This is a genomic window from Flavobacterium terrisoli, assembly GCF_030167905.1.
GTDB lineage: Bacteria > Bacteroidota > Bacteroidia > Flavobacteriales > Flavobacteriaceae > Flavobacterium > Flavobacterium terrisoli.
Genome location: NZ_JARGNA010000010.1, coordinates 1 through 193230 on the forward strand (window position 1 = coordinate 1; position 193230 = coordinate 193230).

A 193230-nucleotide genomic window follows, 5' to 3' on the forward strand; every position below is an offset into this window, starting at 1 on the left:
CGTTTGGCCGCCGCCGCTATTTACCGTATAAGTAACCGTAGCATTTGGCGTACCATTAAACGTAATCACTGTTGTGCCTCCCGAACAAATTGTCGTGGTCCCCGAAATCGTAACTGTTGGTAATGGATTGACGTTAACTGTGGCAGAGCCTGACAATAATTGAGAACAAGTCGTAACCGGATTCTGAATACTAACTAAATTATACGTTGATGCTGTGGTTAATGATGGTGTAACAATTGTCGCACTACCTCCGGCATTCAACGTTATGGTCTGATTCGGATTAGAATCAACATTATACGTTACAACAGCATTCGGAGTCCCGGTGAAAGTTACCGTAGCAGTTTCATTCTCACAAATTACTGTTGGAGCAATAGAAATTGTAGCGGTTGGTATCGGATAAACAATTAATTGGAAACTAACTGTTGCAAAATGCGTTGGATCTGCATTTTCTTCTAATCTGACATATATAGTTTGCCCATTAGTACCAAGAAAATTACTAATTGAGCCTATTGGACTTACATCATTGGTAGCATCATTTTGATTTAAATGGTAAGTAACCGTATAATCAGCTGCAGGATTTACATCCAATACAAGAGGCGTCTGTGGTATAAAGTTGAAAGTTGCCGTACCACTGCCAAAACTGCTTTCGCAGGATGTTAAATCAAGTGGATCACCCGGAATCGGATCATCTGTACAAGTAATCAGGTCAAGCATGAAACTGGTCGTCGTTAAACAACCTGTCGTATTATCTTCAACTCCTACGTAAATGATTTCTCCATCAAAACCGGTATAATTTGTCGCGTTGGTGATTGGAGCCGATAATTGTTCCGCATCGAACTGTGTATGGTGATAAGACAAGGAAACATCCAAACCGTTTGCTATAACAGTGGCGTTATCAGTCAAATTAAAAGGGTTTTCACATTCAACTAAAGTATTAGGATTGCCAATCGCTATTTCATCCTGAAATTCAACAATCAAACAATCTGTAACAGGACATGCCGGACCGTAAGGATAAGCTATGGCACAATATTCTCCCGGTTCTGTAATAGTCAAACACGGACCTGTTTCTCCTGGAATAATATTTCCGTCTTGAGTCCATTCGTGAGGAACAGCCGGATTCAAACCGGTACAAATTTGGGTAGAACCACCATAACAAGGGGCAAAACCATTAGAAACTAAATAATCATCAGGGAAATTAATAGGAGCAGAATTAAAACTGTTGGCTTTTAGAAAAACCGCCGAATCCAATGAATTGTCACCAACATTGGCAATTGCCAATTTAATATGGTATAATTGACCACACTGAACCGTTGCTGTAGCCGGAATTACCAATGTAAAACCATCATACTGAATAGTAGCATTAGTAACGGGAGTAGCTCCTGTTCCGTTATTAACATAAAAAGCACAGTATTCACATGGCCCTGCGTTTGTTGTTCCGTTATTTAAATTATTAATTGTTATCGGCACTGTGGTAGACGGAATCAATGCAATATTAATTGCTCCATTAGAATATGGTCCCGCAATACCCGGTCCGCTTAAGAAAAATCCAAAAACATCATTAAAATTGGAATTGGCCCATTCCGGATATTCTTCTGAAGCAAAAACAAAATCAAAACTCAGGGTCTGACCGTTTGGTATAAAATCAAACTCTATTATTGCTTTGTTTCTAACCGTATTGGTCGTCAATTGATCCAGATCCGAATCACCTTCGTCAGGATTGTCAGTAGCATCGGTAGAGCCACCGGCATCATTCGGCCCAATAGCCAAGGATCCTTTTCCTGTAGATAAAATAATCCCTGAATCTAAACCAATATTGGTCGTTGCTCCATTCAAAAAGTGCCCGGCCTGATCCCTGATACTAGCAGCACTAATTGCTGAACCGTTAAAAGTAATGTTACTTACCACAACTCCTTGCCCTAAGAGTACATTTTGTACCAATTCTACCGGAGTCTGAGTATTATTGACGATTAGCTGTGCCTTTGCAGAAAAACCAATGGCCAATAAAAAAATGAAGAGTATTCTTTTTTTCATCAAATAAATATAGTAATGGCGGCTTAATTTTACAAAAACCACCTAGTTGTGTTAATTATTATTTAATTCTTCAAATATAAGTAATCACAGAACATAACTTTGTTAAATTTGCAGAAAAATAAATAAATTCGATGAAAATCACCATAAAAGAAACACAAAACCCAACAATAATTAAATTCGAATTCCCTGATTTTATAACGCAAAATGAAAATTTTGAATTTAAAAATATTGATGAGGCCAAAAATTCGCCTTTAGCACAACAACTTTTCTACCTTCCGTTTGTAAAAACCGTTTACATCTCAGGAAACTTTATCGCGATTGAGCGCTTTAGTATCGTGGAATGGACAGATGTACAGGATGCAGTGGCAGAACAAATTGAAAGTTTTGTAGACAATGGCGGTGTGATAGTAATGCCAAATGAAAACCCGACCAAAAAACAACCGGTATCCGTTTATGGCGAAACCACGCCCAATCCGGCTTCACTAAAGTTTGTTGTCAACATAATGCTGACCAAAACCGCAGTTGAATTTAAAAACATAGATGAAGCTAAAGCTTCTCCGTTGGCTCAGGAATTATTTAAATTCCATTATGTAAAGGAAATTTTTATTGCCGAAAATTATATTTCGGTAACCAAATACGAAAGCACTTCCTGGGATGAAATCACTCTCGAATTGCGAACATTCATCAAACAATTCATCGAAAATGGGGGAACGGTCATTGATGAAAGCCAAATTGTGAATGACGTAAAACAGGAAAAACAACAAATCAAGAATTTTGACAATCTTGACACAACGTCTCAGCAAATCATCAACATCCTTGAAGAATATGTAAAACCTGCGGTGGCTGCCGATGGCGGAAACATTCTTTTTGATTCCTATGACGAAAACAGCAAAAGAGTAAAAGTAGTATTGCAAGGTGCCTGCAACGGCTGTCCTTCTTCGACTTTTACCCTGAAAAGCGGTATCGAAAACATGCTCAAAGACATGCTGAACGACAAAGACATTGTGGTGGAAGCACTTAACGGCTAATCACAATTCAAAATAAAAAACTAACTTTAAGCGTCCGAAACCGGGCGCTTTTTTATTAATCTTTGAAGCTATTTCCCGCTGTCCGCGTTACATGGTAACCAGCTGCCATCGGGGCTAGTAAATATAACATGAACGAACTACATCTCGAAACCAGTCCATACCTGTTACAACACGCCAACAATCCGGTGCATTGGAAAGCTTGGAACTCCAACTCTTTGGCAGAAGCCAAAACAACCAACAAACTCATCGTCATCAGCATTGGTTATTCTGCTTGTCACTGGTGTCACGTGATGGAACACGAAAGTTTTGAAAACGACGAAGTGGCTGCCGTAATGAATGCCCATTTTATCAGCATCAAAATCGACCGCGAAGAACGTCCCGATATTGATGCCGTTTATATGAAAGCGGTACAAGTCATGACCGGTCACGGCGGCTGGCCTATGAATGTGGTGGCTTTGCCCGATGGCAGACCAATTTGGGGCGGAACCTATTTCCGAAAAAATGACTGGATCAATTCGCTCGAAAAACTTCAGGAAATTTATGTACAAAATCCGCAAACCATCTTTGAATATGCTGAACAACTCCATGAAGGTTTGCAATCGCTGAGCGTTATCCCAAAAACAGAGTCGCCCATTGACCACAACTTAGACAGCCTGGAAAAACTACTCGAAAAATGGCAAAAAAGCTTTGATTGGGAATTTGGCGGCATGGCGCGCGCGCCCAAATTCATGATGCCAACCAATTATGAATTTCTGTTGCGGTACGGTTACCAAACCCAAAACCAGAGCCTGCTCGATTTTACGAATCTGACTTTGACCAAAATGGCTTATGGCGGTTTATTCGACACGCTCGATGGCGGATTTTCACGTTATTCTGTCGATATGAAATGGCATGTGCCCCATTTTGAAAAAATGCTCTATGACAATGGTCAATTGGTTTCATTGTATGCCAATGCTTATAAACTTACCGGCAATTCCTTATACAAAGAAGTCATCGAAAAGACCTTGAGTTTTGTTGAAAAAGAATGGCTGACTTCAGAAGGCAGTTTTTATTCGGCACTCGATGCTGATAGTTTAAATACCGAAAACCATCTCGAAGAAGGTGCGTTTTATGTTTGGACCAAAGATGCATTACAATCACTATTAAAAGATGATCTCGATTTATTTTCAGTTGTTTTCAATATCAATGAATTCGGACATTGGGAACACGGGAATTATGTTTTGATCCAGAATCAGTCATTGGAACAAATCGCCGAAAAGCAAAATATTCCTTTGGAAACCTTGGCACAAAAGAAAAAATCATGGGAGCAAAAACTCTATTTGGAAAGAGAAAAGCGAAGCAAACCAAGACTCGATGACAAATGCCTGACTTCCTGGAACGCCATTATGGGCAAAGGTTTTGTGGAAGCTTACAAAGCTTTGGGTAATCCAAAATATTTGAAAATCGCGCTGCAAAATGCGAATTTCATCACTAAAAACTTGTGGTCATCTGAAGGCAATCTGTTCCGTACATATAAAAATGGGAAAGCGACCATCAATGCCTATTTAGAGGATTATGCACAGGTGATTCAGACCTTTATCGCTTTATACGAAGCCACTTTGGACGAGCATTGGCTGCAAAGTGCCAGGCAACTGACTGATTATTGTTTTGATCATTTTTATGACGAACAAATGCAGTTTTTCTCGTTTACTTCCCAAAAAGACGAAGCGCTGATTACATCCCATTTTGAAATCGAGGACAATGTGATTCCGGCCGCCAATTCGGTCATGGCTAATAATTTATTTCATTTAGGTATCTATTTCAACAACGGTTATTACGAATCGATTGCTCAGGAAATGGTTCAAAATATCATTCCAACGATTGATTATCCTTCGGCCTTTTCCAATTGGCTCAATGTGTTGCTGAATTATTCGGAACAGAATAAAGAATTGGCGATTTGCAGTGAAAATGCCCTGGACCATTTGGCCAAAATCAACCAACAGTATTTACCTAACATCATCATTGCCGGAACAAATGTTGATTCCAAACTTCCGTTTTTGGAAAACCGGTTTTCGGAAAGCCAGACTTTATTCTATCTCTGCCAAAATAAAACCTGCGACTTGCCAACCTCTGATTTTGAGGAAATTATCAAAGAAATAATAGTAAAGCCATAGAAAAATCGTAATATTGTTATTATTAATCAATTAAAAACAACTGATATGGGATTTGGAGATTTTTTTAAAAACTTATTTGGCGGTTCCAAAGGAAAAGCCGGAGAACAAACTGGTAATTTTGCCGACAATGCTGTTGAGAAAATAAAAGACGCAGCTGAACCGGTAGTTGATAAAGTGGAAGAATTTGTTGAAACAGCCAAAGAAAAAATAAACGAATATGTTCCGCAAGCCACTGAAACTATTGAAAATGTTGTGGAAAGCGCCAAGGAAAAAATAAATGAGTTTGCAGAAACTGCTAAAGAAAAAATAAATTCATTTACAAACGATGCTTCTGAAGATGCGGAGGAAACCGTTAAAGAAACTGTTAATCGTGTTGAAGAAGACGCCGATTAATTTTAAAAATTATTATTTTTGCACCCTATAATTATCCCGATTCATTCGGGATTTTTTTTACAGTAAGACTATGAACAGCTCGCTTTCGATTCGCTCTTTTGCAGAATACGTTGAACAATTTATGACCCTTTTAATTGATTATTCCCCGAAACTGATTTCGGCTTTAATCATTCTTTTTGTTGGTTTGTATGTCATTCGATTGATCAATCGTTTGGTAAGGCGAATAATGATCCGCAGGGAATTGGATCCAACATTGTCGAAATTCTTAGCCGATAGTTTGCTTTGGGCATTGCGTGTGCTGTTGTTTATTTCTTTTATTTCGAAACTGGGGATTGAAACTTCTTCCTTTGTTGCCATTTTAGGTGCGGCCGGTTTGGCGATTGGTTTGTCCTTACAAGGTTCGCTGTCCAATTTTGCCGGCGGCATGTTGATTATCTTATTCAAGCCATTCCGTGTGGGTGATACCATAGAAGCACAAGGTGTTATTGGAACCGTTTTGGAAATTCAGATCTTTGTAACCAAATTAATCACGGGAAACAACCAAACCATCTTTATCCCAAATGGTGTTTTGTCGAATGGAGTCATCACCAATAATTCGATGCAGGGCAATCGCAGAGCCGATTTGTTATTTTCATTGTCGTATGACACCAATATCAAAACCGCCAAAGACATTGTCATGCAAGTGATGCAAAATCATCCTAAAGTTTTGAAAAATCCGGCACCAACGGTTGTTGTTAGAGGATTAACCGATTCTGCGGTGCAGTTATCCGTTAGGCCATGGGCAAAGAATATTGATTTCAGCGAAATGAGTTCGGATATCCTGGAGCAATCTAAGACGGCATTCGATCAGGCCAACATTGTGATTCAGCCTTACACCAGAGATGTTACTAAAGACTAATTATTGGGTTTGGTCAGCATAAAATCCTTGAGATAAAACGGCTCAAAATAAGCCACATCTACAAAGTCATTTTGGGTAAACTTTTCAAAGCTGATTGGGCTCATTTCATTAGCGGATGGATACACAATCTCGGGTAAGAAAACAAAATTGTCCTTAGTCAGAACCGATTGGCATTTCTCCTGGCAATCACCCACAAAATAGATGGTTTCGGTCATTTCCGCATAACTGTTATCGGTTAAGACTTCGGCCTGCACTTCCATGAGCTTTTTGTGATTGGCATCAAAAACCGCGCTGTACACTTCCATTCTTCGGGCGTCAATCATCGGGACAATCAAACCGTCTTTTTGGGTTACTTTTTGGGCCAAAACCTGCAAAGTATCCACCGAAATCAACGGGATTTGTAATGCATAACACAAACCTTTGGCTGTTGACACACCGATGCGCAAACCGGTATAGGAACCCGGACCTTTGCTCACCGCAATGGCTTTCAATTCCTGAAAATTAATCTTGCTTTCCTTTAAAATTTCCTCAATAAAGACATGCAGTTTTTCGGCATGGGAATAACCTTGGTCGGCAATTTCCTTACACAAAACAGTTTGTCCGTCTTTGGATAAAGAGACCGAGCAATTTTTGGTTGCTGTTTCTATGTTTAAGATGTAGGTCACGATTGGGGTCTTACTTTTTCTCTTTCTCAGGCGTATCTTTCTTCGCGGTAACTTTATCCCCCGAATTTAAATCTTTGGTCACTGTGGTATATGGACCGATGATGACCACGTCGCCTTTTTTCAACCCGGAAACCACTTCAATGTTGGTATCATCCTGAATCCCGGTTTTGATGACTCTGATTTTGGCTTTGTCACCCACTTTTACAAAAACACATTCGTATTTTTTATCGTTTTTGGCAACTACTTTTTTGTCTTCGCCTTCCTCTTTCATCTCAAACTTTTTAGTTGCCGATGTATCGGTTTTGACCACCACAGAACTGATTGGCACACCAATCACTTTTTCTTTTCTGGTCGTAATGATATCAACGGTCGCGGTCATTCCCGGTCTGAACGGAGAATAACTTGCCGGTTTGCCTTCCAATAAATCCTGATAAGATTCTTTCAGGATTCTGACTTTTACCTTAAAATTAGTCACTTGGTCAGCTGTAGTTGCGGTGCTAGCTGAATTGGAAATACTGGTTACGATTCCTTTGAATTCTTTTTTCAGATAAGCATCCACCTGAATTTTGGTGCTGTCGCCAATACTGATTTTTACAATGTCGTTTTCGTTTACATCAACTTCCACTTCCATATTGTCCAAATTGGCCACGCGAAGTATCTCGGTTCCGGTCATTTGCTGGGTTCCCAAAACTCTCTCTCCTAATTCAACACCAAGTGAAGAAATTGTTCCGTCTGCCGGCGAATAAATGGTAGTTCTTCCCAAGTTGTCTTTGGCTTCCCTAACCGTAGCATTGGCACTTTGTACATTGTAGTAAGCTGATTCTTTATTCGCCTTGGCGCTTTCAAAAGCAGCAACGGCTTTGTCCCATTCCGATTTTGAAATAATGCCTTTGTCAAAAAGCACTTTGCTTCGGTCGTAGCTCGCTTTGGCTTCTTTAAAAGAAGCATCAGCCTGACTCAAACCGGCTTTGGTCCCTGATAAATTGGAAATCGTTCTGTTGTAACCTGAAGTGTATAAATCGGGATTGATTTTAACCAAAAGTTGTCCCTTTTTCACAACTTGTCCTTCTTTTACCGGTAAATCAATGATTTCTCCCGAAACTTCAGAAGAGATTTTTACCTCAATTTCTGGTTGGATTTTTCCTGTAGCCGAAACGGTTTCAATAATGGTAATTTCATCCGCTTTTGCAGTTTCAATCTGAATCGCGCCGTCATCACCTCCGATGGCACCACTTTTCTTCATAATAACCAAAACGGCTATGATCAATAAAATTATTCCGACTAACCAGTATATTTTCTTTTTTGACATGATTTATTGTTTTTGAATGATTGGGATTCCAAAATAAAGTTCTACCACTTTCATTTTAAAGATGTAATCGTATTTGGCACGAATCACATCCGATTGAGAGTTGATATAAAGCACTTGTGCTTGATTGTAGTCGAAGGCATTCATCATACCTACGGCGTATTTTTCTTTGGCATAATTAAAGGCTTCCTGTCTTGCTTCAGCAGTAGCAATGGAAGCTTCATAAGTATTGAGTGCGCCTTTGGTATCCGTTATCGCTTTGTAGACATTGGTTTCCAAATCAATTTTCGCCTGATCAAAAGCATTCTTTGATCTTTCATAGGCCACTTTTGAACGCGCTACATTATTTCTGGCGGAAAACCCGTTGAATATTGGCACATTCAATTGCAATCCGAAATTGTGCCCTTTGTTATCGCTAAATTGATCAAAAACCGGAGCCGGCTTGCCGAATCTTGGCAAATAATTGGGCTGAATTACATTTTGCCCTGTACCTTCAACCTGTCCGATTATAGTCGTAGGGTTTGCTGTGTCCAAAGTATAACCTGAAACTCGGTCTGAATAACTCGCATTGGTTCCGAAATTATAGCCAAAAGAAAGACTTGGCTGTAAAGCGCCTTTGGCAATTTTAATATCACCTGCGGCTATGTCCAGATTGGCCTGGGCAATTTTAATTTCTACACGAACTTCATTGGCTTTGGCCACAATCGCTTCAGGTGTTTCTGCCATGACCGGACTTGGTGTTGGTTCGATTTCAACATCAGCAACATCAAAGTCCTTAAATTCCTCCAGTCTTAGCAATTGTGCCAAACTCAATCTTGAAATCAGAAGCGCATTTTCTGCGGCTACCAATTTTTGCTTGTCGGCTGCTACGGTCGCTTTCATATCGAGCAAATCACCTCTTGGTACCATTCCGGCATCAACCAATTCCTGAGTACGCTTCAATTGCTTTTCGTCATTGGTCAATTGACCTTGTTGCACTTTTAGATTTTCCCTGTTGAATAGAATATCCAGATAAGCATTGGCAACATATAATGAAATGTCGTCCTGCATTTTGGTCAATTGGTATTGTGAAGCTAATTGCGTCAGTTTGGCTCTACGAAGACGGTTTTGGTTTTGCAAGCCATTGTAAATATCAACGCTTGAACTCAAACCAACCTGAGTGTATTGTGTCGTTTGATTTTCTCTTACGTTGGTTACCGGATTGGTATTGGCACCGATACTCCACGAATGGGAACCGCTACCGTTTAGATTAGGAAAAAAACTGCCGATTGCTGCTTTTTTATCGATATCCGCCAACCGAACATCCAACTCGGACTGTTTGATGGAAATGTTATTTTTCAGGGCATATTCAACGCATTCCTGAATGGTCCATTTTTTGGTTTGTGCCACAGCATTAAATCCAAGAAACAAAACAACGGCGAGTAAAAAGTGGGTTTTTATTATTTTCATACTAAACAGGTTAGAAAACCTAAATTTATTGAATAAACAAAGATATTATTTTTGTCTTTTCTTTCTTAATTATTGACACAATGTTTTAGACTCTATTTTTTTAATATTGTTACAACTGTATTACAATATTTACTTTTATTTTTGACAAAAAATATTTCGTTGATGTCAACCGTAAAATCGATTCTCTTCCTGTGCTCTTTTTCAATGCTGCTCAACAGCTGTTCAACTACTCAAAAAATTGAAGCGCTGAAACCGCTGCCGTCCAATGACGCGCCGATGGTTCTTAAAACAAAGACTTCCTTTGTGAATATGCCTTTGGAGATTTCCCTCAAGGAAATCGAAAACCAGCTCAACAAAACCATGACCGGTCAGATTTATGACGATTCCAATCTGCAGGATGATAAAACCGAAATGAAGATCTGGAAAACAGCGCCAATTAAGCTGATTGAAAAAAACGGAAAGATTGAAACGGTTTTACCTTTGAAAATTTGGGCCAAAATAAAATATGGTACCGATTTCATGGGCTTGAATGACACGCGCGAAATCAACTTGAATGGAACCATTACGATGGAAAGCGATGTGAGATTGTCCAATTGGAAATTATCAACCAATTCCAGAATTGAGGATTTTGAATGGTCAGAAAGCCCAACGATATTGGTTGCCGGAAAAAATGTGCCGATTACTTACATCATCAACCCAACGCTTTCCATCTTTAAATCGAAAGTGGCCAAAAAAATTGATGATGCCATCGAAGGTTCGTGTGATTTCAAGCCTTATGTGTTGGATGTTTTGGAGAAAATGAGTACACCGTTCATCACGAGTGAACAATACCAAACCTGGTTCAAACTTATTCCGATTGAAGTATATGTTACCGATGCGGTTTTGGGTAAAAGCGATATTAAAATGGACTTGGGCTTGAAATGCAATATGCAAACCGTTGTAGGTGTAAAACCTCAAAAGACCTTTGACAGAAACGCCATCCAATTCAAAGCAGTGACCAAGATTCCGAATACGGTTTCGGCCAATGTCGCGGCCATTTCAACTTATGAAAGTGCGTCACAAATCATTACTTCCAATTTTAAAGGAAAGGAATTTGCTTCGGGCAGTCGAAAAATAATAGTTGAGAACGTGTCCATGTGGCAAAAAGATGGTAAAATCATCATTGCTTTAGACATGAGCGGCAGCATCAACGGCACCATTTATTTGTCGGGGATTCCGAATTACAATGCAATTACCAAAGAAATTTATTTTGACCAAATGGATTATGTGCTGAATACCAAAGGCCTTCTGACCCGAACCGCCAACTGGTTATTGCAAGGTGTTATTTTGAAAAAAATCCAGGAGAATTGCCGTTATTCCATCAAAGAGAATTTGGACGAAGGCAAAAAAAGCCTGTTGCCTTATCTGAACAACTATTCACCGATGAAAGGTGTTTTTGTCAACGGAATGATGAATGATTTTGAATTTGAAAAAGTGGAAATCACCGACAGGGCCATCATTGCTTTTATCGCCACATCCGGAAAAATGAGTGTGAAAATTGACGGAATGGAATAGTTTAGAAGTCAGATTTCAGAACGTAGAAAGCAGATTACTTTTTCTTGTAATACATTTTATAAACCACAAAACCGATTCCGGCTACGAGTATATAAGGAATTGCCATCAGGAAAACGATACCGTCATTCACGGCTTCAACCTTAGTCTTATTCCCGGAACTTTCCAAAGCGGCTCTGCACATGGCGCATTGCGCATTTGTAGAAAGAGTAAAGAATACAGAGAATAGTAAATAGAATACTCTTTTATCTAACCCGAAAAGCCTTTCTTCTTTATTCTTTTTTCTTTTTTCTTTATGTAGCATAATAAGGTGAAATCATCAAATAAACCAACACACCACTCACAGCCACATACAACCAAATCGGGAACGTGATTTTGGCCAGTTTTTTATGTTTGTCGAAACGTTCTGCCAAGGCTCTGACATAGGTAAACAACACCATCGGTATAATCACGACCGACAGAATGATGTGCGAAATCAGGATAAAGAAATAAACATTACGCATAAATCCGGCATTGAGTATTTCGGTTTCGTCTAAAAGGCCATCGGCATTGATATCACCATATTTTGTAGAATCGGCCGTCATGTGATAGGCAACATACATTACTAAGAAAATAACCGAACAGGCGATCGCTGTCGTCATCAATCGTTCGTGAACTTTTCTGTTTCCGTTTTTGATGGCCAATACACCCATAACCAAAAGCAAAGCGGTCAAAGCATTAATTCCGGCATAAATGGGCGGTAAAAAATGTAATGGCTCGATTGATATCCCGAAATCTTTTAGTTTAACGGTAAATAAAAATGCTACCGCTAGCGGAATGATAATAGAAACCGCAATAATGGAGCCTCTGAATTTCTTTTCTAAAGTCTGATCGCCTTGATTATTCATTTAATAATTTTTTTATGTCTTCTGTAATCGCTTTAACGCCTTTTTTCTCCAATCCGTCATAGTACAAGATAGGATTGCCAAATTTATCTTTTCTGCATCGGATGTTGCCTTCCTTGTCAATCAGGGCAAAAAGTCCTGAGTGCTCAAAACCGCCGCTGACATTTTTATTTTCGCCGGCATAGATATTAAATCCTTTGTTCGAAATATTAAAGATATACTCTTTTTCGCCGGTTAGCATATGCCAATTGGATGATTTGACGCCAATCAAATCGGCGTGTTCCTTCAACACTTTTGGCGTATCATTTTCAGGATTAATGGTAATCGAAGCAATTCCGAAATTGGGATTGCCAAAAAATTCCTTTTGGATGTCCACCATATTTCGATTCATAATCGGGCAAATCGACGGACAGGTGGAAAAGAAAAACTCCAACACATATACTTTACCTTTATAGGTTTCGTTGGTGATTTTCTTGTTGTTCTGGTCTGTCAGTTGAAAACTTGGTGCCGGACCGATGGTCAACAAACCATTTTCAGCTGTTTTGTGATTGGAAACGGCATCAATCCGGTCACCTTGCACTACGGTTCCGCTTTTAATTCGATTGATGATTTTCGGAATAAAAATAATTCCAAAAACCAAAACAATAAGAGATAATCCGATATATGATTTATTTTTCATCGTACTTATATTCTTTTCTGCCTGCGTTGTTTCTCTTTAAGGCCAAACGGTATTCAGCCAAAATGATTTTCACATCATCCATCATGTCATTGTGCAAATCGGCTGCCGATGTGGTATTGTAACCTTCTTTATATTCGGGATCGCCCTGAACGCTTTTCCCTTTTCTGCCGCGAAGATTTCTCTTTTTATCGATGATGTAAACATAAGGCGTACCTGATTTATCATCTAATTTGCCCAGCAATTTCATACTTGCATGATAGGTTCTGATCGCTTCTGGATTGGCAAACACAAAATGATAGCCCGAAACATCAGTCAAAGCGCTTAATTCCTTTAAAAGCCTTTGGGCTTGCACCTCGGTTCCTTCGGGAGCAATGAACACAAACTGAAAGTCTTTAAACTCTCTGTATTTGTTGTATATTTTTTGATTGAGTGTAAAAAAATTGCCGCTGTTGGCCATGATGTCCTGACCGGCAAAACCCAAAATGGTTATCTTTTGGTCTAAAGTAACTTTTTCGCCATTTAAGGATTTCCATTGAGCATCAACATTTGGAATGCTGGGCGTAATGGTTGGCAAAGTGATAAAACTGTTTACCCCGGAAGCAAAGAAAAGATAGGCTACTATCGGTAGAATAAACAGGATAAAAAGGACAAGATTCTTTTTCATTAGAATAGTGAAAATCAGCGGTACAAAAATAAAAAAATCCCGACTGAATCGGGACTTTTTTTTGAATTAATATAATGTTAAAAATTCCATTTAATAGTAGAATCTTTAAAAATCCCGTAGATATAATCTGCTTCGACCAACAATATAAAAAGTAAATATAATACAAGGAAAATAACGGTCGCTACCACAGCCCAACGCAAGCTGGCTCTTTCGCCTTCCATGTGCATGAACGCCCAGGTAATTCCGTAAGCTTTAACCAACGTCAGGATGATGAAAATCCAGTTCAGTAAATTCATGCTGATGAAGTCATTCATGTATAAAACACTTGGTCTTTCAATTCCAAGCCAAACCTCAACAATGGTTATGATTGATAAGAAAGTAAATACCTTCCAAATTCTTTTTGTGTTCGATACGTGCTCGTGTCCGTGTGCGTGTGACATAATATAAATTTTTATAAAAAAATTAAACTAAGTAGAAGAAAGTAAATACGAATACCCAAACCAAGTCAACAAAGTGCCAATAAAGACCTACTTTCTCAACCATTTCATAACTTCTTCTCTTTTCATAGGTTCCTAAAAGAACATTGAAATAAATGATGATATTGATAATAACTCCTGAGAATACGTGGAATCCGTGGAATCCGGTAATGAAGAAGAAGAAATCAGCGAACAGTTTACTTCCGTATTCGTTTCTCTTTAAGTTAGCCCCTTCTACCACTAAGTGAGCATTTCCAACCATTACTTCAGATTCGGCTCTGTTTAGGATTTCTCTGTGTTTGTTATGGTTTAAACCAGGCTGTAATGCCTTGTTGGCTCTGTCTTCTTTAGTATCTCTGTAGATTTTTTCAGTTCTAACCAATAATTCAGGGTGTGCTTTGAAAGCCGCTTGTACTTCAGCCACAGAATAAGTCGCCTGAGTTTCTTCATCCATGAACCATCTTCCTTTGCTTCTGGTCAATGCCTCTCTTTCTTCAGGAAGCTGCACCACAAAGTCAGACATTTTTACTCTTTCACCTTCTTTATTTACGAATTGGATGATGCTTCCTCCTTTAGTTTCTATCGCTCCAAATTCCCCTTTAATAAAGTTTTTCCACTCCCATGCTTGCGAACCCACGAAGATTAAACCTCCAACGATTGTCAGCAACATATAGAAAGCTACTTTCTTTTGTTTCATCTGATGACCGGCATCAACAGCCAATACCATCGTTACCGAAGAGAAAATCAGGATAAAAGTCATCAAGGCCACATAATACATTGGCGCATCTACACCATGCAAGAACGGGAAGTGTGTAAACACTTCATCCGCAATAGGCCAATTGTCGATAAATTTAAATCTTGAAAAACCGTAAGCCGCAAGGAAACCCGAGAAGGTTAAAGCATCCGATACGATAAAAAACCACATCATCAACTTGCCATAACTGGCACCCATTGGTTCATTTCCGCCGCCCCAAGTATTTTCGTTTGTATTTGCAGTAGTAACTGTAGCTCCCATAAAAGTTATTAGTTAAAAAGTTCCCAAATTTAGATTTTTTTTCTTATTTAAAGAAATATAAAAAGAAAAACAAACAAATCCATAAGAAATCAAGAAAGTGCCAGTACATTGCACCTAGCTCAATTCCAAGTAATTGACTTGAATTGTATTTTTGTTTAAAATGATTATAAATTATGATTAAAAGCGAAATAATTCCTCCGGCAAGGTGAGCCATGTGTACCACAGCGATTACGTAAAGAAAAGTTGTCGCAATATTACTCTCCGGTCCGGTGAAATAATAACCCTGTTCTATCAATTGCCCGAAGCCTTTAAACTGTAAAACCACAAAGGAAATTCCAAGACCTAAAGTCAATAAAAGAAAACCTGTTGTGGCGCTTCTGTTGTCTTTTTGAATCGCCTTTTTAGCCAAATGAAAAGTAACGCTGCACAAGATTATGGCCAAAGTACTAAAATAAAAAGCCGTCGGCAACTGGAAATCTTTCATCCAGTCTTCTCTTGACTTACTCACCACAAAAGCACTCGTGATTCCGGCAAACATCATCGTCATACTCATCATCGCAAACCATAAAAGCAATTTTTTGGAACGTGCAGTTCTCAATTTGTGTTCTTCGGCGGTCATTGTGGTTGGTGCTGCCATATTATCTTAAAAATTTATCTGTAATATAAACGATTTGTAACAAAGTGATATAAGAAACACTAACTAACATTAATGTTCTCGCGGCTTTGGCGGTTCTAAGCTGGTATAATTTTACCGCATAATAAATCATCCAAAGACCAAGCAAAAATACAATTCCTGCCGCAATTGGCGAAATAAATAATCGCCCGGTATAACCCAAACAAGGCAACAAAGAAGCAACCAACAGCCAAACCGAATACAAAATGGTTTGCAAGGCGGTTGACGTATCCTTTTTTCCCGTTGGCAACATAAAGAAACCTGCCTTTTCATAGTCTTCATACAGGAACCAACCAATCGCCCAAAAATGAGGAAACTGCCAAAAGAACTGTATGAGGAAAAGCGTTCCGGCTTCGATACCAAAATTATCGGTCGCAGCAACCCAGCCCAACATAAACGGAATGGCACCCGGAAAAGCACCCACAAAAACCGAAAGCGGCGTGTGAACCTTTAACGGCGTGTAAACACTGGTATATAAAAAGATAGAAATCGCCCCAAACATGGCCGATTTCGGGTTAATCATGTACAATAAAATCAAACCAATGATGGTGAGCAAGCTGGCCACAAACAACGCGTGATTGGGCGACATTCTGCCCGAAGCCACCGGACGGTTTTTGGTTCGGTCCATCAAGGCATCAAGGTCTTTTTCGATGACCTGGTTAAAGGCATTCGAAGCACCAACCATGCAATATCCGCCAACGGCCAACATCAATAAAGTGGTCACTTTTAAATCCTGAAAATCCAGTACGCCAAGCAAATAACCGGCTATTGAGGAAAAAACAACGCTGATGGCTAAACCTGCCTTAGTGATTTCCTTGAAATCAATCGCAATTTGTTTAAGAGAAAATGTATTTGCCGTCGCGTTCATCCGTAGTTTTAAAACTGCCGCAAAGGTACTTTATAGAAAATGATTTGGCAAAAAAATATTCAAGATATATTTTGGTTTTTTTTAAGTTTTGGAGCGGCAGGCTTAGTCTATATTGGTTATCCATTTTCCCGCTGTACGCACTACGTGGTAGTTGCTGCCATCGGGGCTAAAAGCAATCCGTTTTTGTGTTTGTATCCATAAAAAAGAGACCAATAAATATTGATCTCTTTTCTCCCCTAACATTTTGAATTATTTCATTTAATTGATTGGCAACAATACTGTATCTATAACATGAATGATTCCATTTGAAGCCGATATATTAGCTGTAGTAATATTAGCAGTGTTTCCTATTGCATTAATCGAAGCGGCTGGTGTTACAGAAAACTGACTTTCCAAAAGCGTAGTGATTGTTCGGGTCCCTTTTTTGGGTACTACACTATTGCTGGCACGTCTGCCTTCAGTGACATGGTACAACAAAACATCACGAACCAGTGGTGCCGGAAGCTCAGTAATACTGCTCACATTTAAAGCTGCATATAAATTTTGAAAGGCTTGATCGGTTGGAGCAAATACAGTGTATTGATCAGTTCCATTAGCAAAAAGGTCTACTAATCCTGCATCAAGTTCTGAATCTACATATACTAAAGCGGAAACCAACTCGTTAAATCCTCCACCAACTGCAATGTCTGCGATAGAGGAATCCCCTGGTGCCGGAGCGCGATTAAGAGCATCAAAAGTTTCTTTTATAGAAAGCTTTGAAGCCGTTGAGTTATCAGTATTGTTATCATCAGGAGAACAAGATGAAAAGCCGAACGAAATAAAAGCAATCGCTACTATTGTTTTTACGGCTGTAATCAGATTGAAGATTTTGTTTTTCATAGTGAATAGTTTTATAGTTGTTATTGAAATTGTTTGTTTTCAAATAATACAAGTACACCAAAAACTTGCAGTAAAATAAGTAGGGAGAGATTGGGTTTAATCAAACAAAATAATACTTTGTTTAATTATTTCTATGTAAAGTTAAACAAAATAAAAATGCTAAAATTATTTTAGCATTAGTTTAACAATCGTTTGATTTTGATAAAAAAGGTATTGTTACTGATAAAAAGATGCTTATCAGCTTGAAATTGGATGTTAATTTTGAAGATAAACGTTTCTAATAATCAAAATACCAGTTGAAGATATCGCATCGCAATCCAACAGAAAACCAAGTCGTGCTTTCTTTGACTGCCAAGGTCGTTTCGGTAGCCGGACTAAAATTCCTATAGATAAAACTGCCAAACAATTTCATATTGGTTACAGGATTGATCAAGTAACCGGCTTGTAAATCGGCAATGAAAACATTGGTTCTGTTTCCTTGTCCGATAACCACTCCGGTGTCATAAGGTCGGCCTTCTTCATAATCACGGTAAATGTCGCCACCATAATTAAAACTATCGGTTTCATTATTGAAATCCAATCCACGGGTTCCAACGGTGATTTTAGCATCGGCAAAATAACGGCCGTGGTGGTAACGGGCAATCGCAATAAATTCCCTGAAATTTCCACCCCATTGGTGACCCAAACTTTGGTTATTGTGGCCATAATTGGTGATGACTTCGCTGTGTGCATATACATAAGGACGAACCACGTTGTATTCCGCTTGCACTAAAAGTCCTTTGATATTAAAGGCATTGAAATATTTAGCGCCGATTTGGCCTCCAAATTTATTTTTCCAACTTTTTTCTCCCGATTTCATATCGCTTAAAGAGAATTCATCTAACAGAAACTGACCATAAAACTGGATTTGATTGTTCCACTTTAATTTGGACGTCAAGCCCAGTAAAGCATTCCCGCTTCGTGCCGAAGAAGCAAATTCCACCGAACGATAGAAAATAATCGGATTCACAAAACTCATATCAAAACCACGATTGTTTTTGTTGGTCCAGACTACCGATTCAAACAAACCGACATTCCATCTTTTGGTCACATTCAAACTCAAATAATGACTGGCGGCAAACTTGGTTGCATAGGTTCTGTCTTCGGTGACTTCAGGACGAACGTCTTTTAACCAGGTATAAATATTGGTGTATTTGATCTTCCAGAAAGATGTGTTTAATTTGAAATACGGATACGGACTCGCGCCATCGCCCAGCAATAGCGAACGATAACCATCTCCTATAAAATTGCGCCCATATCCCAAATTCATATTGATGAACTTGCTTGGTGTGTAGGCCAAATTGGCTTCTGCCAAAGGAAAATCATAGGCATCAGATTTGAAACTTTTTGCAATTCCGATTCCGGGAATGATCGCCGGATTTCCACCTGCCGGCGCCAATGATTCAGCATAACGATTGAAGTAATCCGCGAAACGGCCCTGGCTTTCGTAAACGGTTGTGGTGAAATTGATTTCCTTGCCCAAACCACCATTAAACTGAATTCCGCGTGTATTGACATAAGTATAGCTTGCCACACTCGGATCACTTTTCCCAAACTGCAAATCCAAAATAGGATTTAAGGTAAACCAATAATCTTCACCCTGCAGCTGAACTAAGTTCTCATTCCAGAACTTTTTACCCCACCAACCTTGCTTGTTCTTCATCAGTTTTTGATTGACTTCTGCCAGATTGTAATATTTGGAAACATCGGCATAATTAAAAGGTTTTGATGCCGTATGATTGTTGGCACCAACCTGATTCATTTCATCATCAAACTGTGCATAATAGCTATGGGAAAACGGAATGTTTATATGGCTTTGGAATTGCGGATTGGCAAATTTCTTATACTTGATGCTATCCACTTCGGTTAAGAACTTGTCATTCGGCTTATACACATTAGACGTTTTTTCAGCGATTACTTCGGCTTCTTTTTGCGCCTGCATTTCGGCGACACTTTGCAATGGTATGGCAATTTTAATCGTGTATTTGGCATAAGTCGGTTGACCGTTATATGTTGCCGGACTGATTTTGGGCAATTGCCCAAAAACCCTTTTGCTTTCTGTTACCAATGCTTCATCAACGGCATCAACATAAATGACTTTGAAATTGCCTTGATTGGTTACTTCGAAAAGCACGATGACCTTTCCTTTGAAATTATTTTGCTTCAGATTGTCGGGCACTTTGAAATTGTTATACACAAAATTGTGCATTTCGTTATAAAAACAAGTTTCTAAAGCTGAGAATTCATTGCCTTCACAAGCCGGAAAAACCGGGAATCGCTCGGTGGCTTTTTGGGTTACCTGTGCGTTAGCGATAAGCGTAAATAAGAATAAAAAGGAGAATATCTTCTTCATTTTTTGGAAATATTAATATTAATAATTGCCCGAGGCTGTTTCCCCGTGAGCAATAGTTTTGGCCGCAGAAGTTCCTATTCTTTTAACCCCTAAACGGATCATTTCTTCCGCTTCCTCATAAGTGCGAACACCTCCGGCTGCTTTTACCGGTAAGGGTGACGCATTTTCGAGCATCATGATGACTGCCGGAAAAGTGGCACCATTAGGTAAATTGTTTTCTGTTTTAAAAAACCCGGTTGAGGATTTAACAAACACATTAGGATAGCAATCTTCCTTGAAATTGGCTATCACCACATTTTTAATTAAGGCTGAAAGCTGAATAATCTGAGCATCGGTCAAAGCGGCTACCTCGATAATCCATTTGGCTACTTTGTGGTTATCGAAAGCCAATTTGGTTCCCTTTAGGACTTCGGTTTTCACCAAATCGACTTCGCCTTTTTTAAAAGCTTCATAATTGCAAACATAATCGAGTTCATCAACACCATCTTCAATGGCTTTTTGTGCCTCGGCTAATTTTTCTTCAATCGAATTTGTCCCTTCGGGAAAAGAAATTACGGTTCCGATAAGCAATTTGGATTGGGATTGGGCAATCATTTCTTTGGCCACTTTGACTTTATCAGGCCTGATCATAATCAGTTTAAAACCTTCATCAATGGCTTCCTGGATAAAACCCTGAACAATAGTATCGTTCTCTTGCTCCGACAAACCTGCCTGGGCTGCCGTTTTTAAATAGGTCGAATCGAGATACAGTTTAACATTCATATATGGGGAATCAATTTGTCAGTGGTCATATATGGTATCGCTTTTTTTAATAGTGTTTGTTTGCAACAAACTTTTTGTTAGTGGCGATTTCATGCCATAAAAGTAAAAAAAAAACCGTCTCATTCTTAAAAAACGAGACGGGCATTTATACTTATCCGATTGAAAGGTTGGATTTAATCTTTCTTTACTTTTTTTATCAGAACAAAAACCACAAAACCAGTCATTGCTCCTGTAAAATTGGCCAATATATCTAAGATATCAGCGTGTCTTGTTTTGGTACAGGTTTCCTGTAAAAACTCAATCAGGATTCCATAGCAGACGGAAATGAGAAGAATATGAATCAGCTTTCTGAATCTGATATGGTTTTGCTTAAGCCAGGCATAATATCCCCAAAGCAGGATAAAAAGAAAATGGAAAGTGAAGTGACCATATTTATCATAACCCGAAACCTTAATCGTGGGCAAATCATTAAAATTCACCAGACATACGACCAATATTAAAAAAGTCCAGCCAATGGCCAGACTTAGTATCGTTTTTTTAAGCACCGATGAGTTGTTTATAGTCATCACTTGACAGCAGTTCGTCAACTTCAGATGGGTTGGCAATTTTCACCTTAATCATCCAGCCTTTTCCATAAGGATCAGAATTTACATTTTCCGGATTCACTTCTAAGTCTTCATTGAACTCGATGATTTCCCCTGCCAGCGGCAAGAACAAATCAGATACCGTTTTAACGGCTTCAACAGTTCCGAAAACCTCATCTTTGTCTAATGTTTGATCCAAAGTTTCCACTTCAACATAAACGATATCACCCAATTCCTTCTGTGCGAAATCCGTAATTCCTACTGTTGCTACATCGCCATCAATCAAAACCCATTCGTGGTCTTTGGTATACTTTAAGTTGCCTGGTATATTCATTTGTCTGTTTGTTTTTATTCCGCTGCGCTCCATACAGTTCGGCACGCCTCGGTTTGTGTTGTATTAAATTTTCCCCAAAAGTATAATTTCTATACAGATTATTAAAATCTTTCGCTCATTAATTTCCGAAATTATAACGCATCGTAAATCCGGTTCTGATGTTAGTCAGCGGGAACGATGTTGAAATCACCGGTTTTGAGAACGAATGGTCATAGAAGAAAATCGCCGTAAGGTTTTTGCTAAACGAATAATCGGCAGTTAATTTTGCTGACCAGATGTTTTGTCCTCCACCCAATTGGTTATTGTCATAATCTAAATAACGCACAATGGTTTTATTGTTTCTGTATGAGAAATCTACTTTCACATTGATATCACTTTTGATGATTCCCGTTGGGTTATCAGCCAATTGCGAAGAGAAGATCACATCCTTAAATCTATATCCCAAACCAATGATGAATTCCTTTCCTTGAACTTCGGTCAATAAGTTATTGTCAAAACTCATCGATAAACTTCTGTCTTTTTTCATCTCAGCTAAAATTTTGAAAGAGTTTTTCATTTCAAAATCAAATCTCACCAGTGGATTGAACTGCTCCACCAAGTTGACATTGGCGATAATGGTTTTATTATGGTAATTGCCATAATCATCAGCTTGTCCACCCGGATCTTCATCATATTCAAAATTAGAACGGAAAGAGTTAATAGTATAAGAAGCTCTATAGGCATGTTGTATCGAGAATCTTTTGAACTTGTCTTTGAAAAACTTGTAACGCATCAAACCGCTGTATTTTATGTTCCAGTTTGGAATTGGAATGTCTCTGAAAGCACTTAAGGAAACGCCACCGGAAGAGGTTCCTGTGTAAGCCGCCATGAAAGCCGGAATCAAAACGGCCTGATTGTTTTTTCCATATCCTACAGGATATCCCAAGTTAGCAAGATAAAAAGCATATTTTTCCGGCTCTAAGGTCTGATCTGGTAGTGGATTCTGGGTATCTCCATATCGTCCCAGACCAAGTGTTCCGTTTTGTGCTGCTAACCTGTCGGCTATCTGCAAGCGGTAATTTCTGAAATCGTCAAATGCCGCCGAGCCGTTTTCATCACTTTTGCCAAATGAAGTGGCAATCAACACTGTTGAAATCGAGAAATTACCAAAACTGTATGGCGAACGCGGGTTATATAGTCCGCTAGTTGGATCAACATCATATTGTTCTGAGAAGTTTTCCGCATAGGTTCTGTTGGCCGTCAAATCGATTTTGAAATCAGGGAACAAATCAACATTAGCGGTCATTTCCAGGGTTTTGGTAATGGTTTGCGTATAGCTTTGGTTAAAATCCTGATAACCGGTCAACCATCCTCTTTTGGCTGCTTCATATCGAACATCATCCTGCGCCCCAAAAACAAATCCAAATGACGGTTTGGCTGAACCAAAGAAGCCTAAACTTGGCAAGAATCCCGGTAGCAATGTTCCTTCATTTCTGGTATAATTAACCTGAATGTTTTTCACACTGGTCAATACGCCTTTTAATCCATCCAAAAAGACATTGGTATTCGCCGCCGGTTGTGGTCTTGTATTGGTAATTTTTTCTCCAGGTTTCGGAGCTGCGGCCGGTTTTGCCGGAGCTGCGGCCGGTTTTTTACCCAAACCGATGTATTTATAGAACAATTCCATGTTTAATGCCGTGTTCAAACGGTGTGAACCAGCATTCTGAATTGTATTTCCTAAATCGAAACCATCCACTTCCGCTAAAGCCAATGAAGCTCTTTGCCAACTGTAATCCCCAGTATAAGAATAGGTAGATTTCACAAATGACAGGAATGGAATTTTATTGATTGGCAATTCATAATTCACCACAATCTGTTGGTTGTGTTGATTTGGCGTTCCGATGTTCCAAAAGTCTGTCCAAATGGTATAGCTGTTATCCGGCACATTATCATCACTCATATACGAACGAACAATGTTATGTGTTGATGCCGTGAAGTTTACTTTTAAGGATTTGGTAATGTTGTAATTGAACCCGTATTGGTAATTAAACATATAGTTTCTTCTAAACAATGGATCCAAAGGCAATCCAACCTCAACCTGTCTGAACTGTTGTCTGTTGTATTGTCGCATGATATTAGAGCTGAAAGAAATGCTGGCGGGAAGATAGTTGAAGTTAAAGTCACTCAACAATTTCCAATATTCACTTTTCTTTAAAAACTTGTTTTTCTTTAATGGCTCTATAGGTTTTGCTTTGAACGCATAAGTATAATCTACAGAAGTGCTTACTTGCTGGTCAATAAAATCTTCGATTTCATAATTGTGCTTTTCAACTTCATTATAAGAATACGAAAGCGTTAAATTCTCCAGATCATAGATACGTTGTTTCTGTTCCGGTGCTCTTTCTTTTTTAACTCCGATAAAGTTGATACTGGTTCTTTTGGTATAATCAATGGCTCTTTCCCTGATATTGTCTCTTTCGGCAGGATCAGTGGTTGTGTTAATCAATTGTTCTAATCTGATATCCTGATTAAACGGATCATACTCCGGCGTGATGATTTCTTCTCCAACACCATAATTGAATGGTAAGTTGATGCCCCATTTTTTTGGCAATAATTTACCCAGACTGAAGTTGGTCACCAAATTATACTGTTGAACATCTTCTCTGCTTCTTTCATTTGGTCCTTCTTCCAGGGCGCCAAAACCAATCGTACTCATTCTTCCTGTTGCAGAAACCGTCGCAAAGTCGGCCATGTTGGAATCTACATTTACAACAGCAGCCATACCACCTTTGTTATTCATATCGGCAATACGCAACTCATTAAACCAAACTTCTCCTCTGACCCTGTCGTCATGATTGTTTTTGATTCCGACCATTAATGTTCGTACCAGACCAAAGTTTGGATTTCCTTTGATTCCTAATCTCAATGTTGGGTCATCATCCCCATTCGGCAACAATACATCATGGTCAGGGTAATAAACTCCATTATCTGCAGGTGGTATAGTAGCCGGGTCAATCCCCAAAGCCCTAACCTTCATTTTAGTCAATAAGGACATCGCCAAATTGATTTCATTCTCTGAAGGCCAAATCAATTCAGGGTCACCCGGACCTGTACTAGGAGTCGTTACTTTTAACGGAATTTCTACTTGATAGAAATTGTTGGTAAAGTCATTTCCAAAACGGATAAAGGCCACCATTTGGTCATTCTGAAGTGGTGAACTATCTGTAGGCAATGCTTCCGCATGCAAAAACATTTTTAGCTTATTGAACTGACGCATGTCAACATTCACATTTTTGAATACCGCTCTTGAGTCACCCACTTCCAAGCCGTCACCTGCCGCTCTCAAGGATAATGATTGCTCATTTTGACTGATGATTTGGTTTCCGTTACCGACATCTTCACGTGTAACTCCCGGCGGCAATACATATGGAATAGGTTGTCTGGTCGCATTTTCCTGAATATTTACCGCCAATACATCAAAGTTAGTATTGTCGTCATCCGGGTCACTGTCTGTTGGCTGGAATGAATTGTCATAACGTCTCCATTCGCCACGAACCAAATCCAAAGCTCCGAAACGAAGTGTGACTGGTTCCTTAAATCCGGTCATGAACATTCTCATAAAACGTATAGAACGGAAATCTGAAATGCTTCCTACCACATTTAGCGGTTGTGTTACCGGTATTTTAAATTGGTACCAACGCGCTGTGGTTGATCCGCCATTTGGCAGGTCAGTAACTGGCGTTTCTTTTATGTCTGTGATGAAGTTTTGTCCAACCTGCATAAGCGGAGAAGTACTTGGCTCAATTCTAACTCTATATTCATAATAAGCATTCACGGTGTTCATCGTGTTGTCACGGTTGATGTCTTCTACATCAGGAATAGTCGTTGAACCTCTATTGTTGTTTGAAACATCAACCGGTGAATTGCCTTCAAGACCATTATAATCTTTATACCGTTTGAAAACACTTGGTCCGCTTGCCGCTAAAAAGTATTGGTAGTTGTCCGCGGCAGGATCCGGCAAAGCCGCATAACCCCCAATATTGTCTAAACCACTTTCGGCAGCATCATTGAAACCGTCAAAACCAACGTCCTGAGCGGCTCTGTTGGCGCCATCCACATCGAAAGCATAAATCAGCGATTGGGAAGAAGGTACCCTACCCCAAACCGTTGGGCTTGTCAATGATGAAGAACTGCTATTAGAAGGCAATCCGTTTTCGTATTGCTTGCGTTCGTCTTTCAGTATGTCTTCAGAAATCTCTCCAAGATTTATAAATAAATCACCAACATTATCTGTTGCGTTCATTGGATTTCCATCCGGGTTTGTTGCATCCAGATAAGGATCTAAGACCCAAAACTGGATGTATTCAACATTACTTTGTTCGAAATTGGTTGAGTTGATGGCACGGGTAATTCCTCCGAAGTTTTTCTCAGGGTTTAAAAATCCTGATGGACTTAATGCCTCCTGATTGTAATTATATGGTCCTCTTTCCTGAGGATAATAAGTCAAATCGAGTGTGTTTATTACTTGAGACTGACCAATTGCTACCTCTAAATTCGGAAACAATTCACGGCTGAAAATTCTACGGGTACTGTTTAAGGAAATTCCTTCCTGTCCAATCTCGCTTGGTGTTTCAACATAAATGGTTGGATCTATGGTATACCAATTTAATTTGGCTCTTTTATGACCATAGGTTAAAGTAGCTGAAGTAGCCCCAAAGTCTTCATAGCCTATAACCTGTGGTTCCCATTTTGGTACACTTGACAAAGTCCATGATAAAGGAGATCGCATGTCAATGGTGGTTTGCGAGCCTTCAAAATCATCTACATAAACCGTAGCTTCACCTTGAAACTGATCGGCTTTTGGTGTATCAGGCTGCAAAAATGCTATTTCACCTCTAACAGAAAGATTAGACGGGACATCGGTATCAATATTCGGTAACTTATTAGCCAAACGGGTTAAGAAGGGCACTTCAGTTGAATAATTAGCATTAAAACCAAAAATGGTGTTATTTACCGATTCCTGTCCATAATTTGATTTTTGGGTAAACGGTCTTTCGGTCATTTTGATAAATGTACCTCCAACCAAAAGTTTATCTGAAAACTTGTGTTCCACATTAATTCCCATAAACCTTCTGGTTTGCTGACCAAAAGTGGCATTATTCTCAACCGATACCTGAATTGGTGTACTGGACGCCTGAAGTGAAGGATCTAAAATCTGAACTCTTCCCGCTTGGTAATTGACGCTATAATCAATTCCTTCCTGCAATACTCTTCCACCGGCAGTAACTACAACCGAACCTCTTGGTACGTTGTAAGCTCCGATAGGAATTCCATCTCCACCAGATGATTTGAATCTTCCTTTTAATTGGAATTTATTTTTCTCTGCATCTTGTAAAGCACCGGCCTGAGTGCTGGTGTACATGTTGCGGAATACGTATTTTCTTTGATTGTCGTTATAGTCAGCGATACTGGTAGGATCACCATAATAATTTTCCGGTGAGCCCGGTGATGTTCTTAATTTTTCAAACAAATGCTTCCCGAAAGGTTCAACCGTCGTAAAGATAAGTCGGCCATTTTGCTGGTCAACGGTAAGTCCAGGTAAAAAATCGAAGAAACCATCTCCTCCCGCTTGCGGGTCATTATTGTAATTCAGTTTGTCAACATTAAATACCTTCAGCAAAGGTGTATCGGCAACATCAGCAGGTAATGCTACTGGTGGTGTTCCTGCCGGAGTAATATAATTTAAAGGTGATGGATCGGTGTATAAAATATTGAATCTGAAATCTTCCTGTTGCAACTGAAAAGCACCAGGAATTTGGTAGATGTTTTTCATCATCAAGTTCCAAATAGGTTTTTCAACATTGGTCAGACTGCTTTTCAGCATTTTCAAAATCAAACTTTGCGAAGACACGGTTTCATCCGGAGTTCCGCTTCCCTCAACTACGGTAGCATCAACTCCATCAGTACCAAATTCACCAACCTGATAAACATCATCACCAATGGTATATTGATAAGCAACTGCCAAAACCTCGTCATTGGCTAATCGTTGTTGTAAAGAGATATATCCCAATTGCGGGTGAAACGTATATTCGTTTGGCGCCAATTTTCGGGCATTCTCCAATTTGGCATAATCGGTTCCTTCGCTAACGGTATTATTGAATCCCTGACTTGAAGTGACAATATCACGAATATCATTGTTCAACAAACCTGTTCCTCCATTAATCAATCCCGGATCATACTGGTTGTTTTTATTGTCTGAAGGTACATTCCCGTCATTGTCCGGTGGTGTTTCTGTGGCATTATAAATAAAGAATCCTGCAGGTGCCGGATTGGGCTCTTCTGCTATGGCAACCAATTGCCAGTCATCATAACCATTGTATTGAGATTCCCCTAAATCCTGAAGTGCAATAATGTTCCTAAGGTTATTATTGGTTGAATTTACACGGTTTTGTCTGTTGGTCACCCAAACTTCCATCCTGGTAATCTGAACCCTGCTGTTGATGAACGGATAACCTTCAAGGGCTTTATCGTATTTGTTTCTAAAATATTGCGATAAGAAAAAGTGTCTGTCTGAATCATAGTCCAATCCGAAAATCTCAAAATCCTGAATCGTTCCACCACCTTGAGCGGTCACCGATTTGGTTTGTGATTTCTGTTCAGAGAAAACTCCGGTCACCGTTGTTCTCCCGAATTGTAATTGGGCTTTGACCCCAAACAAACTCTGAGCACCACGAATCAATGAGTTGCTCAATGGCATGCTCACATTACCAACCTCAATTTTTTGAATGATGTCATCTTCCGTTGGCGTGTATTCTAATTTGATTAGGTTTTGAAAAGCAAAAGTCGATTCGGTATCATAATTGGCATTCACGTTCAAACGTGTTCCTACTTTACCCATCAGGCTCATGCTGATTCTTTGGTCAAAATCGAACGTGGTTTGTGCTCTGTTTCTTGGTGATAAAGCCGGGTTGTCTTGCTTGGTGTAACGAACACCCAAATCCATTTCGACAGAACCGGTTGGTTTTACATCAATCGTATTGCCTCCAAAAATGGTTTCGAAGAAACTCGAATTCACATAATATCTTGGTAATAAGTCTTTTTTGGCAGCATCACTTCCATCTTTTTTCCCATCAATCGCATCCGATTTTTTCTTGAAATACTCGCGCATCGATTCGCGAAGCACCAATTCCTGGTATTCTTTTGGTGTTAAAATGATTGGGTAATTGATGTTGAATCCATCAAATGTGCTGGTATAGATATAGCGGTTGGTTACCGGATCGTAAGTATAAGCATTGACAATGCTTTTAGGATTCTTGATTTCCATTCTACCGGTATTGTAACCTGTTGAATCCTGAGCAGTTGGAACCGGCGTTGGAGTTACCTGAGAAAATGCATTTACTCCAATGAGCAAAACAACTCCAAAAAGGAATTTTTTCAGATTAAAAAATGATTTCGTAGCGTATATTGTTTCCAAGAATTATAAATTTTTTAATGCTTGTTTGATTATTGTTTCAACCGTTGCTTCCGGGTTCTCTTTGATGATTTTATCCACCACTTTTTCAGCACTTTTTCTAACATAACCCAAAACCTCCAAAGCAGATAACGATTCTTCTCTGTTAATATTGTGTTGAGATACCGAAATTTCGTCCAAATCGTAGATTTTTAACACTTTTTCTTTTAAATCCAAAATGACTCTTTGGGCTGTTTTACTCCCAATTCCTTTGATGGATTGTATTGTTCCTACATCACCGCTTCCAATGGCATGAATGATTTGTTTCGGATCTAACGAAGACAACATCGTTCTGGCAATACTGGCGCCAATTCCTGATACAGACAACAATAATTTAAACAATTCTCTTTCTGATTTTTCTACAAAACCAAACAGCGAATGTGCATCTTCCTTAATCTGAAGATGGGTGAATAATTTGATAAAATCAGTATTGGGGAGTAATGAAAATGTGTGTAAAGAAATATTAATATGATAGCCCACACCATTGCAGTCGATTACAACTTCTGTTGGCGTTTTTTCTACTAATTTACCTTGAATATGTGCAATCATCATTAATTGAAATCTAGTCCCAAATATAACAAAATTCTTCAACTGACATCATCGCCCTTCAATATCTGAACAATATTACCAAAACTATTTGGCTGTCATCTTTTTTCGCTTCTCTTTTTCTTGTGCGTCTACTACTGAAACAGCGACCATATTGACCATTTCCTCTACGCTGGCACCCAATTGGAAAATGTGTACGGCTTTCTCCATTCCCAACATGATTGGTCCTACAGAATCCACTTTGTACAACTCTTTCAACAATTTGTAATTGATATTGGCCGATTCCAAATTCGGGAAAATCAGCGTATTTACTTTTTTCCCGGCCAATTTGGAGAATGGGAATTTGTTTTTGAGCATTTCAGGGTTTAGGGCAAAGTCGGTTTGGATTTCACCATCAACCACTAAATCGGGGTAATATTTATGCAGATAAGCCACTGCTTCTCTCACTTTGGTTGCACTTTCATGCGTTGACGAACCAAAATTGGAGAACGAAACCATCGCAATTACCGGATCCATTCCGAACATGCGAACGGTTTTGGCAGTCATCAATGCAATTTTGGCCAATTCATCTGCGGTTGGATTTGGATTGATTGCCGTATCCGATAAAAACATTGGTCCGCGATTGGTCATCATCATATTGGTCGTGGCAATCAAGGTAATTCCCGGTGCTTTCCCTATCAATTGCATCAAAGGTTTTACTGTTGACGGATAACTTCTGGAATAACCCGAAACCATGGCATCGGCATCGCCTTCATTGACCATCATCGCGGCAAAATAATTACGTTCTCGCATCCATTTTTGGGCATCCAACAACGAGATTCCCCTGCGTTGCCTTGACTTCCAATAGATGTCGGCATATTTCATTCGGCGTTTGTCTTCTTCTTTGGTTTTTGGATCAAAAATGGGGACTTCGGCATCAAAGCCCAGTTCTTCCTTAAGCTCCAAAATCAATTCTTTATTGCCTAACAAAATTGGTTTGGCAATGCCTTCCTCATAAGCAATCTGCGCCGCTTTCAACACATCCAAATGATCGGCTTCGGCAAAAACCACACGTTTCGGATCGGTTTTCGCGCGGTTAGTCAACAGACGAACCATTTTATTATCGGAACCTAAACGCTCTAATAGTTCCTCTTCATATTTCTCCCAATCGGTAATTGGGTTCAATGCCACACCCGAATTCATTGCGGCTCTCGCCACAGCCGGTGCGACTTGCGTGATTAATCTCGGGTCAAATGGTTTTGGAATGATATAATCCTTACCAAAATTCAAACGGGTTTCACCATAAGCGATATTGACTTGTTCCGGCACCGGTTCTTTCGCCAATTCGGCCAAAGCATGCACCGCTGCCATCTTCATTTCTTCGTTAATTTTTGTCGCACGAACGTCTAGCGCACCACGGAAAATATAAGGAAAACCCAATACGTTATTCACTTGATTAGGATGATCCGAACGTCCTGTCGCCATTATGATATCTTTACGGGTTTTAACCGCCAAGTCATAGTCAATTTCCGGAATTGGATTCGCCATCGCGAAAACAATCGGGTTTTTGGCCATGCCCAGAAGCATTTCGGCAGACATTATATTTCCGGCTGATAATCCAAGGAAAACATCGGCACCAACTAAGGCTTCCGTCAAAGTAGTTCCTGCTTTTCCATAGGTGTATCTTTTTTGCAAATCGGATAAATCAGTTCGTTCAGGAGAAAGCACGCCGTCTTTGTCAAACATGACGATATTTTCAGCTTTTACTCCCAGCAAAATATACAAATTGGCACAAGCCAACGCTGCAGAACCGGCACCGGAAACCACAATTTTAACTTCAGTAGTTTTCTTTTTGGCCAATTCCAAAGCATTCAACAATGCGGCAGAAGATATGATAGCTGTTCCGTGTTGGTCATCGTGCATCACCGGGATATTCAGTTCTTCCACCAAACGTCTTTCGATTTCGAATGACTCCGGCGCTTTGATATCTTCCAGATTGATACCACCAAAAGTTGGCGCAATATTTTTTACGGTTTCGATAAAAGCATCTACATCTTTGGTGCCGACTTCGATATCAAAAACATCGATACCGGCAAAGATTTTAAACAATAATGCTTTTCCTTCCATTACCGGTTTTGATGCTTCGGGACCGATGTCGCCCAAACCTAGAACGGCTGTTCCATTACTGATAACGGCTACCAAATTTCCTTTGGCAGTATATTTATAAACGTTGTTAACGTCTTTGGCAATTTCCAAACAAGGTTCAGCAACTCCGGGAGAATATGCCAAAGACAAGTCTCTTTGGGTCGCATATTTTTTGGTTGGCACCACTTGGATTTTACCAGGCGTAGGTTTGGCGTGGTACAAGAGTGCTTCTCTTCGCTTACTGTATTTATTCATTTTGGTTTGTTTTGTTCTGACTTACAAAGGTAGAAGTATCAATGTAAAAAGGAAATTTTTGAAGGTTTTCTTTTAAACAAATTAAAAGCTGTATTTCAGGCGCTATTGCGCCAAAATAATTGGTATTCAGGCGTTCAGAAAACCGGTGCTAACGATTGTTAAAAAGCGAAATTAATTCAACTATGTTTTTGATATTGAGTTTGTTGAATATCTTATTCTTGTGTGTGCTCACCGTAGTCATTTGGATGTTAAGCTTATTGGCAATCTCAAGATTTCCATTGCCTTCGACCAATAATTCGGTGATTTCCATTTCTCTTTTTGACAATTTATCCAACGGATTCATCGCTTGTTTGTTGATGGAAGCATTGATAATCGTCGAAACAAAATCGGGTGAAAAGTAGTTTCCGGTTTTTAAAATCGTATCCACAGCGAGGATTATTTTGTCTTTATCGCTCAGTTTGTTCAGATAGCCATTGGCGCCTGCGACTATGTATTGATAGGCATGCGTGGCTTCGTCATAAACCGAAAAAATCAGGACTTTGACATTGGGCTGCAGTTCTTTTATTTCGGAAATCATTTCTTTGTTTTTCCCGCCCGGAATATTGATATCGAGGATAATCAATTCCACTTCTTCTTCCTTTAGAAATGCAATAGTCTCCGGATAATTTTCGGTGGTAAAAAGTTCTACATCCTTAAAACTTTCCTCAAGAATTATCGAAACTCCTGTTCGCACAACAAGATGGTCATCTACAATTAAAATTTTTGACATAGTTTACTTTTAAATTGTGTTCTAATCCTTTAGTTATCAATTTCAATGGTCACGGTCGTTCCTTCATTAATAACACTTGAAAAAATGATATTTCCTTTTATAATGATAAGCAATTCCAGTACAAAATGCAATCCGATACCAAAGTTATTCAAAATCAGCTTCTCGGATTCCTTATTTTTAAAAAGATTGGTATAATAATCTATTAAATCCTGGCTCATTCCCGATCCGGTATCTTTTACCCAAAAAACCATTTTTTCATTATTGGCATAGGCACAAACTTCAATTTTACCCTTAACTGTATGCTTCACTGCATTATCGAGCAGATTATGAACAATGATTGAGATAATCCTTTCATTGACATGCGACGTGAGATTCTTGCCAACGGTATTGATAAGAACTGAATTGTTGCTCGCGGCAATTTCCTTAAATAATTCAACCTTGCTTTGAACCAAATCATAGAACGAATAGTTAGATTGTTCATGGGCTTTGTCTTCAATATAAATATCGGAATACTCGATTAACACTTTGGTAAATTCATAAAGCTGCGTGGACGATTTAAGCATAGAACTGGTGTACTTATGCAAGGTAGAATCTTTTTCTTTTTTGGTTTGGTCAAACAAATAATTCCCAATTAAAACGATGTATTTTAACGGACTTCTGATATCATGGCTAATCGTTCCGATTATTTTCCTTTGTTGGATTATTTCTCTTGACAAATCTGTTTTTGTACTTTCCAAATCGAGAATAATGGAATGCAAATGCTTGTTGGTTTCATCGATTTCATGTTTGGAAGACAACAATCTTTTAATCATTGTGGAATAATAAAAACTTACGCTTCCAAAAATAATCAGCACAAAAAGCACATTAGCCAGCATCAAATAATCTCGTATTTGTCGTGTTCCTTCACCCAGCGTATTAGAAAAGTTCCTTTCATTGATCGTGAGTCCGTCACTGACTATGCTCAATCTGCTCAAAAAATCCCTTCTGGCCTGTTGTGTCAAGTTTCCCTTTAAAATTTTTTCGTGGATTTCGAGACCAATCAATTCAATCCGCTTGATCAAAGCATCTCCTTGTTCCCATTCCTGGATGGCTTTATGGATAAACGGAATGGATTTGAAATTTTTAAAAACCCAGATCAAATCCTGTAAATCATCTTCGTGGTTTCTTCCTGCCCTGAAACCTTTCTTAACGATGCTGTCACTTTCGTGGTTAATCAATGCAATTCGTGCAAAGCCATCACCTTGCGGAACACTTAACTCAATTTTGTAAAGCTCCCACTGTGTGGCATCTTCTGTATAAAGATACGTGATAAGATGACGCACGGCGTCTTTTTGCCCTTTGGAATAATGAGATTCCCCATTAACATAAGCCCTGCTTCCCGAGAGAATTTTAATGGTAAAAAAGTTGATAAAAATCAATAAGGCACAGGACAAAAAAATGATGACCATCAGTATGGTAACCGTAGGTTTTTTAGAATATTTAAAGATCCTGAGCTTAGACATTCGCAATTGTGTTTAATTAACCGGCAACCATTTTCTTTCTATTCAAAAAATACGACAATAATTCTATTAAATATGTAGGAATCAGTCCATTGACACATAGAATTTAATCGATTATAAAGTAGTCATAATTTTGTATTTAAGTAAGTTTTTCTTTATAATAAAAAAATAAAATTGTAATAATTATGGCTTAATTTTGAATTAAACGTATCTAAAATACTATTTTTTTTAATGGCAGTATTTTTAATAATGCATTATTTGACGGAAATAATTTCCAATAATTGTCAAAATCATTGAAAATATTAGAATTATGTTATTAAAAAATCGTCTTGAAGACACGTGGAAAATGGAATGAAGCCCTAAATCTAAATTTGAATAAACCTTTACCAAATCTGACTTAACGCAAGAACAACCGGATGTTCGTGATTTAGTTTTTAAAACAAAATCTGAGCATTTATTATTTAAAAAACATTTCAAGAAAAAATCGCCTTTTGAGAAAACCAATATTTAACCCACGACGTAAATAAGGTACATATCGCGATTTTATGCTTTGTATTGTTTGAAAATGAATCGGCTTAAAAGTCACTTTGCTGAATTCAAAAGCAATAATTTGTATGATGATTGGGGTTAGTTTTATAAAAATTGTATAAACTAAATTGATGACAGACTATGGAATTGAGACAAATTAAAAACAAAAGGATTTTTGTTTACGACACGACTGATAAGTTTTCTGAGTTTATAATTAAACAGTACCTCAAAAACTTTTCTATTGATGTATGCAGCAACATGAAATCAATTGATGATTACAATTATTCGGCTTATGATGTTTTTTTCATTATTGCAACCGAACCAAAGGACATCGCTATTTTATTCAAGACCATTACCAATATGCACAGTATATTATTTTTGGGATCGAGTTTAAAGGAAATAACAGAAGAGTTTCAAAAAAACAAAAGAATAATAAGTCTCGACTTATTAAAGCCGCGAAACGAAATGAAAACATTCATTGATACCAATATCAATTAAAGACATTGGCAAGTTAAATAAAAAGTAAAACGCTTTGAGATGATATTAACCAACAAGCACAGTATCCATCAAAACAACAAATCTATAACCATAATCCTTTATGGGTTATTGGTTGCGTTTATCTTTTCAACACAATCATTCGCAAACAGCTTTAGCCTCATGGCAACCGGGGAAAAAACCAAACCCACGCTCACCTTGAATGAGACTCAAAAATCATATTCAGATGAATCCAAAAACAATATAAATACCGCTAGCTTTATTGAAAGCCCAAAAACAGAAAACCAGAGACAAGTTATTGCACTCTTAACTTTAACAGTCATTATGCTGTGTCTCTTTTCTGTGCTTTTGTGGAAGCAAAACAAAGCTTTGGTTTATGAATCTTCAATGATAAAATCCAAATTGGATGAATATCTGAAGATCACAAATACCAATGAGGATCTGAAACAGATACAGGAAGAACACAGACAACAATCTTTGGCTTTGAATGAACGCCAACAAAAAATAGTCGATTTGATGGCCTTTGGATATTCCAACAAACAAATCGCAGACAAACTATTCATTTCGGAGAATACCGTAAAATACCACATCAAAAACATCTATCACGTCCTTCATGTAAAGGATAGAAAGACTCTTTGGCTCACTCAAAGTTAATTATTCAAAAACTACTTTATTTTTAAAAACTTCTAACCAATTGGTTAGAAGTTTTTTATTAATCACGTTTCGCGATTGCTATAATTTAACATTTTTTACAAAACGCGAAAACTATCGACAAAATACACGATAAATCACAAATACTACCCGAATACTACCCGAAAAATGACAGTTTGTCTATGTTTTTTTTAAGAAATTTGTAGGGAAAGCTTTGAAAAACTCTTATGCGTTCCTAATAAAATTTCACGAACAGCATTCTTAATTGTCTCAAAAATCATAATTAAGTCTCAAAAAATTCCCCCAAAATTTTGGCTGTTTAACAAAAAACATAACTCAGTACAAACCCAAAAAAGCTACACTATGAAATCAAAAATTATTTTTTCATTATTAATGTTGTTTATTATTCTTGGCAGTGTGGAATGTTTTTCCAACACCAAAAATGGTAAAGATGAAACCAAAAAATCATCACTTTTATCCAATGGCACAGTACAATGTAATTCTGAAGTGCCAATTCCATTAATCGCTGGTACGTTTGATAATTTAACAGCCACCACTACAACTACCGGTGCCTGTATATTAGGATGTGGCGTCTCAAACATCTCAAGAATAACCGATTCCAATCAAACCAATTACGCAACAGCATCCACCTTAATTGGATTGGGTGTAACCCATAGATTAAGAGCTACCGACAGCAATGATATTTTTGCTTCCGGGACTTTTGCCGGTTTTAGGATTGCTCCTAGCGGCGGTATAATCTCTGTAGATTTATTGAACAATATTTCGATAAGAACTTATCTTGCCGGCACATTAAGAGAAACCTCAACGGGTGCTTCACTTATCAACTTAAGTTTGCTGTCGAATCCGGGGAATTATATTTTAGGATTCAACACTAATTTGTCCTTCGATGCAATTGAAATTTCCATCAATAGTTTAGCAGGTGTTGCTACTTCAATCAATGTATACTATCCGGTCATCAGAAGCTATTGCGCTGGACCGGATTTGTCTTGTAATACCCCAACGGCTTTAAATCTTCCAACTTTTCCAGCCGCAATCGAAAATTCACATACCGGATTATCAGGAGTGAGTGTTGGAAGCATCAACAATCCTGAAAGTGCTATATCTTCCAGCACAACCGATTATGCCGATTTAAATTTAATCGCCGGTGTATTAGGTACAGCAAGTTTGTCTGTAAAAGATGAAGCCACTGATTATCCCGCAGGTACTTTTGCCGGTTTTGATATTTTCAATCTAAATTTAGTCAGCGTTTCCGCGCTGAGTAATGTGCAAATAAAAACTTTTCTAAATGGCGTGTTTAAAGAGCAGTTTTCAGGAACCAATCTTCTTGCCAATGGCGCTGTACTCAATTCGAATGGCCGTTATACATTAGGCTTCGTTGCCAACACTTCGTTTGATGAGATTCAAATCAATCTCAACCAAACTGTAGGAGTTAGTCTTGGTCAAACCAGAATTTACAGTGCAGTTTTTGAAAAATTCTGTGCCGGTCCGGCTTTGCCTTGTAATACGCCAACAGCCATTAGCGCACCTGTTTATCCTGTTTTTATTAATGGCGTAAGAACAGGAATTGATGGTTTAGTTTGTGCCCTTTGTTCTATTGTTAATACCGACAGATTGATCGATACAGATCCTAATAATTATGCTTTAATCGATTTGACAGCAAGCGTTGGAACCGCTTCAAAAATCTCTGTAAAAGACCAAATTACCGATTATCCGGCCGGAACTTTTGCCGGATTTGATATTGAAAGCATCGCTTTATTGAATGCCAATGTTTTTGATGCCATACGGGTAACAACCTATTTAAATGGCGCCCAACAGGAAACCAAAACCGGAAATGGCCCACTAATTTCGGTCAACACCTTTCTTATTGTTGGAACCGGCAGACAAACCATAGGTTTTGTAACAACCTTACCTTTTGATGAAGTTCAAATAACGCTGACCAATCTGGCAACAGTGACTTTAGGAACGGTGAAAGTGTACAGTGCTGTACTGCAAAAATTCTGTCCGGCTACAGTCGAGTGTAACAAATCTTACGCTTGGACAAGTCCGGCTTTCCCAGTTTACATTGATGGTGCAAAATCAGGCATCAGCGGTCTGGCTTGTGCAGCTTGTGCCATAAATGATGTTGGAAATGTTTTAACTGCGAATACCACTGATTATGCCCGCATCACAATTACTGCAGGGGTTATTGAATCAGGTGCCATTGCGGTTAAGGACCAATTGTTTACTTATCCTCCGGGAACTTTTGCGGGATTCACCATAAAAGACCTCAATAATTTAATTGAACTCGATTTATTCCAATCGTTAACGATTTCAACATACAACAATGGATCATTTCAGGAAGCAAGAACAGGCGCACAATTAATCAGCTTGTCTTTACTGGTTCCGATTTTAGGAAGCGGACCAGGATTTTATAATGTTGGTTTTAAAGCCACATTGCCTTTTGATGAAATCCAAATCAGGATCGGTTCTTTGGCCAGTGTGATAAACAATGTCAATGTTTATGGTGCTTTTGTAAACACCAAAGACAGTGACGATGGTGGCACCGGGTCATTGAATTGTAATGCTTCTGATTTGAGCGTCCTCAAAACGCCAAGCAGTGCAACCCCAATCGTAGGTTCAAATGTAACCTTTACTATCCTTGCGGCTAATGCCGGACCAAGAGATGCTGATGGTGTTACTGTTACGGATGTATTGCCTAACGGTTATACTTATGTAAGTTCAACTGTCTCTACAGGAACTTATAACAATGGCACAGGAGTTTGGACAATTGGCAATTTAAATGCAGGAAGTAACGCTACGTTGACCATAACGGCTACAGTGAGAGCTACCGGCAGTTATGCTAACACGGCTACGATAACCGGGAACCAACCCGATCCAAATCCGGGTAACAACACCTCGACATCAACGCCAACACCAATTAATGTAATCATTGCCAATGATGATGTTTCGGCACCAATTAATGGTTACACCGGCGGAACCTTTACGAATGTTTTGTCTAATGATACTATAAATGGTCAGCCGGTAATTCCGGCTCAAGTGACTACTACCTTCGTTTCTTCTACAAATCCCGGCATAACCTTAAACGGGACCAATGTTCAGGTTGCCGCTGGTACTCCGGCAGGGAATTATTCGCTGGTTTATAAAATTTGTGAGATTATCAATCCAACCAATTGTGATCAGGCAACAGTTTCCGTAACGGTTACTGCTCCTGTGATTGATGCGGTTAATGATACTTCCCAACCCATAAATGGTTTTACGGGAGGAACATTCACCAATGTTTTGGCCAATGATACTTTGAATGGTCAACCGGTAATTCCGGCTCAGGTAAATACAACATTTGTTTCTTCAACCCATCCCGGCATAACCTTAAACGGAACCAATGTTCAGGTTGCTGCCGGAACTCCTGCAGGATCTTATACGCTGACCTACAGAATTTGTGAAATAAACAATCCAAGCAATTGTGATCAAGCTGTAGTAACAGTTAATGTTACTGCTCCGGTTATTGATGCGGTTAATGATACATCACAACCTATAAATGGTTATACTGGAGGAACTTTTACCAATGTATTGGCTAACGATACCTTGAATGGCGCTCCGGTTGTTCCGGCCCAGGTCAATACCACGTTTGTCTCTTCAACCAATGCCGGCATAACCTTGAACGGAACCAATGTTCAGGTTGCTGCCGGAACCCCTGCAGGATCTTATACTTTAACATACCAAATTTGTCAAATCATCAATCCAACCAATTGTGACCAAGCTGTAGTAACGGTTAATGTTACTGCTCCGGTTATTGATGCGATCAATGATAATGGTGCCAATGTAAATGGGTTCACAGGAGGAACATCTTTGGCAAATGTTTTGGTTAATGACACCTTAAATGGTCAACCAGTAATTGCAAACCAAGTGAATACCACTTTTGTCTCATCGACTAATGCCGGAATCACTTTATCAGGAACCAGTGTAAATGTAGCTGCGGGAACTCCTTCGGGCAATTATTCCCTAGTTTACAGAATCTGTCAAATCACCAATCCTGGCAATTGTGATCAGGCAACAGTTTCAGTAACGGTTACTGCTCCGGCTATTGATGCCGTGAATGATGCTGGTGCAAGTGTTAATGGTTTCACAGGAGGAACATCCTTTACCAATGTTTTAGTCAATGATACCTTAAATGGTCAACCTGTAAATCCTGCGCATGTGAATACCACTTTTGTATCTTCTACCAATGCCGGAATTACTTTATCAGGCACTAATGTAAACGTAGCAGCTGGAACTCCGGCAGGGAATTATTCTTTAGTTTATAGGATCTGTCAGGTTACTAATCCAAACAATTGTGACCAGGCAACGGTTACCGTAACGGTTACTGCTCCGGTTATTGATGCGGTTAACGACACTGGCGCAAGTGTTAATGGTTATACTGGTGGAACCTCTTTCACCAATGTCTTGGCCAATGATACTTTAAACGGTCAACCGGTAATTCCGGCTCAAGTGAATACCACCTTTGTTTCTTCAACGAACGCAGGTATATCTTTAAACGGCACTAATGTTCAAGTTGCCGCTGGAACGCCAGCAGGATCTTATACTTTGACTTATCAAATTTGTCAAATCATTAATCCTAACAATTGTGACCAAGCAACAGTTTCTGTTACAGTTACGGCACCTGTTATTGATGCCGTGAATGATGCCGGTGCGAGTGTAAATGGTTTCACGGGAGGAACATCCTTTACCAATGTTTTAGTCAATGATACCTTAAACGGTCAACCAATAATTGCGAATCAGGTAAATACCACTTTTGTATCCTCTACCAATGCCGGTATATCATTATCCGGCACCAATGTGGTTGTCGCCGCAGGAACTCCTTCCGGTAATTATTCCCTAGTTTATAGAATCTGTCAAATCATCAATCCAAGCAATTGTGATCAGGCGACAGTAACTGTAACAGTAACCGCTCCGACAATTGATGCCGTGAATGATACTCCGGCTCCTATTAATGGTTACACTGGCGGTACTTTTACCAATGTGCTAGCCAATGATACTTTGAACGGTCAACCGGTTAATCCTGCTCAGGTAAATACCACGCTGGTTTCTTCAAGCAATCAGGGCATTACTTTAAACGGCACCAATGTTCAGGTTGCCGCCGGAACACCTGCAGGATCTTACACCTTAATTTATCAAATTTGTCAAATTACAAATCCTAATAATTGTGATCAAGCGACTGTATTTGTAACTGTTACCGCTCCGCCTATTGACGCTGTAAATGATATTGGGACACCAGTGAACACTAATACCGGCGGTACTGCATTGACTAATGTTTTGGTTAATGACACCTTAAACGGTCAACCTGTAAATCCGGCGCAAGTGAATACTACACAGGTATCCGTAACCAATCCGGGTATTTCATTATCAGGAACCAGTGTCGTTGTAAATCCAGGAACTCCTCCGGGGACATATACTCTGACTTATCAAATTTGTCAAATCATTAATCCAACCAATTGTGATCAGGCAACAGTATCCGTTACCGTCTCTTGTAATCAAATTGCAGGACCGGTATTATCTACAACACAACCAACTTGTACTTTGGCAACCGGTACCATTACAGTTACCTCACCTACAGGAAGTGGTTATAGTTACAGTATCAATAATGGCCCTTTTCAACCTAGTCCTTCTTTCCCAGGTTTGACAAATGGTAATTATAATGTAACATTTAAAGATACTAATAACTGTATTTCTTCCGCTACCGGAACTACGATTAATGCCCAACCGGCAACACCAGTGGCTCCTACGGTGACTACAATACAACCCACTTGTACTGTAGCTACCGGAAGCATTACGGTTACAGCTCCGACTGGAAGTGGATTAACGTATAGTGTTGGTGGCACTTATCAAGCCAGCACAACTTTCTCTGGACTTGCAGCTAATGTTAGTTACAATGTAACGGTGAAAAACAGCAGCGGTTGTATTTCTCTGGCAACATCGGCCCCAATTGGCCAACAGCCGGCAACACCAGTAGCACCAACTGTAAGCATAACACAACCTAGCTGTACTTCAGCAACAGGTTCAATTGTAATAACCGCTCCGACAGGAACCGGATTGACTTACAGCATTGGTGGTGCTTATCAAAGTAATACGACTTTCCTTAGTCTTGCAGCCAATACTAGTTATAACGTAACAGTGAAAAATGGTAGTGGTTGTATTTCTTCGGCAACATTGGCACAGCTTGGTCAACAACCTGCAACACCTGCTGCACCAACTGTTAGCATAACACAGCCAACTTGTAGCACTGCTACCGCTACAATCACCGTAACAGCACCAACAGGAACTGGATTAACTTATGCCCTAAACAACGGAACATACCAATCCAGCAACATCTTTAGCGGTCTTACTGCAGGAACCAATTATAATGTAACCGTAAAAAACAGTAGCGGTTGTATTTCTTCTACAACACTGGCTGTTGTTAATGGAGTCCCTACTTCTTGTAACGCAGCAGGAATATACCACACTGCCCAAACTTGTACCGGATATAATAATAATTCCAGCAGTCAATTAATTGGGCAGTTGTGTTATTCTACCAGACAAAATAAAGTTTCAAATGTAACTCCTGGTCAGTTCTTCTACAGCACAAGTTTAATTGCGCCATCAGCCAGTTTCTGTGTGAATATCATAGAAACCAAAAACTGTCCCGGCCAACTCGACCTTTTTGCCATTAACCAAAACAATCAGATTACTTTATACAATGCCAGTTGTGGTACTGTAGCTGGTGGAGCTCAAGTTGTATTAGGCACCAGTCAGGTTTGTATAACCAATGCTGTGCCCGGCGCGCAATATATCTTATTTGCTAAATTCAATGCTAAATCCATAGTGAACTCAACATTCACCGGAGCGGCGCCAACCTGTCAATACAATTTTGTTAGTCAAATCAATGGTGTAAATATTCCTGGCAGTGAGACCAGTGTCACTTTAGCACCAAACTGTTCAGCAAAAGGTGAAATAGATGAATACTTGTCATCAACTGTAGCACCAAATCCATCTAAAGATAGCTTTGACCTGCATATTGTGTCATCGAGTGAAGACAATGTTTCTATAAGAATTATAGATACTAACGGAAGAATAATCAAAGAGTTTATCTCCAATCCAAAAGAGATTGTACGTTTTGGAAGCGAGTTAACCAGCGGTTTGTATTTCGTAGAAATCACTCAAGGCATGGAAAGAACTGTAGTAAAAGCTCAGAAATTATAACACCACGATTATTTCTGAAAAGGGTGACGAGACTTGAGACTTCTCGTTGCCCTTTTTTATTTTAGAAAATCGATGTTTCTTTTCAAGCCTTCTAGCTTTGTCCTTTTCAATGGAGAGTTGGTAAAGACTTTGGCAAAAGTTTCTTCGGTGATTTCTTCCCAGTCTTTTTTGGTGTATGAAAGTAATTCCGGATAGGGTGAAAACAAAGGTTCGCTGTGTGCTTTAGAAAATTTATTCCACGGACAAACATCCTGGCAGACATCACAACCAAACATCCAGTCATCGAGCTTGCCTTTCATTTCCTGCGGAATATTGTCTTTAAGTTCAATCGTAAAATAGGAAATGCATTTGCTTCCGTCAACAACATAAGGCGCCACTATGGCTTCGGTCGGGCAGGCATCAATACAAGCCGTACAGGTTCCGCAATGATCCGTGGTTGCATTGTCATATTCCAATTCCAAATCGACAATCAATTCGGCGATAAAATAAAATGAGCCCACTTGTTGTGTCAATAAATTACTGTTTTTGCCAATCCAGCCCAAACCGCTTTTAGCAGCCCAAGCTTTGTCCATTACGGGTGCAAAATCTACAAAAGCGCGCCCGGGAACATCACCAATTTCTGTTCGGATGCTTCGGAGTAATTTTTTTAATTTTTTCTTGATGACATTGTGGTAGTCTTTTCCGTAGGCATATTTTGAAATCTTATAACTGCCTATAATTTGCTCTTCAGGCGGATAATAATTGAGCAAAAGGGAAATGACACTTTTGGCACCTCCAACCAATAAAGTCGGATTCAACCGCATGTCAAAATGATCTTCGAGATACTTCATTTCGCCATGATGGTTTTGCTTTAGCCAATGTTCCAATCGTGGTGCTTCTTCTTCCAGAAAACCGGCTTTGGAAATTCCACAAGACAAAAAACCGAGGCGCTTGGCTTCGGCTTTTATGAATTGGCTGTATTTTTCTTTGTTGTTAATCAAAACAATCCTCCTTGAATATTGGTATTGATTTTTCCCAAATGTTTGTATGCTTTCTCAGTCACTTCTCGTCCTCTTGGAGTTCTGATGATAAAACCTTCCTGAATCAGGAATGGTTCGTAAACTTCCTCGATCGTTTCTCCGCTTTCGGAAACGGCTGTCGCCAAAGTAGACAAACCGACTGGTCCCCCTTTGAATTTATCTATTATTGTAACTAGGATTTTGTTGTCCATTTCGTCCAAACCATGCGCATCAACATGCAATGCTTTGAGTGAAAAACGGGCTATTTCGATATCTATTTTACCATTGCCTTTGATTTGGGCAAAATCACGTACACGACGCAACAAGGCATTGGCTATACGAGGTGTTCCTCGACTTCTGCCTGCGATTTCAATCGCGGCTTCCATCGTTATCGGCATTTTTAAAATGCTTGAACTGCGTTGGACTATGGTCGTTAACAATTCGGTGTTGTAATATTGCAATCGGCTTTGAATTCCGAAACGGGCGCGCATTGGTGCGGTTAATAATCCTGAACGCGTTGTTGCGCCAACCAATGTAAACGGATTCAAATTGATTTGCACCGTTCTGGCATTCGGTCCGGATTCAATCATGATATCGATTTTAAAATCTTCCATGGCAGAATACAGATATTCCTCCACGACCGGACTCAAACGATGGATTTCATCTATGAACAAAACGTCTCTTTCTTCCAAATTAGTCAGCAATCCTGCCAAGTCTCCGGGTTTGTCTAAAACCGGTCCGGAAGTAATTTTGATGCCAACTCCCAATTCATTGGCCAAAATATTAGCTAAAGTGGTTTTTCCCAATCCCGGTGGTCCGTGAAATAAAGTATGGTCGAGCGCTTCATCTCTTTGATTGGCGGCTTCCACAAAAACTTTAAGGTTTTCAAGCACTTGTTCCTGACCCGTAAAATCATCAAAGCTAAGCGGCCTTAATTTTTTTTCGAGGTCAAGTTCTTCGGGATTAAAATTAGTATTGGTTGGATCTAAATTCTCGTTCATATCACAAATATATAACAAAGTTAGCTGCAAATAAAAATGCCTTTCGGTTAGGAAAGGCATTTGTTATATTTTATATAGAGAATTAGTGATGTAAAACTTCTTCTCCCGGTTTCATTGGTACGTTTTGCGGTACAAAATCATCATCATGACCCGGTTTGCTGTAGTCATAAGGCCATCTGTGTACGTGAGGAATTTCTCCAGGCCAGTTACCGTGCATGTGCTCGATTGGCGCTGTCCATTCCAAAGTATTAGATCTCCATGGATTTTGAACAGTTCTTTTACCGTAGAAAATACTACTGAAGAAGTTGTACAAGAATACCAATTGGAACGCTCCACCTACTAAGGCAAACATGGTGATAATTACGTTTACGTTTTGTAAATCGTCAAACAATGGGAAGTTAGTATTGGTATAATATCTTCTTGGTAAACCAGCCATTCCGATAAAGTGCATTGGGAAGAATACTCCGTAAGCACATACTGCCGTTACCCAGAAGTGAACATATCCTAAGTTCTTGTTCAACATTCTTCCGAACATTTTAGGGAACCAGTGGTAAATACCAGCGAACATTCCATACAATGCAGAGATACCCATTACCAAGTGAAAGTGAGCTACAACGAAGTAAGTATCGTGAACGTTGATATCCAAAGTACTATCTCCAAGGATGATTCCTGTTAAACCTCCGGTGATGAAGGTAGAAACCAATCCGATAGAGAATAACATGGCAGGGTTTAACTGCAGGTTACCTTTCCATAATGTTGTGATATAGTTAAATGCTTTTACCGCAGATGGAATCGCAATCAATAAAGTCGTGAATGTAAATACCGAACCTAAGAATGGATTCATACCCGAGATAAACATGTGGTGACCCCATACGATAGTTGACAAGAACGCAATAGCAATAATTGACATAATCATCGCTCTGTAACCAAAGATTGGCTTACGAGAGTGCGTAGCAATAATTTCAGAGGTAATACCTAATGCAGGTAATAATACGATATATACTTCAGGGTGACCTAAGAACCAGAATAAGTGTTCGAACAATACCGGTGATCCACCTTGATAGTGTAATACTTCACCCGCAATATAAATATCAGACAAGAAGAATGAAGTACCGAAACTTCTATCCATGATCAACATCAAAGCTGCTGATAATAATACAGGGAAAGAAATAACTCCAATTACAGCTGTGATAAAGAAAGCCCAAATCGTAAGTGGCAATCTTGTCATTGACATTCCTTTAGTTCTTAAGTTGATAACCGTAACGATATAGTTCAATGATCCTAATAAAGAAGAAGCAATGAATATCGCCATAGAAACCAACCATAAAGTCATCCCTGCACCAGAACCTGACATGGCTTGTGGCAAGGCACTCAATGGTGGATAAACTGTCCATCCTGCAGAAGCCGGTCCTGATTCCACGAATAATGAAATCACCATTACAACACTTGATAAGAAGAATAACCAGTAGGAAATCATATTCAGGAATCCTGACGCCATATCTCGTGCACCAATTTGTAATGGAATTAATAAGTTACTAAATGTTCCACTCAAACCTGCGGTCAATACAAAGAATACCATAATGGTACCGTGAATGGTTACCAATGCCAAGTAGATTTCGTTTGACATTACACCTTCCGGCGCAAATTTATCTCCTAGGAGGAAATTGAATATTTTGAATGATTCTTCAGGCCAAGCCAATTGCATTCTGAAAAGCATTGACATCCCAACACCAATTACACCCATGATGATACCGGTAATCAAATACTGCTTGGATATCATTTTGTGATCAATACTAAAAATGTATTTAGTAATGAACGTGTCTTTATGGTGGTGTTCGTGTTCGTCGTGACCGTGATCGTGATTGTGAGCTTCTGCTGACATATAGGTAAACTTTTAAATTTTATTTATTGTTTCTGTTCTGCTTGAGCAACTACTGTTGTGTCTTTTACAGGGGAAGCTGCTGTATCCTTAGCTGGAGCAGCATTTTCTTTTTCTTCAGAAGCTTTTGCCTCTGCCGCTGCTGTTTTCACAGCCTGAACGATAGTTTTCGGAGCATTTTCCTTTAACCAGTTTTTATAATCTTCCGGAGTATCAACTACAATTTTCATTTGCATGTTGTAGTGAGAAGCACCACAAATTTTGTTACATAATAATAAGTAATCAAAAGTATATGGATCAAGTCCGGGTTGTCCTTCTGCAATTAATTTTTGGCTTTTCGCAGATCTAATCGCATTGATATTAGCTACTTTCTCAATCATTGCCGGTTTGTCTCTCATCTCTTCCGTAGTCAAAGTCGGGATAAAAGAGAAATTAGTTACCATACCGGGAACACAGTTCATTTGTGCTCTGAAATGAGGCATATAAGCGGAGTGTAAAACGTCCTGAGAGCGCATTTTGAAAATCACTCTTGTTCCTTTTGGAATATGCAATTCAGATGAAGTAAAGTCATCCTGTGCATTTGGATCAGACAAATCAACACCAAGGTTGTTTACACCTTCAATGTATCTTACGTTGGCTTTTCCTAAAACATTGTCAGCACCAGAATATCTTGCTTCCCATTTGAACTGTTGTGCATACAATTCGATAACGATAGCATCGTCAGCGTCTTCTTCATCTACAAACATAATGTTTGTCCAGGCATACAAACCGTAAAGGATTAAACCAGCCAAAACAATCGCCGGGATAACACTCCAGATGAATTCCAATTTGTTGTTATCAGCAAAGTAAAGTGCTTTTTGCCCTTGTCTTCCTCTGTATTTAAAAGCAAAATAGTGTAATAATGCCTGAGTAATTGTTTGTACAACGAAGATTAAAACCATTGAAATTACCATTAAGTTGTCAATTTCCGGTCCGTGTTCTGAAGCAGAATCACCAATTAAAGGGAAATGACTGTAATTCCAAAGACAAAAAATGGTTGTGATATAAATAAAGCACAGGAAACCAAACATCAGGTAACCGTTCACTTTATTATCGCAATCGTTAGCCACTTGCGTGTCATTTACATTTCCACCAACTTGTGTTAAGTCAAATATTTTAGTTAACTGCCATAGGGCAACTGCCAATAAAACTACAACTATAAGTATCAAAAGAGTTGTCATTTGTAATTTACTTTAAATATTAATAATGAAAATGTTTGCTTTCTTCGATATATGGATTGCGTTTTGGTACCAATGGCGCTTTTGTCAAGGCGGTGAATACAACAAAAATGAATAATCCAACAAAGAATAAAATTGATGAAATTTCAGGGATTCCGATAAACCATCTGTTACCTACTGTTCCCGGCATAATCATGTTGAAGAAATCAACATAGTGTCCAAACAAGATAATGATACCAGCGGTTACGATAATCCAGGAAACACGTTTGAAATCGGTATTGATCAATAACAATATCGGGAAGATGAAGTTCATCACAAAAGCCCCCCAAAACGGTACCGTGAATTCGTCAATCCTCATTTTGAAATAAGTTACCTCTTCCGGAATGTTTGAATACCAAATCAACATGAATTGAGAGAACCATAAGTAGGTCCAGAATACACTGATACCAAACATGAATTTTGATAAATCGTGGATGTGGCTTGAGTTTACATTCTCTAAATATCCTTTAGATTTCAAATATAAAGTCACCATAGAGATGGTTGTAATTCCGCTTACAAAGAAACTTGCAAATACGTACCATCCGAATAATGTACTGAACCAGTGTGGATCAACTGACATAATCCAATCCCATGACATGATAGATTCTGTAACGATAAAGAATACTAAGAATCCGGCTGACATTTTAAAATTCTTTTTGTAGAAAGAGTTGTCTGAAGCTTCGTCTTGTGCCAAACAGTTCTTTCTTGATAAGTGTCTGTATAAATTCCATCCGAAGATGAATACTGCTGCTCTGATAATCCAGAATGGGAAGTTTAAGTATCCTGATTTACCTGCGATTAATTCGTCGTAATTTTCATGTCCTACTTGAGTTACTCCGTCATTCATCCAAACAAATAAATGGTTAAAGTGGAATCCTGATAACAATAATAAGATAAAGAAAATAATAGAACCCGGTAATAAATAAGCCGTGATTCCTTGCATTACCCTGAATAAAACCGGAGACCAACCTGCCTGTGCTACTTGTTGGATTGCATAGAATGCCAAAGCCCCTAAAGAAATCAACATGATGAAAAGACAAGCTACATATAATGCTGCCCACGGTTTGTTTTGTAATTGGTGTAGAACGTGTTCTAAATGTTCTGTATGTTCTTTTGCATCGTGAGCCCCGTGTCCTGCTGGTTCAGCATGTGCTTCTTCGGCATGAGCTTCTTCAGTTACAGGTGCTGCGTGTGCTTCTTCAGCATGAGCTTCTTCAGTTGCCGGCGTCGCATGTTCTTCTGCAGTTGCAGTAGTATCATGTGCTGCAGGCTCAGCTTGAGCTTCTTCGTGAGCAGGAGTTGCCGGAGCAGCTTCTGCTTCATGGTTTGTAGCTTCAGCGTGTGCTTCATGCGCTGGCGCAGCCGCTTCGTGTCCACCACCGTGATGTTCCGCTTCTTCTGCTTTCAAAATAGCCTCTACTTCATGAATATCTTTTGGTGCAGTTAAAAAACCATAACCAATCCCAAGGATACCCACGATCATTAGGACAAAAGAAAAGGTTTTTAATTTACTTGAAAATGTATACATATCTATAACAATCTGTTTGTTCTACAATTATAATTTGCTTTTAAGTTGCATAACGTATGCGGCAACTTGCCAACGCTCTTCCTGACTCAACTGATTAGCATGTGAACCCATTGAGTTCAAACCATAAGTCTCAACATGGAAAATACTACCTTCATTGATTTCTCTGTCTTTGTAACTTGGCACTCCTAAGAATTTCTCTTGTTTAACCAATTTACCTTTACCGTCTCCAGCAGTTCCATGACAAATCGCACAATAGATGTTAAAAAGCTCTTCTCCTTTTTTCATATCAACTTGAGCTGGATCAAGTGGTGATTTTAAGTTAGCCGCTTTAACCGCCACTAATGCTTCAGGAGTATTTGGGTACTCATAAGGAATAAAACCTCTTTTGATTGAACCTTCTGCAGGCAATTGCCCTACTTTACCGTGTAAACCTGTTGGTGAATTGAAAGCATCCGACTCCGCATTGGTTTCATAGGCCACAGATTCGTACATATTTGGCATATATTGATAGTTAGGCTTCAAATCATCTTTACAAGAAGATAAAGAAACTACGCTACCCAATACAAATGCTATTTTAAGTAAACTTTTCATATCTATTATTAATGCTTATCAATTACTTTTACTTCTACTGCTCCGGTTCCTTCAAAGAATTTTACCAATTCTGCTTCATTGTCATGAACAGACACTTCCATTAAAAAGTGGTCATCAGTAGTTCTTACATCTGGATTTTCAGCTTGCTTGAATGGCCATAATTTACTTCTCATGTAAAAAGTGATTACCATTAAGTGCGCTGCAAAAAATACGGTCATCTCAAACATTACCGGTACAAAAGCAGGCATATTTTGAATATAACTAAAACTTGGTTTTCCCCCAATGTCTTGCGGCCAGTCAGAAATCATGATATAGTTCATCATTGTGGTGGCTACCGATAATCCGATACAACCATAGATGAAGGCACATATCGCCAATCTTGTTGGTGCCAATCCCATTGCTTTGTCTAAACCGTGTACCGGGAAAGGCGTGAAAACTTCTTCAATATGATGATGGGCTGCTCTGGTTTTGTGAACCGCATCCATTAATACATCATCATCATTGTATATTGCGTGTATAACTTTATTACTACTCATAGCAAATATTAATGTTTATCTGAATGATTATGACCTTTTGCTTCTCTTTCTCTTTTGTAATTCTCACCTGAAGATTTCAAGATTGTTTTAACCTCTGCCTGAGCAATCACTGGGAATGTTCTGGCGTATAAAAGGAACAATACAAAGAAGAAACCTATCGTACCGATAAAAATACCAATATCAATAAATGTTGGTTGGAACATCGTCCATGATGATGGAAGATAATCTCTGTGTAATGAGGTAACGATAATTACGAAACGCTCAAACCACATACCGATATTTACTACAATCGAGATGATGAAAGAGAACATAATACTTGTTCTTAGTTTCTTGAACCACATGAACTGTGGAGAGAATACGTTACATGTCATCATCGACCAATATGCCCACCAGTAAGGACCGGTTGCTCTGTTTAAGAAAGCATACTGCTCATATTCCACTCCTGAATACCAAGCCACGAATAACTCAGTGATATAGGCAACCCCAACAATAGAACCTGTAATCATGATTACGATGTTCATCAATTCGATATGTTGGATGGTGATATAAGCTTCAAGATTTGACACTTTTCTCATGATGATAAGCAAAGTGTTTACCATCGCGAATCCTGAGAATACGGCTCCTGCAACGAAGTACGGCGGGAAGATTGTTGTATGCCATCCCGGAATTACCGAAGTAGCAAAGTCAAAGGATACAATGGTGTGTACAGAAAGTACAAGTGGCGTTGCCAAACCGGCCAATACAAGAGAAACCTCTTCAAAACGTTGCCAGTCTTTAGCTCTTCCGCTCCATCCGAAAGAAAGGATGGTATAAATTCTTTTGGTAAAAGGTGTTACTGCTCTGTCTCTCAACATAGCGAAATCGGGTAATAAACCTGTCCACCAGAAAACCAATGATACAGAAAGATACGTTGAAATCGCAAATACATCCCAAAGCAATGGTGAGTTAAAGTTAACCCATAACGAACCGAATTGATTTGGAATTGGCACTACCCAGTAAGCTAACCATGGACGACCCATGTGGATGATTGGAAATAAACCTGCCTGGATTACCGAGAAGATGGTCATCGCTTCCGCAGAACGGTTAATGGCCATTCTCCATCTTTGACGGAATAATAATAATACGGCCGAGATAAGAGTTCCGGCGTGCCCGATACCTACCCACCAAACGAAGTTAGTGATATCCCAGGCCCAACCTACAGTTTTATTTAATCCCCATGATCCAATTCCGGTTGAGATAGTATAGACGATACAACCTATTCCCCAAAGGAACGCGGCTAATGCAATTGAAAATACTGTCCACCATTGTTTGTTGGCTCTACCTTCTACAGGTGCAGCGACATCTACTGTTACATCGTGATATGATTTATCACCTATAACTAAAGGTTTTCTAATGGGTGCTTCGTAGTGAGACGACATAATCCTTTATATTGTTTCTTAATTAATTATTTTTTGATACTAGGTATTTCTAACTTTTACGTGATAGAAAACATTTGGTTTTGTTCCAACACTTTCTAATAAGTGGTACATTCTATTGTCTTCAAGTAATTCAGCAACTTTACTTTCTTTGTTGTTTACATCACCAAAAACCATAGCACCTGAAGAACAAGCAGCAGAACATGCTGTTTGGAATTCACTCACACCAACTTCTCTACCTTCACGTTTTGCAGTTAGTATAGTCAATTGTGTCATTTGAATACACATAGAACATTTTTCCATAACTCCACGAGAACGAACATTCACGTCCGGATTCAATACCATACGACCATGATCATTGTTCATGTGGAAATCAAACTCGTCATTATTGTTGTATAAGAACCAGTTGAAACGACGTACTTTATAAGGACAGTTGTTTGCACAGTAACGGGTTCCAACACAACGGTTATAAGCCATTTGGTTTTGACCTTGACGACCGTGAGAAGTTGCTGCAACTGGACAAACTGTTTCACATGGTGCGTGGTTACAGTGCTGACACATTACCGGTTGGAAAACAACTTGTGGATTTTCCGCAGGGTTTTCCATATCTCCAAATCCACCTAATGATCCTTTATCACCAAACAAACCGTCGAATTCTTCTTTTTTCTTGTTGTCTTCTGCAAAAGTATCTTCAGAAGAATAATATCTGTCAATACGCAACCAGTGCATATCACGGCTTCTTCTTACCTCTGATTTTCCAACAACAGGTACGTTGTTTTCAGCATGACAGGCAATCACACAGGCACCACAACCGGTACAAGCATTTAAGTCGATTGACAAATTGAAATGATGTCCAACTGAACGATCAAATGATTCCCATAAGTCAACTGAAGTAGCTGCCACTTCTTTGTGATCTAATGATACCATTGGTGTTGGATTCCAAACTTCCGGCTCATCAAATTTCGCAGTGAAAACTGTTAAGGTCGTTTCTTTAATAATATCGCCTCTTCCCATCAAGGTTCTTTGCGACTGAACACAAGCAAATTCATGCTCTCCATCAGCTTTTGTCAAACTTGCTGATTGTACGTTATCAAAGTTATTATATAAAGCGTAAGCGTTAACACCTACTTGCATTTCTTCTTGTAAAGCGGCTTTCTTACCATATCCAAAAGCCAATCCAATTGTCCCAACCGCTTGCCCTGGCTGAACGATTACCGGAGCAGTGACAGAAGCACCTCCTACTTTTACAGTAGCATAACTTCCATTAAGACCACCATTGGCAACTATTTCATTGGTCAAACCAAGTTTGTCAGCATCAGCTTTAGAAACGGTCAAATAGTTATCCCAGGAAACTCTTGTGATTGGATCCGGGAACTCCTGTAACCATGGGTTGTTGGCTTGTTGACCATCACCCATACCGGTTTTAGTATATAAAACCAATTCAAATCCCTGGGCTGGTTTTGCTTGTGCCAAAGAATTCGCTGCAGCTGAAAAATCTGCCGAACCTGAAATTGAGGCAGAAGCTACACCAGGAACAACTCCATCGTGCACTGCTTTATTCCAAGATACTCCGTTCAAATTTGCACCCGAATTGGCTTTGATATAATCATAGTAAGAAGCGCTGCTTCCGTTCCATGACAATAAAGCTTCCTGGAATTGTTTTGAACTGAATAATGGACGGATGGTTGGTTGTACCAAAGAATAAGTTCCTTTGGTCAACATTAAATCATTCCATGACTCCAAATAATGAGGAGCAGGAACGGCAATATTAGCAACTGAAGCCGTTTCGTCTTCTTTTAAAGAGAAGGCCACAGATAATTTTACTTTTTTCAACCCTTCTGCAAATGATTTTCCGTTTGCCAAAGTGTAAACCGGATTCACGCCACTCATAATTAAGGTATGAACACTTCCTGCATTCATATCAGCAACCAACTGAGTAACTTTTGCATCAGAACCTTTTCTGATTTGACGTGTAGCGGCTGTTGAAACTGCTTCACTGGTCAAAGCCTGGTTGATGGCTAACACCAACAACTGAGCATTTTTATCCTGAATACCGGAAACTAAAACTCCTTTAGATCCGGCAGCTTTCAATTGTTGAGCAGCTTTTACCACAACCTCTTCATTGGCCACTTTTCCAACACCAACAGAAGCACCGGTAATAACATTGTATATTTTAACTAAAGCTAATTTTTGGTTAGCTACCGTCATCGGAACACGTTTGTCAGCAGCAGCTCCAGACAAAGTCATGTTCGCTTCAAACTGATAGTGTTTAGACATTTTTCCTTTTTGTGGAATTCTTCCTTGCGCATAACCGCTGTCGAAACCTCCACCTTGCCAATCTCCTAAGAAATCTGCACCGATAGAAACGATAGTGTTTGCTTTTGAAAAATCGTAATCAACCAAAGCTCTTTCACCATATGCTGCTTCAAAAGCATCTAAGGCTGCAGATTCTGAAACCGCGTCATAAACAACGTGTTTTGCAGATGGGTTTTTCGCAATAAACTCTGCAATCAATCTTTCGGTTGAAGGACTCGCTAAAGTTCCGGTTAACAATACTACTTGTCCACCTTTTGCTTTGGCTTCAGCCAAACTTGCTTTGATTTTTAAATCAGCTGCTGCCCAAGTCGCATCTTTATGGTCAACCTTAGTTACTTTAAGACGCTTGTTGTCATATAAAGACAATACAGAGGCATGAACTCTTGCATTGGCTGTAAACTTAGCTCCGGCAATTGTATTGTTTTCAATTTTGATTGGACGACCTTCACGGGTTTTCACCAACAAGTTGGCAAAATCAAAACCATCAAACATGGAAGTTGCAAAGTAATCGGCAACACCAGGAATAATTTGTTCCGGTTGTAAAACGTAAGGTATAGATTTGTGTACTGGACCTTCACAGGCAGCCAAAGTAGCAGCAGCTGTACTGAATCCTACGTATTTCAAGAAATCACGACGAGTTGTTGAAGAAGAAGATAATGAATCTTTGTCTGATAAAAATTCATCTGTTGGAATTGCTTCCACAAATTCATTATTTCTAAGCGTCTCAACAATAGAACTATTTTCGTTTAGTTCCTCAACACTTTTCCAGTATTTTTTGTTCGATGACATCGTATATAAATATTAGCTTCTTAATAATTTGATTAATAGTGGCACTTACCACACTCTAAACCTCCCATTTGTGCTGCAGTCAATTTCTCTACACCATATCTTTTAGAAAGTTCTTCGTGAATTTTTGTATAGTAAGCATTGCCTTCCATCTTAACATCTGTTTCGCGGTGACATTTGATACACCAACCCATTGTTAGCGGCGCAAATTGTTTTTGCACTTCATAAGTTTCAACCGGTCCGTGACATTTTTGACATTCAATACCGGCAACCGTTACGTGTTGTGAGTGATTGAAATAAGCAAAGTCTGGTAAGTTATGGATACGCACCCATTTCACAGGACTTGTTTTTCCAGTGTATTTTTGCGTGGTTTTATCCCAACCTACTGCGTTGTATAATTTTTGGATTTCTCCGTCGTAGAACGCTTTTGTATGTTCAGGAGTCGCTGTTGTATCAGCTACTTCAGAAATGTTTTTGTGACAGTTCATACAAACATTCAACGAAGGAATACCGGCATTTTTACTAACTCTGGCTGCAGAGTGACAGTATTTACAATCGATACCATTGCTACCTGCGTGGATTCTGTGTGAATAGTGAATTGGCTGAATTGGCGCGTAATCCTGATCAACACCAACCTGCATCATCCAGCTGTATACGAAATAACCACTTGACAGTAATAGGAATACACAAGTTACAAAAACCAGGAATTGGTTTTTGGCGAATGCTTTCCAGATTGGCAATGAGGCTTCTTTTTCGGCTACTTCAATTCCGTTAGCTTTAGCTACTTTAGTCAACACATTGTTCACAAAGAACAACATGATTACCAACATTAGTATCACTAAAGCAAGCGCTCCAAGAATAACGTTGTTTGAAATTCCACCAGCATTATCTGCTTTTAAACCACCTTTATCAATGGTCATCCCTACAGGTGCTTCGGCTTTTGGTTCACTGGTATAAGCAATGATGTTGTCAATGTCTGCAGTGGTCAACTGAGGAAACGCAGTCATCACCGACTTGTTGTTTTCTTCAAAAACTTTAACCGCTTTTGCATCACCTGATTTAATTAAGGCCGAACTATTGTTTACCCATTTATAAATCCAAGCCATGTCATACTTGTCTTTCACACCTCTTAATGCTGGTCCTGTCATCTTTTTATCAAGAGCGTGACAAGCTGCACAATTAGCACCAAACAAAGCTTTCCCTGCTACAGGATCACCTCCGGTAGTTGCTGCTGGCGCTGCCATTGCAGGAGCTGTTGCTGCTGCGTCAGTTGCCGGCGGTGTTGCTTGTGAAAATGAAGTGAAGGAGAATGTTAGCGCCAAAGCTAAACTGAAGACTATTTTCCTTGAAATCGAATTATGGTTACCCACTTTTTTCATATAATATAATGATTATCGACTAATGTTGGCATGGTTTTTTCTGAACTGTTTTTCAGGGAAAAATCCATGCTTTATTAAAAACTTGCACAAAAATACGACTTATGAACTATTCTCAAAACCTTAAATATATCTTAAATATCAATTTATATTAATTCTAAATAACAAATAGTGTTTTGTTTAATTTTTTAAGTTTTACATTTGTATAAAAATCAAATCATTATGAAAGATTTCCATAAAACAAAGCTTGTTTTTACTGCCGCTGCCGTTTTCTTTTTATCCCAAAAAAGCTTTAGCCAGGAAGGAAAAGTAGCTGTAAGTCAAGACCCAAAATTTGAACAACTCCTAAATGAAAAAAGAAAGATAAATAGTTCTATCACCATTAATGACCGTTATAAAATTCAGATTTTCAATGGTGACAGTGAGAATTCCAAAAAAACACTAATCGATTTTAAAAAGGAAAATAAAACGCTCGACGCTACAATTGTTTTCAGCACACCGGCCTATAAAGTTTGGGTAGGAAATTTTAAAACCAGAATTGAAGCCGAAAAAAACTTAGAACTCCTCAAAAAGAAATTCCCGAATGCCTTTTTGATTAAACCGAATAAATAAAAAAAGTCCCGATTGCTCGGGACTTTTTTATAAAATATTATTTCAATTTTTTCTTCACTTCCACTTCCTGGAACGCTTCGATTTGATCGAGCTCGTGAATATCATTGTAGTTCTTAATCTGCATACCGCAATCGTATCCTTTGGCTACTTCTTTAACATCGTCTTTGAAACGTTTTAAGGTCACCAACTCACCAGTGTAAATTACAACACCTTCACGGATTAAGCGGATTTTAGAATTTCTGAAGATTTTACCATCCGTAACCATACAACCTGCAATAGTTCCCACTTTAGATACTTTGAAAATCTCACGGATTTCTGCCGTACCGGTAATTTCTTCTTTCATCTCAGGTGACAACATTCCTTCCATCGCATCTTTCAGGTCATCGATAGCATCATAGATGATCGAATAGTTTCTGATATCGATTTCTTCTTTGTCTGCCAATTGCTTCGCATTCCCTGAAGGACGAACGTTAAATCCGATGATAATCGCATCCGAAGCAGAAGCCAACAATACGTCAGATTCTGTAATCGCACCAACCCCTTTATGGATGATTCTGATTTGAATTTCTTCTGTAGATAATTTTGAGAAGGAATCAGATAACGCTTCAACCGAACCGTCAACATCTCCTTTAAGGATAATGTTCAATTCTTTAAACTGACCCAAAGCAATACGACGACCGATCTCTGCCAACGTGATGTGTTTCTGCGTACGAACTGATTGTTCACGCAATAATTGGGTACGCTTCGCAGCGATTTGTTTGGCTTCTCTTTCGTCTTCAAACACGTTGAATTTATCACCCGCAGTTGGTGCACCATCCAATCCTAAGATTGATATTGGTGTTGATGGTCCGGCCACCATAATATTATGACCTCTTTCATCCTGCATGGCTTTTACTTTTCCGTGGTTTTTCCCGGCCAATACATAATCTCCCACTCTCAAAGTTCCTGCCTGTACCAAAACAGTAGAAACGTAACCTCTTCCTTTGTCAAGGAAAGCTTCTACTACTGTTCCAACAGCAGGTTTATCCGGATTTGCTTTTAAGTCTAATAATTCAGCTTCAAGCAATACTTTTTCTAATAATTCCTTAACACCTGTTCCTGCTTTAGCAGAGATGTCATGTGATTGGTATTTTCCACCCCAATCTTCCACCAATAAATTCATACCGGCCAATTGCTCCTTTATTTTCTCAGGATTGGCTGCTGGTTTATCTACTTTATTGATCGCAAATATCATTGGAACTCCTGCCGCTTGTGCGTGGCTGATGGCTTCTTTGGTTTGTGGCATGATGTCATCATCCGCCGCAATCACAATGATAGCAATATCGGTAACCTGAGCTCCACGAGCACGCATCGCGGTAAATGCTTCGTGACCCGGTGTATCTAAGAAGGCAATTTTTTGACCATTGTCCAATTCTACTCCATACGCTCCGATGTGTTGTGTAATTCCTCCTGATTCTCCTGCAATTACATTCGTTTTACGAATATAATCCAGCAAGGAAGTTTTACCGTGGTCTACGTGACCCATCACCGTTACGATTGGCGCTCTGTGGACTAAGTCTTCTGCTTTGTCTTCTACTACTTCAAGATTTTCCTCGATATCGGTAGTAATAAATTCTACTTCATAGCCAAACTCATCCGCAACGATAGAAAGCGTTTCCGCATCCAAACGTTGGTTCATCGTTACCATGATTCCCAATGACATACAGGTTCCGATTACTTTGGTAATCGGCACATCCATCATGGTTGCAATTTCACCTACGGTAACAAACTCCGTTACTTTGATGGTTTTGCTTCCTTCTTCGATAGCCTGCATTTCATCTTCCGTACGTTGACGGTGTGTATCACGCTTGTCTCTTCTGTATTTAGCTGCTTTGGATTTGTTTCCTTTTCCTTGAAGACGCTCAAGCGTTTCCTTGATTTGGTTTTTAACCTCTTCTTCCGTTGGCTCTACTTTTTGAACAATCGCAGGACGCGCTCCTTTTTGGAAGCCACCTGGTTTGCCTGCAAATTTATTAGCGCCACCGCCTCCTTGTGTTCCACCGGTAATAGCTGGTTTTCCGGCTTCACCTGGTTTGCCCGGAATTCTTTTTCTTTTATTTTTATTGGCGTTGTTGTTCGCCGCTTGTGCTGCATTTTGTCCCGCTCCCGGAGTTGCCGGTTTATTAGCGTCTTTTTTGAACTCCTCTTTTTTCTTTTTTGGTTTGTTGAATTGAGACAAATCAATCACCTGACCTGTAAGGGTTGCACCCGACAACTTTTGGTATTGAGTAGTAATCGTTTCATCTACCGGAGCTTCTGCTGAAGGTTGTTCTGTTACTTTTGCCTGTTTTTCCTGAGGTGCTTCTTCTGATGGAGCCGCTTCTTTCTTTTTAGCAACCACTTCTGGTTTTTCGACAGCAACTTTTGGAGATTCTGCCTGTGCTACAGGAGTTGCAGCTGGGGCAACCGGAGTTGCCGGTTTTGGTTCCAAATCAATTTTGCCGATTTGTTTTGGAGCACTGATTACCGCTTTGGCTTTGATTAGCTCCAATCTTTGACGCTCTTCATCTGCTTTGCGTTTGTCTTCAATTTCTTTTTCTCTTTCCAATCGAAGCGCTTCTTTTTCTTTTCTGATTTCTTCACTTACGCCTTTAGAAGCTTCTTTGTTTCCTTTGTCTCCGGCAAATTGACCACAAAGAATATTATATACATCATCGGAAATTTTTGTGTTTGGACTTGCTTCAATAGCAATGCCCTTATCCTTGAGATAATCCACAGCTCTTTCCAAAGAAATATTTAATTCCCTTAAAACTTTATTAATTCTAATATTTCCTTCAGACATAAAATCTTTTTAATGTTTATCTATTTTGGCGAAAGAATTAGTCCTCAAACTCTTCTTTCAATATTCTTATTACTTCTAAAATGGTTTCTTCCTCTAAATCGGTTCTTCTCACTAAATCAGCAACATCTTGATTCAGGATGCTTCTTGCAGTATCCAATCCGATTTTGGCAAATTCGTCGATTACCCATCCATCGATTTCATCTGAGAACTCTGTTAATTCAACGTCATCTTCTTCGATAGCGCTTCCTTCTCTGATTACGTCTAATTCATAACCGGTTAACAAACCAGCCAATTTGATGTTGTGACCGCCACGACCAATCGCTTTAGAAACTTCTTCTAATTTCAAGAATACTTCAGCTCTCTTTTTCTCTTCGTCAATTTTAACTGAAGATACTTTGGCAGGGCTCAAGGCTCTTGTAATATACAACTGTAAGTTACTGGTGTAGTTGATTACGTCGATGTTTTCGTTTCCTAATTCACGAACGATACCGTGAATACGTGACCCTTTCATCCCAACACAAGCACCAACAGGGTCAATTCTGTCATCATAAGAATCAACGGCTACTTTTGCTTTTTCACCAGGAATTCTCACTACTTTCTTAATCATAATCAAACCATCAAAAACTTCCGGAATTTCCTGTTCGAATAATTTCTCCAAAAATTTATCAGCCGTTCTCGACATGATGATTTGTGGCTTATTCCCTTTCAATTCAACACTTTCAATGATACCGCGAACATTATCTCCTTTGCGGAAAAAGTCAGACGGGATTTGTTTTTCTTTTGGCAACACGATTTCGTTTCCTTCATCATCGACCAAAATTACAACTCTTGGACGAACATGGTGAACTTCGGCAGTATAAATTTCGCCAATTAAATCTTTAAATTGTTTGTAAAGATTTGTGTTATCGTGTTCGTGGATTTTAGAAATGAGGTTTTGACGCAAAGCCAAAATCGCTCTTCTTCCTAAATCGATTAATTTTACTTCTTCAGAAACTTCTTCACCGATTTCAAAATCGGGTTCGATTTTTCTGGCATCAGTCAGGGTGATTTCTTCGTTTTCTAAATCTAAATCATCATCGGCAACGACAATTCTTCTTCTCCAAATCTCCATATCACCTTTATCAGGATTGATAATGATGTCAAAATTATCATCAGAACCGTATTTTTTCTTTAATGCGTTTCTAAATACATCCTCCAAAATCGCCATAAGCGTTACTCGATCAATAAGTTTATCATCTTTAAACTCTGAAAATGACTCGATTAATGCAATATTTTCCATGCCAAACTTTAATTAAATATTATAATAACAATTGCTTCTTTTATTTCTGAATAAGGAATTTCGCGTTTGTGTTCCACCGTTTCTTTTCCTTTTCCTATTTTTTTCGGTTCTCTTGCAGTCCAGGAAAGCGTAATGCTTTCTTCTGAAGCTGCTTCTAATTTTGCTTCTATGGTTTCAGTAGCAGTTTTTACTCTTACTGTTCTGCCAATATTCTTTTTGTATTGCCTAACCAGTTTTAGCGGAGTTGAAACTCCGGCCGAAGCCACTTCCAATGAAAAATCCTGTTCCTCGCGATCCAGGTTGTTTTCAATCACACGACTGATGTCAATACAGTCCTGCAAAGTTACACCATTATCGCCATCCAAAGTTACGGTAATTTTGTAACTCTCTAAAATGCTTAAATCTACAAGGAATAACGTCGGATTTTCTAGTAATCCTTCTTCCAATAAATTCGAAACTTTCTCTTTAAATGTCATATTTGTATAAAAAGAGGGAAGCAGTGCTTCCCTCATTATTTAGTTTAAATGGTAAATAACGGTGCAAATATAGTTATTTTTTTATAAATCAAAAACCATTGCCAAATCAAAAAAAAATAATATCTTTATTGTGTTAATATATCCTATCCAAAATTTACTTTTTTTATTATGAAAAAAATCTTAGTCCCAACAGACTTTTCAGAACACGCCGGATACGCATTAAAAGTTGCGGCTCAAATAGCCAGAAAAAACGGCGGAGAAATTTTCCTTCTTCACATGTTAGAATTACCTCATCAAGGCAGTGACGCTGTAGGAAGTGGCCATGACATACCTGAAATCATGCTTTTCAAAAATGCTGCCATAACCAGATTGGAAAATTTAATGGATGACCCAAGTCTTGAAGGTTTGAAAGTTTCAGAAATCATTCAATTTGAATTGGCTTTCAACGGCATCATGAATATCAGCAAAAAAAACGAAGTGGACTTAATTGTTATGGGTTCTCACGGCGCAAGCGGTTTTAAGGAAATGTTTATTGGTTCTAATGCTGAAAAAGTGGTTCGTTTTTCTGAAACACCGGTTTTGGTAGTTAAAAAAGACCAAGGTAATTTTAATGTAGATAAGTTTGTATTTGCTTCTGACTTTTCAGATGAGATAAAAGCACCTTTCAAAAAAGCGGTTGAATTTGCCAACAAACTGGATGCTGAGTTGCATTTGGTAATGATTAACACTCCAAGCAGTTTTAAACCAACTCATATTGCCAAAGAGATTATGAACAATTTCGTTTCTGGTTTCACTATCAACAAATTTTCAACGCACATTTATAATGATGTTAATGTTGAAAGCGGCATCCTGAATTTTGCCAATCACATTAATGCTGATTTAATCGGAATGAGTACCCATGGCCGTAAAGGACTATCTCATTTCTTCAACGGAAGCATCAGTGAAGATTTAGTAAATCACGCGCTGAGACCGGTAGTTACTTTTAAAATTTAAAGACCAAATAATATAAAAACAAAAAAGCCTCTCAATTTGAGAGGCTTTTTCTGTTGGTCTACTAGGACTCGAACCTAGAAAGACTGCACCAAAAACAGTTGTGTTACCATTACACCATAGACCAGCTTTCCTTCACTTAGCAATATTATCAGCAGTATCCTGTGAAACTGCCGTTTTGCTTAATGCGAGTGCAAATTTAGAACAAATTTTATTTTACACAAACAATTCGCAGAAAAAATTAAATACTTGATTTGGAAAATCGCAATATCCGTTCATAATAAACTTGTAATTAATTCGTTATCCTTTTGAGAAAATTTTGTTAAGCCACGTTTAATTGCGTTAAAAAAAATAGTTTCTTTGTAACCATAAATAAAACCCCTTCATTTCATACTTATATGATGAATTTTAACTTCAACAAGTGGAATACCATTTTAGGATGGACAGCCTTTGCGATTTCCTTAATTACTTTTTCGCTAACCGTAGAACCTACCATGAGTTTTTGGGATTGTGGCGAATACATTGCTACCGCTGCTAAATTGGAGGTTGGGCATCCACCGGGCGCACCATTGTTTCAGATTTTAGGCGCTTTCTTTGCCATGTTTGCCACAAATAAGGAAACTGTAGCCTTGATGGTAAATATGATGTCTGTGTTTTCGAGTGCATTTACCATCCTGTTTATGTTCTGGTCTTCCTCTATTTTATTGAGAAAAATTGTTTCTTCCTATACCGAAATAAACAAAGACAAAGCCATTGTAATCCTTGGAAGTTCAATGGTTGGTTCGCTGGCCTTGACTTTTTCCGATAGTTTTTGGTTCAATGCCGTTGAAGCCGAGGTATATGCTATGGCATCATTATTTATAGCCCTGTTGTTTTGGCTTGGCTTGCGTTGGGAACAAGATATGCACACACCAAAAGGCAACCGTTGGCTGTTATTGATTTCACTAATTGTCGGACTTTCTTTCGGAGTTCACTTTATGGCTTTATTGACCATTCCTGCGATTGGGTTTTTATATTACTTCAAAAATTATAAAACTGTTACCATTAAAAGTTTCCTTATTGCCAATGTAATTATTGTGGCAGTGCTGTTGTTTATTTTCAAATTATTATTACCATACACACTTGCTTTCTTTGGAAAAATGGAAATCTTTATGGTGAACAGCATCGGTCTGCCTTTCAATTCAGGAACGATCTTTTCAACCATATTGATTATTGTGTTTTTCTACTTCGGATTAAAATATACCCGTGAAAAAGGACATCCGTTTTACAATACGGCATTGCTGTGCATACTTTTTGTATTGGTTGGTTTTTCCACCTGGATGATGTTACCGATTCGTGCCAATGCCAATGTGGTCATCAATGAAAACAAACCTTCTGATGCTGCCGAGGTTTTGGCTTATTACAATCGTGAACAATATGGTGTGAATCCTTTGTTTTACGGACCACAATACACCGATACTTTTGCCGGATTAGATGAAGATCAACCTTATTTAGACAAAGCACCTAACTACGAAAGAGATTATAGAACCGGAAAATATGTTATTGTAAACAACTACAAAAACGCTGAACAAAATACCGATGACAATCAAAAAGCAGTTCTTCCGCGTCTTTGGAGTACAGATCATATTGAAAACTATATTGAATTTACTGGTCCGCCTAAATTCAAACTGAACCAAAACTATCCTTATGAAGAAGACTTGGCTCAATATGGTGTTAACATTGACAGTCTAAGCGAAGAACAGGTAATGCAGGCCGTTGGCCAGTTGAAAGAAGAGATGCAAAAAAACATCAATGAATTCAAGACGGCTTACGAACAAAAACAAATTGACAACGCAGATTATGTTTCATTCCTGAAAAAATACAGTGATTATCTTATCGTTGAAAAACCTTCAACCTGGGACAATATCAGCTTTATGATAGAATACCAATTTGGCTACATGTACGGAAGGTATTTGTTGTGGAATTTCGTTGGAAGACAAAATGATATTCAGGGCAAATATGACAACCTCGACGGAAACTGGTTGAGCGGAATCAAATTTATTGACGAAGTGCATCTGGGCAAAGGAACACAGGAAAACCTACCGGATGACGTATTGAATAACAAAGGCCGAAACCTGTATTATTTCTTACCGTTTATCATTGGCTTAATCGGGTTGATGTACCATGCACAAAGAGACTTAAAAAGCTTTTATGTGTTGCTGGTTTTGTTCCTATTCACCGGATTTGCACTTAAAATATACCTGAACGAAAGACCTTTTGAACCAAGGGAAAGAGATTATGCCTTAGTCGGTTCTTTCTATGTTTTTGCACTTTGGATTGGTTTTGGGGTGTATGCCATTTACGAAATCATCTCCGATTATATCAAATCGAAAATTGTTGGACCGGTAGTCATTACAGCCTGTCTTTTGGCTACGCCGGTTTTAATGGCTTCGCAAAACTGGGATGATCACGATCGTTCAAACAAATACACTGCCATCGCCATGGCGAAGAACTATCTGGAATCTTGTGACCAAAACGCCATCCTTTTCACCATCGGAGATAATGATACTTTCCCGCTTTGGTATGCACAGGAAATTGAAGGCATCAGGACCGATATTAAAATCGTAAACACCAGCCTGTTTATGACCGATTGGTATATCGACCAGATGAAATTCAAAACCTATAAATCTGATGGTTTGCCAATTTCATTTACCCATAATGAATATGTTGGAGACAAGTTAGATTATGTGGCTCATATTCCGAAGACAGATGCCCGTTGGGACATTAAAGGCTTTATCGATTTTATCAAATTGCCAAAATCTACGATTGATTTGCAAAACGGACAAACGATTCATTATTATCCAACGAACAAAATCAGAATTCCGGTAGATAAAAACACCATCATCAGGAATAAAGTGGTTGACCCAATTTACAATGACTCAATTGTTCCTTACATCGACTTAGATATCAAAGGAAGTGCGATGTACAAGAATCGTCTGATGATGTTGGATGTTTTGGCCAATAACAATTGGAAAAGACCGGTTTATTTCACCGGAGGAAGCTTTGGAGATGACGATTATCTTTGGATGAAAGATTACTTGCAACTAGACGGTTTGGTTTACAAATTGGTGCCGATCAAAACGCCTATCGACAAAGAAAATCCTTATGACATGGGACAAATCGACAGCGAGAAAATGTATGATTTGGTGATGAAATGGAATTGGGGCAATGGTGAAAGCACCAGCATTTATCACGATCCTGAAACCCGTAAAAACAGTATTTCCTATCGAACCAATATGTCCCGATTGATGGAACAATTGATCAATGAAGGCAAGAAAGACAAAGCCAAAAAAGTAATCGATTTGGCCATGACCAAAATGCCGATGGATTATTACGGATACTACACGATGGTGGAGCCATTCATTGGTGGTTATTATGAAATTGGCGAAAAAGCCAAAGCCCGTGAAGTCCTGGAAAGATTGATGACCAAATACAAACAGAACTTAAAATACTATGCCGGAATTCAACCTTCAATTCAAAATGGAATTGCGACTGATATCATCACCGATATTGAGCGTTATAGAAGTTTGCTGATTGTAATGAAAGACCGTGGAGATTTGGAGTTTTACAATAAAAACAAACCTGTTTTCAACTCTTTTGTACAACGATTTACCCGTTTCGGAAGAGATTTAGAATAAAATAATTTACCGTGCTAAAATGTGCTGATCTATTTCTTTAGGTTGGCACATTTTTTTTATATTTAGCCTATGAGTTTATGGGTAAAAACAAACCGTTTCGCAAAGACTATTTTTCCAAAATATATTTGGGAAATACCCAATAATGAAAAAAAAGTATTCCTCACTTTTGATGATGGCCCGATTCCTGAAGTCACCGAATGGACTTTGGCACAATTAAAAAAGCACAAGGCGAAAGCCACCTTCTTTTGTATCGGCAACAACATTGAAAAGCATCCCGAAGTTTTTCAAAAAGTAATCGATAATGGTCATGCTATCGGCAACCACACTTTTAACCATCTCAAAGGCTGGAAAACTCCCTTGGAAGACTACATAGAAAACACCCAGCTTTGTAATTCACAATTCACCATTCACCATTCTTCGACAACTTTATTTCGTCCGCCATACGGCAAAATAAAACCTTCCCAGTCCAAAGCGCTGAGAAAACTGGGGTACAAAATAATCATGTGGGATATTATTAGCATGGATTTTGACCAAACCATTTCGCCTGAAAAATGCCTGGACAATGTATTGAAAAATATAGAAAGTGGAAGTATTATCGTATTTCACGACAGCATAAAAGCCTGGAAAAACCTCGAGTACGTTTTACCAAAAACTTTAGAATACTTAAACGAAAAAGGATTTGTTTGTGAAAAAATAAACTAGGTCAAATTCCTAATTGTCATCCTGAGCGCAGTCGAAGGGTTACAATTGATCCTGAACCAAAGCAATGATGCTGTTGGCATCCAATTCACCCGATTGTCTCCAAACCATTTGACCATCTTTGTAAATCATCAAGGTTGGCAAACCTTTGATACGCAACGCATCGGCTAACTCCTGATTCTTATCTACATCAATTTTGATCACTTTTGCCTTGTCACCAAGCGCAGCTGCTACATCTCTGATAACAGGATGCATGGACACTGAAGATTCGTTCCATTCTGTGTAAAAGTCAATTAACACAGGCACTTGAGCGTTGATTAATTCTCCAAATTTTGACATAAAACCAAAATAATTTTACCTTCTTTTCCAAAAGAAAAAGAAACATTAAACCACAAATGTAGCATTTTTAACTAATTATGCTACTTTTTCCCCTTTTTTTAGTTCAAAAACAGTTATTTCTGGCCAAATCCCAACTCTGCCGGGATACGCATGAAACCCTAATCCGCGGTTTACATAAATATATCGCCCTACATTTTCATACAATCCAGCCCATTGTTTGTAAACATATTCCACCGGACTCCATTTGATAATTCCCGGAATTTCAATTCCGAATTGCAATCCGTGTGTATGACCTGAAAGTGTCAATTGGAAATTCTTGTCGTGATTTTTTACTTCATATTCCCAGTGGCTTGGATCATGACTCATCAAGATTTTAAAATCTTCTTGGGTTAATCCTTCTGAAGCTTTATTTAAATCGCCGGCTTGTTTGAATTTTTTTCCCCAATTTTCTACGCCAACCAAAGCAATTTCGCTTTCCCCTTTTTTGATTTTAGTATGCTGATTCAACAACAAATCAAAACCAATCATTCCGTATAAAGCTTTAATGTCCTTGAAATTTTTATCCTTTGCCGCTTGCGATGGCCAATCAACGTATTCACCATAATCATGGTTTCCTAAAACCGCATATTTACCATACTCGTGATTGTCAATCTTATTAAAAGTATCAATCCATGGATGCATTTCTGTCGCATGGGTATTTACAATGTCACCGGTAAACAACATCAAATCGGTTTTTTGTTCGTTGATTAAATCAACAGCGTACTGAATTTTTTCCGGATTATCAAAACTCCCGCTGTGAACATCTGAAATCTGTGTAATCGTAAATCCGTCAAAATCTTCCGGTAAATCCGGGAAAAACAGAGTCTGTTTAATCACCCTGAAATTGTATTTCCCTTTGGTCATTCCATACAGCAACGAAGTAAAAGGAACTGCGGCCAATGCTAAAGCAATCTGGCTGACAAATTTTCTTCTTTCAGGTAAAAAATTACCTGTGCTGTTGTCACCCATGAAATAAGTGATTGAACCCGAAAAAAGCCTGTAAATGTCTTCCAGAAGCAGTGAAAAAGTGATAATCAATTTGGGAATCACCAGTAACAATAAAAGTCCAAGCGTTATCAGCGTCTGCCTGGTCTGGCCGATGCTTCTGTCAAATTGGGTAAATTGGTAGATGATATAAATAACCGTAACCAGCGAAGTGATTTGATAAAGATACAATATCCACTTTATTTTGGTTACTGTTTTAAAAGCCTGAAAAGTATAAAACTCTATAATAGAGATGACTATGATAAAAACAACCCAACGAACCATTGATTTAAAATTTTTAACAAAATAACGAATAAACAAAACATAATTATTCCCGATTTAACTAAATTTAACTAAAATATTTCTCTTCTTCAGAATTCAAAGTTTCGCTACATTTACACTTTATAATTTTTTTCCAAAATGTCACAACAAAAACGCCTTTTCCTGCTCGACGCTTATGCCTTAATTTTTCGCGGCTATTATGCTTTTATCAAAAATCCACGTATCAATTCGAAAGGAATGGATACCTCAGCCATTATCGGCTTTATGAACTCTTTGATGGATGTTATTAAACGCGAAAAACCCGACCATTTGGCTGTGGCATTTGACAAAGGCGGAAGCGATTACCGCTACGAAATGTACCAGGAATACAAAGCCAATCGTGACGAAACTCCGGAAGCGATTAAAATCGCCGTTCCTTATATCCAACAATTGCTACAGGCGATGCATATTCCAATTATGGAAAAAGCTGGTTTTGAAGCCGATGATTTGATTGGGACTTTGGCCAAACAAGCCGAAAAAGAAGGCTTTCAGGTTTTTATGGTAACGCCCGATAAGGATTTTGCCCAATTGGTTTCCGAAAATATTTTTATGTACAAACCCGCGCGTTTGGGGAACGACATTGAAATTTGGGGCGTACCCGAAGTATTGGCCAAATTCGAGATCGAAGATCCATTACAAGTCATTGATTATTTGGGAATGATGGGCGATTCTGCCGATAATATTCCTGGATTTCCTGGCGTTGGTGAAGTAACCGCCAAAAAACTATTGAAGGAATTCGGCAGCATGGAAAACCTTTTGGAAAACACAGATAAACTCAAAGGCGCACTAAAAGACAAAATTGAAAACAACAAGGAACTCGGCATACTGTCTAAAAAACTGGCAAGAATCCTTTTGGATTGCCCGGTAACCTTTAACGCCGAGGATTTTGAGTTGTCCAAACCTGACGTTGAAAAAACCGATGCCTTGTTCATGGAATTGGAGTTCCGCCAAATGAAGGCACAATTCGATAAATATTTTGGCACCGGAAAAGAATACGACGAAATCGACACCAATGGAAATGGCAGTGAAAATGGAGAAACGCCACAACCGGCTAAAAAAGCACCCGCCAAGAAAACCAATGAAGACCAATTTGATTTATTTGGCTTTTCCGATGAAGACGGCGATGAACCAAAGCATCACTCCTATTATGCTACCTTAGAAAATACAGATCACAATTATACCATTATTCAGGGAGAATTAGGCACAAAATTATTTCTGCAAAACCTGATGAACCAAACATCAGTGTGTTTTGACACCGAAACTACCGGAATTGATACGCTTCACGCAGAATTGGTCGGTATGTCATTTGCATTTGAAAAAGGGAAAGCGTTCTATGTTCCGTTTCCGGAAAATCAAGAAGAAGCACAAGCATTGGCTGATAAATTCAAACCGTTTTTTGAAAGCGAAACCATTGAAAAGATTGGCCAAAACATCAAATACGATTTGAAGATTTTATCCAATTATGGCATAACCGTAAAAGGAAAATTATTTGACACCATGATTGCGCATTATCTGATCAATCCTGATATGCGTCACAATATGGATGTTTTATCTGAAACCTATCTGAAATATTCGCCTAAATCCATTGAAACCTTAATCGGTAAAAAAGGAAAAGGACAATTGTCCATGCGCGATGTGCCTTTGGAAGACATCAAGGAATATGCCGCGGAAGACGCCGATATTACGTTACAGTTAAAACATATTTTCAGCCCGATTTTAGACAAAGCCGAAACCAAAAAACTATTCGAAGAAATCGAAATCCCGTTGATTTCTGTGCTTGCCGCCATGGAAACCGAAGGCATTCGCCTGAATGTTGATTTCTTAAAATCAATGTCGGTTGATATGCAGAAAGAAATCAATTTATTCGAGCAAAAAATATACGAAACTGCTGGGGAGAAATTCAATCTGGCTTCGCCAAAACAATTGGGTGAAGTGCTGTTTGACAAAATGAAAATCGGCGGTGCCAAACAAAAGAAAACCAAAACCGGACAATATGCTACCGGTGAAGAAGTCTTGAGTTATTTGGCCAACGAACACCAAATCGTAAAAGATATTTTGGATTGGCGTCAAATGGTAAAACTGCAAAGCACTTATATCGAGGCGTTGCCAAACCAGGTCGATTCGAAAACGCAGCGCGTGCATACCGATTATATGCAAACCGTTGCGGCAACCGGTCGTTTGAGTTCGAATAATCCAAACCTGCAAAACATTCCGATTCGTACCGAACGCGGGCGCTTAATCAGAAAAGCATTCATTGCCCGAGACGAAAATTACACTCTACTTTCTGCCGATTACTCGCAGATAGAATTGAGGATTATTGCCGCTTTATCCGGCGAAGAAAATATGATTAAGGCTTTCCAGAACAACGAAGACATTCACCGAAGCACAGCCGCGAAAGTATTCAATGTAGCTTTGGAAGAAGTGACCAAAGAACAACGAAGCAATGCCAAAACGGTAAACTTCGGGATTATTTATGGGGTTTCTGCTTTTGGATTGAGCAACCAAACCTCGCTTTCGCGAAGTGAAAGTGCGGCCTTGATTGATGCTTATTACAAAACCTATCCGAAGCTGAAATCGTATATGTCGGAACAAGTCGATTTTGCGCGTCAGAACGGTTATGTGCAAACGGTTTTGGGAAGACGTCGTTATTTAAAAGACATCAATTCGGCGAACGCTGTTGTTCGCGGTGCAGCAGAACGAAATGCAGTCAATGCACCGATTCAGGGAAGCGCGGCCGACATTATCAAAATTGCGATGATTAACATTCATAAGAAGCTGACTTCGGAAAATTGGAAATCAAAAATGCTGTTACAGGTACACGATGAGCTTGTTTTTGATGTGCACAACTCAGAATTGGAAAAAATCAAACCGATGATCAAACACGAAATGGAAAACGCGTTCAAGTTAGATGTACCGCTGGATGTAGAGTTAGGAACCGGTAAAGATTGGCTCGAAGCACATTAATTTTGGGGTTGACAATAGGTAAACATCGCCAAATTTCAATAGTCAGGTTAAAAAAAATTAGTAATTTTAAGGTACCAAAAAATGCTATGAATTTTGGAAACACTAAAAACAATACTCTATTTTTCAATCTTTAGGTATCCGCTAAAAATAGAAGAAATCCATAGTTACACCAACTATGAATCAATTTCGGATACTGAAAGAGAACTGCAACACCTGATCGAGGAAAAAATCCTCATCAAAGTGGATGATTTCTATGTTTATGGAAGCGATTTGGATTCGGTCATCAAAAGACTTCGCGGCAATATGTATGCCGGAAGAGCGCTTAAAATTGCGCGCCAGAAAGCTAAATTTATTGCCAAATTCCCTTTTGTAAAAGCCGTTGGCGTTTCGGGTTCGTTATCCAAAGGTTATTATGATAACGGAAGTGATATTGATTTCTTTGTCGTCACCGAGCCGAATAAACTTTGGCTTTGCCGAACTTTTTTGATGCTGTATAAAAAAATATTCCTGCTCAATTCGCGCAAGTATTTTTGCATCAATTATTTTATTTCCACCAGCCAATTGGAAATCGAAGAAAAGAATCGATTCACCGCAACCGAACTAAAAACCTTGATTCCGATGCAGGGAAAATCGGTTTTTGAAGATTTTTTCCAAAAGAACCATTGGGTTAACGACTATTTTAAAAAATTCAGCCCAGACTTGTCTTTGGTGCCCAATTTTGAAAAACCGTTAGCCACGAAATCTATCGAATTTATATTTGGCAATCATGTTGGAGAATTTATTGACAATGGTTTCAAAAAAATAACGCTCAGTAAATGGAAAGCAAAATTCCGAATGATGACCGAAGAAGATTTTAAAATTGCGTTGAAATCAACCAAAAATGTCTCCAAACACCATCCATCACACTTTCAAAAGAAAGTGATATTGGATTTGAACAATAAGATTGAAGAAGTTAGTCATAATTTCAATATCAATTTAGCAAAAGAACATGTCTAACATACTTTTTTCGCATTCCTATTATTATAAACTCGACCCTAAGCAATGGAAAAACAAAACGCCTTTTCCGCCTTTGGGAACACTTTATGCGGCTTCTTTATTGCGAAAAAACGGTTATACAGTTTCTCTTTTTGACACCAATTTATTAGATAGTCCAAATACAATTGAATCCATTTTGAAATCATCAAAACCGAATTATCTGGTGGTTTATGATGATGGTTTCAACTACCTGACCAAAATGTGCCTGACCAATATGCGTGAGGCTTGTTTTGAGATGATTCGTTTGGGAAAAATCTACCACTGTACAGTCATTGTCTGCAGTTCGGATTCGACAGATCATTATGCTGATTACCTTAAAATGGGCGCCGATTATATCCTTCAGGGCGAAGGCGAAATTTCATTATTGGAATTGATAAACGCTTTAGAAACTCAAAATACTTTTGAAGACATTAAAGGCATCGTATTCCGAAAAGACAATAAAACTCGGGTCAATCCGAAACGCGAAGTGCTTCAGAACTTAGACGAATTGCCTTTGCCGGCCTGGGATTTGGTCGATATGGAAAGCTATCGCAACATTTGGAAACAAAGCGGTCAGCCTTTTACCTTAAACATTGCCACAACCCGTGGTTGCCCGTATAAATGCAACTGGTGCGCCAAACCGATTTATGGCAATCGCTACAATGCGCATTCTCCGGAATACATTGTTAAGGAAATTGCCTTTTTAAAGGAAAATTTTGGCGTGACCCGTTTTTGGATGTGCGATGATATTTTTGGGTTAAAGCCCAATTGGGTTCAGGAATTCAATGCCAAATTAAAAGACCAAAACTTAAAAATCAGTTATTATATCCAAAGCCGCGTTGATTTGCTTTTGAAGGAAGATACCATTGATTGCCTGGCCGAATCCGGTTTGGAGGAAGTTTGGGTTGGTGCAGAAAGCGCTTCGCAAAAAATCCTCGATGCGATGGACAAAGGCACGACCGTAGAGCAGATTTATCAGGCTACACAAATTTTGAAAGACAAAAAAATACGCGTGGCGTTCTTTCTTCAGTTTGGTTATTTAGACGAAAACCAGGAAGACATTCAAAAAACGATTGCCATGGTCAAAGAACTGATGCCGGACAATATTGGGATTTCGGTTTCGTATCCGTTGCCGGGAACCAAGTTTTATGACAAAGTCAAAGACGATTTGAAACTCAAATCCAACTGGACCGATTCAGATGATTTTGAAATGATGTTTCACGGTACTTATAAATCCAATTACTACCGAAAACTCCAGCGTTTTGTCCACAAAGAATTCAGAAAACAACAAGGCTTTCAAAACCTGAAGCAACTATTTGCAAAACCTTCCTCAATTTCTGCAGCCCATTTAAAATCAATTGCTAAATTGGGTTATTATATTCCGAGTGCGTTTTTGGATACGCTTTCGCTAAAAAAACTACAACAAAATGGAAGCTAGTTTTGACAAGGCTGCAGCCAATTATGATAGAACATTTAGCCATACCCGAATAGGAAGAATGCAGCGTGCTTTGGTACATACTGAGCTTTCCAAGCACTTAAGCAATGTACGAAACATACTTGAAATCAATTGTGGTACCGGTGAAGATGCGATTTGGCTGGCGACACAAAAATTGCCCATAACGGCAACTGATATTTCACCTAGAATGATTGACATTGCCAAGAGCAAAGGCAGTTTTGATAATCTTAATTTTATCGCGACCGATATCAACGCTGTTACCAAAACCTTTGAAGGTAAAAATTTTGATATGCTCTTATCGAACTTTGGAGGCCTTAACTGTCTGTCAAAATCGGAGTTGGAGCATTTTTTCACGAACATAAACTCTATTCTTTCCGAAAAGGGAAAAATGGTTTTGGTTATTATGCCAAAAAATACACTTTGGGAACGATTTTATTTTTTGGCGAAAGCCCAATTCAAAAATATTTCCAGACGAAAACAGGAAAGTGTTGTTGCCCATGTTGACGGAGAAAATGTTACCACTTATTACTATAACCCAAAAGATATCGTAAATTTAGCCAAGGCTAATTTTGAAACGATAGCGGTAAAACCGATTGGGTTATTTGTTCCTCCGTCTTATTTGGATGGATTTTTTAAAAACAAAAAAGGAATTCTGAGATTTTTAAACCGATTGGAACAAGGTATTAAAAATATTTCATCACTTTCAAAATATGCCGATCATTACATTATAGTTTTGCAAAAACGATGAGTATTTTATTCACACATGCTTATTATTTATCGGATGATCCGAAGGAACAAAAGATCATGAAACCCTATCCGCCGTTAGGGTTGCTTTATGTTTCGGCTTATTTGAAAAACAAAAATATAGACAACGATGTTTTTGACACGACGTTTTCCTCCCAAAATGAACAACTCGATTTCATTTTAGAAAAACAACCCAAAGTCATTTGCATTTACACCAATCTGATGACCAAAGTGGAAGTCATCAGGCTGATTAAAATACTAAAAACTGATACTTATAATTTCCCAAAAATTGTGCTCGGCGGTCCGGATGTGACTTATAATGTGGACAATTACCTCAAAGCCGGCGCTGATTTTTTGGTCATAGGCGAAGGCGAAGAAACCACTTTTGAATTGTACAATGCCATTATGAACAATGGTGATTTTCGACAGGTAAACGGCATTGCTTTTCTCGAAAACTGCGAAGCCATTCAAACCCCGGCGCGAACCAAGTTCAAAGAACTCGACGATTTGCCGTTGCCCAACAGAGAGGCAATCAATATGTACAGCTATTTGGAAACCTGGAAAACCAATCACGGACAAAGTTCGATGACGATTTCCACGCAGCGTGGTTGTCCTTACACCTGTAAATGGTGCAGCACCGCGGTTTACGGACAAAGTTATCGCCGCCGTCCGGCAAATCTGGTGGCTGAAGAAATGAAAATGCTAAAGGAAAAATACAATCCCGATGCGCTTTGGTTTGTGGATGATGTATTTACAGTGAGCCACAAATGGCTGATTGCGTTTCGGGAAGAAGTGCTGAAGCAAGAGGCAATTATTCCGTTTGAATGCATTACCCGAGCCGAACGTCTGAACGATGAGATTTTACAATTGCTCAAAGACATTGGCTGCTTCCGCATTTGGATTGGAGCCGAAAGTGGTTCGCAAACCATCATCGATGCGATGGACAGACGCGTGGATGTCAATCAGGTGAAAAAAGTGATTCAGGATACCAATGCAATGGGCATTGAAACAGGAACCTTTATCATGCTTGGTTATCCGGGTGAAACCGAAAAAGACATCACGGAAACCATTCAATATCTAAAAGACGCCAATCCGACTTTATACACGATTACGGTTGCCTATCCGATTAAAGGCACAAGTTTGTACAACGAAATCGAAGATAAAATCACAGCACAACCCGATTGGGAAACTTCCACCGACAGAGACATCGATTTTGAACGAACCTATTCCCGAAAATACTATCAATACGCGGTGAGCAAAGTGGTGAATGAAGTCGAATTTCACAAAGCATCTAAGAATAGCCTGAAAGCCCTGAAATTGAAAACCAAATCCATTCTGGCCAGTGGCCTGATGAAAATTAACAAATAAGCTTTGAAAAAAGAAACCACATACCTGATACTGCTTACTGCCATTTATTTTGTGGTGAGTTTTGTTGGTATTTTGCATCACGAATTGTGGTTGGATGAAGCCCATCATTATCTCTTGGCGCGCGACAGCAATTCTTTTATCGAATTGATCCAAAATACGCGTTATGAGGGTCATCCGATTCTTTGGAACACTTTGCTTTATGGCTTAACCCGATTTACATTGAATCCGTTTTGGATGCAGTTTTTGCATATTTTGATTTCGACTATGGTTGTCTTTTTATTTCTCCGGAAAGCACCATTCAATTGGACTTTTAAAGCACTTTTTATCTTTGGCTACTTTATGATTTTTGAGTACAATCTTATTAGTCGTAATTATATTTTGGGTGTTTTATTTCTGTTTCTCGCCTGCTCTGTTTTTGAAAAACGAAAAGAAAAATTTGTGCTCCTGTGTGTTTATCTGGCTTTGGCTTCCAATGTCCATTTGATGTTTTCCGTCATTGCCTTTGCCCTGTTTTTGTCAATTCTGTATGAAAACAATCAAAGCAGACAGTTGTTCAGTAAACAATACAATATTGGTTATTTCATTTTTGGTTTGGGTGTTCTGACTTTGGGAATCCAACTTCAAACTACCGATTCCAATTGGTTTTTTAACTCAATAAGCGAAATTCCCTTGCCTGAAAAAGGGAGTAAAGGAATGATTTCACTTTTCAAAGGACTGGTGGTTATCCCCGATTTTAGGGCGGAGCAATTTTGGAATCTCAATTATATTGTAAATCTCAATCGGCCATTGGCTTCGGCTTTAGGATTGTTCATTTATCTTGTGCCTTTGATTCTTTTTTTCAAAAGTAAAAAGACGCTGTTTTTTGTTTATTTGGCCTTAATTGGAACGCAGATTTTCTTTTTCATAACCCTGAGAGCAGCGACTCGTTTTCATGGCATGACTTATATCATCATGATTATGGCATTGTGGATTGAACATTATTACGCTTCAGACTCCTATAAATTGAAAACGATTTTAGACCGATTTAAAGTCGCCATAATCCAAAAACCAATTGTTTATGGAATCCTTCTGATTCATTTATGCTCCGGAATTACAGCCTATGCGATGGATTATAGTCGGCCGTTTGCCTCGTCAAAGGAAACGGTAGATTTTATAAAAGAGAAACATCTGAATATACTGCCCATAATTTCTTTAACCTGCGATGGTACAACCATCAGTTCGTATCTCGAGAAGAAAGTTTGGTTTTTGTGTAACCAAAGTTACCAAGGTTATTGCCGCTGGAATTTTGATTGTGCCGAAAAAATAAATCAAGCCGAAGTACAGCAAATGGTTTGTAATTTTATGACGGATTATAATCAGGCGGTTTATGTTTCCTATTTTCCGCTTACTGATCATCCGAAGCGGAATGTCTGGGTAAATTTAAACAAGGAAGTAAAGGTGCGTTTTCTGGAAAATTTTGACCGTGCATATATTGTAAAAGGAAACTATAACGTCTATGAAGTATCCAAAATAAGGTAATTCAAGCTATGAAAAATTTGATTTTATATCTTTTTGTCACTTTTTTGCTGTCATGTACCAATGACTCTTATTCCGATTTGATTGGCGGAGAAACGACCCTTAATTTGAAATGGCATAAAGCCTACGCCGATGACAATATCGACAAATCCCTGATTGGACTCAAATGGGCTTTGTCTTATATGGGCGCGACTTTACCGAGTTCGAATGCCGGTTTTAGCAATACGGAAAATGTGATTACAATCAACATCAAACACTTGGGTTTCTCTCCCGATGCCCAGCAAAAATTATTGAAATTATCTGAAAAAATCAAAACCACTTCCGAATACCAAACCAATAATGCCATTGATTTGGGCAGATATGTGGCCTTATTGCTTGGCGCTTCTGAACATTACTATGAAATCATCGGAACGCCAAACACGCTCAATGAAGTTTTAAGCCAATATACTTTGCTCCCGCAAAAAGGTTATGTCAATAATTCGAATGTTTCTCTCGAGCATCGCGTGATTCGGTTTTCGGAACAAAACGGGTTTAACCAATTGTTTCTTTCAGAAGAAGTAGATCCGGTAACCGGAGAAATTTATGAATACGAAACCATAGAATTATTGCCCAATGGACAGTTGCGATTTGGAATTTTTGATATTATGGGTAACCGAAAAAACAACGCTGACGCTACACATTCCAATGCCGGAAAACCAGCCAAATGCATGTGGTGCCACGAATCAACAATCAACCAAATGTTTAACCCACAAAATGATTATGTCGGTTATCTGACTTATGCCGAATTCCAAAGCACCTTAATTGGCTACCGCGAAAGCAATCGCACGCAAAAATTGGCACTGACCGACGGTGTTGATTTTGCGCAAACGCAGCAGCATACTTTAACCGAATTGCTCTACATTTCTTTTATGGAACCGTCAGCAGAGCGATTAAGCATCGAATGGAATATGCCTTTGGAACAAGTTGAAAATCTGCTTTCGGGTTTGCCAACGCATGTATATGACGAATTTCCTTTTTTGGGAAATCTCTACAGTCGACAAGACGTGGAAGCTTTGGCGCCATTTCAGGGAATAACCGTTTCAACCCACGTGAGGGAAGCATCAACCATTGAAGTCAACCATCTGAATGATTAACAATAAAAAAATAATCGTCGTTCTGCCGGCTTATAATGCGGCCAAAACACTTCAAAAAACCTTTGAAGAAATTCCGTTTGACGTTGTTGATGACGTTATTATCACCGATGATTTCAGTCAGGACAATACGATTGACATTGCCAAGGAAATAGGCATCAAACACATCATTACCCATGACCGGAACAAAGGTTATGGCGCCAATCAAAAGTCGTGTTATAAAAAAGCTTTGGAACTCAATGCCGACATTATTGTGATGCTGCATCCCGATTATCAATACACGCCCAAACTCATTCCGGCGATGTGTACTTTGGTGGCCAACGATTCCTTTGATGTGGTTTTGGGTTCGCGCATTTTGAGCAAAGGCGCCTTAAAAGGCGGAATGCCGGTGTATAAATATGTTTCCAACAGGATTTTGACTTTGGTCCAAAATGTTTTGATGAATCAAAAACTCTCCGAATACCACACCGGTTATCGCTGTTTTGATGCCCAATTATTGCAAAAAATTGACTTTGAAAACAACTCAGATGATTTTGTTTTTGACAATGAAATCATTGCGCAATGTTGCTTTTTGAAAGCCAGGATTGGTGAAATCTCCTGTCCGGCGAAGTATTTTGAAGAAGCGAGTTCGATTAATTTCCAACGAAGCCTCACTTATGGTTTGGGTGTTTTAAGGGTTTCTGTTGCTTATTTTTTGCAGGGAACCAAATTGGCCTCGTTTTCACTTTTTAAGAATCTATGAAAAGTGCCATCACAAAATATTATCCTTTTCTGCCATTGCTTTTGCTTTGCTGTTTTTATGGTTATAAGGCGATTGCATTTCCAATTCACGATTTTGCCAATTATTATTTTGGCGGAAAGTTTTTGTCAGAAGGCCATTTCAATTCGAATATCTATTTCCCATACGAATTCAACAAAGCCATTTTCGATTCAGGTCATCCGGGAATTTTTGCCAGTTATGCCCCGAATATGCCATTTTTAGCGGTTTTCTTTTTAGCTTTTTCTATCTTTTCTTTGGCTGCAGCCAAATTAATTTTCAATGGTATTTCGGTAGTGCTTTTTATTTTCAGCATTTACAGATTGTTCAATTACTATAAAATCGATTGGCGCTACGCTTTATTAATTCCGGTTTTGTTTTTGGTTCCGATTAAGAACAATTTATTGTTCGGACAAGTCTATTTTCTGCTGTTCTTCCTTTTAGCCGAAGGCTGGCTGGCTTATGAAAATGAGCGTTGGAAATCGATGTCATTCTTTTGGAGTTTGGCTATTTTATTAAAAGTTTTTCCGGTGTTACTTATTGCACTTTTACTGTTTAGGAAACAATGGAAAGCTTTGTGTTATTTAGCTCTTACAGGCGTTTTGCTTTTTGGGATTTCTTTATTCTTCACCGGAATCGAGATTTGGTTATTTTATCTGAAGGAAGTCCTGCCAAAAGCTTCCAATGGCGAAATTGCCACGGCATTTGTCCCGAATTATCAATCGGTCTTTATGTTTTTGAAACAATGCTTTGTTCATGAGAATATCGAAAATCCACATCCTTTTTTTCAAGATGAAAGTTGCTTTTTGGGCTTAGTTTTTGCTTTCAAAGTCGGGATTTTAACGCTTGGCTATTTTATTTCCAAAAAAACTTCCCATTCGCTTTTTATTTTCTCCTATTGGATTCTGGCAATGATACTATTATCGCCTTACGGAAGTACGTATACTTTTATTTTGCTGCTATTTGCCTTTTTGGCTTTGCTAAAAAGTGAGATTTCCAATGTCAAAAAAATGTTTTGTTGCCTAATCTTATTTTTGGTCAGCAATATCCAGTTGTCTTTTTTTATTGATGCTGCTTTCCCTTTTTCTTATCTAAGGCTGTTTTTATTGATTGTCTTTTTTGTCGGTTTTACTATTTTCATATTTCAAAAATCTGTCTGGTTAAAAGCTATTGTCATTGTTTTTTTTGCGTTTTATATCGGGACTTTCTTTGAACAAAAGAAATTACAAAGAAATGAGCTTTTTTTACCTAAAGGAAGTCCGATTCTGATTTATGATTATCAAATCGAAAACAACCAGCTCACCTATTTTTATTGGAATGAAAAAGGAGAAAACAAAACAACCATTCCATTGCAAAATCATTTTTTAAAGCCACTAGAAATTAGAAAAACCCAAGTTTTTAATGACTATAGACAACGGACATCTGACAATAGCCACAAACTAAAGCCAATGCTCATTGATGGAAAAACGATAATTTATCTTTCGGATTATGACAGAGGCATCGGGTTTTATACGTTGCGAAAAATAAAATTGCCAAAAAGTGAAAATTAACAAACTCAAAATAGCCCTTCAAAACAGTGCCTGGCAAACCTTACCGATGTTGGCCACGCTATTGCTGTCGCTCTTGGTGGTAAAATGGTTTTCGCTCACGGTTTGGGGAAATATAGTCGGTATTTTGGTGGTTCAACAAATCGTAAATGGTGTTTTGGCCTGGGGAAATAAAGATTATCTGCAAAGAGAATTGAGCACCAATCCAAATGCTTTTTCAACCCATTTCACCCAACTCTTTCTGGAGCGTTTTTGGTTGTTTGTAATATCTGTCACTGGAATTTATCTTTTTGGTTTAATCGACAAGGAATACTTCATTTCGTTTTTGCTGATTGTTTTCGGGCGATTTGTTAACCAAAGTTTTGACATTCTGATTATCAAAGAGCGAAGATTTTCTTTGACACTTCTACTCGATACATTGGTACTGGTTTTACAGATCGGCTGGTTGTTTTTTATCAAACAAAATGTGATTGTTTCACTCAATGATTTGTTGGCGGTATTTTGGTTTCCGTTGCTTTTGAAAAGCTTTTTGCTGATTTTCATCTTCCGGAAAAACTTCCAAAAAAACACGTTTAATGGCTTACTACTCCGCAATTCTTTCTTCTTTGGAATGCTTGCCATCAGTGGCTTAATCCATAGTAAAATAGATGTTTTTGTGGTTTCAAAGTTCCTCGATGCCGAAAACTTAGGCAAATACCAAATCATCATGTCGTTTTTGTGGTGTATCCAATCGGTTTCCATGTTTGTTTCCGGTCCGTTTGTGCATAATTTTTACCGACTGGATAAAGAAGGACAAAGCAATTCTTCCAAATTATTGAAAAACATCGGGTTTACTATTGTTCCTATTGCGGTGGTTTTGGTCATGGTTATTTTACCACTGGTCTTTCATATTGAAGTTACTATTTCAATCGTATTGGCTTCGTTACTGTTTAGCATTGCCAGTTTTATTTATTTGCCCTGGATTTTTCAAATCAATCAGAAAAAGAAAGAACACCACGTTTTGACAGTCAATATTATTGGAACCGTACTTTTAGTCGGATTGCTTTTGGTAGTCAATTACAATATGGGATTGACTTTGGAAACTACACTTTGGATCATCGCCATCCATCAGATTTTAATCACTTTGATGGTCTTTGTGGCCAATAAAAAACCGTCTTATGCATTATAAATTAAAGGATATCATACAATTTCCGGATAGGCTTCAGGACAAAGGAAGCCATTGGCAATATCTTGTCCCTGAATTTGGGATTTATCTGCAAAATTATCTGACCGTTTTTGAGCAACACCGCAAAGAAATTGGCCTAATTCCAACCGAAAAAGATTGGAAACAATTGCCTTTTGGTCCTTTTGCCAATACTTCCGACTGGAAATGGCGCAGACAGAGTTTGGCTATTTTCCAAAATCTGACCAAACACAGGGCGTTTAATTGCTCACTCGAAATCGGGCCTTGGAATGGCTGGCTGACTAAATTTTTGGCAGAAAAATCAAAGACAGTTATTGCCGCGGATTATTTTGTTTGTCCGTTTGATGGCATTGGCAACATTCAAACACTGGTTGATAACATTGTCGCAATTCAATGCAACGTCGATACCATCAAAACCGATTTCAAACCCCAGTCCTTTGATTTGATTGTGCTCAATCACAATTTGGCTTATATGAATAATCCGGTTGATTATATACAGCAATTGATTCCGTTGTTGAAACCGGGCGGCATGATTATTTCTCTTGGAAATGCCTTTTTAAAAACCCCGGAAAAAAAGATTAGTGCCAATGATTTTTTGGCCAAACAGTTTTACAACCGCTACGGAATGGATTTGTACATCCAACCGGTCAAAGGTTATTTGGACTTTGAAGACATTCAGCAATTGGAAAATTCAGGCTTTGAAATTGAAGTCTACAAAGACAAATATTGGCAAAATTTGTACTCAAAATTAAATCCGGCCGCACCGTTTTACACTTATATCACTTATAAAAATGTTTAGTCTTTTAACCCAATATAAAAACAAGAAGTTCTATGCCCAATTCATCGGCAAAGGTGATTTGTGCTTTGATATTGGTGCCAATATTGGTGTTAAAAGCAAACTGTTTTTATCACTTGGCGCGAATGTAATTGCTTTTGAACCGCAAACAGCTTGTCGCAAGAGTTTAGAAAAACTAAAAAAAGAATATTCTTTGTTTGATTATTATCCCATAGCGGTTGGCGCTGAAAATGAAGAAAAAGAATTATTTTTAGCCAATCATACCGAAGTGGCAACCCTTTCACAAGCATTTATAAATTACTTTAGCGGTGAAGAAATCCAATGGAATGCTAAAGAAACGGTAACCGTAAAAAAACTTGAGTACTTAATTGATACTTTTGGTTTGCCCAATTATTGTAAAATCGATGTGGAAGGATACGAATTTGATATTTTATCTCATTTGAAAAGTAAAATTCCGATCGTAGAATTCGAATTTACCGGCGGATTTATTACTGAAACGATGAAAATCATTTCCCTATTAGACCATGATAATGCCCGTTTTAATTATATTTTGAATGAACATTTGAAACTTCAACTCAAAGATTGGTGCACGGGAGAGGAAATGAAAAATATTATTCAAAGACTACCCATTGAAAGATTGCACGGAAATATTTTTGTAAAAAGTTATGCCACTACCTAAAATCATATTATTCAACCCCAAAAGTGCTAACGGCAAGCATCGAATCCCAAATTCGATATTGCAGGTTGGCGGATCCATCCACGGCAAGTATGACTATGTTTTTGTGGATGGCAATTTGGAGAAAAACCCATGGGAAACCATTGAGAATTATTTGAAAACCGGCGAATTCAAATACTTTGGTTCCACGGTGATGCCCGGACCGCAATTGCGTCAGGCGATTCCGTTTGCCAAAAAAATAAAAGAATTGTATCCTGAAACCATTACCATTTGGGGTGGTTATTTTGCGGCCAATCAATACCGTGTTTCGCTGAATTCCGGTGTGGTTGATTATGTCATTAATGGCCCGGGCGATGTGGCTTTCCCTTCATTGCTTGACGCTTTGGAACAAAATAAGAAAGAAGATATTTTCCTGATTAAAAACCTGATTTATAAAGACGACAAAGGCGAAATCATCAAAACGGCTGTTGAAGCTTTGCTTGATCAGGACACGTTGCCAAAGTTTCCCTATGAGTATTTGAATTCGTTTTATCCGGTACAAAATTATTTGGCCAAAACCTTTATGGGCAATAAAACCTTGTCTTACCATTCAAGTATGGGTTGCCCTTTTTCCTGTTCGTTTTGCGCCGTGGTTCCGATTTACAATGCCAAATGGAAAGGCATGTCGGCAGCGAGAATTTATGAAGATGTCAAATATTTCAAGGACAAATACCATATTGATGCGATTGAATTTCACGACAATAATTTCTTTACCTCCAAAAAACGCGTACTTGAATTTTCAGAACTCATCATGAATGACAACATCAGTTATTGGGGCGAAGGCCGAATTGATACCATTAATATGTATAGCGATGAAGATTTAAAACTGATGCGAAAAGCCGGTTGCAAAATGATTTTCCTCGGTGCAGAAACCGGTAACGACGCCGTGTTAAAACAAATGAACAAAGGCGGAACACAAACCGGACAAATGATTAAGGATTTTGTACTGCGGATGAAAAACGCCGATATCATTCCGGAGTTGTCTTTTGTACTGGGAATGCCGGCCAAAACCGAAAAAGAAGTGTATGACCAAATCCTTTGGGACATCAATTTCATCAAGGAAATCAAAGTCATCAACCCAAATGCAGAGATTATCATTTACCTGTTCAGTCCGGTGCCAACGGAAGGTTCAGACTTGTACAAACAAATTCTCGATGCCGGATTTTCATTCCCGCAACATCTGGAAGACTGGATTTCACCGAGTTGGGAGAACTTTGATTTGCGAAAAAATCCTTTAACGCCTTGGTTAAAACCTTATATGATTGACACGATTAAGAATTTTGAAACCGTATTGAATGGTTATTATCCAACCGTTTCCGATTTCAGGATTCGCGGGTTTAAGAAAACACTATTGACTACGATTGCGGGTTTGCGATACAAAACCGGAATCTATCATTATCCTTATGAAATTAAGGCGTTACATAAACTTTGGAAATACCGCCAGCCAGAAATTGAGGGTTTCTACTCCGAATAAACGATATGAGACTGTTTTTAAAGAAAATATCACATCCTTTTTTAAAGTTTGGTTTGCAGTTCTACTATTCCAAACCGAGGAACTATACTTATGACAATATCAGCGTCAAAATACATCCTGATGTTTTTCCGCCACAGATGACTTTCAGCACCAAAATACTATTGGATTTTATCAACGAAATGAATTTGGAGAACAAAACGTTTTTGGAACTCGGTTGCGGTAGCGGTATCATTTCGCTTCTGGCTGCCAGAAAAAAAGCGTTTGCCATTGCTTCCGATATCAATCCAACTGCTTTAAATTATTTGGAAAAAAATGCGATAAAGAACAATTTAAACATTCAAATCGTCCATTCTGATTTGTTTGAACAGATTGAAGATAATGCCTTCGATTATATCATCATCAATCCGCCGTACTATCCGAAAACCCCGAAAAACATTAAGGAACAGGCTTGGTTCTGCGGGGAGAATTTTGAGTATTTTGAAAAGTTGTTTGGTCAATTGCCCAACTATCTGTCTCCAGAAACCAACTGCTTTATGATTCTGTCCCAAGACTGTGAGATTGAAAAAATAAAAGCCATCGCTTTAAAAAATATGCTGGCTTTTGAACTTGTTTTAGAAAAGAAAGAGCTGGTCGAAACCAATTATATCTTTAGAATCGTTGCTTAAAGTAAAAATCGATAGGTTGCTTTGATCAGGAAAATGTTTTCGGGTTTTCTTCCTAATATCTGTGAATCTAAACTGTTGAACAAATCATCTTTTGGATTCCCCAAACCGGTTGTTCCCTGAGACCAAACCAAAAATACTTCCGAACCCGGGATATATTCCCAGCGTAATACCAAATTGGAACGGAATTGCACATAGGCAAAATTAGGGTTGCCAATGGTGTAATCTACCACACCATTAGTATCTTCATCGACTAAATAATTGTCATTAGCGGCATCAAAAGAAATTTGGCTATTGTTAAAAACGGCAACTCTGTCACCATGATAATCGGCTACCGGATTGGTTACCCTGTTAAAATCCTTATATCTTCCCCTGGAAATAAATGGCTCGCCATAATATTGAATTGTCAGGTTTGGATTCACATTAAAATCCATTCTGAAAGAAGCACTTAGTGTTCTTTGATCAATATCGGCCATGATATATCTTGGTGTGCTGCCAAAACTGGTTTGCGTGACATATTGTGTTTTGCTTTTGCTTATCGAATAAGTCGGATACATCGAAACCGTTAAGGCGTTAATCGGGCGATAAGCCATTCCGAAGTTAAACTCTGTATAAGAGAAGGAATTGTTTTTTCCCTGTGACAAAAACAAGCCCGAATCAAATCGGATTTTTTTTCTGGAATCGGTAGAGAAATTGAAGGAGTTAATAACTTCTTCCGAATACCTGAATCTCGGTCCGCCTTGCAAAACCGTATTGGTAAAAATTCGAGGTTTATAAACAACCTGATAATTGACATACCAATTGTTTTTTAAATTGGCATTGGAACTCAAGGAATATTGTGTTCTATTGTGGTTGCCATCAAAATCATAAGTCGTCATTTGTTCAAATCGCGAATTGATTCTTCTGAAAACACCAACGGGTTTTAGCGTTTGATGTGTTAGTATGCCAATCTGTTTTATATCATCGGCTTGTCTTAAAAAGCCTATATCATTCAGTTCCAATTCGGGCGAACGCCAGGAAAAGAAACCGAAGTAACGCCAATTCCCGACACTTGATTTTCCGATTTCCAGTTTTCCACCGGTTCCGGTTAATGAAGTCCTGTTTTCATCTACAGAAACATGACCGGCATCAACCCTTTGAAACAAATGGGTTAACTCGCGCTGAGTTCGGGTAATCGCTTCTTTGCTTCCGGTTACCTGACTTGCTACAATATTTCCGCTCACAAAATATTTTCTGTTCTTCCAATTGTGCATGAAATCCAATCCTGCCGAATAGGCTGCTTTTCTCAAATAATTGAGTTGGTCGCCCTGTAGGTTTCTATTGGTTGCCGTAACAATTCCGCCGATATAACTATTTCTGTTGTTAAAATCCTTTTGGGCTCTGCTCACAAAATAATTCGTCATCGGTTCGACCAATGCTTCTCTTCGATTAACATTGTCGTCAATTTTGGCGTATTCTCTATCGGTTAAAGTTTCCAAAACGCCAATTGACCAGCCATTTTTGGTCTTTCCACTAAACTTGGCCGCACCAAGAATTGTGGTGTTATCAGGAATATCAACATATTCTCCGGCAGTTGTGTTGGGATAACCCTGCGGGCGCCTTCCTATTCTCCTGGAATAAAAAAGGTTGTCTTGTCCGTCAGCAAATTGGTAATTGAAAATGTTTTTGTTCTCTACAAAAAACGGTCTTCTTTCCTGGAAAAATATCTGAAAGCCATCCAATGCAATCGCTGCCGGGTCGGCTTCAACCTGCCCAAAATCGGGATTGATCGTTAAGTCTAAAGTTAAATCATTAGTAATTCCGACCTTGGCATCCAAGCCTCCGTTAATTTTGGTTTCTTGTCCATTTCTAAATGGATTTCCTTGTTCTTGGGGATATGTTTTGAGTTGGGTAACGACAAAAGGCTGGATTTCCAATTGTTTCTGAGGTTGGATATTAACCAATCCCCGAAGTTCGCCAAATTCACTGACCCAACCCGGCGCGTCTTGTGGAATGCGCTGCCATGTAGAACGCTCTTCGGCTCTGAAAAATCTTCTTTGGACTTGCAATCCCCAGATTTGTTCCTTGTCATTTCCGAATTTTAATTGGCTCAGCGGAATTTTAGCCTCAGCTGTCCAGCCTTCTTCATCAATATGGGTTTTCAAAATCCAGATTGGATTCCAGCTTCCGTCCCAATTATTTCCATTTTCAGAAATAAATTCGTCCCCTTTCACTCCGGAAACCGATGATGTAAAGGAAAATCCGGTTCTTTTATCGTGGTAGCTGTCGATGTTGACTTCTATCCAATCGCCTTCAAAACCATCGCGACGGGAAAGTCTTTTTACAATTTTTTTTGGGTCTTTATCATAACATCGGAAAGCAAAATAGAGATAGTTTTGATCATACACTATTTTGAATTTTGTCTGCTCTGACGGAGGTGTATTTTCATCGGGTTCTCTTTCGATAAAGTCGCCGGTCCAGTCCACAATGTCCCAGGCAGCTTCATTCAGTATCCCATCAATGGCAGGTGCTGCAGTTTCATTTAAAAACTTAGTGGTATAAATCCGCTTCTCTATCTGCTTTTTTTGCTGCACCTGTTCGTTAACGCTCGAGACCTGAGCCTGCACAGACACAAAAGACAACGACAATAAGATAAGAAATCTGAGTGATGATTGCATAATAGTGATGATGATTGTAAGCAATAGTCATCACTTTTAATTAATTGTTACATCAATGAATTGACTTTAAGATAATATTAACTATAATCTTTTAGTAGAATCTCTTTGGCGCAATTCCGTTTTGATGGTTGTGGTCGTAAACGTAAAAGTTTCTTCATCGCTTTCCAATTTGTCGATCAGCAATTTTGCGGCAACTTCCCCGATTTCAGGACCGTGTTGGCTCACCGTTGACAAACTTGGTGTCATCCTTCTTGACCAAACACCATCGGCAAATCCTATGATAGATAAATCCTTTGGGATTTTATAACCGTTTTGGATTCCGAGTTTCATAGCGGTAACTGAAGCATGTTCGTCGACCGCGAAAACACCATCGGGTTTGTTTTTGATAAAGAAGCCTCCTATTTTAGAATTGAACTCTTCATTATTATTGGTCAAAATCACTAAGTTTTCATCTACTTTCAACCCGTGATTTTCCAATGCTTTGTAAAAACCTTGTGCCCTTAATTTCCCTACACTCAAATCATCAATCGAAGAAAGCAAGGCGATTTTTTTGCAACCGGTTTTGATTAAATGTTCCATCGCATTGACTGCAGATTCTAAATCGTCAACAATTACTTTATCACAGTTGACCTCATCGGCAATACGGTCAAACATTACTATAGGTGTGCCTTCATTAATAATAGAAGTAAAATGACTGAACTTTTGCAACTTTTGGGATTCTTCGGCAATGGAAAGGATGAAGCCATCAATGGTTCCGTTGCTCAACATTTCGAGCGCATTGATTTCTTTTTCCAGAGATTCATTTGAGATACAGGTAATCACTTTATATCCTTTTTCATCAGCCACTTTTTCGATACCACTAAACACTTTGGCAAAAAAAGAGTTCAAAATGTTCGGAATAATCACGCCTATGGTTTTTGTTCTTCTGTTTTTGAGGTTCAGGCCAATCACATTGGGCTTGTAATTTTTCAGTTTGGCATATTCCTGCACACGTTGTTTGGTTGGTTCGCTGATTTCCGGACTTCCGTTCAAGGCTTTTGAAACGGTGGAAACTGAAACGCCTAACTCTTTGGCAATTTGTTTTAATGTGGCTTTAGATTTCATTTTTTATTCGGTTAAAGCGTAAAAATAGTAAAATTTATTCTTTTACATCCCAAAGCCAAGTGAAAGTTAATCGAAATCTAACACTATTCGCTTATGATTTTGACCAAAAAAACGATTCTGATTTACTTGTTAAGTATATTCATTTAAAGGAATTTAAGCAAAATTAGGTGCTTTGTGAAAAAATTTGAAAAATGGTATTTGCTTTATTAATAAATAATTGTACTTTTGCACTCCCTTTATTGGGAATGGAATGTTTAATTAAAAAAATATTATGGACGCATTAAGCTACAAGACACAATCTACAACCAAGGCCACCTCTGGAAAAGAGTGGATCATTGTAGATGCTGAAGGTCATAACTTAGGTCGTTTTGCTTCAAAAGTTGCGATGCTTTTAAGAGGCAAGTACAAACCAAGTTATACACCTCACGTCGACTGTGGAGATAACGTAATTGTTATCAACGCAGAGAAAATCAACCTTACAGGTAACAAACTTGACGACAAGACATACATTCGTCACACAGGTTACCCAGGAGGACAAAGAAGTTTGACTGCAAAGGTTTTGCAATCAAAAAACCCTGCTTTGCTAGTTGAAAAAGCAGTGAAAGGAATGTTACCTAAAAACAAATTAGGAGCAGAGCTTTTCAGAAATTTAAATGTAGTTGTAGGAACTGAGCACAAACACGAGGCTCAAAAACCTAAAACAGTTAACCTAAACGATCTTAAGTAATGGGAGTTATTCACAAAATCGGTAGAAGAAAATGTGCAGTTGCACGTGTTTACGTTTCAGAAGGAACTGGAAAAATTACCGTTAACAAAAGAGAATTTAACAACTACTTCCCAACAGCTACTTTACAGTACAAAGTGTTGCAACCAATGTCTATGACAAACAATGCAGACAACTTTGACGTAAAAGTAAATGTATACGGTGGTGGTTCAACAGGTCAGGCAGAAGCTGTGAGAATGGCTATTGCAAGAGCAATGTGTGAAGTGGAAGCTGAAAACAGAGCTATCCTTAAACCAGAAGGATTACTAACAAGAGATCCAAGAATGGTAGAACGTAAAAAATTCGGTCAGAAAAAAGCGAGAAAGAGATTCCAATTCTCGAAACGTTAATATTCGGTATTTATCAGGATATTTTTTCAGATTACTTTTTACAATTAAAATAGAATTTAAAACAAAGTTGTCGATATTCCTTCTGAAAAGGGAATTAGTTTAGCATCTAAATTTTCAAGACAAACGCAAGTGACTACTTGAAAATTGCTATAACACGGAACGTAAACTATTACACAATGGCAAACAAAATTGACGTTAAAGAATTATTAGAAGCAGGTGTTCACTTCGGACACATGACTCGTAAATGGGATCCAAACATGGCTCCTTACATTTATATGGAGCGTAATGGTATTCACATCATTAACCTATATAAAACTGCTGCAAAAATTGAAGAGGCTAACGAAGCCATGAAAAAAATTGCAGCTTCTGGTAGAAAAATACTTTTCGTAGCTACCAAAAAACAAGCAAAAGATATCGTTGCGGAAAAAGCAACAGCTTGTAACATGCCTTACATCACTGAAAGATGGCCAGGTGGTATGTTAACCAACTTCGTTACTATCCGTAAAGCTGTTAAAAAAATGGCTTCTATCGATAAAATGAAAAAAGATGGTACTTTCATGACTTTGTCTAAAAAAGAAAGATTACAAGTTGATCGTCTTCGTGCCAAATTAGAGAAGAACTTAGGTTCTATCGCTGATATGTCTAGACTTCCTGCTGCATTATTCGTAGTGGATATCAAAGCTGAACACATCGCAATCAAAGAAGCACAAAAATTAAACATTCCAGTTTTCGCAATGGTTGATACTAACTCTGATCCACGTGAAGTAGATTACGTTATCCCAGCCAATGATGATGCTTCAAAATCAATTGATAAAATTTTATCTTTAGTTACTGATGCAGTAAAAGACGGATTAGCCAACAGAACTTCTGAAGCTGCTCCTGAAGTTGATGCAGAAGAAACTGTAGAAGTAGTTGCTGCTCCTGCAGCAGAAGCTCCGGCTGTTGAAGCTGAAGTTGCTCCTGAAGTAGAAGCTACAGAAACTAAAACTGAAGAATAAAACAAATTTAAATTCCAATAATAAAATTCCAAGTTCCAAAGAATTGTCAATCTTGACGATTTAATAAAGTTGGAATTTGGGATTTTAGAATTGGAATTTCTTTTTTTACAAAAAAATTAATTTAAATTAAAAAATATTATGTCAACTATCACAATTACTGCTGCAGACGTAAATAAATTAAGACAAACTACAGGTGCCGGAATGATGGACTGTAAAAAAGCTTTAGTTGAAGCGGAAGGAGATTTCGATAAAGCTATACAAATCCTTAGAGAAAAAGGACAAAAAGTGGCTGCTAACCGTTCTGACCGTGAGTCTTCTGAAGGAGCTGCTGTTTCTTTTGTTAATGCTGACAACACTAAGGGAGCGATCATCACTTTAAACTGTGAAACAGATTTCGTAGGTAAAAATGAGGCTTTCGTAACTTTGGCTAAAGAATTAGTTGAAAAAGCAATCAACTTCTCTTCTAAAGAAGAATTTTTAGCTTCAGATTTCAACGGAATTACTGTGGCTGAAAAATTAATCGAACAAACTGGTGTTATCGGTGAAAAAATCGAAATCGGTGGTTTTGAAATCTTAGAAGGCGCTTTCGTCGGATCTTATGTTCACGTTAACAAAATTGCTGCATTAACTGCAATTTCTGCACCAATTGCCAACGCTGACGTTTTAACTAAAGACATCTCTATGCAAGTGGCTTCTATGGGAGCTGATACATTATCTTATAAAGATTTTGATCCTGCTTTCGTTGCTTCTGAATTGGCTGCTCGTATTGCTGTAATCGAAAAAGAAAATGAAGAGGCAAAACGTTTAGGGAAAACTTTGAAAAATGTTCCTAAATACATTTCTTTCTCTCAATTAACTCCAGAAGTTTTAAAACAAGCGGAAGAAGATGCTAAAGCTGAATTAAAAGCGGAAGGCAAACCAGAACAAATTTGGGATAAAATCGTTCCAGGAAAAGTGCAACGTTTCATCTCTGACAATACTACTTTAGACCAAGAGAAAGCGTTATTAGATCAAAACTTCATCAAAGATGACAGTAAAAAAGTAAGCGATTATGTTAAAGGTTTCAACGTTGAAATTACAGGTTTCAAAAGAGTTACTCTAGGATAATCATTCCTAAATAAAAGGTTATTAAAAAACCCCGAACCAATGGTTCGGGGTTTTTGTTTTTTATGAATCTTACTTATTATTTCTTCGCAATCGGGAAATTTCTCGCGCGCATCAAAGCATCTGATGTTGACGCTTTGCCTCTAAAGACTTTATACGCTACTTCCGGGTCAATCGTATTACCAATGCTGAAAACATTGTCTAATAAACGTTTTGCCACTTCTTTGTCATACAATCCTTTGCCATCAACCGTAAATGCTTCCGTGGCATCTGCACTAATGGCATCCGCCCATAAATATCCATAATAACCTGCCGCATAATCATCGCTGGAGAAGATATGTCCAAACTGTGGAATTCTGTGACGCATTACAATCTCACTTGGCATATGCAACGCATCTAAAGTTTGTTTTTCAAATTGTTTTGGGTCGATATCCGGGTTTTCAAGCAAATGCAATTTCATATCTACCAAAGCGCTCGAAATCGTCTCTACGGTTGAAAAACCTTCGTTAAACGTAGCTGCTTTTTCAATTCGGACAACCAATGACATCGGCATTGGTTCTTTGGTTTGATAATGCAATGCAAATTTGTTTAACACTTCAGGCGTACCTAACCAACGCTCCAGAATCTGCGATGGAAACTCTACATAATCTCTCGGCGTATTGGTTCCCGATAAAGTCGGATAGGTAACATCCGAACACAATCCGTGCAAGGCATGTCCGAATTCATGAAATAAAGTGCTGGCATCGTCCCACGAAATTAAGATCGGTTCGTTCTCATTGCCCTTGATAAAATTACAATTATTGGAAACCAATGTCAGCACTTCGCCATTCACTCTGCTTTGATCTCTGTAAGCCGTCATCCAGGCACCCGAACGTTTTCCTTTGCGCGCATAGGGATCAAAATACCAAAGCCCGACAACTTTACCTGTCTTTTTATTGAACACTTCCCAAACGCGTACATCTGAATGAAAAACAGGGACATTAGTCACTTGCTTAAAACTCAAATTAAAAATCTCTCCTGCTACCCAAAACATACCTTCTCTTAGTTTTTCCAACTGCAAATAAGGTTTGATTTGATTGGCATCAACCGAGTATTTCGCTTTTCTTACTTTCTCTGCATAATAACGATAATCCCATGGTGCAATTTTGAAATTGCCACCTTCAGCATCTACCATTTTCTGCATTTCTGCTACATCTTCATGAACTTTTCCAACCGCCGGCGTCCACACTGATTCCATCAAAGCCAAAGTTTTCTCTGGTTTTTGCGCCATGGTATTGGATAAACTCCAATCGGCAAAAGTCTTAAAGCCTAAAAGTTTGGCTTTCTCAGCGCGCAATCTTAAAATTTCTACTAAAGCGCCATTGTTATTATTGGCATTGTCGTTATCGCCACGACTAACAAATATTTGAAACGCTTTTTGTCTCAAATCTCTTCGATTGGAAAAAGTCAGGAAAGGCTCAATCGATGAACGTGTGTTGGCAATGCAGCCCATTACATTCAACTTTCTTTCTTTGGCTTCTGCCATAGCCGCATTTTTTAATTCTGTTGGCAAGCCGTCAAAATCAGCTTCTGTCTTTAATTCCAGATAATAATTGCTTTCATCGGCCAATTGATTCTGACTGAATTTGGTAAAAAGTCCGGCCAATTCCTGGTTGATTTGTCCAATTCTCTCCTTGCTTTTGGCATCTGCTTTCGCGCCTTCTCTGACAAAGTTAGAATAATGGTACCATACCAATCGTTGTTGTTCCGGTGTCAATTTGCTTTTCTCAGGCGAATTATAAACCGTAGCAATTCTGGCAAAAAGTTTAGCATTCTGATAGATTTTGTTGTTGGTTTCCGAAAATTTTGGCGTCATTTCGCTTTCAATCGGTTCAAAATCCGGGCTATTTAAATTGGATCCGTACAAATCAAATACCGCTTTTACCTGGCTTAAGGTCTTCCCGGCTTTTTCCATTGCCTCAATGGTGTTTTCAAAAGTTGCGGGTTTTGGATTATTTGCAATTTTGTCGTATTCGTTCAGTTTTTCCTGAATAGCCGATTCAATGGCAGGTTTAAAATCTTTTAATTTATATTCCGCAAACGTCGGAACTCCACCGTATGGTCCGCTCCAATTGTTCAAAAACGGATTCGGATTGGTTTGGGCATTGGTGACTAAGATTGGAGCACTCATGAGCAAGGTTAAAATTATTTTTTTCATTATCGGTTTGTGTTTTACCAAAAGTAATCAAAAATCGTAACTCAGAATTGCATAAATTTGAGAAATCAGAAACCCATTTTATGTTCCAATCCAAAAAAGACACTGTTTATGTTGTACTTGCCGGTATCTTCATTACCAATGCCGTAGTGGCCGAACTCATAGGCGGAAAATTGATTGATGTCGGCACGGCTGTCATGAGTATTGGCATTTTACCCTGGCCCATTGTATTTATCACCACCGATTTAATTAATGAGTATTTTGGTGAAAAAGGCGTTAGAAGGCTTTCTTTTATCACCGCCGGATTGATTGCCTATACCTTTTTTGTTTTGTTCTTTGCGATGAAAATCCCATCAACCGGAATCAGTTCGGTTTCCACAGATCAGTTCAATGCGGTATTTGGCCAAAGCCAATTGATTATCGTTGGCAGTATCACGGCATTCCTGGTTTCGCAGCTGATTGATGTCTCGATATTTCATTTTGTCAAAAAACGGACGGGCAACAAAATGATTTGGTTGCGAAGTACCGGTTCAACGGTCATTTCCCAACTGTTTGACAGCTTTATTGTATTGGGAATTGCTTTTTGGTTACCCGGAATTATGGATACCAAAACCTATATCATTTCAGGACTGACGGGCTATACCGTAAAATTAGTCATTGCCGTTGGGATGACACCATTGATTTATTTAGGACATTCATTAATTGAAAAATACATTGCCAAAGATGGAAAATAAAATACGCTGCGCCTGGTGCGAAAAAGACGATTTATACCGTGATTATCACGATAACGAATGGGGAAATCCGGTGTATGACGATGACAAATTGTTTGAGTTTTTAGTATTGGAAACCTTTCAGGCAGGACTGAGTTGGTATACCATTCTGAAAAAAAGAGACAATTTCAGAAATGCTTTTGATCAATTTGATTACAAAAAAGTGGCTCAATATGGCGAAGACAAAGTTGCCGAACTAATGCAGGATGCCGGCATTATCCGCAACGGATTAAAAATCAAAGGCACGATTGCCAATGCGATTGCCTTTATGAAAGTACAAGAAGAATTTGGGAGCTTTTCCAAATATATCTGGAATTTCACCGGTGGCAAACCGATTGAAAACAACATCAAAAAAATGAGCGATGTCCAGGCTACTACACCACTTTCAGACGAAATCAGCAAGGATTTGAAAAAACGCGGGTTTAAGTTTGTTGGTTCAACAGTAGTTTACGCGCACATGCAGGCGACAGGAATGGTCAATGACCATGTAGAAGATTGCTGGAAGAGGAAATAGACAGCAGAACGCAGATTTTAGACGGCAGATTTCAACACCTTTATAAAAGTTTCTCTCGATATCTCAACCGCGCCCAGTTTTTCCAAATGGTCGTTGTGCAATTGACAATCCAAGAGCTTATAATTGTTGTCTTTTAAATGTTGTACCAAAGTCACAAACGCAATTTTGCTCGCATTCGGCACTTTAGAAAACATACTTTCGCCACAAAAAACATGGCCTAAATCAACGCCATACAAACCGCCAACGAGTTCACCATTTTGCCACACTTCCACCGATTGGGCAAAACCCATTTCGTGTAGTTTGGTATAGGATTCAATAATATCTTCGGTAATCCAGGTGCCGTCCTGGTCTTTTCGTTCTATTTGTTGGCAATTACGAATGACTTCCTCAAAATTTTGATTGAAGGAGATTTCGAATTGTTGACGGTTGAGCAAATTCCGGATGCTTTTCGAAACCTTATACAACTGTGGCACAACCACCATTCGTTCCGGCGGTGACCACCAAAGAATCGGCTCATCTTCATTAAACCACGGAAATATCCCAGAGCGATAAGCCAACAACAATCGCTCTGTTGACAAATCGCCGCCAACTGCCAGGATACCTTCATACGAAGCTTCGTCAACTGGTGGGAAATATAAATCTTTGGTTAGGAAATGCATATTTTAAAAATATAGAGTATAGAAAAAAGAAAAAGAGATATCCTAAAAAAAGAAATCATCCCGGATATTTAAACTAGTATCTATCAGGATGATTTCTATATGCTATGCTCTATATTCTCTTCTAGAACGGTAAATCGTCGTGCTCTTCTTCGTTGAAGTTAGTAGCTGGCTCAAACGCTTCTGCCGCTGGCATTGGTGCCATTCCTGCAGCAGCCGGAGCTTCCGGTTGTAATTTCTCTACTCTCCACCCTTGAATGTCGTTAAAATATTTGGTTTCTCCTTGTGGATTAACCCATTCTCTTCCTCTTAAGTTGATGGAAACTTTTACCGCTTCACCCACATTGTAGTTGTTCAATAAATCACATTTATCCTGCACAAAATTGATGCTGATAAACTGTGGATATTGCTCTTCTGTTGCCACAACTAATTCTCTTTTTCTAAAACTGGCACTCACTTGTTGCTCAGGATTAATCACTTTAATTTTTCCGGTAACTTCCATAATTATTGTTTTGCTAAAAGTACTTTCCAAGCCGAAAGCACTTCATTATTATTCAGATATTCTTTTGCTTTTTGGTGTATTTTTTGCTCGTCATCCGAGCTCAAAACACCTTTTACGGCAAAATTTTGTTGTACAAATATAGTAATTTCTTCTTGTGTTGGCAATGCTTCAACATTTCCTAATTTACCCAAATCATTCCCGTCAAAAACAGGGCTTTTTTTGATAAAATCCGGAATGGCATCTACGCCTATTCCCAGTGTTGTCAAAGGTTTTTCGACCTCAAACAAGCCCGGATTGACACGCGAATACCAATTTCCGCCCAAACGCGAAACCAAATCAATCTTGCGTTGGTCAATCATATTTTTGTCGTCCAGGATGTTTTCATTAATGTGAATTTTAACCACTTCGCAAATAATCAAATTTCCGGCGCCGCCTTGATTCCCCAAAGCGATAATTTCGTTGACTTTGCATTCCATTTGCACCGGACTTTCGGCTACGCGATACGGTTTTACCATATCCGAAGGCAACATCGTCAAACCCGATTTGATGAATTCATTTACCCCATCAGCATATTCAGTGCTCGACAACGAAGCTTGTTGCACAATATCATAATTCACCACATTGATTACTACTTGTCTGGTTGCTTCACAGTTTTCCAAAGTATGTTTGGTCGTATTGTTTCTCACGCGTCGTGCCGGTGAAAAAACCAGTATCGGCGGATTGGAACTAAACACATTAAAAAAGCTGAAGGGCGACAAATTGGGTTTGCCGTTTTTATCGACTGTACTGGCAAAAGCAATCGGTCGTGGTGCTACCGCACTTTGCAAATAGCCCTGCAATTGCGCCGGTGACAGTGTATGAGGTTCAAAACTGAGCATGATTTTTTGTTTTCCCCAAAAATACAATTTTAATTGATTTTAGCAGCGAACGGTTTGGGCATTTTGGGCATCCATTTTCCTGCTGTCCGCTTTTACACGGTAAACGCTCACATCAGGGCTAAACAGAATTCGTCTTGCACTTTTGGCGGTTTTGTCTATATTTATAAAAAATTTGTCAATGCAGTTTTCCGAAAAAAGAAACATCACCCGCTGGATTATCATTATGGCTTCCTTTGTCATCGTGGCTTTGATTCTTTGGAATACTTATTCTTTTTTCCAGATTTTTAAGGAAGAGGAACGGGTCAAAATGGAACTTTGGGCCAAATCCCAAGAAACTTTAATCAACGCTAATGAATATACCGATGTTGATTTGCCTCTGCATATTATCCAAACCGCTACCATCCCCATCATAGTTACCGAAAAGGATTCCATCATCAATACCAAGAACATCGATGAAGATATCGAAAAGGACAAAGTTAAGCTGAAACAGTTTTTACAAAAACTGAAAAATCAAAACGACCCGATTGTCATGCAAATTTCTGAAGGCAGAACGCACAATTTATATTATGGCGATTCGTCTTTATTGAATAAATTGAAATACTATCCGGTAGCTTTATTGCTGATTATTTTTCTTTTTGGCGGCTTGGTTTACAACTTTTACCGCAGCACCAAAATGGCGACCCAAAACAAGCTTTGGGCCGGAATGGCTAAGGAAACTGCGCACCAAATCGGAACGCCGTTGTCTTCATTAATTGGTTGGCTCGAAATCATGAAAGCCGACAATGTAGATCCTACGACGATTTCCGAAATTGAAAAAGACATTACCCGACTGCAGACCATCACCGATAGGTTCTCTAAAATAGGTTCTGAACCGATATTGGAAAAACGGAATATTATTGCCGAAACGGAAGAGTCTTTTGATTACCTGAAATCACGATTTTCAAGTCAGGTGGAGTTTTCCTTTAAGGCACCTAAAAAGCCGGTTATGGTTATGCTCAATCCGGCATTGCACAGTTGGACCGTAGAAAACTTAGTCAAAAACGCCATCGACGCGATGAAAGGCCGAGGCAAATTATCCGTAGTCATAGAAAGTGACAATACTTATGTTAAAATTCGTGTGTCTGACACCGGAAAAGGCATTCCGAAAAACCAGTTTAAACGGGTTTTCGAGCCCGGATTTACCACCAAAAGACGCGGTTGGGGTTTGGGCTTATCCTTAACCAAAAGAATTGTAGAGGAATATCACAAAGGAAAAATCAAAGTATTACAATCCGAAGTTGGCAAAGGCACTACGATGCAGGTTTCCTTCAAAAAATGGCAAAAACCAAATTAACGTTGGTTTGACAACATTAATTTTCTGCCTATTTTGTTTCTGCTCAAATAGTCATTGAGAAAAGCTTCCTGTTTCTCCACCTCGAGTAAACTTTGACTGATATTTCTTTTCAGACCGGAAACCATAGCACTGTTCTGGCTTCCAACCGAACCCACTTTATAAACATCATCATTGCATTTTTTGAATTTCTCTTTGATGGTTTTCATCATATTCTTTAGTTCTTCATCGGAAATGGCCGGTTTGAAATTCCTTTGCTTGTAAAAAATAAAATCATTAAGATAACTCACCGCTTCATTATATTCAGCCACAACATCATTCAACTTTTCGATGTTTTTGTTCTGAGTCAGCGCGGTAAATTGGTTTTTCAAATAAGTGTGATATTGCAAAATCAAAGGATTCTTAAAACCGTTTTTCTCCACTCTTGCCGCTGCCTGAAAAGCTTTTTCCCCATCTGATAATTTGTCATACTTCTCAATTTCTGCCAAATAATCAAAATTGTTTTTGGCTTTACCAACGGCTTCTTTCCCATCATAAAACTCCTGATTGGTCCAAGGCGAATTCAAAAATTGCCACAAATAATCAAAAGGCATGTGTGTGTTGATCATTTTTTTGGGTTCTACTTTAAAATGAGCATTGTTCATTTTTTTGACGAATTTTTGCTTTTCCACATAACCCGCGCCCCAGGTTGGATCAAACAAAAACCACGAACCATCAATTTTGGAAGCACACCAGGCATGAGAAATCGGCGCCACTTGCCCTAACTGCTTTGTATAGCCCGAAATGATAATGGTTTTTATGTTTAATTTATTGGCGATGTCTTTAAATACCTCAGCATAATGAATACAAACACCTTGTTTTGATTTCAGGGTTTTGTCAATTTTCTCTTGTGGTGAATCGAGCTGGTTGGGTTCAAACATATTGGGCACGTCATAGGCGATATTGTTTGTTGTCCAATAAAAAACCGCTCTTATTTTTTCGGTTTCCGTTTTAAAATTGGAATCAATATAACTTGCAATTTCCGCCGTCGTTGTAGCTGAACTGGCCGGAATCTGTGCTGTTTTTTTGTCAATAGTCAAATACTCATTGGCAACCTGACCAAAGGAAAGCTGGCCCAAAAAGAGTAAAAAAAGGATTAAGCTGTTTTTCATGATGGTTTTACACATAAAAAACCCTGCCAAAATTTTAAAATCTGCAGGGTTATCTCACTTTATGTAAAAAAAATTTACAAATTATTTTGGATGGCTTTCGCCAAATCTTCAAATTCTTCTCTGGTCAAAGCCACTTTTCGCTGGAAACGCATGTCATCCATATCGTGAAGCGGAATCAAATGCACATGAACATGCGGCACTTCCAGTCCAACGACAGCAACGCCGATTCTTTTACAAGGAACGGTTTTCTCGACGGCTTTGGCCACTTTTCGGGAGAATTGCATCAATCCCAAATAGTGTTCTTCTTCCATATCAAAAATTTTGTTGATTTCCTGTTTCGGAATACAAAGCGTGTGACCTTTGGCATTAGGATTCACATCCAAAAAAGCCAAGTAATTATCGTCTTCAGCAATTTTATAAGCCGGGATTTCCCCGTTGACTATTTTGGTGAAAATAGAACTCATTTTAGTCTCTTGATATTTCCAGGATTTCGAAATTTAATTTTCCGTTAGGCACACTGATTTCGGCAATTTCGCCTACTTTTTTACCAAGCAAACCTTTGCCAATCGGAGAACTCACAGAGATTTTCCCTGATTTTAAATCGGCTTCACTCTCGGCAACCAAAGTGTATTTCATTTCCATCCCGTTTGCCTGGTTTTTGATTTTTACATTCGATAAAACCAAAGCTTTTGAAACGTCCAATTGTGATTCATCTATCAATCTGGCGTTGGAATATACCTCTTCCATTTTGGCAATTCTCATTTCCAACATGCCTTGTGCTTCTTTGGCTGCGTCATATTCTGCATTCTCAGACAAATCGCCTTTATCTCTTGCTTCAGCAATGGCTTGCGAAGCTTTTGGTCTTTCTATACTTTTAAGTTGCTCTAATTCGTCTTTCAATTTCTTTAATCCATCAGCGGTGTAATACGATACTGTACTCATAATTTCATCATTTATATAAATAGAAAAAATCCCATCGCAACGGGATTTCTTTTTGCAAAGATATTATTTTTTAATTTATTTCAAATTTGTCAGCGTTTTGTAACGCATGTCAAAGTTAATTAATTTAAATTTGTTTCGCTATAGTAATTTAATAAATTTACATGAAAAAGATAATCATCCTGCTATTATTGCTGCCCTTAGCCTATGGCTGTGACGGTGGTAGCATCAATAACCGCAATCCCAATATTCCGAATTATACGGTCTATCTGCAAATCAACATGAGTTTGCCGGGTTATTCCAATTTACAGTTTCCGAGCAATCATATTGTTGATTACGGTCCGATGTCAGGCGCACGCGGATTGGTGGTTTTTAATACAGGAAGTGGCTTTGTGGCTTTTGATTTGGCTTGTCCAAACCAACCTTTTGAAAGTTGTCCATCACCTATGACCATTAGCGGCATTGAAGCGACTTGTGATTGTGATGATACCGTTTACAATCTATTTTCAGGCCAAAGCCCGGGACAACAATATCCGATGAAGCAATATCGTGTGGAAGTCAACGGAAACACTTTGGTGGTTACCAATTAAAGAAGTCCCGAGTAAATCGGGACTTTTTATTTATTAAAACTTCAAGGTCAATCCTGCCAGGAAATTGATTCCGGCCTGTGGATAAAATCCGGCACCTTCCAGCGTTGTAACGCTTCCCGGATTACTCCAGTCATCGTCATAGGTATAGAAATAACCATTGGATTCATATTCCAGATTAAATAAATTGTTGACCAATACTGAGAAAACAACTGACTTTATTCCTTTGTTGATTTTCCATTCATAGGAAGCATTTAAGTCATTGACAAAATAGGCCTCCAACTTCGATTGATCTGAATCGATATTTCCCATGTACTGTTCGCCAACAAACTTAGACAATAACGAAATTTGGAAATCTTTCAGGGGCAAAAAGGTGATTCGGTTTCCGGCAACGATGCTAGGTGAAAAGGCAATATCGGTATCGCCTAAATTTTGCAAAACACCATCTCTTTGAAAGTAGAAATCCTGGTTTTTATTTTGGCTCAAAGTCACATTCGGATTCAGGATTAGTTTATCCGTAATCGCAATGACCGATTCGATTTCCAAACCTACACGATAACTTTTACCGCTATTGGTGAAAATGGGTGAGCCAACATCATTTAAGGCACCAGTCAACACCAATTGGTCGAGATAGTTCATGTAAAAAGCATTAGCGGAAACTTTTACTTTTTTTGTATTGTATTTCCAACCCAATTCATAATCAAACAAACGCTCCGGTTTTACACTTCCGTTTTCATAATCATCGCGTCTTGGTTCCTTATTGGCTATACCAAAATAACCATAGAATGAATTTTTATCATTTAGTTGGTAATTCAGACCAACTTTTGGATTAAAAAATCGGAAGGTGTCGTTTATATCGCTAAATCTTACGCTGGTTGCCTGATAAAAAACCATACGGTATTGTAAATCGGCAAACACGTTGAGCTTTCCGAATTGTTGCGAAGCTTTGGCATAAAAATTTACATCGTCTTTATTGCCTATGTTATTGTAATAACGGTTTGAATTTGGAATATAATACTGCGTCCAAACCACTTCTCCGAAATGTTTCCCTAAATAGCGATTGGCAGCACCGCCAATTAAAACATCGGTTTTGGCTGTCTTGTAATTCAATGAAAAAGTAGCGCCAAAAAAGTCGTTATCCAGCCATCTTTTTCGAACTAAATCAGAAATGGCATTTCCTTCAAAATCGGGCAAATTGTAATCGGCCAAAGTTTCATCTTCTTTGTATTGTTCAAAATAACCTTTCCCGATGGTGTAATGCAAGGCCGTGTTTGTAATCCATTTTTCAGACCACTTTTCAGACCAATGCAATTGAAAATGATTCTGCCAGTAATTATCCGTTTCGTCATCGTAGAATCTCCTATTGCCGCTTTCGTCAAAGTACATTCCTGCCGGATTGAACGTTCGGTCATTGTCCAGTTGATCTGGATCTTCGATTCCATACCAAGCCTGATACGTTTTCTCTTTTCCACCAAAAGCGAGCGCTTGCACCAAAGTGGTTTTGGTTACATAATTGGCATTAAAAAAATACCCGAACAAACTCGAAGAAGCCCTATCGATATAACCATCAGAAGCGATATTGGAGAATCTGGCATTCATTTCGAAATTATCGTGCAAACCGGTTCCAAAAGCCAAAGTGTGTTTACGGGTTCCGAAACTTCCTGCCGAGTTGGCAATTTCAGCATAGGCTTTCTCCTGATAAGATTTGGTCTGCATGTTCAAACTAGCGCCAAAAGCGCCGGCACCATTGGTTGATGTTCCAACCCCGCGTTGCAATTGAATGCTTTCTAAAGATGAGGCAAAATCGGGCAGATTGACAAAAAAAGTTCCCTGGCTTTCACTATCGTTAAACGGAACACCGTTTAAAGTCACATTGATGCGCGAACCATCGGCACCACGAACTCTCATATACGTATAACCTACGCCATTTCCGGCATCTGTTGTTGTAACAACTGACGGTAGATAATTGAGTAAAATGGGAATGTCCTGCCCTAAATTTCGAGGTGCAATTTCTTTTTTGGAAAGATTGGAAAAGGTGATTGGGTCTTTGCCTTTCGCCCTGACCGCTGAAACCGTTACCTCATCGAGTGGGTTGACTTTGGTGCTGTCTTGCTGTTTTTCCTGTGAAAAGGAGAAAATAGAAAATAGAGAATAGAAAATAGAAAATAGAACTGTCTTTGTTCTTTTTTCTTTATTCTTTGCTCTTAAAAAATTGAATAAAGTTTTCATTCGTAAAATGTTACGAATAAAAGGGGTAATTATTCTTTGTTAAAATTAAAAATTCGGTAAATGATTGGCCTTTGATTGCGAATTTGCCAGCGGCGCCTGCTCGCTCCTTCGCTAAAAATGCCCACAGGACATTTTCTTTACGCTCGGCCGTCCCTAAACAGCATTACCTGTTCTAGGTTCATTGGGTATAATCTCAGCCCGCATTTGAGCACCCCTTTGAGACAGCGCAAAGATACTGTTTAAAAAAGTAAATATCCAAAGACAACTTCAAAAATTAAAAATGGGGTTTTCTTCTGTTTTGTTTGATTTCGGAAAGATTCCGTTTGGCTTTGATTCTTTTTTCAATCACCGAACGCGGAATTTTAGTGGCTTTTCTTTTTTTGGGAACAATCAATGATTTAGTGATCAATTCCAAAAAACGTTTAGTGACTATGGTTTTGTTTTTGAGCTGGCTCCTATCTTCATCACAGTTTATGATAAGCAACCCTTCCGAAGTTAATCTCGTCGCCAGTTTATGAGTCAGCAACTCTTTTTCTTCCAAAGTCAATGCCTGAGAGTTATTTAAATCAAAAGTCAACACCACTTTTGAAGAGACTTTGTTAACATTTTGCCCTCCGGCACCCGAACTTCTGACTGCTTTAAACTGAAGCTCTGTGAGAATTATGTCAGTTTTCATATTGGGGTTGGTGTGCAGGTTTAAGCAAGTCGTTTACGGTTTTCACCGGATTAAAAGTCACCAAAGGGACTTCGACAAAAACGGTAATCCATTTGGCCATCGCTCCATTCCACAATCCTGGTAATTCATACCCTTTTAAATCTTTTCCTTTGTTGTTTTTGTGTACAATAAAACCGGTGCTTTGGTCTACGAATTGGGTTAAATCGAATTTTTGCCCTTTGTAATTTTTGGTGGCACAAACCAAATCCACAGGATTAAAATGAGTCGCCTTATTCAAAATATCTTCCTGCTCTGAGTTGTGTGTGTCTACCTGGGAACTTTCCACGATTTGCAAGGATACATTGCCTTTGAAACTTCTCACCCAAAACGGTCCGCCGCCGGGTTCTCCTTCATTTTTCACCATGCCACAAATGCGAATCGGGCGATTCAGTTTATTTTTGATAAAGTCAATTTTGTTTTCCAAAGTGTATTTGTAGAAGTCTTCCAGCACATCAATATTCAGCTTTTGCTTCATAAAATCAATGATAGCTGAAATACTTTCCTCTTTTATTGCCTGATTGTCGATTGTGGTTAGAATTTGGAAAACCTGTTCCTGCAATTCCAATAAAATCCCGGCCAATCCCTTTTTGTAGAGTGTGATTTCTTCAATATGATTTTGGATCACGTTGTCGATATTTTTGATGAAAATCACATCAGCGTCCAGATTGTTCAAATTGTTAATCAAGGCGCCATGTCCGCCCGGACGGAAAGTCAACTCACCTTTTTCGGTGCGAAACGGTTGGTTGTTGAGATTAACCGCAATCGTATCTGTGCTTTTGTCCTGATAAGAATAACTAACGTTTAGGCTTGTTTTCGATTTTGCCTCTACTTTTTCCTTGACTTCATTGATAATCTTCTGAAATAATTTTTCATGATTTTCCGAAACGGTAAAATGCAGATGGGAAACCGAATTGGATGAGGCATAAAAAGCACATTCATTCAGGTGTTCTTCAACCGGTGTGGCAATATGATTGTCATACTTATGAAAATCGAGTACTGCTTTGGGTTTGCTGGCAAAATCAAAATAATCGGCTGCCAACATCAATTTTATAAAATGATAACTCTTTTCGTGGCTTTCCAGCGAATAATAATCGGCGTGGTGTTCTTTTAATTTGGTTTTGATTTCTTCGTAGAAGGGAAACTTTTCAATTCCGGCAAGGAAAATAGACAGGTTCTTGTCTTTTTTGCGGTTGATATAAGCATTGATGGTTTCGTTTTCGTGATCGAATTCGTTTAAAAATTCGTTCAGGAACTTAAACATTCTGCTGGCTGCTCCGGATGCCGGAACAAATTTTTTCAGCTTGAGATTTGACTTCTTTTCGTCAAAAAAAACAGCTTGTGTTTCAAACTCTTCACGGGTTAGTTTTACAATTCCGTCATCAATCGTAGCTGGTCTTTCCAGATAAATCTTTGGAATTCCGGATTGAAACAATAAAAGTTCGCCTTCAATTTTATCCAAAGAAATCCCATGCGCTTTGATTTGCTCAAAGTCGGTTTGTGTAAGTCCGTATTTCTTGGCTAAGCTTTCTTTTCTTGTAAAATTCTCTTCCATTCTAAATAGCCATAGATGGCAATAATTGTAAAAATTAAATATTGAAGTGACAGCATTCCTAAACCTCTGTAGGCAAATAGCGGAACAACTATAAAATCACCAATAATCCATAAAGTCCAATTTTCTATTTTTTTCAATGCCATATACCACATTGCTGTAAAAAAAAGACCGGATGTAAAAATATCAATATAATTAGGAATTTCAAGTTTGTAATCAAAAAACTTGTAAACCAGATACGTAATTAACATCGTCAGAAAAAACAATCCGACACCTATAATTTTTTCACGTGTATTGGTTCTTTTGATCTGTAAATCGGGTTCATTTTTCTTAGATGTCCATTTGTACCAACCGTAAATGCTCATGATTGAATAATAAGCATTCATCATCATATCTCCAAAATAACTGGCTTGATACAGCAAATAAGTCGTAATAACAGTCGCAATCAAACCTGTCGGATAAACCAATATATTTTCTTTTCTGGCATAAAAAACGCTGGCGATTCCTAATACAAAAACCAAAAACTCCAATACAATTTGAGTTGCAGAAGTATTTTTATATTGGGAAAGAAAAAATTCGAGCATTAGTCAAAAAAGTTTATATCATTTTCAAAAGCTGTCCCAATAACCACCATATCGGCTCCGGATGCAAAAGCGGTTTCGATTCCGGCTTTGGAGCGAATGCCGCCGCCCACAATCAATGGTACGGAAATTCTCTTGGAAACGCTGGCAATCATCTCCAAAGGGACAGCCTGCTGCGCACCGCTTCCGGCTTCGAGATAAATTAATTTGTTTCCGATTAATTCTCCGGCTTTGGCTGTTTGAGCAGCATAATCTAAATTATTACGGTCTAAAGGTTTTGTTTTGCTTACGCGTTCCACTGCAGTTTCGCTGCCGCTTTCAATCAAAATATAGCCGGTTGAGATGATTTCCAGATTGGTTTTTTCCAAAAAAGGAACCGCGTCAATTTGGTGTTCGACCAGATAATCCGGATTTCTGCCCGAAAGCAGCATCAGGAATAGAATGCCATCGGCTTCACCTGAAATTTGTGTTGGATTTCCCGGAAACAGAAGTAATGGCAACCTTGTTTTTTGCTTTAGCAACGCAATCAATTCACACAAATGGTCACCATTAAATGAACTGCCGCCAACTAAAAGATGGGTTGCCGGCGATTGGTTGATTTTCGAAACCAAATCTATTGCATTTTCTAAATCCAGCTTATCGGGATCGAGAAGAATAGCCAACAGTTTTTGGTTTTCCTTTTTGGCCGATAACATTTGGTCATACAACATTAGCGAGTTTTTTTAATGGATTGTAAATGTAGCCCTTTTTTGAAATCCGTAAAACTTTCTAAAACATGATTTATGTCATTTTTTACGCTGAGTTGGCGAGGTAATTTTGTGGTATAAATTATAAATACATAGAAATCATGACACTATATCAAAAAACACTCGGAGATTTTCAACAAAGTTATGTAGGTTTTGCCGCCTTAGTTATTATTGGCCAAAGTTGTTTAGGCGGTGCTGCCGCAATGTATATTTTGGAAAACGGAACTTCTCTATTACAAATGATTCAATTGGGAATGGTGGTAGTTACCTGTACCTTGGTGAATGTTGGAATATTGGCCCAACTGACGCCAAAAACGGTTTTTAATATGACCATTTTCAGTTTACTGTTAAGCCTGCTGATGATTGTGCTGAACGTGTGGTTTATTTAACAGCCGCAAACACCGTAAAGTTCCTTTTCTACAGCAGGTTCATCTTTATGTTTTATAAACATTGACCCTTTAAAAAAGTAGGCTTCACCAACTTCCTTGACCTTTTTTACGTCAACAGATAATTGGTAATCATCACTTTTGAATTTTCTGATGTAGGTATTAAAAGTGGTATCGCGTTTGCGTTCTGCCAATTCAAACCGGATAAATTCGTCATTCATTTTTATGTAGCAAATACTGTCTGCATTATCTGCATAAACATAATGACCGTCATCATAGTCTTTTTCATCAATGGCAAAGAAGCAACCCGGACCATCAATTTCCTCGGGGAATTCATCAAAAGAGTTGAGTCCAACATTAGATGTGGTGGTGTCAACGGTAGCAGAATCAATCTGGATTTCGGAACCGTTTATATCAGGAATTTGATTACTACTGTTTTCTTTATGATTGCAGGCTATAAGTGCGATTCCTAAAATGGCTGATACTATTTTCTTCATTTAGACCGAATTAAAGGCACAAACAAACACATAATCCTCGATAAAATCAAAAAGAATATTGAAGTGTTCTGTTTTGTCGTTAAACCGCAATTCGACGGTACATTTTTTATCGGCTAAAGTAAAATCGTTTTCAAAAATATGGTCTTTGAAACTGATGCCGATTTCGTTTTTGATTTTAAACACCGATTCTTTGATGCCCCAAACAACGGTAGCTTTTTTCAGTAAATCTTCCTCGGATAGATTTTTTAAATGCGAAACATCCATGAAACGCGGTGCGATTTTTACCGTTTTGTCTTTTAGGATTTCCAAATCGGCGCCGATGTTTACATTGCTTAACACAATCACCGAAAAGTCATTGGAATGGGAAATGGAAATGTGTTTGCCATCTTGCAAATGTGGTTTCCCGAATTCGTCATAGTACAAATCAAAATCGGTGTAACCGGCTTCCATTAGCAATCGCCGCACACTGAGAAAACCTTTTTGATGGCTTTCGGCTTTCATGCCTTCCAATCGCGCTAATGAAACATCCTTTAGCGCAACACTGCGAAAAAGTTCGTCAAATGTTTCGGTTATTTTCCAAACCAACAATTGCGTCGTTTCATTTAAAGCTTTGATTTTTAGTAGCGGCATGGGTAATTTTAAATTATCTGTTTGTTTTTCAGAAAATTAAGGTGCTAAACAATTCACAAAAAAATAAAAAACGTTTTTTTAATTCTATCCTATTATGTAATTTTGCACCACATTTTAAAAAAAACAAATATACATAATAGATGAGTACACAAACATTACCTTTTGTAGCTTACAAAGTTAAGGATATTAACCTTGCAGCTTGGGGAAGAAAAGAAATCGAATTGGCGGAAGCTGAAATGCCGGGATTAATGGCACTTCGTGCTGAATATGGTGCAAGCCAACCATTAAAAGGAGCTCGTATCGCAGGGTGTCTTCACATGACTATCCAAACGGCTGTTTTAATCGAAACTTTAATTGCTCTTGGAGCAGAAGTTACTTGGTCTTCATGTAACATTTTCTCAACTCAGGATCAGGCTGCTGCGGCTATTGCTGCTGCGGGAATCCAAGTTTATGCCTGGAAAGGTTTGGATGAGGAATCATTTGACTGGTGTATTGAGCAAACTTTATTCTTTGGTGAAGACAGAAAACCATTGAACATGATCTTGGATGATGGTGGAGATTTGACTAACATGGTATTCGATCGTTACCCTGAATTGATTCCTGGAATCAAAGGTTTATCAGAAGAAACTACAACAGGAGTTCACAGATTATACGAAAGAATGAAAAACGGAACGTTATTCATGCCGGCTATCAACGTAAATGACTCGGTTACTAAATCTAAATTCGATAACAAATACGGTTGTAAAGAATCAGCAGTTGATGCGGTTCGTCGTGCGACTGATATCATGTTGGCCGGAAAAAGAGTTGTAGTTTGCGGATACGGTGACGTTGGTAAAGGAACTGCAGCTTCTTTCAGAGGTGCGGGTTCTATCGTTACCGTTACTGAAATCGATCCAATCTGTGCTTTACAAGCCGCTATGGACGGTTTTGAAGTGAAAAAATTAAACACAGTGGTGGCAAATGCTGATATCATCATCACGACTACCGGAAATAAAGATATCGTTATGGGCAGCCACTTCGAACAAATGAAAGACAAAACGATCGTTTGTAACATTGGTCACTTTGATAACGAAATTGACATGGCTTGGTTAAACAAAAACCACGGTGCGTCTAAAATTGAAATCAAACCACAGGTTGACAAATATACTATCGCCGGAAAAGACATTATCATCTTGGCTGAAGGTCGTTTGGTAAACTTAGGTTGTGCTACAGGTCACCCAAGTTTTGTAATGAGTAACTCATTTACGAACCAAACTTTGGCACAAATCGAGTTGTGGACTAACAGTGCTGCTTATAAAAACGAAGTGTATATGTTACCAAAACATTTAGATGAAAAAGTAGCCGCTTTACACTTGGCTAAATTAGGCGTTGAATTGGAAACCTTAAACGACGAGCAAGCGGCTTATATCGGTGTTGACGTTCAAGGGCCATTCAAACCGGAATATTACAGATATTAATAGCTGACAGCTTTTAGCTAATAGCTTAAAAACCCTTGCTTTTCAGCAAGGGTTTTTTTATTTAGCTTTACGAAAAAAAAGTTTTAAACTGATTATGATTGAATTTGAAATACTGGAAACAGAAAGATTATTGCTGAAAAAAATCACTCCGGCGCTATTTGCCGATTTGTTTGCGAATTATCCCGAAGCTGAGATAAAAAAATTACTCGGATTGTCAACGGAGGAAGAGTTCCTTAAGGAAAAAGCAAAATCCGAAGGAGGTTATACCACTTATGACCGGACCATTTTGGCTTTTGTATTGGTTTCCAAAGAAAGTGGCCAGACCATCGGGAGATGTGGCTATCATAACTGGTACAAAGACCATAGCAGGGCTGAGTTGGGTTACGCCTTAAACAACGATGAAAGCAAAAGAAAAGGCTATATGGGCGAAGCGGTTAAAGCCATTCTCGACTATGGTTTTAAGGTGATGAACCTAAACCGGATTGAAGCTTTTATCGGACCGGCAAATGAGGCTTCCTTGCGCCTGGTTAAAAAAAACGGATTTGTACAGGAAGGACAATTGCGACAACATTTTGTCAGAAATGGCGAAGCGGAAGATTCCGTGGTTTTTAGTTTGTTAAAGGATGACACGAGGCTATGCCGAACTGAGCAAAGCTAATATCAAGGTCTTTGAGCCGGTCATCTGTCACATTTTTTATTTGATTTGAAAGTTTTGTTCCACTTTTGGAACAATTTTTCTAATAAGAACTTTTTTGTGACACTTTGTAAATTAAAAATCACATTATGATTTGATGGCTTTTTGTTTTTATCCCGTTAGGGATAAAATATGGTTAGCAAAATAATTCATATGAAAGAAAAGTCCCGTTAGGGATGACATAACAGACACAAAAGACAAATCCTTACTAGCCCCGATTGCAGAAGCTACCGTGTAGCATGGAAAGCGGGAAAACGGACTCCAAAAAACACCCGAACCATTCGCTCTGAAAACAAAAAACCCGTTCATTACTGAACGGGTTTTGTATTTTGATAAGAGTTGTTCTTATGCCTCGAATGGAAGGATAGATACAAATGATTTGTTATCTCCTTTTTTCTGGAATTTAACAATCCCGTCAACTTTTGCATGTAAGGTATGATCTTTACCCATGTAAACGTTTTCTCCCGGATTGTGTTTAGAACCTCTTTGTCTAACGATGATATTTCCAGCAATGGCTGCTTGACCACCATAAATCTTAACACCTAAACGTTTCGATTCTGATTCTCTACCATTCTTAGAACTACCGACACCTTTCTTGTGAGCCATGACGTATAAGTTTTAAATATTAGTTGTTTTCTTCTGTTGCCGGAGTTTCAGCTGCTACCTTTTTCGCTTTTGGCGCTTTTGGCTCTGCTGCTGCTTTTTCAGCTTTTGGTTCTGTAGCTTTCTCAGCTTTAGCCGCTTTTTTACCGCCGGTTGCGCTGATACCTTCAATTACAATTTGAGTAAGATACTGTCTGTGACCGTTTCTCTTTTTGAATCCTTTTCTTCTTTTCTTTTTGAAAACGATTACTTTATCTCCTTTTAAGTGTTGTAACACTTTGGCTTCTACTGAAGCACCTTCTATAGCTGGGGCGCCTAAAGTAATGTTGCCATTATCGTCTAATAAAAGAACTTTGTCAAAAGAAACTTTTGAACCTTCTTCATTAGCCAAACGGTGAACATAAACCTTTAAGTCTTTGCTTACTTTAAATTGTTGCCCTGCTATCTCTACGATTGCGTACATAACAATGATGTTTAATTAATTTTTTAAGTGCGCAAATATACAACTATTTCTTTTACACGCAACTCTATGTCAAAAAAAGTTTGTCCTTAGGACTCAATGGATTAGGGCCAACCATCAGAAATTTAACGAAAACAAAACTTTTTGGATAAAAAAAAGTACTTTTGGTGTAACAAAACTAAGAGTTAGTTAACTAACTGAACAATCAACGAAAAAATTTCAATTTTTTATGAAAAAATCATTAATTGCTTTAAGTTCATTGCTTATGCTTGGAGGAACAGCGCATGCTCAAAAGGTAGCTTTTGAAGAATACGATTTGCCTAATGGGCTGCACGTAATTTTACACAACGACCCGTCTGCACCCGTGGTGATTACTTCTGTAATGTACCACGTAGGTTCTAAAGATGAAAATCCGGAAAGAACAGGATTCGCTCACTTTTTTGAGCATTTATTATTTGAAGGAACCGAAAACATCAAAAGAGGTGAATGGTTCAAAATTGTAACTTCAAACGGAGGAACAAACAATGCCAACACTACAGAAGACAGAACCTACTACTTTGAAGTGTTCCCTTCTAACAATACTGAGTTAGGATTATGGATGGAATCGGAAAGATTAATGCATCCGGTAATCAACCAAATTGGGGTTGACACCCAAAACGAAGTAGTAAAAGAAGAGAAAAGACTACGTGTAGACAACCAGCCTTATGGTCAAATCATTGCCGAGGTAAAGAAAAACATGTTTAAAAATCACCCATACCGTTGGGCTCCAATTGGTTCTATGGAACATTTAGATGCTGCAACTTTGGCTGAATTCCAGGCATTCAACAAAAAATTCTATTCACCAAACAATGCGGTTTTAGTAGTTGCCGGTCAAATTGACATCGCACAGACTAAAGCCTGGATTGAAAAATATTTCGGCCCAATCCCAAGAGGTGTTGAAATCAAAAAAGAAACTTTCACAGAAGCTCCGATTACTGAAACAATCCGCGCGACTTACGAAGATCCGAACATCCAAAAAGCAATGGTGGTGGCTTCATACAGAACACCTTCAATGAAAACGCGTGATGCCAGAGTTTTGGATATGATTTCTACTTATTTGAGCAATGGAAAAAGTTCAAAATTGTACAAAAAGATTGTTGACGACAAGAAAATGGCTTTGCAAATTGGCGCTTTCAACTACAGTCAGGAAGATTACGGTCAGTACATTTTATTCGGTATGCCACAAGGAGAAACGACTTCAGCTGACTTAATCAAAGAAATTGACGAAGAAATCGTAAAACTTCAAAATGAGTTAATCACAGAGAAAGATTATCAAAAACTACAAAACATCTACGAAAGCAATTATGTAGACAACAATTCAAGCGTTGAAGGTGTTGCTGAAAACTTAGCGACTTTCTACTTATTATATGGAGATGTGAATTTGATCAATACAGAGATTGAAATGTACCGCACTATCACTCGTGAAGAAATCAGAGATGCTGCTAAAAAATATTTAAATCCTAATCAACGTCTGATTTTGGATTATGTTCCAGCCAAAGACAAAGCTCAAAACTAAGACTCAAAGTATCATGAAAAAAACTATTATACTATTATCAAGCTTGTTTTTAACAGTTATTATGCAAGCACAGGACAGAACACAGCCAAAACCAGGACCATCTCCGGTTTTGAATATCAAAAAACCAACGACTTTCTCTTTGCCAAACGGCTTGAAAGTATTGGTAGTTGAAAACCACAAATTGCCAAGGGTTTCTTATAGCTTAACGCTTGACAACACACCTTATGCTGAAGGCAACAAAAAAGGGGTTGATGATTTGACCAGCAGTTTAATCGGAAACGGTTCGACTAAAACTTCTAAAGATGCTTTCAACGAAGAAATCGATTTTCTTGGAGCAAACATTAACTTCTTCTCTTCTGGTGCTTCTGCCAGCGGTTTGTCAAAACATGCTAAAAGAGTTTTAGAATTAATGGCTGAAGGCGCTTTGATGCCCAACTTCACCCAGGAAGAATTCGACAAAGAAAGAGACAAATTAATCGAAGGGTTGAAAACCCAGGAGAAAAGCGTTACAGCTGTTGCCGGAAGAGTAGAAAGAGTTCTGGCTTATGGTAAAAATCATCCTGCGGGAGAATATTTATCTGAAGAAACCATCAACAATGTTACTTTGGCTGACGTAAAAGACAACTACAGAACTTATTTCGTTCCGGGTAATGCTTACCTTGTAGTTGTTGGTGATGTTAAAACCAAAGACGTTAAGAAAAACGTAGAGAAATTGTTTGGTTCTTGGACAAAAGCTACAGCGCCAAATTTAACTTACTCAAACCCTACAAACGTTCAGTATTCGCAAATTAACTTTGTGGATATGCCAAACGCGGTACAGTCTGAAATCACAATTTTGAATACAGTTAATTTAAAAATGAGTGACCCTGATTATTTCCCTGTGATTTTAGCCAACCAGGTTTATGGTGGTGATTTCAACAGTTATTTGAACATGAACTTAAGAGAAGCTCACGGCTGGACTTATGGTGCGCGTTCAAGCATTGGATTTGACAAAAACATGTACAGCGAATTCAGAGCTAACACGCAAGTGAGAAATGCAGTTACTGACAGCGCGGTTGTTGAAGCTTTAAACGAGTTGAAAAAAATCAGAACTGAAAAAGTAAGCGACGAAATGTTAAACAGCGTAAAAGCTGGATACGTTGGCCGTTTCGTAATGCAGGTTGAAAAACCGGCAACGGTTGCCCGTTATGCTTTGAACATTGAAACTGAAGGTTTACCGACTGATTTCTATGAAAACTATATCAAAAATATCAACGCGGTTACTCCTGAAGATATCATGAGAGTAGCTAACAAATATTTCATGGCCGATAACCTAAGAATATTAGTGGTTGGAAAAGCTTCTGAAGTACTTTCAGGATTGGAAAGCAGAAAAATTCCAATTTTCTACTTTGACAAATTTGGTAACCCAACAGAAAAACCGGCTATGAAAAAACCAGTTCCTGCAGGTGTTACGGTAAAAACAGTTATCGATGCCTATGTAAAAGCAATTGGTGGTGACAAAGCCATCAAGTCTGTAAAATCAATGGCTTCTGTAGGTGAAACAAAAATCCCTCAGGCACCAATGCCATTAGCATACAATGCAAAAATTGATTCTAAAGGAAGAATGATGGTGGAATTATCAATGGCAGGTATGGGCTCAATCATGAAGCAAGTGGTTAACGGAAATACCGGTTATATGATGCAACAAGGTCAAAAAACAGTTTTAGAAGGAGACCAATTGGCTAAAATGAAAGAAAGCGCAGTGTTGTTTAACGAAACTTTATTGGCTACTAAAGCCGGTGTTACAGTTTCAGGTATTGAGCCAATGAATGGTGGTGATGCTTATACTGTAGTTGATGGTGATACCACTTATTACTTCGATGTAAAATCAGGTTTGAAAACAGCTGAAGCGACTACCGAAGAACAAGGTGGACAAAAAGCTACCAGAGTAACTTCTTTTAATGATTACAGAGAAGTAAAAGGAGTGAAAGTTCCTTTCAACACCATTATGAATGTTGGTTTTGAACTAGACATCAAAATGTCTGAAGTTAAAATCAACGAAGGGGTTAATGATGCCGATTTCCAATAATTGAAATTTCAATAGATAATAAAAAGACCGCTATTACTAGCGGTCTTTTTTGTTTTATAAATTAAACAAAGGATTAAATCTGCCTTCTACTTCTTACTCGAAAGATATACGCCAACCAGAATTATAAATGCGCCGATAAACTGAACCGGTGTCAGCATTTCATTGTCTAATAATCCCCAGAAGAAAGCCACTACCGGAATCAGATAAGTGACTGAAGTCGCAAAAACCGGAGACGAAATCTGAATTAGCTTATAGAAAAGCACGTTGGCAATTCCGGTTCCGATGATGCCTAAAACCGCCACAAAAAGCATCGCATGTTGCACTTTTTCCATTTGGACCACCGAAAAGAAATCGGTAAAAGACAAAATGAGTAAGGCCGGAAACAGCATCACTAAAAAGTTCCCGGTCGTTATGGTTAATGGTTTCAAATCGGATAAATACTTTTTGATGAAATTCACATTCATCGCATAACAAATTGAAGCGATTAATACCAAAATGGTATACCAGTAATTCTGGTTCGGATGATGACTTGCGCCATTCAGGATCAATAGCATTGTTCCGGCAAAGCCAATCACAACTCCGATGATTTGCGTACGCTTGAAATCCAATCCAAAAACAACCGCGCCAAGGATTAAAGTATTCAACGGCGTTAACGAATTGAGTATCGAACTCACCGAACTGCTGATTTGTGTTTGCGCAATGGCAAAAAGATAGGCCGGAATAAATGTCCCGAACAGTGAAGTCAACGCAATGAATTTCCATTTTTGCAACGGAATTGACGCCAGACTATTAAACCCGACAATCAAAAGAAATAAAGCACAAAAGATGATTCTCAGCGAACCCAACTGAAAAGGATTCAGCCCAACCAACCCTTTTTTGATAAGGATAAAAGAACTTCCCCAAATCAGGGCAAGTACGATTAATATAAGCCATTTAAACTGTTGTGATTTCATATGAAAATATAAGACTTCAAATTTTGTAATTATTTTAAGAATAATAACTTTAATTTTTATTTATTTTTGTCCGCACACAAGCAAGCAAATAAACATTTAAAAAATACAAATACCATGAATTTCACCAAATCATTAGTAACCTTCGGTATTGCCTCAACAATGCTTTTTAGCTGTAAAGATACCGCGAGCAGACCTGCAACTGATGACACTAAAGAAGTGGTAACTACTGAGCAAAACGCTCCCGCAGTTGCCGCCAAACCGGAAACAGCAAGTTTTAAAATAGAAGGGATGACTTGCTCTATGGGTTGTGCCAAAACCATTGAAAATAAATTGGCTCACATGAACGGTGTCCAAAAAGCTACCGTTGATTTTGATAAAAAAGAAGCCACAGTCGAATTTGACGGTGCAGTCTTAACTCAGGAAAAATTATTTGCTACCGTTGAAGCTACCGGAGACGGAGCGACTTATAAAGTGGTTGCTGCTAAGTAAAATCATAGTAAAACAAACAAAAAAGGAACTCAGATGAGTTCCTTTTTTTATTTGGCTTCGCTCCGTTCGACCTAACGGCCTTGGGTCCATTGTATCGTTTCCAATAATTGCTGCATGTCATTTTTGATGTAATCTGCCGCCGGCATAATCGAATCAAAATTAGGTTTGGCATAAAAATAAACCGAACCGGTCACAAAATGTTTGACACTGTCAGTAGCATAAAACTGTGCATTGGTTGCTGCATTGCCACTTACCTGATAAAACATGCCATATACTTTCTTATCGGGATTGAGATAAGGTTGTTCCAATATATCATCGGCTTTAATCACGTGTTCATAAGTCAATTTTTGCGCATCCTTCAATAGTTTCTCAACGTCGCCGTTTACTGTTTTATAAGTAAGATAAATGGTCGCTTTCATTTTTGGATAATGAATCGAAAAACCACAGTTTTTGTCTTCTTTGATAATGGCATCTTCGTTGATATCAAAAGTGAGCGGACAATGATTGCTGAAAGTGGCATATTTGGCCACAGGGTAATCCAATCGCAGCTGGCTCGCCGGTTTAGGCAATACATCATCTTTACAAGCCGTGAAACTCAAGAGCAGCATTACCATTAAAAAACCAATTATCTTATTTATCATTTTATTATTCAAGTGTTATTTTTAATTGTTTTATTCTCTTTTTATCGACTACTTCAACGGTGAAATAGACTGATGAGAAATAGATTTTCTGTCCTTTTTTCGGAAAATTGCCTAATAGTTCCAAAATAAATCCTGCCAGGGTTTCTGCTTCTCCTTTGCGCTCTTCAAAAGCTTCTTCATCAACTTCTACAATTCGGTAGAAATCCTTAAGGTTGATTTTGCCTTCAAAAAGGAAATTCTTGTCGTCGATTTGCGAGAAATTAATATTCTCATCGTCAAACTCATCCGAAATATCGCCGACAATTTCTTCGATTACATCTTCCAGTGAAACTAATCCCGATGTTCCGCCATATTCATCAACGACTATGGCCAAATGGCTTTTCATGCGTTGGAAATCCTTGAGCAAATCGTCCAGTTTTTTATTCTCCGGGACAAAAAAAGGCTCTCGCATTAATTTACTCCAATCAAATTCTTTCTTATGGATATGCGGAATCAAATCCTTCACAAAGAGTATGCCTTCAATATGGTCAATGCTTTCCCGGTAAACCGGAATTCGGGAATACCCTTTGTCAATGATTTTGGCATAAATCTCGGAAAATGTTTCTTCTATTTCAAGCGCAAATATATCAATTCTCGGGCTCATCACCTGCTTTGTATCGGTGTTTCCGAAAGAAACAATGCCTTCCAGAATTTTTTGCTCGTCGGAAGGCGTGTCATCGGTTGACGTCATTTCCAATGCCTGCGATAATTGATCCACCGAAATATTTGTTTTTTGCCTGCCTAATTTGTTGTGCAGATAAATAGAAACCGCGCGCATCGGCAAACTGATTGGTGATAACAATTTATCCAGAAAATTAATCGGATGCGCAATAAATTTGGCAAACTTGATGTTGTTTCTGCTCGCATATACTTTGGGCAATACTTCCCCAAAAAGCAAGATTAAAAAGGTAATCAGGATAACCTCAACAATAAATTTAATGAGTGGAGATTCAATCGCTGCGAAAATATCATTCCCAACAAATGAAAAGATAATCACCACACCGATATGGCTAAAATTGTTGGCAACCAAAATCGTGGCCAAGAGTTTCTTTGGTTTTTGAAGTAGTTTGGATATCAGATTGGCTTTGGCTATATCTTCGTCAGCCAGGGTTTTTAAATCTTTTGGCGTAAGCGAAAACAAAGCAATCTCAGTGGCAGAAACCATCGCAGAGGAGAACAGCAGAAGTATAATTCCTATACTTCCCACAAGTAAATTGGTGTCTAAATTTTCTAAAAGGATAAAACCGGGCTCAGGGTCCAATTGTGTCAGGGTTAGTTAAACAATATCAAAACGGCAAGTCATTTTCGGGACTTGACGGATTTGGCGCCTCAAACGAAGCTGGTTTTGGTTCTAGATTTTGTGGTGTTTTGACGCCGTCTACTTCTTTTTTAGTGGTTAAAAAAGTAAACTCTGTCACCTGAATTTCTGTAGTATACTTGGTGGTTCCGTCTTCCGCCTGCCATTGGCGTGATTTGATTCTACCTTCAATATAGATTTTGTCTCCTTTGGATAAATATTTTTCACAAATTTCCGCGGCTTTATTTCGAACCACTAAGTTGTGCCATTCCGTAGAAGTAATTTTTTCGTTGGTTTGTTTGTTGATGTAAACTTCATTGGTAGCCAAAGGAAAACGACCAATACAATTTCCGCCTTCAAAATAATGCATCTTTACTTCGTCACCTAAATGACCGATTAACATGACTTTATTTAAAGTACCATTCATGGCTTATACATTTACTCCTTTCAAATTTACAAATTTTTTTTGTGAATTAAAACCTTTCTTTTTCAATAAAATTAAAAATTACAATCGGAAACGGCATTTTCTTGACTGATTCCCAGTTCATTCCGTTTTCCAGTTTATTTTTTACAGCAATTTTCCAGAAATTGATATTCAAATGTTGGTGTGTCAATTTGTGAACCGTCGTTTCCGAATTGTACCAATGGATATCAAGTATTTCATTGGCTACAAATTTTTGATTTTGCATCAACTCTAATAACTCGCGTTCTGTCAATGCCGAATCAGTTTCCAATAACGGAAACTCATACAGATTGTGCCAAATACCTTTTTGGGTGCGCTTCTCTATTAAGGTATGGTTTTCTTCATCCGAAAAAACAAGATAGTTAAAATGGCGCGTTCTCACTTTTACCTTTTTGGATTTCACCGGAAGCATCGCCACTTTCTTCTTTTGCAATGCCGCACAACTATCATTAAGGATACAGTTTCCACAATCGGGGCTTTTCGGCACACATTGCAGCGCGCCAAATTCCATAATCGCCTGATTGAACAGATTGGCTTCCCCTTTGGGCAATAACTCCTGAGCCAAAGCCGTGAATTCCTTTTTGGCGCCGGCCGAAGCAATATCGGTTTCAAGATCAAAATATCTTGACAGCACTCTGTACACATTGCCATCAACTACCGGAACGCTTTCATTATAGGAGAAAGAAGCAATCGCGGCTGCAGTATATTCACCAATACCTTTTAGTTTTAATAATTTCGAATAGCTTTCCGGAAAGACACCATTCAGCTCAAAAGCGACATGCTGCGCTGTTTTGTGCAAGTTCCTCGCCCTGGAATAATAACCCAAACCCTGCCAAAGTTTCAAAACGTCTTCTTCGGAGGCTTTCGCCAAATCAAAAACCGTCGGAAAAGCGGCCGTAAAACGCAAAAAATAAGGTAATCCTTGCGCGACTCTGGTTTGCTGAAGCATAATTTCGGACAGCCAAATAAAGTAGGGATTAAGCGTATTTCGCCATGGTAAATCGCGCTTGTTTTGTAAATACCATAGGATTAATGATTTAGAGAAATTCATAGTGAAATTTAGGTTTACAAAAATAAATCTTTATGTGATTAAATTTTAATAGATTATGCTTGAAATATTGTTTTTTTAATTCATATATTTGCAACCTCAAAAAATTACACATAATATTAAAATACGAAACAAAATGACGAAAGCAGATATCGTAGCGAAGATTTCAGAAAAATTAGGTCTTGAAAAAGGAGATGTTCAAGCAACAGTTGAAGCATTTATGGAAGAAGTGAAAACTTCATTAGAAACTGGTGACAATGTTTATTTAAGAGGTTTTGGTAGCTTCATTATCAAAACAAGAGCTGAGAAAACCGGAAGAAACATTTCTAAAAACACTACTATCAAAATTCCTGCTCACAACATTCCAGCATTCAAACCTGCTAAAGTATTTGTAGAATCAGTAAAAACGAACACTGAAGTAGCAGTATAAACTTATTTATTAATCACAAAAAGACGAACTTATGCCAAGTGGTAAAAAAAGAAAGAGACATAAGGTAGCTACTCACAAACGTAAAAAGAGAGCGAGAGCTAACCGACACAAAAAGAAAAAGTAGTTCTAAACTACTTTTCTTTTTTTAAAAAAAGTTCATTGAAATCGAATTCAGACTGCGGCGTTGAGAATTCAGGAAGCAGCCCTAACAACTGTGGCCTGTTATCAACTGAGAACTGCTATCTGAAATTCACCGGGTAATAAACAATACCTGTTAAAATGTTTAATCCATCCTTACTTTAGCCGTCAGCAATCAGCCGTCAGCAATTAGCCTTTTTGGGCTAAAAGCTAAAAGCTAAAAGCCAAAAGCTTTTTGTCGGGATAAAAATTTACAACATGAATAAAGAATTAATCATCCGTAGTGGTGACAATGCTGTAGATTTTGCCTTATTAAAAGATGGAAAACTAATTGAATTACACAAACAGGAAGACACAAGCAACTTTCAGGTAGGTGATATCTTTATCGCCAAAATCAGGAAACCCGTTGCCGGTCTAAACGCTGCTTTTGTAAATGTAGGCTTTGAAAAAGATGCCTTTTTACATTATCACGATTTAGGGCCAAATTTAGCTTCCTATTTGAAATTCATAAAACTTGTAAGCGCAGGTAAACTAAAAGATTTCTCCCTAAAAAACTTCCAGTTTGAGAAAGAGATTGATAAAGATGGTACGATATCAGATATCCTGAGTGCCAATCAATCCGTATTAGTCCAAGTAGTCAAAGAACCTATTTCTACCAAAGGTCCGAGAATCAGCACTGAGCTGTCATTCGCCGGCCGATTTGTAGTGTTAGTTCCTTTTTCGGATCGTGTTTCTATTTCACAGAAAATAGAATCCAAAGAAGAAAAAGACCGACTAAAGAAACTCGTACAATCTATCAAACAAAGAGGTTTTGGTGTTATTGTGAGAACAGTAGCAGAAGGCAAAAGCATAGCCGAATTAGAAAAAGATTTGCAGAACTTAATGAATAGATGGACTGCAATGAGTAAAAAATTACCAACTGCTCATCATCCGTCCAAGATATTGGGAGAGCTTAACAAAGCTTCTTCAATATTACGGGATGTATTCAATGATACTTTCACGAGTATTCAAACAGATGATGAAGAGTTGTACCAAGAAACAAAGGACTATTTAGCCGAAATAGCTCCCGAGAAACAAAAAATAGTAAAGCTTTACCAGTCGAAAGACGTGCCGTTGTTTGAAAAATACCATATCGAGCGTCAAATCAAAACGTCGTTCGGGCGCACCGTATCCATGAGTAAAGGAGCTTATTTGATTATAGAACACACCGAAGCCTTACACGTCATCGACGTGAACAGCGGAAACCGTTCCAACAAAGCCACCAACCAGGAAGATACCGCACTCGAAGTCAATATGATTGCCGCTGCCGAAATCGCACGACAATTGCGTCTGCGCGATATGGGTGGTATTATCGTAGTCGATTTTATCGATATGCAAAATCCAGACAACCGCCAAGTCTTGTTCAACTTCCTTAGAGAAGAAATGAGCGACGACAAAGCCAAACACAAGATCTTACCGCCGAGTAAATTTGGATTAGTCCAAATCACCCGCCAACGCGTAAGACCTGAAGTCAATATCGAAACCAGGGAAGAAAATCCAAACAATCTGAGCGGTGATGTAGATGCACCTATCCAGATTATTGACAAGATCAATTTCTCCCTCGAAAAGATTATCAAAGACCATAGCGGCGTGAAACTTAACGTTCACCCTTTTGTGGCAGCATACCTTAAAAAAGGTTTTCCATCAATACGTTCAAAATGGTTTTTTGAACATAAAAAGTGGGTGAAAATCATACCTCGTGACGCTTACACGTATTTAGAGTATCATTTCTTCGACAACGACGGAAATGAGATCAAAGAATAAAAAGAAAAGACCATCCTGTTTTCATAACACGATGGTTTTTTTATGCTTTTTTGCTAAAGCAAAAATACCTGAAGCCCACTAATACCGAATGTCCACTGGACATTCTCCTCTTAATATCAAATTTTTAATTTCAAATGACAACGACGGAAATGAGATCAAAGAATAAAAAGAAGAAACCGCCTTTCGAAAGATTGCTTTCAGCCTGTTCGGCCGCGAGCGTCCTCGAGTGGCGGTTTTTTTTCCAAAATTTGTCACCCTGAGCGCAGTCGAAGGGCTTCTGCTTTTAGAAGCTGTTCCGGCTTTCCGCTACAATCTTTTTCGTCAGTTCGAGTGCGATTTTAACCGTGTATCGAGAACACGAAAAAGGATGCCGCTCCTATCCGGGCTAGGGTAAACTGCACAAAAAACAATTTAAATTTTCTCACAAAGAATTTCATATATTTGATTGTCAAAACAATACAAATGAAAAAACTTTACGCTCTTTTGGTTTTGCTATTTACGGCAGTGACCACAAATGCCCAAATCATCAATATACCTGATGCCAATTTTAAAGCAAAATTATTGGCGGCAAGTCCAACTGCCGACATTGCTTGGGGTATAAATGGTAAAATAAAGGTTGACACCAATGATGATGGTGAAATTCAGGAAAGTGAAGCCTTGTTGGTTATTGAATTGAATCTCAGTTCTTCCAACATCTCTGATTTAACAGGACTTGAGTTTTTTTCCAATATGGATTACCTTGTCGCTAATAACAATCAATTGACCTCATTTCCGTTTAATGGAGCGCTTCCTAATTTGTCTTGGTTGAATTTGTCAAGCAACAACCTAACCACTCTATCCCTATCCAATTTTAACTCTTTATGGTTTTTGGCTCTTGCGGGCAATCAAATCTCTTCTTTAAATTTATCTACACCGCATTTACATGAATTGCATTGTAATTCAAACAACCTGACCTCTATTGATTTAACAGAATGTATATGGTTAGAATTTATTGGTTTGTCTAATAACCAACTTACCTCTATTGTATTTCCTGCTTATCCTAGTCCAAATACCCCTACCGAGCCTAGCGTTTATTTAAACGGAAACTTGTTTGAAACCATTGAACTTCCAAATCACTATTTCGGAGGCGGCAACTACAGCAACAATCCTAATCTTAAATATTTTAATCTTAAAGAGGCTTCTCACGGCGAACAACAATCGACAGGCTCCGATTTTTACAGCACCTTTCCTTTTGCAAATTGCCCAGCTTTGGAATATGTATGTGTCCGGGATAGAGATATCAGTGCAGCACAGAATATGATAAATTCTTATGGTTATACCAATTGCCATGTGAACAGCTATTGTACTTTTACGCCCGGCGGTACTTATTACACGCTTCAGGGAACCAATACTTTTGACGTCAACAGCAATGGCTGTGATAGTGGTGACATTCTTGTGCCCAACGTGGCTTATACCATTTCATTAGGACTTACAAACAGTACACTTGTGGCCGGAAACGATGGTTTATTCCATTATGATGTCTCCGCCGGAAATTATACGATAACGCCAATACTTCAAAATCCGGGTAATTACACTATAACACCTGCTACTGCTACAGTTTCTTTCCCAAGTGCGGGCGCTTCATTTACCCAAAACTTTTGCATTACACCCAATGCCGTTCATCACGACCTGGAAGTTTCTTTGCTGCCTATTGGTCCGGCGAGACCGGGTTTTGATGCTCAGTATAAAATCATTTATAAAAATAAAGGAACTACGATTCAAAGCGGTACAATCAACTTTTCTTATGATGATACGATTTTACAATTGGTTTCCACAAATCCAACCATTTCCGGGCAAGGAACAGATAGTCTCAATTGGAGTTTTACCAACTTATCACCCTTTGAAACAAGGGAAATTACAATCATTTTAAACCTGAATTCCCCACTTGAAACACCTCCGGTCAACGCAGGCAATTGGTTGCTTTTTGATGCGACAGCCGCTGGCGCCACGGATGAAACGCCGAATGACAATGCATCTACCCTAACACAAACCGTTGTAAACTCTTTTGATCCAAATGATAAGACGTGTATAGAAGGAACCTGGTTGCCAATACACCGTGTTGGAGAATATGTGCATTATGTCATTCGATTTGAAAACACCGGCACTTTTGCGGCGGAAAACATAGTGGTAAAAGACGTGATTGACACTGCTAAATTTGACATTGCTACTTTGGTCCCTTTAAATGGAAGCCATTCTTTCTATACCAAAATCACGAACACCAACCACGTGGAATTCATTTTTGAAAATATCGATCTTCCTTTTGACGATGTCAACAATGATGGTTATGTGGCTTTTAAAATCAAAACCAAATCCACGTTGGTGGAAGGCAATACCTTCAGCAATGCGGCCAACATTTACTTTGATTACAATGCCCCGATTGTAACGGATACTTACACCACAACAGTTTTTAATCCGTTATCCTCAACTGATTTTGAGTTTAGCAGCGTGTTTAGTTTATCACCCGTTCCAACAAAAGATGTGCTTACCATTACTGCCAAAGAAACAGTAATCATAAGTTCTGTAAATATTTATAACACGCTTGGTCAATTGGTTCAGGTGAATACCAATCCAAGAGAACCCATTGATGTTTCAGGTTTACAAAGCGGAAGCTACTTTATCAAAATAATCAGTGATAAAGGAAGTGCAACCGGGAAGTTTATAAAAGAATAACTCAATATAAAATTCAGCAAACAAAAACCGCCTTTCACAAGAACTAGCAGTTTTTTTTGGTAGTGGTGCGTGCTAAAAATAATCTCTAATAAAAATTACTTTTCTTACAAATAATTTTATATATTTGAGAGTCAAAACAATACACATGAAAAAACTCTATACTCTCCTGGCTTTAGCACTTACCGTTTTCACAAGCAATGCACAAATCGTAAATATTCCTGACGCGAATTTTAAGGCGAAGTTACTATTAGCAAGTCCAAGCAATTCAATTGCCAGAAATTTATCAGGTAACAATTTTAAAATTGACGCCAATAGTGATGGTGAGATTCAAGAAAGTGAAGCCTTACAGGTAAAATACTTAAACGTTAGCGGATATTCCGGTATGTCAAACAGTCTCAAAATGTCAAACTTAATTGGTATTGAATATTTTACCAATCTTTGGGATTTAAAATGTAATTACCATCTTTTGACTTCGTTGAATGTTGGCAACATCACTTCACTACGGTATCTCGAATGCTCGTTTAATCAGATAGGCACTTTAAACACATCGCTACTGACAAATTTAATTAGACTCGATTGCTCTTATAACCAAATTGGCATTCTTGATGCGTCTAATTTGAATAATTTAACTTTTTTAGATTGTTCAAGCAACAATATTTCAATCTTAAACACCGCAGCACTGTCCGCTTTGAGGACACTACATTGTGGAGGAAATAATTTGAGCAGCCTTATTGTTACTAATTCTCCTTTATTGAGTTCTTTAAGATGTAGTGATAATTCTCTAACGAGTTTAAACATAACCAATCTTACCGATCTTACACTAATAGATTGTCAAGGAAATAATCTGACAAGTTTAACATTGTCCAATCTTCCTAATTTAGAAGCGTTGAATTTTGAATATAATGATATCACTTCGATTAATCTTCCTCCGCTAAACAATTTACAAACTTTAAACTGCTCAAGTAATTTGTTAACCAGTTTAGATTTGAGCGGTTTATCAAGTCTGTATATTTTATCCTATGGTAACCCGGGCTTAACAAATGTAATCGGGCTGAACTCTTTGGTAACTTTATTCGATTTATCCATCAGCTATTCTACCCAAACAACACTTGACATTAGCAACCTGGTCAATTTAACTGGTCTAGATTTATACAATTTCCATCTTCAAAGTTTAGATCTTTCTAATTTCCCCAATCTCTCTAGCCTGTTTTTATATCAGGGAAACTATCTTAACTATTTAAACATGAAAAATGGCGGAAACTTTAATTATGTTACCATAAATCAATGTAACACACTAGACTATGTTTGCGCTAATGAAGTTGATGTTCTGGAAACGATAAACACGCTGACTTCTTATTCAAATTATCCAAACGTTCAGGTAAACTCCTATTGTTCTTTTAACCCGGGCGGAGATTACAACACGGTTTCCGGAGTGGTTCATTATGACAGTAATTTTAATGGTTGTGCTGTTACCGACCCAACATTTAATGGTGTCAGAATAGGCATAGATGATGGCGCCAATGCAGGAGCTACCTTTACTGCAAATAGTGGCAGTTATTTCTTCTTTGTACAAGAACCTAATATTACACTGTCGCCTTCATTTGAAAACCCAACCTATTTCAATGTTAGTCCAAGCTCAGTTACCTTAAATTTTCCAACCAACAATAACACTACTCAAACGCAAGATTTTTGCATGGAGCGAAATGGCATTCACAATGATTTAGAAATCACTTTAATTCCAACAAGTCCAGCAAGACCAGGTTTTGATGCAACATACAGCATTCATTACAGAAATAAAGGAACAGACATTCAATCCGGCTCGGTAACCCTATCATTTGACGATACTAAAATTGATTTGGTCTCAGCCAATCCAACAGCATCTTCTGCGGCTACGAATAGTTTGACATGGAATTTCAGCAATCTGCAACCGTTTGAAAGTCGATTAATAAGACTTACTTTCAATATTAACTCCCCAACCGAAACACCGGCCGTAAACAATGGTGACATTTTAAGTTATACTGCCGTCGTAAACGGAGCTGTTGATGAAACTCCAAGTGATAATACCTCAACTTTGAACCAAATAGTATTTAATTCCTTTGACCCTAACGATAAAACTTGTATTGAAGGCACTTCAATTGTGCCAAGTATGGTTGGTCAATATGTACATTATGTTATCCGTTTTGAAAACACCGGCTCAGCTAATGCCCAAAATATTGTAGTAAGAGACATGATTGACACCACTAAGTTTGACATAACTTCTTTGGTTCCGCAAACCGGAAGTCATCCCTTTGTAACCAGAATTTCAAGCAACAACAGAGTAGAGTTCATTTTTGAAAACATCAACTTGCCTTTTGACAATGCCAACAATGATGGTTATGTTGCATTTAAGATTAAAACCAAGCCAACATTGGTTGTGGGTAATACTTTTTCTAATAGTGCCAGCATCTATTTTGATTATAACTTTCCTATTGTTACGGATACATTTACTACCACTGTTCAAGCCTTGGGGAATCAAGATTTTGAATTTAGCAGCATGTTTACTTTATCACCGGTACCAACAAAAAACATACTGAAAATTGCTACCAAAGAAACTGTAGTAATGAGTTCGGTTAGCATCTACAATACGCTTGGACAATTGGTTCAGGTGAATACCAATCCGGGTGAAACGATTGATGTTTCAGCTTTGCAAAGCGGAAGCTACTTTATCAAAATAATCAGTGATAAAGGAAGTGTGACAGGTAAATTTATAAAAGAATAACAAACAAAAGCCCCGATTCTTCGGGGCTTTTGTTAATCCTTTCCCTCGACTGCGCTCGGGATGACAATTAATCTTTAATTAGTTCCACTCGCCTTTTGATTTCATTACCAAATTCATCCGCCACAGTGATGTAATGAATCCCGGTTTCGGCTTCAATGGGCATTTCGTGAAAGGTTTGCGTTGTGCCTTTGTATTCATTGTCGACATACCAATACAACTTCGCATCACGGTTGGAATGTGCCACTTTTAAAATCACCGGCTGTACTTTACTGTTGAAATCCTTGGCCAAGTAAATTTTGCTGTTGGTTTTCGGATAAATAAAGTCCATTACCACTTGTTGTGTCGGCTGGCAATCCGACCTGAATGGCAGCAAAGGCTTGTAATCAATGTGCAAACTCTTGTAATACCATTCCATTACCGGCGGCAATACAAACCATTTTTTGGACACTATTTTATCGACATCCTCGCAACTACTGTTAACCCTAAATTGCTCCGTGGCGTCGAGATGCACCAATTTGTGATAAGGGCAAATGGTGGTTTTCTTGCCTCTTCGGGTGATTAATTGTTTGGTTTTCGGGCAATCGTCTTGTGCCAAATGACCGCTCAAAGTACAAACCTCAGCATATTCCAAATCATTCAACGGCGGTTGAAACCATTTCTTTCTTGGCAACAAATTGAATACATCAAATAAAATCGGTGCGGCACTCCCAACGCCGGTCAATTCCGGTCTGCCTTCGCCATTGGCATTGCCTACCCAAACGCCAACCACATAACGCGAATTGGTTCCGATTGCCCAGGCATCGCGGTTCCCAAAACTGGTTCCGGTTTTCCAAGCCAATTCTAAGGAAGAATCATAAAACTTCCAAGCTTCGTCACCTTCCGGTCGGTTGACTTCTTTCATGGCGTTATAGGTCAGGTAAATCGAGCCCGCGCCAAAGATGTTCTTTTGGAAACTATCGGTACCATAATCTTGTTCAAATCCGTTGACATAATTCAGTTCCGCAAATTCTTTGCTACGGTATTTTCCGCTCGATTGATTGAAATAATTAATCGTCGAAGACATATTGGCGTAAGCCCGGCACAGATCCCAAAGATTGCTTTCGGCTCCGCCCAAAATCAACGACAAACCATAATGATCCGGATGTTTGTTGATGTTTTTGAGTTTTAACTTCTGCATCAATTCATAAAAATTATTCACGCCATGTTCCTGCAACATCAACACCGAAGGAATATTCAACGAACGCGACAAAGCTCTTTGCGCCGGAACGGCACCGTCAAACGTCAGGTTAAAATTCTGTGGCGAATAGCCCGAAATCTGCGTCGGTATATCAGCCACCAAAGTATTCGGCAATAATTCGCCTTCGTCGAGCATCGAAGCAAACAACAATGGTTTCAAAATACTTCCGGTGCTTCGTGGTGCGCCAATAATATCCACATCTTTGTCATGGTCTTTGTCTGTTGGCGAATTGCCTACATAACCAATCACATTGCGGTTTTGAATGTCGATGACCATAATCGCCAGATTGTGCACTTCGTTTTGTTTGTACTGATTGTAATATTGCTGCGCGATTTGGTTCACGCGGTTTTGCAGCGAAATGTCAATCGTCGTTTTGATGCGTTTGCCTTCATCGGTTTTGGCGATGCGTTGCAGCAAATGTGGTGCAATCTGCGGCAGATTATACGGTTTTTGCGGCAACGGTTCTTTGATGGCCAACTCATACGTCAGCTTATCAATGATTTTTTCGTTGTAAAGTTTGAGCAATAAAGCATTGCGTTTTTTCAGCAACTTGATTTGATTTTTTCCCGGATAAATCAAACTTGGCGCATTGGGCAATACCGCCAAAGTAGCACTTTCCGCCCAGGATAATTGATAGGATTGCACCCCAAAATACCGCCAGGAAGCCATTTCCAATCCGACTACATTGCCGCCGTAAGGCGCATGTGCGGCATACAATTCGATGATTTTTTCTTTGGAATGGCGAAACTCCAATCGCGTGGCCAAAATCATTTCGATTCCTTTTTCGAAATACGTACGCTTCTTGTTCTTGCGCGATAAACGAATGACTTGTTGGGTCAATGTACTGCCGCCGCGAACGACCTTCCCGGCACTGCGATTCTGTTGAAAGGCTTTTCCCATCGCCACGGGGTTAAACCCGGGATGATAATAGAAATGTTCGTCTTCGAAATAAACAATACACTTTTTAAATTTATCGGGCACGCTGTCCTGAGCCGGAAAACACCATTGTCCATCGCGGGCAATTTTGGCTGCCAGCAATTCGCCATCGCTGCTTTCGATTACGGTAGCATAAGGTTCTTCGAATAAAACGCTGGGCAATGAAAAGTAATAGACCACCAAGAGAATGAATCCAATGGCTGATTTCTTTTTATTGCGCTTTATCCAGTTGACGGTGCGTTGCAGAAACGCTTTGAAATGTGATTGCATTTTTTAAATGAACCCTTTCGGCTGTTGAATACCGAAAGGGTTTTTAAATTTATTTTACCACTTCTACCCATTGTCCTTTGGTACGGGCCAAAAACTCGTTGTCATACATCGCTTCGCACTGTAATCCCGGTAAGTAATATTTACCCAAATAAGAAGCGTTCAACAATATCTTGAATTGACGGGTTTCGGCCGCTTTCAGACTAAAATAGTAATTGGCTCGGTCATCACGGATGTCGATATAATCGGCTACATTGTTGGTTGAACTGCCAAAATCAGTATAGCGTGTGTTGACAATTTCAAATCCGGAAGGTAGAATTTGCGATAGCGCTATGTTTTCTACGCGTTCGTTTTTACGGTTGGTCAACGTTACTTCACCATAGAATTCGGTTCCCTGAGCAATTTTGGACACATTGATGACTTTGCCTTTTCGGTCTTTGAAAACCACACTGGCTGACAAATTACTTTGCATCGGTTTTTCGCTGCCCACCGGTAAAATTCCACTATTCAGGACGCGAACAAACAACGTGTTCTTTTTGTTGTTTTTAATCGTTACCGAATTGTTGCCCATTTTGGCACCAAAATTTCTTTGTGCCAAGGTTTTATCGGTATTAATAACTTCCGATTTTCCGGCATTGGTGTATTGAATCGAAACCCCTTTGCTGCCATTGGATTTGGCGAATTTTGCCATGGCATACAAACCATAAGCGGTTGTTTGCGTACTCATCCATTGTGGGCTTGAAAGGTTTTTAGCCAATTTGGTCGCCATGGTAAAGGCTTTTCCTTTTTGACCCAATAACACCAAAGTCTCTAAGGCCATTGCTCTGTTTCTTTCAGGCGAACCATAATAATAGTAATGGTATCCGTTTTCAGTTTGTTGCTCATCAATAAACGATTTAGCCAACAAGGACATTCCGGCGGCGTTTTGTTTTACCAAAGCATAAGAAGCAGCCAAACGCAATTTACTTTCGTTAGACAATCCAACGGTTTCACGCAAACGGTTCATCGAAGCCAGGTCGGCTGAACCGGCAAGTGCTAAAGTGTACAAACGATAGGCTTGCGCAAAATCATTGTTATATTGTTTTTCATAACGCCATTGTTTGGCTTGTTTTTGTTGGCACGAAATCCATTTGGTTTTGAAATTGATGGGCAATACATAGCCTTTTTTCTCCGCTTCAATCAGGAAATGCCCGGCATAGGAAGTGCCCCAATCATCTGCATCGTCTTCGCCCGGCCAATAGGTAAATCCGCCATTCGCCAATTGGAAATTGCTCAATCGCTGAATTGCCGCGGTGACATTTTTCTGGATTTTTTGTTTGTATGTCGCATCCAAATCCATGATATCCGTCAAGTACAATTGCGGGAATACAGACGAAGTCGTTTGCTCCACACAACCATGAGGATATTGAATCAAATAATCCAATCGTCGTCCGAAATCAATCGTTGGTACTGAAGAAACTTCCATTTTGGCTTTGTTGCTTCCACTCACGCCAAAGGTTTTCCAGTTGATGGTTTTCGTACTGTTTGGCGGAATGATAACATCCGTAAAGGTATTGGTCACCGGATTCGGATTGGTTACATCAATCTCAACCGTGTAGGTGGATTTTTCTTTCCCCGAAGTTGCGATAATGTCTATTTTACCGATACCGGTTGTGCCGCCAACTTCCAAATTGAAGTACGCCATTTTTTCATCCGGTTCTGTGAATTTCACGATTTGGCTTGCGCTTCCGGCGACTCTGACACTGCTATTCGTTTTGATTTGCAATGTTACATTTTTGATGTGTTTCTCAGTCGCAAAAAGTGTTACCGGTATGGTTACTTTTTCCGAAGGCGAAATTTTCCTCGGTAACGAAGCCAATATCATCAACGGACTTCTTACCTGTGTGGCTTTTTCGGCCATACCGTAAGCACCGGTTTTCGCATCGGCGGCTACGACCATGGTACGCACCGAACCGATGTATTTCGGCAAGGTTATTTTGTGTGTTTTGGAACCACCATCCAATTCGAATGGGCCAAAATACATTACTACTGGTTTAAAACGGTTGGCTTTTTTGGCTTTGCCACCGCCGGCATCGGCATCTCCACCGATACTGAATACCTGGTTTACTTTTCCGCCATAGGCACCAATAATCTGATCATAAACATCCCAGGTGCGAACGCCTAAAGCTTCGCGGGTGTAGAAACTATCCCAGGCATTTGGTGTTTTGAAACGGGTTAAATCGAGCAAACCTTCATCAACAACCGCAATGGTATAGGTCATTCTTTTGCCTTTCTTTTCGGAAACTTTGACATTAATGGTCTGTTCCGGACGCAATACATCAGGCATTACCAATTGTGGTTCAAGCACTGTATTTTTATCGACTACTTCTATCGGAACGATACCATACATTCTGATTGGCGAATCGTTTTTGGTCGAGGCATGTGGTTGCAATAGCGAAATATTGATGTACACATTCGGCGCCATATCACCGGTAATTGGCAATTCCACAGTGGTTTCTCCTTTTTTGGTTTTGGCCCAAACTGTTTTCAGCACTTTGGTTCCGTTTTCAATTGAAATCATCGCTCTTCCGCCTTCGCTGGAAGGGAAGAAAATTTTGGCTTTGTCACCAACAGCGTAATTGGTTTTATCGGTTGAGAATCTCAACATCGTTGCAGATTCTCCATCGGTACTTCTGGATTTGGCTGACCACCAAGGCATATCGATATACACTCTTACTCCTGTGGCGTGACCATCTGTTGGGTCGGTCACACGGATGAGATAATTGCCCCAATCGTCATCGGGAACCAAAAACGAAACGCTTCCTCTTCCGCTGGCATCCGTATTGGTATAGAAATTTTTATAGGCAATCGTCGCATTAGAAGTATTATAGCTCGACAGATTATTCTCTGAAGCATCCCACCACCAACGTGACTGCAATCTGTAAACGCTAACCTGCAGGTTTTTCACCGAACGCGGGCGTCCATTTTCACTAACCGTTACAATATCAAAACGGTTGCTTCTGCCGGTTTCAATCATACCGTATTTATTTGGTTCCGGTGATTTCACTCCAACATAAGTTTTGTATGGCGAATAGGATGTCGCTGCTACATCGGTACTCACATCACCGCCGCTTTCGTAGACTTTGGTAATGAATGCGGCACGGAGCATTCCCGGCGCCTGACCTTGGATTGTTGGTTTGATTGGAATCGTGGCACGACCTTGAGCATTTACTTTTCCAGAGAAAATATTAATTTCTTCAGTGGAAAAACTTCTGGTTGGATCGTCAAAAACATAATTGGAAAATCCTTTGAAAGTCGTTACCTGTTGCGAGAATTTGGCTTGCACTTCGGTTTTTAAATCTTTCGCCACGGCACCATGCAACCACAACACCTGGATGTTATTTACATTGTCTTTACTGGCAGAAAGAATCGGGTCATTGAAACTGTTTTTGATTTTCAAACGGTTGGGTTTGATGGTTTCAATTTTGATGCTCTTGTAAAAATGGGCACCACCAATGCTGATTACCGCTTCCCAATTCCCGGTGATGTCATCGCTTTCCGTTGGAATGATAAACTTGTAATGATTGAGGTCATTCATTTTCTGAACGCATTCGTAAACGATTTTCCCGTTTGGATCGTTCATTTTTAGCTTAATCGGATGTGATGCCGGCAATTTATTGGCATTGTCATTTAGGATAAAAGACAAATACACGGTATCGCCCGGACGCCAAACGCCGCGCTCTCCATAAATGTAGCCTTTCAGTCCTTTTTGTAAAGTTTCACCCGAAACATCGAAGTTACTCACCGACAAAGACAACTCATCATCCAATTTCACATAAGTGCTTTGTCCATTATTGGTAACAATGGCGAAGTAAGCATACTTCTGTAATTGGAAAGTCGCCACACCATCGCCATCTGTGTTACAAGACGCGATTTTTTGTTGCTGATAGTTGTACAAATCCACTTTAGCGCCCGAAACTGCATCCGTAGAAATGATGTCGCTTACGGCAATCACAATCGACTTATCCGTTCCGCGTTTGGCAATCACACCCAAATCACTCGCCAGTATGTTGGTTCCGACTTTGGTGTTATAAAAATAATAATCGGTACATGGATCTTGTCTTTCACGCCATTCATAATCTTCTTCGTAATAGTAATCGTAACCACTGTTACTGTAATTGACGTCGTCTTCATCTACTTCTTCCTGCTCGTCTTCATCATCTTCTGAGGCGGTTTGCGACGTACATTTGTACATCGAATAGTCTCTTTTATAGGAGAACTCCACACGGTAAATCGCGCCTGGTTCGGGCTTGATGATTTTCGAAAGGTCCAAGGCGTAAGTATTCCATCTCGTAAAATCGATTAAATTGTTTTGCTTTAATTCAATCTTCGATTTGGCTATGGCCTGCCCAACTTGTCTCAGGTTTCTGGTACCGTTGAGTTCGTTATCCTGTAAAAACTGCATGATGTTGTTTTTGTAGATTTTGAAAATCTTTACATCAACCGCTTTCAGATTGGCTGCCTCAAAATTGATTTTTAAATTATTGGAACTCGGCAATATGGTTCCGCTTTTAAGAATATTAACTCCGGGTTTGATTTGGTCAAACATCAATTTTTCGGAGTAATTTTTTTTCATCTTATAGCCGTCGATATTTTCAATTCCCTGGAATACTTCAACCAGTTTGCTTCCCGAAAAACCGGATTCATTCGTTGTTGTTTCAACAGGTTCGGCTGCAGGTTCTGCATAATCTACTTCTTCAACTGCCGCTACAGTATCTACAGCAACAGCTGCTGTATCAACGGCTACGGCATCATTGGTTTCCCCTTTGTCGACTTTAGATTCGGGTTCTTTGTTATAAAACACTTTCAACACGTTACCCATTGTGGTAAACTTGAGATTACTAGTGTTTTCAATTGCCACCAATCCTTTGAAATCCTGGTCTTTTTTTAGTGGGTCGGAAAAGTTAATGATGACCGACTGGTTATTGGCATCGCCCGGTTCAATGGTCAATACTTTGAATTGGTTTTTGCCCGGAATTGGGAACTTGGTCACGCCTTTTTGGTCGATATCCACATCATCTCCATCCCAATTGATAAAAATTTCCGAATCATTATCAAATCGCTGGATGCTGTCAATCATAAATTTGAAATCGGTAGAAGTACTTGTCGCTTTGTCAAATTTAATCTTGAGCTTTTTGTCGTTTTGAGTCGCTTCAATAATCTTTTGTGCATCTTCAAAACTGAGATTATCGGCTGTTTTCAGGTTTCCGTTCAGGTAATACCAATCTTTGCTGTAGGACTGCAGGTCTTGGGTATTGACGATAAAATCCTGCTTAATAGTTTTGACTGAAAAATTAAAATCCTTAAGCTCTTTCGGGACTTTATTGGTGATATCTGAAAGATGCAAAGTGATTTGGTACAAAGTATTTTGGTCCAATTTCTCTTTGGGGATGAAAGCAATGGTATTAGGAGAAAGCGCTACTACTTTTCCGCTTACGCTGGGAGAAATATCGAATAAGTCATCATCTAACTCCTGATTAGGTTTCCAATCACTCTTGTTGAATGCCAATTGGACCCTGAAGTCCGAGTTGACCGAGACAAATCCCGATGAAAATCCTGTAATGTAATCTTTAAAAAGAGAAGGGTCTGAATCAAAATCGGAAGCCGATTTTTTAGAACAGGATTGCAATAATAAAATTGCAACAAACAAGCCGAAAATCTTGTTGGTTTTCATGGTTGTAAAAGAGTTATTTGTTAGAACTTATTCCTTGGAAATTTTTTCCCAATTAGCATTATAACGCTAAAATTATCAAATTATTATTTACGTTGTGAAATATTTTTTAGGAATATTTTTCTGAACAAATTATTTTCTTCTGGAAGCGAAAAATCGGATCATTAAATCGGATGCTTCCTTGGCCAAAACCCCTTTGATTACCTGGGTTTTCGGGTGAAGTTGGGTGCCGAGATTCTGGAAACCGCGTTGGTCATCCGAAGCCCCAAAAACCACTTTTGAAATCTGGCTCCAGTACAAGGCGCCGGCACACATTTGGCAAGGTTCCAAAGTGACATACAAAGTACAGCCTTTTAAGTATTTCCCACCGATAAAATTCGCCGCCGAAGTAATAGCCTGCATCTCGGCATGAGCGGTCACATCATTGAGCATTTCGGTGAGATTATGTGTCCGGGCAATGACTTTATTATCGATGACAATGACGGCACCAACAGGAATTTCGCCTTTTTCAAAAGCCAGTTCGGCTTCCTGCAAAGCTTTTTTCATAAAATACTCGTCGGTGAAAGGGTTTTCCATAAAACAAAAATACTATTTTAGTAGTATTATCGTTATCTGTATAACACAAACTTTATTCTCGATGGAAACTGAATTTAAAATTACGATTCCAAAACCCTGCCACGAAGACTGGAATGCCATGACGCCTGATGAGACCGGGCGTTTTTGCAACAGTTGTGCCAAGAGCGTTGTTGATTTCACAGGGATGAAAACATCCGAAATTCAGGATTATTTTATCAAAAATCAAGGACAGAAAGTTTGTGGCCGATTCCAAAATGAACAATTAGATTCTATCATTATCCAAATTCCCAGAGAAGTTTTATTCTCTCAGGTGCAGTTTCATAAAATGTTTATGCTGGCCTTATTGGTGAGCATGGGCACAACTTTGTTTAGCTGTCAGAATTCAAATGGTGACAAACAAGCGATAGACAAAGTGGAAGTGGTCAATTCAATTCATGGAAGACAAACTGTCGGTGAGCCGATGCCGGAAAAAACCACAAAATGTGAAACTGATACCGTTAAGGTAAAAACCAATACTTCGAATAATAACAAAAAAACGGTTTCAAACAAAGGCGTCGGAACGATAACAGGTGATATCATCACAAGTGGCGTTGTGGCTATTGAACCGCACAATACAAAACCTATCGATTATAAAAACGACATCTTTCCGGCAGGTACGGTAGAAGTCAAGCCCAATTATCCAGGTGGGATTGCTAAATTTTACGAATACTTTAATTCCAACTTTAACGTTTCTAAAGAAAACCAAAAGTCAGGAAGAATAATTGCGTCTTTTGTGGTTGACACTGATGGAAGTCTTATTGATGTATATATCATTCGTGGAGTTAACGAAATCTCAGACAGAGAAACTGCGAAAGTTTTGAGATCTTCTCCCAAATGGATTCCCGGCGAGCAAGATGGCCAAAAGGTGAAAGTTTCCTATGCGCTTCCCCTAAAAATAACCGCCCAAGAGTAAAAACAAAAACGTAAATTTGCTTTTTATTACGCTATGAAAAGTAAGCTGCTCCAACACATTGATAATCCTGTTGATTTAAGGAAATTAAATGCTGACCAATTGCCCGAATTGGCCAAGGAGTTGCGCGATTTTATCATTGATATTGTTTCGGTAAAAGAAGGTCATCTGGGCGCCAGCCTAGGTGTAGTCGAATTGACGATTGCCTTGCATTATGTTTTTGATACGCCCAATGATTTACTCGTTTGGGATGTGGGCCACCAAGCTTACGGTCATAAAATCCTAACCGAACGCAGAAAAAAATTTGACACCAATCGCCAACTCGGTGGACTTTCCGGTTTTCCGAAACGCAGCGAAAGTGTGTATGATACTTTTGGCGTTGGTCATTCTTCCACGGCGATTTCTGCGGCATTGGGGATGGCGATTGCATCCCAACTCAAAGGCGAAAACAAACACCATATTGCGGTAGTCGGCGATGCATCAATTGCGAGCGGAATGGCGTTTGAAGGTTTGAATCATGCCGGTGTAACCGATGCTGATTTATTGGTAGTTCTAAATGATAATGCTATCGGAATCGACCCAAGCGTTGGTGCCTTGAAAAACTATCTGACTGCGGTTAAAGAAGGCAAAAACCCAAAGCAAAACAATATGATCAAATCGCTGAATATTGATTATTCGGGTCCGATTGACGGTCATGATTTACCGGCTTTAATCAAAGAATTAGAAAGGCTCAAAAAAGTAAAAGGACCAAAGTTTTTACACATTATAACCACCAAAGGAAAAGGTTTGCAAAAAGCCGAAGAAGATCAGGTGAAGTACCATGCCCCGGGGAAATTTAATGCAGCAACCGGAGAATTAATCAAATCTTCTACTGAAAATTTAGCGCCAAAATTTCAGGATGTTTTTGGACTGACCTTAGTTGAATTGGCCAAAAACAATCCGAAAATCATCGGAATTACACCCGCTATGCCCAGCGGAAGTTCGATGAAATTTATGATGGATGCTTTCCCGAAACGCGCGTTTGACGTTGGAATTGCCGAACAACACGCCGTAACCCTTTCCGCCGGAATGGCGACGCAGGGCATGGTCGTTTTCTGCAACATTTATTCGACTTTTTTACAGCGCGCTTATGACCAGGTGATTCATGACGTGGCATTGCAAAACTTACCCGTGATTTTTTGTCTGGACCGCGCCGGATTGGTGGGCGAAGACGGTGCCACACATCATGGCGTTTTTGATATTGCGTATTTGCGTTGCATTCCGAACATGATGATTTATGCGCCAAAAGATGAAATCGATTTACAAAATATCCTGTATACGGCTTCTTTGGGATTAAAACACCCGATTGCGATTCGTTATCCACGCGGTCGCGGAAAAAATGTCGATTGGAAATTCCCTTCCGATTTTCAAAAAATTGAACTCAGAAAAGCACAGAAACTCAAAAAAGGAAAAAAAGTAGCCGTTCTTTCTACCGGAACGATTACCGACAATGTCACTCAGGCCTTGCTTGATATTGAAGATGTCGACAACCATTTTGCCCATTATCATTTTGGCTTTATCAAACCTTTAGACGAAAAGAAACTGCACAAAATCTGCGATAAATTCTCGACCATCATTACAGTGGAAGATGGCGTAATGACCGGCGGTTTTGGTAGTGCGGTTTTAGAATTTTCAGCCAAAAATGATTACGTCAACGAAATCTTCCTTTGTGGAGTGCCCGATTATTTTATTGAGCATGGCACGGTTGACGAGTTGCAACAATTGTGCAATATTGATGTGGATGGATTAAGATCACTTTTCTCCGGTTTGATGGAGGAAGAAGACAGAGAAGAGGATTAAGCCGTTACAATCTTATTCAACTGCACCGCTTTTCCATCCGTGAGCATCGAGATAAAATGGCAAATGTGAAGCAATCTGTCGTACAAACTTTCCTTTTCCAAATGGTGTTTTTCCGGAAGGATTTTCATTAACAATTTATCGTAATTCGTGGCGTTCCCGGTATAAGTATTGTTGTATGCCGTGATGAATTTATCCAACAGGTTATTGATGATTTGGTAACCCGACAACTCTTTTTCAATCACTTCACGGCTTTGGTAAATATTCTTTACACTTAGTTTGATGATGTCATCCATTTGTGCTTTGTACTTGCTTTTATCGGTCAGGGCAAAATGGAATTCTCCTTTCAGAATCGCTTCTTCGTTTTCGATAAACACACGAACGGCATCGTTGATTAAGTTCCCAATCGCCAACGCACGCAAATAACTGATTCGGTCTTCCTTAGTCGTCAATGTTTGGTATTTGGCCGCATCAATGGTGTCTTTGACCAATTTGATTAGGTATTCCAACGCATAATCTTCGGAAACCAAACCGAGATTGATGCCGTCTTCAAAATCGATTATCGTGTAACAGATGTCATCGGCGGCTTCGACTAAAAATGCCAGCGGATGGCGTTCGTAACCTACATCGGCACCGGTTTTATTGGAAATCATGCCCAATTCTTCGGCCACTTCCTTAAAAAAAGCCACGTCGGATTGGAAGAAACCATATTTTTTATCGGCGATGTTTTTGGTTGGTTTTTTGGGCAAACTTTCCTTTGGGTATTTCGTAAAAGCTCCGAGGGTTGCATACGATAAACGCAAGCTGCCTTCAATTCCCGGACGTGAACTCGTGAGTACCGAAAAACCATTGGCATTGCCTTCAAAATCGACCAAATCCTGCCATTGCTTCTCGGTTAACTGGTCTTTGTATTGTTGGCCTTTGCCAATCGAGAAATATTCTCCAATCGCTTTTTCGCCCGAATGTCCGAATGGCGGATTCCCGATGTCATGCGCTAATGCTGCCGCAGCAACAATCGCTCCGAAATCGTTCATGTGGTAACCATGGACTTCCTTGAGATGTGGATATTTTTCAAGGATTTTTTTTCCCACCAATCTTCCGATGGAGCGACCAACCACGGATACTTCCAAACTATGCGTCAAACGTGTGTGGACAAAATCGGTTTTGGATAACGGAATCACCTGCGTTTTATCCTGTAAGCTTCTGAAAGCCGACGAAAAGATGATACGGTCATAATCGACTTCAAAGCCGAGACGTGTGTCGTCTTGTTCGATGCGCAATCGCTTGCCTTTGTCGCCTTGGCGTTTTAGAGATAAAAGTTGTTCCCAGGTCATTTTCGGTTAGGTTAGGATTTTAATACTCAAATATACGTTTTTAAATGATTTTCCTCATACAAACACTGCTTTCCACACCGATGTATTGCCCATAATTCGGGATGACTTCGTAGCCTGATTTTTTATACAAGGCGATGGCACTTTCGAGTTTGTTGGAAGTTTCCAAAATACAGGAAGTATAGCCTTCATCTTTAGCCCAGTTTTCCAATTCGGATAAAATGGAAGCCGCAATGCCTTTACCACGTTGTTCGGGCAAAACAAACATTCTTTTGATTTCGGCCACTTGTGGTTCGAGTTGCTTAAAAGCGCCACAACCGGAAGCCAATCCGTCTTCGTCACATACAATCACATGGTCTAAATAAATCTGATTGTATTGGGCAAAAAAATCCTTTTCATCGCCATCAATATCGACCAAATACTCATCGAAAAGTCGGGTTAACTTTTGAAAATCCTTATTGTCTGAAGTGGTTCTGGTAAGCGTAATCATTTTTATTCCTCCGTTTTGGTTTTGTTTGGGTTATAAAATTCGGCTTTCATTTCGTCTAGCATTTTCTTGTTGACTACGTAGGTTTTGGAAATACTGTCGTGCCAGCCTCTGGCCGGGAAACCGATGAATGATAAAACATTGAACGGAATCAAACGGCAAAGCGAACGAACGAGTATGGTTTCCTGATTGGGTTTTTCGCCATATTGGTCAACGACCATCGTTTTGGTAATTAGCTTTCCGATGGTTCTTGCTGATAATATCTCGAAAAGGTTATAATAGAAAAGGACAATGCACAACGTTAAAGTATACTGCGCTAATTTACTAGTCGCTAAGCGATCAATAAAGTCTTTATTGTCGGTGATGACCGCAATTATCGATATAAAAACCAAGGCAATAAATATCCAGACAATCTGCACTACGCTGTCTATCAAATAATTCAGCATTCGTTGACGGTGTGTCGCTAAAATTTCTTCGGTAATCAAAAATTGTTTTCCTGCTTTTTCTTCCATTATCATTATTCCTTTTGATTGGCCAAAAAGAAATTTCTCGATTTCTTTGGGTATTGATTGTAACTCTTATCACTCGGATTGGCAATCACCGATTTGATGTTGATTTCGTCTCCGAGTTTGAAACTCGCTTCGGTGTATTTATAATCCAATAAATATTCACCACAGAAATAATTACCGTTTTCGTCTTTTTCTATGATGCCGGTGTAAACTCCTTTTTTTTCTTTTGACATGATTGTGTTATTTTATTTTTTGAAAACGTATTGAAGCACTAAATTAGTGGTAAACGTCTTATCAAGGCTATTGATGTTTATGGTTTGATTGAATCCTAAGGCCAACTCGTCTTTTATGACATAATACAATAGTTTTGCCCTTAATGGAATTCCCAGCGTTTTGTCTTTTTTATCTTGAAATTCTGTAGTATCGTCCCGATATAATCTGGAAAACAGGCCTAATCCTCCATGAACCTCGATATTCAGTCGCTTATCTATTTCAAAGTCTCTTCCATAAAGAATGTTATATTCTGTAAAACTTCTCTTGGCATCAAACAAATTGAATTCTTCACCAGCGTTGATGTTTGCCGAAAGCAAGTGTTTGCTGTTTAAAGCAGTTGCCAGATCAAAGGTGAAATTTGGTCCTCCATCATTATTCGGACCATAACAAATCCCTAAACCTAATGAAACTGACCTAAATTGAAATTTATCGGATTGTGCATTCATCACTACAGTGAACATCAGGACTACGCTAATTTGAATTACTTTTTTCATGGCTATAGGATTTAAATGACAATCAAATATAGCTAAAAAAACAGCCATCTAACGACAGCTGCTTTCCAATTATTAATTCTAAAAACTTTTATTATTTACGACCCACACATTTCGCAGTCGTCTCCACCATTTCCGGCGGCTGCTCTGGCACGTTCTACCATCGCGGCAAAATCTTCGGCGGTCATTTCGCCGGTTTCATTTGGCGCTACAACCTCAACACCTACCGCTTCCGGCTCGGCTAAGATTGGCTCGGCTTTTTTATCGTTGTTCAACGTGAACTTAATCGCGTCAACCGCAGCTTTGGTTCTCAGGTAATACATACCGGTTTTCAAGCCGCTTTTCCAGGCGTAGAAGTGCATTGACGTTAGTTTCGCGTAGTTGGCATCCTGCATAAACAGGTTCAACGATTGCGATTGGTCAATGAAATAACCTCTGTGTCTCGACATATCGATAATGTCTTTCATCGACATTTCCCAAACGGTTTTGTATAGTTCTTTTAAATCTTCCGGAATTCTTTCGATGCCTTGTACGGAACCATTATTACGCATGATTTCCTGTTTCAATTCTTCGTTCCAAAGACCTCTTTCTACCAAGTCGGTCAACAAGTGTTTGTTTACCACGATAAACTCTCCGGACAATACACGACGTGTGTAAATGTTAGAAGTATATGGTTCGAATGCTTCGTTGTTTCCTAAGATTTGAGACGTAGAAGCAGTTGGCATCGGCGCTACCAATAATGAGTTTCTCACGCCGTGTTTTACCACCTCTTTGCGCAGGCTTGCCCAATCCCAACGTCCTGATAACTCTTCGTCTTTGATGTTCCAAAGGTTGTGTTGGAACAAACCTTCTGAAATCGGCGAACCTTTAAAGCTTGAATATGGTCCTTCTTCTTTCGCCATTTCCATTGATGCGGTTACGGCGGCAAAGTATAAGGTTTCGAAAATTTCCTGGTTCAATTGTTTGGCTTCATCGCTGGTGAACGGCATTCTCAATAAGATGAATGCATCGGCCAAACCTTGAACGCCCAATCCAACCGGACGATGACGCATATTAGAGTTTTCAGCCTCAATTACCGGATAGTAATTGCGGTCGATTACCTTGTTCAAATTGCGGGTTACGCGTTTGGTAACATTGAATAACAATTCGTGGTCGAATTTGTTGTTGTTAACAAACATTGGCAACGAAATCGATGCTAAGTTACAAACCGCAATTTCGTCTTCAGACGTGTATTCCATGATTTCGGTACACAAGTTAGACGAACGGATGGTTCCCAAATTCTTTTGGTTCGATTTTCTGTTCGCTGCATCTTTGTACAACATGTATGGTGTTCCGGTTTCGATTTGTGATTCTAAGATTTTCTCCCAAAGCTCACGTGCTTTCACCGTTTTTCTTCCTTTTCCTTGTGCTTCATATGATGTATACATCGCTTCGAATTCGTCTCCATAAACGTCGCATAAGCCCGGACATTCATTTGGACACATCAATGTCCATTGTGCATCTTCTTCCACGCGTTTCATAAACAAATCGGAGGTCCACATCGCAAAGAACAAATCACGCGCACGCATTTCTTCTTTTCCGGTGTTCTTTTTCAAGTCTAAGAATTCGAAAATATCCGCATGCCAGGTTTCCAGGTAAATGGCAAAACTTCCTTTTCTTTTTCCACCGCCTTGGTCAACATAACGGGCTGTGTCATTGAATACACGCAACATCGGAACGATTCCGTTGGATGTTCCGTTTGTTCCTCTGATGTACGAACCTGTCGCACGAACATTGTGGATAGATAAACCGATTCCACCGGCAGATTGCGAAATTTTTGCAGTGTTTTTCAAAGTGTCATAAATACCGTCGATACTGTCATCTTTCATTGACAGCAAGAAGCAAGACGACATTTGAGGTTTTGGCGTTCCGGCGTTGAATAATGTTGGCGTCGCATGCGTAAAGAATTTTTTCGACATTAAGTCGTAGGTTTCGATTACGGCATCCAAATCATTTAAGTGAATCCCAACCGATACACGCATCAACATGTGTTGCGGACGCTCAACGATTTTACCGTTGATTTTTAGCAAATACGAACGCTCTAAGGTTTTGAACCCAAAGTAATCGTAGTTGAAATCACGGTTGTATATGATGTGAGAGTTTAAAAACTCGGCATTCTCCTGAATAACTTTATGTACTTCTTCTGAAAGTAAAGGTGCTTGTTGGTTGGTTCTCGGGTTTACATAATGGAACATTTCGTTCATGGTTTCCGAGAAAGACTTGTTGGTGTTTTTGTGTAAGTTAGAAACTGCAATACGAGCCGCTAATTGAGCATAATCCGGGTGAGTTACTGTCATTGAAGCCGCAGTTTCGGCTGCTAAATTATCCAATTCGGAAGTGGTTACCCCATCATACAAACCTTCGATAACTTTCATCGCTACTTTTACAGCGTCTACCAATTCATTCAAACCATAGCATAGTTTTTTAATTCTATCCGTGATTTTGTCAAACATTACCGGTTCTTTGTGACCGTCTCTTTTTACTACGTACATAAATTTTTGTTTTGTGAAATAGAAAATCCCTTCGCTACTTCGAGTTACTTGTTTTGTTTTGTTAATCCCTTAACTTCCCGGAAAACTTTCGTCTCTCGGAAAACTTCAAAAAAAATTTGAAATATTTTTAAAAGTCAGCGTCGAAGCTGATTTTTTGATCTTCGGTATCTTTTGACATTACGCCGGCTTTTTGGTATTCGGCCACGCGTTTTTCAAAGAAATTGGTTTTTCCCTGTAGCGAAATCATATCCATGAAATCGAAAGGATTATTAGAATTGTATACTCTTTTGCATCCTAATTCCACCAATAATCTGTCGGCAACGAATTCTAGGTATTGTGTCATTAAATTGGCATTCATTCCAATCAAACTCACCGGAAGTGATTCGGTGATAAATTCTCTTTCAATGGTTAAAGCATCGGTGATAATCTCAGTGATTCTCGCTTTAGATACTTTGTGAACCAAATGGTGGTTGTGTAAATGCACGGCGAAATCACAGTGAACACCTTCATCACGTGAAATCAATTCGTTTGAGAAAGTCAGTCCAGGCATTAAACCGCGTTTTTTCAACCAGAAAATAGAACAGAATGCGCCTGAGAAAAAGATGCCTTCAACAGCTGCGAAAGCGATTAATCTTTCGGCGAATGAATCGGAACCAATCCATTTCATAGCCCAATCCGCTTTTTTCTTTACGGCAGGAAATACATCAATGGCGTTGAACAATTGGTTTTTCTCTGTTTCGTCTTTTACATAAGTATCAATCAACAACGAATAGGTTTCGCTGTGGATGTTTTCCATCATAATCTGGAAACCGTAGAAAAATTTGGCTTCCGGATATTGAACTTCATTTACAAAATTCTCCGCCAAATTCTCGTTTACGATTCCGTCAGAAGCCGCAAAGAAAGCCAAGATGTGTTTGATGAAATATTTTTCATCGCTACTTAATTTGTTATTCCAATCGGATAAATCCTGGTGCAAATCGATTTCTTCGGCAGTCCAAAAACTGGCTTCCATCTTTTTATACCAATCCCAAATATCATGATGTTTGATTGGAAAAATCACGAAGCGGTTTTTGTTTTCTTGTAATATTGGTTCGATAGCTGCCATTTTTGAAATTATTATTTGAATTATTGGAGAGATTTTTATTGAAATCTGTCTGTTACAAAGATTGTCAAACGAAACGTAAAATGAAAGCCAAACTTATTCACAATCGGCTCTAGTTTTTAACAAATCGACGGTTTGTTCAACCTTTTTGAATATTTTTTAACTTATTGATTTTCAGTAATTTAATTTTTTAAAAAACGTCAAAAACCCCTAAAACAAAGGAAGTTAGGAATTTACTGATAGCAAAATTTTAACACTTTTCAGCAACTTCGAAAGGCAAAATTTCATCCATAAAAAAGAGCGGTTTTCCCTTTGAAAAAACCGCTCTCTGTAAAGTGTACGTCTTATTTCTTATTTGTCATCCGAAATATAGGTTTTATTACCATTAGAGTTAATATAATACCTTCCTCCTCTTGGCCCAGTATACACTTTTTTACCATTATATGTTCCCGTCACTTTGTCCGGTGTTTTTGGTGCTTTTTCATTGGACACTCTTTCCTTTACCGCTTTTTTGGCTTTGGCTTCGGTTTTGTTTACAGTAGCACTCGCTTTTCCTGCCGCCGATTTTGCTTCTCCTTTAACAGAAGCGTTAGCCTCTTTAAAACGTTTGTCCGGCGTTCCATCTTTTTTCAAAGGCACTTTGGCATCTGTTTTATAACGTTTGTCCGGTGTACCGTCTTTTTTTAATGGCACTTTACCTTTAACGTCCTTTTCTGCTTTGGCTGCGGCTGCTTTGGCTTTGGCTTTCTTGTCTTGTGCGGCTTTCTCTGTTTTAGCTTTCGCTTTTTCTACAGTGGTTTCCTGTGCTGTTGCATTAACCATAAACGCAAAAAGGAAACTCATTAATAATAGTTTTTTCATGGTGATTAACATTAGATAATTTTGAAGTCTAAAGTTAATGAAAAAATATTTCGGAAGTGTTTTTTTAACATTAAAAATAAGCCCTCAATTGCACATTTCCGGTATGGATTGTTTTACTTGTCTCGGTTTTTCTGCCCTGATAGTTGATATTGATATCCAGGAACTGCGTCAGATTTTTTTGAAGTAACAATCTCCATGTCAGGTTTTTACCCGGCTGCAATCCTTCGAGCATTTGAAAAGCCACCGGCTGCAAAGCATCGCCTTCAAATTTATTGTCATATAAGGAGAATTCACCATTCATTGTGATCTTCTTGTCATTGGCATACGAAAACGAAGTGCCCAAGCGGCTCTGCTTTAATTTTTCAGAATCGCCCAATTGGTTTTCCTTGCTTTGGTATTCATAAAAGATGTCCCAACTCGCATTTTTATTAAACAAATAGGAGATCTTTGGGTTGAGTTGGTAACTGTTGATTTGATAATTTTTGCTGCTGTAATTTTCCGAATACAGATCCGTCTCAGCTGTTTCTGTTTTAAAGGAAAAGAGCCAGGTTTTTTTTAGCAAGTGAATGTATTGCAACTGATGCATCCTGTTGATACTTTCCTGTGAACCAATCGAAAGCAAGCTTTTCAAACGGTTGTTGATAAAAGTATAGGTTACGGAATGATCCTGTTTTCCTCGATTGTAGAACAAACTGTTTCTGAAATTGACATTCAGTCCGAGCATATTGGACTCTGAAGTCGAAAAAGGATTTAAATCAAAATTATCTCCGTTGCGCTCAATTTTTCGCTCGGTTAAATAAGAAGTCTGATTGTAGAAATACGACAGTACTTTTTTGAAACCTGTTTCATTCTGCCAATGAATTGGATTCAGCGTCAGCGATTGTGAAATTTTATTCTGATGGGTTTTCACAAAAATCTGATTGGGCAAAAACACCCGAACATACCTTGCCTGATCGGGAAACGGTGCGATTTCAAACTCCTGCAACTCCTGAATGCCGTTGCCGTTATAATCATTCCAGGTATAAACTCCTTGTCCGGGCTCGACTTCAAGATAGGTGAATTCCTGTTGGGCAATCGTTCCCGAAGTGGTTTCATAGGCTGTTGTAACCTGAACAAACTGATTGAAAAACTGATCATTATACAGTAATCTGGAATTCAACGACGGTTCGTTTTCGCGTGTGGCATCTTCAAATTTCAGGTTTCTGTAATTGACAAAGAGCGACAAATTGGTTCTATCGGTTTGAATCAATTTTGATTTTACATAATAGGATTGTGAGGTGTTTACTTTCTGTAAAAATCCGTTTTGCAAACTGTCATTAACACGTTGCAGATAACCCAATTCGACAAAAACCTTGGTGCTGTCGCCTCGCCCGATAAAAGCACCATACTCGGTAAATCTTTGGCTCAATGCCGAAAGCTGATTGGTGGCGACCAATTTTTCTTTGTTGTTTTCCAAACGCAAACTCCCGCCAATCCAATTGTTCTTAAAATGATAACGCGCCTGGGATTGGTTTCGGATGAAAGTCGATTTTGCATAATCGCCATCACTATTCAGAACGCTGGTGTTTTGCTGAAGGTTCCAATCTTTAAGTTTAAAAAATCCATTGACCAAATGACGGTTTCCCGAAAAGCTTTTGGTGAAATCCAACTTCTCAAATTGATAGGTCAGCTTTCCTTTTTCGGGCAATGTAAAATCCAAACCATTAATAACCAAACTTTGATTGCCTTCAAAAGTGGTCAAATTCCAGTCGCGGTTGAACTCAATGTTGAACAAACGCTCAATAGTTCTGAAATCTTCCTGTACATATTGGTAATTCCCAAAGGCATCAATTTGCCATTTTTTGGAAAATAACCTTTGCTTGAAATTTAGTTTTCCGGCAACACCTTTATTATTATTGTCATCAATTGGAGAAAACAGGTTTTGGTCATTGTTGCTTAGCCCAACTTCAAAATCAACCAAGGTTTTCTCGCTTGGATTGAATTTTCCCAAAACGGTGGCAATTTGGATTTTGGTCGGCGCGACCAATCGGGTGATTGGTTCGTAATTTCCTTGCGGAACGCCGGCAATTGGCTCAACATATTGGTAAATTTTGCCAATGGCTGCCGTACTAGTTAAAATATAATTCCCGAGATTATTACCGACTAAAGTAAACTTCACATTGTACAACTCATCTTCGGGATTGTTGGAATATTCAAAAGCTTCTCCAATACTCACCGTGATCTTTTTGTACAAAATTTTATTCTCAGAATAGGTATCCAAATACGCTGATGGTGCATTCATCAGGTTGACATTGTCTCCGGCATCCGCCAAAATAGTTACTTGTTCAGGTGACAAAGTCTGCTGCAGCGGTTGGTTTTTGACATCATTTTCAGAATACAGGTAACCGCCCAAACTCCAGTTTTTCGAAGTGTGATTCGCGCCGCCATACGTAACAAATCGGGTATAATTTCGATCGGAATATTGGTATTCTATGACGATTCGCATCTCGGAAGTAATCGGGAACAATGAGGTAAACGTAATTTCTCCGGCATTATAATCGATGACATAATCGTTATTCTCACCGCGTTTTTTCAGGATTCCGTTGACATAAACCCTTTCCGAACCCGAAATGACCAACACATACAACTCGCCATTATTGCCGCGCAGTTTATATGGACCTTGATTGCCTTCCTGACCCGTGAAAGCGCTTTTGGCATATTGACCACGAACCAAAGCCGCAGCGGCAAAGATTTCGGTTTTGTTTTCTTCGCCGCCAAAATTGACGCGTGTAGACAAGCCCTGTACTTTTTTGTTGAAATTCAGAAACCGCGATTGTCTGTTTTCGAGGAATAAATCGCCGGCGCGAATGTTCCAGTTATCGGTGAACAATTCGATAAAAATCTGGTCGAATTCATCCAGTTTCTGGGAATAACCATTGTCCTGCAAAGGAATATTGGAATCCTGAATCGACGCCCGAAGCGATACTTTGTCTGATATCTTTCCGGTGATTTGTAAATCAAGATTCGAAGTCACCGAAGCATTCTGATTGTTTCCAATCGTAACGCCACGGGTAATGCTTCCCGAAGTATTCAATCCTTCAAACGGGACAAATTTTTTGATGGTACGATCAATCTTATAGAGATTTCCGGCTTCATTTGGCACTACTCTATCCTGATCATAAATGCTATAGGTTTTGGTCAGATGCTCGGGATATTTAAAATACCGTATGGTCAGACTGTCTGTGGAAGTAAAACCATTTTTGAAAAATAATTTTCCGGTTTTAAAATCGACTTTATAGAAAGTGGTGTCGATTTCCTTTCCTTCCGGATTTAGCAATTTGAAAAAACTCGGACTGATGCTGACTTTTTCAATAAAGATGGTATCGGTAGAAACGGCTACTTTTTTGGTTTGGTACAACGATTTGATTTCCTGAGCCGAAAGACCGGAAAAACAAAATAACACCAATAATAGTATCCCTTTTTTTAGCATATCTTAATAACGTAAAAATAGGCGATTTAATATAAAAAAACCGCGAACACACTATATTTTCAGCATTCGCGGTTTTTATATTTACTCTTTTTATGTTTATTCCTTAGTGATTACCTGCATGGTTTCTCTCGAAATCTGTTTCAGGAGAACGGTTTTCCCTTTTTCCACCATTTCTGCGGCTGCTGCGGTAAAGTGACGAATAGTATATAAGGATACATTTTCGTTATAGGACACTTTGAATTTTTTGGACAAAATGGCTTTCAGTTCGTTGAAATTGCCAAATTTATCTTCCACACTTACCGAAAAACTAATGGCAGAGTTCTGAATCAAACTCACTTTCATTTTGTATTGGTGGAACAAGGCGAAAATTTCGCTGATGTTTTCTTCCATGATAAAAGAGAAATCGATAGACGATAATGAAATCAACAATTGGTCTCTTTTGACAATATAACACGGTGCCTGTGGCTCAAGATCTTTTCCTTTGGAAACGCTGGTTCCCGGCAACAACGGATTGATAAATGATTTTACATGCAACGGAATTTCTTTTTTCTGTAACGGTTGCAAGGTTTTCGGGTGAATAACGGTAGCGCCGTAAAACGCCAGCTCAATCGCTTCGCGATACGAAATCTGGTTTAACAGAATTGCATTTTCAAAAACCCTTGGATCGGCATTCATCACACCCGGAACGTCTTTCCAGATGGTTACGCTTTCCGCATTTAAGCAATACGCAAAAATTGCCGCCGTATAATCGGAACCTTCACGGCCTAAAGTTGTAGTGAAGTTGTTTTCATCAGAACCCAGGAAACCTTGTGTGATATTCAATGCTTTTTTCTTTACGCCTTTTGAAATGTACTGTTGGGTTTTGTCCCAATCGACATTAGCATCACGGTAAGTATTGTCGGTTTTGATGAAATTTCTAACATCAATCCAGTTGTTTTTCAAACCGGCCTGATTGAAATAATGACTCACAATTGTAGTCGATATGATTTCACCATAACTCACGACCTGATCATAGACAAAATTATAATTCGGTGATTTATTGCTTCGGATAAAATATTCCAAATCGGCGAAGTGATTGTTTACGGCAAAATAAACATCGTGCTCTTCGTCTTCAAATAAATCCATCAAAATTTGGTAGTGGTACTTCTTGACTTCCTGTAGCGAAGAATGCAATTCATTCGATTTCCCGAAGTAATTCTTTATTACAATTTCTAAAGCGTTTGTGGTCTTCCCCATTGCAGAAATGACCAAAAGTGTGTCTTCGTGACCTACTTTTCCCAATACACTAAATACGTTTTTAATCCCTTCAGCATCTTTAACCGATGCTCCCCCAAATTTGAAAATTCTCATTATAAATTAGTTAAAAATTCATTTATTCCTTGTTCATCCATTTGAACAACGTCCCAATCTTCTAAGACTTTCGCCCCCGATTTTTTATAAAATTCTACTGCCGGTGTGTTCCAATCAAGGACATTCCATTCGATTCTTCGAACGTTGTCTGCTTTGCCCTGTTCCATAATTTTGGTGTACAAGGCTGATCCCAGCCCGGTGCCGCGCATTTTTTCTTTGACTATTAAATCTTCCAAATGAATCGTTCTACCTTTCCAGGTCGAATAGCGGTAATAATACAATGCCATCCCAACAATCTCGCTTTCAACTTCCGCTACGAAAGTGTAAAACAACGGATTATCACCAAAACCATCGCGTTCCAAATCGGCGACCGTTACCACAACAGCATCGGGTTCTCTTTCAAAAACAGCCAATTCCTGAATCAAATCCAGTACGGCTTTCATATCGGCTTTTGTTCCTTTTCGGATATTCATTTGGCTCAATTTTTCTGCAAAAATACAATTTATAATTTCTTTGCGAAATACATTTTTTCTTTGGCAAATTTCGCGATATTTGCACCCACAACTACATCGATTTCGTAATGGAAGAACGCAACAAGACGCTTGGTGAATTTATCATCGAAAAACAAGAGGAATTTAAGTACTCTTCAGGAGAATTATCCCGAATCATCAACTCCATCCGATTGGCCGCCAAAGTGGTTAATTACAAGGTAAACAAAGCCGGGCTGGTTGACATCATCGGTGCTGCCGGAGACCAAAACATTCAGGGCGAAGACCAACAAAAATTGGATGTGTATGCCAACGAAGTTTTTATCCAAACTTTAATCAACCGCGAAATTGTCTGCGGAATTGCTTCCGAGGAAAATGACGATTTCATTACGGTTGCCGGTTCAGACAAAACACACAGCAATAAATATGTTGTATTAATGGATCCATTGGATGGCTCATCCAACATTGATGTGAATGTTTCCGTAGGAACCATTTTTTCGGTGTTCAGAAGAAAAACGCCTGTTGGCACTCCGGTGACCATTGAAGATTTTTTGCAACCCGGAACCCAGCAAGTAGCTGCCGGTTATGTGATTTATGGCACCTCGACCATGCTGGTTTATACCACCGGTCATGGCGTTAACGGATTTACTTTGAATCCGGCAATTGGAACATTTTATTTATCGCATCCAAACATGCAATTCTCCAAAGATGGCAACATTTATTCCATCAATGAAGGGAATTATGTGCATTTCCCGCAAGGCGTAAAAGATTATATCAAATATTGCCAGTTGGAAGAAGGCGACCGACCATATACTTCGCGTTATATCGGAAGTTTGGTTTCAGACATTCACCGAAATATGATCAAAGGCGGAATTTATATTTATCCGACCAGCATGAAAGCGCCAACCGGAAAATTGCGTTTACTTTACGAATGCAATCCAATGGCTTTTATCGCTGAGCAAGCCGGCGGAAAAGCTTCAGATGGTGTTGGCAGAATCATGGAAATCCAACCAACAGAGTTACACCAACGTGTACCTTTCTTCTGTGGAAGTTACAATATGGTAGAAAAGGCCGAAGAATTTATGGCCAAATACATATAAAGAAAAAGCCCCGAAATCGGGGCTTTTTTATTACTTATTCATGTGTGTCATTTCATATACAAACGTATCCAAATCTACATTTAAAATCAACAATGACATTGCTTTGTCGATGATGAAAGGAACGTTCCCCGGAGTAAAACCAAGTGCCAAGGCAAACTTGGTCAGGATCTCTTTTTGTTTTGGTCCCAAAACGTGATCAGCATAAACCATACGCGACAAATCATACAATCGCTCTAATCTTTGCGAATGCAAATAGGGTGGATTGATTGGGTATTTTAAAGGATTTTCTAAAATCTCTTCATATTCTGCTGCTGATATTTCCAAACGAGAGGCAAGTTTGTCCAAAAATTCTTTTTCTTCTTTGCTCATAGCGCCGTCGGCTATAGCTACACGAACAATAGCTGAAAAGTGACCTTTGTTTCTGCTTTTAAACTCGCTATCAAATAAATCTGAAATTGACATAATTTTACTGGTTTTAATACCGCAAATATAATCCATTTTCCTTTTTTAGGAAACCAATTCCCAAAATGTTTTTCATCGATTTTAGGATTAATTTTAGAAGCGCAATTAAAATTAATTGTAAGTTTACGTTCCAAACAACTAAACAAAACAACCAAACTACAATGTCAGATTTCTGGATATACTTCAATATCGGATTAAAACATGTGCTTAATATTTTAGCCTACGACCATGTTTTATTTCTTTTAGCCTTAACCGTTCCTTATGAATTCAAATCGTGGAAAAGAATCTTGATTCTTGTTTCGCTTTTCACTTTGGGTCATACATTAGCACTGTTTCTTTCGGTTTTTAACATCATCACCATCAAGTCCAATATTGTTGAATTTCTCATTCCGATAACCATACTGATTGCGGCTTTATACAACATTATCGTCTCCGGAAAATCGAGTAAACAAAACACCATTACTTTTATTGGCATCGTGACCGTTTTCTTTGGCGTCATCCACGGATTGGGTTTTTCCAATTACTTCAACAGCATACTCACCGGAAAACCAACCGACAAATTGTTGCCGCTTTTTGAGTTTGCCCTCGGTATCGAAGTCGCTCAAATTATCGTCGTATTGGTCGCTTTACTTCTGGCTTATGTGATGCAAACGCTGCTAAAATTCTCCAAACGCGACTGGATTCTTATCATTTCCGCCTTTATCGTCGGGGTCGTGATTCCCATGATTTTACAAAGTGAAATTTGGGTTAAATAATTGTTGAGAAGCGAAAGGTTTAGGTATATTTGCTTTCCTTATTCCTGCTGTTCGCTTTACTTCGGTATCGCTTCCATCAGGGCTATAGGAAAAACTATTTGATTGCCTGTAATGAAAGAAGCCAAACAAAAAAAATACGATATCGCCTACCTGAGAATTGCTGCCGAATGGAGCAAATTGTCTTACTGCAAACGCAAACAGGTTGGCGCCATTATTGTCCGGGACAGAATGATTATTTCCGATGGTTACAACGGTACACCAACCGGTTTTGAAAATTGTTGTGAAGACGAAGAAGGTTTAACCAAATGGTATGTTTTACACGCCGAAGCCAATGCCATTTCAAAAGTTGCGCGTTCCACACAAACCTGTGAGCATGCTACTTTATACATCACACTTTCTCCTTGTAAGGAATGCAGTAAACTGATTCACCAATCGGGAATTAAGCGTGTGGTTTACCACAACGGATACCGCGATGAATCGGGGCTGGACTTCTTAAGAAAAGCCGGTATTGAAGTAACTAAAATCGAAAATTTAGACTAACTTTATACTAATATTTAGTCCCATGAAATCTAAGGAAAAATACTTGCCTTTATTGCTGTTCTCTTGCGTCGCCTTGGGAATAATCATTGGCGGTATGCTCAATTTTCCCAAACGAACGCTTTCCAAAAAAAATGCCAGTAAGGCCAAAATCGAAAGACTAATCGACTTTATCAACGAAGAATATGTTGATGATGTTGATTCGGATTCTATTGTTGACCTTACGGTAAACAGCATTTTAGCCAATCTTGATCCGCATTCCGTTTATATTCCGCCAAGCGAACAATCCTCTGAAGCCGAATTGATGAAAGGTGATTTTGTGGGTGTTGGCGTTAATTTCTATATGTTTAATGACACGGTTACGGTTGTAAAACCACTGGAAAATGGTCCGGCAGAAAGAGCAGGAATCCTGGCCGGTGACCGCATCCTATACGCGGACAAGGACAAACTTTTTGGCCGAAAATTGCCAACGGATAGTTTGTACAACAAATTAAAAGGCGAAGAAGGTTCAACCGTATTACTGACGATTTACCGAAAGAGCACCAATAAAAAATTGAAAATTCCGGTAATTCGTGATGTTGTTCCGATTAAGAGTGTTGACACTTATCTGAAACTCGATGCTACGACCGGTTATATCAAAATCAACCGCTTTGCTGAGAATACCTATGATGAATTCCGCATAGGATTGGAACAATTGAAAAAGCAAGGCATGAAAACCTTAGTGATAGATTTGCGTGACAACGGTGGCGGTTATTTGGAAAAAGCCGTTGAAATTGCGGATGAATTGTTAAAAGACAAAGAACTCATCGTATTCACCAAAAATAAAAAAGGCGAAGTCAACAAAACTTTTGCCACCGAAGAAGGTATTTTTGAAACCGGAAAAGTCTATGTACTGATTGATGAAAACTCGGCTTCAGCCAGCGAAATTTTAGCCGGTGCCATTCAGGATAACGACAGAGGAACCATTGTTGGCCGACGTTCTTTCGGAAAAGGATTGGTACAACGTGAAATGGATTTTGATGACGGTTCGGCTGTTCGTTTAACGACTTCCAGATATTACACGCCAAGCGGCCGTTCTATCCAAAAACCTTATATAAAAGGTGAAGGTGAAGAATACAGCCATGATTATGAAGCGCGTTTTGAGAATGGGGAATTGTATGCTAAAAACAAAATCAAAGTGGCCGATTCCTTAAAATTCAAAACCAAAAAAGGCAGAGTCGTTTATGGCGGCGGCGGTATCGTTCCTGATATTTTTGTGCCTTTAGAAGTCAAAAAAGGAGAAGAAAGTTTGGCCTATATCTTAAATTCCGGACTGGTAAGTCATTTTGTTTTTGAACAATTGGATAAAAACCGGGATACTTTTAAAGGATTGAAATTCCATGCTTTTTTAACCAAAATGCAACCGGACAATAGTTATGTGGGCAAGTTTGAAACCTATCTGAAAGAATCAGGTTTGGAAATGTCTTTGGCCAACAATAAAGCTTTGGTTAAAAAATACCTGATGGCTGAATTCGCACGACAATTGTATGGCGAAAACCAATACTACAAAATTGTGCTGAAAGATGACGCAATGCTAAAGTCGATTCTTAAGTAAATTTACTTTCGAATGCTGTCATGTACCTGCACATGAACCCCATTATTCCACAACGTTAAAATATCGGTTGCCACAGCAGCGCCACTTCCGGCGGCAATGGTCAATTGGCTTCTCCAACCGGCCAAAGTTCCGGTTACATAAATGCCTTCGGTTACTTTGTGATCGGTGTTTTTAAGCTGGATTCTATTTTTCTCGGGAATGACTTTTTGGTGCGGCATTACATAGTCATCCAAGCCTTCAATCGTAAAAGGGTTTCCGGCACCGATGCCGATAACTACAATTTTGGCCTGATAAATTTTCTGGTTGGTTGTAACGGTGAAATTTCCGGCTTCGCCTTCAATTTTCATTACTTTTTCATTGGGAATTTGTTGAACGTGCGGATAGGTATTGTGTAAATGCTCAACGCTGTACATTAAAAGTTCCGATCCCAATGTTCCGGCATGAATGCCATAAGCATTATGAAATATGGCATCCTGGAGTGAAGAGGCTTTTTGGTGGGCAATGATGCCAATTTTTTTATCAGCGGCAAAAGGTTTGTTTTTGGCTGAGCCTAAAATCAGAGCACAAGACATGCCCGAAACACCACCGCCAATTATCAAAACATCATACATAAATGGGAAAATTAAAGGTTATAAAATGACAAATTCCAAAAGTCCAAAATCAAAATAAAAAGTCTCAAAATATTTTGATTTTGCTTCCGAAGTTCGGAATTCCTTTTGGAATTTGAAAAATCCTTAGTTTTTCAGCTTGTCTTCGATTTTCTTTGACATTCTAAAAATCAAAAGGATCAGAACCGCACAAAAAGAAGCGGCGATACCGATTAAAGCCACCATGCTATCCCCGGCTAATGGGTTATTGAAATCCAATAAATAAATATTTAATATAATCAGGGCAATAGCAAGAAATATAAGTATGTTGGTGAAAATCTTCATGTAATAAATTTATGGGGCAAAAATACTAATTTTTGGGGTTATGCAAATAGTCCTTTAACATTAGCCGCAAATAATTTAACAGCAATGGCGAGTAAAACCACACCGAAAACCTTTCTGATAATGCTCAGCCCGTTTTTACTAAGCATTTTTTCAATTTTGGAAGAAGATTTAAGGACCAGATAGACCAAAATAATATTTAAAAAAATAGCTACAATAATGTTGACAGATTGGAATTCGGCACGCAATGAAAGCAAAGTCGTCATCGTTCCTGCACCGGCAATCAAGGGAAAGGCAATCGGGACAATAGAAGCGGAATTGGCTTCTTCGTCCCTATACAATCGAATCCCGAGTATCATTTCAAGTGCCAGAAAGAACAATACAAACGAACCTGCAACGGCAAATGAATTGGCATCAATCCCAATTAATTTCAGGATTTCTTCACCCACAAAAAGAAATGCAATCATGATTCCGGCCGAAACCAAAGAGGCTTTCTCAGATTGAATGTGGCCAAACTTTGTCCTCAAATCGATAATCACCGGAATGCTTCCAACGATATCAATCACGGCAAAAAGTACCATCGTGGCTGTCGCTATTTCTCTAAAGTCTAAATTCATGATATTTATTTTTTGCAAAATTAGGTTTTTAATGATTCACTTAAGCCAATTTCATTTGTACTTTTGCATCCCGAAGTATCGGAATTAAAATCAGACCATGTTTCAGTTAGGCAAAACCATAGTATCCGAAGATATCCTCGAAAAAGATTTTGTGTGCAATCTTTCGGCTTGTCACGGCGCTTGTTGTGTGGATGGCGATGCCGGTGCGCCATTGACCCAGGAGGAAACCAAAATCCTGGAAGAAATTTATCCAAAAGTAAAACCATTTCTGCGCAAAGAAGGCATTGAAGCCATCGAAGCACAAGGCGTTTGGGTTGTGGGCACCGATCAGGATTTGGAAACACCATTGATTGACAATAAAGATTGTGCCTATGTGATTTTTGATGGGAAAACCGCACTTTGTGGTATTGAGCAAGCGTATAACCAAGGCATTATCACCTGGAAAAAACCGGTTTCCTGTCATTTATACCCAATTCGCGTTAAAGATTTCAGCGAATTTGCCGCGGTGAATTATGACCGTTGGGACATTTGCAGTCCGGCCTGTTCTCTCGGAAAAGAATTGGAAGTACCGGTTTACAAATTTGTCAAAGAAGCTTTGATTCGGAAATTTGGTTCAGCATGGTATGCCGAATTGGAAAAAGTAGCCGAAGAGTTGAAAAATGGAAAGTAAACAATAAAAAAAAACCGAAATCAAATGATTTCGGTTTTTTTTGTGGAGAATACCGGATTCGAACCGGTCACCTCTTGCCTGCCAGGCAAGCGCTCTAGCCAAATGAGCTAATCCCCCGTTTTTTGGAGAGGACAAATATACTTATTTTAGTTTTATTTGTACAAATTATACTTAAGATAAATTTTTATTAAATTAATGTGAATTATTTTTAGTAAACTTGCATAATTTTTAACAAACCGTAAACTAAACAACTACAATCATTTATGAAAAAAATTACACTCCTATTGACATTTCTTTTAGTGTCTGTTATTTCCGAAGCACAAATTATCGCTTCACAAAACTTCAATACTTCCCTTGGCTGGACTTCAAGCACTGCAGGTGCATGGGCTAGAAGAACCACTGGCGGCGCTCCTGCTTGTTCGCCTTTTTCCGGTACAGGTATGGCTCGTTTTAATTCTTACGATTTGGCTGCCGGAACCACTGCAAGATTAACTTCGCCTGCAATAGCTTTTGCTGGTGCAACTTACAGGGTAAAATTTAAAATGTTCAGGGACAACGCTTATGCAGGTGATGCTGATAGCGTGAAATTGTATTACAATACTACCGGTGGTGCTGGTGGAACATTGTTTGGGACTGTGAATCGTTCCAGATCATTAGCTCCAACTGAAACTGAAGATGGATGGTACTCTTATTCTTTTGATATCCCTGGAACACCTAATGGTAATGGATACATTCACTTTTTAGGAACTTCACAGTATGGAAACAATATATTTATTGACGAGATTACTATTGAACAAATTCCTGCTATCGATGGAGAATTAAGATTGATGAATGTAAATTCATATGTGCCTGTTGCGGCTACCTCTGTTTCGGGATCATTTAAAAATTCAGGATCTACAACAGTAACTTCTTTTGAAGCAAACTGGCAAGCTGATTCAGGAACCATTTACACACAAACATTCAGCGGTTTGAACATCGCTGCCGGACAAACCTATAATTTCACACAAACTGATTTATGGAATACCACACCGGGACTTTATTCTTTAAAACTTTGGATTAGCAATATTAATAATGCCGGGAATGATGCTGACGCGACAAATAATTTAATTACAAAACCAGTTTCTGTATACAGCAATACTTCAACCCGTTTTGCTCTTTATGAAAAATTCTCAAGTTCAACTTGTGGTCCATGTTATTCTTTTAACACCAATAGTTTTAATAATTTCTTAGCCGCTCATGAAGAAGAGTTCGCATTCATTAGCTATCAGGTAAACTGGCCTGGAGCAGGAGATCCTTATTATACAACGGAAACAGGAACAAGAGTAGGTTACTATGGAATTAGTGGTGCACCAACATTATTGGTTGACTCAAAAGACGGTACAAACAATGAGGTAACCGGTAATTTCAACTCTAGTACAGAATTGGCAACCAAATTGACTCAGGCAACTGCTGTTCCTTCTTATTTTACTATCGCGGCTTCAAAAACTTTAACCGGAAGCACCATGGATGTTCAGGTGGCTGTTACTCCATTTGTTACAGGAACCTATAAATTATATGCAGCGGTTGTAGAAAAAAACACCTACAACAATGTTGCGTCAAATGGTGAAAATGAATTTCACAATGTAATGATGAAAATGATGCCTGATGCTAATGGAACTACACTTTCCTGCGTTCATGATGTAGTATCGGTAACTAATTTACAAGTAGATTTAAGCGCTACAAATATCGAAGAATTATCAGATTTGGAAGTTGTTGTATTTGTTCAAAATCCGGCTACTAAAGCAATCATGCAGGCAAAATATGCTTCAGATGAGGCATTGGCAACACCTGACTTCAGTACGGTTTCGAAAATCAAATTGTATCCAAATCCATCAACCGGAATCGTTAGAATCTCGACAGACATTCCTGTTGACATTCAAATTACAGATGTTACAGGTAAACAAGTTTTAACTGTTTCTCAAGCTACAAGCGAGACTGTTATTGATTTATCAGCGATGCAAAATGGCGTATACTTTGCCAAAATTACTGGCGAAAACGCTACAAAAACACAAAAAATCTTATTACAATAATACCTATGGGCAGGAAATTCAATTGAATTTCCTGCCTTATTAAAACAACACTATCATGAAGAGAATTTTACCTTTAGTTTTCATTTTTATCGGAATTACAAGTTATTCCCAAATTTCCTTATCAAGACACAATGGAACTCCAATTACAGACGGTCAGGTAATTGCATTTAATACCATTGCTTTTCCTGCTGCCGAAATGGATTTTTATGTTAGAAATTTATCTACTACTACAACTACCAATGTAAAAGCAATTTGCGAATCATTGGTAAACACCGACGGAAGCGGCTTTGAGTTTTGTTTTGGAAACGAATGCCTTTCTTATGTTGAAGAAGGAGAAAGATATCCAAGCACACCTGTAGTATTGGGTCCAAATGGCGTAAATGGAGATTTTGACCATTTCCTGAATACCACTGCCGGTGCCGGCACTCAGGACTATGTTTTCAGATTTTATCAAATCAACGGAAGTGGTGTTGAAGTTGGCAATTCAATTACGATGACTTACAGATATGATGCTACTTTATCTGTTGATGACATCAATCAATTGGAAACTTCAGGCGTAATCGTTAAATCTACTTTGGTTAGCAATGAATTGTCTTTAGACGTTCTTACTCCAAGCCAAATGGATATGTTTGATATAACAGGGAAATTGGTAAACAACAAAAAATTGCAATACGGATTGCAAACGGTTAACGTTTCAAATCTAAGCCGTGGTGTTTATGTTTTGAAATTCACTTCTGCGGAAGGAAGAGTTTCTACCAAAAAAATCTTGAAGGATTAATTCTTCATACTGTTTTATAAAAAAGGCTCCAAAATTTGGAGCCTTTTTTATTATAATGAATTGATCCAGTCTTCTATGAGTTCGACTCCTTCATCATGCCTTATGGTTCTTCCTAATGGCGGCATCATATAGAAATTATCCGTTTCTGTATTGACTCTGTAATGAAGTATCGATTGGCCAACATTATTTCGATAAACGATTTTCCCAACATATCCTGCCAAGGAATGCTCAGCTGGCATTCCAACACCCATATTCTCTATATCTGTCGTTAAATTAAAGGCAAACCTTAAACCAAAGTGATCCGCTTCGCCATCATCTTTGTGACAATGGGCACAATTGACATCGAAATAGGAACGCACTCTCAAATCTAAGGGTTTAGACGCATCTTTATAATCAACAACGGCTGTAATGCTGTTTGGCAAATTATCTTCCAAATAACCAAACTGAATTAGTTTTTTCAATTGGTTTTTTGTTCCATTGGCATAACTAAAGTTGCTGTTCAGATTTTGAGGCTTTATCCCGATAGGCGTTGCGCCACCGCTCAATAAGCCGTGACATCTGTTACAATCAACCATTGCTGACGGAATCCTGTAATTTATACTTCTGATTACATCATTTTCATCGCGCCAGGAAACTGCCGTTTCAGAACCCGCTATGGTTAAAAAAGCTTCTGTTTGTTCATCATTCCACACATATTCCACAAAAATCCATCCGTCATTTTGGCGAATCATAAGCCTTGTTTCGATTATTCTCGTGGTATTCCCGGGCTGAACATTATTGTAATAGAAATTTTTGATAAGCGCTGATCCAACCGGAAGGTTTAGTACATTTCCGTCGCCGTCATAAGTCGCTTTGAGTCCGTTTGGCAACCAAATAAAACGCTTCTTTTGGGCATAATCAGAAAAGAGCTCACTGATTGGTTTATAGGGCAAAACACCATAGGAAGGCTTTTGATCTTTTAAATCGCCCTCAAAAAAATGGTAATCCGAAAGCTTAGGATAAGGAACCTCATTCAGGTTTAACTCAACCGGCGATACTTGTATAGGGGTATAATCGTCTTTATTACAAGAAATAAAAAAACACAAAATTCCCAGTAAAAAAAGTCCCTTTATGTTTTTTAAATTTTTCATTTTAGAAAGAGGTGTTTAGTGATAACGACACTCCGGAACTTTCAGGAACATTTCTGCAAACACCACCTACACAAACTAGTCCTCCGCGTTGTCTGCCATAACTCAAAGCAATTCGGGTAGAATTTTTTCTGAAAGCTCCGCCTAAATTGTAGTAATGATTTTGCTGGTATTCTAAATCGTTGCCATAATTATACAAATCAGTTACATAGCATGACCATTTAGAGTTGATGTTGAACTCAACCGTTGAAGCAGCCCAATTTTTCTTGTCGTAATCTGCCCACATGTGCTCTCCAACAACACGTAAAGAGCGTATTGCTGTAAATTTATAAGTTGCTTCTGCCGCCAAAACATTGGTACGTATCTCGCCGTCTGTTCCTTCAACCATTTTTTTGTTATAATATTGATTGATATAACTAAAAGCGGATTGCCATTTGTTGTTCCATTTTTTGGTAATCTCAATATTGTAATCGGTGTAATATCTTTTTCCAAAACTCAGGAAATCGGTCTCATAATTCTGCGGATTAAAAATATAGTATGTACCGCTCAAAGCATTCCAGTTAGAACAGTTGAAAGCGATTTTCATTCCGTTTTTCCCGCCAAGTGCTGTTCCTTTCTTTATATCATAAAAAACATCAATCTGTCCGCCAATTTCACCTGCTTTGACCAAATCCTGATCGGCTAAAAATACGCTTGGTTGTGCCTGATACACATAAATGTTGGCCAAATTATAATGCTGTTGTTTGGTCAAACTCGGAATAAAATTCATTATCCTGTCATTAAACTCATTGCCTTTAGCGCCTCTTTCAGAAAAGAAACTCATGTTTTCCAATCTTCTGAAAGTCGCATCAATACCAAATCCCTTTTTGGAATACCCGGTGTTAAGAAGCAAAGCGCTTCCCGGTTTTACCAATCGGTTGTTTACCTGATTGGTCACCTGAACAACGGCGTCCTCTGATTTATAATTCATTTCAGTAGAAGCATAAAACGAATTGTGGGTGAAGTTTATTCTTCCGGCGACGCCATAAGTCAGATTATTGAAATCCTGTACCGGGAGATTTGTTTTTTCATCTCTTCCAACATAAGAAAACCCTAGAGTCAAATCTGAAGTCTGGAATTTGAAAATTGTTTTTAAATCAAACTCTAAATCCGCTCCATAAATGTCGCTTCTGGCTACATCAAAACCGGTTCTTTGTCTTCCGTAAAGGGTTTTTATGGTAATATAATTTACCGGTTTGAAGATTATTCTTCCACCGCGCAAAGCATTATTTATGCCCAATGCTCTGTCTTCCCAGCTTCTCAACAATAATCCGCTTCCAAACTGCTCATAAAAATACCCCGCTGTGATATCAATTTTCTCTGTTTTAAATTGAACAAAATATGTTGCCACATTGGTTCCGTTGTACTTTGGGTTCATGTTTAGCAAAGCGTTTTGCTCATAACTTTCCCCTTGGATTCCGGCGGACCAGTTTTTGTATTTATAATTCAGAAACAGGTAATTGTTAGACCTAACCGGATCTTCAGGATGTACGGTTGGATTATTGAACTCATCTTTCAGTCCTTTGTCGTTCAGATACCATTGGGCATTCGATTCGAATCCGCCAGAGAAAACACCACTGTTTTGTGAAAATGAAATGACAGGTAATAATAGGAAAAGAAAATAAATTGCTTTTTTCATTTATTTGAGTGATTTTAATTTTTCAAGCAATTCGACTTCATTTCCGGGCACATATCCATTTTGAACATGTACAATTTTATTGTTTTTTACAACTATGGTATACGGAACGTTTACGATGGACAGCGCTCTTTTCAAATCCTGATTGGAATCCAGGAGTATGGCAAAATTCCATTCTTTTCCGCTGGTTAATGGCTTTACTCTTTTTTGTGTTCTTGAATCATCGATAGAGATTGCGACAACTTCAAAATTCACATCTTTTTTCCATTCATTTTGCACATCATTGATTTCATCCAACTCATTGATGCAAGGTGTGCACCAGGTTGCCCAAAAAGAAAAAACATACAACTTGTCTTTCTCGGAATAATCTTTGGTTAGTGATACTTTTTTCCCTTCTAAGTTGGCAAGGGTAACATCGGGTAGATTGGTCTGCGCATTTAAATTTAATCCTATTAAAAATGCGCAAATAATAAATTTAGTCATGGTTTGGTAGTTATTTTGCACAAATAAATGAATAATGCGATAGAATATGAAATTTTTTTCATTTTTTTGCATTACAATGTTCATTTTGAAACGAATAATTATGAAAAAATCAATTTACCTAAGCTTATTCTTCCTTTCAGCCCTTTTCATCTCTTGTGGTGATACTAACGTAGTTGAAAATATTCCTGACGGTGGTGTAGATGCTCCGCCTATTGCCGGCTATTTCAAAAAAAGAGTTTTGATTGAAGATTATACCGGTACATGGTGTGGAAACTGTACCCGTGTGGCTTATGCCATTGATCAGGTAAAAGCCCAAAGTGATAAAGTGGTTACGGTTGCCATTCACAACGGGAATGACCCTTATCATTTTGAAGGCATTGCACCGCTTAAAAATTTAATTTCTCCCGATTATCCATTGGCTTTGCCGGTTTCCCGATTGAATAGAATGAACGTTTGGACATTCCCTGAACCAACCAACACACAGGAAGCTATAGATTTAACCGGAAACAATTCAGGTTTAGGTCTTGCCATGAGCTCAACCATTGAAAACGGAATGGTGAACCTTGATGTAAACATGAAATTCGCCTTGAATTTTTCTAATTTGAAATTGGTGGTTTATTTATTGGAGGACAATCTTGTATACATGCAACGCAATTATACTACTTATTATGATGCCGTAAATCCTATTCCGGCCTATACGCACAATCATGTATTAAGAAGCTCAATGACCGATATTCTTGGAGATGCCATCACCGAAAACACAACGGCAGGAAGCACCGTAACAAAGCATTTTTCTATTCCGGTTCCGGCGAATGTGGCCAATGCCGCCAACATTAATTTTGTGGCGTTCCTTGTAGGCAATGACAATGTTGCAATAAACGCAAGAGCTGCTGAAGCAAATGAAGAACAGGAATTTGAAGAAAATCCATAATATTTAATTTGAAAAATAAAAGGTTGCTCAAAAGGCAACCTTCTTTTTTTGCGTAAATTTGTATAAACTTTTTAAAATGGCAGACGTTACAAATGGAAATATCAGCGTTGATATTCAAGACAAAATTGCGACAATAACCTTTAGTCATCCGGCAAGCAATTCATTCCCAGGCGATTTATTGCAGAAGCTGACCGATGAGTTAAACTCCTTGAGCAGCAACGCCGATGTCAATGTGGTTATCCTGCAAAGCGAAGGCAAAACGTTTTGCGCCGGCGCTTCATTTGATGAACTGCTTTCCATCTCCGATTTTAAAACCGGTACAACATTCTTTTCGGGTTTTGCCAATGTAATTAATGCGATGCGCAAATGTTCCAAAATCATTATTGGGAAAATTCAGGGAAAAGCGGTTGGCGGCGGCGTTGGTTTGGCTTCGGCCTGTGATTATGCTTTTGCCTATCAGGATGCTTCTGTCAAGTTATCCGAAATTGCCATCGGTATCGGTCCGTTTGTGATTGAACCGGCGGTTTCCCGAAAAATCGGAAAGACCGCGATGGCTGAGTTGACATTGCAACCCAATCATTGGCAAACGGCTGATTGGGCTTTGGCAAAAGGCTTGTTTGCTGATATTTTTGACAGCTATGGCGAACTAGACGAAGCGACTTTAGCTTTCGCCAAAAAATTGGCCAGCTACAATCCGGAAGCATTGACGGAACTCAAAAAAGTGTTCTGGGAAGGTACCGAAAACTGGGATGAATTGTTATATGAAAGAGCAGCCATCTCAGGCAAATTAGTGCTTTCTGATTTTACCAAAAACGCGTTAAGCGAAATTAAAAAGTAAGTATCTTTGTGGCGTAAAAAATTCTTTCATGAGTAACATCAGAATCACCAAACAATTTTCTTTCGAAACCGGACATGCGTTGTATGGCTATGACGGCAAATGCAAAAATGTACACGGGCACAGCTATAAATTGTCGGTGACTGTGATTGGCCAACCTATTGCCGATACTTCCAATGTGAAATTCGGAATGGTAATTGACTTCTCTGATTTGAAAAAAATTGTGAAAGAAGAAATTGTGGATATTTTCGACCACGCTACCGTTTTCAATAAAAATACGCCGCATGTTGAATTGGCTGCCGAATTAAAATCGCGTGGGCATCATGTGATTTTGGTGGATTACCAACCGACGAGCGAAAATATGGTTACGGATTTTGCCCAAAAAATAAAAAAACGTTTGCCAAAGGACATTCTTTTGCATTCGCTAAAACTTCAGGAAACCGAAACTTCTTTTGCCGAATGGTACGCTTCGGATAATCTATAATCGACATTCATGCAGATTTCTCCCAACAAAAAAATCTATTTTGCTTCCGACCAACATCTTGGCGCGCCAACGCCCGAGTTGAGTTTTCCGCGGGAACAAAAGTTTGTAAAATGGCTGGATGAAGTCAAAAAAGATGCCGATGCCATTTTCCTGTTAGGGGATTTGTTTGATTTTTGGTTTGAATACAAAACCGTGGTACCAAAAGGCTTTGTTCGTGTTTTGGGCAAATTGGCCGAAATTCGCGACAGCGGTATTCCGATTTACTTTTTTGTAGGCAACCATGATTTGTGGATGAATGATTATTTCCAAACCGAACTCAACATTCCAGTATATCACGACAATCAGGAATTTACCTTTAATGACAAAACGTTTTTAATCGGTCACGGTGACGGAAAAGGACCGGGTGACAAAGGGTACAAACGGATGAAAAAAGTATTTACAAGTCCGTTTTCAAAATGGCTTTACCGCTGGCTGCATCCGGATATCGGAGTGAAATTGGCACAATACCTATCGGTGAAAAACAAATTAATTTCCGGCGATGCCGATGTAAAATTCCTGGGCGAAGAAAACGAATGGCTGGTACAATATGCCAAACGCAAACTCGAAACCAAACATTACAACTATCTTATTTTTGGACACAGGCATCTTCCGATGGTCATTAAAGTAGGCGAAAACTCCGAATATGTAAATCTGGGCGACTGGATTGGGTATTTTACTTATGGCGTTTTTGATGGAAAGAATTTTGAGTTGAAGGAGTATTAAAATGAGATTTTTTATACTATGCTTGTCTCTTTTAACTTTTTTGAGCAATGCTCAAGAAGAATCATCGATAGATACTTTGACAATTAATTGTGATTCTATTTATTCTAAAAAAGGGCTTTCCATTTCACACATTATAAACAAAAAGGAGAATCAAGACGGTTATTCCGGCGAAAAAAACTCGGTCTTTATTTTTCGAAAATCTGAAAAAGAGATTTTTAGAGATGCTATTTTCAGCACTGTTCAGGAAATTAATTTTAAAGATTTCAATAATGATAATGTCAAAGACATTCTAATCCAGAATACATCAGATGTTAGAAGCAATTGGACTTATATTTTATATTTAGTTAATCCAAAAGATTATACATTAACCAAAGTCAAAGGTTTTGATGAAATCAAAAATCCAACTTATAATACAGAATACGATATTGTTGAAGGTTCTGCTGTTTCAGGGCGTGACTATACTTCTTTCTATAAAATTATAAAAAATCGCATTTATGATTATGAGATAATCATTTATGATGACCATGGAGAAGATGACAATTATGACAAAGCATATAACAAAGCCATAAAGGAAATTCTAAGAAAAAACAAAAACTTTCCAAATAAATAAATGGGTTCTATTGCTTTTTCAAATCCTTCAACCGCAGCTGTACCGTAATAGTGCCGTTGAATTCATTCTCATCAATGCAATACACAGCATCAAACAGGTTTTGATTTTTGACCAAATCTAATTTCTTTCCTAATCCAAAACCAATAGCCCCAAAACCATCTGAATTATTTTGTTTGACAAATAATTTCAAATGGGCTTCATCAGCACCAATCCCTTTGGCGTAGCCGGTATCTTTTAACCCTTTTGTCATAAAGACCGGTGTCATATTTTGTGGCCCAAAAGGTTCAAACTGGTTCAAAATCCGAATCAGTTTTTCATTGATGTCGATGAGGTTGATTTCGGCATCGACACAGATTTCAGGCGTCAATAAATCGGGATGAATCGTTTCTTCTACTTTTCTCTCAAAAGCTTCCTTAAACGCGGCATAATTTTCTTCTTTCAATGTCATTCCGGCAGCATACATATGTCCGCCAAATTGTTCCAAATGTTGCGCACAAGCTTCGAGTGCATTGTAAATATCAAAATTTTTTACCGAACGGGCTGATGCTGCCAATTTATCGCCACTTTTGGTAAAAACAATCGTCGGGCGATAATACGTTTCCGTCAACCGCGACGCGACAATGCCTATTACCCCTTTATGCCAATTTTTGTCATAAACCACGGTAGTGAATTTATCCGTTTCCTGGTTTATCTCTATTTGATCTAAGGCTTCAGTAGTAATTTGCTTGTCCAAATCTTTTCGGTCACTGTTATGCTGTTCAATTTCAGAGGCGAAAATCTCAGCTTGGTCTAAATCGTATTCCGTTAGCAAAGCCACTGCTTCATTGCCGTGCTTGATTCTTCCTGCCGCGTTGATTCTTGGCGCAATGATAAAAACGACATCGGTAATCGTCAAGACTTTTTTCTTTATATTCTGAACCAAAGCCTTAATTCCCGGACGCGGATTGGCGTTGATGACTTCCAAACCAAACTTAGCCAAGGTCCGGTTTTCACCCGTAATCGGAACTATATCGGCAGCAATGGCGGTGGCCACCAAATCTAAATAAGGAACCAAATCTTCAATCGTTTGGTTTCTGTTTTGTGCCAAAGCCTGAATCAATTTAAACCCTACGCCACAACCACACAATTCGTCATAAGGATAATCACAATCTTCTCTTTTGGGATCGAGAACGGCCACGGCTTCGGGTAAAAATTCACCCGGGCGATGGTGATCACAAATGATAAAATCGATGTTTTTGTTTTTGGCGTAAGCCACATGGTCAATCGATTTGATGCCGCAATCCAAAGCAATAATCAGCGAACAACCGTTGTCGTCAGCATAGTCGATGCCTTTATACGAAATCCCATAACCTTCATCATAACGATCAGGAATATAAGTCGCGACATTGGGATAATAACTTTTGAGATAACTCGACATCAGCGAAACCGCTGTGGTTCCATCGACATCATAATCTCCAAAAACCAAAATATTTTCTCCATTGGCAATCGCTGTTTCAATTCGGGAAACTGCTTTGTCCATGTCTTTCATCAGATATGGATTGTGCAAATCTTCCAGACTCGGACGGAAAAACTGTCGTGCCTCGGCATAAGTTTCAATGCCTCTTTGCACCAAAAGCGTCGCAATCAATTCGTCCACTTTTAATTCAGTAGCCAAAGCTTTTACTTTTTTGGAATCGGGTTTGGGTTTAAGTGTCCAGCGCATTATGAATTACGAATTGAAAATTAGGAATTACGAAGTATATTCAACAAAAATAGGAAAAGAACAACAAGATATGCTGTAGTTTTTGTGTACATTTTATAAATAAAAACCAAAATAATATTCGCTACATTTGAATTATAAAAGTAAATAAAATGCAGATTCAAGGTCAGATTGTCGATATCGAAAACAAAAGAATTTATTCGGGTGAAGTAACTGTTGCCAATGGAAAGATTGTTTCCGTTACGGAGAAAAATCACGATGTCAAAAACTACATTCTTCCCGGATTTATTGATGCGCATATTCACATCGAAAGCTCGATGCTTGTGCCTTCTGAATTTGCTAAAATTGCCGTTTTGCATGGAACGGTTGGCACCATTTCCGATCCGCATGAGATTGCCAACGTACTCGGGAAAGCCGGTGTGCATTATATGATTGACAATGGCAAAAAAGTACCGTTGAAGTTTCATTTTGGCGCGCCATCTTGTGTTCCTGCTACGTTTTTTGAAACGGCCGGTGCCGTGATTGATTCGGAGCAAATCAAAGAACTCATGGCGTTGCCCGATATTTATTATTTGTCTGAAATGATGAATTATCCAGGCGTTTTGTTTGACGATGCAGAAGTCATGAAGAAAATTGCCTGGGCCAAACATTTCAACAAACCCGTTGACGGCCATGCGCCGGGATTGCGCGGCGAACCGATTAAAAAATACATTGCTGCCGGAATCACAACCGACCATGAATGTTTTACCCATGACGAAGCCGCCGAGAAATTATCGCTTGGGATGAAAGTTATTATCCGTGAAGGCAGCGCTGCCAAAAACTTTGAAGCCTTAATCGATTTGCTACCCGAAAATTACGAAAACATGATGTTCTGTTCGGATGACAAACATCCGGACGATTTGATTTTGGGACACATCAACCAACTTTGCGCCCGCGCTGTGGCTAAAGGCGTCGATATTTTCAAAATCCTGCAGGTCGCCTGCATCAATCCGGTGAAACATTATAAAATGGAAGTTGGCTTATTAAAACCCAATGATGCTGCGGATTTTATAGTCGTGGAAGATTTGATTCATTTCAATGTGAAACAAACGTATATCAATGGCGAATTGGTGGCCGAAAACGGTCAGTCATTTGTGCCACATGTCGAATTTGGCAAACCCAATAATTTTAATACCTCAGCCAAAGTTTTAAGCGATTTTGAGATTTCTTCTTCAGCCAAAACCATACGTGTCATCGAAGCTTTGGAAGGCCAATTGATTACCAATGAAATTCATCATAGTTCCTTTTTACAAAATGGAAAGCTGGTATCTGATACCGAAAATGACATCCTGAAAATGGCCGTGGTGAATCGTTATGAAAACGCACCGCCGGCTGTCGCTTTTATCAAAAATTTTGGACTAAAAAAAGGCGCGATTGCGAGTTCGGTAGCACACGACTGCCATAATATCGTGGTCGTTGGCGCTTCCGATGAAGAAATTTTGAGTGCGGTAAACCTCATCATCCAAAACACTGGTGGAATCTGTGCCGTAAACGGCTCCGATAAAAAATCGTTGGCTTTGCCCGTGGCCGGCATCATGAGTGACCAAAACGGTTGGGAAGCCGGACGTTTGTACCAGGAAATTGACGCAATGGCAAAAGATTTAGGCAGTAGTTTAAAAGCCCCGTTTATGACGCTTTCGTTTATGGCGTTATTGGTGATTCCCGATTTGAAATTATCGGATAAGGGTTTGTTCAGTGGAAACAGTTTTTCTTTTGTGGATTTGGAAGTTTGAAAAAGCACATAGAATATAGAAAAGACAATTCGGAAAGTCTATTTTCTATATTCTATTCTCTTTTTTAGCTACGCTCAGTTCGGCTTTGCCTCGGGTCTTTTAGTGAAATTTTTCCACCAACCACAGCCACGATTTCTCCTTTGGGTGGTTTGGTTTCAAAGTGTTTCAAGACCTCAGCGGCAGTTCCGCGAATGGTTTCTTCGTGTAGCTTGGATAATTCCCTGGAAACCGAAACCGGTCGGTCAGCGCCAAAATACTGTACAAATTCGGTTAACGTTTTGACCAATTTGTGTGGCGACACATAAAAAATCATCGTTCTGCTTTCTTCGGCTAACGCCACATATCTTGTTTGCCTGCCTTTTTTTTCGGGTAAAAAGCCTTCGAAGACGAATCGGTCATTGGGCAAACCACTGTTGACCAACGCCGGTACAAATGCGGTAGCACCGGGCAAACAATCGACTTCAATATGATTCTCCACACAAGCGCGTGTCAGCAAAAATCCGGGGTCCGAAATCGCGGGCGTTCCGGCATCGCTAATCAAGGCAATCGATTCTCCGGCCTGCAAACGCTTCACCAAATTCTCCACGGTTTTGTGTTCGTTGTACATATGATGACTGTGCATGTGCGTTGTAATCTCGAAATGTTTGAGGAGTTTTCCGCTGGTGCGTGTGTCTTCCGCCAAAATCAAATCAACTTCCTTCAAAACTTTTATCGCTCTGAAAGTCATGTCTTCTAAGTTGCCGATAGGCGTAGGAACAATGTATAGTTTGGACATTTAAGCGAATTTTTTCTCCACAACTTCCATAAAGCGCTCGATATATTCTTCTTTACCAACCCAGTAATTATAGTCGGGAATGACCATTTCGTTCAAAAAGTTTTTGGCTTCTTCCAAATCATCAAACGTATTCAATTGTGACAGTACGCGGTTAAAATCTTCGTTGCTTCCGCTAAAAAGATTATTGACAAAAGCCACTCTGTCATTGAGCCCGATTTCAATAGTCTTTGAAAAAGTGGTGTTTAATGAAGTTGTTTTAGGTTCGTCTACAGGCAATGCCGTTCTGATTTCTTCTCTCGTTTCCGCTGGAGTTTCAGTTGAAAAAAGCGATACTTCATTAGGCTTTACAAAAACAGGATCCACATAATTCTCGCCCAACAAATCCTCTAAGGCAACATGTTTGGTTTCCGGTTTCAGTTCTGAAGCGGTTTGCTTCGCCAGTTCGCTATCGCTCGGGTCGTCTTCCTCATCATCATCGTCACCCAGTTCAAAAATAGGTTTGAAAACAGGTTCTTCTTCCTCGGTTTCAGTTACAACCTCTTCTTCCGGTTCTTCTTCCAAAACAGGCTCGACCTCTTCTTCTGCTTCTTCTGAAACGATGTTTTCCTCTTCAGGTTCATTATCGCTTGTGTCTTCCGCTTCTTCAGTCTCCGGTTCAGCTTCAGCCACAACTTCAGCCACAGGTTCTTCAGTCGGTTTTACCTCAAAAACTACTTCTTTTGGCGTTTCATCCTCCAAATGTTGTGCTAATTTCTCTTCCAAAACCGCAGTTTCAACATCATCTTTTACCGATTCAAAATTGTCCTGGTAAAACTTTAAAACGGTCAGTGTTTCGTATAATTTTTGGGTTTCTTTATACAGTTGATCAACCTCCGATTTGTTTTTTAGTTTTAAAATTCGGTGTGCAATGCTGATTAATTCTGACTCTAATCTTTTTTTCATGTGTTTTGAAATTATATGGAATACGCTTGTATTTTTTGTTAATTTTCTTCCGTTCAATTTATTTAACCTTGGGAAGAAGTCACCTTAATTAAAATTTTTCTACATTTGAATCGACGTAAAAATAGAAAAAAATGATGTCGGTTTGTTTTCGTTACAAAGTAATAAAAACTATTCATTTTTAGCGCAAGAAAAATACAAAATGTTTCTCGAAAATACAGTAAATCATAAAGAACAATTTGGTTGGATTGAAGTCATCTGCGGATCGATGTTTTCGGGTAAAACAGAAGAACTCATCCGCCGATTAAAAAGGGCTCAATTTGCCAAACAAAAGGTCGAAATTTTCAAACCTTCCATCGATACACGCTACGATGAAGAAATGGTGGTTTCCCACAATAAAAACGAAATCCGTTCGACTCCCGTTCCGGCCGCTGCCAATATCCGAATTTTGGCGCAAGGCTGTGATGTAGTTGGTATTGACGAAGCCCAGTTTTTTGATGACGAAATCATAGCGGTTTGCAATGATTTGGCCAACTCCGGCATTCGCGTCATCGTGGCTGGTTTGGACATGGATTTTAAAGGCAATCCTTTTGGTCCGATGCCGGCGCTGATGGCCACGGCAGAATATGTAACCAAAGTGCACGCCGTTTGTACCCGAACCGGGAATTTAGCGCATTACAGTTTCCGAAAAAATGACAATGACAAATTGGTCATGCTCGGTGAAACCGAAGAATACGAACCCTTGAGCAGGGCTGCTTATTTCAATGCCATGCGTGAAAACATGGTGGTAAAAGACGCCGAAAATCTCTCTAAAGAAGAATAACCCTTTGACACTAACCCTACGAAATATCATCCCCATCATCAAGGCCAATTGGATCGGCCAAAATGATGTAGCCCTTATTGACGCGATTTCCATTGACAGTCGCTCGTTGCAAAATGGCGAAAACACTTTGTTTTTTGCGATTACCGGACCCAATAATGATGGCCACGCCTATATTGAAGAACTCATTGGAAAAGGTGTTCAGCATTTTGTGGTGACCAATATACCGGAAAGAGTAAACGGAAAAGCTGATTTTTTAGTCGTTGACAATACAGTCGATGCGTTGCAGAAATTAGCGGCTTATTACCGAAGTTTGTTCGAGTTTCCAATTATCGGAATCACGGGAAGCAATGGCAAAACCATCATCAAGGAATGGCTGAATTTCCTTTTGAGTCCAGATTACAATATCATCCGCAGCCCAAAGAGTTATAACTCACAGGTTGGCGTTCCGTTGTCGATTTTAGGCATCAATGAAAAACACAACCTCGGGATTTTTGAAGCCGGGATTTCGAAGATGAACGAAATGGAGAAACTCCAGAAAATAATCCGCCCGACAATTGGGATTTTGTCTAATATCGGTTCGGCGCACGATGAAGGTTTTCCAAGCGTTGCCGAAAAAATAAAAGAGAAATTAAAGCTGTTTACCTCGGTAAATGTTCTGATTTTGAACAAAAACAAAACCATCATTGCCTTCGTTAATCCAAAGATTAAAACCTTCTGTTGGTGTTCAGACGACAAAAGTGCCGATGTGTATATTACCAAGAAAAATATCGGTGACTTAACCGAATTACAAGTCACGTACCGCGAAGACACATTCCCGATTATCATTCCGTTTCAGGACCAGGCTTCGGTAGAAAATGCGATTCACTGTATGATGGTGATGCTTTATTTTGGTTACAACCACAAAGTTATCCAAACCAGAATGGCACAGTTGTATCCGGTGGAAATGCGCCTGAAAGTCAAAAACGGCATTTACAATTGTACACTAATCGACGACAGTTACAGTTCCGATTTCCAGTCTTTGAAAATAGCACTCGACTTTTTGGAACACCAAAAACAACACAAAAAGAAAACGATTATACTTTCCGATATTTTCCAAAGCGGACTGAATAATGAAGAACTATATTCACAGGTTTCGCAATTGATTATTTCGAATAAAATTACCCGTGTGATTGGCATTGGAGAAACCATTTCGCAGTATAAAAACAAATTCATCAACAGTGTTACTTTTAAAAATGTTGACGAATTTTCGAAGGCGTTCGACAGCCTGAATTTTGAAAACGAAACCATACTGATTAAAGGAGCGCGTGATTTTCATTTTGAAGAAATCGTCTCAATGCTCGAAGAGAAAACACACGAAACCGTATTGGAAATTAACCTCAACGCGGTCAGCCACAACCTGAATTTCTTCAAATCGAAATTGGCACCCAAAACCAAAATGATGGTCATGGTCAAGGCTTTTGGCTATGGTAACGGTGGATTTGAGATTGCCAAATTATTGGAACACCACAAAGTCGATTATCTCGGTGTGGCTTTCGCCGACGAAGGCATTTCGCTTAAAGGTTCGGGGATTACCGTTCCGATTATGGTGATGAATCCTGAAACAACGAGTTTCCCTGCTATTATTCAGCATCAGTTGGAACCCGAAATTTATTCGATTAAAGGCTTGAAAGCTTTTTTGAAAATTGCCGAACAAAAGAAATTAAAAAACTTCCCAATTCACCTCAAAATCGATACCGGAATGCACCGTTTGGGATTTCAGGAAGATAATTTGGGTGAATTGATTGATATCCTAAAAGGCAACGAAGCGGTCCAGATTAAAAGCGTGTTGTCGCATATGGCAACCAGTGATGATTTGAAACACGATGCTTTTGCCAAATCCCAAATTGCCTTGTTTGAAAAACTATCATCGCTATTGATATCCGAATTAAAAATCAAACCAATCCGCCATTTATTAAATACATCCGGCATCAGTAATTATCCCGATGCACAATACGATATGGTTCGCTTAGGCATTGGACTGTATGGTGTTTCCAACGATGAGGAAGAGCAAAAATACCTGGAAAATGTTGGTACTTTAAAATCCGTCATTTCCCAAATCAGAACGATTGGCCAGGGCGAAAGTGTAGGCTATGGCAGAAGATTTACAGCAGAAAGAGAAACCAAAGTGGCCACTATTCCAATTGGCTATGCCGATGGCATCCGCAGAAGTTGGGGCAATGGTGTAGGCTATGTAACCATCCAAAACAAACACGCAAAAATAATCGGTAGTGTCTGCATGGACATGTTGATGGTGGATGTAACCGACATTGATTGCAAAGAAGGTAATTCGGTCATTATTTTTGGTGAAAACCCATCAGTGAACTTTATCGCCAAGCAATTGAATACGATTCCATACGAAATTTTGACCAGTATTTCCCAAAGAGTAAAACGCGTATTTTTCAGGGAATAGCCATAAAAAAATCAAACTTGATATTTTTTTAATTAATTTAGTCTCACTATTAACCAATTAAAACAAATAAATTATGGGAATGATGTCAGAATTTAAAGAATTCATCGCAAAAGGAAATGCAATGGATTTAGCTGTCGGAGTTATTATTGGAGCAGCATTTGGTGCAATTGTAAACTCATTAGTATCGGATGTAATTACTCCTGCTTTATTAAATCCGGCCTTAAAAGCAGCTCAGGTTGAAAACTTAGCTGATTTAAAAACTGATAGTGGAATCCTTTACGGGAAGTTCCTGGCGGCTGTGATTAGTTTCTTAGTTATAGCCTTTGTTATCTTCATCATGGTAAAAGCACTTAACAGCATGAAGAAAAAAGAAGAAGCGGCTCCTGCAGCTCCTGCCGGTCCATCTCAGGAAGAATTGCTAACTCAAATCAGAGATTTATTGAAAAAATAATACCGCTACATTTATATATTCTCATTAAACCGCTCCTTAATTGGGGCGGTTTTTCTTTTCTTTCTGGGCCGATTTAAAATGCTGATTCTGAAAACCAAAGAAAACCAATTCCTCTTTCTGAATTCCGTAATTTTTATACTAAAAACTGAGGTAGAAGCAATTTTCTATATACTTTTGTGCTTTGAAAATTTAAACCTTTAAAAATTAATAAAATGAAAATTGCTGTTGTAGGCGCAACCGGTATGGTTGGCGAAGTGATGCTTCAAGTATTGGCGGAAAGAAATTTTCCCGTAACCGAATTAATTCCGGTAGCTTCTGAGAAATCTGTTGGTAAGGAAATTGAGTTTAAGGGTAAGAAATATAAGGTAGTTGGTTTACAGACAGCAGTAGACATGAAAGCAGACATCGCGTTATTTTCAGCAGGTGGCGAAACTTCTTTAGCCTGGGCACCAAAATTTGCTGAAGCGGGAACAACCGTTATCGACAATTCATCGGCATGGAGAATGGATCCGACCAAAAAATTAGTTGTTCCTGAAATCAATGCTTCTGAATTAACTTCAGCAGACAAAATCATAGCCAATCCAAACTGTTCAACCATTCAAATGGTAATGGTTTTGGCTCCTTTACATAAAAAATACAACATCAAACGTGTCGTTGTTTCTACATACCAATCCATTACCGGAACCGGTGTAAAAGCCGTTCAACAATTGGAAAATGAATATGCCGGCGTACAAGGTGACATGGCGTATAAGTACCAAATCCACCGCAATGCCATTCCACAATGCGACATTTTTGAGGAGAACGATTACACCAAAGAAGAAATGAAATTGGTTCGCGAAACCCAAAAAATCATTGGGGACAAATCGATTGCGGTAACTGCTACAGCGATTAGAATTCCGGTGGTTGGCGGTCACAGTGAAGCCGTAAATGTGGAATTTTCCAACGATTTTGATGTAAACGAAGTGCGAAACATTCTTCACCATACAGACGGTGTAACCGTTCAGGACAATACTGATACTTACACTTATCCGATGCCGTTATACGCACAAGGAAAAGACGATGTGTTTGTAGGCAGAATTCGTCGTGACGAAAGCCAGGCCAACTCATTGAACATGTGGATTGTGGCTGACAACTTAAGAAAAGGTGCAGCAACCAACACGATTCAGATTGCGGAATATTTAGTAGCCAATAATTTAGTGTAGACTCCCGCATTCGCGAGAGTGACAAAAAAGGTCCGTCCGGTTTTACAAATCCTAAAGTTTGTTAAAATCGGGCGGATTTTGTTTTGCAATACTTTACCTTTGCGATGATGAAAAGAAAGTTGCTTTTTACCAATGCGTTGATGGGACTGATGATATTGTTCGCAATATTCTTTCAGTCGATTCACTCTTTTGAGCATTTGGTCAAGCAATTTTCAGAAAAAAAATGCCATCATGTTTCCCACGGCCACAAAACCGAAATCACTCACGGTCATGATGGAATGGAGAAATGTTTTGTCTGCGAATTTGCCTTTAGCAGTTATACTCCAACGCCAATTATATCTTTCGGATTCCAAAAAACAGAAACGCCAACTTCTTATTCTGTTTTCTATTCCAAAGAAATTACCCAAAAATTCCGAGGCTCACTCTTTGCGCTTCGGGCGCCGCCGACTTTTATTGTATAAATAGTTTTTAAGCCAAAATCACTTTTGGCCAATATCCATTTACAATAAAACAACATATATGAAATCATTATATCTAATCCTGACTTTAGGATTATCACTCGTGGCTTCGGCCCAAAATAAAATAAGCGGAACGGTTTCCGACAAAGACAACAAACCGTTATCCAATGTCATTGTTTCCATCCCGGAAATTCACAAGGAAACCATTACCAATGACAGCGGGAATTATACCTTGAATAATTTGCCAACCGGAAATTTCAAAATCGTTTTTTCCTTTATTGGCTATACTACACAAACCATTTCGGTTACTATTGCCGAGAAGGAAACAGCGTTCAATATTACTTTGGAAGAAAGCATCACACACATGGATGAAGTGATTGTTTCGACTGCTTTTAACAAATTGCAATCCCAAAATGTGATGAAAGTCGAGCATCAAAGTTTAAAAGCACTACAGCAAAAAGGCGCTGCTACACTTATCGAAGGTTTGGCCACTATACCCGGCGTGTCACAAGTTTCTACCGGAACTTCTATTGGGAAACCGGTGATTCGCGGGTTGAGCGGGAATCGTGTTCTGGTGTATTCGCAAGGTGTTCGTTTGGAAAACCAACAGTTTGGCGAAGAACACGGCTTAGGCTTGAATGATGCCGGTGTAGAAAGTGTGGAAGTGATCAAAGGTCCGGCGTCATTGCTTTATGGTTCGGATGCTTTGGGCGGCGTGTTGTATTTCAATCCGGAGAAATTTGCCAATGCCGGTGACTTCAAAGTCGATTTTGGTCAAAGGTTTTTTTCGAATACTTTAGGGAGTAATTCCACTTTGGGTTTGAAAACTTCTACCGAACATTGGAAATTCTTAGTCCGCGGTAGCTATAATACCCATGGCGATTATCAAATTTCCGATGGCGACCGTGTGACCAATACGCGTTTTAATGAATCCGATTTGAAGGCCGGAATCGGTTACAGCAATTCGAGTTTTTCGAGTGTACTGCGTTATAATTTCAACCAATTGGATTTGGGCATTCCGGAAGAAGGCATCGCTGAACAATCAACTTCTCATTCCACTTTGTATCCAAAACAAGGCGTTGACAACCATATCTTGAGTTTACACAATACGTTCTATTTCAAAAATTCAAAAATGGATGCCGATTTGGGTTATATTTTCAATGACCGAAGCGAATTTGAAGATTCTGATCTCGCGGTTTTGCACATGAAATTGAAAACGCTGAACTATGATGTGAAATATTATTTGCCCAAATTCGGGAAGATTGAAACCATTGTTGGCGTTCAGGGAATGCATCAAACGAACACCAACTCCGGTGAGGAATTATTAATTCCCGATGCGGTAACGAATGACTTTGGGATTTTTGGAACTGCCAATTACGAATGGGGAAAAAATGTAATCCAGGCCGGATTGCGTTTTGACAACCGAAATGTTACGACGGAAAATCACGGCATTGTCGGAGAAGAAGGTTACTTTGAAGCGATTGACAAAAGCTTTGACAGCTTTAATGCATCTTTGGGCTACAAAACCAATTTGGCCGAAGACTTTACGTTGCGTTTGAATCTGGCTTCGGGTTTCCGTGCACCGAATTTGGCTGAATTGACTTCAAATGGTGTGCATGAAGGCAGCAACCGCTACGAAATTGGAAACGCCAATCTGAAAAACGAACAGAATTTCCAAACCGATTTGAATCTGGAATACAAAAGTTCGCACTTTGAATTGTTTGCCAACGGATTTTACAACCACATCAATGATTACATTTTTATTTCACCCAATGGCAACGTGATTGATGGCAATAATGTGTATGATTATGTTCAAGCCAATGCTCGATTGTATGGTGGCGAAGCCGGAATTCACTTCCATCCGCATCCTTTGGACTGGCTGCACTTGTACAGCAGTTTTGAAACCGTAACCGGTGAAAAAGACAATGGCGATAATTTGCCTTTGATTCCGGCGAACAAATGGAACAACACTTTCCGTGGCGAATTTGCGGTCAAAAACTGGTGGAAAGAAGGATTTGCCACCATTAATATCGAAAGCACTTTTGCACAAAACAATGCCGGAGAATTTGAAACCAAAACCAATGATTACACTTTGGTAAATTTGAGTTTGGGCGGAAAAATGACCATATTCAAATCGGTTTTCAACCTGAACCTGAATGCCAATAATGTTTTTGACAAAACCTATGTTTCGCATCTGTCGAGATTAAAATCGGATGGCATTCCGAATATAGGTCGGAATATTGTTTTGGGAATCAATTTTATGATATAAAAAATGCCCCGGTTGGGGCATTTTATTTTAGAATCTATTATCTCCGTCTATCATTCTACCTAAACCTCCAAGCAGACTTCCTTCTTCTCTGCCGCTGCCGCCACTTCTGGGTGCCGAAGCAATAATTCGGTCCGCCAATCGGCTAAAAGGTAGCGATTGTACGTAAACCGTTCCAGGTCCGCGAAGTGTTGCGAAAAACAAACCTTCGCCACCAAAAAGGGAATTCTTGATGCCGCCGATAAATTCGATATCATAATCGACATCTTTGGTAAATCCAACGAGGCAACCGGTATCGACTTTTAGCACTTCTCCTGAAGCCAATTCTTTCTTGGCCAAAGTTCCGCCGCTGTGGACAAAAGCCATGCCATCGCCTTCGATTTTTTGCATAATGAAACCTTCACCACCAAAAAGGCCACGTCCTAATTTTTTAGAAAACTCGATCCCAACTGCTACACCTTTGGCGGCACAAAGAAAAGAATCCTTTTGGCAAATGAATTTCCCTCCGAATTGGGTTAAATCTATCGGGAGAATTTTTCCCGGATAAGGTGAAGCAAAACAAGCCTTGCTTTTGGTATTATTTTGATTGATATAAGCGGTCATAAAAAGGCTTTCTCCGGTCAATACGCGTTTTCCGGCGGAGAGTAATTTGTCAAACAAACCTGAGGATTGTTGCTGTGAACCGTCTCCAAAAATGGTTTCCATCTTGATTCCGTTGTCCATCATCATAAAACTGCCTGCTTCGGCGATGACAATTTCCTGAGGATCGAGTTCTATTTCTACGTATTGCATTTCTTCACCATAAATGTGGTAATCTATTTCATGAGCTTGCATAGTTTGTATTTTTTAGTTGTACTGATTAGTAAAGTTATTTCAAAAATGTTACATCCATCGATTAAAATTCAAACAATATTGATAAATACCGATAATATGTTAATAAATTGGTTTTTTTAATGCAATACTTATAACGATTTAATGTTATTTTTACATTATTACTAATCTAAAACCTATCTGCTTATGAATTCGATGTTTACCAAAATTATCCGCATAGCTTTAGGATTGACATTGGTTATTTTTGGCGCCAACAAGTTATTCAATTTCATTCCTATGGATGCACCGTCAGGGTTGCCCGGCTATATCTTTTCTGCTGTTGGTTTTTTAGAAGTATTTATCGGACTCATGCTATTGTTAAAAAAATGGGTGGCTTTTGGATTGGTATTATTGGCTCCGATTTCTATTAACATTTTGTTGTTTCATCTGTTTTTAGCCATTTCAGGATTGCCTGTGGCTTTGGTCATTTTATTATTCAATGCGATTTTGATCTATAAACATTGGCCACAATACAAACCGCTTTTTTACTAAAAGATTTTGAATATTTTAAACGAAAAAGCCGACTGTTTCCAGTCGGCTTTTTTAATATTCTATTTTTCCTATATGCCGCATATTGCGCATGATCCTGTCTTTTCTGCGTTCGATATAGGACGAAGAATTAGAAGCTTTGAATTTTCTCGGATTTGGCAAAATGGCAGCGATGCCTGCCGCTTCCCTTTTGGTTAAATCGGCTGCGTTTTTTCGATACCAAACCCGCGCAGCTTCTTCAGCGCCATAAACGCCATTCCCCATTTCAATGCTGTTGAGATACACTTCCATGATGCGTTCTTTGCCCCAAATCAATTCGATGAGAACTGTAAAATAGGCTTCCAATGCTTTACGGATATAACTTCTGCCTTGCCACAAAAAAACATTCTTGGCGGTTTGTTGTGAAATGGTACTGCCTCCTTTTAGCCTTCTGCCTTTTTGATTGTTTTTGAATGCTTTTTGCATCGCTTTAAAATCGAAACCACTGTGTTTGAGAAAATTTCCGTCTTCGCTGGCAATTACGGCTTTTTGGAGGTTGGGTGAAATTTCCTCTAACGGAACCCAATCGTGACTCAGCACGGCGTCGTTTCCATCGATTTTATTTTCAATGGCACGGGTGATCATCAAAGGTGTAATCGGAATGGCCACCCATTTGAAAATAATTACCGTGAATATGGAAAGCCCTAAAAACCAAAAAAATGCTTTTTTGAGCCAGCGAAAAATTTTCTTTATCATACTTTATTTGACTAAATCTGCTAATTCCTGACCGATTAAACTTCCAATGGCCACGCCCATTCCGCCTAAGCGAACGCCGCAATAGACATTTTGGGAAAGCTGTTCAACAATCGGTCTTTTGCTAGAACCCAATCCCATAATGCCACTCCAACGATGGGCTATTTTGAAATCGGTATCGGGTAAAATTACTTCTTTTAATAATTCTTCCAAACGATTTTGTATTAATTCGGTTTGGCCCAAATCGGTCGTGGTTTCTCCTTCGAAGTCTAAATTTCGGCCGCCGCCAAAAAGAATCCGGTCATCAATATTCCTAAAATAATAATATCCTTTATCGAGATGGAAAGTGCCTTTGATATCCAAATTCGGTATCGGTTCGGTAATCAAGACCTGTGCTCTGGCGGGTTTCACCTGGTTGTCGGTTAGCTTTCCGGCAAAACCATTGGTGGCAAACAGCAATTTTTTGGACGTAAAAATAAAATCCCCCAATGCGATTTCCACTTTATCATTTCCTTCCTGAAAGGAAGTCACTTCCACCTGATTCAAAATCATGATATTATTAGCCACTGCTTTTTGCAGCAAAGCGTTCATCATTTTTCCGGTATCAATCTGCGCTTCGTATGGGTTAAAAATCAAATATTCCTGTATGCCTTTAAAGTCAAAGCGATCGACTTCTTTGGCAAACACATCGTTTCTGAAAATGGGTTTTAGAATCTCATTGACAAAAGGCAGCTTCTGCAAACACTCATTATAACTGCTTTCATCATCATTGAGAAACAATTCATAACCGCCAAAAGGCTTGAAATCAATGGCGCTATCGGTTAGGTTTTTGCGAAGCAACTGCAATCCGTTCCAGCGCTTCTGAATCAATTGAATGACTTCTTCTTCGCTGTGCGTTTTTAAGTCGTCCAAAATCTCGGAAAGACTCCCAAAACAAGCAAATCCGGCATTTTTGGTACTCGCGCCCTGAGGCAAAATTCCTCTTTCTAAAACCAGTATTTTCTTCTCTGGAAATCTTTCGCGCAAAGCCAAAGCACAATGCAAACCTACAATGCCGCTTCCCACAATCGTGAAGTCGATATCGGTAAACCAATTTTTGAGTTCCCAGTAGCTAAAATTCATTTCTAATTTTTTTTAAAAATACTTTTTTTCACAATTATCTGATATGATTTATGTCAGTTTTTTCGAATTTATTATTTTTTTAATTAAATTTTTACCTATTTCTTACTACTATAACGTTGTAGTTTATCGATTTGTTGAGAATTTTGCGGTTTTTATTAGTGATAGTGCAAAAATTAATTTTATTTTTGAAGCCTAATTAACCAAATTTATACTATTTATGAAGTACAAATTACTCACGGTTGCTTTACTGACAATCAGTAGCGTAGCTTTTTCCCAAACCAGAAATTCGCTTTGGAATTCGACTACCAAGAAAAGTGATATGATTCCTTTGGAAAGCAGAATGATATTGCCTGAAAACAATCTTTTCACACTGAATCTTGACGGACTTCGAAATGCATTGGCTAATACGCCTCAAAGAGCGGCCGGCGTAAGAATGTCTCCGGTCACTTTATCGATTCCGAATGAGAATGGTGTTTTAGAAAGATACAGCATTTACGAAAATTCAGCTTTAGATCCGGCTTTGGCGGCTCGTTATCCTGAAATCAAGTCTTATATCGGAATCGGGATTGATAATCCAACCTCGACTTCTTATTTCAGTGTTACACCACTTGGATTCAAATCGATGACGTTGAATGCTGATAAAGCAGCGGTATTTATTGAGCCGATTTCTCAGGATTTAACGACTTATGCGGTTTACAGAAAAGTAGACAAAGCAGCATCGTTAACGCCTTTTGAATGTCAGGTAATTGATGAAGTAGCGCCACAAATGACTGATGACGCCAGCATGTTGAGACCAAATGCCGATGACGCAGTGATGAGAACATTCCGTTTGGCAATGTCCTGTACCGGTGAGTATACGGCTTACTTTGGCGGAACAAAAGCTTTGGCTTTGGCGGCAATCAACAACTCTATCACCAGATGTAATGGTGTTTTTGAGAAAGATTTTGGCGCCCGATTAATCATCATTGCCAATACTGATTTGGTTATTTATACCAATGCTTCTACCGATCCATATTCTGCTGCTTCAAGCATGTCACAATGGAATGCCCAATTGCAGTCAACGTTAACCTCCGTAATTGGCGAAGCTAATTATGACATTGGTCACTTATTTGGTGCTACCGGTGGTGGTGGAAATGCCGGTTGTATCGGTTGTATTTGTGTGAATGGTTCAAAAGGAAAAGGAATCACTTCTCCAGCAGACGGAATTCCGATGGGAGATAATTTCGATATCGATTATGTAGCGCATGAAATTGGCCACCAAATGGGCGCCAACCACACTTTCTCTATGAGCAATGAAGGAACAGGCGTGAATATGGAACCGGGTTCAGGTTCAACCATCATGGGATATGCCGGAATTACAGCTCAAGACATTCAACCACATTCTGATGCTTTTTTCCACGCAGCAAGTATCCAACAAGTAACTAATAACATCAAAGCTAAAACTTGTTCGGTAAACATCGCCACAGGAAATGCTGTTCCAACAGCTTCTGCCGGTGCTGATTATACAATCCCAAAAAGCACTCCTTTTATGTTGACCGGTTCGGCTACAGATGCCAATGGCGATGCTTTAACTTACAACTGGGAACAATTTGACAACGCTTCAAGTACGGCTACAGGCGCCAGTTCGGCTGCCAGTGCGACCAGAACTTCGGGACCGACTTTCAGATCATACAACTCATCTACTTCACCGGTTAGATATTTCCCTAGAATCCAATCGGTTTTAGCCGGAGCAACCACTACTGCCGGAAGTGAAATTACAGTTGAAGCGGTGCCTTCTGTTGCCAGAACAATGAATTTCAGATTAACGGTTCGCGATAACAGAGCTGGTGGTCCTGCAAATAATAGCGATGATATGGTTGTTACGGTTAACGCCACTGCTGGTCCGTTTACTGTAAGCGCTCCAAACACAGCAGTTTCTTATCCTGGAAACAGCTCTCAAACTGTAACCTGGAATGTTGCTGGAACAACGGCTAACGGTGTAAACTGTGCTAATGTTGATATCTTATTATCAACTGACGGCGGATTTACCTATCCAACTGTATTATTAGCGGCTACGCCAAATGACGGTTCACAGGCAGTTACCATTCCTAATTTAGCCGGAACAACCAACCGTATTATGGTAAAAGGTTCCAATCATATTTTCTTTGACGTATCTAATGCCAACTTTACGATTACCAATTCGGCTCCCGATACTACAGCGCCAACTGCGGCTACTTTAAGTGCTTCAGGAACGACTGAAAATTCAACCAACTTATCTTGGTCGGGTGCTACAGATAATATCGCAGTAACAGGTTATGATGTGTATCAGGATGGTGCATTTAAGACTTCTACCGCTTCTACTTCTTTAGCGGTAACCGGATTGACTGCTTCAACGGCCTATAGTTTCTATGTGATTGCTAAAGACGCTGCAGGGAATGTTTCTCCGGCAAGTAATACCGTTAACGTAACTACTTCAACACCTCCGGCACCGGATACTACAGCTCCGACTGCACCAACATTAACTGCTTCAGGAACAACTTCGTCTTCGACTAATTTATCTTGGTCTGGTGCTACGGATAACGTTGCGGTAACTTCTTATGATGTATACCAAAACGGTTCATTTAAAGCTTCGACAGCTTCAACTACAATGGCTGTAACAGGATTAACAGCTTCAACGGCTTATACTTTCCATGTAATCGCTAAAGATGCGGCAGGAAATGCTTCTCCGGCAAGCAACACAGTAAATGTAACTACATTGGCAAATGCAATAACTTACTGTACTTCACAAGGAAACAATACGGCTGATGAAAGAATCGGAAGAGTACAATTCGGAACCATCAATAATCCTTCAACAGGAACGGCTGGTTATGAAAACTTTACAGCGATTTCTACCAACGTAGTCAGAGGAACAGCTAACACCATTACCATTACACCTTTCTGGACTGGCTCAACCTATAACGAAGGTTATGGCGTTTGGATTGACTACAATCAAGACGGGGATTTTTCAGATGCAGGTGAAACGGTATACACGAGAACCAGAACCAAAACCACTCCGATAACCGCAAGCATTACTATCCCGGCTTCGGCTTTGTTAGGTTCCACCAGAATGCGTGTTTCGATGAAATACAATGCGGTACCAACAGCCTGTGAAACCTTCACTTATGGTCAAGTGGAAGATTATACAGTGAACATTACTGCCAGTGCAAGATTTGAAGACGAAATCAATACGACCACAAGTTTGTCTTTCACTTTATATCCAAACCCGATAAAAGGTGATGTATTAAACATTACTAATCTGGAAACTGCATCAACGTTTAGAATTTTCAACCTGATGGGTCAGGAATTAGGAAAAGGCAAAGTAGAAAACAACAATGTATATGTTGGTTCGCTAAAAGCGGGTGCTTACCTGATTGAAGTGACTAATGGTACTTCAACAGCTACCAAGCGCTTTATCAAGGAATAATTAACCCAATATAGTTTAACTGAAAAAACCACTCTCAAAAAGGAGTGGTTTTTTTATTAAATGAATTTAAAGAGCGAACCGAGCGATAGCGAACTGACGAAGTAAATCCGCCATGATTCTGGTGAAAACTGAACTAGCTATTGTAAAAAACCGTTGTTATATACAGTGCCTAATCTTCTAATAGTTCAAATAAATATATTAAAAGCCAAATAGTAATTCCAGTTTTTACTTTCAAACTCCTTACTTGGTTTTCTGTAATCCCAATATTTGGTTGATGGATATTGCACAATATTGAATAACAATCACAAACATATTGAATTTCGTTTTTAGTAAATTCTTCTAGCAAACCAAATTTAAATTTTGATGTAAAATATTCTATTTTTTGTTCTCGTCTAATTTTAATAAATTCCAATTTCTTCTTTCCTAAATGATACTTTTTGAACTCAGCTTCAAACATCTTAGAGTCTTTTAGCTTCTCAATTGGAGCCAACTTTTCATCAATAAGATACTCCAAAATTGTTCTTAATGATATCAAGCACTGTCTTAATCTGTCAGGATTATTTTCTGCTTCTAAAGCTTTATTTGCACCAATCCAAAGACTATCTAAATCATGTTTTTCTAAATACGGAAGTAGGTTCTCGTTTAGTAGATTTTCTTTTTTTTCGATATCTTCATCAGCTAAATCGAAAGTTAAAGAAGCTTTTAATTCTTCAGCAGATTTTAAGTTTAGTATTTCTAAGTCACTAATAAATGCAAATTGAACTTCTGGATTATTATTTAGATTTTTTACAACTCGAGTAAAACTTGTCAGGCTTTCTAAAAGTTGAGAATTAATGAATGAAAAGTCAGGAATATCAATTTTAGGAAAGACAAATTTTGGTATATCAAAAACAGGTAGTGATTTGATTGCATCATGATGCATTCCGACTACGTTAGCTAAGTTTTTAGAAAGGCTGCTCATTGATTGAGCCATTTTTGTAAGCTCTAGCATTTTTGGGTCAAGTCCTGGGATTTTCGGTATATTGTCAAATCGATTCATTTTTTCAACGAGAATTGTTTGGCATTGCATATAAATCACAAATAATCGCAAGCCAGTTTATTGTAAACCAAATATATAAACATTTCTGCTCAAAATACCCGAGAGCCCTAAAACAAAACCCCCGAACATTGCTGTTCGGGGGTTTTTATATTTTGTTGTAGTTGAGTGATTACTGTGCTACAATCAGGAATTCTGAACGTCTGTTCTGAGCGTGTTGCTCTTCGGTACAGTTGGCTCCACAATCCACTTTTGGTTCCAATTCTCCCATTCCTTTGGCAGAGATTCTTGATGCATCAATACCTTTAGAGATGATATACTGTCTGGTTGATTTGGCTCTTCGGTCAGACAATCTTTCGTTGTATTTGTCTGTTCCTCTGTTGTCAGTATGAGCTTTAGCCATAACAATCATCTTCGGGTTGTTTTTCATCACCTGAACCAGTTTGTCTAACTCAAAGGCTCCTGCCTGGGTGATGTTGCTCTTATCGTATTCAAAATAGATTGGCTGTAATACCACTTCGCTGATTTTGATAATCTCCTCGATTGGTTTTAAGGCTGCGTCTACTTTCGCCGTTGGCCCTTTGCTTGGGTTTACTGCAAACGTTCCGCCTTCAAATCCGTCTTTGGAAGCCTGGATTACATAAGGTCTGTCGCATTCCACTCTGTATTTCACTTCACCGCTGGCGTTTGAAGATTCCGTTGCGATAACATTCTTCTTGTCGTCTAAGATAGAAACACTTGCATTAGACAATATAGCACCCGTTTTAGCGTTGGTTACCACAACGGTAACATCAACACCACAAATTGGGTTTACAATCAGGATATCGTCGTTTCCGCCACGATTACTCGATAGGAATCCGATGTTCTTAGTGGTATTGAAAGAGAAAGCGAAATCGTCTTTGGCGGTATTCACAGGATCACCTAAGTTAGACGCTTCACTGCCGGCTGCTAAATCAGCCTTGAAAACATCATAACCTCCTAATCCCGGTTTTCCTGCAGAGGCGAAGTACAATGTTTTGTTATCGTCTGCAATGAATGGGAAGCTTTCGTTGCCTTCGGTGTTTACCTTTGGCCCTAAGTTTTCAGGCTCTCCGTAAGTACCATCCGCATTGATGGCTACTTTCCAGATGTCAAGTCCACCCAAACTTCCCGGTCTGTTGGAAGAGAAGTATAAGGTTTTACCATCTCTGCTCAAGCTTGGATTGCTGCTTGAATAGGTTTTGGCGTTTAATGGCAAATCGGTGATGTTATCCCAGGTGTCACCATTTTTGGTGGCTTTGAACAGGTATACCTGAGAGAATCTGGCGTTGTTCTTTTTGTCTTTCTCGAACTCTTTTTCCTGGTAACTCTCACTGGCAAAATAAGCCGTATTCCCATCAGCACTGATGGTCACAGGACCATCATGCCATCTTGAGTTCAATGAGGCTACAACACCTGCATTGGTAATGGTGCCATCCGTATTGTAATCGGCTTTGTAGATGTCAAGGAAAGGCTCGTCTGTCCAACCGTAGGTTTTTCTGGCTCCGTTTCTGGCGCTGGCAAAATACAGGCTGTTGTCATAAAGCACTGCCCCGAAATCAGACTTGTCGCTGCTTACATCCGAAGATTTCACAGTATACAAATCGGCTTTGTCCAATAATTTCGGAACGTAATTAGGGTTGGCCAAAAAGGCTTTGGCTCTTTGGTCATTTGGAGCTGCTGCTGCAAACTTCTGCATCTGCTTGTTGGCTTCCTCATATTTCCCGTTGGCCTTTAGCATCTGGGCATAACGATAGTAAGTCTCCGCATCGGCAGTGGTCTCGGTTGCTCTGGCATACCATTTAACCGCTTCAGTGGAGTTGAACATGTTGTAATAGGCATCGGCCAGTTGTTTGTACACATAAGCATCCCCTTTGTTGTTCTCAACAAGTC

At 38.9% G+C, this 193230-nt stretch carries 156 protein-coding genes and 2 tRNA genes; 67 read left to right on the forward strand and 91 right to left on the reverse strand.

From position 1 onward, the window contains the following. On the reverse strand, positions 1 to 2031 hold a 2031-nt coding region (locus P1K33_RS14195; protein ID WP_284653656.1), incomplete at its 3' end, for a choice-of-anchor L domain-containing protein. Positions 2032 to 2162: 131 nt separating this feature from the next. Between P1K33_RS14195 and P1K33_RS14200 the strand changes: the two genes are divergently transcribed. From P1K33_RS14200 to P1K33_RS14215, 4 genes are all read left to right on the forward strand, one after another. Continuing rightward, positions 2163 to 3059 carry a NifU family protein gene (locus P1K33_RS14200; protein WP_284653657.1) on the forward strand — a complete coding sequence of 299 codons (897 nt, stop codon included), beginning with the start codon at positions 2163 to 2165 and terminating at the stop codon, positions 3057 to 3059. Between the two features lie 128 nt (positions 3060 to 3187). Continuing rightward, positions 3188 to 5212: a thioredoxin domain-containing protein gene (locus tag P1K33_RS14205; RefSeq protein WP_284653658.1), complete on the forward strand. Its 2025-nt coding sequence runs from the start codon at positions 3188 to 3190 to the stop codon at positions 5210 to 5212. A gap of 45 nt (positions 5213 to 5257) precedes the next feature. After that, on the forward strand, positions 5258 to 5605 hold the full coding sequence (locus P1K33_RS14210) for a hypothetical protein (RefSeq protein WP_284653659.1): 348 nt from the start codon (positions 5258 to 5260) through the stop codon (positions 5603 to 5605). A 70-nt stretch (positions 5606 to 5675) separates the two neighbouring features. Then, the gene (locus P1K33_RS14215) at positions 5676 to 6503 is read left to right on the forward strand and encodes a mechanosensitive ion channel family protein (RefSeq protein ID WP_284653660.1); all 828 of its coding nucleotides are present in this window, start codon (positions 5676 to 5678) and stop codon (positions 6501 to 6503) included. On the opposite strand, the gene tsaB is transcribed toward P1K33_RS14215, so the two are convergent. Genes tsaB through P1K33_RS14230 form a run of 3 tightly spaced genes read right to left on the reverse strand, consistent with a single transcriptional unit; the run spans position 6500 to position 9923 of the window. Continuing rightward, on the reverse strand, positions 6500 to 7168 hold the full coding sequence (gene tsaB, locus P1K33_RS14220) for a tRNA (adenosine(37)-N6)-threonylcarbamoyltransferase complex dimerization subunit type 1 TsaB (protein WP_284653661.1): 669 nt from the start codon (positions 7166 to 7168) through the stop codon (positions 6500 to 6502). The genes P1K33_RS14215 and tsaB overlap by 4 nt on opposite strands. 10 nt (positions 7169 to 7178) lie before the next feature. Beyond that, positions 7179 to 8477: an efflux RND transporter periplasmic adaptor subunit gene (locus P1K33_RS14225; protein ID WP_284653662.1), complete on the reverse strand. Its 1299-nt coding sequence runs from the start codon at positions 8475 to 8477 to the stop codon at positions 7179 to 7181. Between the two features lie 3 nt (positions 8478 to 8480). Beyond that, positions 8481 to 9923 carry a TolC family protein gene (locus P1K33_RS14230; RefSeq protein ID WP_284653663.1) on the reverse strand — a complete coding sequence of 481 codons (1443 nt, stop codon included), beginning with the start codon at positions 9921 to 9923 and terminating at the stop codon, positions 8481 to 8483. Positions 9924 to 10085: 162 nt separating this feature from the next. Between P1K33_RS14230 and P1K33_RS14235 the strand changes: the two genes are divergently transcribed. Continuing rightward, the gene (locus P1K33_RS14235; RefSeq protein ID WP_284653664.1) at positions 10086 to 11477 is read left to right on the forward strand and encodes a DUF4403 family protein; all 1392 of its coding nucleotides are present in this window, start codon (positions 10086 to 10088) and stop codon (positions 11475 to 11477) included. A 34-nt stretch (positions 11478 to 11511) separates the two neighbouring features. Here the strand turns inward: P1K33_RS14235 and P1K33_RS14240 are convergent, their stop codons facing one another. From P1K33_RS14240 to P1K33_RS14325, 18 genes are all read right to left on the reverse strand, one after another. Further along, a complete protein-coding gene (locus P1K33_RS14240; protein ID WP_284653665.1) occupies positions 11512 to 11778 on the reverse strand; it encodes a CAMCR motif-containing small membrane protein in 267 nt (88 codons plus the stop codon). Beyond that, positions 11768 to 12361 (reverse strand): DUF420 domain-containing protein, encoded by a 594-nt coding sequence (locus P1K33_RS14245; RefSeq protein ID WP_284653666.1) that lies wholly within the window; start codon positions 12359 to 12361, stop codon positions 11768 to 11770. Before P1K33_RS14245 ends, P1K33_RS14240 begins: the two co-directional genes overlap by 11 nt. Further along, positions 12354 to 13037 carry an SCO family protein gene (locus tag P1K33_RS14250; protein WP_284653667.1) on the reverse strand — a complete coding sequence of 228 codons (684 nt, stop codon included), beginning with the start codon at positions 13035 to 13037 and terminating at the stop codon, positions 12354 to 12356. Before P1K33_RS14250 ends, P1K33_RS14245 begins: the two co-directional genes overlap by 8 nt. Then, entirely contained in the window at positions 13027 to 13701 is a 675-nt protein-coding gene (locus P1K33_RS14255) for a thioredoxin domain-containing protein (RefSeq protein WP_284653668.1), read from the reverse strand. Before P1K33_RS14255 ends, P1K33_RS14250 begins: the two co-directional genes overlap by 11 nt. 77 nt (positions 13702 to 13778) lie before the next feature. Next, positions 13779 to 14141 carry a cytochrome C oxidase subunit IV family protein gene (locus tag P1K33_RS14260; protein WP_284653669.1) on the reverse strand — a complete coding sequence of 121 codons (363 nt, stop codon included), beginning with the start codon at positions 14139 to 14141 and terminating at the stop codon, positions 13779 to 13781. Between the two features lie 22 nt (positions 14142 to 14163). Then, positions 14164 to 15192, reverse strand: coding sequence for a cytochrome c oxidase subunit 3 (locus P1K33_RS14265; protein ID WP_284653670.1), 1029 nt, complete (start codon positions 15190 to 15192; stop codon positions 14164 to 14166). A 43-nt stretch (positions 15193 to 15235) separates the two neighbouring features. Next, entirely contained in the window at positions 15236 to 15829 is a 594-nt protein-coding gene (locus P1K33_RS14270) for a cytochrome c oxidase subunit 3 (RefSeq protein WP_284653671.1), read from the reverse strand. Between the two features lies 1 nt (position 15830). Next, on the reverse strand, positions 15831 to 16733 hold the full coding sequence (gene cyoE / locus P1K33_RS14275) for a heme o synthase (protein ID WP_284653672.1): 903 nt from the start codon (positions 16731 to 16733) through the stop codon (positions 15831 to 15833). Positions 16734 to 16991: 258 nt separating this feature from the next. Next, entirely contained in the window at positions 16992 to 17612 is a 621-nt protein-coding gene (locus P1K33_RS14280; protein WP_284653673.1) for a fasciclin domain-containing protein, read from the reverse strand. A 277-nt stretch (positions 17613 to 17889) separates the two neighbouring features. Next, the gene (gene remB / locus P1K33_RS14285) at positions 17890 to 20004 is read right to left on the reverse strand and encodes a gliding motility outer membrane protein RemB (RefSeq protein WP_284653674.1); all 2115 of its coding nucleotides are present in this window, start codon (positions 20002 to 20004) and stop codon (positions 17890 to 17892) included. Positions 20005 to 20022: 18 nt separating this feature from the next. Then, a complete protein-coding gene (gene deoC / locus P1K33_RS14290) occupies positions 20023 to 20766 on the reverse strand; it encodes a deoxyribose-phosphate aldolase (protein WP_284653675.1) in 744 nt (247 codons plus the stop codon). Between the two features lie 173 nt (positions 20767 to 20939). Further along, positions 20940 to 21311, reverse strand: a complete 372-nt coding sequence (locus tag P1K33_RS14295; RefSeq protein WP_284653676.1) for a VanZ family protein — start codon at positions 21309 to 21311, stop codon at positions 20940 to 20942. Continuing rightward, complete coding sequence (gene gcvH / locus P1K33_RS14300) at positions 21304 to 21684, reverse strand: glycine cleavage system protein GcvH (RefSeq protein ID WP_284653677.1); 381 nt, start codon at positions 21682 to 21684, stop codon at positions 21304 to 21306. The genes P1K33_RS14295 and gcvH overlap by 8 nt, the downstream gene beginning before the upstream one ends. A 118-nt stretch (positions 21685 to 21802) precedes the next feature. Next, a complete protein-coding gene (sov, locus tag P1K33_RS14305) occupies positions 21803 to 29101 on the reverse strand; it encodes a T9SS outer membrane translocon Sov/SprA (protein ID WP_284653802.1) in 7299 nt (2432 codons plus the stop codon). Between the two features lie 39 nt (positions 29102 to 29140). Continuing rightward, entirely contained in the window at positions 29141 to 29722 is a 582-nt protein-coding gene (gene ruvA / locus P1K33_RS14310) for a Holliday junction branch migration protein RuvA (RefSeq protein ID WP_284653803.1), read from the reverse strand. Between the two features lie 84 nt (positions 29723 to 29806). Then, positions 29807 to 32098 (reverse strand): NADP-dependent malic enzyme, encoded by a 2292-nt coding sequence (locus P1K33_RS14315; RefSeq protein ID WP_284653678.1) that lies wholly within the window; start codon positions 32096 to 32098, stop codon positions 29807 to 29809. A gap of 148 nt (positions 32099 to 32246) precedes the next feature. After that, the gene (locus P1K33_RS14320) at positions 32247 to 32867 is read right to left on the reverse strand and encodes a response regulator transcription factor (protein ID WP_284653679.1); all 621 of its coding nucleotides are present in this window, start codon (positions 32865 to 32867) and stop codon (positions 32247 to 32249) included. Between the two features lie 29 nt (positions 32868 to 32896). Then, positions 32897 to 34369 (reverse strand): sensor histidine kinase, encoded by a 1473-nt coding sequence (locus P1K33_RS14325; protein WP_284653680.1) that lies wholly within the window; start codon positions 34367 to 34369, stop codon positions 32897 to 32899. 666 nt (positions 34370 to 35035) lie between these two features. On the opposite strand from P1K33_RS14325, the gene P1K33_RS14330 reads away from it, so the two are divergent. From P1K33_RS14330 to P1K33_RS14340, 3 genes are all read left to right on the forward strand, one after another. Then, positions 35036 to 35392: a hypothetical protein gene (locus tag P1K33_RS14330; RefSeq protein ID WP_284653681.1), complete on the forward strand. Its 357-nt coding sequence runs from the start codon at positions 35036 to 35038 to the stop codon at positions 35390 to 35392. 159 nt (positions 35393 to 35551) lie between these two features. After that, positions 35552 to 36043 (forward strand): LuxR C-terminal-related transcriptional regulator, encoded by a 492-nt coding sequence (locus P1K33_RS14335; protein WP_284653682.1) that lies wholly within the window; start codon positions 35552 to 35554, stop codon positions 36041 to 36043. A 360-nt stretch (positions 36044 to 36403) separates the two neighbouring features. Further along, positions 36404 to 43294 carry a T9SS type A sorting domain-containing protein gene (locus tag P1K33_RS14340; RefSeq protein WP_284653683.1) on the forward strand — a complete coding sequence of 2297 codons (6891 nt, stop codon included), beginning with the start codon at positions 36404 to 36406 and terminating at the stop codon, positions 43292 to 43294. Positions 43295 to 43350: 56 nt separating this feature from the next. On the opposite strand, the gene queG is transcribed toward P1K33_RS14340, so the two are convergent. The 10 genes from queG to P1K33_RS14390 all read right to left on the reverse strand — a co-directional run bounded on the left by queG (position 43351) and on the right by P1K33_RS14390 (position 56979). Continuing rightward, complete coding sequence (gene queG, locus P1K33_RS14345) at positions 43351 to 44274, reverse strand: tRNA epoxyqueuosine(34) reductase QueG (protein ID WP_284653684.1); 924 nt, start codon at positions 44272 to 44274, stop codon at positions 43351 to 43353. After that, positions 44271 to 45293 carry a Holliday junction branch migration DNA helicase RuvB gene (gene ruvB, locus P1K33_RS14350; RefSeq protein ID WP_284653685.1) on the reverse strand — a complete coding sequence of 341 codons (1023 nt, stop codon included), beginning with the start codon at positions 45291 to 45293 and terminating at the stop codon, positions 44271 to 44273. The genes queG and ruvB overlap by 4 nt, the downstream gene beginning before the upstream one ends. Before the next feature lie 82 nt (positions 45294 to 45375). Further along, positions 45376 to 47175: a cytochrome c oxidase subunit I gene (locus P1K33_RS14355; RefSeq protein WP_284653686.1), complete on the reverse strand. Its 1800-nt coding sequence runs from the start codon at positions 47173 to 47175 to the stop codon at positions 45376 to 45378. Between the two features lie 23 nt (positions 47176 to 47198). Further along, positions 47199 to 48392, reverse strand: a complete 1194-nt coding sequence (locus tag P1K33_RS14360; RefSeq protein WP_284653687.1) for a cytochrome c oxidase subunit II — start codon at positions 48390 to 48392, stop codon at positions 47199 to 47201. Between the two features lie 19 nt (positions 48393 to 48411). Then, positions 48412 to 49956: a quinol:cytochrome C oxidoreductase gene (locus tag P1K33_RS14365; protein WP_284653688.1), complete on the reverse strand. Its 1545-nt coding sequence runs from the start codon at positions 49954 to 49956 to the stop codon at positions 48412 to 48414. 27 nt (positions 49957 to 49983) lie between these two features. Continuing rightward, positions 49984 to 50547 carry a c-type cytochrome gene (locus P1K33_RS14370; protein ID WP_284653689.1) on the reverse strand — a complete coding sequence of 188 codons (564 nt, stop codon included), beginning with the start codon at positions 50545 to 50547 and terminating at the stop codon, positions 49984 to 49986. A gap of 8 nt (positions 50548 to 50555) precedes the next feature. Further along, complete coding sequence (locus tag P1K33_RS14375; protein WP_284653690.1) at positions 50556 to 51083, reverse strand: DUF3341 domain-containing protein; 528 nt, start codon at positions 51081 to 51083, stop codon at positions 50556 to 50558. Between the two features lie 8 nt (positions 51084 to 51091). After that, a complete protein-coding gene (gene nrfD, locus P1K33_RS14380) occupies positions 51092 to 52501 on the reverse strand; it encodes an NrfD/PsrC family molybdoenzyme membrane anchor subunit (RefSeq protein WP_284653691.1) in 1410 nt (469 codons plus the stop codon). A 39-nt stretch (positions 52502 to 52540) separates the two neighbouring features. Further along, a complete protein-coding gene (locus P1K33_RS14385; protein WP_284653692.1) occupies positions 52541 to 55603 on the reverse strand; it encodes a TAT-variant-translocated molybdopterin oxidoreductase in 3063 nt (1020 codons plus the stop codon). 32 nt (positions 55604 to 55635) lie between these two features. Beyond that, on the reverse strand, positions 55636 to 56979 hold the full coding sequence (locus tag P1K33_RS14390) for a c-type cytochrome (RefSeq protein ID WP_284653693.1): 1344 nt from the start codon (positions 56977 to 56979) through the stop codon (positions 55636 to 55638). Between the two features lie 219 nt (positions 56980 to 57198). Between P1K33_RS14390 and P1K33_RS14395 the strand changes: the two genes are divergently transcribed. After that, on the forward strand, positions 57199 to 57588 hold the full coding sequence (locus P1K33_RS14395; RefSeq protein WP_284653694.1) for an SPOR domain-containing protein: 390 nt from the start codon (positions 57199 to 57201) through the stop codon (positions 57586 to 57588). A 37-nt stretch (positions 57589 to 57625) separates the two neighbouring features. On the opposite strand, the gene infB is transcribed toward P1K33_RS14395, so the two are convergent. The 3 genes from infB to rimP are packed head-to-tail and all read right to left on the reverse strand — an operon-like array spanning position 57626 to position 62164. Next, the gene (gene infB, locus P1K33_RS14400) at positions 57626 to 60409 is read right to left on the reverse strand and encodes a translation initiation factor IF-2 (RefSeq protein ID WP_284653695.1); all 2784 of its coding nucleotides are present in this window, start codon (positions 60407 to 60409) and stop codon (positions 57626 to 57628) included. Between the two features lie 37 nt (positions 60410 to 60446). Next, on the reverse strand, positions 60447 to 61688 hold the full coding sequence (gene nusA / locus P1K33_RS14405) for a transcription termination factor NusA (protein WP_121311938.1): 1242 nt from the start codon (positions 61686 to 61688) through the stop codon (positions 60447 to 60449). 8 nt (positions 61689 to 61696) lie between these two features. Then, positions 61697 to 62164: a ribosome assembly cofactor RimP gene (gene rimP / locus P1K33_RS14410; RefSeq protein WP_284653696.1), complete on the reverse strand. Its 468-nt coding sequence runs from the start codon at positions 62162 to 62164 to the stop codon at positions 61697 to 61699. 168 nt (positions 62165 to 62332) lie between these two features. Between rimP and P1K33_RS14415 the strand changes: the two genes are divergently transcribed. Continuing rightward, complete coding sequence (locus tag P1K33_RS14415) at positions 62333 to 63157, forward strand: universal stress protein (RefSeq protein WP_284653697.1); 825 nt, start codon at positions 62333 to 62335, stop codon at positions 63155 to 63157. A 53-nt stretch (positions 63158 to 63210) separates the two neighbouring features. On the opposite strand, the gene P1K33_RS14420 is transcribed toward P1K33_RS14415, so the two are convergent. Beyond that, a tRNA-Gln gene (locus P1K33_RS14420) sits at positions 63211 to 63281 on the reverse strand. 271 nt (positions 63282 to 63552) lie between these two features. On the opposite strand from P1K33_RS14420, the gene P1K33_RS14425 reads away from it, so the two are divergent. Both P1K33_RS14425 and P1K33_RS14430 read left to right on the forward strand, forming a co-directional pair. Beyond that, the gene (locus P1K33_RS14425) at positions 63553 to 66831 is read left to right on the forward strand and encodes a glycosyltransferase family 117 protein (protein ID WP_284653698.1); all 3279 of its coding nucleotides are present in this window, start codon (positions 63553 to 63555) and stop codon (positions 66829 to 66831) included. Between the two features lie 69 nt (positions 66832 to 66900). Beyond that, a complete protein-coding gene (locus P1K33_RS14430; protein ID WP_284653699.1) occupies positions 66901 to 67533 on the forward strand; it encodes a polysaccharide deacetylase family protein in 633 nt (210 codons plus the stop codon). Positions 67534 to 67572: 39 nt separating this feature from the next. Here the strand turns inward: P1K33_RS14430 and P1K33_RS14435 are convergent, their stop codons facing one another. Together P1K33_RS14435 and P1K33_RS14440 are read right to left on the reverse strand one after the other, a co-directional pair. Further along, positions 67573 to 67869 carry a thioredoxin family protein gene (locus P1K33_RS14435; protein ID WP_171221519.1) on the reverse strand — a complete coding sequence of 99 codons (297 nt, stop codon included), beginning with the start codon at positions 67867 to 67869 and terminating at the stop codon, positions 67573 to 67575. A gap of 75 nt (positions 67870 to 67944) precedes the next feature. Then, positions 67945 to 69177, reverse strand: coding sequence for a metallophosphoesterase (locus P1K33_RS14440; RefSeq protein WP_284653700.1), 1233 nt, complete (start codon positions 69175 to 69177; stop codon positions 67945 to 67947). 135 nt (positions 69178 to 69312) lie between these two features. On the opposite strand from P1K33_RS14440, the gene polA reads away from it, so the two are divergent. From polA to P1K33_RS14510, 14 genes are all read left to right on the forward strand, one after another. After that, positions 69313 to 72177, forward strand: a complete 2865-nt coding sequence (gene polA, locus P1K33_RS14445) for a DNA polymerase I (protein ID WP_284653701.1) — start codon at positions 69313 to 69315, stop codon at positions 72175 to 72177. Positions 72178 to 72270: 93 nt separating this feature from the next. After that, positions 72271 to 73173: a nucleotidyltransferase domain-containing protein gene (locus P1K33_RS14450; RefSeq protein ID WP_284653702.1), complete on the forward strand. Its 903-nt coding sequence runs from the start codon at positions 72271 to 72273 to the stop codon at positions 73171 to 73173. Beyond that, a complete protein-coding gene (locus tag P1K33_RS14455) occupies positions 73166 to 74629 on the forward strand; it encodes a B12-binding domain-containing radical SAM protein (RefSeq protein ID WP_284653703.1) in 1464 nt (487 codons plus the stop codon). Before P1K33_RS14450 ends, P1K33_RS14455 begins: the two co-directional genes overlap by 8 nt. Continuing rightward, a complete protein-coding gene (locus P1K33_RS14460; protein ID WP_284653704.1) occupies positions 74619 to 75395 on the forward strand; it encodes a class I SAM-dependent DNA methyltransferase in 777 nt (258 codons plus the stop codon). Before P1K33_RS14455 ends, P1K33_RS14460 begins: the two co-directional genes overlap by 11 nt. After that, a complete protein-coding gene (locus P1K33_RS14465) occupies positions 75392 to 76759 on the forward strand; it encodes a B12-binding domain-containing radical SAM protein (protein WP_284653705.1) in 1368 nt (455 codons plus the stop codon). The genes P1K33_RS14460 and P1K33_RS14465 overlap by 4 nt, the downstream gene beginning before the upstream one ends. A gap of 3 nt (positions 76760 to 76762) precedes the next feature. Then, a complete protein-coding gene (locus P1K33_RS14470; RefSeq protein WP_284653706.1) occupies positions 76763 to 78277 on the forward strand; it encodes a hypothetical protein in 1515 nt (504 codons plus the stop codon). Positions 78278 to 78285: 8 nt separating this feature from the next. After that, a complete protein-coding gene (locus P1K33_RS14475) occupies positions 78286 to 79407 on the forward strand; it encodes a hypothetical protein (RefSeq protein WP_284653707.1) in 1122 nt (373 codons plus the stop codon). Continuing rightward, on the forward strand, positions 79400 to 80146 hold the full coding sequence (locus P1K33_RS14480) for a glycosyltransferase family 2 protein (RefSeq protein WP_284653708.1): 747 nt from the start codon (positions 79400 to 79402) through the stop codon (positions 80144 to 80146). The genes P1K33_RS14475 and P1K33_RS14480 overlap by 8 nt, the downstream gene beginning before the upstream one ends. Next, positions 80143 to 81711: a glycosyltransferase family 87 protein gene (locus tag P1K33_RS14485; RefSeq protein ID WP_284653709.1), complete on the forward strand. Its 1569-nt coding sequence runs from the start codon at positions 80143 to 80145 to the stop codon at positions 81709 to 81711. Before P1K33_RS14480 ends, P1K33_RS14485 begins: the two co-directional genes overlap by 4 nt. Next, positions 81701 to 82876: a polysaccharide biosynthesis protein gene (locus P1K33_RS14490; RefSeq protein WP_284653710.1), complete on the forward strand. Its 1176-nt coding sequence runs from the start codon at positions 81701 to 81703 to the stop codon at positions 82874 to 82876. The genes P1K33_RS14485 and P1K33_RS14490 overlap by 11 nt, the downstream gene beginning before the upstream one ends. After that, a complete protein-coding gene (locus P1K33_RS14495) occupies positions 82866 to 83690 on the forward strand; it encodes a class I SAM-dependent methyltransferase (RefSeq protein WP_284653711.1) in 825 nt (274 codons plus the stop codon). Before P1K33_RS14490 ends, P1K33_RS14495 begins: the two co-directional genes overlap by 11 nt. Continuing rightward, entirely contained in the window at positions 83683 to 84366 is a 684-nt protein-coding gene (locus P1K33_RS14500) for an FkbM family methyltransferase (RefSeq protein ID WP_284653712.1), read from the forward strand. The genes P1K33_RS14495 and P1K33_RS14500 overlap by 8 nt, the downstream gene beginning before the upstream one ends. After that, entirely contained in the window at positions 84353 to 85876 is a 1524-nt protein-coding gene (locus P1K33_RS14505) for a B12-binding domain-containing radical SAM protein (protein ID WP_284653713.1), read from the forward strand. Before P1K33_RS14500 ends, P1K33_RS14505 begins: the two co-directional genes overlap by 14 nt. A 5-nt stretch (positions 85877 to 85881) precedes the next feature. Next, a complete protein-coding gene (locus tag P1K33_RS14510) occupies positions 85882 to 86541 on the forward strand; it encodes a methyltransferase (protein ID WP_284653714.1) in 660 nt (219 codons plus the stop codon). Here the strand turns inward: P1K33_RS14510 and P1K33_RS14515 are convergent. Then, a complete protein-coding gene (locus tag P1K33_RS14515; protein ID WP_284653804.1) occupies positions 86538 to 89195 on the reverse strand; it encodes a DUF5916 domain-containing protein in 2658 nt (885 codons plus the stop codon). The genes P1K33_RS14510 and P1K33_RS14515 overlap by 4 nt on opposite strands. Before the next feature lie 81 nt (positions 89196 to 89276). Beyond that, a complete protein-coding gene (locus tag P1K33_RS14520) occupies positions 89277 to 90299 on the reverse strand; it encodes a LacI family DNA-binding transcriptional regulator (protein ID WP_284653715.1) in 1023 nt (340 codons plus the stop codon). Between the two features lie 271 nt (positions 90300 to 90570). Between P1K33_RS14520 and rplM the strand changes: the two genes are divergently transcribed. The 4 genes from rplM (at position 90571) to tsf (ending at position 93517) form a co-directional block, all read left to right on the forward strand. Continuing rightward, positions 90571 to 91026: a 50S ribosomal protein L13 gene (gene rplM / locus P1K33_RS14525; protein WP_284653716.1), complete on the forward strand. Its 456-nt coding sequence runs from the start codon at positions 90571 to 90573 to the stop codon at positions 91024 to 91026. Further along, positions 91026 to 91412, forward strand: a complete 387-nt coding sequence (rpsI, locus tag P1K33_RS14530; protein ID WP_176306470.1) for a 30S ribosomal protein S9 — start codon at positions 91026 to 91028, stop codon at positions 91410 to 91412. The genes rplM and rpsI overlap by 1 nt, the downstream gene beginning before the upstream one ends. 176 nt (positions 91413 to 91588) lie before the next feature. Beyond that, positions 91589 to 92410, forward strand: coding sequence for a 30S ribosomal protein S2 (gene rpsB, locus P1K33_RS14535; RefSeq protein WP_284653717.1), 822 nt, complete (start codon positions 91589 to 91591; stop codon positions 92408 to 92410). Between the two features lie 138 nt (positions 92411 to 92548). Beyond that, a complete protein-coding gene (gene tsf, locus P1K33_RS14540) occupies positions 92549 to 93517 on the forward strand; it encodes a translation elongation factor Ts (RefSeq protein WP_284653718.1) in 969 nt (322 codons plus the stop codon). A gap of 76 nt (positions 93518 to 93593) precedes the next feature. Here tsf and P1K33_RS14545 read toward each other — a convergent pair whose 3' ends face one another. Next, entirely contained in the window at positions 93594 to 95711 is a 2118-nt protein-coding gene (locus P1K33_RS14545) for a M3 family metallopeptidase (protein ID WP_284653719.1), read from the reverse strand. Between the two features lie 80 nt (positions 95712 to 95791). On the opposite strand from P1K33_RS14545, the gene P1K33_RS14550 reads away from it, so the two are divergent. Both P1K33_RS14550 and P1K33_RS14555 read left to right on the forward strand, forming a co-directional pair. Then, positions 95792 to 96442, forward strand: coding sequence for a queuosine precursor transporter (locus tag P1K33_RS14550; RefSeq protein WP_284653720.1), 651 nt, complete (start codon positions 95792 to 95794; stop codon positions 96440 to 96442). Then, a complete protein-coding gene (locus P1K33_RS14555) occupies positions 96432 to 96992 on the forward strand; it encodes a DNA-3-methyladenine glycosylase I (RefSeq protein WP_284653721.1) in 561 nt (186 codons plus the stop codon). The genes P1K33_RS14550 and P1K33_RS14555 overlap by 11 nt, the downstream gene beginning before the upstream one ends. A gap of 17 nt (positions 96993 to 97009) precedes the next feature. On the opposite strand, the gene aat is transcribed toward P1K33_RS14555, so the two are convergent. The 3 genes from aat to P1K33_RS14570 form a co-directional block, all read right to left on the reverse strand. Continuing rightward, positions 97010 to 97651: a leucyl/phenylalanyl-tRNA--protein transferase gene (aat, locus tag P1K33_RS14560; RefSeq protein ID WP_284653722.1), complete on the reverse strand. Its 642-nt coding sequence runs from the start codon at positions 97649 to 97651 to the stop codon at positions 97010 to 97012. Positions 97652 to 97772: 121 nt separating this feature from the next. Next, positions 97773 to 98150 (reverse strand): DUF3127 domain-containing protein, encoded by a 378-nt coding sequence (locus P1K33_RS14565; RefSeq protein ID WP_284653723.1) that lies wholly within the window; start codon positions 98148 to 98150, stop codon positions 97773 to 97775. 2 nt (positions 98151 to 98152) lie between these two features. Next, positions 98153 to 99028: a flavin reductase family protein gene (locus P1K33_RS14570; RefSeq protein ID WP_284653724.1), complete on the reverse strand. Its 876-nt coding sequence runs from the start codon at positions 99026 to 99028 to the stop codon at positions 98153 to 98155. Between the two features lie 178 nt (positions 99029 to 99206). On the opposite strand from P1K33_RS14570, the gene P1K33_RS14575 reads away from it, so the two are divergent. Next, complete coding sequence (locus P1K33_RS14575; protein WP_284653725.1) at positions 99207 to 100361, forward strand: sensor histidine kinase; 1155 nt, start codon at positions 99207 to 99209, stop codon at positions 100359 to 100361. On the opposite strand, the gene P1K33_RS14580 is transcribed toward P1K33_RS14575, so the two are convergent. From P1K33_RS14580 to greA, 3 genes are all read right to left on the reverse strand, one after another. Beyond that, positions 100358 to 101509 (reverse strand): transglutaminase domain-containing protein, encoded by a 1152-nt coding sequence (locus tag P1K33_RS14580; RefSeq protein ID WP_284653726.1) that lies wholly within the window; start codon positions 101507 to 101509, stop codon positions 100358 to 100360. The two genes, P1K33_RS14575 and P1K33_RS14580, sit on opposite strands and share 4 nt — an antisense overlap. Before the next feature lie 74 nt (positions 101510 to 101583). Then, positions 101584 to 101973 carry an HIT family protein gene (locus tag P1K33_RS14585; RefSeq protein ID WP_284653727.1) on the reverse strand — a complete coding sequence of 130 codons (390 nt, stop codon included), beginning with the start codon at positions 101971 to 101973 and terminating at the stop codon, positions 101584 to 101586. 1 nt (position 101974) lies between these two features. Then, positions 101975 to 102451 (reverse strand): transcription elongation factor GreA, encoded by a 477-nt coding sequence (gene greA, locus P1K33_RS14590; protein ID WP_284653728.1) that lies wholly within the window; start codon positions 102449 to 102451, stop codon positions 101975 to 101977. Positions 102452 to 102612: 161 nt separating this feature from the next. Here greA and P1K33_RS14595 point away from each other — a divergent pair, with 161 nt between their 5' ends. Beyond that, a complete protein-coding gene (locus P1K33_RS14595) occupies positions 102613 to 103038 on the forward strand; it encodes a Rieske (2Fe-2S) protein (protein ID WP_284653729.1) in 426 nt (141 codons plus the stop codon). A gap of 33 nt (positions 103039 to 103071) precedes the next feature. Here the strand turns inward: P1K33_RS14595 and P1K33_RS14600 are convergent, their stop codons facing one another. The 5 genes from P1K33_RS14600 to P1K33_RS14620 all read right to left on the reverse strand — a co-directional run bounded on the left by P1K33_RS14600 (position 103072) and on the right by P1K33_RS14620 (position 108819). Further along, positions 103072 to 105264 (reverse strand): TonB-dependent receptor, encoded by a 2193-nt coding sequence (locus P1K33_RS14600; protein ID WP_284653730.1) that lies wholly within the window; start codon positions 105262 to 105264, stop codon positions 103072 to 103074. A gap of 274 nt (positions 105265 to 105538) precedes the next feature. Next, positions 105539 to 105940 carry an alternative ribosome rescue aminoacyl-tRNA hydrolase ArfB gene (gene arfB, locus P1K33_RS14605; protein ID WP_284653731.1) on the reverse strand — a complete coding sequence of 134 codons (402 nt, stop codon included), beginning with the start codon at positions 105938 to 105940 and terminating at the stop codon, positions 105539 to 105541. Further along, the gene (locus P1K33_RS14610; RefSeq protein ID WP_284653732.1) at positions 105930 to 107531 is read right to left on the reverse strand and encodes a DUF4301 family protein; all 1602 of its coding nucleotides are present in this window, start codon (positions 107529 to 107531) and stop codon (positions 105930 to 105932) included. The genes arfB and P1K33_RS14610 overlap by 11 nt, the downstream gene beginning before the upstream one ends. Further along, positions 107498 to 108112 carry a nicotinamide riboside transporter PnuC gene (gene pnuC, locus P1K33_RS14615; RefSeq protein WP_284653733.1) on the reverse strand — a complete coding sequence of 205 codons (615 nt, stop codon included), beginning with the start codon at positions 108110 to 108112 and terminating at the stop codon, positions 107498 to 107500. Before pnuC ends, P1K33_RS14610 begins: the two co-directional genes overlap by 34 nt. Beyond that, the gene (locus P1K33_RS14620; RefSeq protein WP_284653734.1) at positions 108112 to 108819 is read right to left on the reverse strand and encodes a phosphoglycerol geranylgeranyltransferase; all 708 of its coding nucleotides are present in this window, start codon (positions 108817 to 108819) and stop codon (positions 108112 to 108114) included. The genes pnuC and P1K33_RS14620 overlap by 1 nt, the downstream gene beginning before the upstream one ends. 137 nt (positions 108820 to 108956) lie before the next feature. On the opposite strand from P1K33_RS14620, the gene P1K33_RS14625 reads away from it, so the two are divergent. Next, on the forward strand, positions 108957 to 109244 hold the full coding sequence (locus P1K33_RS14625) for a hypothetical protein (RefSeq protein ID WP_284653735.1): 288 nt from the start codon (positions 108957 to 108959) through the stop codon (positions 109242 to 109244). On the opposite strand, the gene P1K33_RS14630 is transcribed toward P1K33_RS14625, so the two are convergent. Together P1K33_RS14630 and P1K33_RS14635 are read right to left on the reverse strand one after the other, a co-directional pair. After that, positions 109241 to 109738, reverse strand: a complete 498-nt coding sequence (locus P1K33_RS14630) for a hypothetical protein (protein WP_284653736.1) — start codon at positions 109736 to 109738, stop codon at positions 109241 to 109243. The genes P1K33_RS14625 and P1K33_RS14630 overlap by 4 nt on opposite strands. Beyond that, the gene (locus P1K33_RS14635) at positions 109739 to 110368 is read right to left on the reverse strand and encodes a 4'-phosphopantetheinyl transferase family protein (RefSeq protein WP_284653737.1); all 630 of its coding nucleotides are present in this window, start codon (positions 110366 to 110368) and stop codon (positions 109739 to 109741) included. 140 nt (positions 110369 to 110508) lie between these two features. Between P1K33_RS14635 and ahcY the strand changes: the two genes are divergently transcribed. Both ahcY and P1K33_RS14645 read left to right on the forward strand, forming a co-directional pair. Next, positions 110509 to 111825, forward strand: coding sequence for an adenosylhomocysteinase (ahcY, locus tag P1K33_RS14640; RefSeq protein ID WP_284653738.1), 1317 nt, complete (start codon positions 110509 to 110511; stop codon positions 111823 to 111825). A 94-nt stretch (positions 111826 to 111919) separates the two neighbouring features. Further along, complete coding sequence (locus P1K33_RS14645; protein WP_284653739.1) at positions 111920 to 112483, forward strand: GNAT family N-acetyltransferase; 564 nt, start codon at positions 111920 to 111922, stop codon at positions 112481 to 112483. A gap of 381 nt (positions 112484 to 112864) precedes the next feature. Here P1K33_RS14645 and rpmA read toward each other — a convergent pair whose 3' ends face one another. Together rpmA and rplU are read right to left on the reverse strand one after the other, a co-directional pair. Then, positions 112865 to 113125 (reverse strand): 50S ribosomal protein L27, encoded by a 261-nt coding sequence (rpmA, locus tag P1K33_RS14650; protein ID WP_131474614.1) that lies wholly within the window; start codon positions 113123 to 113125, stop codon positions 112865 to 112867. 19 nt (positions 113126 to 113144) lie between these two features. After that, positions 113145 to 113585 (reverse strand): 50S ribosomal protein L21, encoded by a 441-nt coding sequence (gene rplU / locus P1K33_RS14655; protein WP_284653740.1) that lies wholly within the window; start codon positions 113583 to 113585, stop codon positions 113145 to 113147. 226 nt (positions 113586 to 113811) lie between these two features. Between rplU and P1K33_RS14660 the strand changes: the two genes are divergently transcribed. Next, on the forward strand, positions 113812 to 115137 hold the full coding sequence (locus P1K33_RS14660; RefSeq protein WP_284653741.1) for a M16 family metallopeptidase: 1326 nt from the start codon (positions 113812 to 113814) through the stop codon (positions 115135 to 115137). A gap of 13 nt (positions 115138 to 115150) precedes the next feature. Next, positions 115151 to 117205, forward strand: a complete 2055-nt coding sequence (locus P1K33_RS14665; RefSeq protein WP_284653742.1) for an insulinase family protein — start codon at positions 115151 to 115153, stop codon at positions 117203 to 117205. Positions 117206 to 117291: 86 nt separating this feature from the next. On the opposite strand, the gene P1K33_RS14670 is transcribed toward P1K33_RS14665, so the two are convergent. Next, complete coding sequence (locus P1K33_RS14670) at positions 117292 to 118158, reverse strand: DMT family transporter (RefSeq protein ID WP_284653743.1); 867 nt, start codon at positions 118156 to 118158, stop codon at positions 117292 to 117294. Between the two features lie 114 nt (positions 118159 to 118272). Between P1K33_RS14670 and P1K33_RS14675 the strand changes: the two genes are divergently transcribed. Then, the gene (locus P1K33_RS14675) at positions 118273 to 118647 is read left to right on the forward strand and encodes a heavy-metal-associated domain-containing protein (RefSeq protein ID WP_284653744.1); all 375 of its coding nucleotides are present in this window, start codon (positions 118273 to 118275) and stop codon (positions 118645 to 118647) included. Between the two features lie 71 nt (positions 118648 to 118718). On the opposite strand, the gene gldD is transcribed toward P1K33_RS14675, so the two are convergent. From gldD to mutY, 4 genes are read right to left on the reverse strand one after another with little or no spacing between them, the layout of a single operon-like run. Beyond that, the gene (gene gldD, locus P1K33_RS14680) at positions 118719 to 119288 is read right to left on the reverse strand and encodes a gliding motility lipoprotein GldD (RefSeq protein WP_284653745.1); all 570 of its coding nucleotides are present in this window, start codon (positions 119286 to 119288) and stop codon (positions 118719 to 118721) included. 4 nt (positions 119289 to 119292) lie between these two features. Then, the gene (locus P1K33_RS14685) at positions 119293 to 120588 is read right to left on the reverse strand and encodes a gliding motility-associated protein GldE (RefSeq protein ID WP_284653746.1); all 1296 of its coding nucleotides are present in this window, start codon (positions 120586 to 120588) and stop codon (positions 119293 to 119295) included. 25 nt (positions 120589 to 120613) lie between these two features. Beyond that, on the reverse strand, positions 120614 to 121051 hold the full coding sequence (locus P1K33_RS14690) for a single-stranded DNA-binding protein (RefSeq protein ID WP_284653747.1): 438 nt from the start codon (positions 121049 to 121051) through the stop codon (positions 120614 to 120616). 46 nt (positions 121052 to 121097) lie between these two features. Continuing rightward, positions 121098 to 122138, reverse strand: a complete 1041-nt coding sequence (gene mutY / locus P1K33_RS14695; RefSeq protein WP_284653748.1) for an A/G-specific adenine glycosylase — start codon at positions 122136 to 122138, stop codon at positions 121098 to 121100. 103 nt (positions 122139 to 122241) lie between these two features. Here mutY and P1K33_RS14700 point away from each other — a divergent pair, with 103 nt between their 5' ends. From P1K33_RS14700 to P1K33_RS14715, 4 genes are all read left to right on the forward strand, one after another. Then, positions 122242 to 122565 carry an HU family DNA-binding protein gene (locus tag P1K33_RS14700; protein ID WP_284653805.1) on the forward strand — a complete coding sequence of 108 codons (324 nt, stop codon included), beginning with the start codon at positions 122242 to 122244 and terminating at the stop codon, positions 122563 to 122565. A gap of 396 nt (positions 122566 to 122961) precedes the next feature. Continuing rightward, positions 122962 to 124506, forward strand: coding sequence for an Rne/Rng family ribonuclease (locus P1K33_RS14705; RefSeq protein WP_284653749.1), 1545 nt, complete (start codon positions 122962 to 122964; stop codon positions 124504 to 124506). Positions 124507 to 124968: 462 nt separating this feature from the next. Next, the gene (locus tag P1K33_RS14710) at positions 124969 to 127215 is read left to right on the forward strand and encodes a DUF7619 domain-containing protein (RefSeq protein WP_284653750.1); all 2247 of its coding nucleotides are present in this window, start codon (positions 124969 to 124971) and stop codon (positions 127213 to 127215) included. Between the two features lie 145 nt (positions 127216 to 127360). Then, the gene (locus P1K33_RS14715; protein ID WP_284653751.1) at positions 127361 to 129973 is read left to right on the forward strand and encodes a DUF7619 domain-containing protein; all 2613 of its coding nucleotides are present in this window, start codon (positions 127361 to 127363) and stop codon (positions 129971 to 129973) included. A 67-nt stretch (positions 129974 to 130040) separates the two neighbouring features. Here the strand turns inward: P1K33_RS14715 and pbpC are convergent, their stop codons facing one another. The 3 genes from pbpC to P1K33_RS14730 form a co-directional block, all read right to left on the reverse strand. Next, on the reverse strand, positions 130041 to 132416 hold the full coding sequence (gene pbpC / locus P1K33_RS14720; RefSeq protein WP_284653752.1) for a penicillin-binding protein 1C: 2376 nt from the start codon (positions 132414 to 132416) through the stop codon (positions 130041 to 130043). 49 nt (positions 132417 to 132465) lie between these two features. Continuing rightward, positions 132466 to 138126: an alpha-2-macroglobulin family protein gene (locus P1K33_RS14725; protein ID WP_284653753.1), complete on the reverse strand. Its 5661-nt coding sequence runs from the start codon at positions 138124 to 138126 to the stop codon at positions 132466 to 132468. 129 nt (positions 138127 to 138255) lie between these two features. Further along, the gene (locus P1K33_RS14730) at positions 138256 to 138699 is read right to left on the reverse strand and encodes a nucleoside deaminase (RefSeq protein ID WP_284653754.1); all 444 of its coding nucleotides are present in this window, start codon (positions 138697 to 138699) and stop codon (positions 138256 to 138258) included. Between the two features lie 61 nt (positions 138700 to 138760). Here P1K33_RS14730 and P1K33_RS14735 point away from each other — a divergent pair, with 61 nt between their 5' ends. Both P1K33_RS14735 and P1K33_RS14740 read left to right on the forward strand, forming a co-directional pair. Further along, on the forward strand, positions 138761 to 139651 hold the full coding sequence (locus tag P1K33_RS14735; RefSeq protein ID WP_284653755.1) for an energy transducer TonB: 891 nt from the start codon (positions 138761 to 138763) through the stop codon (positions 139649 to 139651). A 33-nt stretch (positions 139652 to 139684) separates the two neighbouring features. Next, the gene (locus P1K33_RS14740) at positions 139685 to 141487 is read left to right on the forward strand and encodes a 1-deoxy-D-xylulose-5-phosphate synthase (RefSeq protein ID WP_284653756.1); all 1803 of its coding nucleotides are present in this window, start codon (positions 139685 to 139687) and stop codon (positions 141485 to 141487) included. Here the strand turns inward: P1K33_RS14740 and P1K33_RS14745 are convergent. The 11 genes from P1K33_RS14745 to P1K33_RS14795 form a co-directional block, all read right to left on the reverse strand. Continuing rightward, on the reverse strand, positions 141484 to 142818 hold the full coding sequence (locus P1K33_RS14745) for a deoxyguanosinetriphosphate triphosphohydrolase (RefSeq protein ID WP_284653757.1): 1335 nt from the start codon (positions 142816 to 142818) through the stop codon (positions 141484 to 141486). The genes P1K33_RS14740 and P1K33_RS14745 overlap by 4 nt on opposite strands. A gap of 40 nt (positions 142819 to 142858) precedes the next feature. Then, positions 142859 to 143305 (reverse strand): GNAT family N-acetyltransferase, encoded by a 447-nt coding sequence (locus P1K33_RS14750; protein ID WP_284653758.1) that lies wholly within the window; start codon positions 143303 to 143305, stop codon positions 142859 to 142861. 2 nt (positions 143306 to 143307) lie between these two features. Beyond that, on the reverse strand, positions 143308 to 143814 hold the full coding sequence (locus P1K33_RS14755; protein WP_284653759.1) for an RDD family protein: 507 nt from the start codon (positions 143812 to 143814) through the stop codon (positions 143308 to 143310). A 5-nt stretch (positions 143815 to 143819) separates the two neighbouring features. Continuing rightward, on the reverse strand, positions 143820 to 144044 hold the full coding sequence (locus tag P1K33_RS14760) for a hypothetical protein (RefSeq protein WP_176306504.1): 225 nt from the start codon (positions 144042 to 144044) through the stop codon (positions 143820 to 143822). A gap of 12 nt (positions 144045 to 144056) precedes the next feature. After that, positions 144057 to 144578, reverse strand: coding sequence for a hypothetical protein (locus tag P1K33_RS14765; protein WP_284653760.1), 522 nt, complete (start codon positions 144576 to 144578; stop codon positions 144057 to 144059). Between the two features lie 95 nt (positions 144579 to 144673). Then, the gene (locus P1K33_RS14770; RefSeq protein WP_284653761.1) at positions 144674 to 147106 is read right to left on the reverse strand and encodes a ribonucleoside-diphosphate reductase subunit alpha; all 2433 of its coding nucleotides are present in this window, start codon (positions 147104 to 147106) and stop codon (positions 144674 to 144676) included. 127 nt (positions 147107 to 147233) lie between these two features. Next, a complete protein-coding gene (locus P1K33_RS14775) occupies positions 147234 to 148211 on the reverse strand; it encodes a ribonucleotide-diphosphate reductase subunit beta (protein WP_284653762.1) in 978 nt (325 codons plus the stop codon). 348 nt (positions 148212 to 148559) lie between these two features. Then, positions 148560 to 149069 carry a hypothetical protein gene (locus tag P1K33_RS14780; RefSeq protein WP_284653763.1) on the reverse strand — a complete coding sequence of 170 codons (510 nt, stop codon included), beginning with the start codon at positions 149067 to 149069 and terminating at the stop codon, positions 148560 to 148562. 70 nt (positions 149070 to 149139) lie between these two features. After that, positions 149140 to 152538 (reverse strand): DUF8818 domain-containing protein, encoded by a 3399-nt coding sequence (locus P1K33_RS14785; protein WP_284653764.1) that lies wholly within the window; start codon positions 152536 to 152538, stop codon positions 149140 to 149142. 96 nt (positions 152539 to 152634) lie between these two features. Further along, on the reverse strand, positions 152635 to 153888 hold the full coding sequence (locus tag P1K33_RS14790) for an aspartate kinase (protein ID WP_284653765.1): 1254 nt from the start codon (positions 153886 to 153888) through the stop codon (positions 152635 to 152637). Continuing rightward, positions 153888 to 154361 carry a GNAT family N-acetyltransferase gene (locus P1K33_RS14795; RefSeq protein WP_284653766.1) on the reverse strand — a complete coding sequence of 158 codons (474 nt, stop codon included), beginning with the start codon at positions 154359 to 154361 and terminating at the stop codon, positions 153888 to 153890. Before P1K33_RS14795 ends, P1K33_RS14790 begins: the two co-directional genes overlap by 1 nt. Before the next feature lie 107 nt (positions 154362 to 154468). Between P1K33_RS14795 and fbp the strand changes: the two genes are divergently transcribed. Next, the gene (fbp, locus tag P1K33_RS14800; RefSeq protein WP_284653767.1) at positions 154469 to 155476 is read left to right on the forward strand and encodes a class 1 fructose-bisphosphatase; all 1008 of its coding nucleotides are present in this window, start codon (positions 154469 to 154471) and stop codon (positions 155474 to 155476) included. Positions 155477 to 155506: 30 nt separating this feature from the next. On the opposite strand, the gene P1K33_RS14805 is transcribed toward fbp, so the two are convergent. Further along, on the reverse strand, positions 155507 to 155938 hold the full coding sequence (locus tag P1K33_RS14805; protein ID WP_284653768.1) for a tellurite resistance TerB family protein: 432 nt from the start codon (positions 155936 to 155938) through the stop codon (positions 155507 to 155509). 65 nt (positions 155939 to 156003) lie between these two features. On the opposite strand from P1K33_RS14805, the gene P1K33_RS14810 reads away from it, so the two are divergent. The 3 genes from P1K33_RS14810 (at position 156004) to P1K33_RS14820 (ending at position 158824) form a co-directional block, all read left to right on the forward strand. Next, a complete protein-coding gene (locus tag P1K33_RS14810; protein ID WP_504925946.1) occupies positions 156004 to 156693 on the forward strand; it encodes a HupE/UreJ family protein in 690 nt (229 codons plus the stop codon). 111 nt (positions 156694 to 156804) lie between these two features. Further along, complete coding sequence (locus P1K33_RS14815; RefSeq protein WP_284653770.1) at positions 156805 to 157233, forward strand: deoxycytidylate deaminase; 429 nt, start codon at positions 156805 to 156807, stop codon at positions 157231 to 157233. A gap of 22 nt (positions 157234 to 157255) precedes the next feature. Then, a complete protein-coding gene (locus tag P1K33_RS14820; protein ID WP_284653771.1) occupies positions 157256 to 158824 on the forward strand; it encodes a S41 family peptidase in 1569 nt (522 codons plus the stop codon). A gap of 2 nt (positions 158825 to 158826) precedes the next feature. On the opposite strand, the gene P1K33_RS14825 is transcribed toward P1K33_RS14820, so the two are convergent. From P1K33_RS14825 to P1K33_RS14835, 3 genes are all read right to left on the reverse strand, one after another. Then, positions 158827 to 159435, reverse strand: a complete 609-nt coding sequence (locus P1K33_RS14825) for an FAD-dependent oxidoreductase (protein ID WP_284653772.1) — start codon at positions 159433 to 159435, stop codon at positions 158827 to 158829. 123 nt (positions 159436 to 159558) lie between these two features. Further along, on the reverse strand, positions 159559 to 159756 hold the full coding sequence (locus tag P1K33_RS14830; RefSeq protein ID WP_284653773.1) for a hypothetical protein: 198 nt from the start codon (positions 159754 to 159756) through the stop codon (positions 159559 to 159561). A 38-nt stretch (positions 159757 to 159794) separates the two neighbouring features. Continuing rightward, positions 159795 to 160370: a MarC family protein gene (locus P1K33_RS14835; RefSeq protein WP_372508268.1), complete on the reverse strand. Its 576-nt coding sequence runs from the start codon at positions 160368 to 160370 to the stop codon at positions 159795 to 159797. Positions 160371 to 160467: 97 nt separating this feature from the next. Here P1K33_RS14835 and P1K33_RS14840 point away from each other — a divergent pair, with 97 nt between their 5' ends. Beyond that, positions 160468 to 161040 carry a DUF3109 family protein gene (locus tag P1K33_RS14840; RefSeq protein ID WP_284653774.1) on the forward strand — a complete coding sequence of 191 codons (573 nt, stop codon included), beginning with the start codon at positions 160468 to 160470 and terminating at the stop codon, positions 161038 to 161040. A 43-nt stretch (positions 161041 to 161083) separates the two neighbouring features. Here the strand turns inward: P1K33_RS14840 and P1K33_RS14845 are convergent. Continuing rightward, positions 161084 to 161157 (reverse strand) — tRNA-Ala (locus P1K33_RS14845). A gap of 146 nt (positions 161158 to 161303) precedes the next feature. On the opposite strand from P1K33_RS14845, the gene P1K33_RS14850 reads away from it, so the two are divergent. Together P1K33_RS14850 and P1K33_RS14855 are read left to right on the forward strand one after the other, a co-directional pair. Then, positions 161304 to 163109: a T9SS type A sorting domain-containing protein gene (locus tag P1K33_RS14850; protein WP_284653775.1), complete on the forward strand. Its 1806-nt coding sequence runs from the start codon at positions 161304 to 161306 to the stop codon at positions 163107 to 163109. A gap of 55 nt (positions 163110 to 163164) precedes the next feature. Beyond that, positions 163165 to 163887, forward strand: coding sequence for a T9SS type A sorting domain-containing protein (locus tag P1K33_RS14855; protein WP_284653776.1), 723 nt, complete (start codon positions 163165 to 163167; stop codon positions 163885 to 163887). Between the two features lie 50 nt (positions 163888 to 163937). On the opposite strand, the gene P1K33_RS14860 is transcribed toward P1K33_RS14855, so the two are convergent. From P1K33_RS14860 to P1K33_RS14870, 3 genes are read right to left on the reverse strand one after another with little or no spacing between them, the layout of a single operon-like run. After that, positions 163938 to 165017 carry a hypothetical protein gene (locus P1K33_RS14860; protein ID WP_284653777.1) on the reverse strand — a complete coding sequence of 360 codons (1080 nt, stop codon included), beginning with the start codon at positions 165015 to 165017 and terminating at the stop codon, positions 163938 to 163940. A gap of 1 nt (position 165018) precedes the next feature. Further along, complete coding sequence (locus P1K33_RS14865; RefSeq protein ID WP_284653778.1) at positions 165019 to 166692, reverse strand: DUF6029 family protein; 1674 nt, start codon at positions 166690 to 166692, stop codon at positions 165019 to 165021. Next, positions 166693 to 167172, reverse strand: a complete 480-nt coding sequence (locus P1K33_RS14870) for a peroxiredoxin family protein (RefSeq protein WP_284653779.1) — start codon at positions 167170 to 167172, stop codon at positions 166693 to 166695. A gap of 100 nt (positions 167173 to 167272) precedes the next feature. On the opposite strand from P1K33_RS14870, the gene P1K33_RS14875 reads away from it, so the two are divergent. From P1K33_RS14875 to P1K33_RS14895, 5 genes are all read left to right on the forward strand, one after another. Beyond that, positions 167273 to 168103 carry an Omp28-related outer membrane protein gene (locus tag P1K33_RS14875; RefSeq protein ID WP_284653780.1) on the forward strand — a complete coding sequence of 277 codons (831 nt, stop codon included), beginning with the start codon at positions 167273 to 167275 and terminating at the stop codon, positions 168101 to 168103. Positions 168104 to 168179: 76 nt separating this feature from the next. Beyond that, complete coding sequence (locus P1K33_RS14880; RefSeq protein ID WP_284653781.1) at positions 168180 to 168941, forward strand: enoyl-CoA hydratase/isomerase family protein; 762 nt, start codon at positions 168180 to 168182, stop codon at positions 168939 to 168941. A gap of 28 nt (positions 168942 to 168969) precedes the next feature. After that, a complete protein-coding gene (locus tag P1K33_RS14885; RefSeq protein ID WP_284653782.1) occupies positions 168970 to 169422 on the forward strand; it encodes a 6-pyruvoyl trahydropterin synthase family protein in 453 nt (150 codons plus the stop codon). 9 nt (positions 169423 to 169431) lie between these two features. Then, on the forward strand, positions 169432 to 170184 hold the full coding sequence (locus P1K33_RS14890) for a UDP-2,3-diacylglucosamine diphosphatase (RefSeq protein ID WP_284653783.1): 753 nt from the start codon (positions 169432 to 169434) through the stop codon (positions 170182 to 170184). 1 nt (position 170185) lies between these two features. Beyond that, positions 170186 to 170794, forward strand: a complete 609-nt coding sequence (locus tag P1K33_RS14895; RefSeq protein WP_284653784.1) for an XAC2610-related protein — start codon at positions 170186 to 170188, stop codon at positions 170792 to 170794. 7 nt (positions 170795 to 170801) lie between these two features. Here the strand turns inward: P1K33_RS14895 and recJ are convergent, their stop codons facing one another. After that, on the reverse strand, positions 170802 to 172496 hold the full coding sequence (gene recJ, locus P1K33_RS14900) for a single-stranded-DNA-specific exonuclease RecJ (RefSeq protein WP_284653785.1): 1695 nt from the start codon (positions 172494 to 172496) through the stop codon (positions 170802 to 170804). A 149-nt stretch (positions 172497 to 172645) separates the two neighbouring features. Between recJ and ade the strand changes: the two genes are divergently transcribed. Then, positions 172646 to 174265 (forward strand): adenine deaminase, encoded by a 1620-nt coding sequence (gene ade / locus P1K33_RS14905; RefSeq protein ID WP_284653786.1) that lies wholly within the window; start codon positions 172646 to 172648, stop codon positions 174263 to 174265. Positions 174266 to 174329: 64 nt separating this feature from the next. Here the strand turns inward: ade and rsmI are convergent, their stop codons facing one another. Together rsmI and P1K33_RS14915 are read right to left on the reverse strand one after the other, a co-directional pair. After that, on the reverse strand, positions 174330 to 175040 hold the full coding sequence (gene rsmI / locus P1K33_RS14910; RefSeq protein WP_284653787.1) for a 16S rRNA (cytidine(1402)-2'-O)-methyltransferase: 711 nt from the start codon (positions 175038 to 175040) through the stop codon (positions 174330 to 174332). Then, positions 175041 to 175982, reverse strand: coding sequence for a DUF8457 domain-containing protein (locus P1K33_RS14915; RefSeq protein ID WP_284653788.1), 942 nt, complete (start codon positions 175980 to 175982; stop codon positions 175041 to 175043). A gap of 199 nt (positions 175983 to 176181) precedes the next feature. Here P1K33_RS14915 and P1K33_RS14920 point away from each other — a divergent pair, with 199 nt between their 5' ends. The 6 genes from P1K33_RS14920 (at position 176182) to P1K33_RS14945 (ending at position 183631) form a co-directional block, all read left to right on the forward strand. Beyond that, a complete protein-coding gene (locus P1K33_RS14920) occupies positions 176182 to 176802 on the forward strand; it encodes a thymidine kinase (protein WP_284653789.1) in 621 nt (206 codons plus the stop codon). Positions 176803 to 176806: 4 nt separating this feature from the next. Further along, positions 176807 to 179251, forward strand: a complete 2445-nt coding sequence (locus P1K33_RS14925) for a bifunctional UDP-N-acetylmuramoyl-tripeptide:D-alanyl-D-alanine ligase/alanine racemase (protein ID WP_284653790.1) — start codon at positions 176807 to 176809, stop codon at positions 179249 to 179251. Positions 179252 to 179324: 73 nt separating this feature from the next. After that, positions 179325 to 179702: a large conductance mechanosensitive channel protein MscL gene (gene mscL / locus P1K33_RS14930; protein WP_284653791.1), complete on the forward strand. Its 378-nt coding sequence runs from the start codon at positions 179325 to 179327 to the stop codon at positions 179700 to 179702. Positions 179703 to 179914: 212 nt separating this feature from the next. Next, complete coding sequence (locus P1K33_RS14935; RefSeq protein WP_284653792.1) at positions 179915 to 180904, forward strand: aspartate-semialdehyde dehydrogenase; 990 nt, start codon at positions 179915 to 179917, stop codon at positions 180902 to 180904. Positions 180905 to 181008: 104 nt separating this feature from the next. Next, complete coding sequence (locus P1K33_RS14940; protein WP_284653793.1) at positions 181009 to 181365, forward strand: hypothetical protein; 357 nt, start codon at positions 181009 to 181011, stop codon at positions 181363 to 181365. A gap of 58 nt (positions 181366 to 181423) precedes the next feature. Continuing rightward, positions 181424 to 183631, forward strand: coding sequence for a TonB-dependent receptor (locus P1K33_RS14945; protein WP_284653794.1), 2208 nt, complete (start codon positions 181424 to 181426; stop codon positions 183629 to 183631). A 27-nt stretch (positions 183632 to 183658) separates the two neighbouring features. On the opposite strand, the gene P1K33_RS14950 is transcribed toward P1K33_RS14945, so the two are convergent. Continuing rightward, positions 183659 to 184462, reverse strand: coding sequence for a TIGR00266 family protein (locus tag P1K33_RS14950; RefSeq protein ID WP_284653795.1), 804 nt, complete (start codon positions 184460 to 184462; stop codon positions 183659 to 183661). 183 nt (positions 184463 to 184645) lie between these two features. On the opposite strand from P1K33_RS14950, the gene P1K33_RS14955 reads away from it, so the two are divergent. Then, positions 184646 to 184990 carry a DoxX protein gene (locus P1K33_RS14955; protein ID WP_284653796.1) on the forward strand — a complete coding sequence of 115 codons (345 nt, stop codon included), beginning with the start codon at positions 184646 to 184648 and terminating at the stop codon, positions 184988 to 184990. Positions 184991 to 185041: 51 nt separating this feature from the next. Here the strand turns inward: P1K33_RS14955 and mtgA are convergent, their stop codons facing one another. Continuing rightward, entirely contained in the window at positions 185042 to 185722 is a 681-nt protein-coding gene (gene mtgA / locus P1K33_RS14960; RefSeq protein WP_284653797.1) for a monofunctional biosynthetic peptidoglycan transglycosylase, read from the reverse strand. Positions 185723 to 185725: 3 nt separating this feature from the next. After that, on the reverse strand, positions 185726 to 186841 hold the full coding sequence (locus P1K33_RS14965; protein WP_284653798.1) for an NAD(P)/FAD-dependent oxidoreductase: 1116 nt from the start codon (positions 186839 to 186841) through the stop codon (positions 185726 to 185728). A gap of 217 nt (positions 186842 to 187058) precedes the next feature. On the opposite strand from P1K33_RS14965, the gene P1K33_RS14970 reads away from it, so the two are divergent. After that, the gene (locus tag P1K33_RS14970) at positions 187059 to 190283 is read left to right on the forward strand and encodes a reprolysin-like metallopeptidase (protein WP_284653799.1); all 3225 of its coding nucleotides are present in this window, start codon (positions 187059 to 187061) and stop codon (positions 190281 to 190283) included. 169 nt (positions 190284 to 190452) lie between these two features. Here P1K33_RS14970 and P1K33_RS14975 read toward each other — a convergent pair whose 3' ends face one another. Further along, complete coding sequence (locus tag P1K33_RS14975) at positions 190453 to 191322, reverse strand: pPIWI-associating nuclease domain-containing protein (protein ID WP_284653800.1); 870 nt, start codon at positions 191320 to 191322, stop codon at positions 190453 to 190455. 169 nt (positions 191323 to 191491) lie between these two features. Continuing rightward, positions 191492 to 193230 (reverse strand): OmpA family protein (locus P1K33_RS14980; protein WP_284653801.1); only part of this gene is annotated, 1739 nt, incomplete at its 5' end.

Excerpts from the sequence above, each read along its gene's own strand:
- P1K33_RS14730 (WP_284653754.1), bottom strand. The coding sequence starts at position 138,699 with ATGGAAAACCCTTTCACCGACGAGTATTTTATGAAAAAAGCTTTGCAG.
- P1K33_RS14890 (WP_284653783.1), top strand. The coding sequence starts at position 169,432 with ATGCAGATTTCTCCCAACAAAAAAATCTATTTTGCTTCCGACCAACAT.
- P1K33_RS14690 (WP_284653747.1), bottom strand. The coding sequence starts at position 121,051 with ATGAATGGTACTTTAAATAAAGTCATGTTAATCGGTCATTTAGGTGAC.
- rsmI (WP_284653787.1), bottom strand. The coding sequence starts at position 175,040 with ATGTCCAAACTATACATTGTTCCTACGCCTATCGGCAACTTAGAAGAC.
- P1K33_RS14225 (WP_284653662.1), bottom strand. The coding sequence starts at position 8,477 with ATGTCAAAAAAGAAAATATACTGGTTAGTCGGAATAATTTTATTGATC.
- remB (WP_284653674.1), bottom strand. The coding sequence starts at position 20,004 with ATGAAGAAGATATTCTCCTTTTTATTCTTATTTACGCTTATCGCTAAC.
- P1K33_RS14825 (WP_284653772.1), bottom strand. The coding sequence starts at position 159,435 with ATGTATGATGTTTTGATAATTGGCGGTGGTGTTTCGGGCATGTCTTGT.
- P1K33_RS14565 (WP_284653723.1), bottom strand. The coding sequence starts at position 98,150 with ATGGAAGTTACCGGAAAAATTAAAGTGATTAATCCTGAGCAACAAGTG.
- rpsI (WP_176306470.1), top strand. The coding sequence starts at position 91,026 with ATGGGAGTTATTCACAAAATCGGTAGAAGAAAATGTGCAGTTGCACGT.
- polA (WP_284653701.1), top strand. The coding sequence starts at position 69,313 with ATGTCACAACAAAAACGCCTTTTCCTGCTCGACGCTTATGCCTTAATT.
- P1K33_RS14790 (WP_284653765.1), bottom strand. The coding sequence starts at position 153,888 with ATGAGAATTTTCAAATTTGGGGGAGCATCGGTTAAAGATGCTGAAGGG.
- P1K33_RS14370 (WP_284653689.1), bottom strand. The coding sequence starts at position 50,547 with ATGAAAAGTTTACTTAAAATAGCATTTGTATTGGGTAGCGTAGTTTCT.
- P1K33_RS14815 (WP_284653770.1), top strand. The coding sequence starts at position 156,805 with ATGAAAGAAGCCAAACAAAAAAAATACGATATCGCCTACCTGAGAATT.
- P1K33_RS14895 (WP_284653784.1), top strand. The coding sequence starts at position 170,186 with ATGAGATTTTTTATACTATGCTTGTCTCTTTTAACTTTTTTGAGCAAT.
- P1K33_RS14665 (WP_284653742.1), top strand. The coding sequence starts at position 115,151 with ATGAAAAAAACTATTATACTATTATCAAGCTTGTTTTTAACAGTTATT.
- P1K33_RS14320 (WP_284653679.1), bottom strand. The coding sequence starts at position 32,867 with ATGTCAAAAATTTTAATTGTAGATGACCATCTTGTTGTGCGAACAGGA.
- P1K33_RS14255 (WP_284653668.1), bottom strand. The coding sequence starts at position 13,701 with ATGAAAAAGAATCTTGTCCTTTTTATCCTGTTTATTCTACCGATAGTA.
- P1K33_RS14750 (WP_284653758.1), bottom strand. The coding sequence starts at position 143,305 with ATGATTACGCTTACCAGAACCACTTCAGACAATAAGGATTTTCAAAAG.
- P1K33_RS14630 (WP_284653736.1), bottom strand. The coding sequence starts at position 109,738 with ATGAAGAAAATAGTATCAGCCATTTTAGGAATCGCACTTATAGCCTGC.
- P1K33_RS14460 (WP_284653704.1), top strand. The coding sequence starts at position 74,619 with ATGGAAGCTAGTTTTGACAAGGCTGCAGCCAATTATGATAGAACATTT.
- P1K33_RS14245 (WP_284653666.1), bottom strand. The coding sequence starts at position 12,361 with ATGAATAATCAAGGCGATCAGACTTTAGAAAAGAAATTCAGAGGCTCC.
- P1K33_RS14250 (WP_284653667.1), bottom strand. The coding sequence starts at position 13,037 with ATGAAAAATAAATCATATATCGGATTATCTCTTATTGTTTTGGTTTTT.
- P1K33_RS14555 (WP_284653721.1), top strand. The coding sequence starts at position 96,432 with ATGGAAAATAAAATACGCTGCGCCTGGTGCGAAAAAGACGATTTATAC.
- P1K33_RS14965 (WP_284653798.1), bottom strand. The coding sequence starts at position 186,841 with ATGAATTTTAGCTACTGGGAACTCAAAAATTGGTTTACCGATATCGAC.
- P1K33_RS14675 (WP_284653744.1), top strand. The coding sequence starts at position 118,273 with ATGAATTTCACCAAATCATTAGTAACCTTCGGTATTGCCTCAACAATG.
- P1K33_RS14260 (WP_284653669.1), bottom strand. The coding sequence starts at position 14,141 with ATGTCACACGCACACGGACACGAGCACGTATCGAACACAAAAAGAATT.
- P1K33_RS14955 (WP_284653796.1), top strand. The coding sequence starts at position 184,646 with ATGAATTCGATGTTTACCAAAATTATCCGCATAGCTTTAGGATTGACA.
- P1K33_RS14625 (WP_284653735.1), top strand. The coding sequence starts at position 108,957 with ATGACACTATATCAAAAAACACTCGGAGATTTTCAACAAAGTTATGTA.
- P1K33_RS14520 (WP_284653715.1), bottom strand. The coding sequence starts at position 90,299 with ATGAAATCTAAAGCCACATTAAAACAAATTGCCAAAGAGTTAGGCGTT.
- P1K33_RS14510 (WP_284653714.1), top strand. The coding sequence starts at position 85,882 with ATGAGACTGTTTTTAAAGAAAATATCACATCCTTTTTTAAAGTTTGGT.
- P1K33_RS14360 (WP_284653687.1), bottom strand. The coding sequence starts at position 48,392 with ATGACAACTCTTTTGATACTTATAGTTGTAGTTTTATTGGCAGTTGCC.
- aat (WP_284653722.1), bottom strand. The coding sequence starts at position 97,651 with ATGCATTTCCTAACCAAAGATTTATATTTCCCACCAGTTGACGAAGCT.
- P1K33_RS14485 (WP_284653709.1), top strand. The coding sequence starts at position 80,143 with ATGAAAAGTGCCATCACAAAATATTATCCTTTTCTGCCATTGCTTTTG.
- ahcY (WP_284653738.1), top strand. The coding sequence starts at position 110,509 with ATGAGTACACAAACATTACCTTTTGTAGCTTACAAAGTTAAGGATATT.
- P1K33_RS14760 (WP_176306504.1), bottom strand. The coding sequence starts at position 144,044 with ATGTCAAAAGAAAAAAAAGGAGTTTACACCGGCATCATAGAAAAAGAC.
- P1K33_RS14315 (WP_284653678.1), bottom strand. The coding sequence starts at position 32,098 with ATGAATAAATACAGTAAGCGAAGAGAAGCACTCTTGTACCACGCCAAA.
- arfB (WP_284653731.1), bottom strand. The coding sequence starts at position 105,940 with ATGAAAACTGACATAATTCTCACAGAGCTTCAGTTTAAAGCAGTCAGA.
- fbp (WP_284653767.1), top strand. The coding sequence starts at position 154,469 with ATGGAAGAACGCAACAAGACGCTTGGTGAATTTATCATCGAAAAACAA.
- P1K33_RS14945 (WP_284653794.1), top strand. The coding sequence starts at position 181,424 with ATGAAATCATTATATCTAATCCTGACTTTAGGATTATCACTCGTGGCT.
- P1K33_RS14365 (WP_284653688.1), bottom strand. The coding sequence starts at position 49,956 with ATGTATACATTTTCAAGTAAATTAAAAACCTTTTCTTTTGTCCTAATG.
- P1K33_RS14340 (WP_284653683.1), top strand. The coding sequence starts at position 36,404 with ATGAAATCAAAAATTATTTTTTCATTATTAATGTTGTTTATTATTCTT.
- P1K33_RS14430 (WP_284653699.1), top strand. The coding sequence starts at position 66,901 with ATGAGTTTATGGGTAAAAACAAACCGTTTCGCAAAGACTATTTTTCCA.
- recJ (WP_284653785.1), bottom strand. The coding sequence starts at position 172,496 with ATGCGCTGGACACTTAAACCCAAACCCGATTCCAAAAAAGTAAAAGCT.
- P1K33_RS14870 (WP_284653779.1), bottom strand. The coding sequence starts at position 167,172 with ATGACTAAATTTATTATTTGCGCATTTTTAATAGGATTAAATTTAAAT.
- P1K33_RS14620 (WP_284653734.1), bottom strand. The coding sequence starts at position 108,819 with ATGTTGTATGACCAAATGTTATCGGCCAAAAAGGAAAACCAAAAACTG.
- P1K33_RS14215 (WP_284653660.1), top strand. The coding sequence starts at position 5,676 with ATGAACAGCTCGCTTTCGATTCGCTCTTTTGCAGAATACGTTGAACAA.
- P1K33_RS14725 (WP_284653753.1), bottom strand. The coding sequence starts at position 138,126 with ATGAAAACCAACAAGATTTTCGGCTTGTTTGTTGCAATTTTATTATTG.
- P1K33_RS14355 (WP_284653686.1), bottom strand. The coding sequence starts at position 47,175 with ATGTCAGCAGAAGCTCACAATCACGATCACGGTCACGACGAACACGAA.
- ade (WP_284653786.1), top strand. The coding sequence starts at position 172,646 with ATGCAGATTCAAGGTCAGATTGTCGATATCGAAAACAAAAGAATTTAT.
- P1K33_RS14775 (WP_284653762.1), bottom strand. The coding sequence starts at position 148,211 with ATGGCAGCTATCGAACCAATATTACAAGAAAACAAAAACCGCTTCGTG.
- P1K33_RS14635 (WP_284653737.1), bottom strand. The coding sequence starts at position 110,368 with ATGCCGCTACTAAAAATCAAAGCTTTAAATGAAACGACGCAATTGTTG.
- P1K33_RS14240 (WP_284653665.1), bottom strand. The coding sequence starts at position 11,778 with ATGCTACATAAAGAAAAAAGAAAAAAGAATAAAGAAGAAAGGCTTTTC.
- P1K33_RS14740 (WP_284653756.1), top strand. The coding sequence starts at position 139,685 with ATGAAAAGTAAGCTGCTCCAACACATTGATAATCCTGTTGATTTAAGG.
- gldD (WP_284653745.1), bottom strand. The coding sequence starts at position 119,288 with ATGATAAATAAGATAATTGGTTTTTTAATGGTAATGCTGCTCTTGAGT.
- P1K33_RS14950 (WP_284653795.1), bottom strand. The coding sequence starts at position 184,462 with ATGCAAGCTCATGAAATAGATTACCACATTTATGGTGAAGAAATGCAA.
- P1K33_RS14855 (WP_284653776.1), top strand. The coding sequence starts at position 163,165 with ATGAAGAGAATTTTACCTTTAGTTTTCATTTTTATCGGAATTACAAGT.
- P1K33_RS14475 (WP_284653707.1), top strand. The coding sequence starts at position 78,286 with ATGAAAAATTTGATTTTATATCTTTTTGTCACTTTTTTGCTGTCATGT.
- P1K33_RS14515 (WP_284653804.1), bottom strand. The coding sequence starts at position 89,195 with ATGCAATCATCACTCAGATTTCTTATCTTATTGTCGTTGTCTTTTGTG.
- P1K33_RS14785 (WP_284653764.1), bottom strand. The coding sequence starts at position 152,538 with ATGCTAAAAAAAGGGATACTATTATTGGTGTTATTTTGTTTTTCCGGT.
- P1K33_RS14975 (WP_284653800.1), bottom strand. The coding sequence starts at position 191,322 with ATGAATCGATTTGACAATATACCGAAAATCCCAGGACTTGACCCAAAA.
- ruvA (WP_284653803.1), bottom strand. The coding sequence starts at position 29,722 with ATGATTGCACATATTCAAGGTAAATTAGTAGAAAAAACGCCAACAGAA.
- P1K33_RS14570 (WP_284653724.1), bottom strand. The coding sequence starts at position 99,028 with ATGCTCAGTTTTGAACCTCATACACTGTCACCGGCGCAATTGCAGGGC.
- P1K33_RS14610 (WP_284653732.1), bottom strand. The coding sequence starts at position 107,531 with ATGGAAGAGAATTTTACAAGAAAAGAAAGCTTAGCCAAGAAATACGGA.
- P1K33_RS14715 (WP_284653751.1), top strand. The coding sequence starts at position 127,361 with ATGAAAAAACTCTATACTCTCCTGGCTTTAGCACTTACCGTTTTCACA.
- P1K33_RS14920 (WP_284653789.1), top strand. The coding sequence starts at position 176,182 with ATGTTTCTCGAAAATACAGTAAATCATAAAGAACAATTTGGTTGGATT.
- P1K33_RS14415 (WP_284653697.1), top strand. The coding sequence starts at position 62,333 with ATGAAAAAAATCTTAGTCCCAACAGACTTTTCAGAACACGCCGGATAC.
- P1K33_RS14545 (WP_284653719.1), bottom strand. The coding sequence starts at position 95,711 with ATGAAAAAAATAATTTTAACCTTGCTCATGAGTGCTCCAATCTTAGTC.
- P1K33_RS14835 (WP_372508268.1), bottom strand. The coding sequence starts at position 160,370 with ATGAATTTAGACTTTAGAGAAATAGCGACAGCCACGATGGTACTTTTT.
- P1K33_RS14810 (WP_504925946.1), top strand. The coding sequence starts at position 156,004 with ATGTTTTTCATCGATTTTAGGATTAATTTTAGAAGCGCAATTAAAATT.
- P1K33_RS14435 (WP_171221519.1), bottom strand. The coding sequence starts at position 67,869 with ATGTCAAAATTTGGAGAATTAATCAACGCTCAAGTGCCTGTGTTAATT.
- P1K33_RS14850 (WP_284653775.1), top strand. The coding sequence starts at position 161,304 with ATGAAAAAAATTACACTCCTATTGACATTTCTTTTAGTGTCTGTTATT.
- rpmA (WP_131474614.1), bottom strand. The coding sequence starts at position 113,125 with ATGGCTCACAAGAAAGGTGTCGGTAGTTCTAAGAATGGTAGAGAATCA.
- P1K33_RS14645 (WP_284653739.1), top strand. The coding sequence starts at position 111,920 with ATGATTGAATTTGAAATACTGGAAACAGAAAGATTATTGCTGAAAAAA.
- P1K33_RS14765 (WP_284653760.1), bottom strand. The coding sequence starts at position 144,578 with ATGAAAAAAGTAATTCAAATTAGCGTAGTCCTGATGTTCACTGTAGTG.
- P1K33_RS14210 (WP_284653659.1), top strand. The coding sequence starts at position 5,258 with ATGGGATTTGGAGATTTTTTTAAAAACTTATTTGGCGGTTCCAAAGGA.
- P1K33_RS14755 (WP_284653759.1), bottom strand. The coding sequence starts at position 143,814 with ATGGAAGAAAAAGCAGGAAAACAATTTTTGATTACCGAAGAAATTTTA.
- mtgA (WP_284653797.1), bottom strand. The coding sequence starts at position 185,722 with ATGATAAAGAAAATTTTTCGCTGGCTCAAAAAAGCATTTTTTTGGTTT.
- P1K33_RS14820 (WP_284653771.1), top strand. The coding sequence starts at position 157,256 with ATGAAATCTAAGGAAAAATACTTGCCTTTATTGCTGTTCTCTTGCGTC.
- P1K33_RS14330 (WP_284653681.1), top strand. The coding sequence starts at position 35,036 with ATGGAATTGAGACAAATTAAAAACAAAAGGATTTTTGTTTACGACACG.
- P1K33_RS14830 (WP_284653773.1), bottom strand. The coding sequence starts at position 159,756 with ATGAAGATTTTCACCAACATACTTATATTTCTTGCTATTGCCCTGATT.
- P1K33_RS14595 (WP_284653729.1), top strand. The coding sequence starts at position 102,613 with ATGAAAAAGATAATCATCCTGCTATTATTGCTGCCCTTAGCCTATGGC.
- P1K33_RS14270 (WP_284653671.1), bottom strand. The coding sequence starts at position 15,829 with ATGGCAGCACCAACCACAATGACCGCCGAAGAACACAAATTGAGAACT.
- cyoE (WP_284653672.1), bottom strand. The coding sequence starts at position 16,733 with ATGAACGCGACGGCAAATACATTTTCTCTTAAACAAATTGCGATTGAT.
- P1K33_RS14970 (WP_284653799.1), top strand. The coding sequence starts at position 187,059 with ATGAAGTACAAATTACTCACGGTTGCTTTACTGACAATCAGTAGCGTA.
- P1K33_RS14385 (WP_284653692.1), bottom strand. The coding sequence starts at position 55,603 with ATGTCATCGAACAAAAAATACTGGAAAAGTGTTGAGGAACTAAACGAA.
- pnuC (WP_284653733.1), bottom strand. The coding sequence starts at position 108,112 with ATGCTCGAATTTTTTCTTTCCCAATATAAAAATACTTCTGCAACTCAA.
- P1K33_RS14230 (WP_284653663.1), bottom strand. The coding sequence starts at position 9,923 with ATGAAAATAATAAAAACCCACTTTTTACTCGCCGTTGTTTTGTTTCTT.
- greA (WP_284653728.1), bottom strand. The coding sequence starts at position 102,451 with ATGAGTACAGTATCGTATTACACCGCTGATGGATTAAAGAAATTGAAA.
- rpsB (WP_284653717.1), top strand. The coding sequence starts at position 91,589 with ATGGCAAACAAAATTGACGTTAAAGAATTATTAGAAGCAGGTGTTCAC.
- nrfD (WP_284653691.1), bottom strand. The coding sequence starts at position 52,501 with ATGTCGTCTCACTACGAAGCACCCATTAGAAAACCTTTAGTTATAGGT.
- P1K33_RS14465 (WP_284653705.1), top strand. The coding sequence starts at position 75,392 with ATGAGTATTTTATTCACACATGCTTATTATTTATCGGATGATCCGAAG.
- P1K33_RS14780 (WP_284653763.1), bottom strand. The coding sequence starts at position 149,069 with ATGAAAAAACTATTATTAATGAGTTTCCTTTTTGCGTTTATGGTTAAT.
- pbpC (WP_284653752.1), bottom strand. The coding sequence starts at position 132,416 with ATGCAATCACATTTCAAAGCGTTTCTGCAACGCACCGTCAACTGGATA.
- P1K33_RS14940 (WP_284653793.1), top strand. The coding sequence starts at position 181,009 with ATGATGAAAAGAAAGTTGCTTTTTACCAATGCGTTGATGGGACTGATG.
- P1K33_RS14375 (WP_284653690.1), bottom strand. The coding sequence starts at position 51,083 with ATGAGTAGTAATAAAGTTATACACGCAATATACAATGATGATGATGTA.
- P1K33_RS14915 (WP_284653788.1), bottom strand. The coding sequence starts at position 175,982 with ATGAAAAAAAGATTAGAGTCAGAATTAATCAGCATTGCACACCGAATT.
- rplM (WP_284653716.1), top strand. The coding sequence starts at position 90,571 with ATGGACGCATTAAGCTACAAGACACAATCTACAACCAAGGCCACCTCT.
- P1K33_RS14395 (WP_284653694.1), top strand. The coding sequence starts at position 57,199 with ATGAAAGATTTCCATAAAACAAAGCTTGTTTTTACTGCCGCTGCCGTT.
- rimP (WP_284653696.1), bottom strand. The coding sequence starts at position 62,164 with ATGACATTTAAAGAGAAAGTTTCGAATTTATTGGAAGAAGGATTACTA.
- P1K33_RS14840 (WP_284653774.1), top strand. The coding sequence starts at position 160,468 with ATGTTTCAGTTAGGCAAAACCATAGTATCCGAAGATATCCTCGAAAAA.
- P1K33_RS14480 (WP_284653708.1), top strand. The coding sequence starts at position 79,400 with ATGATTAACAATAAAAAAATAATCGTCGTTCTGCCGGCTTATAATGCG.
- P1K33_RS14440 (WP_284653700.1), bottom strand. The coding sequence starts at position 69,177 with ATGGTTCGTTGGGTTGTTTTTATCATAGTCATCTCTATTATAGAGTTT.
- nusA (WP_121311938.1), bottom strand. The coding sequence starts at position 61,688 with ATGGAAAATATTGCATTAATCGAGTCATTTTCAGAGTTTAAAGATGAT.
- P1K33_RS14265 (WP_284653670.1), bottom strand. The coding sequence starts at position 15,192 with ATGGGAGCTACAGTTACTACTGCAAATACAAACGAAAATACTTGGGGC.
- P1K33_RS14670 (WP_284653743.1), bottom strand. The coding sequence starts at position 118,158 with ATGAAATCACAACAGTTTAAATGGCTTATATTAATCGTACTTGCCCTG.
- P1K33_RS14745 (WP_284653757.1), bottom strand. The coding sequence starts at position 142,818 with ATGACCTGGGAACAACTTTTATCTCTAAAACGCCAAGGCGACAAAGGC.
- P1K33_RS14280 (WP_284653673.1), bottom strand. The coding sequence starts at position 17,612 with ATGAAAAACAAAATCTTCAATCTGATTACAGCCGTAAAAACAATAGTA.
- P1K33_RS14325 (WP_284653680.1), bottom strand. The coding sequence starts at position 34,369 with ATGTCTAAGCTCAGGATCTTTAAATATTCTAAAAAACCTACGGTTACC.
- P1K33_RS14500 (WP_284653712.1), top strand. The coding sequence starts at position 83,683 with ATGTTTAGTCTTTTAACCCAATATAAAAACAAGAAGTTCTATGCCCAA.
- P1K33_RS14495 (WP_284653711.1), top strand. The coding sequence starts at position 82,866 with ATGCATTATAAATTAAAGGATATCATACAATTTCCGGATAGGCTTCAG.
- deoC (WP_284653675.1), bottom strand. The coding sequence starts at position 20,766 with ATGAATGTTAAACTGTATCTCGATTCGACCTATTTAAAAACGGCAGCC.
- P1K33_RS14335 (WP_284653682.1), top strand. The coding sequence starts at position 35,552 with ATGGCAACCGGGGAAAAAACCAAACCCACGCTCACCTTGAATGAGACT.
- P1K33_RS14580 (WP_284653726.1), bottom strand. The coding sequence starts at position 101,509 with ATGAAAAACAGCTTAATCCTTTTTTTACTCTTTTTGGGCCAGCTTTCC.
- P1K33_RS14860 (WP_284653777.1), bottom strand. The coding sequence starts at position 165,017 with ATGAAAAATTTAAAAAACATAAAGGGACTTTTTTTACTGGGAATTTTG.
- P1K33_RS14770 (WP_284653761.1), bottom strand. The coding sequence starts at position 147,106 with ATGTACGTAGTAAAAAGAGACGGTCACAAAGAACCGGTAATGTTTGAC.
- gcvH (WP_284653677.1), bottom strand. The coding sequence starts at position 21,684 with ATGAATATACCAGGCAACTTAAAGTATACCAAAGACCACGAATGGGTT.
- P1K33_RS14600 (WP_284653730.1), bottom strand. The coding sequence starts at position 105,264 with ATGAAAACTTTATTCAATTTTTTAAGAGCAAAGAATAAAGAAAAAAGA.
- P1K33_RS14935 (WP_284653792.1), top strand. The coding sequence starts at position 179,915 with ATGAAAATTGCTGTTGTAGGCGCAACCGGTATGGTTGGCGAAGTGATG.
- P1K33_RS14735 (WP_284653755.1), top strand. The coding sequence starts at position 138,761 with ATGGAAACTGAATTTAAAATTACGATTCCAAAACCCTGCCACGAAGAC.
- mutY (WP_284653748.1), bottom strand. The coding sequence starts at position 122,138 with ATGAATTTCTCTAAATCATTAATCCTATGGTATTTACAAAACAAGCGC.
- P1K33_RS14585 (WP_284653727.1), bottom strand. The coding sequence starts at position 101,973 with ATGAGTTCTATTTTCACCAAAATAGTCAACGGGGAAATCCCGGCTTAT.
- P1K33_RS14705 (WP_284653749.1), top strand. The coding sequence starts at position 122,962 with ATGAATAAAGAATTAATCATCCGTAGTGGTGACAATGCTGTAGATTTT.
- P1K33_RS14550 (WP_284653720.1), top strand. The coding sequence starts at position 95,792 with ATGTTCCAATCCAAAAAAGACACTGTTTATGTTGTACTTGCCGGTATC.
- P1K33_RS14205 (WP_284653658.1), top strand. The coding sequence starts at position 3,188 with ATGAACGAACTACATCTCGAAACCAGTCCATACCTGTTACAACACGCC.
- P1K33_RS14710 (WP_284653750.1), top strand. The coding sequence starts at position 124,969 with ATGAAAAAACTTTACGCTCTTTTGGTTTTGCTATTTACGGCAGTGACC.
- P1K33_RS14200 (WP_284653657.1), top strand. The coding sequence starts at position 2,163 with ATGAAAATCACCATAAAAGAAACACAAAACCCAACAATAATTAAATTC.
- P1K33_RS14865 (WP_284653778.1), bottom strand. The coding sequence starts at position 166,692 with ATGAAAAAAGCAATTTATTTTCTTTTCCTATTATTACCTGTCATTTCA.
- ruvB (WP_284653685.1), bottom strand. The coding sequence starts at position 45,293 with ATGAACGAGAATTTAGATCCAACCAATACTAATTTTAATCCCGAAGAA.
- P1K33_RS14425 (WP_284653698.1), top strand. The coding sequence starts at position 63,553 with ATGATGAATTTTAACTTCAACAAGTGGAATACCATTTTAGGATGGACA.
- P1K33_RS14575 (WP_284653725.1), top strand. The coding sequence starts at position 99,207 with ATGCAGTTTTCCGAAAAAAGAAACATCACCCGCTGGATTATCATTATG.
- P1K33_RS14875 (WP_284653780.1), top strand. The coding sequence starts at position 167,273 with ATGAAAAAATCAATTTACCTAAGCTTATTCTTCCTTTCAGCCCTTTTC.
- P1K33_RS14795 (WP_284653766.1), bottom strand. The coding sequence starts at position 154,361 with ATGAATATCCGAAAAGGAACAAAAGCCGATATGAAAGCCGTACTGGAT.
- mscL (WP_284653791.1), top strand. The coding sequence starts at position 179,325 with ATGGGAATGATGTCAGAATTTAAAGAATTCATCGCAAAAGGAAATGCA.
- P1K33_RS14505 (WP_284653713.1), top strand. The coding sequence starts at position 84,353 with ATGCCACTACCTAAAATCATATTATTCAACCCCAAAAGTGCTAACGGC.
- P1K33_RS14455 (WP_284653703.1), top strand. The coding sequence starts at position 73,166 with ATGTCTAACATACTTTTTTCGCATTCCTATTATTATAAACTCGACCCT.
- P1K33_RS14390 (WP_284653693.1), bottom strand. The coding sequence starts at position 56,979 with ATGAAAAAAGTGGGTAACCATAATTCGATTTCAAGGAAAATAGTCTTC.
- P1K33_RS14885 (WP_284653782.1), top strand. The coding sequence starts at position 168,970 with ATGAGTAACATCAGAATCACCAAACAATTTTCTTTCGAAACCGGACAT.
- P1K33_RS14805 (WP_284653768.1), bottom strand. The coding sequence starts at position 155,938 with ATGTCAATTTCAGATTTATTTGATAGCGAGTTTAAAAGCAGAAACAAA.
- P1K33_RS14660 (WP_284653741.1), top strand. The coding sequence starts at position 113,812 with ATGAAAAAATCATTAATTGCTTTAAGTTCATTGCTTATGCTTGGAGGA.
- P1K33_RS14880 (WP_284653781.1), top strand. The coding sequence starts at position 168,180 with ATGGCAGACGTTACAAATGGAAATATCAGCGTTGATATTCAAGACAAA.
- rplU (WP_284653740.1), bottom strand. The coding sequence starts at position 113,585 with ATGTACGCAATCGTAGAGATAGCAGGGCAACAATTTAAAGTAAGCAAA.
- P1K33_RS14235 (WP_284653664.1), top strand. The coding sequence starts at position 10,086 with ATGTCAACCGTAAAATCGATTCTCTTCCTGTGCTCTTTTTCAATGCTG.
- infB (WP_284653695.1), bottom strand. The coding sequence starts at position 60,409 with ATGTCTGAAGGAAATATTAGAATTAATAAAGTTTTAAGGGAATTAAAT.
- tsf (WP_284653718.1), top strand. The coding sequence starts at position 92,549 with ATGTCAACTATCACAATTACTGCTGCAGACGTAAATAAATTAAGACAA.